This is a genomic window from Enterobacter cloacae complex sp. IR5384 (assembly GCF_049237265.1).
In the GTDB taxonomy this organism is placed as follows: domain Bacteria; phylum Pseudomonadota; class Gammaproteobacteria; order Enterobacterales; family Enterobacteriaceae; genus Enterobacter; species Enterobacter cloacae.
The window spans coordinates 1-229,932 of the sequence record NZ_JBMKHJ010000005.1 but is presented as its reverse complement, the minus strand read 5'-3'; the positions used below and the strand labels follow the sequence as shown (position 1 = coordinate 229,932).

The 229,932-nt window shown below is 55.4% G+C and carries 207 protein-coding genes, 12 tRNA genes and 5 pseudogenes (1 of these 224 only partly in view); 117 read left to right on the top strand and 107 right to left on the bottom strand.

Annotated features, from left to right (window positions below; all coding sequences use genetic code 11):
* Together ACOTX3_RS07250 and ACOTX3_RS07245 are read left to right on the top strand one after the other, a co-directional pair.
* On the top strand, window positions 1-97 hold the final stretch of the coding sequence (locus tag ACOTX3_RS07250) for a helix-turn-helix transcriptional regulator (RefSeq protein WP_013097685.1). The gene continues 773 nt to the left of window position 1, outside the view; 97 of the gene's 870 nt are visible here — the last part of the coding sequence; its start codon lies beyond the left edge, outside the window; the stop codon is at window positions 95-97.
* On the top strand, window positions 94-1,137 hold the full coding sequence (locus tag ACOTX3_RS07245; protein WP_058678308.1) for a hypothetical protein: 1,044 nt from the start codon (window positions 94-96) through the stop codon (window positions 1,135-1,137). Before ACOTX3_RS07250 ends, ACOTX3_RS07245 begins: the two co-directional genes overlap by 4 nt.
* Here the strand turns inward: ACOTX3_RS07245 and nfsB are convergent.
* The 3 genes from nfsB to ACOTX3_RS07230 form a co-directional block, all read right to left on the bottom strand.
* Entirely contained in the window at window positions 1,134-1,787 is a 654-nt protein-coding gene (gene nfsB / locus ACOTX3_RS07240) for an oxygen-insensitive NAD(P)H nitroreductase (RefSeq protein WP_058678309.1), read from the bottom strand. The two genes, ACOTX3_RS07245 and nfsB, sit on opposite strands and share 4 nt — an antisense overlap.
* 120 nt (window positions 1,788-1,907) lie before the next feature.
* Entirely contained in the window at window positions 1,908-2,276 is a 369-nt protein-coding gene (locus ACOTX3_RS07235) for an MmcQ/YjbR family DNA-binding protein (protein WP_013097681.1), read from the bottom strand.
* The gene (locus ACOTX3_RS07230) at window positions 2,266-2,856 is read right to left on the bottom strand and encodes a TetR/AcrR family transcriptional regulator (protein ID WP_013097680.1); all 591 of its coding nucleotides are present in this window, start codon (window positions 2,854-2,856) and stop codon (window positions 2,266-2,268) included. The genes ACOTX3_RS07235 and ACOTX3_RS07230 overlap by 11 nt, the downstream gene beginning before the upstream one ends.
* 190 nt (window positions 2,857-3,046) lie before the next feature.
* Between ACOTX3_RS07230 and ACOTX3_RS07225 the strand changes: the two genes are divergently transcribed.
* Window positions 3,047-4,150 carry an MBL fold metallo-hydrolase gene (locus tag ACOTX3_RS07225; protein WP_058678311.1) on the top strand — a complete coding sequence of 368 codons (1,104 nt, stop codon included), beginning with the start codon at window positions 3,047-3,049 and terminating at the stop codon, window positions 4,148-4,150.
* Window positions 4,151-4,182: 32 nt separating this feature from the next.
* The gene (locus tag ACOTX3_RS07220) at window positions 4,183-4,524 is read left to right on the top strand and encodes a RamA family antibiotic efflux transcriptional regulator (RefSeq protein ID WP_014830972.1); all 342 of its coding nucleotides are present in this window, start codon (window positions 4,183-4,185) and stop codon (window positions 4,522-4,524) included.
* Between the two features lie 44 nt (window positions 4,525-4,568).
* On the opposite strand, the gene ACOTX3_RS07215 is transcribed toward ACOTX3_RS07220, so the two are convergent.
* A complete protein-coding gene (locus tag ACOTX3_RS07215) occupies window positions 4,569-4,817 on the bottom strand; it encodes a DUF1158 domain-containing protein (protein WP_013097677.1) in 249 nt (82 codons plus the stop codon).
* 489 nt (window positions 4,818-5,306) lie between these two features.
* On the opposite strand from ACOTX3_RS07215, the gene ACOTX3_RS07210 reads away from it, so the two are divergent.
* The 3 genes from ACOTX3_RS07210 (at window position 5,307) to ACOTX3_RS07200 (ending at window position 12,297) form a co-directional block, all read left to right on the top strand.
* Window positions 5,307-8,015 carry a cation-transporting P-type ATPase gene (locus ACOTX3_RS07210; RefSeq protein WP_127869198.1) on the top strand — a complete coding sequence of 903 codons (2,709 nt, stop codon included), beginning with the start codon at window positions 5,307-5,309 and terminating at the stop codon, window positions 8,013-8,015.
* A 73-nt stretch (window positions 8,016-8,088) separates the two neighbouring features.
* On the top strand, window positions 8,089-9,153 hold the full coding sequence (locus ACOTX3_RS07205; RefSeq protein WP_058678313.1) for an efflux RND transporter periplasmic adaptor subunit: 1,065 nt from the start codon (window positions 8,089-8,091) through the stop codon (window positions 9,151-9,153).
* Between the two features lie 9 nt (window positions 9,154-9,162).
* Complete coding sequence (locus tag ACOTX3_RS07200) at window positions 9,163-12,297, top strand: efflux RND transporter permease subunit (RefSeq protein ID WP_058678314.1); 3,135 nt, start codon at window positions 9,163-9,165, stop codon at window positions 12,295-12,297.
* Here the strand turns inward: ACOTX3_RS07200 and ACOTX3_RS07195 are convergent.
* The gene (locus ACOTX3_RS07195) at window positions 12,248-13,369 is read right to left on the bottom strand and encodes a YbdK family carboxylate-amine ligase (protein ID WP_013097673.1); all 1,122 of its coding nucleotides are present in this window, start codon (window positions 13,367-13,369) and stop codon (window positions 12,248-12,250) included. The two genes, ACOTX3_RS07200 and ACOTX3_RS07195, sit on opposite strands and share 50 nt — an antisense overlap.
* 105 nt (window positions 13,370-13,474) lie before the next feature.
* Here ACOTX3_RS07195 and ACOTX3_RS07190 point away from each other — a divergent pair, with 105 nt between their 5' ends.
* Complete coding sequence (locus ACOTX3_RS07190; protein WP_013097672.1) at window positions 13,475-14,365, top strand: oxidoreductase; 891 nt, start codon at window positions 13,475-13,477, stop codon at window positions 14,363-14,365.
* Here ACOTX3_RS07190 and ACOTX3_RS07185 read toward each other — a convergent pair.
* From ACOTX3_RS07185 to ACOTX3_RS07170, 4 genes and pseudogenes are all read right to left on the bottom strand, one after another.
* Window positions 14,362-14,583, bottom strand: a pseudogene (locus ACOTX3_RS07185) (helix-turn-helix domain-containing protein); the annotation flags it as partial. The gene ACOTX3_RS07190 and the pseudogene ACOTX3_RS07185 overlap by 4 nt on opposite strands.
* Window positions 14,584-14,642: 59 nt before the next feature.
* Window positions 14,643-15,035, bottom strand: a complete 393-nt coding sequence (locus ACOTX3_RS07180) for a hypothetical protein (RefSeq protein ID WP_013097670.1) — start codon at window positions 15,033-15,035, stop codon at window positions 14,643-14,645.
* The gene (locus ACOTX3_RS07175) at window positions 15,036-16,427 is read right to left on the bottom strand and encodes a PAAR domain-containing protein (protein WP_013097669.1); all 1,392 of its coding nucleotides are present in this window, start codon (window positions 16,425-16,427) and stop codon (window positions 15,036-15,038) included. It abuts the gene before it with no gap.
* Window positions 16,427-16,897, bottom strand: a complete 471-nt coding sequence (locus ACOTX3_RS07170; RefSeq protein WP_013097668.1) for a PAAR domain-containing protein — start codon at window positions 16,895-16,897, stop codon at window positions 16,427-16,429. Before ACOTX3_RS07170 ends, ACOTX3_RS07175 begins: the two co-directional genes overlap by 1 nt.
* A 189-nt stretch (window positions 16,898-17,086) precedes the next feature.
* Between ACOTX3_RS07170 and ACOTX3_RS07165 the strand changes: the two are divergent.
* The 15 genes and pseudogenes from ACOTX3_RS07165 to ACOTX3_RS07095 all read left to right on the top strand — a co-directional run.
* Window positions 17,087-17,323 (top strand): annotated as a pseudogene (locus ACOTX3_RS07165) (efflux transporter periplasmic adaptor subunit); the annotation flags it as partial.
* Between the two features lie 72 nt (window positions 17,324-17,395).
* On the top strand, window positions 17,396-17,833 hold the full coding sequence (locus tag ACOTX3_RS07160; protein ID WP_038981063.1) for a DcrB-related protein: 438 nt from the start codon (window positions 17,396-17,398) through the stop codon (window positions 17,831-17,833).
* A 17-nt stretch (window positions 17,834-17,850) separates the two neighbouring features.
* Window positions 17,851-21,978: an RHS repeat-associated core domain-containing protein gene (locus ACOTX3_RS07155; protein WP_127869197.1), complete on the top strand. Its 4,128-nt coding sequence runs from the start codon at window positions 17,851-17,853 to the stop codon at window positions 21,976-21,978.
* Window positions 21,979-21,982: 4 nt separating this feature from the next.
* On the top strand, window positions 21,983-22,303 hold the full coding sequence (locus ACOTX3_RS07150; protein ID WP_047024286.1) for a hypothetical protein: 321 nt from the start codon (window positions 21,983-21,985) through the stop codon (window positions 22,301-22,303).
* 175 nt (window positions 22,304-22,478) lie between these two features.
* A pseudogene (locus ACOTX3_RS07145) lies at window positions 22,479-22,754 on the top strand (hypothetical protein); the annotation flags it as partial.
* 187 nt (window positions 22,755-22,941) lie between these two features.
* Window positions 22,942-23,244, top strand: a complete 303-nt coding sequence (locus ACOTX3_RS07140; RefSeq protein ID WP_048972613.1) for a hypothetical protein — start codon at window positions 22,942-22,944, stop codon at window positions 23,242-23,244.
* Window positions 23,245-23,759: 515 nt separating this feature from the next.
* On the top strand, window positions 23,760-24,320 hold the full coding sequence (locus ACOTX3_RS07135; RefSeq protein ID WP_255321504.1) for an SMI1/KNR4 family protein: 561 nt from the start codon (window positions 23,760-23,762) through the stop codon (window positions 24,318-24,320).
* A 139-nt stretch (window positions 24,321-24,459) separates the two neighbouring features.
* Window positions 24,460-25,017, top strand: coding sequence for an imm11 family protein (locus tag ACOTX3_RS07130; protein ID WP_127869196.1), 558 nt, complete (start codon window positions 24,460-24,462; stop codon window positions 25,015-25,017).
* 239 nt (window positions 25,018-25,256) lie between these two features.
* A complete protein-coding gene (locus ACOTX3_RS07125) occupies window positions 25,257-25,514 on the top strand; it encodes a DUF7716 domain-containing protein (RefSeq protein WP_227440326.1) in 258 nt (85 codons plus the stop codon).
* Between the two features lie 130 nt (window positions 25,515-25,644).
* Window positions 25,645-26,208 (top strand): hypothetical protein, encoded by a 564-nt coding sequence (locus tag ACOTX3_RS07120; protein ID WP_065187053.1) that lies wholly within the window; start codon window positions 25,645-25,647, stop codon window positions 26,206-26,208.
* A gap of 159 nt (window positions 26,209-26,367) precedes the next feature.
* On the top strand, window positions 26,368-26,754 hold the full coding sequence (locus ACOTX3_RS07115) for a hypothetical protein (protein WP_058678316.1): 387 nt from the start codon (window positions 26,368-26,370) through the stop codon (window positions 26,752-26,754).
* Window positions 26,755-26,885: 131 nt separating this feature from the next.
* A pseudogene (locus ACOTX3_RS07110) lies at window positions 26,886-27,152 on the top strand (RHS repeat-associated core domain-containing protein); the annotation flags it as partial.
* 340 nt (window positions 27,153-27,492) lie between these two features.
* Window positions 27,493-27,870, top strand: coding sequence for a hypothetical protein (locus ACOTX3_RS07105; protein WP_072205066.1), 378 nt, complete (start codon window positions 27,493-27,495; stop codon window positions 27,868-27,870).
* Between the two features lie 187 nt (window positions 27,871-28,057).
* Entirely contained in the window at window positions 28,058-28,462 is a 405-nt protein-coding gene (locus ACOTX3_RS07100) for an SMI1/KNR4 family protein (protein ID WP_040023931.1), read from the top strand.
* Window positions 28,463-28,640: 178 nt separating this feature from the next.
* Window positions 28,641-28,862 (top strand): hypothetical protein, encoded by a 222-nt coding sequence (locus ACOTX3_RS07095; protein ID WP_072039881.1) that lies wholly within the window; start codon window positions 28,641-28,643, stop codon window positions 28,860-28,862.
* Window positions 28,863-29,216: 354 nt separating this feature from the next.
* Here the strand turns inward: ACOTX3_RS07095 and ACOTX3_RS07090 are convergent, their stop codons facing one another.
* A complete protein-coding gene (locus tag ACOTX3_RS07090; protein WP_058678318.1) occupies window positions 29,217-30,116 on the bottom strand; it encodes a LysR family transcriptional regulator in 900 nt (299 codons plus the stop codon).
* Window positions 30,117-30,214: 98 nt separating this feature from the next.
* Between ACOTX3_RS07090 and ACOTX3_RS07085 the strand changes: the two genes are divergently transcribed.
* Window positions 30,215-30,937, top strand: coding sequence for an SDR family oxidoreductase (locus ACOTX3_RS07085; protein WP_058678319.1), 723 nt, complete (start codon window positions 30,215-30,217; stop codon window positions 30,935-30,937).
* Between the two features lie 92 nt (window positions 30,938-31,029).
* On the opposite strand, the gene ACOTX3_RS07080 is transcribed toward ACOTX3_RS07085, so the two are convergent.
* From ACOTX3_RS07080 to ACOTX3_RS07070, 3 genes are all read right to left on the bottom strand, one after another.
* A complete protein-coding gene (locus tag ACOTX3_RS07080) occupies window positions 31,030-31,503 on the bottom strand; it encodes a GNAT family N-acetyltransferase (RefSeq protein WP_029883730.1) in 474 nt (157 codons plus the stop codon).
* Window positions 31,504-31,600: 97 nt separating this feature from the next.
* The gene (locus ACOTX3_RS07075) at window positions 31,601-32,056 is read right to left on the bottom strand and encodes a hypothetical protein (RefSeq protein ID WP_058678323.1); all 456 of its coding nucleotides are present in this window, start codon (window positions 32,054-32,056) and stop codon (window positions 31,601-31,603) included.
* A gap of 228 nt (window positions 32,057-32,284) precedes the next feature.
* Window positions 32,285-33,166, bottom strand: coding sequence for a LysR family transcriptional regulator (locus tag ACOTX3_RS07070; RefSeq protein ID WP_020684590.1), 882 nt, complete (start codon window positions 33,164-33,166; stop codon window positions 32,285-32,287).
* A gap of 105 nt (window positions 33,167-33,271) precedes the next feature.
* Here ACOTX3_RS07070 and budA point away from each other — a divergent pair, with 105 nt between their 5' ends.
* The 4 genes from budA to ACOTX3_RS07050 all read left to right on the top strand — a co-directional run bounded on the left by budA (window position 33,272) and on the right by ACOTX3_RS07050 (window position 37,147).
* Window positions 33,272-34,051: an acetolactate decarboxylase gene (gene budA / locus ACOTX3_RS07065; RefSeq protein ID WP_014831009.1), complete on the top strand. Its 780-nt coding sequence runs from the start codon at window positions 33,272-33,274 to the stop codon at window positions 34,049-34,051.
* A 13-nt stretch (window positions 34,052-34,064) separates the two neighbouring features.
* The gene (gene alsS / locus ACOTX3_RS07060) at window positions 34,065-35,744 is read left to right on the top strand and encodes an acetolactate synthase AlsS (RefSeq protein ID WP_013097652.1); all 1,680 of its coding nucleotides are present in this window, start codon (window positions 34,065-34,067) and stop codon (window positions 35,742-35,744) included.
* Window positions 35,745-35,764: 20 nt separating this feature from the next.
* Window positions 35,765-36,535, top strand: coding sequence for a (S)-acetoin forming diacetyl reductase (locus ACOTX3_RS07055; protein ID WP_058678325.1), 771 nt, complete (start codon window positions 35,765-35,767; stop codon window positions 36,533-36,535).
* Window positions 36,536-36,673: 138 nt separating this feature from the next.
* A complete protein-coding gene (locus tag ACOTX3_RS07050) occupies window positions 36,674-37,147 on the top strand; it encodes a cold-shock protein (RefSeq protein WP_013097650.1) in 474 nt (157 codons plus the stop codon).
* 44 nt (window positions 37,148-37,191) lie between these two features.
* Here ACOTX3_RS07050 and betA read toward each other — a convergent pair whose 3' ends face one another.
* From betA to betI, 3 genes are read right to left on the bottom strand one after another with little or no spacing between them, the layout of a single operon-like run.
* The gene (gene betA / locus ACOTX3_RS07045) at window positions 37,192-38,856 is read right to left on the bottom strand and encodes a choline dehydrogenase (RefSeq protein ID WP_038418873.1); all 1,665 of its coding nucleotides are present in this window, start codon (window positions 38,854-38,856) and stop codon (window positions 37,192-37,194) included.
* 13 nt (window positions 38,857-38,869) lie between these two features.
* Window positions 38,870-40,342 carry a betaine-aldehyde dehydrogenase gene (betB, locus tag ACOTX3_RS07040; protein ID WP_058678329.1) on the bottom strand — a complete coding sequence of 491 codons (1,473 nt, stop codon included), beginning with the start codon at window positions 40,340-40,342 and terminating at the stop codon, window positions 38,870-38,872.
* Between the two features lie 13 nt (window positions 40,343-40,355).
* Window positions 40,356-40,943 carry a transcriptional regulator BetI gene (betI, locus tag ACOTX3_RS07035; RefSeq protein WP_058651704.1) on the bottom strand — a complete coding sequence of 196 codons (588 nt, stop codon included), beginning with the start codon at window positions 40,941-40,943 and terminating at the stop codon, window positions 40,356-40,358.
* A 128-nt stretch (window positions 40,944-41,071) separates the two neighbouring features.
* Between betI and betT the strand changes: the two genes are divergently transcribed.
* From betT to nadS, 3 genes are all read left to right on the top strand, one after another.
* The gene (betT, locus tag ACOTX3_RS07030; protein ID WP_013097646.1) at window positions 41,072-43,105 is read left to right on the top strand and encodes a choline BCCT transporter BetT; all 2,034 of its coding nucleotides are present in this window, start codon (window positions 41,072-41,074) and stop codon (window positions 43,103-43,105) included.
* Between the two features lie 137 nt (window positions 43,106-43,242).
* On the top strand, window positions 43,243-43,629 hold the full coding sequence (locus ACOTX3_RS07025) for a type II toxin-antitoxin system RelE/ParE family toxin (protein WP_058651249.1): 387 nt from the start codon (window positions 43,243-43,245) through the stop codon (window positions 43,627-43,629).
* 1 nt (window position 43,630) lies between these two features.
* The gene (gene nadS / locus ACOTX3_RS07020) at window positions 43,631-43,915 is read left to right on the top strand and encodes a NadS family protein (protein ID WP_058678333.1); all 285 of its coding nucleotides are present in this window, start codon (window positions 43,631-43,633) and stop codon (window positions 43,913-43,915) included.
* Between the two features lie 80 nt (window positions 43,916-43,995).
* Here the strand turns inward: nadS and entD are convergent, their stop codons facing one another.
* Both entD and ACOTX3_RS07010 read right to left on the bottom strand, forming a co-directional pair.
* Window positions 43,996-44,643: an enterobactin synthase subunit EntD gene (entD, locus tag ACOTX3_RS07015; RefSeq protein ID WP_058678335.1), complete on the bottom strand. Its 648-nt coding sequence runs from the start codon at window positions 44,641-44,643 to the stop codon at window positions 43,996-43,998.
* A gap of 162 nt (window positions 44,644-44,805) precedes the next feature.
* A complete protein-coding gene (locus ACOTX3_RS07010; RefSeq protein WP_127869195.1) occupies window positions 44,806-47,046 on the bottom strand; it encodes a TonB-dependent siderophore receptor in 2,241 nt (746 codons plus the stop codon).
* 16 nt (window positions 47,047-47,062) lie between these two features.
* Here ACOTX3_RS07010 and fes point away from each other — a divergent pair, with 16 nt between their 5' ends.
* The 3 genes from fes to entF are packed head-to-tail and all read left to right on the top strand — an operon-like array spanning window position 47,063 to window position 52,468.
* Entirely contained in the window at window positions 47,063-48,391 is a 1,329-nt protein-coding gene (gene fes / locus ACOTX3_RS07005; protein ID WP_308937181.1) for an enterochelin esterase, read from the top strand.
* Between the two features lie 10 nt (window positions 48,392-48,401).
* Window positions 48,402-48,614: an MbtH family protein gene (locus ACOTX3_RS07000; protein WP_058678342.1), complete on the top strand. Its 213-nt coding sequence runs from the start codon at window positions 48,402-48,404 to the stop codon at window positions 48,612-48,614.
* On the top strand, window positions 48,611-52,468 hold the full coding sequence (entF, locus tag ACOTX3_RS06995; RefSeq protein ID WP_058678345.1) for an enterobactin non-ribosomal peptide synthetase EntF: 3,858 nt from the start codon (window positions 48,611-48,613) through the stop codon (window positions 52,466-52,468). Before ACOTX3_RS07000 ends, entF begins: the two co-directional genes overlap by 4 nt.
* A gap of 74 nt (window positions 52,469-52,542) precedes the next feature.
* Here the strand turns inward: entF and fepC are convergent, their stop codons facing one another.
* The 3 genes from fepC to fepD are packed head-to-tail and all read right to left on the bottom strand — an operon-like array spanning window position 52,543 to window position 55,336.
* Window positions 52,543-53,343 (bottom strand): iron-enterobactin ABC transporter ATP-binding protein, encoded by an 801-nt coding sequence (gene fepC, locus ACOTX3_RS06990; protein WP_020684607.1) that lies wholly within the window; start codon window positions 53,341-53,343, stop codon window positions 52,543-52,545.
* Window positions 53,340-54,332, bottom strand: a complete 993-nt coding sequence (gene fepG, locus ACOTX3_RS06985; RefSeq protein ID WP_038418881.1) for an iron-enterobactin ABC transporter permease — start codon at window positions 54,330-54,332, stop codon at window positions 53,340-53,342. The genes fepC and fepG overlap by 4 nt, the downstream gene beginning before the upstream one ends.
* Complete coding sequence (gene fepD, locus ACOTX3_RS06980) at window positions 54,329-55,336, bottom strand: Fe(3+)-siderophore ABC transporter permease (protein ID WP_058678347.1); 1,008 nt, start codon at window positions 55,334-55,336, stop codon at window positions 54,329-54,331. Before fepD ends, fepG begins: the two co-directional genes overlap by 4 nt.
* Before the next feature lie 108 nt (window positions 55,337-55,444).
* Between fepD and entS the strand changes: the two genes are divergently transcribed.
* The gene (entS, locus tag ACOTX3_RS06975; RefSeq protein ID WP_058678349.1) at window positions 55,445-56,692 is read left to right on the top strand and encodes an enterobactin transporter EntS; all 1,248 of its coding nucleotides are present in this window, start codon (window positions 55,445-55,447) and stop codon (window positions 56,690-56,692) included.
* 46 nt (window positions 56,693-56,738) lie between these two features.
* On the opposite strand, the gene fepB is transcribed toward entS, so the two are convergent.
* Window positions 56,739-57,698: a Fe2+-enterobactin ABC transporter substrate-binding protein gene (gene fepB / locus ACOTX3_RS06970; RefSeq protein ID WP_058678351.1), complete on the bottom strand. Its 960-nt coding sequence runs from the start codon at window positions 57,696-57,698 to the stop codon at window positions 56,739-56,741.
* Window positions 57,699-57,886: 188 nt separating this feature from the next.
* Between fepB and entC the strand changes: the two genes are divergently transcribed.
* The 5 genes from entC to entH are packed head-to-tail and all read left to right on the top strand — an operon-like array spanning window position 57,887 to window position 62,712.
* Window positions 57,887-59,062, top strand: a complete 1,176-nt coding sequence (entC, locus tag ACOTX3_RS06965) for an isochorismate synthase EntC (protein ID WP_038418883.1) — start codon at window positions 57,887-57,889, stop codon at window positions 59,060-59,062.
* A 9-nt stretch (window positions 59,063-59,071) separates the two neighbouring features.
* On the top strand, window positions 59,072-60,682 hold the full coding sequence (entE, locus tag ACOTX3_RS06960) for a (2,3-dihydroxybenzoyl)adenylate synthase EntE (protein WP_127869194.1): 1,611 nt from the start codon (window positions 59,072-59,074) through the stop codon (window positions 60,680-60,682).
* A 10-nt stretch (window positions 60,683-60,692) separates the two neighbouring features.
* The gene (locus ACOTX3_RS06955) at window positions 60,693-61,547 is read left to right on the top strand and encodes an isochorismatase (RefSeq protein WP_020684613.1); all 855 of its coding nucleotides are present in this window, start codon (window positions 60,693-60,695) and stop codon (window positions 61,545-61,547) included.
* Entirely contained in the window at window positions 61,547-62,299 is a 753-nt protein-coding gene (gene entA, locus ACOTX3_RS06950) for a 2,3-dihydro-2,3-dihydroxybenzoate dehydrogenase EntA (protein ID WP_058678353.1), read from the top strand. Before ACOTX3_RS06955 ends, entA begins: the two co-directional genes overlap by 1 nt.
* Window positions 62,299-62,712, top strand: a complete 414-nt coding sequence (gene entH / locus ACOTX3_RS06945) for a proofreading thioesterase EntH (protein ID WP_020684615.1) — start codon at window positions 62,299-62,301, stop codon at window positions 62,710-62,712. Before entA ends, entH begins: the two co-directional genes overlap by 1 nt.
* 67 nt (window positions 62,713-62,779) lie before the next feature.
* On the opposite strand, the pseudogene ACOTX3_RS06940 reads toward entH, so the two are convergent.
* Window positions 62,780-63,892, bottom strand: a pseudogene (locus ACOTX3_RS06940) (M20 family metallopeptidase).
* A gap of 292 nt (window positions 63,893-64,184) precedes the next feature.
* Between ACOTX3_RS06940 and cstA the strand changes: the two are divergent.
* The gene (gene cstA / locus ACOTX3_RS06935; protein WP_029882113.1) at window positions 64,185-66,290 is read left to right on the top strand and encodes a pyruvate/proton symporter CstA; all 2,106 of its coding nucleotides are present in this window, start codon (window positions 64,185-64,187) and stop codon (window positions 66,288-66,290) included.
* Window positions 66,291-66,393: 103 nt separating this feature from the next.
* Entirely contained in the window at window positions 66,394-66,591 is a 198-nt protein-coding gene (locus tag ACOTX3_RS06930) for a YbdD/YjiX family protein (protein WP_013097627.1), read from the top strand.
* Between the two features lie 44 nt (window positions 66,592-66,635).
* On the opposite strand, the gene ACOTX3_RS06925 is transcribed toward ACOTX3_RS06930, so the two are convergent.
* The 4 genes from ACOTX3_RS06925 to ACOTX3_RS06910 form a co-directional block, all read right to left on the bottom strand.
* Window positions 66,636-66,992 carry a helix-turn-helix domain-containing protein gene (locus ACOTX3_RS06925; RefSeq protein WP_058678355.1) on the bottom strand — a complete coding sequence of 119 codons (357 nt, stop codon included), beginning with the start codon at window positions 66,990-66,992 and terminating at the stop codon, window positions 66,636-66,638.
* Window positions 66,973-67,269, bottom strand: a complete 297-nt coding sequence (locus tag ACOTX3_RS06920; protein WP_029882114.1) for a type II toxin-antitoxin system RelE family toxin — start codon at window positions 67,267-67,269, stop codon at window positions 66,973-66,975. The genes ACOTX3_RS06925 and ACOTX3_RS06920 overlap by 20 nt, the downstream gene beginning before the upstream one ends.
* Before the next feature lie 183 nt (window positions 67,270-67,452).
* Window positions 67,453-68,196, bottom strand: coding sequence for an SDR family NAD(P)-dependent oxidoreductase (locus ACOTX3_RS06915; protein ID WP_029882115.1), 744 nt, complete (start codon window positions 68,194-68,196; stop codon window positions 67,453-67,455).
* A 57-nt stretch (window positions 68,197-68,253) separates the two neighbouring features.
* Complete coding sequence (locus ACOTX3_RS06910) at window positions 68,254-69,342, bottom strand: oxidoreductase (protein WP_058678357.1); 1,089 nt, start codon at window positions 69,340-69,342, stop codon at window positions 68,254-68,256.
* Between the two features lie 159 nt (window positions 69,343-69,501).
* Here ACOTX3_RS06910 and ACOTX3_RS06905 point away from each other — a divergent pair, with 159 nt between their 5' ends.
* From ACOTX3_RS06905 to ACOTX3_RS06885, 5 genes are all read left to right on the top strand, one after another.
* Window positions 69,502-71,004: a sugar ABC transporter ATP-binding protein gene (locus ACOTX3_RS06905; protein WP_058678359.1), complete on the top strand. Its 1,503-nt coding sequence runs from the start codon at window positions 69,502-69,504 to the stop codon at window positions 71,002-71,004.
* On the top strand, window positions 71,001-71,996 hold the full coding sequence (locus tag ACOTX3_RS06900) for an ABC transporter permease (protein WP_013097621.1): 996 nt from the start codon (window positions 71,001-71,003) through the stop codon (window positions 71,994-71,996). The genes ACOTX3_RS06905 and ACOTX3_RS06900 overlap by 4 nt, the downstream gene beginning before the upstream one ends.
* Window positions 71,997-72,015: 19 nt before the next feature.
* Window positions 72,016-73,080 carry a sugar ABC transporter substrate-binding protein gene (locus ACOTX3_RS06895; RefSeq protein ID WP_029882119.1) on the top strand — a complete coding sequence of 355 codons (1,065 nt, stop codon included), beginning with the start codon at window positions 72,016-72,018 and terminating at the stop codon, window positions 73,078-73,080.
* Between the two features lie 43 nt (window positions 73,081-73,123).
* Window positions 73,124-74,365 (top strand): LVIVD repeat-containing protein, encoded by a 1,242-nt coding sequence (locus ACOTX3_RS06890; RefSeq protein ID WP_028028043.1) that lies wholly within the window; start codon window positions 73,124-73,126, stop codon window positions 74,363-74,365.
* 132 nt (window positions 74,366-74,497) lie between these two features.
* A complete protein-coding gene (locus ACOTX3_RS06885) occupies window positions 74,498-78,655 on the top strand; it encodes an Ig-like domain-containing protein (protein WP_058678362.1) in 4,158 nt (1,385 codons plus the stop codon).
* A gap of 30 nt (window positions 78,656-78,685) precedes the next feature.
* Here ACOTX3_RS06885 and mtnK read toward each other — a convergent pair whose 3' ends face one another.
* Window positions 78,686-79,885 carry an S-methyl-5-thioribose kinase gene (gene mtnK, locus ACOTX3_RS06880; protein WP_058678364.1) on the bottom strand — a complete coding sequence of 400 codons (1,200 nt, stop codon included), beginning with the start codon at window positions 79,883-79,885 and terminating at the stop codon, window positions 78,686-78,688.
* A gap of 104 nt (window positions 79,886-79,989) precedes the next feature.
* Here mtnK and mtnA point away from each other — a divergent pair, with 104 nt between their 5' ends.
* Complete coding sequence (gene mtnA / locus ACOTX3_RS06875; protein WP_058678366.1) at window positions 79,990-81,006, top strand: S-methyl-5-thioribose-1-phosphate isomerase; 1,017 nt, start codon at window positions 79,990-79,992, stop codon at window positions 81,004-81,006.
* 43 nt (window positions 81,007-81,049) lie between these two features.
* A complete protein-coding gene (locus ACOTX3_RS06870) occupies window positions 81,050-81,520 on the top strand; it encodes an SRPBCC family protein (protein ID WP_058678368.1) in 471 nt (156 codons plus the stop codon).
* A 65-nt stretch (window positions 81,521-81,585) separates the two neighbouring features.
* Here ACOTX3_RS06870 and ACOTX3_RS06865 read toward each other — a convergent pair whose 3' ends face one another.
* Genes ACOTX3_RS06865 through ACOTX3_RS06855 form a run of 3 tightly spaced genes read right to left on the bottom strand, consistent with a single transcriptional unit; the run spans window position 81,586 to window position 83,425 of the window.
* Entirely contained in the window at window positions 81,586-82,128 is a 543-nt protein-coding gene (locus ACOTX3_RS06865; protein ID WP_058678370.1) for a 1,2-dihydroxy-3-keto-5-methylthiopentene dioxygenase, read from the bottom strand.
* Entirely contained in the window at window positions 82,125-82,814 is a 690-nt protein-coding gene (mtnC, locus tag ACOTX3_RS06860) for an acireductone synthase (protein ID WP_020685649.1), read from the bottom strand. The genes ACOTX3_RS06865 and mtnC overlap by 4 nt, the downstream gene beginning before the upstream one ends.
* Window positions 82,811-83,425 (bottom strand): methylthioribulose 1-phosphate dehydratase, encoded by a 615-nt coding sequence (locus ACOTX3_RS06855; protein ID WP_058678372.1) that lies wholly within the window; start codon window positions 83,423-83,425, stop codon window positions 82,811-82,813. Before ACOTX3_RS06855 ends, mtnC begins: the two co-directional genes overlap by 4 nt.
* Before the next feature lie 122 nt (window positions 83,426-83,547).
* Here ACOTX3_RS06855 and ACOTX3_RS06850 point away from each other — a divergent pair, with 122 nt between their 5' ends.
* Window positions 83,548-84,708, top strand: a complete 1,161-nt coding sequence (locus ACOTX3_RS06850) for a pyridoxal phosphate-dependent aminotransferase (RefSeq protein WP_038418894.1) — start codon at window positions 83,548-83,550, stop codon at window positions 84,706-84,708.
* Here ACOTX3_RS06850 and ACOTX3_RS06845 read toward each other — a convergent pair whose 3' ends face one another.
* The 3 genes from ACOTX3_RS06845 to citR form a co-directional block, all read right to left on the bottom strand.
* Window positions 84,709-85,335 carry an IbrB-like domain-containing protein gene (locus ACOTX3_RS06845; RefSeq protein WP_013097610.1) on the bottom strand — a complete coding sequence of 209 codons (627 nt, stop codon included), beginning with the start codon at window positions 85,333-85,335 and terminating at the stop codon, window positions 84,709-84,711.
* The gene (locus tag ACOTX3_RS06840; protein WP_029882127.1) at window positions 85,320-86,543 is read right to left on the bottom strand and encodes a phosphoadenosine phosphosulfate reductase; all 1,224 of its coding nucleotides are present in this window, start codon (window positions 86,541-86,543) and stop codon (window positions 85,320-85,322) included. Before ACOTX3_RS06840 ends, ACOTX3_RS06845 begins: the two co-directional genes overlap by 16 nt.
* 171 nt (window positions 86,544-86,714) lie before the next feature.
* A complete protein-coding gene (gene citR, locus ACOTX3_RS06835; RefSeq protein ID WP_058678374.1) occupies window positions 86,715-87,614 on the bottom strand; it encodes a DNA-binding transcriptional repressor CitR in 900 nt (299 codons plus the stop codon).
* 638 nt (window positions 87,615-88,252) lie between these two features.
* Here citR and ahpC point away from each other — a divergent pair.
* Both ahpC and ahpF read left to right on the top strand, forming a co-directional pair.
* Window positions 88,253-88,816, top strand: a complete 564-nt coding sequence (gene ahpC, locus ACOTX3_RS06830; RefSeq protein ID WP_058679345.1) for an alkyl hydroperoxide reductase subunit C — start codon at window positions 88,253-88,255, stop codon at window positions 88,814-88,816.
* A gap of 188 nt (window positions 88,817-89,004) precedes the next feature.
* The gene (gene ahpF / locus ACOTX3_RS06825) at window positions 89,005-90,570 is read left to right on the top strand and encodes an alkyl hydroperoxide reductase subunit F (protein ID WP_013097607.1); all 1,566 of its coding nucleotides are present in this window, start codon (window positions 89,005-89,007) and stop codon (window positions 90,568-90,570) included.
* 59 nt (window positions 90,571-90,629) lie between these two features.
* Here ahpF and uspG read toward each other — a convergent pair whose 3' ends face one another.
* Window positions 90,630-91,058 (bottom strand): universal stress protein UspG, encoded by a 429-nt coding sequence (gene uspG, locus ACOTX3_RS06820; protein WP_013097606.1) that lies wholly within the window; start codon window positions 91,056-91,058, stop codon window positions 90,630-90,632.
* A gap of 180 nt (window positions 91,059-91,238) precedes the next feature.
* Here uspG and ACOTX3_RS06815 point away from each other — a divergent pair, with 180 nt between their 5' ends.
* On the top strand, window positions 91,239-92,477 hold the full coding sequence (locus tag ACOTX3_RS06815; RefSeq protein ID WP_127869245.1) for a zinc-dependent alcohol dehydrogenase: 1,239 nt from the start codon (window positions 91,239-91,241) through the stop codon (window positions 92,475-92,477).
* Between the two features lie 107 nt (window positions 92,478-92,584).
* Here ACOTX3_RS06815 and rnk read toward each other — a convergent pair whose 3' ends face one another.
* Window positions 92,585-92,995 (bottom strand): nucleoside diphosphate kinase regulator, encoded by a 411-nt coding sequence (rnk, locus tag ACOTX3_RS06810; protein ID WP_013097604.1) that lies wholly within the window; start codon window positions 92,993-92,995, stop codon window positions 92,585-92,587.
* Between the two features lie 266 nt (window positions 92,996-93,261).
* Here rnk and ACOTX3_RS06805 point away from each other — a divergent pair, with 266 nt between their 5' ends.
* The gene (locus ACOTX3_RS06805) at window positions 93,262-93,879 is read left to right on the top strand and encodes a flavin reductase family protein (RefSeq protein ID WP_013097603.1); all 618 of its coding nucleotides are present in this window, start codon (window positions 93,262-93,264) and stop codon (window positions 93,877-93,879) included.
* Here the strand turns inward: ACOTX3_RS06805 and rna are convergent.
* Both rna and dcuC read right to left on the bottom strand, forming a co-directional pair.
* The gene (gene rna / locus ACOTX3_RS06800) at window positions 93,873-94,682 is read right to left on the bottom strand and encodes a ribonuclease I (protein WP_058679343.1); all 810 of its coding nucleotides are present in this window, start codon (window positions 94,680-94,682) and stop codon (window positions 93,873-93,875) included. The genes ACOTX3_RS06805 and rna overlap by 7 nt on opposite strands.
* Window positions 94,683-94,775: 93 nt before the next feature.
* Window positions 94,776-96,143: an anaerobic C4-dicarboxylate transporter DcuC gene (gene dcuC / locus ACOTX3_RS06795; protein WP_020685657.1), complete on the bottom strand. Its 1,368-nt coding sequence runs from the start codon at window positions 96,141-96,143 to the stop codon at window positions 94,776-94,778.
* 581 nt (window positions 96,144-96,724) lie between these two features.
* On the opposite strand from dcuC, the gene pagP reads away from it, so the two are divergent.
* The gene (gene pagP, locus ACOTX3_RS06790) at window positions 96,725-97,342 is read left to right on the top strand and encodes a lipid IV(A) palmitoyltransferase PagP (protein WP_155687007.1); all 618 of its coding nucleotides are present in this window, start codon (window positions 96,725-96,727) and stop codon (window positions 97,340-97,342) included.
* 191 nt (window positions 97,343-97,533) lie between these two features.
* On the top strand, window positions 97,534-97,743 hold the full coding sequence (gene cspE / locus ACOTX3_RS06785; RefSeq protein ID WP_002439184.1) for a transcription antiterminator/RNA stability regulator CspE: 210 nt from the start codon (window positions 97,534-97,536) through the stop codon (window positions 97,741-97,743).
* 219 nt (window positions 97,744-97,962) lie between these two features.
* On the opposite strand, the gene crcB is transcribed toward cspE, so the two are convergent.
* Window positions 97,963-98,346, bottom strand: a complete 384-nt coding sequence (gene crcB / locus ACOTX3_RS06780; protein ID WP_029882131.1) for a fluoride efflux transporter CrcB — start codon at window positions 98,344-98,346, stop codon at window positions 97,963-97,965.
* A 67-nt stretch (window positions 98,347-98,413) separates the two neighbouring features.
* On the opposite strand from crcB, the gene ACOTX3_RS06775 reads away from it, so the two are divergent.
* On the top strand, window positions 98,414-99,202 hold the full coding sequence (locus ACOTX3_RS06775; RefSeq protein ID WP_038980982.1) for a deaminated glutathione amidase: 789 nt from the start codon (window positions 98,414-98,416) through the stop codon (window positions 99,200-99,202).
* Between the two features lie 125 nt (window positions 99,203-99,327).
* Complete coding sequence (tatE, locus tag ACOTX3_RS06770) at window positions 99,328-99,531, top strand: twin-arginine translocase subunit TatE (RefSeq protein WP_013097596.1); 204 nt, start codon at window positions 99,328-99,330, stop codon at window positions 99,529-99,531.
* 81 nt (window positions 99,532-99,612) lie between these two features.
* On the opposite strand, the gene lipA is transcribed toward tatE, so the two are convergent.
* The 14 genes from lipA to leuS all read right to left on the bottom strand — a co-directional run bounded on the left by lipA (window position 99,613) and on the right by leuS (window position 114,574).
* On the bottom strand, window positions 99,613-100,578 hold the full coding sequence (gene lipA, locus ACOTX3_RS06765) for a lipoyl synthase (RefSeq protein WP_013097595.1): 966 nt from the start codon (window positions 100,576-100,578) through the stop codon (window positions 99,613-99,615).
* A gap of 207 nt (window positions 100,579-100,785) precedes the next feature.
* Window positions 100,786-101,739 (bottom strand): YbeF family transcriptional regulator, encoded by a 954-nt coding sequence (locus tag ACOTX3_RS06760; protein ID WP_127869246.1) that lies wholly within the window; start codon window positions 101,737-101,739, stop codon window positions 100,786-100,788.
* 291 nt (window positions 101,740-102,030) lie between these two features.
* On the bottom strand, window positions 102,031-102,672 hold the full coding sequence (lipB, locus tag ACOTX3_RS06755) for a lipoyl(octanoyl) transferase LipB (RefSeq protein WP_058679342.1): 642 nt from the start codon (window positions 102,670-102,672) through the stop codon (window positions 102,031-102,033).
* A 95-nt stretch (window positions 102,673-102,767) separates the two neighbouring features.
* The gene (gene ybeD, locus ACOTX3_RS06750) at window positions 102,768-103,031 is read right to left on the bottom strand and encodes a DUF493 family protein YbeD (RefSeq protein WP_003858718.1); all 264 of its coding nucleotides are present in this window, start codon (window positions 103,029-103,031) and stop codon (window positions 102,768-102,770) included.
* Window positions 103,032-103,136: 105 nt separating this feature from the next.
* Window positions 103,137-104,348 carry a D-alanyl-D-alanine carboxypeptidase DacA gene (gene dacA, locus ACOTX3_RS06745; protein WP_013097592.1) on the bottom strand — a complete coding sequence of 404 codons (1,212 nt, stop codon included), beginning with the start codon at window positions 104,346-104,348 and terminating at the stop codon, window positions 103,137-103,139.
* A 139-nt stretch (window positions 104,349-104,487) separates the two neighbouring features.
* Window positions 104,488-105,600, bottom strand: a complete 1,113-nt coding sequence (gene rlpA / locus ACOTX3_RS06740) for an endolytic peptidoglycan transglycosylase RlpA (RefSeq protein WP_058679341.1) — start codon at window positions 105,598-105,600, stop codon at window positions 104,488-104,490.
* Between the two features lie 16 nt (window positions 105,601-105,616).
* On the bottom strand, window positions 105,617-106,729 hold the full coding sequence (mrdB, locus tag ACOTX3_RS06735) for a peptidoglycan glycosyltransferase MrdB (protein WP_013097590.1): 1,113 nt from the start codon (window positions 106,727-106,729) through the stop codon (window positions 105,617-105,619).
* Window positions 106,730-106,731: 2 nt separating this feature from the next.
* Window positions 106,732-108,633: a peptidoglycan DD-transpeptidase MrdA gene (gene mrdA, locus ACOTX3_RS06730; RefSeq protein WP_013097589.1), complete on the bottom strand. Its 1,902-nt coding sequence runs from the start codon at window positions 108,631-108,633 to the stop codon at window positions 106,732-106,734.
* Window positions 108,634-108,661: 28 nt separating this feature from the next.
* Window positions 108,662-109,129: a 23S rRNA (pseudouridine(1915)-N(3))-methyltransferase RlmH gene (gene rlmH, locus ACOTX3_RS06725; RefSeq protein WP_058679340.1), complete on the bottom strand. Its 468-nt coding sequence runs from the start codon at window positions 109,127-109,129 to the stop codon at window positions 108,662-108,664.
* A 3-nt stretch (window positions 109,130-109,132) separates the two neighbouring features.
* Window positions 109,133-109,450: a ribosome silencing factor gene (rsfS, locus tag ACOTX3_RS06720; RefSeq protein ID WP_003858696.1), complete on the bottom strand. Its 318-nt coding sequence runs from the start codon at window positions 109,448-109,450 to the stop codon at window positions 109,133-109,135.
* Between the two features lie 268 nt (window positions 109,451-109,718).
* The gene (gene nadD, locus ACOTX3_RS06715) at window positions 109,719-110,384 is read right to left on the bottom strand and encodes a nicotinate-nucleotide adenylyltransferase (RefSeq protein WP_020685664.1); all 666 of its coding nucleotides are present in this window, start codon (window positions 110,382-110,384) and stop codon (window positions 109,719-109,721) included.
* Window positions 110,377-111,408: a DNA polymerase III subunit delta gene (holA, locus tag ACOTX3_RS06710; protein ID WP_029882135.1), complete on the bottom strand. Its 1,032-nt coding sequence runs from the start codon at window positions 111,406-111,408 to the stop codon at window positions 110,377-110,379. Before holA ends, nadD begins: the two co-directional genes overlap by 8 nt.
* The gene (lptE, locus tag ACOTX3_RS06705) at window positions 111,408-111,977 is read right to left on the bottom strand and encodes an LPS assembly lipoprotein LptE (RefSeq protein ID WP_028028133.1); all 570 of its coding nucleotides are present in this window, start codon (window positions 111,975-111,977) and stop codon (window positions 111,408-111,410) included. The genes holA and lptE overlap by 1 nt, the downstream gene beginning before the upstream one ends.
* Window positions 111,978-111,991: 14 nt before the next feature.
* Complete coding sequence (gene leuS / locus ACOTX3_RS06700; RefSeq protein ID WP_020685667.1) at window positions 111,992-114,574, bottom strand: leucine--tRNA ligase; 2,583 nt, start codon at window positions 114,572-114,574, stop codon at window positions 111,992-111,994.
* A 214-nt stretch (window positions 114,575-114,788) separates the two neighbouring features.
* Here leuS and ACOTX3_RS06695 point away from each other — a divergent pair, with 214 nt between their 5' ends.
* Window positions 114,789-115,271: a zinc ribbon-containing protein gene (locus ACOTX3_RS06695; RefSeq protein ID WP_014831082.1), complete on the top strand. Its 483-nt coding sequence runs from the start codon at window positions 114,789-114,791 to the stop codon at window positions 115,269-115,271.
* A gap of 149 nt (window positions 115,272-115,420) precedes the next feature.
* On the opposite strand, the gene rihA is transcribed toward ACOTX3_RS06695, so the two are convergent.
* From rihA to miaB, 10 genes are all read right to left on the bottom strand, one after another.
* Window positions 115,421-116,362 (bottom strand): pyrimidine-specific ribonucleoside hydrolase RihA, encoded by a 942-nt coding sequence (rihA, locus tag ACOTX3_RS06690; protein WP_058679339.1) that lies wholly within the window; start codon window positions 116,360-116,362, stop codon window positions 115,421-115,423.
* Between the two features lie 120 nt (window positions 116,363-116,482).
* Window positions 116,483-117,208 (bottom strand): amino acid ABC transporter ATP-binding protein, encoded by a 726-nt coding sequence (locus ACOTX3_RS06685; protein WP_014831084.1) that lies wholly within the window; start codon window positions 117,206-117,208, stop codon window positions 116,483-116,485.
* Window positions 117,208-117,882 (bottom strand): glutamate/aspartate ABC transporter permease GltK, encoded by a 675-nt coding sequence (gltK, locus tag ACOTX3_RS06680; protein WP_013097580.1) that lies wholly within the window; start codon window positions 117,880-117,882, stop codon window positions 117,208-117,210. The genes ACOTX3_RS06685 and gltK overlap by 1 nt, the downstream gene beginning before the upstream one ends.
* On the bottom strand, window positions 117,882-118,622 hold the full coding sequence (locus tag ACOTX3_RS06675; RefSeq protein ID WP_013097579.1) for an amino acid ABC transporter permease: 741 nt from the start codon (window positions 118,620-118,622) through the stop codon (window positions 117,882-117,884). Before ACOTX3_RS06675 ends, gltK begins: the two co-directional genes overlap by 1 nt.
* Before the next feature lie 155 nt (window positions 118,623-118,777).
* Window positions 118,778-119,683: an amino acid ABC transporter substrate-binding protein gene (locus ACOTX3_RS06670; protein WP_014883004.1), complete on the bottom strand. Its 906-nt coding sequence runs from the start codon at window positions 119,681-119,683 to the stop codon at window positions 118,778-118,780.
* A gap of 400 nt (window positions 119,684-120,083) precedes the next feature.
* Window positions 120,084-121,622, bottom strand: coding sequence for an apolipoprotein N-acyltransferase (gene lnt, locus ACOTX3_RS06665; RefSeq protein WP_058679338.1), 1,539 nt, complete (start codon window positions 121,620-121,622; stop codon window positions 120,084-120,086).
* Between the two features lie 5 nt (window positions 121,623-121,627).
* Window positions 121,628-122,506: a CNNM family magnesium/cobalt transport protein CorC gene (corC, locus tag ACOTX3_RS06660; protein ID WP_013097576.1), complete on the bottom strand. Its 879-nt coding sequence runs from the start codon at window positions 122,504-122,506 to the stop codon at window positions 121,628-121,630.
* Between the two features lie 89 nt (window positions 122,507-122,595).
* On the bottom strand, window positions 122,596-123,063 hold the full coding sequence (gene ybeY / locus ACOTX3_RS06655) for an rRNA maturation RNase YbeY (RefSeq protein WP_058679337.1): 468 nt from the start codon (window positions 123,061-123,063) through the stop codon (window positions 122,596-122,598).
* Window positions 123,060-124,106, bottom strand: coding sequence for a PhoH family protein (locus ACOTX3_RS06650; RefSeq protein ID WP_020684942.1), 1,047 nt, complete (start codon window positions 124,104-124,106; stop codon window positions 123,060-123,062). The genes ybeY and ACOTX3_RS06650 overlap by 4 nt, the downstream gene beginning before the upstream one ends.
* Before the next feature lie 163 nt (window positions 124,107-124,269).
* Complete coding sequence (miaB, locus tag ACOTX3_RS06645; protein WP_013097574.1) at window positions 124,270-125,694, bottom strand: tRNA (N6-isopentenyl adenosine(37)-C2)-methylthiotransferase MiaB; 1,425 nt, start codon at window positions 125,692-125,694, stop codon at window positions 124,270-124,272.
* 135 nt (window positions 125,695-125,829) lie between these two features.
* Between miaB and ubiF the strand changes: the two genes are divergently transcribed.
* Entirely contained in the window at window positions 125,830-127,005 is a 1,176-nt protein-coding gene (gene ubiF, locus ACOTX3_RS06640) for a 3-demethoxyubiquinol 3-hydroxylase (protein ID WP_058679336.1), read from the top strand.
* A 105-nt stretch (window positions 127,006-127,110) separates the two neighbouring features.
* Here ubiF and ACOTX3_RS06635 read toward each other — a convergent pair.
* The 12 genes from ACOTX3_RS06635 to nagB all read right to left on the bottom strand — a co-directional run bounded on the left by ACOTX3_RS06635 (window position 127,111) and on the right by nagB (window position 133,976).
* Window positions 127,111-127,185, bottom strand: a tRNA-Gln gene (locus ACOTX3_RS06635).
* Between the two features lie 35 nt (window positions 127,186-127,220).
* Window positions 127,221-127,295: transfer RNA gene (locus tag ACOTX3_RS06630), tRNA-Gln, on the bottom strand.
* A 39-nt stretch (window positions 127,296-127,334) separates the two neighbouring features.
* Window positions 127,335-127,411, bottom strand: a tRNA-Met gene (locus tag ACOTX3_RS06625).
* A 17-nt stretch (window positions 127,412-127,428) separates the two neighbouring features.
* Window positions 127,429-127,503 (bottom strand) — tRNA-Gln (locus tag ACOTX3_RS06620).
* A gap of 32 nt (window positions 127,504-127,535) precedes the next feature.
* A tRNA-Gln gene (locus ACOTX3_RS06615) sits at window positions 127,536-127,610 on the bottom strand.
* 23 nt (window positions 127,611-127,633) lie between these two features.
* Window positions 127,634-127,718 (bottom strand) — tRNA-Leu (locus tag ACOTX3_RS06610).
* 8 nt (window positions 127,719-127,726) lie between these two features.
* Window positions 127,727-127,803: transfer RNA gene (locus tag ACOTX3_RS06605), tRNA-Met, on the bottom strand.
* Between the two features lie 227 nt (window positions 127,804-128,030).
* Entirely contained in the window at window positions 128,031-129,695 is a 1,665-nt protein-coding gene (asnB, locus tag ACOTX3_RS06600; RefSeq protein ID WP_013097572.1) for an asparagine synthase B, read from the bottom strand.
* Between the two features lie 249 nt (window positions 129,696-129,944).
* The gene (gene nagD, locus ACOTX3_RS06595; protein ID WP_013097571.1) at window positions 129,945-130,697 is read right to left on the bottom strand and encodes a ribonucleotide monophosphatase NagD; all 753 of its coding nucleotides are present in this window, start codon (window positions 130,695-130,697) and stop codon (window positions 129,945-129,947) included.
* A gap of 45 nt (window positions 130,698-130,742) precedes the next feature.
* Window positions 130,743-131,963, bottom strand: coding sequence for a DNA-binding transcriptional regulator NagC (nagC, locus tag ACOTX3_RS06590; RefSeq protein ID WP_045902308.1), 1,221 nt, complete (start codon window positions 131,961-131,963; stop codon window positions 130,743-130,745).
* Between the two features lie 8 nt (window positions 131,964-131,971).
* Entirely contained in the window at window positions 131,972-133,120 is a 1,149-nt protein-coding gene (gene nagA / locus ACOTX3_RS06585) for an N-acetylglucosamine-6-phosphate deacetylase (RefSeq protein WP_013097569.1), read from the bottom strand.
* Window positions 133,121-133,175: 55 nt separating this feature from the next.
* Window positions 133,176-133,976 (bottom strand): glucosamine-6-phosphate deaminase, encoded by an 801-nt coding sequence (nagB, locus tag ACOTX3_RS06580; RefSeq protein ID WP_013097568.1) that lies wholly within the window; start codon window positions 133,974-133,976, stop codon window positions 133,176-133,178.
* Between the two features lie 330 nt (window positions 133,977-134,306).
* Between nagB and nagE the strand changes: the two genes are divergently transcribed.
* The 4 genes from nagE (at window position 134,307) to chiQ (ending at window position 140,311) form a co-directional block, all read left to right on the top strand.
* Complete coding sequence (nagE, locus tag ACOTX3_RS06575) at window positions 134,307-136,256, top strand: PTS N-acetyl glucosamine transporter subunit IIABC (RefSeq protein ID WP_020684946.1); 1,950 nt, start codon at window positions 134,307-134,309, stop codon at window positions 136,254-136,256.
* Between the two features lie 169 nt (window positions 136,257-136,425).
* Window positions 136,426-138,093 (top strand): glutamine--tRNA ligase, encoded by a 1,668-nt coding sequence (glnS, locus tag ACOTX3_RS06570; protein ID WP_013097566.1) that lies wholly within the window; start codon window positions 136,426-136,428, stop codon window positions 138,091-138,093.
* 446 nt (window positions 138,094-138,539) lie between these two features.
* A complete protein-coding gene (chiP, locus tag ACOTX3_RS06565; protein WP_038418907.1) occupies window positions 138,540-139,937 on the top strand; it encodes a chitoporin ChiP in 1,398 nt (465 codons plus the stop codon).
* 44 nt (window positions 139,938-139,981) lie between these two features.
* A complete protein-coding gene (gene chiQ, locus ACOTX3_RS06560) occupies window positions 139,982-140,311 on the top strand; it encodes a ChiQ/YbfN family lipoprotein (protein ID WP_013097564.1) in 330 nt (109 codons plus the stop codon).
* A 105-nt stretch (window positions 140,312-140,416) separates the two neighbouring features.
* On the opposite strand, the gene fur is transcribed toward chiQ, so the two are convergent.
* From fur to ybfF, 4 genes are all read right to left on the bottom strand, one after another.
* A complete protein-coding gene (gene fur, locus ACOTX3_RS06555; protein ID WP_010428651.1) occupies window positions 140,417-140,863 on the bottom strand; it encodes a ferric iron uptake transcriptional regulator in 447 nt (148 codons plus the stop codon).
* Between the two features lie 290 nt (window positions 140,864-141,153).
* On the bottom strand, window positions 141,154-141,684 hold the full coding sequence (gene fldA, locus ACOTX3_RS06550) for a flavodoxin FldA (RefSeq protein ID WP_008501067.1): 531 nt from the start codon (window positions 141,682-141,684) through the stop codon (window positions 141,154-141,156).
* A gap of 155 nt (window positions 141,685-141,839) precedes the next feature.
* Complete coding sequence (ybfE, locus tag ACOTX3_RS06545; protein ID WP_013097563.1) at window positions 141,840-142,127, bottom strand: LexA regulated protein; 288 nt, start codon at window positions 142,125-142,127, stop codon at window positions 141,840-141,842.
* Between the two features lie 128 nt (window positions 142,128-142,255).
* Window positions 142,256-143,029: an esterase gene (ybfF, locus tag ACOTX3_RS06540; RefSeq protein WP_013097562.1), complete on the bottom strand. Its 774-nt coding sequence runs from the start codon at window positions 143,027-143,029 to the stop codon at window positions 142,256-142,258.
* 183 nt (window positions 143,030-143,212) lie between these two features.
* Between ybfF and seqA the strand changes: the two genes are divergently transcribed.
* Window positions 143,213-143,761, top strand: a complete 549-nt coding sequence (gene seqA / locus ACOTX3_RS06535) for a replication initiation negative regulator SeqA (RefSeq protein ID WP_020684949.1) — start codon at window positions 143,213-143,215, stop codon at window positions 143,759-143,761.
* Window positions 143,762-143,785: 24 nt separating this feature from the next.
* The gene (gene pgm / locus ACOTX3_RS06530; RefSeq protein WP_013097560.1) at window positions 143,786-145,426 is read left to right on the top strand and encodes a phosphoglucomutase (alpha-D-glucose-1,6-bisphosphate-dependent); all 1,641 of its coding nucleotides are present in this window, start codon (window positions 143,786-143,788) and stop codon (window positions 145,424-145,426) included.
* A 96-nt stretch (window positions 145,427-145,522) separates the two neighbouring features.
* On the opposite strand, the gene potE is transcribed toward pgm, so the two are convergent.
* From potE to kdpF, 9 genes are all read right to left on the bottom strand, one after another.
* The gene (potE, locus tag ACOTX3_RS06525) at window positions 145,523-146,836 is read right to left on the bottom strand and encodes a putrescine-ornithine antiporter (RefSeq protein ID WP_013097559.1); all 1,314 of its coding nucleotides are present in this window, start codon (window positions 146,834-146,836) and stop codon (window positions 145,523-145,525) included.
* A complete protein-coding gene (gene speF, locus ACOTX3_RS06520; RefSeq protein WP_058679334.1) occupies window positions 146,833-149,031 on the bottom strand; it encodes an ornithine decarboxylase SpeF in 2,199 nt (732 codons plus the stop codon). Before speF ends, potE begins: the two co-directional genes overlap by 4 nt.
* A gap of 257 nt (window positions 149,032-149,288) precedes the next feature.
* The gene (gene speFL / locus ACOTX3_RS06515; RefSeq protein WP_003858645.1) at window positions 149,289-149,393 is read right to left on the bottom strand and encodes a leader peptide SpeFL; all 105 of its coding nucleotides are present in this window, start codon (window positions 149,391-149,393) and stop codon (window positions 149,289-149,291) included.
* A gap of 279 nt (window positions 149,394-149,672) precedes the next feature.
* Window positions 149,673-150,350 (bottom strand): two-component system response regulator KdpE, encoded by a 678-nt coding sequence (gene kdpE / locus ACOTX3_RS06510; RefSeq protein ID WP_038986110.1) that lies wholly within the window; start codon window positions 150,348-150,350, stop codon window positions 149,673-149,675.
* Window positions 150,347-153,034, bottom strand: a complete 2,688-nt coding sequence (gene kdpD / locus ACOTX3_RS06505) for a two-component system sensor histidine kinase KdpD (RefSeq protein ID WP_058679333.1) — start codon at window positions 153,032-153,034, stop codon at window positions 150,347-150,349. Before kdpD ends, kdpE begins: the two co-directional genes overlap by 4 nt.
* Entirely contained in the window at window positions 153,035-153,610 is a 576-nt protein-coding gene (gene kdpC, locus ACOTX3_RS06500; protein WP_013097555.1) for a potassium-transporting ATPase subunit KdpC, read from the bottom strand. It lies immediately after the preceding gene.
* Between the two features lie 12 nt (window positions 153,611-153,622).
* On the bottom strand, window positions 153,623-155,671 hold the full coding sequence (gene kdpB / locus ACOTX3_RS06495; protein WP_057071714.1) for a potassium-transporting ATPase subunit KdpB: 2,049 nt from the start codon (window positions 155,669-155,671) through the stop codon (window positions 153,623-153,625).
* Window positions 155,672-155,688: 17 nt separating this feature from the next.
* The gene (gene kdpA, locus ACOTX3_RS06490; protein ID WP_029883016.1) at window positions 155,689-157,368 is read right to left on the bottom strand and encodes a potassium-transporting ATPase subunit KdpA; all 1,680 of its coding nucleotides are present in this window, start codon (window positions 157,366-157,368) and stop codon (window positions 155,689-155,691) included.
* Entirely contained in the window at window positions 157,368-157,457 is a 90-nt protein-coding gene (kdpF, locus tag ACOTX3_RS06485; RefSeq protein WP_014069365.1) for a K(+)-transporting ATPase subunit F, read from the bottom strand. Before kdpF ends, kdpA begins: the two co-directional genes overlap by 1 nt.
* Window positions 157,458-157,765: 308 nt before the next feature.
* Between kdpF and ACOTX3_RS06480 the strand changes: the two genes are divergently transcribed.
* The 7 genes from ACOTX3_RS06480 to nei all read left to right on the top strand — a co-directional run bounded on the left by ACOTX3_RS06480 (window position 157,766) and on the right by nei (window position 163,507).
* Window positions 157,766-157,972, top strand: coding sequence for a YbfA family protein (locus ACOTX3_RS06480; RefSeq protein WP_013097552.1), 207 nt, complete (start codon window positions 157,766-157,768; stop codon window positions 157,970-157,972).
* Window positions 157,973-158,208: 236 nt separating this feature from the next.
* Window positions 158,209-159,621, top strand: a complete 1,413-nt coding sequence (gene phrB, locus ACOTX3_RS06475) for a deoxyribodipyrimidine photo-lyase (RefSeq protein ID WP_058679332.1) — start codon at window positions 158,209-158,211, stop codon at window positions 159,619-159,621.
* Between the two features lie 10 nt (window positions 159,622-159,631).
* Complete coding sequence (locus ACOTX3_RS06470; RefSeq protein ID WP_023621132.1) at window positions 159,632-160,375, top strand: type 2 GTP cyclohydrolase I; 744 nt, start codon at window positions 159,632-159,634, stop codon at window positions 160,373-160,375.
* A 14-nt stretch (window positions 160,376-160,389) separates the two neighbouring features.
* Window positions 160,390-161,046, top strand: a complete 657-nt coding sequence (gene pxpB / locus ACOTX3_RS06465; RefSeq protein ID WP_013097549.1) for a 5-oxoprolinase subunit PxpB — start codon at window positions 160,390-160,392, stop codon at window positions 161,044-161,046.
* Complete coding sequence (gene pxpC / locus ACOTX3_RS06460; protein ID WP_013097548.1) at window positions 161,040-161,972, top strand: 5-oxoprolinase subunit PxpC; 933 nt, start codon at window positions 161,040-161,042, stop codon at window positions 161,970-161,972. The genes pxpB and pxpC overlap by 7 nt, the downstream gene beginning before the upstream one ends.
* Entirely contained in the window at window positions 161,959-162,696 is a 738-nt protein-coding gene (gene pxpA, locus ACOTX3_RS06455) for a 5-oxoprolinase subunit PxpA (RefSeq protein ID WP_058679331.1), read from the top strand. The genes pxpC and pxpA overlap by 14 nt, the downstream gene beginning before the upstream one ends.
* A gap of 19 nt (window positions 162,697-162,715) precedes the next feature.
* Window positions 162,716-163,507, top strand: a complete 792-nt coding sequence (gene nei, locus ACOTX3_RS06450) for an endonuclease VIII (protein WP_058679330.1) — start codon at window positions 162,716-162,718, stop codon at window positions 163,505-163,507.
* 99 nt (window positions 163,508-163,606) lie between these two features.
* On the opposite strand, the gene ACOTX3_RS06445 is transcribed toward nei, so the two are convergent.
* Complete coding sequence (locus ACOTX3_RS06445; RefSeq protein ID WP_013097545.1) at window positions 163,607-164,890, bottom strand: citrate synthase; 1,284 nt, start codon at window positions 164,888-164,890, stop codon at window positions 163,607-163,609.
* Between the two features lie 639 nt (window positions 164,891-165,529).
* Between ACOTX3_RS06445 and sdhC the strand changes: the two genes are divergently transcribed.
* The 8 genes from sdhC to sucD all read left to right on the top strand — a co-directional run bounded on the left by sdhC (window position 165,530) and on the right by sucD (window position 175,174).
* Window positions 165,530-165,934, top strand: a complete 405-nt coding sequence (gene sdhC / locus ACOTX3_RS06440) for a succinate dehydrogenase cytochrome b556 subunit (protein WP_020684965.1) — start codon at window positions 165,530-165,532, stop codon at window positions 165,932-165,934.
* The gene (gene sdhD, locus ACOTX3_RS06435; RefSeq protein WP_008501088.1) at window positions 165,928-166,275 is read left to right on the top strand and encodes a succinate dehydrogenase membrane anchor subunit; all 348 of its coding nucleotides are present in this window, start codon (window positions 165,928-165,930) and stop codon (window positions 166,273-166,275) included. Before sdhC ends, sdhD begins: the two co-directional genes overlap by 7 nt.
* Window positions 166,275-168,041 (top strand): succinate dehydrogenase flavoprotein subunit, encoded by a 1,767-nt coding sequence (sdhA, locus tag ACOTX3_RS06430; protein WP_014831113.1) that lies wholly within the window; start codon window positions 166,275-166,277, stop codon window positions 168,039-168,041. Before sdhD ends, sdhA begins: the two co-directional genes overlap by 1 nt.
* Before the next feature lie 15 nt (window positions 168,042-168,056).
* Window positions 168,057-168,773: a succinate dehydrogenase iron-sulfur subunit SdhB gene (gene sdhB / locus ACOTX3_RS06425; protein ID WP_008501090.1), complete on the top strand. Its 717-nt coding sequence runs from the start codon at window positions 168,057-168,059 to the stop codon at window positions 168,771-168,773.
* Window positions 168,774-169,000: 227 nt separating this feature from the next.
* Window positions 169,001-171,808, top strand: coding sequence for a 2-oxoglutarate dehydrogenase E1 component (gene sucA, locus ACOTX3_RS06420; RefSeq protein ID WP_040020635.1), 2,808 nt, complete (start codon window positions 169,001-169,003; stop codon window positions 171,806-171,808).
* A gap of 14 nt (window positions 171,809-171,822) precedes the next feature.
* A complete protein-coding gene (odhB, locus tag ACOTX3_RS06415; RefSeq protein WP_013097540.1) occupies window positions 171,823-173,043 on the top strand; it encodes a 2-oxoglutarate dehydrogenase complex dihydrolipoyllysine-residue succinyltransferase in 1,221 nt (406 codons plus the stop codon).
* A gap of 95 nt (window positions 173,044-173,138) precedes the next feature.
* Window positions 173,139-174,305 (top strand): ADP-forming succinate--CoA ligase subunit beta, encoded by a 1,167-nt coding sequence (gene sucC / locus ACOTX3_RS06410; RefSeq protein ID WP_421631602.1) that lies wholly within the window; start codon window positions 173,139-173,141, stop codon window positions 174,303-174,305.
* A complete protein-coding gene (gene sucD, locus ACOTX3_RS06405; protein ID WP_008501094.1) occupies window positions 174,305-175,174 on the top strand; it encodes a succinate--CoA ligase subunit alpha in 870 nt (289 codons plus the stop codon). Before sucC ends, sucD begins: the two co-directional genes overlap by 1 nt.
* 82 nt (window positions 175,175-175,256) lie before the next feature.
* Here sucD and ACOTX3_RS06400 read toward each other — a convergent pair whose 3' ends face one another.
* The 4 genes from ACOTX3_RS06400 to ACOTX3_RS06385 all read right to left on the bottom strand — a co-directional run bounded on the left by ACOTX3_RS06400 (window position 175,257) and on the right by ACOTX3_RS06385 (window position 180,031).
* Window positions 175,257-176,030: a hypothetical protein gene (locus tag ACOTX3_RS06400; protein WP_080396564.1), complete on the bottom strand. Its 774-nt coding sequence runs from the start codon at window positions 176,028-176,030 to the stop codon at window positions 175,257-175,259.
* A gap of 10 nt (window positions 176,031-176,040) precedes the next feature.
* Window positions 176,041-176,964, bottom strand: a complete 924-nt coding sequence (locus ACOTX3_RS06395; RefSeq protein WP_127869183.1) for a transporter — start codon at window positions 176,962-176,964, stop codon at window positions 176,041-176,043.
* A gap of 64 nt (window positions 176,965-177,028) precedes the next feature.
* The gene (locus ACOTX3_RS06390) at window positions 177,029-178,984 is read right to left on the bottom strand and encodes an alkyl/aryl-sulfatase (protein ID WP_058679327.1); all 1,956 of its coding nucleotides are present in this window, start codon (window positions 178,982-178,984) and stop codon (window positions 177,029-177,031) included.
* A 330-nt stretch (window positions 178,985-179,314) separates the two neighbouring features.
* Entirely contained in the window at window positions 179,315-180,031 is a 717-nt protein-coding gene (locus ACOTX3_RS06385) for a GntR family transcriptional regulator (RefSeq protein ID WP_058679326.1), read from the bottom strand.
* A gap of 181 nt (window positions 180,032-180,212) precedes the next feature.
* Here ACOTX3_RS06385 and mngA point away from each other — a divergent pair, with 181 nt between their 5' ends.
* The 20 genes from mngA (at window position 180,213) to pnuC (ending at window position 196,964) form a co-directional block, all read left to right on the top strand.
* Window positions 180,213-182,129, top strand: a complete 1,917-nt coding sequence (gene mngA, locus ACOTX3_RS06380) for a PTS 2-O-a-mannosyl-D-glycerate transporter subunit IIABC (protein WP_058679347.1) — start codon at window positions 180,213-180,215, stop codon at window positions 182,127-182,129.
* Between the two features lie 23 nt (window positions 182,130-182,152).
* Window positions 182,153-184,783 (top strand): mannosylglycerate hydrolase, encoded by a 2,631-nt coding sequence (gene mngB, locus ACOTX3_RS06375; RefSeq protein WP_058679325.1) that lies wholly within the window; start codon window positions 182,153-182,155, stop codon window positions 184,781-184,783.
* Window positions 184,784-185,452: 669 nt separating this feature from the next.
* Window positions 185,453-187,021 carry a cytochrome ubiquinol oxidase subunit I gene (gene cydA, locus ACOTX3_RS06370; protein WP_013097536.1) on the top strand — a complete coding sequence of 523 codons (1,569 nt, stop codon included), beginning with the start codon at window positions 185,453-185,455 and terminating at the stop codon, window positions 187,019-187,021.
* 15 nt (window positions 187,022-187,036) lie between these two features.
* Window positions 187,037-188,176: a cytochrome d ubiquinol oxidase subunit II gene (gene cydB, locus ACOTX3_RS06365; protein WP_013097535.1), complete on the top strand. Its 1,140-nt coding sequence runs from the start codon at window positions 187,037-187,039 to the stop codon at window positions 188,174-188,176.
* 14 nt (window positions 188,177-188,190) lie between these two features.
* Window positions 188,191-188,304 (top strand): cytochrome bd-I oxidase subunit CydX, encoded by a 114-nt coding sequence (gene cydX, locus ACOTX3_RS06360; RefSeq protein ID WP_003858598.1) that lies wholly within the window; start codon window positions 188,191-188,193, stop codon window positions 188,302-188,304.
* On the top strand, window positions 188,304-188,594 hold the full coding sequence (ybgE, locus tag ACOTX3_RS06355) for a cyd operon protein YbgE (RefSeq protein ID WP_013097534.1): 291 nt from the start codon (window positions 188,304-188,306) through the stop codon (window positions 188,592-188,594). The genes cydX and ybgE overlap by 1 nt, the downstream gene beginning before the upstream one ends.
* Before the next feature lie 147 nt (window positions 188,595-188,741).
* Window positions 188,742-189,146: a tol-pal system-associated acyl-CoA thioesterase gene (ybgC, locus tag ACOTX3_RS06350; protein ID WP_003858593.1), complete on the top strand. Its 405-nt coding sequence runs from the start codon at window positions 188,742-188,744 to the stop codon at window positions 189,144-189,146.
* The gene (gene tolQ, locus ACOTX3_RS06345) at window positions 189,143-189,835 is read left to right on the top strand and encodes a Tol-Pal system protein TolQ (protein WP_013097532.1); all 693 of its coding nucleotides are present in this window, start codon (window positions 189,143-189,145) and stop codon (window positions 189,833-189,835) included. The genes ybgC and tolQ overlap by 4 nt, the downstream gene beginning before the upstream one ends.
* 3 nt (window positions 189,836-189,838) lie before the next feature.
* Complete coding sequence (gene tolR, locus ACOTX3_RS06340) at window positions 189,839-190,267, top strand: colicin uptake protein TolR (RefSeq protein ID WP_003858589.1); 429 nt, start codon at window positions 189,839-189,841, stop codon at window positions 190,265-190,267.
* Window positions 190,268-190,295: 28 nt separating this feature from the next.
* Entirely contained in the window at window positions 190,296-191,561 is a 1,266-nt protein-coding gene (tolA, locus tag ACOTX3_RS06335; protein WP_095427304.1) for a cell envelope integrity protein TolA, read from the top strand.
* Window positions 191,562-191,694: 133 nt separating this feature from the next.
* A complete protein-coding gene (tolB, locus tag ACOTX3_RS06330) occupies window positions 191,695-192,987 on the top strand; it encodes a Tol-Pal system beta propeller repeat protein TolB (RefSeq protein ID WP_013097529.1) in 1,293 nt (430 codons plus the stop codon).
* A 35-nt stretch (window positions 192,988-193,022) separates the two neighbouring features.
* Window positions 193,023-193,544 (top strand): peptidoglycan-associated lipoprotein Pal, encoded by a 522-nt coding sequence (pal, locus tag ACOTX3_RS06325; RefSeq protein ID WP_006177214.1) that lies wholly within the window; start codon window positions 193,023-193,025, stop codon window positions 193,542-193,544.
* A gap of 9 nt (window positions 193,545-193,553) precedes the next feature.
* Window positions 193,554-194,348, top strand: coding sequence for a cell division protein CpoB (gene cpoB / locus ACOTX3_RS06320; protein ID WP_013097528.1), 795 nt, complete (start codon window positions 193,554-193,556; stop codon window positions 194,346-194,348).
* 161 nt (window positions 194,349-194,509) lie between these two features.
* Window positions 194,510-194,585 (top strand) — tRNA-Lys (locus tag ACOTX3_RS06315).
* Window positions 194,586-194,612: 27 nt separating this feature from the next.
* A tRNA-Val gene (locus ACOTX3_RS06310) sits at window positions 194,613-194,688 on the top strand.
* A gap of 3 nt (window positions 194,689-194,691) precedes the next feature.
* Window positions 194,692-194,767: transfer RNA gene (locus ACOTX3_RS06305), tRNA-Lys, on the top strand.
* 46 nt (window positions 194,768-194,813) lie between these two features.
* Window positions 194,814-194,889, top strand: a tRNA-Lys gene (locus ACOTX3_RS06300).
* Window positions 194,890-194,911: 22 nt separating this feature from the next.
* Window positions 194,912-194,987, top strand: a tRNA-Lys gene (locus ACOTX3_RS06295).
* Between the two features lie 191 nt (window positions 194,988-195,178).
* Window positions 195,179-196,222 carry a quinolinate synthase NadA gene (nadA, locus tag ACOTX3_RS06290; RefSeq protein WP_058679323.1) on the top strand — a complete coding sequence of 348 codons (1,044 nt, stop codon included), beginning with the start codon at window positions 195,179-195,181 and terminating at the stop codon, window positions 196,220-196,222.
* 22 nt (window positions 196,223-196,244) lie between these two features.
* Entirely contained in the window at window positions 196,245-196,964 is a 720-nt protein-coding gene (pnuC, locus tag ACOTX3_RS06285; protein WP_020685075.1) for a nicotinamide riboside transporter PnuC, read from the top strand.
* Here pnuC and zitB read toward each other — a convergent pair.
* On the bottom strand, window positions 196,961-197,893 hold the full coding sequence (zitB, locus tag ACOTX3_RS06280; RefSeq protein WP_058679322.1) for a CDF family zinc transporter ZitB: 933 nt from the start codon (window positions 197,891-197,893) through the stop codon (window positions 196,961-196,963). The genes pnuC and zitB overlap by 4 nt on opposite strands.
* A gap of 106 nt (window positions 197,894-197,999) precedes the next feature.
* Window positions 198,000-198,377 (bottom strand): YbgS-like family protein, encoded by a 378-nt coding sequence (locus tag ACOTX3_RS06275; protein WP_020685076.1) that lies wholly within the window; start codon window positions 198,375-198,377, stop codon window positions 198,000-198,002.
* 304 nt (window positions 198,378-198,681) lie between these two features.
* Here ACOTX3_RS06275 and aroG point away from each other — a divergent pair, with 304 nt between their 5' ends.
* Window positions 198,682-199,734 (top strand): 3-deoxy-7-phosphoheptulonate synthase AroG, encoded by a 1,053-nt coding sequence (gene aroG / locus ACOTX3_RS06270; RefSeq protein ID WP_013097523.1) that lies wholly within the window; start codon window positions 198,682-198,684, stop codon window positions 199,732-199,734.
* Window positions 199,735-199,795: 61 nt separating this feature from the next.
* Here aroG and gpmA read toward each other — a convergent pair whose 3' ends face one another.
* From gpmA to modE, 7 genes are all read right to left on the bottom strand, one after another.
* Window positions 199,796-200,548 (bottom strand): 2,3-diphosphoglycerate-dependent phosphoglycerate mutase, encoded by a 753-nt coding sequence (gene gpmA / locus ACOTX3_RS06265; RefSeq protein ID WP_008501111.1) that lies wholly within the window; start codon window positions 200,546-200,548, stop codon window positions 199,796-199,798.
* A 220-nt stretch (window positions 200,549-200,768) separates the two neighbouring features.
* Window positions 200,769-201,812, bottom strand: a complete 1,044-nt coding sequence (galM, locus tag ACOTX3_RS06260; protein ID WP_058679321.1) for a galactose-1-epimerase — start codon at window positions 201,810-201,812, stop codon at window positions 200,769-200,771.
* Window positions 201,806-202,954 (bottom strand): galactokinase, encoded by a 1,149-nt coding sequence (gene galK / locus ACOTX3_RS06255; protein WP_013097521.1) that lies wholly within the window; start codon window positions 202,952-202,954, stop codon window positions 201,806-201,808. Before galK ends, galM begins: the two co-directional genes overlap by 7 nt.
* A gap of 3 nt (window positions 202,955-202,957) precedes the next feature.
* A complete protein-coding gene (gene galT, locus ACOTX3_RS06250; protein WP_013097520.1) occupies window positions 202,958-204,004 on the bottom strand; it encodes a galactose-1-phosphate uridylyltransferase in 1,047 nt (348 codons plus the stop codon).
* 9 nt (window positions 204,005-204,013) lie between these two features.
* Window positions 204,014-205,030, bottom strand: a complete 1,017-nt coding sequence (gene galE / locus ACOTX3_RS06245; protein WP_023622345.1) for a UDP-glucose 4-epimerase GalE — start codon at window positions 205,028-205,030, stop codon at window positions 204,014-204,016.
* A gap of 201 nt (window positions 205,031-205,231) precedes the next feature.
* The gene (gene modF / locus ACOTX3_RS06240) at window positions 205,232-206,704 is read right to left on the bottom strand and encodes a molybdate ABC transporter ATP-binding protein ModF (protein WP_023622344.1); all 1,473 of its coding nucleotides are present in this window, start codon (window positions 206,702-206,704) and stop codon (window positions 205,232-205,234) included.
* A gap of 67 nt (window positions 206,705-206,771) precedes the next feature.
* The gene (gene modE, locus ACOTX3_RS06235; protein ID WP_127869232.1) at window positions 206,772-207,560 is read right to left on the bottom strand and encodes a molybdenum-dependent transcriptional regulator; all 789 of its coding nucleotides are present in this window, start codon (window positions 207,558-207,560) and stop codon (window positions 206,772-206,774) included.
* A gap of 129 nt (window positions 207,561-207,689) precedes the next feature.
* Here modE and ACOTX3_RS06230 point away from each other — a divergent pair, with 129 nt between their 5' ends.
* From ACOTX3_RS06230 to modC, 4 genes are all read left to right on the top strand, one after another.
* On the top strand, window positions 207,690-207,839 hold the full coding sequence (locus tag ACOTX3_RS06230; RefSeq protein ID WP_013097516.1) for an AcrZ family multidrug efflux pump-associated protein: 150 nt from the start codon (window positions 207,690-207,692) through the stop codon (window positions 207,837-207,839).
* 178 nt (window positions 207,840-208,017) lie between these two features.
* Window positions 208,018-208,794: a molybdate ABC transporter substrate-binding protein gene (gene modA, locus ACOTX3_RS06225; RefSeq protein WP_038418921.1), complete on the top strand. Its 777-nt coding sequence runs from the start codon at window positions 208,018-208,020 to the stop codon at window positions 208,792-208,794.
* Window positions 208,791-209,480 carry a molybdate ABC transporter permease subunit gene (gene modB / locus ACOTX3_RS06220; protein ID WP_013097514.1) on the top strand — a complete coding sequence of 230 codons (690 nt, stop codon included), beginning with the start codon at window positions 208,791-208,793 and terminating at the stop codon, window positions 209,478-209,480. The genes modA and modB overlap by 4 nt, the downstream gene beginning before the upstream one ends.
* A 2-nt stretch (window positions 209,481-209,482) precedes the next feature.
* Complete coding sequence (modC, locus tag ACOTX3_RS06215; RefSeq protein ID WP_058679320.1) at window positions 209,483-210,541, top strand: molybdenum ABC transporter ATP-binding protein ModC; 1,059 nt, start codon at window positions 209,483-209,485, stop codon at window positions 210,539-210,541.
* Here modC and ACOTX3_RS06210 read toward each other — a convergent pair whose 3' ends face one another.
* Window positions 210,542-211,360 carry a pyridoxal phosphatase gene (locus ACOTX3_RS06210; RefSeq protein WP_038986077.1) on the bottom strand — a complete coding sequence of 273 codons (819 nt, stop codon included), beginning with the start codon at window positions 211,358-211,360 and terminating at the stop codon, window positions 210,542-210,544.
* Between the two features lie 140 nt (window positions 211,361-211,500).
* Here ACOTX3_RS06210 and pgl point away from each other — a divergent pair, with 140 nt between their 5' ends.
* Window positions 211,501-212,496 carry a 6-phosphogluconolactonase gene (gene pgl / locus ACOTX3_RS06205; protein WP_127869233.1) on the top strand — a complete coding sequence of 332 codons (996 nt, stop codon included), beginning with the start codon at window positions 211,501-211,503 and terminating at the stop codon, window positions 212,494-212,496.
* 106 nt (window positions 212,497-212,602) lie between these two features.
* Here the strand turns inward: pgl and ACOTX3_RS06200 are convergent, their stop codons facing one another.
* Entirely contained in the window at window positions 212,603-213,886 is a 1,284-nt protein-coding gene (locus ACOTX3_RS06200) for a putative acyl-CoA thioester hydrolase (protein WP_038986074.1), read from the bottom strand.
* 224 nt (window positions 213,887-214,110) lie between these two features.
* Here ACOTX3_RS06200 and hutI point away from each other — a divergent pair, with 224 nt between their 5' ends.
* From hutI to hutH, 5 genes are all read left to right on the top strand, one after another.
* Window positions 214,111-215,331: an imidazolonepropionase gene (hutI, locus tag ACOTX3_RS06195; protein ID WP_127869234.1), complete on the top strand. Its 1,221-nt coding sequence runs from the start codon at window positions 214,111-214,113 to the stop codon at window positions 215,329-215,331.
* Entirely contained in the window at window positions 215,328-216,263 is a 936-nt protein-coding gene (hutG, locus tag ACOTX3_RS06190) for a formimidoylglutamase (RefSeq protein WP_058679317.1), read from the top strand. The genes hutI and hutG overlap by 4 nt, the downstream gene beginning before the upstream one ends.
* Window positions 216,264-216,282: 19 nt before the next feature.
* Window positions 216,283-217,017, top strand: a complete 735-nt coding sequence (locus tag ACOTX3_RS06185; protein WP_013097507.1) for a histidine utilization repressor — start codon at window positions 216,283-216,285, stop codon at window positions 217,015-217,017.
* Window positions 217,018-217,144: 127 nt separating this feature from the next.
* Window positions 217,145-218,833, top strand: a complete 1,689-nt coding sequence (gene hutU / locus ACOTX3_RS06180; RefSeq protein WP_013097506.1) for a urocanate hydratase — start codon at window positions 217,145-217,147, stop codon at window positions 218,831-218,833.
* Window positions 218,830-220,350 carry a histidine ammonia-lyase gene (hutH, locus tag ACOTX3_RS06175; protein ID WP_058679316.1) on the top strand — a complete coding sequence of 507 codons (1,521 nt, stop codon included), beginning with the start codon at window positions 218,830-218,832 and terminating at the stop codon, window positions 220,348-220,350. Before hutU ends, hutH begins: the two co-directional genes overlap by 4 nt.
* A gap of 86 nt (window positions 220,351-220,436) precedes the next feature.
* On the opposite strand, the gene ACOTX3_RS06170 is transcribed toward hutH, so the two are convergent.
* The gene (locus ACOTX3_RS06170; RefSeq protein WP_013097504.1) at window positions 220,437-220,913 is read right to left on the bottom strand and encodes a kinase inhibitor; all 477 of its coding nucleotides are present in this window, start codon (window positions 220,911-220,913) and stop codon (window positions 220,437-220,439) included.
* Between the two features lie 48 nt (window positions 220,914-220,961).
* The gene (bioA, locus tag ACOTX3_RS06165; protein ID WP_047024379.1) at window positions 220,962-222,269 is read right to left on the bottom strand and encodes an adenosylmethionine--8-amino-7-oxononanoate transaminase; all 1,308 of its coding nucleotides are present in this window, start codon (window positions 222,267-222,269) and stop codon (window positions 220,962-220,964) included.
* Between the two features lie 68 nt (window positions 222,270-222,337).
* Here bioA and bioB point away from each other — a divergent pair, with 68 nt between their 5' ends.
* From bioB to bioD, 4 genes are read left to right on the top strand one after another with little or no spacing between them, the layout of a single operon-like run.
* Window positions 222,338-223,378 (top strand): biotin synthase BioB, encoded by a 1,041-nt coding sequence (gene bioB, locus ACOTX3_RS06160; RefSeq protein ID WP_014831141.1) that lies wholly within the window; start codon window positions 222,338-222,340, stop codon window positions 223,376-223,378.
* Window positions 223,375-224,532 carry an 8-amino-7-oxononanoate synthase gene (bioF, locus tag ACOTX3_RS06155; RefSeq protein ID WP_058679315.1) on the top strand — a complete coding sequence of 386 codons (1,158 nt, stop codon included), beginning with the start codon at window positions 223,375-223,377 and terminating at the stop codon, window positions 224,530-224,532. Before bioB ends, bioF begins: the two co-directional genes overlap by 4 nt.
* Window positions 224,516-225,271: a malonyl-ACP O-methyltransferase BioC gene (bioC, locus tag ACOTX3_RS06150; RefSeq protein WP_058681998.1), complete on the top strand. Its 756-nt coding sequence runs from the start codon at window positions 224,516-224,518 to the stop codon at window positions 225,269-225,271. The genes bioF and bioC overlap by 17 nt, the downstream gene beginning before the upstream one ends.
* The gene (gene bioD, locus ACOTX3_RS06145) at window positions 225,264-225,965 is read left to right on the top strand and encodes a dethiobiotin synthase (RefSeq protein ID WP_020685271.1); all 702 of its coding nucleotides are present in this window, start codon (window positions 225,264-225,266) and stop codon (window positions 225,963-225,965) included. Before bioC ends, bioD begins: the two co-directional genes overlap by 8 nt.
* On the opposite strand, the gene ACOTX3_RS06140 is transcribed toward bioD, so the two are convergent.
* Window positions 225,928-226,650 carry an ABC transporter ATP-binding protein gene (locus ACOTX3_RS06140; protein ID WP_013097498.1) on the bottom strand — a complete coding sequence of 241 codons (723 nt, stop codon included), beginning with the start codon at window positions 226,648-226,650 and terminating at the stop codon, window positions 225,928-225,930. The genes bioD and ACOTX3_RS06140 overlap by 38 nt on opposite strands.
* A 751-nt stretch (window positions 226,651-227,401) precedes the next feature.
* Here ACOTX3_RS06140 and uvrB point away from each other — a divergent pair.
* The gene (uvrB, locus tag ACOTX3_RS06135; protein WP_058679313.1) at window positions 227,402-229,417 is read left to right on the top strand and encodes an excinuclease ABC subunit UvrB; all 2,016 of its coding nucleotides are present in this window, start codon (window positions 227,402-227,404) and stop codon (window positions 229,415-229,417) included.
* Window positions 229,418-229,932: the final 515 nt, after the last annotated feature.

Genomic DNA, 229,932 nt, shown 5'->3' with positions numbered 1-229,932 from the left:
CTCTGCACCGCGTAATGGATCGCGGCTACTGGTCTATCTGCCGGTGGATGACGCGGGGGAGCGGGCGATGGAATGGCTGGCGGAGCAGGCAAAATGAAGGTAACCCGAAAACAGGAGCGGCTTTTGCGCCGCGCGCTCAAAGAGTGGCAGCAGGAAGGCACATTAAGCGCTGACGAGCATCAGCGTCTGGCGGGCACCTTGACACGCGTCACCATGGACTGGCAGCGGCTCAGCCGCTATGCCTTCTGGACGGCGCTGGCCTGCGTGATCATCGCTATCGGCAGCCTGTTCTCCGACAGTGAACTGATGGCGCGCATTATTGCATTCTTCTCTTTCTCCTCCATCGCCCGCATCGGGCTGCCTGCGCTGGTTGCCGTGCTGTTTTATCTGTGGGGCTTCAGCCGACAGCGTCGGGAAACCCAGTGGCATTACAGCACTGAAGCCATGCTTTTTCTCGGCGTGCTCTTTACCGCCATCGCGCTCTGGCAACTTGGGGAGCGTCTGGATAACGGCAGCGGCCATATCGCACCGCTGTTCCTGGCGGGATGTGCGGTTTACGGGCTGGTGGGCTTCTTTGGTCGCTCTGGCCTGGTGTGGCTGTTTTTCCTGCTCTCACTCGGTAACTGGTTTGGTGCGGAGACGGGCTATATGTCCGGCTGGGGCGCCTACTGGCTGGGAATGAACTACCCGGTACGCTTTATCTTCTTCGGCGGTGCGCTGCTGGCACTGTGCTGGCTGCTGCGCGGAAGGCTGCAGGCGCGCCATCTATACACGACCAGCAAAGCGATGGGGCTCACGTATCTGTTTGTCGCCCTGTGGATCATGTCGATTTTCGGCAACTACGATATCGACAACTGGTATGGCGTTACGCAGGCTTCGCTGCTGCCGTGGGCGCTGCTGTTCGCCGTGGCGGCGGTGCTCTGCATTTACATCAGCCTTAAAACCGACGACGGCATGCTGCGCGGTTTTGGTCTGACCTTCCTCGGCATTAACCTCTACACCCGCTATTTCGAATACTTCTGGGACGGCATGAACAAAGTGGTGTTCTTCCTGCTCCTCGCGGCGTCGCTGGCGGTGATTGGGCGCTATGCAGAACGAATCTGGCACGCCGGGATCCAGCGTGCCAGTACTGATTAGCACTCAGTCACAATCGTGCTCAGCGGCAGGCGAGATTTTGGCAGCGTGGCGTTGAAATCTTCCACGCTGTGATGCCCAACCGGCACCACCACCAGGCTGGTGAAACCTTTCTCTTTCAGGCCGAACTCTTCGTCGAGGATCGCGGCGTCGAAGCCTTCAATCGGTACCGCATCCAGGCCCAGCGCAGCCACGCCCAGCAGGAAGTTACCCACGTTCAGATAAACCTGTTTCGCCATCCACTGGTCGTCATCTTTCAGATCCACACGGTGCATGTCAGCGAAGTAGGTACGACCTTTATGGTTCGCCGCTTTGGCTTCTGACGTGTTGAAACGGCCATCGGCCTCTTCCTGATCCACCACGCGTTCCAGCCAGGCATCGTCCATCGCGGTTTTTGCGCAGAACACCACCACGTGAGAAGCGTCCAGCATTTTGCGCTCGTTGAAGACGTAAGTGCCTGCGGCAGATTTCGCCACGCGAGCTTTACCTTCCTCGGTGCTGGCGACAATAAAGTGCCACGGCTGAGAGTTGGTGCTGGACGGGCTGTATTGCAGCAGGGTTTTGATCTTTTCCGCTTCGTCTGCGGTCAGTTTTTTAGCGGGGTCGAACGCCTTGGTGGAGTGGCGTTTCAGGGCGACAGAAATAATATCCATAACAACTCCTGGTAATGAAATTCGCCCGCACGCGGGCGCGAAAGGAGAGCAGATTACAGCGAGACGCGGAAAAAGATAAGTGCGATTCGAGCGCTTATACTGTTCGTCTCAGACGAACAATCAAACCGGTCTGATCCACTTCTGGTCTTTTTTCGGCAGCTTATCCACCACCAGATTCCACGAGTCATTGATGAGATCGGTCACCAGTTCTGGCGTGACGTCGTCGGTACCGTAGAGGGAAATCCAGTGTTTTTTATTGAGGTGATAGCCCGGTTCCACCCCGCGATAAATCTGCTGGTTTAACAGCGATTTTTCCGGGTCTGACTTCAGGCTGACGTGGGGCCGTCCATGTACGGTGCCCATCAGCATAAAAATTTTTCCGCCTATCTTAAACACATCGTATTCTGGCCCAAACGGCCAGCAGTGTTCGGTGAAAGGCAGCTCCAGCGCCACGCGTTTGGCGTGCTCCTGCAGGGATTTACTGTCCATCGCTCTCTTCCTGGGCAAGCCCGCGCCACATAACCTCAAACCCGAGCGCTTTAAAATCGACGGCGCGGGAAGGATCTCGGGTGGCAAATTCCATTGTGGATTCGGCAAGCGATAAGAAAAGCGCATCGCCAAAGGTTTTAAACTCATCGGACATAAATACCTGGCGCACCGAGCGGCGGCAGAGTTCATGCAGCTCCGGGAACATCTCTTTCACCGCCAGTTCCGTTTCGGCGCTCAGCTTTTCACTCACGCCTATCTGGCGGATTGCCGCATGCGCCACGGGGTTACGAATCCCCCAGTCCACATAGCTGTTCCAGATGTTTCGCGTATGCTCTTTCGGTGTGGTAAGGCTGCGATCCAGATTAGAGAGCATTGATTGACAGAGGTCCTGCTTGAGGTGCAGGTAGAGGGCATTCAGCAGATCGTCTTTGGTAGCAAAGTAGCGGAACAGGGTACCTTCGGCGACGCCCGCTTTACGGGCAATTAACGCCGTTGAGGCGGCAATACCTGACTGCGCAAATGCCGCGGTTGCGGCGTCCAGTAAGGCCTGTTTTTTATCTTCACTCTTCGGACGTGCCACTAAATTTTTCCTCCTGTCAATTGTAAAAACCCTGATTGAAACACGTGCTTTGACCCGCTGCAACGCGGAATGTCAAAGATCGAAAACGTCTTGACGACTTTATCATCATATCTATAATGAGTGCTTACTCACTCATAATCAAGTTCAGCCCGCGCAAACCATCGGATGGGGCGCGTTTTCGGGTCAGGATATGAAAAAGTCCCTCTTCATCTGCGTGGTGTTCGTCATGATTATTGCTTCAGCCGCGAGTTTACCGTTTGTTCTGAATGCCGGATTTGGCCAGCCACCGCAGGGTGCGCAGCTCACGGAAGTGGAGGCCTCGCCGCAGTATCGCGACGGCAAATTCCACAATTCGTTGCCCACGCCAGGCTATAACGGCGACAAAAATATGCTGGTGGCGATGTGGGAGTTCCTGACCAAAAAGACTGAAAACGCCCGTCCTGCACAGCCGCTGCCGCTGGTAAAAACCGATCTCGCAAGCCTGCCGCGGGAGCAGGAGACGCTGGTGTGGCTCGGTCACTCCTCCTGGTATATGCAGCTGGCGGGGAAACGGATCCTTATCGACCCCGTTCTCGGGAATTACGCCGCGCCGTTTTCATTCCTCAACAAAGCCTTCGCCGGGGAGTATCCCTGGCAGGCGAGCAGCATGCCGGAGATCGACCTGCTGATCATTTCGCACGATCACTACGATCACCTGGATTTCGCCACCATCACGGCGCTGCTGCCGAAGGTGAAACGCGTGGTCACTCCGCTGGGCGTGGGATCGCACCTGCGTTACTGGGGAATGAAGCCGGAGATTATTGAAGAGCGCGACTGGAACCAGTCGGTGCGCATCAGCGAGGCGCTGACGGTGCATGTGCTGCCCGCGCGTCACTTCTCCGGGCGCGGCATCAAGCGCAATCAAACCCTGTGGGGCAGTTTTATGTTCGTTACGCCCGAACAGAAGATTTATTACAGCGGCGATTCGGGTTACGGGCCGCATTTTAAGGCCATCGGCGAGCAGTTTGGCGAGGTGGATTTAGCCATTATGGAAAACGGTCAGTACGACCAGGACTGGAAGTACATCCATATGCTGCCGGAAGAGACGGCGCAGGCCTCGGTGGATCTGAACGCGAAAGCCGTGGTGCCGGGACATAACGGGCGCTTCGTGCTGGCGAAACATACCTGGAACGATCCGCTGATCCAACTGGCAAAAGCCAGCAAGGACAAAAATTATCGGCTGTTGACACCCGCGCTGGGCGAGCCTGTCCGGGTGAGTGATCCCACGCAAACATTTCGTGAGTGGTGGGAATAATGATCAATCAGGAAGCTGAAGGGGAGAGCAGTATGACCATTTCCGCTCAAGTCATCGACACTATCGTCGAGTGGATCGACGATAACCTGCACCAGCCATTACGTATCGAAGAGATTGCCCGCCATGCGGGTTACTCGAAATGGCACCTGCAGCGGCTGTTTATGCAATACAAAGGGGAGAGTCTGGGGCGCTATATCCGTGAACGTAAGCTGCTGCTGGCGGCGCGGGATCTGCGCGAATCAGACGCCCGGGTGTACGACATCTGCCTGCGTTACGGGTTTGACTCGCAGCAGACCTTCACCCGCATCTTCACCCGCACGTTCAACCAGCCGCCTGGGGCGTATCGTAAAGAGAACCACAGCAGGGCACACTGATCTGTTTTGCCCGGTGGCGGTTTCGCCTGACCGGGCCTGCATTCTTACGACGCCAGTGAAAACCAGCGGCGCCAGACGAAACGCAGCACGAAGAATTCGATGGCGCCGAGCAGTAAGAACCACACGCAGAACAGAATGGTGTAGAGCTGGTTAAGGTCGACCATGTGGAAGGTCTGAACCAGCTTCTGCGCCAGCACCAGCCCGAGAGAGGGGGCCGGTAGCAGCAGGCACGAAAGCAGGGCCAGCAATAAAATGCCGCCCGCAGTGAGCAGCGATTCTAACGGGTGTTTCATCGTAATGTTAATCGTCAGTTAAAAATGTCATTGTCCGGCATCCCGGAACGTAAAGCAATATAAACCCACCCACCCGGTTTCACTGAAATAATCACCGCTTATCAGCTTCTTATTCGTAAAATAAAAATAAATCCTCACGCGCGATTAAAAGAATATCGCGTTATGTCAATTAATGTCTGGATTACGAAAATAATTTTACAAAGGAATAGGTGCTATATCCAATTAACGTTGCAATAACAATGGCTGCGATAATGTATAACGCCAGACGGCGTCCGCGATAAATACCAAACATGGTTCCTCCTCGTTTAAAGTTGGTTTAGAAATATTTTGTAAAAATTGGCTCATCGAAATACTTTTATGCAGTTTTGAATAACCGAGAAGTCATTATATTGCGGTAGATCAATTTTACTCGCAAGACTTTAAAATGAATTTATTTTAGCCCGAAAGGAATTCAGGCTTCAGTTCACCGGATATTGAAGGAAAAATACGATGACCGAAAAAAAATTGTCCCCGAACGTGCCGCCTTCCGGCGGGCTGGCATACCAGCAGACCGTAGAGCAGGTGCTTGCGCACACCCAGAGCCAGGCCAGGGGTCTGGAGCGTGCAGAGGCGCAGGCGCGTATGCAAAAACATGGCCCGAATGCGCTGCCGGAGAAAAAAGGTAAACCCGCCTGGCTGCGTTTTTTAGCCCATTTTAATGATGTTCTGATTTATGTCCTGCTGGCAGCAGCCGTATTAACGGCAATAATGGGCCACTGGGTCGATACGCTGGTTATTTTAGGCGTGGCGGTGATCAATGCGTTAATTGGTCATATTCAGGAAAGCAACGCGGAAAAATCGTTGAAGAGTATTCGTAATATGCTCTCCAGCGAGGCGCGTGTTATTCGCGATGGCAACCATGAAACAATACCCACAACTGAAATAGTTCCGGGGGATATTATTGTTTTACGGGCGGGGGATCGTATTCCCGCAGATATGCGCTTAATCGAAGCACATAATTTACGCGTGGAAGAGGCGATTCTCACCGGCGAATCAACGGTGGTAGATAAACACACCAACCCGCTGAACGGTGAACTGCCGCTGGGCGATCGCACTAACCTGGTCTTCTCGGGCACCACCGTGAGCGCGGGTGGGGGGATCGGCGTGGTGATTGCCACCGGGCAGGAGACCGAGCTTGGCCACATCAACCAGATGATGGACGGGATTGAAAAACACCGCACGCCGCTGCTGGTACAGATGGACAAGCTGGGCAAGGCTATCTTCGCCATTATTCTGGCGATGATGGCGGCGCTGTTTATCTTCAGCCTGGTGTTCCGCGAGATCCCAATGGGCGAGCTGCTGCTCTCGCTGTTTAGCCTGGCGGTGGCGTCCGTACCGGAAGGTCTGCCGGCGATTATCTCCATTATCCTCTCTCTGGGTGTGCAGGCGATGGCGCGCAAGCGGGCGATTATCCGCAAGCTGCCAACGGTTGAAACCCTGGGGGCGATGACCGTGGTCTGCTCAGATAAAACCGGCACCCTGACCATGAACGAAATGACGGTGAAGGCCATCATCACCGCTGACGCCTGCTACCGCGTGGACGGCAACAGCTACGAGCCGGTGGGCAACATTTACCTGGAAGGCAGCGACGAGCCGATGCAGATCCAGCCGGACACCGTGCTGGAGCAGTACCTACGCACCATCGACCTGTGCAACGACAGCCAGCTGATTCAGGACGAGCGTGGCCTGTGGGGCATCACCGGTGGGCCGACCGAAGGCGCGCTGAAGGTGCTGGCGGCGAAAGCCCACCTCGCGCCGGTCATGACCACGCTGATTAACAAAATCCCGTTCGACTCGCAGTACAAGTACATGAGCACCCACTACCAGATTGGCAGTGAGGAGCAAATCCTGATCACCGGCGCGCCGGATGTGATTTTCGCCCTCTGCGCACAGCAGCAGACCCGCAACGGTGCGCAGGCGTTTGACCGCGCGTACTGGGAAAGCGAGATGGAGCGCTATGCGCGCCAGGGGCTGCGTATGGTGGCCGCGGCGTTCAAACCGGCAAACGGCGAGCAGGCGCTGACGCATGACGATCTCAGCCACGGTCTGATCTTCCTCGGTATCGCCGGGATGATGGATCCACCGCGCCCGGAAGCCATTGACGCCATTAACGCCTGCCAGCAGGCGGGGATCCGCGTGAAGATGATCACCGGCGATCACCCGCAGACGGCAATGAGCATTGGCCAGATGCTGGGGATCACCAACAGCGAGCAGGCGGTGACCGGCTACCAGCTGGAGAAGATGGATGACGCCGAGCTGGCGGACGCGGCGGTGAAGTATGACATCTTCGCCCGTACCAGCCCGGAGCATAAGCTGCGCCTGGTGAAAGCGCTGCAGGACAAAGGCGAGATCGTCGGCATGACCGGCGACGGCGTGAACGATGCCCCGGCGCTGCGTCAGGCGGACGTGGGTATTGCGATGGGCATCAAAGGCACGGAAGTGACCAAAGAGGCGGCGGACATGGTCCTGACGGACGATAACTTCGCCACCATTGCCAGCGCGGTAAAAGAGGGGCGTCGTGTTTACGACAACCTGAAGAAAACCATTCTGTTCATCATGCCAACTAACCTGGCGCAGGGGCTGCTGATTGTGATTGCGCTGCTGGCGGGGAACATCATTCCGCTGACGCCGGTACTGATTCTGTGGATGAACATGGCAACCTCCGCCACGCTCTCCTTCGGCCTGGCGTTTGAAGCCGCCGAGCGCAATATCATGCGCCGTCCGCCGCGTCAGACCGGGCAGCACGTGATGGACGCGTACGCCGTGTGGCGCGTGGCCTTTGTGGGCACCATGATTGCCATCGCCGCCTTTGCGCTGGAAGCCCTGCTGGCCCCGCGCGGTCACAGCGCGGAGTTCATCCGCACCGTGCTGCTGCAGATGCTGGTCTGCGCCCAGTGGGTGTACATGATCAACTGCCGCAATACCGAAGGGTTCTCCCTGAACCGCGGCCTGCTGGCAAACAAAGGGATCTGGCTGGTGACCGGCGTGCTGTTCCTGCTCCAGGCGGCCATCATCTACCTGCCGTTTATGCAGATGCTGTTCGGGACGGAAGCGCTGCCGCTGCGCTACTGGTTCGTAACGCTTGCGGTAGCGGGCGTGATGTTCTTCGTCGTCGAAATCGAGAAGCGACTCACCCGCAGGTTCCGTAAGGCTGCATAACCTTTTGCCCTCACCCTAACCCTCTCCCTGTGGGAGAGGGCCGGGGTGAGGGCAACAACCCTGAGGTACTCCCATGAAATTCCCACTCCTGTTCGCACTGCTTACCTTCACCCTGCCACCTGCCTTTGCCGCCGCCATTCCTGTTCGCGTTGCCACCGTGGAACAAACTACCCACGCTGCTGAGCGCCAGATCCCGGGCCGCATCGAGGCGATTCACACCGTTGAGTTGCGCGCACGCACGGAAGGCGTGATAACCAAAATCAACTTCCGCGACGGGCAATATGTGAAAAAAGGCGACGTGCTGTTCGAACTGGATGATGCCGAGCCGCGTGCTGCCGTGCGTCTGGCTCAGGCCGAGGTGACGAGCGCTGAAGCGACGCTGCGGCAGGCGCAGCAGCAGCTCTCCCGTTTTGAAAGCCTGGGCAACAACAACGCCATCAGCCGCCACGATGTGGATAACGCCCGTATGCAGCGCGATGTCGCCCGCGCCGCGCTGGAGCAGGCGAAAGCCCGGCTGGAAACCCGCGACGTGACGCTGGGGTACACGCGCATCACGTCACCGATTGCCGGGCGCGTGGGGCACAGCAACTTCCACGTCGGCAGCCTGGTCAACCCCGCAAGCGGCGTACTGGTGGATGTGGTGCAGCTGGATCCGATCCGCATCGCTTTTGCGCTGGAAGAGGGCGCGTTTGCTGCTAAAGTCGGCAAGCATAACGATCTCCGCGCCATGAAGCAGGCCTGGCAGGCGTTAATTGACAACAACGGTCAGCGTATCGTCGGCGAGCTGACGTCGGTGGACAACCGTATCGACCCGCGCACCGCCAGCGTGATGCTGCGCGCCGAATTCGCCAATCCACGCCATCAGCTGCTGCCTGGCGGCAATGTGAATGTTTTTCTGCGGCCCGCCAGCGCAACGCCGGTTATGACGCTGCCCGCCGCTGCCGTACAGCAGAATGACGACGGTTTCTTCGCCTGGGTGGTAAACGCCGACGGCAAGGCGGAAAAACGTCCGCTGACGGTCGCCGGACAGATCGGGCAGCAGTTCCAGATCGCCTCTGGCGTACAGCCTGGTGAGCGAGCGATCGCTGACGGCGTGCAGCGTGTTCAGCCCGGCGCTGCCGTCCAGATACTGAATTAAGGAGCCATCATGCTGACGTTTTTCATCAAACGCCCGCGCTTTGCGATGGTGATTGCGCTGGTCATTACCCTGTTGGGGGCTATCGCGCTGAAGCTGATCCCGGTGGAGCAGTATCCGCAGATCACGCCGCCGGTCGTGAATGTGTCAGCGTCATGGCCGGGGGCCAGCGCGGCTGACGTGGCCGAGGCCATCGCCACGCCGCTGGAGACCCAGCTTAACGGCGTGGACCACATGCTGTATATGGAGTCCACCAGTTCGGATGAAGGCACTTACAGTCTGAACATCACGTTTGCTGCCGGGACAGACCCGGATCTGGCCGCCATCGACGTGCAAAACCGCGTGTCGCAGGCCACGGCACAGCTACCGGCCGAGGCACAGCAAAACGGCGTGCAGGTGCGCAAGCGCGCCACCAACCTGATGATGGGGGTAAGTCTTTACTCACCGGAAAACACCCACACGCCGCTGTTTGTCAGCAACTACGCCAGCACTCAGGTGCGCGAGGCGCTGTCCCGTTTGCCCGGCGTCGGGCAGGTGCAGATGTTTGGCGCGCGCGACTACAGCATGCGCATCTGGCTGCGGCCCGATCGCATGAACGCGCTCAACGTCACCACCGACGACGTGGCGCAGGCGCTGCGCGAGCAGAACGTGCAGGGCGCGGCAGGCCAGGTCGGTACACCACCGGTCTTTAACGGCCAGCAGCAGACCCTGACCATCAACGGGCTGGGGCGCTTAAACCAGGCAGAAGAGTTTGCCAACATCATCATCCGCGCGGGCGAGATGGGGCAACTGGTACGCCTGCAGGACGTTGCCACCATCGAACTTGGCTCGCGCAGCTACAGCTCCGGCGCGCAGTTGAACGGACATGACTCCGCCTACCTTGGTATTTACCCCACTCCGTCTGCTAACGCCCTGCGCGTCGCCGGGGCGGTGCGTGCAGAGCTGGAGCGTCTCTCGACGCGCTTCCCGGACGACCTGGTTTATGAGGTGAAATTCGACACCACCACCTTCGTGGCTGCCACCATTAAAGAGATTGGCGTCTCCCTGGCGCTGACGATGCTGGCGGTGGTGGTGGTCGTTTCCCTGTTTCTGCAGAGCTGGCGCGCCACGCTGATTGTCGCCCTTGCCATTCCGGTGTCGCTGGTGGGCACCTTTGCGGTGCTTTACACGCTTGGCTATTCCGCCAACACGCTCAGCCTGTTCGCCATTATTCTGGCGCTGACCATGGTGGTGGATGACGCCATCGTGGTGGTCGAGAGCGTCGAAACGCTGATGGCGGAAGGGCAGAGCCGGACGGCGGCGACCGGGCTGGCGCTGCGCCAGATTGCCGGGCCGGTGATCGCGACGACGCTGGTGCTGCTGGCGGTATTCGTGCCGGTGGCGCTGCTGCCGGGGATTGTCGGCGAGCTGTACCGCCAGTTTGCGGTCACGCTCTCCACCGCCGTAACGCTCTCAAGCCTGGTGGCGCTAACGCTGACACCCGCGCTGTGTGCGCTGCTGCTGCGTCCGCGTCCGGCGCAGCCCGCGGCGATTTTCCGCGGCTTCAACCGGGGGCTGGAGGCCACGCGTAGCCTCTACTCCCGCATGGTGAGTATATTCACCCTTCGTCCGTGGCTGGCACTGCTGGCCACCGCAGGCGCGGCGGCTGTGGTGGTGTTCAGCTTTATGTCGATGCCTAAAGGTTTCCTGCCGCAGGAAGATCAGGGCTACTTCTTCGCCAGCGTTCAGTTGCCGGAAGCGGCCTCGCTGGAGCGCACCGAGGCGGTGATGGCTACGGCACGCGAATTAATTGCTAAACATCCGGCGGTGGAAGACGTGATTCAGGTCTCCGGGTTTAACATCCTCAACGGCACCAGCGCCTCCAACGGCGGGTTTATCTCCATCATGCTGAAGGACTGGAGCGAGCGTCCGCCGCTGGATGAAGTGATGGGTACCCTTCAGCGCCAGCTGCTGGCGCTGCCGGAAGCAACCATCATGACCTTTGCCCCGCCGACGCTGCCGGGGCTGGGCAATGCTTCCGGCTTCGACCTGCGTATTCAGGCGCAGGCGGGGCAGAGCCCGGCGGAGCTGGAGCGCATCACCCGCGAGGTGCTGGTGAAAGCCAACCAGCATCCGCAGTTGAGCCGCGTATTCACCACCTGGAGCAGCAACGTGCCGCAGCTGACGCTGATCGTTGATCGCGAGCGTGCGGCGCGTCTCGACGTACCGGTGTCACGCATCTTCAGCAGCCTGCAAACCGCATTTGGCGGCACGCGTGCCGGCGATTTCAGCGTCAACAACCGCGTCTACCATGTGGTGATGCAAAATGAGATGCAGTGGCGCGAGCGCGCCGGGCAAATCAGCGAGCTGTTTGTGCGCAGCAACAACGGTGAGCGGGTGCGCCTGAGTAATCTCGTGACCATCACGCCCACCGTTGGTGCGCCGTTCCTGCAGCAGTACAACCAGTTTCCGTCGGTGTCGGTGAGCGGTTCCGCGGCGGAAGGGGTGAGCAGCAGCACTGCGATGGCGGCGATGGGCGACATTCTGGCGCAGAGCCTGCCCGCCGGGTACGACTACGCCTGGAGCGGCATGTCGTACCAGGAGCAGCAGACCGGCAATCAGGCAATCTGGATCGTGCTGGCGGCGGTGGTGATGGCGTGGCTGTTCCTCGTCGCCCAGTACGAGAGCTGGACGCTTCCGGCGAGCGTAATGCTCTCGGTGCTGTTCGCCATCGGCGGGGCGCTGGTCTGGCTGTGGATAGCCGGCTACGCCAACGACGTGTATGTGCAGATTGGCCTGGTGTTGCTGATAGCCCTTGCTGCCAAGAACGCGATCCTTATCGTCGAGTTTGCCCGCGCGCGGCGCATGGAGGGGATAGCAATTGTCGATGCGGCTCGCGAGGGAGCATCACGCCGCTTCCGTGCGGTAATGATGACGGCGGTATCGTTCATCATTGGCGTCCTGCCAATGATGCTGGCGACCGGGGCGGGTGCCCAAAGCCGTCGCATCATTGGTACTACGGTATTCAGCGGTATGCTGGTGGCGACCGTGGTGGGGATCCTGTTCATCCCCGCACTGTTTGTGCTGTTCCAGCGCCTGCGCGAGTGGGGGCACGGCCTTACGGACTCGTCGCCCACAGCTCGCAGTGCTTCTGAACCAGAGAAATAAGCGAGCCGCCGTCGGCGATAAAGTCCCGCATGCGCTGCGCCTCGCTCTTGCCCTGCTTTAACAGCAGGGCAAGTTCCTTAATCGCGCTCGTCGCGCCGAGTTTCTCGGCCGATGGCGCAACCTGCTCCAGCAGCCAGGCAAGATCTTCCGCCACCGTCTTATGCTCGCCGGTATGCACGTCCGTCAGTATGCCCTCAAGCCCGTAGCGACACGCCTGAAAACGGTTAAAGCGATACAGCAGAAAATCTCTCTCCTGATGCTTATACGGCCGGGTGGTCAGCAGCCAGTGGGATGTCGCCTGGATCAGCCCGGCGATATTGATCGCATGGCCGAGCGTCAGCGGCGTATCCATCACCCGCACCTCAACGGTGCCAAAATGTGGGCTGGGGCGGATGTCCCAGTGCAGATCTTTAATGCTGTCGATCATGCTGGTTGAGCTCAGGCGGCGAAACAGCCCCTCGAACTCCTGCCAGTTGTTGACCCACGGCATCTGCCCGTTATCTGGGAACCCGGAAAAGATATTGAGTCGTGAGGAGGCAAACTTTGTGTCCGTGCCCTGCATGTAGGGTGATGCGGCGGCCAGGGCGATAAAGTGCGGGACAAAGCGTGACAGGCCATGCAGCAGATAAATTGCGTCATCGCCGGTCCGGCACCCGACATGCACGTGCTGGCCAAACACCGTCGCCTGTAAAATCAGATAGCCAAAGCGCTCCAGCGTGATGTTGTAGCGCTCGTCATCGCACACCTCCTGCCGCTGCCACTTCTGGAACGGATGCGTCCCGCCGCCGCAGATCTGAATATGCTGCTCCGCCGCCGCCCGCAAAATGCTCTGCTGCATCATGGAGAACTGTGCCGCCGCCTGATCGATGTTCTGGCACACGCCGGTGGCAATCTCAAGCATGCTTTCGGTGATATCGTGTTTAACTTCACCGCCTTTGATGTCGTCTTTAACGGCGGCGATAAGCGCGGAAGAGTCCTGGCTCAGATCGTATCCCGGTGGGTTAACCACCTGCAGCTCGAGTTCGATGCCAAGGGTATAGGGTTCAGAGGATTTGAAATCGGGTAAAGGCATGGCGCACTCCGTTGTCTGTCGTGTGTTGAGTATAGACAACGACGTGGCGCTCACTTTTTACAGTGGTATAACTGTTAGCAGGCTTAGCGAAAAGGGGAGTTAACCATGTCTGACAATCCAGTGATTGCGCTGATTGGTCCTGGTGCAATTGGTACCACTATCGCCGCGGTGCTACATGACGCTGGCCGCACGCCGCAGTTGTGCGGACGCACCGCACATCCTGAACTGCGTCTGCGCGACGACGAAGGTGAAACGGTCGTGCCGGGTCCGGTATTAACCGACCCGTCCGTCGTCACGCGTCCCGCCGATCTGGTTTTTGTGGCGGTAAAAACGACGCAGAACGCCGACAGCGCCGGGTGGCTGCGCACCCTGTGCGATGAAAACACAGTGGTCTGCGCCCTGCAAAACGGCGTGGAGCAGAAAGCTCAGTTGGAGCCGTGGGTTAATGGCGCAACGGTGCTGCCGTCGGTGGTCTGGTTCCCGGCGCAGCGTGAGCCGGATGCCTCCGTCTGGCTGCGCGCCAAACCGCGCCTGACGCTGCCGGACGTTCCGCAGGCAAAACGGGTGGTAGACGCGTTGCAGGGCACACGCTGTGCGGTTGAGCTGTCGGCTGATTTCGCCACTGTCGCCTGGCGCAAGCTGCTGCAAAACGCGGTGGCCGGGCTGATGGTGCTGGCCAACCGTCGTGCCGGGATGTTTTCGCGCGAGGATATCAGCGCGCTGGGGCTGGCGTATCTGCGCGAAGGCCTTGCTGTCGCCCGTGCCGAGGGGGCAGCGCTCAATGATGACGTTGCGCAGGAGATCCTGGCGAATTTCCAGCGCGCCCCGGCCGATTTAGGCACCTCGATCCTTGCCGACCGTCAGGCCAACCGCCCACTGGAGTGGGATATCCGCAACGGCGTGATCCAGCGCTATGGCCGCGCGCACGGTATTCCGGTGCCCATCAGCGATGTGATAGTGCCGCTGCTGGCGGCGGGGAGCGAGGGGCCGGGCTAACGGCCGCTGTTTTTCCGTTCGGCAAAGTAGTGCGCGGGCGTGGTGCCCATCGCTTTGCGAAACATGGTGATAAACGCATTCACGGATTCATACCCGAGTTTTGTCGCCACATTCTGCACCGGGGCACCGCTCGCCAGCTCCTGCAGGGCGATAATCAGGTGCAGCTGCTGCCGCCATCGCCCAAAGCTCAGCCCGGTCTCGCGCTGCATCAGGCGCGCAAATAAAATAAAAATATATTTAAAATCAATTTTTTCCTGTATTTTTGCTTAAAGGGATGCTATCGAAAATACAACACTGCTCCGGCGATAACGATTGATACCAATCCTAAAGCGGAGAAAGCATACTCGACGATAAACCAGTTTTTGAGGTGAGGTGGCAAGTCTTTGATGAATGCAACATCATCATTTGTACTGTCAACTGAGCTTTTACCAAAGATCAAAGGGTTCACGATAAAGTTGATCTTCGCTGCGTAACCTGAGCTAAACCCTATAGAATCGGCATTATCGAAGATAATCGATCCGGCAGGGAGAGAACCAAACTTTTCTTTATACAGCGTGCAGATCGCGGAGAAGCGCTTTTTGTTGAGAAATGAGAGGAACGCGACCGCGATACCACAGCAGAGGCTTAACCCCGCGAATCCGCAGATAATCAGATCAGATAGAGTGAACATTTATTTAACAACCTCATAAATTTTCTCTCCTGCAAACTCCCCAACGTTGCTGCCAACTTCACCGACACCATACCCAACGGCTCCAGAAACTATTACGCCACATGCTAACGCGCCAACGGCTCCGACTTCTACAGTTAACGCGCCGAGCACTACCGCACATGCCGCAGTGGCTCCACTATACACTGCTGAGGATGTGTAAATACCCGCAGCAGTACCAACACTGAATCCGCCGACCTGAGTAAATGCCGCTTTTTCACAATCGCTCCCAACGGTGCAGGCTTCATAAACTTTGTCCAGCCTGTTAGCGCCATCGAGAGCAATACCGACATAGCCAACTGCTTTCATCATCTTCACGTATTTTGCTGCGTTCTCCATGAAGGTGGCGTAGCCTTCAATGTCAGCAACCCCCGTTTGATTCCAGCGGTGAGTGATAGAACTGGTCGATAGTCCTAATGCTCGCTTGATGTCCGGGTAGTCTTGCAAGGCGAGTTTGTGACGGGTGAAATCAGTGAGAATGCTATCAAGTTCACCGAATAGCTGCCGCCTCTGCACATAGAACTGTTCGCTGATCAGTGATCCACTGGTAATGTACTGATTTTTGTACGCTTGCTGAATCCTGGTCAAAACATTTTCGATCTTCTCAAAGTATTTACCAGCAGCATCTGAAGCAACCCCGGCTGTCGTACTGGCACGTGAAGTAAACAGATCAATGGTGTCTTTGTTCTTATGAAGAAAGTTAGCTTCCTGGATAGTCAGTGGTTCTAACGCTGCATCAACCCTCGCTTTCGCGGCTTTCATGTGGGCAATCTGTTCCTCGTCCTGCTTTTCAGGATCAACCAGAAGCATAATCGAACCAGCTTTGTATTTTTCATCGGGGCCGTTCAGCGTAGCGAATAGTTCCTTTGCTCCCGCTGGCGGGTTTTCGGTGAATAGCAGACGTTGCCAGGCTTCTGTAGTGCCGCCATAGGGGAGAACGGCAAAACCAGCGTCTATGCCTGTTTTCTTCTTCGCTGTCTGGGCGTGTTGTTCCGGTTCTGATTCAATCGGTTCTGGGAGTACAGGAATCCCTAAGGGGTGAGACAGATCAGTGTGTGTTACTGTTTCTTCTCCACCAAGTTCGTAACCATCGTCAAAGTTTGAAGGAACGAATTTCGATTTGCAGGGACAGGAGCTATAGCTGTGCAGCGTTCCGGCGATCCTTTTACCATGTATATAGTCGGTATCAAGCCCGCCACAGATACGGTAACGACCTGGATATTTACCACAGGTCACTTGATGACCTTCACAGGACATGTCTCTACCGAAAAACTGATGATCACTCCATCCTTCAATAATCCTACCGCCGCATACTGTCTTATCGCCCCTGAATAAAAAGTACCCCTTAACGCCCATCAGTGCTTACTCCCTGGCATGGTTAAGAATCCTTTCGGGAATGTGTCACCTTCACGAAATACCAGTCTGCCGCTGGACTGTGGTGTTGAGATTATTTCTTCTCCGTTATCGAGCATACTGCCAACCAGTGCCGCAGATGCGCCTTGCATTAAACGCGCTACACCTGCACCGGAAATAATAGTGGCTTCACTGCCGTCAGCGTAAACAACTCTATCTCCAACCCGCGCCATCTTATACCCACCAGTTGGACTGCCTGCCGAAGCATTGCGGATCACTCCCCCGTTGCGGGTGATGCTTCCCACTACAGCGAATCGGAAAATGGAGGCTAATGGGCGACTAACTTGTTTATTAAAATCCTCAAGCTCTTCACGTGTCTTGCTGTCACAGCTTGCTAAAAAATCTTCGTCGTAGTGTTCCTGTGAGGAGGATTCTCGGATTTCAGGCGTGATCTCGTTGGTGTATTGCTGCATAAATCCCTCTACTTTATATGGAAATAATCCCTGCGGTCATTTTACAAACAATGACCACATGCACAACAAGTATTAAATCTAAGTGAAACTACGTTTCGTAAGAGAAGGTTATAGTCATGAAATCACTGCTCTCTTTACTGGCTCGCTATACGCTGACGTTAAGCGTCGTCGCGGCGGCCAATTATCATGGCGCACTTGCCGCTGATGGGTTATGACCCTGTCCTCACGGGGCACGTGGAGAGCATCGGTCATGGGATTGGCGATAACAATGACGAGACCGGCGGGCTGGGTCTGCCCGACGTGGAGCCCACCTTCAGCTGGGTGCGGCTGGCGCAGCGCGTGCCGGTGCGCATTCATATCGACACCTTACCGAAGGGGGTTGAGCTGGTGGCGGGCCTGTCGGCGAGCGTGGCGGTGGGACAATAATCTGGGGATAGTCAGCCTTAAACACATATGCGAAACTTACCGCTTCTGAAAAAATGTGGTGGGACCCGCTCAATGTCAGAACCATCTTCGCAGTGCCTGTTTAATGAAGGAATGATCGCTTTTCCTGAGGGCTATCAGGATCGTACCGTCAATGTCTTCGCGCCGCCTGCAGCGGATGCGCCAGCATTCAACATCTCCCGCGATACCCTCAACCCCGGCGAAGCGCTTGCCGCGTATATCGATCGCCAGCTCGCCCTGATGGAAAAACATCTCAAGGGCTGGAAGCAGGGTGAACGCAGTGCCGCAACGCTCGGCGACGGCCTTTTGCAGGGTGAAATTGTCCACGCCAGCTATCTGCGCGACGGGAAACGCATCTGGCAGCAGCAGGCCGTGTTTAATGCCGAGGGCGATAACATTCTGGTGTTCACCATGACCTGCACCCGTACGCTGGGCGATACGGACTGCGCGCTGTTCGGCGATCTTCTCAGGAGCTTTCGCTTCCACCATTAACACCAGGGATAGTCGTTATGTTTGAAGCTGCACGCGTTGGTGATGATATCGGCCACTCCGGTGCGCTGGCCGGGATGATTGCCGGAACGATTGTCGGTGGCCTGATTGCCGCCGCCGGGGGCATTCTGGCGGGGGCGATGTTCATTGCCGGTCTCGGCGCATCCTGCCTTGGCGTGGGTGTGCTGCTCGTCGGCGCAAGCCTGGCCGTGGGGTATTACACCGGGGAGCTGGCGACCGCCGCCCGGGACAGTATCGCCGACGCCGGGGCATCCAGTATGACGAAGAAAGGCGTCATCACCTCCGGCTCGCCCAATGTGTTTATCAACAGCAAACCCGCCGCCATCGCGACGGACAGCGCGGTGAAGTGCTCGGACGACGGCTCGCAGCAGATGGCCGAAGGCTCCAAGCGCGTCTCCATTAACAGCCAGCCTGCGTCCCGCATCGGGGATCGCACCACCTGCGACGCGAAGGTGATGACCGGCTCGGACAACGTCTTCATCGGCGGCGATCCGCAGCAAACCCTGCCCATTCAGTCTGAAGTGCCCGAGTGGCTCTATAAAGTCTCCGATCTTACTTTGCTGTTCGCCGGGCTTCTCGGCGGGTGGGGCGGTGCGGCCGGCAAAGTCGGGGCGCTCTCTAAGCTGCTGGGCAAAATCCCTGGGATCAATAAGCTGGCCCGTATCGCCTGCCGCGCCGGCACGCTGATGACCGGCGTAGCGGCCGCGGGGATCATCGCCCGTCCGGTGGATATCGTCAGCGGACAGAAGTTTCTCAGCGGGGATGATGAGCTCGATTTCGTTCTGCCGTCGCGCTTGCCGGTGCGCTGGCAGCGCTACTGGCGCAGCGGCAACCCCGGTGACAGCGTGCTGGGCCGCGGCTGGAGCCTGTTCTGGGAAAGCCGCCTGGAGCCCTATCAGGACGGGCTGGTGTGGCGTGCGCCGTCCGGCGATTACGTTGCCTTCCCGAACGTGCCGAAAGGGATGCGCACCTACTGCGAGAGCGAAAAAAACTGGCTTGAACATCACCATGACGACAGCTGGTCGGTGTATGACGTCAGCGGCGAGCGCTGGCACTATGCGCCGCTGCAGGATGACGCACCGTCACTGCTTCAGCGCATCTCAGAACCCTGCGGCAACGATATCCTCTTCGAGTGGAATGCGGATAATACCCTGCATGCCCTGACCGACAGCGCGGGCCAGCGCGTGGTCTGCCGCTACGACCGTGACAGGCTCGCCAGCGCCTGGCTGGATGACGAGATTTGCCTGGTCAGTTACGCTTATGATGAACAGCGCCAGCTGGTCTGTGTGACCGGCCGGGGCGGTAGCGTGCGCCGACGCTTCCGCTGGCAGGACGGGCTGATGAGCGCCCACGAGGACGCCAATGGCCTGCTGAGCGAATACCGCTGGCGGGAGATTGATGGTCTGCCGCGCGTGGTCGGTTTCCGCCACAGCGGCGGCGAACAGCTGACGTTTGAATACGATTTTGAAAACGGCATCCGTCGCGCCATTCGTGATGATGGTGCGCAGGCGCACTGGCTGATTGACGACGACGACAACGTCGCGCGCTTCACGGATTACGACGGTCGACAGACGACGTTTGTCTACCGCGACGGCGAGCTCAGCGATGTCATTCTGCCCGGCGGTGCGATGCGCTGCAGTACCTGGGATAAGTATGGCCGCATGACCAGTGAGACGGACCCGGCAGGCCGTCGCACAGAATATTACTGGTATCGTCTGACCGATCGCATCACCCGGACGGTCTACCCGGACGGTACTTCATCGCAGGCGATGTACGACCTTCGCGGTCGTCTGCTGTCGGAAACGGATCCGGCCGGTAACGCCACCGCGTATCACTATCCCGATGAGGAAGAGAACCTGCCGGAGAGCATCACTGATGCCCTCGGCGGCGTGGTACGTCTGGTCTGGAACATCCAGGGGCTGCTGACGCAGCGCACCGATTGCTCCGGCAGCGTGACCCGTTTCAGTTACGACCGTTTCGGGCAGCTGATTGCCAGCGAGGATGCGGAAGGGAATATCACGCGTCGGGAGTGGAACAACGCCGGGCTGCTGAGTGCCGTGATCCATCCGGACGGCAGCCGCGAGTCGCTGGTGTGGAACGAACGCGGCCAGCTCACGGGCTGGCGCGACCCGCTGGAAAGCGAGGTGCGCTGGGCCTATAACGCGCTCGGCCTCCCGGTCAGCCTTACCGACCGTATTGGCCGCGTGCGCCAGTGGCGCTACGACCCGCGCGGTAACCTGCTGCGACTCGATAACGGCAACGGGGCGGAATACCGCTTCACCTATGACGCCGTGGGCCGCCCGCTCAGCGAAACGCGCCCGGACGAGACCGTGCGCCATATGGAATGGGATGCGCGAGGGTTCCTCTGCGCGCTCGAAGAAAACGGCCGACCTGCCGCCGACGGCGGCATCGCCCGTCGCGTCCAGCAGTTCAGCTATGACGACAGCGGGCTGCTGATCGGGCGAACTCAGCGCCACGCGGAGTACCGCTACGTCCGCGACCTGAGCGGCCAGATCACCCGCATCCGTCGCACCCCAACAGCCGAAGGCGTTGCCCTGGGTATCGAAAGCGATGAGATTGCATACCGCCATGATGCCGCCGGGCGCGTGCTGAGCGAATCCGGCATTAACGGCGCAGTGGGCTATGAATGGGATGCCCTGAGCAACCTGACCGGCCTGACGCTGCCCGGCGAGCAAAAGCTGGCCTGGCTGCACTATGGCTCCGGCCACGTCAGCGCCATCCGCTTTGGGCAGCAGCTGGTGACCGAGTTCACCCGCGACCGCCTGCACCGCGAGGTGCGCCGCACCCAGGGCGCGCGCGAGCAGTTACGCCAGTATGACAGCCTTGGCAGACGTACCCTGCAGCGCAGTGAGCTGAGTACGGAGGTGACCCTGCCGGAGCAGGCGATACTGGAACGCCTGTATCGCTACACCGCACGCGGTGAGCTTTCTGGTGTCAGCGACACCCTGCGCGGTGAGGTGGATTACGGCTACGACGCCGAAGGGCGTCTGCTGAAGCACTACGAGGCCCGACAGGGGCACAGCCGCGCGCAGTTCAGCTATGACGCCGCGGATAACCTCGCCGCCAATGATGATGCGGTACCGGTCACGGATAACCGCCTGCAGCACTGGCAGGCGCTGTTTATGAAATACGACCACTGGGGCAACCTGGTCAGCCGCCGCAACGGGCTGTATGAACAGCATTATGCGTATGACGCCGAGAACCGGCTGGTATCCGCCCGCGGAACCGGGCCGGAAGGGCGGTTTGAGGCGCGCTATCACTACGACGCGCTGGGCCGCCGTACCCGCAAAATCGTCACTACCGCGCACGGCACCACCGAAACGCGCTTCCTGTGGCAGGGCTACCGCCTGTTGCAGGAGCAGCAGCAAACCGGGCTGTGCAGTACATATATTTATGACCCAAATGAAGCCTGGAGCCCGCTGGCGCGGGTGGATCATCTCCGAGACCAGAGCAGCGGTGAGATTTACTGGTTCAACACCGACCTGAACGGCGCGCCGCTGGAGGTGACCGACGAACGTGGTGCGATACGCTGGAGCGGCCAGTATGGCAGCTTTGGCGAGGTACGCCATCAGAGCGAAGGGTTCTCAAGGGTTGTAAATTGCACAGCGATGGCGCATCAACCGCTTCGCTATGCCGGGCAGTACGCTGACGGTGAGACGGGGCTGCACTATAACCTGTTCCGCTACTACGACCCGCAGGTCGGGCGGTTTATTGTGCAGGATCCGATTGGGTTGAATGGTGGGTGGAACCTTTATCAGTATGCGCCGAATCCTCTCATTTGGATTGACCCATTAGGCCTGGATGTCATTCGATTAAGGCACTATACAAGTAATCAAGGTTTTACTGGTATAAAAAACAGTATGGTAATCAAGGCTGGGGATCAGAATGCTGTTTTTGCCACAAGAGCTAAAGGCAAGCCTTTAAGCATGGCTGATGCAGCAGAAAAATTTAAAATAAAACAAAATCACGCTAGGAATTATATCGACTTCGATATTGATGAAAGTCGTGTGGAATTCAGGAAAAATGATTTAGGTGTCGAGGAATATAAGATTAAAGGTGATGTTGTGTTAGATAAAAAGACCACTAAGTTTAATAAGAGATGCTGATTTTATGAAGAAAAATACACAAAATATAGATGAATTAAAAGAGATCCTGACCTCTATGGAGGAAATTGTTGTCGTAATAGATAAAATCGGATCTGGGTTTATTGAAGAAAATAGAACGGCATCAGCCCTCTTGCTTTTTTTTAATCAATGCAATGTTTTAGAAAAATTATCTAAAACCAGAAAGTATCTTTATCGGGAGTTAGAGTCAAAGATATCTGCTGAGGAATTTGATGAATGGATAGAAAACGATTCGCCTTTATGGAAACCTCCTTACGATAAAAGTGAAGGAGAGATATTAGAAATGTTGAAAAACAATAAAAATTAACCTAATGATGTATGTTTTAATTTTTTTATTGGGTGATTAATATCATTGATTTTGAAATGAATAATGTTTAATTCATTGCTAAATATAAGTCAGGGGGAGATTAAACTCTCCCGGCTTTTCTTATTTAACAAATGTTCTCTCCAATAAGTCAGTATGTCCTTTTTTCCGCAACTACGACCCGCGGATCGGTCGGTTTATTGTGCTGGAACCGATTGGGCTGAACGATAGAGGGGATCTTTATCAGTATGCGCCGAATCCGTTGGGGTGGATTGATCTGCTGGGTCTTACTATCTGTAGTACAAAATTTAAGTCGAGAAATGCAGCCTTTGGGGCAGCGAAAATTGCTCCGTGGGGGGGATGTAATGGTAATACTGTCATAAGAACGGTGACGCCTGAAAATGGGAGAGTATGTGAGCGGATAAAAAACAATAAGAACAACAGGTTAGAATAAAATAACGCCGGCTTAACATATTGCAGGTGCTCCGCATTCGCGTGACACTTGGATTTCCTCCACCAGAAGCCAGGCATCAGCAGAGAATTTATAAGCACCGTTTACTCGAAATGCTGCTGCGGCGCATCAGGAGGTATTGATTTTGGTGATATTCCTCACGAAGCCATCATATTTAAATAGGTGATTTATGTTAAGTGATGTAAAGAAAAAAATAATTGATAATGATTTTGTTAATAATATTAGAATTAATATGGTTTTCAATGATGAACAGTATAATGACTTGGTTTCTAGTTTAGAGGAGCTTGCAAACCTCTTGAAAAATAATGAGTCCATAGATAAAGAATTAGCATTTTATTTATATACAATTCCTCAAATGATAAGAAATGCGTATGCTAGTTTTGATAAAGTGGAAAACAAACCAGATTTGGCTTTTAAATTAGAAGATGCATGGATAGAGTTAGACTCGCTAGTAATAAACTGTTTAAGCTAAAAAAAATAAAGGCCGGGTGAGAAATTCGCCCGGCTTTGATATGATATAATCCTTTCTTGAACCACAAACATATAATTAATAATCCATCCTCTACTACGACCCGCAGATTGTGCGGTTTACTGTACAGGATCCGATTGGGTTATGTAGAGGATATGAAGTCAGAGGTCACAATCCATACCAGACGCGGGTTGATCCTCATTACCCCGGAAGACCTCATCATGCATTCTAAATAGATATCAGAACATTAGTATCAGGAATGCTTATTTCAAACTGCGATATAAGGAAATACCAAGAATTTTGCAGTCAATAATCTGATATGCATCGGGTTCCTTAAGTTAAAGCAAGTTATAAAGAATAAAAGAGGTGGAACAGTTACCGGGAATAGATGAAATCTAGATTAAAGTATTTCCTGAGCAAGTGAATTATAAAGGAGATGCAATAATACATTAACATGTCGATTTTGGAACATATGCTATACCCGCATCTGCACGTACTCATGTTGGCAATGGCGATGTTTGGCATACGAGATGAGAGTAATAATTGTGTTATTAACAATAAATGAAATTGAAGTTAGATTACATGAGAAGTTCTCTTCCTTTAATGGAGGGATGGATGATTTTATTTTGAAAAAAAGAATTTCGCCTGTAAACAATATCAAACTTTCTGAGGAAAAACTTCGTGTAAATTTCCCAAAGGATTTTATTGAGTTTGTCAATAATTATGATATTGATAACTTCTCTTTGGGGAATATATCTTTCGGCCATAGTGGTGATTATTTGGAGAAAATAGTCAGTATTAACAATGATGAGTTTAACCATTGGTGGATTGGCAAGCATAGACCAGATAGTGTGATATGTGTTGCAATATCAGACCCTTATACTATTTTACTTAATACTCATGATGGCAAAGTTTATGCTATCACAAGTGAGCAAACTATGGATGGATGGGAATCGATAGCTGATAGTTTTGAGCTATTTATCAGAGGTGTTGGTTCGCATTTTTTAAAAGCATGCCCGCTAACGGTAATTATAAAGTCAACAGGGGCAAATGATATTTCTTTCTGGAATGGTATATAATGTATTTTTACGGGGGTTATCTCTTGGATATTTCCCGATGTTCATTTATGAACAGCGTGCTAGTAATAAATATTTTTTGGAATGAAGATTGATTTCTAAATTGGTTATTTTACTCGGTTAGAAAAGCGAGGTGCTAAGTATGTATGAGCTACGAATAGCTTCTGATTACCCCAATAGTTATTGGTTTGAATACCAGCACCCTGACATATCTGGAAGTGCTTTTTCTCAATGTAAATCAATTGAAACTTACGAGGGACATTTTTTTACATTAAAATCTAAGGTGAGTGAGAAGGTACTGCTTGCATATGATTTTTATTATAGTGATGGGCCTGTATTCATATCACCCAGACTAACATCACTAATTTCTTGCCACGATGTTTTTCGGACTGATGTTCAACTTATTGACGCAACTGTATCTTTAAATGAAACCCAACTTCAAGGGTATAAAATAATTAATATACTAAGAGAGATTTCATGCATCGATATGGAAGTTTCAGAAAGTCAACCTATATTAAGTTATTTACCTAATGGTTCAAGGAAGTTTAGTAAAATAGTCTACAAAGAAAAGATTATTGAAGATTTTAGTATGGCAAGATGTAGTGAATATAAATCTTGCATAATTATTTCAAATGAATTTAAAGAGTTCCTTTCTAAGAATGATGTGAAAGGAATAGATTTTTCTGACCCTATTTATTAATATGAGTATGATTTAAATTAACCAAAATGGTCCGGGGGATAATTTTCCCGTATTATAAAAGCCATTTAAATTCCAATTGAATGGAATATATGATCTTTTCATTAACTACTTGCTTTGAAAATTATAAAAGATAACCCTCAAGGATTGTGCGTATGAGTTAGTTAGAATACAGAAAAACGTACGGATTAGATGGCTTAATATATAAAATTATGGGTAGGAATACATTAGGTAATTTTTGTGTGTATACAAAAGAATATGAAGCATTTGCTAAAGAAGAGCTTGTTTGTTATTTAGATAACTATCCTGTCATTAGTGATGACGTTGAGGAACTATATACTGATTTGGTTGTCGAAAATTCGCTAGAGCTCTTTTTCTATGGAGAGCAATTTATAGATGTATTACATAACATCTCTATCCAAAGAGAAAAGCCATCTGTAGAGGATTTCATATCAGGTTTGAATTTTTACCTCGAGAACGATAACTTCATAGAGCTTTGATTTAAAGAGCGAGAGAGTAATTGAAAAATGATTTACTTAGCTTGTTTGAAGGTAGTACATACTGAGGATGTTATTTTAAATTAATTGGTTATTGCTGAGTGCTATATTTATGGATGCGTCTGAGACCATTGTGAATGAGATTGAAAAAGCATTAAAACAACTTATTGTTATTTGCAATAAATACTCGCTGTCAGGGAGTTTCAGCACCGTCAATGATCTGGACAATGCCTTCCCGCCCAACTTACCTCGTTCGACAGAGGTGGAATTTTTATATGAAAACTATAATCCTGAAAAGTTAAAGATTGAAACAGGCTTCACGCCAATTAAACTTCACTCAGTAAGTGAGCTCTTGAAGGCTCAAAGCGGTTATGAATACTTACCAGATAATTATTTTGTTATTGGCGATGATTTAGGCGGAGGTAAACCTATAATTGCGGTTATCGATGAAGGGAGTTCCTCTGTTTATGCGGGTTATGATGTAGTTGAACCGTTTCAGATAGCTAGTAGTCTGTCTGGGTTCATATTTTCTCTAGCTGAGCTTATTGATTTGGTATATGGTCAATACAATATCTTTGATATAGCAGATGATAATGACGAAGTAAAAGATAATTTCATTGATGAGTTGCGGGAAAGGCTTGTGCCACTTATCGGCAATGAAAATTTCAATGCGTTTTATAATTATTTTTATGGGTGATTATTTTCCTTTAAAGTAAACCAGCACGTCGAAAATGTTATTTTTAGCGAGGTAATGTTCTCTGTGATTCTTACAGGTATTTTAAGCTAGATTTAAAAGAGTAATGCTGTATATTTATTCAAGTGGAATTAATCTAATGCATGAAAGGAGAGGGATTATATGCAGACTACGCGAGTAATGGGAGAAGAATATGAACCTTACGTTGAGCAATTAGGTGACAAACTGATTTATTCATTACCTGTTGAATCGGGATTTGTCAGCTTTTATTTTGAGTTTGATATTCATCAGACCGATGTTGACGTCCTGCTGTCCGATCATTACCGGCGGGCCGTCCTGGAAGTGACCGCACACACTTTGCTTCAGCGCTCGACGTTGAAGGGACATAAACGATTTACTCAGAACGATTTTGATAACCTTATTGCCACGACCCTTCATGCATCGCAAGAGCATCTTAGCGCATTCATTTCTCAGATTAATCGGGAGCACAATATTTCGATTGAACATTATGTGAATGACATAGTGAATACACGTATAACCAAAGGATGAATATACCGATCCCAGATAAGGTCAACATTCATCTAAAATCACGCTGTATCTACAAATCTATTCAACCTCGTGCTAACCGAAGAGGCCAAATCGGTATCGTGATAACCGACGAATGCGACGAGGTGCGCTGAAGCGGGCAGTTCGACAGCTTTGGCGAGGTACGTCATCAGAGCGAAAGGTTCTCACGGGTTGTGAATCGCATGGCGATGGCGCATCAACCGCTTCGCTATGCAGGGCAGTGTGCTGACGGTGAAACGGGCTGAACTATAACCTGTTCCGCTATTACGACCCGCAGGCCGGGCGGTTTATTGTGCAGGAGCCGATTGGGTTGAATGGTGGGGGGAATCTTTATCAGTATGCGCCGAATCCGTTGGGGGGGGATTGATCCGTTAGGTTTATGCAAGACGGAATCTAATGCTGATGGAAAAATCCGAATCCTCCAGGGCAGGGGTACCACAATGAGACTTATGCTCCTAAGCCAGTTAAACCAGAGGATGGCCTTAATCGTTGGGATGATTTCCTTAGCCCCGGCCCCCATACAAATATCCATCCAAGAACTGGATTACCAGACTCAGACCGAATCGTATCGGCTGACGGTAAGAGAAGTATCCGTTATGGTAACCATGAGATGAATAGTAAACCTACCCAACATCATTACCATGAAGACAAATGGACATTAGACTCTGTAAATAATGTCATGAATTTTGATAATCTTGTTGTGAGAGTACCGATACTAAAATGACAAACATAACAGTAGTGAAATTTGATGGAAATAAAGTAGAGTTCACCTCACCTTTAGGCAATGGAGTGGCTGTATGGTGTGGTGAACCACCGGAAGTAAATAGATGTTATAATGTCGAATTTGATGTGGACGACATGTTTAAATGGGGCTGGAATATTAATGATATTTGTCAGCAGACACCTGAAATTAAGATGGATGGTGATGGGGTGTTATTTGTTTCTCAGGTTATATCTTATGAGAGTGACGGGGTTTTAACTGTCTCATTAGGGGGGCGTATGATATTTTTAAATGTTGAGTCCTACCCTGGTGGTAGTAAATTTGTTTCGTTTTTAACAGCCATAAAAAATATCTCATTGTATCCTTTTGAAGTATAGATGGAAACTGAGAAGAACTTACCTGTTCCGCTACTACGATCTACAAGTTGGGTAGTTAATTGTGCCGGATTGATGTGGTCTGAGATGGGCATTAACTCATTTTTCGAGCTCAGAGCTTATTTATAATTTAATGCGTTCGGAATCTTTGCCAAAACCGCATCTGTAGATTCTTCAAGGTAAACTCATCATGTATCTTACTGATTCAGAATATAAATTGGCTGTTGACGAAATAAACGCGTTCAATGCGTACTTTGATCATCATCTTCCCACGTCATTTCTTGATTTTTATCTAAAAAATAATGGCGGGTATCCTAATGATAATGAAGAAAATAATCCGTTTATGCTTGGCGGTTTTAACCCTATAAAATATGGTGACCTGCCGATAGAGAAACTCTATTGTGACCTTATCGAATCATTTGGCGAGTTGAGGAATATGGTTCCCTTTGCCTATGATGATGGGGGGAACTCTTTTCTACTATCTCTTAAATCTGATGATTCATTAGGTAAGGTATTTATTTTCCTGATGGATGATAAAGAAATTGAATTGGTTTCTGATTCGTTCTCAGAATTTATAAAGGAATTATTTTCTTGACAATGCAAAAGCAGCCTCCTAAATTTTAGGTAGGGAGGTTACTGTTATCAAGGACTCAATATCAGTGTCCGTATAAAATATTTAAGTTGTGTTGTTAAGTTAAGGGGTTATAGATTTATAACCCGGTTTATGCCGAGTTTATTAATGTTTATCTTTAAGAAAGCAGTAGGAAAAACCTATGGATAGAGTAGACTTGCAAAATGAGTTAAATAAATTAAACATACCCAGTGATAGCTACTCTATTGATGGTGTTGAGGGTGAGGCATTATGTTTGATCCTCGATGGAGGGCGATGGTGTGTTTTTTACAGTGAACATGGAAAACGCACAGAGGTTGAATTTTTTGCAACTGAAAACGATGCTTGTCAATCCTTCCTTGCCAGAATCACAAAATGGTACTAGTTTCAAAAAAAGTATCTAAAGGAAATGTTTGATGGCAGTGATATATCTCTGGAATTACCATAACGCTTTATCTGCTATATGACTGGCTTTGTTATCATCCTTTCTGATGATTCCAGGCGAGCCATGCCGAGTAGACAACACATATTATTCATGCGTATAAATCCTTTTTCTTAGCACATTGCATAATGTCCTCCTGATCGAACAGGATACAGCTTTAAGAGCTGCATTGCCGGGTGGCGGCTACGCCTTACCTGCGAAAACCAATCATCAATTGCCATCATCAAACAAACCCGCCTCGACACTCACCGTAGGCCCGTGCAAGCGTAGCGCCGCCGGGCGCAGCCACGCCTCCGATTAAGCAGATTGCTGCCGCCATTCCCTGACATGGTCAATCAGGGCGCGGAGCTTTGGCGCAATATTGCGACGCTGAGGGAAGTACAGATAAAAGCCAGGAAAAGGAGGAAGAAAATCATCAAGCAATGATATAAGTTGACCTCCTTCAATATACGGTCTGAATGTTTCCTGAGTGGCAAGCGTTATGCCGCCACCGGCAAGTGCCAGCCTCAGCATCAGACGCAGATCATTAGTTGTAATCTGCGGTTCAATCGCCAGGTCGAACGCTTTCCCGTTCTCTTCAAATGGCCAGCGATAAGGCGCAACATCCGGGGCTGGTCGCCAGCCAATGCATCGATGATGCATCAGCTCATGCGGATGGACGGGTATGCCGTTGCCTGAGAGGTAGGAGGGAGAGGCAACCACCATTTCACGTTGCTTTCCGGTAAGCGGAATAGCAATCATATCTTTTTCAATGACTTCTCCGAGCCTCACGCCAGCATCGTAGCCTGCTGCCACGATATCAAACTCCTCATCCGTGACAACAATATCAAGCGTCACCGCTGGGTTCGCAGCCGCAAACGAGGCGATTAGCGGACCCGAAAGAAATTCTTCCGCAATCGAGGTCACTGCGATCCTGAGAAGGCCACGTGGCATATCGTCAGAAGCCATATCATCGAATGCGGCTTCAATACCGGCTACCGGTAATGACAGAGATTTATGCAGCCGTTCTCCCGCTTCCGTTAAATTCACTGAGCGTGTCGTGCGCATGACCAGCATTGTCCCAAAGGCATCCTCAAGCCGTCGTATTCCCTGACTGACCGCCGAACGGGTAACGCCCAGCCGTGCCGCGGCCTTACTGAAACTATGCTCTTCTGCCACCGCGATGAAAACGGGTAAAAGGTTAAGATCGATCTTCATTGTTTAACGGTGCTAACCAGTGAGTCCAGTAAAAGCAGGATACTGGAACTAATCATCAAGTTCTATTATCTCTTCGAACTCAACTGAAGGAGAGCATCATGGATAAAGTGATATTAATCACCGGCGCATCAAGTGGTATTGGAGAAAGCATTGCCAGAGAGCTGGGAACGGCAGGCGCGAAGGTTTTACTGGGAGCACGCAGAGTGGAGCGTACCGAGGCGATTGCCGCAGAAATTTGTAGTGCGGGTGGTATCGCGAAAGCCCAGCAGCTGGATGTCACAAACCGACAGTCTATGGCTGGCTTCGTACAGGCCGCGCTGGATAACTGGGGCCGTGTTGATGTTCTTATCAATAATGCCGGCGTTATGCCGCTTTCACCACTTTCGGCTGGCAAACAGGATGAATGGGAACGCATCATTGACGTTAATATCAAGGGCGTGCTGTGGGGTATTGGCGCTGTGCTTCCGCTCATGGAAGCGCAGGGATCAGGTCAGATAATAAACATCGGCTCTATTGGTGCACTTTCCGTTGTGCCAACGGCGGCAGTGTATTGTGCCTCTAAATTCGCGGTACGGGCTATTTCAGATGGTTTACGACAGGAAAGCTCTAAAATTCGCGTTACGTGCGTTAATCCTGGCGTAGTGGAAAGTGAACTGGCATCAACCATTACCCATGCAGAAACCATGGCGGCGATGAATGTTTACCGCGCTGTTGCACTTCAACCTGCTGACATTGCCCGTGCCGTAAGGCATATCATTGAGGCACCGGAAAGCGTTGATACAACAGAAATCACCATCAGACCAACTGCATCTGCAAACTGAAGCACAACGCGGATCATTACATTCATTTTTATCTAAAAATATATTATCCGGTAATTCATGCCTGGCTGATAGCGTTTGCAATTGTTTTAGGTCTATTTATCAGTCAGGCTTTTTCCACCGGTGTAAATATCAGGACGCGTAATAGTCCATGCATAGTTTTCTCTGTTTACCGGCTCGTAGCCAAATTTTTCATAAAGCCAGGGCGCTGTGGTTGTAAATAACATCACCCTGCGGAGCCGATCAAAAATGGGGTGACTATGTATGCATTCCATAACCCACCTTCCGAGCCCTTCACCCTGATATTCTTCAAGTACATAAACATCGCAAAGGTAGGCGAAGGTAGCGTAATCTGTTATCAGGCGAGCAAAACCAATCTGATTTTCTTTATGGTAGACGCCGAAGTTAAGGCTGTTTTCGACTGACGCAGAGACAATATCCAGAGGAATGCCTTTTGCCCAGGTCGATCTCGTTAGATATCGATGGATGGCCTGTACATCCAGTTTTTCTCTGTCTGTACTCACCAGGTAGTTATTCTTACTCCATTCATATTTCTCTGAAATATTCACTTTTGTCCTGCCCGTCAGTGAGTGGGAAAGCTACCTTATCATTCGCTATCGAAATTGTAATGCCTGAATCGCCCGGGATTATCAGCCGCTACCTGGCTCAGTGCGCCGGGATATAAGGCTCTTTCACAAACTCCGCCAGCAGCCAGACCATATCGTGCAGCAGCCCGGTCAGGTCTTTTGCCACGTCCGCAGGCAGCGTACCGCCCCTTACCGCACGCGTAAGTGCCAGCGCATAATCCACCTGCAACGTCGTCTCCTGCCAGCAGTCCGGCACACAGGAAACGATCTTTTCCCCCGCAATCAGTTGCTCAACCAGATGCGAGGGGAGTTCTGCATCGCATCGTTCACGCAGGTGTTTCAGTACCGTCAGCAGACGCTCGCAAAGAGTGGCATGGGTAAAGGCATCGTCGGTTTCAATCAGCACGCTGACACAGGCGGCACAGGTGTCTGCCAGTTCGAACAGATCCGTTGAATCGGGAAGGGGCAGATGAGTAAGGTGATACACCGCGCTTTCTTCAGCGAGCGAGTAAGAAAATCCAGGGAGAGTCGTCATTGGGCATCCTCTTCAGGTAAAAATGTCGCGTCATGCTTGCGGGATCCTGGCCCCGGTTGCGGATGTGCCGCAACGCAGGCACTTTACGACCGCGAAGAAGGGATGAAAAGGGATGCCCCTGAATTACATAAGGTTGCTTGCAGGTTTGCGAGGCGGCTTCCAGAAGGGCATTGCCGGATAGCGGTTACGCCGTATCCGGCCTACAAAAACCACTAACCAAACCGGCCGCTACTCCTCGCTTATCATCGTCAAGAACCGCTTCACCGTTCGCGAGCGTTCAAAGCGCCGCCAGCAGAGCGCGATATCGGTATAAAGCTCGGGTGAACTCAGCGCGTGGTAGGTGACATTCGGCGGAGAGATGGCCGCCATCGATTTCGGCACCAGCGCGAAGCCGCCGCCTGCAGAGACCATGCTCAGGGAGGACGAGAGCTGAGACGACTGCAGCGCGTGCTGTACGTCTATTCCGGCCCGTTCGCAACAGCTGTAAACCCGGTCGAACAGGCCGGGCGCGACCTCCTGCGGGAACAACACCACTGGCGTATCCCGGAGTTGCTCCAGCGCCAGATCGCCGCTTGTTGCGAGCGGATGGTCGCGATGCAGTGCCACCACCATCGGCTCCCGGTCGAGGATTTTTAACTCGAATGCCTTGCTGCTCTCGCACGGCAGCCGCACGAAGGCGATATCCAGTTCCCCCTCCGCCAGCATCGCCGTCAGCGAAGACATATTGGCCTCCACCTGGTGTACCTGCACCGCCATGTTCTGTACCTGAAACTGACGAATGAGCGCGAAAATTTTGGGATGAAAAGCATCTGAACTGGTGATGCCAATCGACAGGTTGCCGTTCAGACCGCGCGCGATGCCGCGGGCTTTCTCCAGCGCGGCGTCGCTCAGCGCCAGGATCTTACAGGCGTCCTCGTAGAAGGCTTCTCCCGCTTCGGTTAGCTCCACACCTCTCGTCAGACGCCTGAACAGCGGCGTGCCCACTTCCTCTTCGAGCCGTTTGATCTGCTGACTCAGAGGAGGCTGTGAAATACCCAGCGCTTTGGCCGCCCTGGTGAAGTGTCGCTCGCGTGCAACCGCGACAAAATACCGCAGATAACGAAGTTCCATATCTAAAACGTCTCAAACCAGCATGGATTCTATATTGGAACTCTCTGCTGAATCGGGTCAACATTTATTTAACCTTTATAAATAAAGTTGAAGAGGACGAGCATGATGATGCACTCATCTGCCTGCGACTGTGAGGCGAGCTTATGCGAGACCCTGCGCGGGTTCTCCGCTAAGCATCCTGACAGCGTGATCTATCAGACATCGCTAATGAGCGCCCTGCTAAGCGGCGTCTACGAGGGGGACACCACCATCGCCGATCTGCTGGCACATGGTGATTTTGGTCTGGGCACCTTCAACGAGCTGGACGGCGAAATGATTGCCTTCAGCAGCCAGGTGTACCAGCTGCGCGCCGACGGCAGTGCACGCGCCGCGAAGCCAGAGCAGAAAACGCCGTTCGCGGTGATGACCTGGTTCCAGCCGCAGTACCGCAAAACCTTTGATGCGCCGGTCAGCCGTCAGCAGATCCACGACGTGATCGACCAGCAAATCCCCTCGGATAACCTGTTCTGCGCGCTGCGCATCGACGGTAACTTCCGCCACGCCCACACCCGTACCGTACCGCGTCAGACGCCGCCATACCGCGCGATGACCGACGTGCTGGACGACCAGCCGGTGTTCCGCTTTAACCAGCGCGAAGGGGTGCTGGTCGGGTTCCGCACGCCGCAGCATATGCAGGGCATCAACGTGGCCGGCTATCACGAACATTTCATTACCGACGACCGTCAGGGCGGGGGACATCTGCTGGATTATCAGCTGGAGAGCGGCGTGCTCACCTTTGGCGAAATACACAAGCTAATGATTGACCTGCCCGCCGACAGCGCGTTTTTACAGGCCAACCTTCACCCCAGCAATCTTGATGCAGCGATCCGTTCCGTCGAAAACTAACAGGAGAACTACCGTGAACAGTGAGAAACAGTCACGTCAGTGGGCGCACGGCGCCGATATGGTTGTCGGCCAGCTGGAAGCGCAGGGCGTGAAGCAGGTGTTCGGGATCCCGGGGGCGAAAATCGACAAAGTCTTTGACTCCCTGCTGGACTCGTCCATCGAAATCATCCCGGTACGCCACGAGGCGAACGCGGCGTTCATGGCGGCGGCGGTAGGGCGTCTGACCGGCAAGGCCGGGGTGGCGCTGGTTACCTCCGGGCCGGGCTGTTCCAACCTGATCACCGGCATTGCCACCGCCAACAGCGAAGGCGACCCGGTGGTGGCGCTGGGCGGAGCGGTGAAGCGGGCGGATAAAGCCAAACTGGTGCACCAGAGCATGGACACGGTTGCCATGTTCAGCCCGGTCACCAAATACGCAGTGGAAGTCAGCTCTCCGGATGCGATTGCTGAAGTGGTATCGAATGCGTTTCGTGCCGCCGAGCACGGCAGGCCGGGGGGCGCGTTCGTCAGCCTGCCGCAGGATATTGTTGACCAGCCCGCCACGGGCGCGATTTTACCGGCCAGCGGCCCGGCGCTGATGGGCCCGGCTCCCGAATCGGCCATTAACGATGTGGCGAAGCTCATCGACAAAGCCAAAAACCCAGTGATCCTGCTGGGGCTGATGGCGAGTCAGCCTGCCAACAGCGCGGCGCTGCGTAAGCTGCTGGAGAAAAGCCGTATTCCGGTCACCAGTACCTATCAGGCCGCCGGGGCGGTGAACCAGGAGCACTTCACCCGCTTTGCCGGCCGCGTCGGTCTGTTCAATAACCAGGCGGGCGACAGGCTGCTGCATCTGGCGGATCTGATTATCTGCATCGGCTACAGCCCGGTGGAGTATGAGCCTTCCATGTGGAACAGCGGCGACGCCACGCTGGTGCACATTGATGTGCTGCCGGCCTATGAAGAACGCAATTATGTACCGGATCTGGAGCTGGTGGGGGATATCGCCGAAACGCTGAACCTGCTCGCTAACCGGATCGATCACAAGCTGGAGCTGAGCCAGCGTGCGTCAGAGATCCTGGTCGATCGCCAGCATCAGCGCGATCTGCTCGATCGCCGCGGTGCCTCGCTTAACCAGTTTGCCCTGCATCCGCTGCGTATCGTGCGGGCCATGCAGGACATCGTGAATAACGACGTGACCCTGACCGTCGACATGGGCAGCTTCCACATCTGGATCGCCCGCTACCTCTACAGCTTCCGGGCGCGTCAGGTGATGATCTCCAACGGTCAGCAGACCATGGGCGTTGCGCTGCCGTGGGCTATTGGCGCGTGGCTGGTCAACCCCGGGCGCAAAGTGGTCTCGGTGTCCGGCGACGGCGGCTTCCTGCAGTCAAGTATGGAGCTGGAAACCGCCGTGCGTCTTAATGCCAACGTGCTGCACATCATCTGGGTGGATAACGGCTACAACATGGTCGCCATTCAGGAAGAGAAAAAATACCAGCGCCTTTCCGGCGTGGAGTTCGGCCCGGTCGATTTCAAAGCCTATGCCGATGCCTTTGGCGCCAGGGGCTTTGCCGTGGAGAGCGCCGATGCCCTTGAACCGACGCTGCGTGCGGCGATGGATGTGAATGGCCCGGCCGTGGTGGCTATTCCCGTCGACTACAGCGATAACCCGCTGCTGATGGGCCAGCTCCATCTCAGCCAGATTTTGTGACTCACTATAAGGACAGAGAAATGCAAAAAGTTGCTCTCGTAACCGGCTCAGGCCAGGGGATTGGTAAAGCGATTGCGCTGCGCCTGGTGAAAGATGGCTTTGCTGTCGCTATCGCCGACTTTAACGATGAGACGGCGCGAGCCGTTGCCGATGAAATCATCCGTAACGGCGGTAATGCCATCGCCGTGAAGGTGGATGTCTCTGACCGCGACCAGGTGTTTGCGGCGGTTGAGAAAGCCCGCACCGCGCTGGGTGGTTTCAACGTGATTGTGAATAATGCCGGGATTGCGCCGTCTACGCCCATCGAATCCATCACGCCGGAGATTGTCGACAAGGTCTACAACATCAACGTCAAAGGGGTGATCTGGGGCATGCAGGCCGCGATTGACGCGTTTCGCAAAGAGGGACACGGCGGCAAGATCATCAATGCCTGCTCCCAGGCGGGCCATACCGGTAACCCCGAACTGGCGGTATACAGCTCCAGTAAATTCGCGGTTCGTGGCTTAACCCAGACCGCTGCACGGGATCTCGCGCCGCTGGGGATCACCGTTAACGCCTACTGCCCGGGCATCGTGAAAACGCCAATGTGGGCGGAGATTGACTGCCAGGTGTCAGAGGCGGCAGGTAAACCGCTTGGCTATGGCACCGAAACCTTTGCCAAACGCATTACGCTTGGCCGTCTGTCCGAACCGGAAGATGTCGCCGCCTGCGTTTCGTATCTCGCCGGGCCAGATTCCGACTACATGACCGGCCAGTCTCTGTTAATCGATGGTGGGATGGTGTTCAACTAAAAACGTAATACTAATAAGCTCTGACATGAGTTTTCCCCTGCCCCCATGCAGGGGCTTTTTTTTGTCTCCTCCGCCATTGTGCATTACACTGCGCGCTGCAAAACTTTAGTCATGACGATTTGACAGGCGGTAACAGCGATGAACGGTACAATCACAACGTGGTTTAAAGATAAAGGCTTTGGATTTATCAAAGATGAAAACGGTGACAACCGCTATTTTCATGTGATTAAGGTCGCCAACCCTGATCTGATCAAGAAAGATGCGGCGGTGACTTTTGAGCCAACCACCAATAACAAAGGCCTTTCCGCCTATGCGGTGAAGGTGATCCCGGAAAGTAAATACCTCTATATTGCAGGCGAGCGCGTGAAGCTCACCTCCATCAAATCCTTCGTGGTGTTTAGCGAAGAAGAGCCTGCGGATACGGGCATCGACAAAGAGAACGCGGTGCTGTCTGTCGGGCTGCTGATGAATAACATCAAACCGAAAACCGACAAAAAGCCGGGCGAAATGCGCACGGTGAAGAAGCTGGCGATCACCACCTTCCAGAACACCACGCTGATCTTTACCGAAGATGAAATCGATATCGACGCTACGGTTAAGCTGCTGAAGTAATTTGTTGCCGGGTGGCGGCTACGCCTTACCCGGCATCAGGCAACTCAGCGTCTTACCGGCGCTCCGTTCGCCACGTAATATGCCGCTGTACTCTTCGCCAGCGGCTCGCGCCCGCGAATGGCATCAGCAATTTTCTCACCGATCATAATGGTGGTGGCGTTCAGGTTGCCGGTGATGATCTGCGGCATGATCGACGCATCCACCACGCGTAACCCTTCCAGCCCGTGAACGCGGCCTTCGCCATCGACTACCGCCATCTCGTCATAGCCCATTTTGCAGCTTCCACACGGGTGGAAGGCGGTTTCGGCGTGGTTGCGCACAAACTCGTCCAGCTGTTCGTCGGTCTGGCACTCAACCCCCGGGCTGATTTCGCGGCCACGGTATTTGTCCAGCGCGGGCTGATGCATGATTTCGCGGGTGATGCGGATCGCATCGCGGAATTCCTGCCAGTCCTGCTCGTGGGACATATAGTTGAACAGGATCGCCGGATGCTGGTGCGGATCGCGTGATTTAATACGCACATGCCCGCGGCTTGGTGAGCGCATCGACCCAACGTGACACTGGAAGCCGTGCTCTTTCACCGCGTTGGAGCCGTTGTAGTTAATCGCCACCGGCAGGAAGTGATACTGAATGTTCGGCCACTCGAACTCCTCGCGGCTGCGGATAAACCCACCCGCCTCGAAGTGGTTGCTCGCCCCCACGCCGGTGCCGCCAAACAGCCACTCGGCGCCAATCTTCGGCTGGTTCCACCACTGCAGGGCAGGGTAGAGGGAGACCGGCTCTTTGCATTCGTACTGGAGATACATCTCCAGGTGATCCTGCAGGTTTTCGCCCACGCCGGGCAGGTCATGCACCAGCGGAATATCAAACTGCTTCAGCAGTTCCGCGTTGCCCACGCCGGAGCGTTGCAGGATCTGCGGAGAGGCAATCGCCCCGGCGCACAGCAGCACCTCTTTGTTTGCCGATGCTTTGGACGGGATGGTGCTTTCGCCTTCCAGCCACTCGACGCCCACGGCGCGCTTGCCGTCAAAGAGAATGCGATCGGTCATGGCATGGGTGCGGATGGTCAGGTTCGGGCGCTGCTTCGCCTGGTCCAGATAGCCGCGCGCGGTGCTGGCGCGTCGGCCCTGTGGCGTAACCGTTCTGTCCATCGGGCCGAAGCCTTCCTGCTGATAGCCGTTGAGATCGTCCGTGCGCGGGTAGCCCGCCTGTACGCCCGCTTCCACCATTGCCTCAAACAGCGGGTTCACGCCCGGTTTGGAGGTGGTGACGCTCACCGGGCCGTCGCCACCGTGGTAGTCGTTCGGACCCACGTCGCGAGTTTCAGCCTTACGGTAGTAGGGCAGGCAGTTGAGGTAGCTCCAGTGCTCCAGACCCGGCTCTTTCGCCCAGTTGTCCAGATCCATCGCGTTGCCGCGCACGTAGCACATGCCGTTGATGAGCGAGGACCCGCCCAGCCCTTTACCGCGTCCGCACTCCATGCGGCGGTTATTCATATAGGGCTCTGGCTCGGTTTCGTACGCCCAGTTGTAGCGCTTGCCCTGCAGCGGGAATGCCAGTGCGGCAGGCATCTGGGTGCGGAAGTCAAAGCGGTAATCCGGGCCGCCCGCTTCAAGCAGCAGAACGGTGGTATCCGGATCTTCAGTCAGTCGTGTTGCCAGAACGTTGCCGGCAGAGCCGGCACCAATAATGATGTAGTCAAATTGCAAAAAAACCTCCCGGTTAAAATATGGACTGGAATTTACCCATCTCAACCTGGATGGACTTCACCTGGGTGTAACTCTGGAGCGTCATCACGCCGTTTTCGCGGCCGATGCCGGAGTGCTTGTAGCCGCCGACCGGCATCTCTGCCGGGGATTCACCCCAGGTGTTGATCCAGCAAATACCCGCCTCGAGCTGATGAATCGCGCGGTGGGCGCGGTTCAGATCCGCCGTCACGATGCCTGCCGCCAGCCCGTAGTCGGTGTCGTTGGCGCGGCGAATGGCTTCTTCATCGGTTTCGTAGGTGAGAATGGACATCACCGGCCCGAAGATCTCTTCGCGCACAATGGTCATCTCGTCGGTGCAGTCGGTGAACACGGTCGGAGCGACCCACGCGCCGTTGTCAAAGCCTTCGCCCTTCAGCACGTCGCCGCCGCACAGCACGCGCGCACCTTCCTCTTTGCCTTTGGCGATATAGCGCAGCACATTGTCGCGGTGCGGGAAGCTGACCAGCGGGCCAAAGTTGGTGCTTTCATCGAACAGATCGCCCGCGCGGATGCGGCCCACGCGCTCAACAATTTTCTGCTCAAACGCGGCCTTGAACTTCGCGGGTACGAACACGCGGGTGCCATTGGTGCAGACCTGGCCGGAGCTGAAGAAGTTGGCCATCATTGCGATGTCGGCAGCGAGATCGAGATCCGCGTCGTCAAACACAATCAGCGGGGATTTGCCGCCCAGCTCCATCGTCACCTCTTTCAGGGACGAGGCCGCCGAGTTCGCCATCACCTTTTTGCCGCTGGCGACGCCGCCGGTGAAGGAGACTTTCGCGATGCCCGGGTGTTCGGTCAGGTACTGGCCGGTCTCCGCGCCTACGCCCGGCAGAACGTTAAACACGCCGTCCGGCAGGCCCGCTTCGGTGTAGATTTCCGCAAGCTTCAGGGCGGTGAGTGGGGTGACCTCGCTCGGCTTGAAGATCATCGCGTTGCCCGCCGCCAGCGCCGGGGCGGATTTCCACAGGGCGATCTGGATCGGGTAGTTCCACGCGCCAATACCCGCCACCACGCCCAGCGGCTCGCGACGGGTGTAGACGAAAGAGGTATCGCGCAGTGGGATCTGGCTGCCTTCCAGCGCCGGGATCAGCCCCGCGTAGTATTCCAGCACGTCCGCACCGGTGACGATATCCACGGTTGAGGTTTCCGAATACGCTTTACCGGTATCGAGGGTTTCCAGCTTCGCCAGTTCGTCGTTCCGCTCGCGCAGGATATCGACGGCGCGACGCAGAATGCGCGAGCGCTCCATGGCGGTCATTGCCGCCCAGATTTTTTGCCCTTGCCGGGCACTCTGGACGGCGCGATCGACATCTTCGCGCCCGGCGGCCTGTACGGTCGCCAGAACGTCGCCGTTAGCCGGGTTAATGGTCTCGAAGGTGCGACCGCTGGTGGCGGATGTATAACCACCATTGATATAAAGCTGCTGTTCTGCCATTCGGGACATAAATTCTCCTCGGTTATTCGGTCGGTAAATGCTGGCTGATAAAGTGGCTGGTGAGCGACTGGGCTACGTTTTTATCCAGCGGTTTGCCGCTTAGCGCGGCGCGCAGCCACAACCCGTCGATCAGCGCTGCAAGCCCGTAACCCGCCTCCTGCGCCTGTTCACGCGGCAGTTCGCGGCGGAATTCGTACACCAGGTTTGAAAGCAAACGGCGGCTGCTTACCTGTTGCAACCGGTAGAGCATCGGCTGATGCATGCTGCTCGCCCAGAAGGCCAGCCAGGCTTTCATTGCTGCGCTGCTGATCTGGGTTTCATCAAAGTTGCCGCCGACAATCGCCTGCAATCGTTGCTCTGCGCTGCCATCCGGCAGGGCATGCAGGCGGCTCAGAACCGCGTCGCGCAGCTGGCCGGTGATGTCGCGCATGGTCGCTTCCAGCAGGCCATTTTTATCTTTGAAGTAGTGACTGATGATCCCGGTTGAGACTCCCGCCCGACGGGCGATCTGCGCGATGGTTGCGTCATGCATTCCCACTTCATTTATTGCTTCCAGCGTGGCGTCGATCAGTTGCCTGCGCCGGATCGGCTGCATCCCCACTTTGGGCATTTTTGCCACTCCATTCATCAGCGTTGGTTAACCATTAAAGCGGTTTTTGATTGGACGTTCAATATAAAATGTGTCTTAATTGTTGCGGATTTGGATTTTAATAGTTACAAAAACAGTGGGGATACTGGATGACAGATCTTTCGCAAGACAGAGAAAAGGACAAAATCAATCCGGTTGTTTTTTATACATCCGCAGGACTGATTTTGTTGTTTTCCCTGATGACGATCTTCTTTAGCGACTTCTCTGCCGAGTGGATTGGGCGCACCCTGAACTGGGTGTCGAAGACCTTCGGCTGGTACTATTTGCTGGCGGCGACGCTCTATATTGTCTTTGTTGTCTGCATTGCCTGTTCGCGCTTTGGCTCGGTGAAGCTCGGGCCCGAGCAGTCAAAACCCGAGTTTAGTCTGTTAAGCTGGGCGGCGATGCTGTTTGCCGCCGGTATCGGCATCGACCTGATGTTCTTCTCCGTGGCCGAACCGGTCACGCAATATATGCAGCCGCCGGAAGGGGCAGGGCAGACGATGGAGGCCGCGCGCCAGGCGATGGTCTGGACGCTGTTCCACTACGGACTGACCGGCTGGTCGATGTACGCGCTGATGGGCATGGCGCTCGGATACTTTAGCTATCGTTATAATTTACCCCTCACCATCCGCTCCGCGCTGTACCCGATTTTCGGTAAAAAGATAAACGGCCCGATAGGGCACAGCGTCGATATTGCGGCGGTGATCGGCACCATCTTCGGTATTGCCACCACGCTTGGCATTGGCGTGGTGCAGCTCAACTACGGGCTGAGCGTGCTGTTTGATATCCCGGATTCGCTGGCGGCGAAAGCCGCGCTGATCGCGCTGTCGGTGATTATCGCCACCATCTCGGTCACTGCCGGCGTGGATAAGGGGATCCGCGTGCTCTCCGAGCTGAACGTCGCGCTGGCGCTGGGGCTGATTTTGTTTGTGCTGTTTGTGGGCGACACTTCGTTCCTGCTCAATGCCTTAGTGCTGAACGTGGGTGACTACGTGAACCGCTTTATGGGCATGACGCTGAACAGCTTCGCCTTTGACCGCCCGGTGGAGTGGATGAACAACTGGACGCTGTTCTTCTGGGCGTGGTGGGTGGCGTGGTCGCCGTTTGTCGGCCTGTTCCTGGCGCGTATTTCACGTGGTCGCACTATCCGCCAGTTTGTGATGGGCACGCTGATCATTCCGTTCACCTTTACCCTGCTGTGGCTGTCGGTCTTTGGCAACAGTGCGCTGCATGAGATCATCCACGGCGACGCGGCGTTTGCGCAGGAGGCGATGGCGCACCCGGAGCGCGGATTCTACAGCCTGCTGGCGCAATATCCGGCGTTCACCTTTAGCGCCTCCGTTGCCACCATTACCGGCCTGCTGTTTTACGTCACCTCGGCGGATTCCGGTGCGCTGGTGCTGGGGAACTTCACCTCGAAGCTGAAGGACATCAACAGCGATGCACCAAACTGGCTGCGTATCTTCTGGTCGGTCGCCATCGGCCTGCTGACGCTCGGCATGCTGATGACCAACGGGATTTCCGCCCTGCAGAACACCACGGTGATCATGGGTCTGCCGTTCAGCTTTGTGATCTTCTTTGTGATGGCCGGGCTGTACAAATCGCTCAAGGTGGAAGACTACCGTCGCGTCAGCGCCAGCCGCGATACCGCGCCGCGCCCGTTGGGCGCCCAGGACAGACTGAGCTGGAAGAAGCGTCTCTCGCGCCTGATGAACTACCCGGGCACGCGTTACACCAGCCAGATGATGGAGACGGTCTGCTTCCCGGCAATGGAAGAGGTGGCGCAGGAGTTGCGATTACGCGGTGCCTACGTGGAGCTGAAAAACCTGCCGCCGGAAGAGGGCGAGACCCTGGGGCATCTGGATCTGCTGGTGCATATGGGCGACGAGCAGAACTTTGTCTATCAGATCTGGCCGCAGCAGTATTCGGTGCCCGGGTTTACCTACCGCGCGCGCAGCGGCAAATCGACCTACTACCGGCTGGAGACCTTCCTGCTGGAAGGCAGCCAGGGGAATGATTTGATGGATTACAGCAAGGAGCAGGTGATTACGGACATTCTGGACCAGTATGAACGGCACCTGAACTTTATCCATCTCCACAGGGAAGCGCCGGGGAATAGCGTGATGTTCCCGGATGTCTAAACGAATTCTTAAAACTCCTTTTGTCTGTATATAAATACAGTTCCCTGGAGCAGTATTACTCAAGGAAGAGTAACAATGCAGCAAGAGCCTGACTTTGATGTCTTAGGTTTTTGCTGCGATTAGGGAAGGAAACATGGATGAATCACGCGATAGAGTTTATCGAAACATCACTCTTTACCCGGCAGATTAAAAGCATTGCTACGGATGATGAATTAAAGGATCTGCAAAAGGAACTCATTGCCTGGCCTGATAAAGGCGACCTGATCCAGCAGACGGGTGGTTTACGTAAAATAAGGATGGCTACAGGCCCAAAAGGAAAGAGAGGCGGTGCAAGAGTGATTTACTTTTTGGCCACGAAGGAGGTGATCTATTTCATTATGGCCTACCCAAAAAACACTAAAGACAGCCTGACTGAGGCAGAGAAAGCAGAACTTAAAAAACTGACTTCTGTGCTGAAAAATACTGCTTCCAATGCCGTAAATGAAAGGTGTACTATGTACTCCGTTCAGGCAGAAGGAGGCTGACATGAGTATCTTTGATGAGTTAAAAACTTCGCTTGAAGAGGCCGTTGAGATCCATAGCGGAAGGAAAGCCGCTTCCAAGGTAACTCGCTATGAAGTCGCGGATGTTCGCGCAATCAGAGAACAGCTAAATGTTACTCAAAGCGAAATGGCGAAGGCACTTGGCACGAGCGTTGATACCATAAAAAGCTGGGAGTCTAAACGTCGTAACCCAACCGGGCTGGCGGCGAAGGTTCTCAATGTGATTCAGAAGGATCCCGCGTTTTATAAAGCGCTTGCAGCTCAGTGAGCCCCCTCATGCCGGGTGGCGGCTTCGCCTTACCCGGCCTACCGCGAGCCAACTTTGTAGGCCTGATAAGCGAAGCGCCATCAGGCTTGTAGCAGCGTCAACACGCTGTCATCCCTTTTGTGCCAGAAGAGGGTGAAACGTGTGCCCTCCGCATATTCTCCAGCCGGGCGCGAAAGCACCAGCACAAGGGTTTTATCATCTAACGCTGCGACTCTCGCACAGTCAAAACCCATGTAAATCTTTACCTGCGGAAACAGCGCTTTAAACAAACTTTCTTTCGCGCTAAACGCGAGCGTCAGCGCCTGTGCAAAAGGGTAGCCTGAACGCGTTAAACACGCCGCTTCCTGCGCATTGATGATACCGTCCTGGATTTCATGGGCTTCACGGTCGGAAAGGATCGCCTCTGTATCGATACCTACAAGGGCATGAGGATGGTGAACCACAACCGCCATCGCCTGCGTGCCGCTGTGAGTGATGCTACCCGAAACTCCCTCCGGCCAGAGCGGTTCGCCGCTGGGGCCGATGCCGGGAACGGCATGGCCAGGTAAGGCATGCGCGGCGGCGATGCGGCCCGCCAGATGCTCGGCTTTGCGTTTGCGTCCGGCGTCAGCCAGCTGTGCGTGATGGGGGAGCCAGAGGAGATCGGCGTCGGTGAAGGTGGTGGGGGCGAAGGTGATGCGGTGAACGGTGAGGCTGGCGAGAACGAACGTGCTGTGGGTTGTGTGCATGGTTTTCCCTTCAGAATTGTGCGGCCTGTTGCCCTCACCCCGGCCCTCTCCCACGGGGAGAGGGAGCAAACACTAAAAACGGCAACGGGGTTGCCGTTTTGCTTTTACCTCGCCCTCACCCCGGCCCTCTCCCACAGGGAGAGGGAGGAGTCACTGCCTGTATCAGAATCGGGTATTCACGCTCATATACCACGTGCGGCCTGGCTCATTATAGGTATAAGCCCCTGCGCCGTACATATAGGCACCCGTCGAGGTATTCCCGGTGGTCTGGGCATTACCCGCACGCCACTGGCGTTTGTCGAAGACGTTATCCACGCCGCCGGTCAGGCTGACGTTTTTGGTCACGTCCCACGTCGCGCTCAGGCCAAGGATGCTATACGGGCTGACCTCGTCTTTCTCTGACCCGGTCACCGGCTGACCTTTGTAATTGTACTTCTTCGGCTGCTGCTTGCCGTACCAGGTGAAGGTCGACTGGAGCGACACATCCTGATGCACCTGCCAGCTCAGGGTAGAGTTCAGCGTGTACTCCGGGATGATCGACAGACGGTCGCCGGTCTCCTTGTTCTTGCTCTGCAACATGTAGGTGATGTTGTTGGTCCAGTTGATGGTGTCGCTGACCGGCACGTTCAGGGAACCTTCCAGGCCTTCAACCACCGCTTTCGGCACGTTCTCCCACTGGTAGATATCGGTGGTGACTTTGCTGGTGGCGGTCTGGCCGATTGGCGCATAGCCCGCTTCAATCTTGTTGCGATAGTCGTTGCGGAACCAGGTCACGCCCGCCAGCCAGCCGTCGCGTTTCCACTCCAGACCAATCTCTTTGTTGATGCTGGTTTCGGCTTTCAAATCGTCGTTACCCATCATGTAGCAGCCCACGCCGTCGGAGCTTGCGTAGCAGCCCTGGCCCTTGCTGTATAACAGGTAGTTCGGGTTGGTCTGGTACAGGCTCGGTGCTTTATAGGCACGCGCGATGCCCATCTTCAGGGTGAAATCATCCCTCAGACCCTGCGACAGGTTCAGGGACGGGCTCCAGTTGTTACCCACGATGGTGTGGTGGTCGAAGCGCAGCGCCGGGGTCAGCATGGTGCTGTCGGTCAGCTCCATATTGTTTTCCGCAAACAGGGAGAAAATCTCTGCGGAGGTATACGGGCTGCGATCGTCGCTCATCCCTGGAATGGTCCCGCCCTGCAGGGTTTGCGAGAAGGAGGTGGAATCCTTCATGCGCTGCTGGTTCCACTCGGTGCCCAGCGTCAGGTTCTGGTTGACGATGAAATCAATCGGCAGGTTGATCTCACTGTGCAGCATGACGTCGGCCAGGTCGGTATCGGTGAATTTATCGCTGTTGAACAGCCCTTCGGTTCCTCCGGCCAGCCCTTCACCCAGACGCGAGTTGCGGGTGTGTTCGTACTGTGCCCAGTTGCTGGTGGTAATGCCGTTATCCCAGCCGCCGTTCCACGTGACGGCGAAGTTCTGACGATAGATACGGTTGGTCTCTTTACCGTAGTTCTTCTTCACCAGCGCATTGTCGTTGTTGGTGTTCTGGGTATCACCGGCGTAGAGGTTGTTCTGGCGGCTGTACCCCGCTTCAAACTCCAGAGACTGCATTGGCGCAAAGTCCCAACGCACCACGCCATTGATGTCTTTGTTTTCTACCCCTTCACGGCCTGCAGGCAGGGTGTTGGCATAGGCCCCGGTACGCTCGGACTGATGGCCCTGGTTGATGTCCCACGCATCGGCCTGGGTTTTGTCAAGGTTACCGTACATGCGGAAGCTGAAGTCGCCGCCCAACGGGCCGCTCAGGCTGAAGTTGGTGCGTTTTGTGGAACCTTCATCCTTGTGTTCAGGCGCGTTCAGATAGGTGTTCCAGGAGCCGTGCCACTGGTCGTCGAATTTTTTGGTGATGATGTTCACCACGCCACCTGCCGCACCGTTGCCGTAACGCGCGGCGGCCGGACCACGGATCACTTCAATACGCTCGATCATCTCTGGCGGCACCCAGCCGGTATCACCGCGGGTGTCGCGCTCGCCGCGCCAGCCCAGACGAATCGAGTTACGGCTGGTCACCGGCTTGCCGTCGATCAGGATCAGGGTGTTTTCCGGGCCCATACCGCGGATATCAATCTGGCGGTTGTTACCGCGCTGGCCGCTGGTGGAGTTACCGGTCAGGTTAACGCCTGGCATGGTGCGGATGATTTCAGACACGTCACGCGCGGGCGGATTTTTACGGATCTCATCGGCGGTAATGGTGGAAACCCCCGGCGCCTGCAAATTCTGCTCGGCGGCGGTGATCACCATGGTGTCTTCATGCTGCGCGGAGGCGGTATTGTCGTCTGCCATGGCAGGCAGCGCGACGCCATAAATCCCTAAATTGACCAGCAAGGCCAGAGAGTGAATCTTCTTATTCATTGGATGTCCCGCTTTTATGGTTTCTTATGAACGCGCTTCCCACAGCGCGGGCATTACGCTATTGCAAATGCAAATAGTTATCAATAATATTATCAATAAAATTTGTCCTGAAACAAAAAAGACTGTTAAACATGAGGTTAGAAGGGTGACGGTGTTAACAACGGGAAGTGAAGCCTGGTGGCAGTCGAAAAACGGCCCGGAATGGGTGCGTGAACAGGGGAAATATCGGGTCACCTTCTGGTGGCGCGATCCGGCGGGAACGCAACACACCTCGGCGGTGAAACGCGTCTGGCTGTATATCACCGGCGTAACCGATCACCATAAAAATGCCCGCCCACAATCCCTCGAACGCATCCCGGATACCGACGTCTGGCAATGGCAGGGCGAGTTCAGCCCCCAGTGGCGCGGCAGCTACTGCTTTATCCCTTCAGAGAATACAGACGATTTTGCGCCCGATGTGTTTCACGGTGAGCAGCCGGATCGCCTGGCGCTGCGCGAAGGCTGGCGCAAGCTGCTGCCGCAGGCAATGTCCGACCCGCTTAATACCCAGAGCTGGCGAGGCGGGCGAGGGCATGATGTCTCTGCGCTGGAGATGCCCGACGCTCCGGTGCAGCCCGGCTGGGATCGCCCCAATACGCCATACCGGCAGCCGGTCTGCATTGACTGGCAGAGCAATCGACTGGGCAACTGTCGTCGCGTCTGGATATTTACCACTGGCGATGACGATCCGGAACGCCCGCTGGCGGTGCTGCTCGACGGCCAGTTCTGGGCCGAGAGCATGCCCGTCTGGCCAGCGCTGACGGCGCTTACCGACGGACGCAAACTGCCGCCTGCCGTCTACGTTTTAATCGATGTGATAGATATGGCGCATCGCAATAACGAATTGCCCTGTAACCCCGATTTCTGGCTGGCGGTGCAGGAAGAACTTCTCCCTCTTGTAAAACAACACACGGCATTCAGCGACCGCGCAGACCGCACGGTGGTCGCAGGCCAGAGCTTCGGTGGACTCTCCTCGCTTTATGCCGCACTAAACTGGCCGCAGCGTTTTGGCTGCGTGCTGAGCCAGTCCGGCTCTTACTGGTGGCCGCATCGCGGCGGACAGCAGGAAGGGCTGCTTATCGCGCAACTGAAAGCGGGTGAAAAAACCGCACGCGGCCTGCGCATCGTCCTTGAGGCCGGGCGCAACGAGCCGCTGATTTACCGCGCGAATCAGGCCATTTACGACGAACTGCACACACAGCAGCAGGTTTACTGGCGTCAGGTTGACGGCGGACACGACGCGCTTTGCTGGCGCGGTGGGCTGACGCAGGGGCTGATGACCCTCTGGCAGCCGCTTATTCACTAACGGAGTCTGTATGGAATTCAGCAATCCTTTCGATAATCCGCAGGGGCAGTTTGCTATTTTGCGTAACGATCAGGGGCAGTACAGCCTGTGGCCGCAGAAGTGCGAATTGCCCGCAGGCTGGCGCGTGGTATGCGAAGCGCAATCGCAGGACGCATGCCAGCAGTGGCTGGCCGAACACTGGCAGACGCTCAGCCCCTCTAATTATGCGGGGGAGCATGCATGAACCGTCTGCCGCTTGTTGCCGCCCAGCCGGGCATCTGGATGGCGGAGCAGCTTTCCAGCCTGCCGAACGCCTGGAGCGTGGCACACTACACCGAACTGAAAGGCGATATTGACGCACCGCTGCTGGCAAAAGCCGTTGCCGAAGGCATGATGCAGGCCGACACTCTGCGCATGCGCTTCACCGAGGATAACGGTGAGGTGTGGCAGTGGGTGGATGCATCAATGACGCTGCCTGAACCGGAAATCGTGAATGCCGGTTCCCATGACGCCGCCGTGGCGCTGATGGACGCCGACCTTAATCAGAACCTTCGTGTCGACAGCGGTCAGCTCCTGGCGTTTCACCTGCTGATTCAGATCGGTCCGCAACACTGGTACTGGTATCAGCGCTATCACCATTTGGTGGTCGATGGCTTCAGCTTCCCGGCGATTACCCGCCAGATCGCCGCGATTTATGCCGCGTGGAAGAGGGGCGAGCCCACGCCTGACTCCCCGTTTACGCCGTTCGCCGGGGTGGTGGAGGAGTATCAGCGCTACCGCGACAGCGAGGCGTATCAGCGCGACGGTGCCTTCTGGGTTGAGCAGCGCAAACAGCTTCCTTCTCCGGTCTCGCTTTCCTCTGCGCCGCTGCCGGGGCGTGCCGCCACCACCGACATCCTGCGCCTGAAAATCGCCGCCGATGGCCGCGCCTTCAGCCAGCTTGCGCAGGCCGCAGGACAGGTACAGCGCACCGATCTGGCGCTTGCGCTGGTGGCGCTGTGGCTGGGCCGTCTCACCGGACGGCTGGACTACGCCGCCGGGTTTATCTTTATGCGCCGCATGGGCTCCGCTGCGCTGACCGCAACCGGCCCGGTGCTCAACGTGCTGCCGCTGGCGGTGAACATTCATCCGCACGAGAGCCTGCCGGAACTGGCGCAGCGCCTGGCAAACCAGCTGAAAAAAATGCGTCGCCACCAGCGCTACGACGCCGAGCAGATCGTGCGCGACAGCGGGCGTGCCGCAGGGGATGAAGCCCTGTTCGGCCCGGTGCTCAACGTCAAGGTATTCGATTACCAGCTGGACATCGACGGCGTGGAGGCCACCACCCACACGCTGGCCACCGGCCCGGTGAACGATCTGGAGCTGGCATTGTTCCCGGACGAGCAGGGGGGGCTGAGCATTGAGATCCTCGCCAATAAACAGCGCTACGATGAAACCACGCTGGCCCGTCACGTGGCGCGCCTGAATGCGATGTTGACGCAATTTGCCGCTAACCCGGACCTGCGCTGCGGCGAGGTTGAAACGGTCTCAGAGCAGGAATACCAGCAGCTTACACGCATCAACGATACCGGGCTGGCGCTACCGTCCACCACGCTTGCGGAACTGGTGGCGGAACAGGCGAGCAAAACGCCGGACGCGCCCGCACTGGCGGATGCGCACATCGAGCTCAGCTATCGCCAGATGCGCGAGCAGGTGGTGGCACTGGCGCATCTGTTGCGTGAGCGCGGCGTGAAACCGGGCGACAGCGTGGCGGTGGCGCTGCCGCGCTCGGTATTCCTGACGTTAGCGCTGCACGGCATTGTGGAGGCGGGGGCCGCGTGGTTGCCGCTGGATACCGGCTACCCGGACGATCGTCTGCGGATGATGCTGGAGGATGCAAAGCCGTCGCTGCTTATCACCACCGACGAACAGCGCCCGCGCTTTAGCGATCTGTCCGTCGGGACGTTTAGTTACAACACACTATTACCGGCTGCGGATGCTGAACCGCTGCGGCTGGCGAAGCCGGAGCAGACGGCGTACATCATCTTTACGTCGGGCTCGACAGGGCGTCCGAAAGGGGTAATGGTCGGGCATACTGCCATCGTTAACCGTCTGAAATGGATGCAAGATCACTACCCGCTGACGGCGTGCGACGTGGTGGCACAGAAAACGCCGTGCAGCTTTGACGTGTCGGTCTGGGAGTTCTGGTGGCCGTTTATCGCCGGGGCGAAGCTGGTGATGGCCGAGCCGGACGCGCACCGTGATCCTCAGGCCATGCAGCAATTCTTTGCGCACTATGGCGTCACCACCACCCACTTTGTGCCGTCGATGCTGGCGGCGTTTGTCGCCTCGCTGACGCTGGAAAACGCCGAATGCTGTAAAAGCCTCAGGCAGGTATTCTGCAGCGGGGAAGCACTGCCGACGGAACTTTGTCGCGAATGGGAGCGGCTCACCCACGTGCCGCTGCATAACCTCTACGGCCCGACGGAAGCGGCGGTGGACGTTAGCTGGTATCCGGCATTTGGACCAGAGCTGGCGGCAGTTGCAGGTAACAGCGTGCCGATCGGTTTTCCGGTATGGAACACCGGGTTGCGGATCCTGGATGCGATGATGCGCCCGGTGCCGTTTGGCGTGGCGGGCGATCTCTATCTCACCGGTATTCAGCTGGCGCAGGGGTATCTGGGGCGTCCGGATCTCACCGCCAGCCGCTTTATTGCCGATCCGTTCGCGCCGGGCGAGCGGATGTACCGTACCGGTGACGTCGCCCGCTGGCTGGACAACGGCGCGGTGGAGTATTTAGGCCGCAGCGACGACCAGCTGAAAATTCGCGGCCAGCGCATCGAGCTTGGCGAAATCGACCGGGCGATGCTGTCGCTGCCCGACGTGGCTCAGGCGGTGGCGCACGCCTGCGTGTTCAACCAGGCGGCGGCCACGGGCGGCGATGCCCGTCAGCTGGTGGGATATGTGGTTTCTGAATCCGGTTTACCGCTGGATCGCGACGCGCTGCTTGCCTCACTCAGATCGCAGCTGCCGCCGCATATGGTGCCGGTGGTGTTACTGCAAATCAGCGCGCTGCCGTTAAGCGCAAACGGCAAACTGGATCGCAAGGCGCTGCCGCTGCCGGAGCTGACCAGCAAAACCAGCGGACGCGCACCGGAAAGTGCAACCGAAATTGCCGTCTCGCAGGCGTTTGCGTCATTGCTGGGCTGCGCGGTGAACGACATCGAAGCCGATTTCTTTGCCCTCGGCGGCCACTCGCTGCTGGCGATGCGCCTGGCTGCACAGCTCAGCCGTACGTTCGCCCGCAAGGTGACGCCGGGGCAGATAATGGTCGCCTCTACGGTCAGCAGGCTGAGTGCTCTGCTGGATTCGCCGATAAGCGACGAGCAGGCGCAGCGTCTGGGTTATGAAACCTTGCTGCCGCTGCGCGAAAGCGACGGCCCGACGCTGTTCTGCTTCCATCCGGCTTCCGGTTTTGCCTGGCAGTTCAGCGTGCTGGCGCGCTACCTTAGCCCGCGCTGGTCCATTACCGGAATTCAGTCGCCGCGCCCGGAGGGGCCGATGCAGCAGTGTGCGGATCTGGATGGGGTGATTGAACATCATCTGACTACGTTACGTGGCCGGCAGCCCCATGGGCCGTATTACCTGTTCGGCTACTCGCTTGGCGGCACGCTGGCGCAGGGGATTGCCGCGCGTCTGCGTCAACAGGGCGAAACCGTCGCCTTCCTGGGTCTGCTGGATACCTGGCCACCGGAAACCCAGAACTGGGCGGAAAAAGAGGCCAACGGACTCGACCCGGCGGTGCTGGCCGAAATTGAGCGCGAGCGACAGGCGTTTATCGCTGCCCAGCAGGGGCAGGGCTCCAGCGCGCTATTCAACGCCATTGAAGGTAACTACGCCGACGCGGTGCGGCTGCTCACCACGGCGCACAGCTCGCGGTTTGACGGGAAAGCAACGCTGTTTGTTGCCGAGCGCACGCGAACGATAGATCCGCAGGTGGCGTGGTCGCCGTGGGTAAATGAACTGGAGGTATACAGCCAGGATTGCGCCCATGTGGACATCATTTCGCCGCAGGCGTTTGAGAAGATTGGGCCGGTGTTGCAGAAGATGTTGGGGTAGTGATTTCCCCTCACCCTAACCCTCTCCCACGGGGAGAGGGGATGGTTTGCTCCCTCTCCCTGTGGGTGAGGGCATCAGCGCGCACGCTTTCCAAGCGGCACCACCAGCGGCGTGCCCGCCACCGGGTCGTCAATAATCATGCAGCGCATGCCGTAGATCCGCTCGATAAGCGCTGGCGTCACAATCTCCTTCGGCGCGCCCTGCGCCACAATTTCGCCGTCGCGCAGTGCAATTAAATGCGTGGCATAGCGGCAGGCCTGATTCAAATCATGCAGCACCGCCGCCAGGGTGTAACCTTGCGTGCGGTTGAGCTCGCTCAGCAACTCGAGCAGATCGATCTGATGGCTGATATCAAGCCAGGTCGTCGGTTCATCCAGCAGCATAATGGAGGTCTCCTGCGCCAGCACCATCGCGATCCACGCCCGTTGACGCTGGCCGCCGGAAAGCGTGTCCACGCTCTGCCGGGCGAGGTCCGTAATGCCCGTTGCCTGCATCGCGCGGTTCACCGCGTCTTCATCTTCCTTGCGCCAGCGGGTAAACAGCGGCTGGTGCGGATAGCGTCCGCGTGAGACCAGCTCCTGCACCGTGATGTCTCCCGGCGTGGTGGCGTTTTGCGCCAGCAGCCCGATGCGCCTGGCCACCTCTTTACTGGCAAAGCGCTGGATCTGCTCGCCGTCGAGGAATACGTGGCCTTCAACCGGTGTCATCAGGCGACTGAGGGTGCGCAACAGGGTCGACTTGCCGCAGCCGTTCGGGCCGATAATCGCCGTGAAATGGCCGTCAGGAATGTTGACGGTTAAGTCATGGGCAACAATTTTTTTGCCGTAACCGAGAGTAAGGCTTTCGCCGCGCAAGCGGGTGGTTGAATCGGTCATTTCTTGCGTGACTCCTGAACGAGCAAGACGATGAGGTAAATCCCGCCAAGGCTGACGGTGACAACGCCCACCGGAAGTTGATAAGGCATAAACAGCCGCTGGGCGCAGAGATCGGCGGCCAACAGTAACATTGAGCCGCACAGCGCCGCCTGGGTTAAGCCCCAGCGGGCCGTACCGCTAAGACGACGCGCAATGTGCGGGGCGACAAGGGCGATAAAGGAGATGGGTCCGGCAATCGCGGTGGAGGCCGCGGTGAGCAACACGGCGACCAGCATCAGCATCAGACGCGAACGCTCAACGCCGACCCCCAGCGCACAGGCGCTGTCGTCACCCATCTCCAGCAGCCGCATGCGCCGCACCAGCAGCAGCGCGGCGATAAACATCAGCAGAATCAATGGCGCGGCAGGCCAGACTTTGCCCCAGGTCAGGCCGTTGAGGGAACCGGCATACCACAGCCCGGCCGACAGCGCCGTTTCCAGCGAAGCCTGCAAGAGCAGCCAGGTATTGAACGCCATCAGCATGGCACGCACGCCGATACCGATAATGATCAGGCGGAAAGTGTCGATACCGTTGCGCCAGGCGAGCAGCCAGATCACCAGCGCGGTCAGTATCCCGCCGGTCATCGCCGTCACGGTGATGGCCGTCAGATGCTGACCAAACAGCACCATCGCGACCAGCACGCCGCTCCAGGCACCGGTGTTGAGACCCATTACATCCGGGCTGCCGAGCGGATTGCGCATCAGCGACTGGAAAATCGCGCCGCTGACGCCAAGCGCGGCACCCACCAGCATCGCCATTGCCACGCGCGGCAGTCGCCACTCCGTCACCACCATCGTGACAGCGCGCGGGGCGCTGCCGGTGAGCGCGTTAAACACCTGGGCGAGATCGAGCGTCACCGCGCCGCTGCACAGGCTTGCGATCGCCAGCATCAGAATGGCGATAACCAACAGCGAAACGCTGACGATCAAACGACGAGAGGGGGCCATCATGCGTCACCTCCGCGTTTACGTCGTACCAGGAAGATCAGGACCGGTGCGCCGATAAAGGCGCTGACCACCGAAACGCGCAGTTCGCCGGGAACCAGAAGACGCCCGACAACATCAGCGAACAAGAGCAGGACCGGGGTGGCCAGCAGCGTCACCGGCAGCGACCAGCGGTGATCGGCCCCCACCAGCCAGCGCGACAGATGCGGCATCATCAGCCCGATAAAGGCAATCGGGCCGACCACTGCCGTCGCACTGCCGCACAGCACGGTGATGACCACTAACCCCGTCAACTGGGTTCGCGCCACGCGGTTGCCGAGCGCGGTGGCGGTGTCGCTGCCAAGGCTCAGGCTGTTCAGCGCCCGGCTTAAACCGAGTGCCACGGCGGCGGCAATCATCACCGGGATGACCACCACCTTAAGCGTCTCCAGCGTGCGGATATCCAGCGAACCGGCCTGCCAGAAGCGGAGCTGGTCGTAAACGTCCGGGTTAAGCAGGGCAATGCCGTTAGATAACCCTTCCAGCACGGCGGCAAGCGCCACGCCCGCCAGCGTCAGACGTACCGGGCTAAGCTGCCCGCCGCCCTGGCTGCCGGTGAAGGCGACAATCAGCGAGGCCGCCAGCGCGCCGCAAAAGGCCATTACCAGTTGTTCTGAGGGAGAGGTAAACCCGAACAGCGCCGCGCCAAGCACAATGGTAAAGCTGGCACCGCTATTCACGCCAAGAATGCCGGGGTCAGCCAGCGGGTTGCGGGTGAGGGTTTGCATAAGTGCCCCCGCAAGCCCCAGTGCGCCACCGGCAAGTAATCCGGCCAGGGTACGGGGCAGGCGGGCATCCAGCACGATGGTGCAGTCGGCGCTCTGACAGGTACCAAAGAGCGCATCAACAATCACGGAGGCGGGCAGCGGTTTCGCACCAACCAGCAGACTGAGCGCCATCGCAAGGATTAACAGCAGCAATAACACGGGCACGGCAACAGCGCGCACCGCAGAAGAAGAGGAAAACGACATAGCAACATCCATGATTTGATAATGATAGTGATTATCGTTATCTATCTTATTTGGCTATGTTAGCATGTGCGCCCATGGAATGGGTAGAAATAGACTCAAGGTCTTGTCATGAATCAAAAATCCTGGCTGATTAACCTCAGCCTGCTGAAGACGCACCCGGCGTATCGTGCCGTGTTTATCGCGCGTTTTATCTCCATTTTGTCCCTTGGCCTGCTCGGCGTTGCCGTCCCGGTACAGATCCAGACGTTGACGCACTCCAGCTGGCTGGTCGGGCTGTCGGTCACCTTAACCGGCGGGGCGATGTTTATCGGTCTGATGATCGGCGGCGTGCTGGCCGACAGGTACGAACGCAAGAAGCTGATCCTGCTGGCACGCGGCACCTGCGGGGTGGGGTTTGTCGGATTGTGCCTGAACGCGATGCTGCCGGAACCCTCCTTACTCGCCATTTACGCCCTCGGGCTGTGGGATGGTTTCTTTGCTTCGTTAGGCGTGACGGCGCTGCTGGCCGCCACGCCCGCGTTGGTAGGGCGCGAGAATCTGATGCAGGCGGGGGCAATTACCATGCTCACCGTCCGTCTTGGCTCGGTGATATCGCCGATGGTGGGCGGCCTGCTGCTGGCCACCGGTAACGTGGCGTGGAACTACGGCCTCGCGGCGGCGGGGACGTTTATCACCACCTTAACCTTGCTGCGTCTGCCGCTTCTGCCACCGCCACCGCAGCCGCGTGAGCATCCGCTGAAATCGCTGATGGCGGCGATCCGGTTTCTGTTCAGCAACCCGCTGATTGGTGGTATTGCGCTGCTCGGTGGTCTGCTGACGATGGCGAGCGCCGTACGCGTGCTGTACCCGGCGCTGGCGGGGGTGTGGCAGATGAGCGCCTCAGAGATTGGCGTGCTGTACGCCGCCATTCCGCTCGGCGCGGCGTGTGGTGCGCTAACCAGCGGCAGGCTGGCGCAGAGCGCGCGTCCAGGGTTGATTATGCTGTTGACGACACTGGCATCGTTTATCGCGATGGGGTTCTTCAGCCTGATGCCGGTCTGGGCGTTGGGTGTGCTGTGTCTGGTACTCTTCGGCTGGCTGAGCGCCATCAGTTCTCTGTTGCAGTACACCCTGATCCAGACCCAGACGCCGGAGGGGATGCTCGGGCGCATCAACGGCCTGTGGACCGCGCAAAACGTGACGGGCGATGCCATTGGCGCGGCGATCCTCGGTGGGCTGGGGGCCGTCATGACGCCGGTGGCTTCGGCGAGCACCAGCGGGTTTGCGTTAGCCGTTGTAGGTGGGATCCTGTTTATGGTATTAGCAGAATTGCGCCGGTTCCGGCAGGAGGTTGTATTGAACGACGGTGCGGCCTGATGCCCTCACCCCGCCCCTCTCCCACGGGGAGAGGGAGGGAAAATGCCTACTTAAACAATGCATTTAATCTCTCTAACACCAGCATCGCGCTGTAATAATCCAGGCGGAACGTCTCCGTTCCCAGTGCCCACACGCGTTTATTCTTCACCGCAGGCAGGTGAGCCAGCAGCGGGTTGGCGTAAATCGCCTCAACGTCTTTTTGATCGCCGGCAAACAGGAACAGGCCTTCACCGTTCAGCCCGGTAGCCAGATTTTCACCGCCTAACTGGATGATGTCGTGACGTTTGCCCTGACTTTTTGAGGTGTGCAGCCCGGCAGGCAGTTCGGCCAGGGTAAAGCCTAACTGGTGCAACAGCTGGCCCTGGGCAGACTCCGCGGTCCACAGGTTAGCGCTGTGCGCGGCGGCGGTGTACACAATGGCGTTCACCGGTTGCGGCGGCAGCGTCATCTGCTGTTTCACCTGCGCGAGTTGTTTATCGAATGCTGCAATGCGTTCGGCGGCCTGTTTTTCCTGTCCGGTTATCGTGCCTAGCTGCTTCAGCAGTTCCTGCCAGCTTTTGTCGTCGTAGTTGATGATGAGCGTCGGCGCGATGGCGGAGAGCTGATCGTACAACGCCAGGGCCGAATCTCCGCCGGTCGCGCTAATCAGAATCAGATCCGGCATCTGCGCCGCCACCGCTTCCGCACTCGGCTCGCCAATGTACAGGCGCGCCACGTTGCGCTGTTTCGCCATATCACCCCACTGACGTAAAAAGCCCTGCGCATCCGCCACGCGGTTATTGGGCGTAGTCGCCCCGCTGGCCACTACCGGAGCGTCAATCGCCAGCAAAGAGCCGGTCAGGGTCACGCTGGTGGAGACAATGCGCGTGGGTTTGCTCTCCAGGGTATGCACGCCGCGGCTGTCGGTTACCTGACGCGGCCAGTCGGCGGCGATGGCTGAGGTTAGTCCTAAAACAAAACATCCCGTTAAAAGAAGGGCATTACGGCAAACGGCGGGGAATTTCACAACGCGGCATCCTGTTCTCTTTGAAGTTAATGCTTCTCATTTTCATGATTGCGGCGAGGGGATGCAAGCGATACTCGCACAAGATGTTCGCTCTGCGGTTGACACCGGCGCGATGTGGGATTAGGTTAGCCAACGAAAATATAAATGATAATCATTATTGCTTCTTTTATCATTTTATGGAGGATGATATGGATACGTCCCTGGCTGAGGAAGTTCAGCACACCGCGACCACGCTGCCATCAGACAGCTTTTTCTTTATGTCGCCTTACCGCAGTTTTACCACGTCAGGCTGTTTTTCCCGTTTCTCTGAACCCGCCGAGGGCGGTGATAACCCGTCGGGGGCCTTCCAGCAGAAACTGGCTCAGGCTTTCCGCAACGCGAAGGCCAGCGGCATTGCCCATCCCGTGATGGTGGGAGCCATCCCGTTCGATACCCGCAAGCCCTCATCCCTGTTTATTCCGCAGCACTGGCAGACCTTTTCACGCCCGGCGCGTCAGCAGTCCGCGCGCTATTTTTCCGCTTCCCAGGCGTTGAGCGTGGAAACCCGCACTGAGATCCCGCCGCAGCCCGTGTTTGAAGAGATGGTTGCCCGTGCGGCAGCGCTCACCGCCACGCCACAGGTGAACAAAGTGGTGCTGTCGCGGCTGATTGATATTGCGACGGATAAAACGATTGATAGCGGCGCGCTGATGGAGCGACTGATCGCCCAGAATCCGGCCAGCTTCAACTTCCATGTGCCGCTGGAAGATGGCGGCGTGCTGCTGGGCGCGAGCCCGGAACTGCTGCTGCGTAAAGAGGGGACACACTTTAGCTCTCTGCCGCTGGCGGGCTCTGCGCGTCGTCAGCCGGATGACGTGCTGGATCGCGAGGCGGGTAATAAGCTGCTGGCCTCCGAGAAGGATCGCCACGAGCACGATCTGGTGACCCAGGCGATGAAAGCCATTCTGGCACCGCGCAGCCATCATCTCAGCATGCCAGCTTCCCCGCAGCTGATCACCACCCCAACGCTCTGGCATCTGGCGACGCCAGTGGAAGGGGAGGCCCGTGAAAATGAGAACGCCCTGACTCTGGCCTGTCTGCTGCACCCGACGCCTGCGCTGAGCGGTTTCCCGCATCAGGCGGCAAAAGAACTGATTGCCGGGCTGGAGCCGTTCGACCGCGAACTGTTTGGCGGCATCGTTGGCTGGTGTGACAGCGAAGGCAACGGCGAGTGGGTGGTGACCATCCGCTGCGCGCGTTTGCTTAAAAATCGCGTTCGCCTGTTTGCCGGTGCGGGCATTGTGCCAGCCTCCTCCCCGGTGGGCGAGTGGCGCGAAACCGGGGTGAAGCTCTCCACCATGCTCAACGTTTTTGGTTTGCACTGAGGAATCATCATGACCATCCCCTTTACCCGTTGGCCTGAGGAGTTTGCCCGGCGCTACCGTGAAAAAGGCTACTGGCAGGATCTGCCGCTGACCCACATTCTGACCGACCACGCGGAGAAAGATACCGTCGCCATTATTGACGGTGAACGTCACCTGACCTGGCGCGCGTTCAACCAGGCGGTGAATAACCTGGCCTCCGCCCTGCAGGGGCAGGGCGTGCGTCGTGGCGAGACCGCGCTGGTTCAGCTCGGCAACGTGGCTGAGTTTTACATCACCTTTTTCGCGCTTCTGCAGGTGGGTGTGGCTCCGGTGAACGCGCTTTTCAGCCACCAACGTAACGAGCTGAACGCCTACGCCGCACAGATCAAACCCGCGCTGCTGATTGCCGACCGCGAGCACGCCCTGTTTGCAGGCGATGATTTCCTGAACCGTTTTGTGGATGAACATCGCTCAGTGCGTGTTGTCCTGCTGCGTGGCGATAACGGCGCACATGCCCTGGAGGCGGCCATCGCCCACCCGGCGGCCCATTTTATCCCCAACCCCACGCCCGCCGACGAAGTGGCGTTCTTTCAGCTTTCAGGCGGCAGTACCGGCACGCCAAAGCTGATCCCGCGTACGCATAACGATTACGACTACAGCATTCGTCGCAGCAACGAAATTTGCGGCATTACCGCGGATACCCGCTATCTGAATGCGCTACCGGCGGCCCATAACTACGCCATGAGTTCCCCGGGTTCGTTAGGGGTATTCATGGCTGGTGGCTGCGTGGTGCTGGCGCACGATCCGAGCGCCACGATCTGCTTCCCGCTGATTGAACGCCATCAGATTAACGTCACCTCGCTGGTACCCCCGGCGGTCAGCCTGTGGTTGCAGGCGATTGCCGACGGCGCGGGCAATGCGCAGCTTAAATCGCTGAAGCTGCTGCAGGTGGGGGGCGCACGCCTCCCCGCCACGCTTGCCGCGCGTATTCCGGCGGAAATTGGCTGCCAGCTACAGCAGGTGTTCGGCATGGCGGAAGGGCTGGTGAATTATACCGCTCTCGACGACACCCCGGATCGCATCATCCACACCCAGGGCCGTCCGATGTGCCCGGATGACGAAGTATGGGTGGCGGACGAGCAAGGCAACCCGCTGCCGCGTGGCGAAACAGGACGTCTGATGACCCGTGGGCCGTACACCTTCCGCGGCTATTTCAACAGCCCGGAACACAACGCCAGCGCCTTTGATGCCAACGGTTTTTATTGCTCCGGCGATCTGATTGCCATCGACGAGCAGGGGTACATCACCGTGCAGGGGCGCGAGAAAGATCAGATCAACCGCGGCGGGGAGAAGATCGCCGCTGAAGAGATCGAAAACCTGCTGCTGCGCCATGAGGCGGTGATCCACGCCGCGCTGGTGAGCATGGAGGACAGCCTGTTGGGCGAGAAAAGCTGCGCGTTTCTGGTGGTGAAACAGCCGCTGCGCGCGGTTGAGGTGCGTCGCTTCCTGCGCGAGCAGGGCGTTGCCGAATTCAAACTGCCGGATCGCGTGGAGAGCGTGGATGCGCTGCCGTTAACGCCGGTCGGCAAAGTCGATAAGAAACAGTTGCGCCTGTGGATCGCTGAACGCGCCCGGGCCTGAGGAACAGAGTATGGCTATTCCAAAATTAACCGCTTACGCGCTGCCAACTGCCGCAGAGTTGCCGACAAGCAAAGTGAACTGGGCGTTTGAGCCTGAACGTGCCGCGCTGCTGATCCACGATATGCAGGAGTATTTCCTGAACTTCTGGGGCGAAAACAGCGCGATGATGCAGCAGGTGGTGGCGAACATCGCCAGACTGCGCGCGTACTGTAAAGCGCACAACATTCCGGTTTACTACACCGCCCAGCCGAAAGAGCAGAGCGACGAAGACCGCGCCCTGCTGAATGACATGTGGGGTCCGGGCCTGACCCGCTCCCCGGAGCAGCAGCGCATCGTCGCTGAACTGACCCCGGACGAAGCGGACACCGTGCTGGTGAAGTGGCGCTACAGCGCGTTTCATCGCTCGCCGCTGGAGCTGATGCTGAAAGAGACAGGCCGCAATCAGCTGCTGATCACCGGCGTGTATGCCCACATCGGCTGCATGACCACCGCCACCGATGCGTTTATGCGCGACATCAAACCCTTCTTTATTGCCGACGCGCTGGCAGATTTCACCCGCGAAGAGCACCTGATGTCGCTCAACTATGTGGCGGGGCGTTCCGGCCGCGTGGTGATGACCGATGATCTGTTGCCGTCGGTTCCGGCCTCAAAAGCGGCGCTGCGTGAGCTCATCCTGCCATTACTCGATGAAACCGACGAACCGATGGATGATGAAAACCTGATCGACTACGGCCTGGATTCGGTGCGCATGATGGCGCTCGCCGCACGCTGGCGTAAAGTCCACGGCGATATCGATTTCGTGATGCTGGCAAAAAATCCGACCCTCGACGCCTGGTGGGCGCTACTCTCCCGCGAGGTGCAGTAATGGTTTTTGATTTCACCGGCAAAACCGTCTGGGTGACAGGGTCGGGTAAGGGGATTGGTTATGCGACGGCGCTGGCCTTTGCCGACGCGGGCGCGAAGGTGACCGGATTCGATCTGGCCTTCCCGCAGGGGAATTATCCATTTGCTACCGAAACGCTGGACGTATCTGACGCGGCGCAGGTGAGCGATGTCTGCGGGCGCTTGCTCGCCGTAGAGGAACGTCTGGACGTACTGGTCAACGCCGCCGGCATTCTGCGCATGGGCGCCACGGACCAGCTTTCGCAGGAGGACTGGCAGCAGACGTTTGCGGTCAACGTTGGCGGGGCGTTTAACCTCTTTCAACAGACGATGGGCCAGTTCCGTCGTCAGCAGAGCGGGGCGATTGTCACCGTGGCGTCCGACGCGGCCCACACGCCGCGCATCGGGATGAGTGCCTATGGCGCCTCGAAAGCGGCGCTGAAAAGCCTGGCCCTCACCGTCGGGCTGGAGCTGGCGGGCAGCGGCGTGCGCTGTAATCTGGTGTCGCCGGGGTCAACGGATACCGATATGCAGCGCACCCTGTGGACCTGCGACGATGCGGAGCAGCAGCGCATTCGCGGTTTTGGCGAGCAGTTTAAGCTGGGGATCCCGCTGGGGAAAATTGCCCGTCCTCAGGAGATTGCCAGCACGATCCTGTTCCTGGCCTCCGATGCTGCCAGCCATATCACCCTGCAGGATATCGTGGTGGACGGCGGCTCCACGCTGGGGGCGTAATGATCTGGAAACGCCATTTATCGTTAGATGCGCTCAATGCCACCAGCCAGAACACGCTGGTGGCGCATCTTGGCATCGTTTATACCCGCCTTGGCGACGATACGCTGGAAGCGGAAATGCCGGTGGATGCGCGCACCCATCAGCCGTTTGGCCTGCTGCACGGTGGCGCGTCGGCGGCGCTGGCGGAAACGCTGGGCTCAATGGCCGGTTTTCTGATGACCCGCGACGGGCAGAACGTGGTGGGAACGGAGCTGAATGCTACCCATCATCGTGCGGTAGCGCAGGGGACCGTGCGCGGCGTGTGTCAGCCGCTGCATCTGGGTCGATCCAGCCAGAGCTGGGAGATTGTGGTGTTCGACGAGCAGGGACGGCGGTGCTGTACCTGCCGGTTGAGTACGATGGTGCTGGGGTAATGTTGTGCGGCCTGTTGCCCTCACCCTAACCCTCTCCCACAGGGAGAGGGGACGGTGTAGTACAAAATTAGAGCATTGAGACGACGCGTTTAAGTAACCGAATTCGCGGCGCAATGGACGCTTTGTCCAGCCACTCCGCCGGGCTGTGGAAGCCCGCGCCAATCGGCCCTAAGCCGTCAAGCGTGGGGATACCCAGCGCAGCGGTGTGGTTGGCATCGCTGCCGCCGCCGACCGCCTACCAGGTAATGGCGATGCCTTCCGCTTTACCTGCCGCTTCAACCTGCTGCATCAGTGCCTGAGTCGCAACGCTTGCTGCCATCGCCGGTTTGTGATTGACCCGCGTCAGCGTCGTCGTCACGCCGTCTAAAAAGCCTTTTTCACATAAGGCTTCCAGCGCCTGATTCACCCGGTCGTACTCGTCGTTTTCCCAGAAGCGAACGTCGAGCTCGGCCACGGCGTGGTCCGCCACCACGTTTGCCGCGCTGCCGCCGCTAATCACCCCTACGTTGAGTGTGGTGCCGCGCGACCCGTCGCTCAGCGCATTCAGGGCAACGATGCTGTTTGCCAGTGCTGTGATTGCCGAACGGCCTTTTTCCGGGTCGTTACCCGCATGTGCCGCCACGCCCTTGAAGGTGAGGTGATAGCCCGCCATACCTTTACGGGCTTTCACCAGAGAGCCATCAGCACGGGCAGCTTCGCACACCAGCACACAGCGGGAGCGTTGTGCCAGCGCACCGATCCATTCGTGGGAGTATACCGAGCCCGTTTCTTCGTCCGGGTTCATCGCGACCGCGATTGCCAGGCGATCTTTATCTGCAGGATCTAGCTCGCGCATTGCCCACAGAATATTGAGCAGTCCGCTTTTCATATCAGACACGCCGGGGCCGTAGAGACGTGTATCGTCCTCGCTCAACGGGCGTTCGGCCACGGTGCCGGGGGCAAAAACGGTATCAAGATGGCCGACCAGCAGCACGTCGAACTGCTCTGCCTGCGGCTTGTTGCTGACGAAGAGGCCCGGGCCAACCTTCTCGCCCAGGTTTACCTGCCCGGTATGCCAGCCTTCGCGTTGCCAGAGTGATTCTAAAATGCCAGCCACGGCGGCAACGCCCGCGATGGTCTGGGTACCGCAGTCCACGTTCACCAGGCTTTTCAGCTCTTCAATGTAGCGATCCAGATTCATTTCCTTTTCCTTGTAAGCGGTAAGCGCGCGATCGCGCAGGGTCATTCTGGCGAGGTTGAGCGTAAAAAAAATGATACAAATCATCCCGTAAGGTTGAGCCAGGACGAAAAACGCAGAAGTGTGACCGATGACAGCGACGGGGTTGTTTCAGCCTGAAAGTGATCGACTTAACACTGTGGTGTAAATCTCTGGTTTGACCACGCATTATTGCGTTTCAAAGTTGTTAAATTTTACGCGTTGTTCTAGAAACAAAATGTAACATCTCACTGTTCCACAACAACGGACAACAACTATGAACAACTCAGGGAAATACCTTACATGGGCACTGCTTTCCGTTGTGGGAGCTTTTGCCCTGGGCTATATCGCCCTCAACCGGGGGGAACAGATCAATGCGCTCTGGATTGTCGTTGCCTCCGTCTGCATTTATCTGATCGCATATCGTTTTTATGGTCGCTATATCGCCAAAACGGTGTTGGCGGTTGACGGCACGCGCATGACGCCCGCCGTTCGTCATAACGACGGGCTGGACTACGTTCCGACCGATAAGAAAGTGCTGTTCGGTCACCACTTTGCGGCGATTGCCGGGGCAGGCCCGCTGGTGGGGCCGGTGCTGGCGGCGCAGATGGGCTATCTGCCGGGGATGATCTGGATCCTTGCCGGCGTGGTGCTGGCGGGGGCCGTACAGGACTTTATGGTGCTGTTCGTCTCCACCCGTCGCGACGGCCGTTCGCTTGGCGAGCTGGTGAAAGAGGAGATGGGCGCGACGGCCGGGGTGATTGCGCTGGTGGCGACCTTTATGATCATGGTGATCATCCTTGCGGTGCTGGCGATGATTGTGGTGAAAGCGCTGACCCACAGTCCGTGGGGGACTTACACCGTCGCGTTCACCATTCCGCTGGCCATTTTTATGGGGATCTACATTCGCTACCTGCGTCCGGGACGCATTGGTGAGGTGTCGGTGATTGGTCTGGTGCTGCTGGTGTTCGCCATTATCTCCGGCGGCTGGGTGGCAGAGAGCCCAACCTGGGCACCGTTCTTCGACTTTACCGGCGTACAGCTAACCTGGATGCTGGTGGGGTACGGGTTTGTGGCGGCAGTGCTGCCGGTATGGCTGCTGCTGGCCCCGCGTGATTACCTTTCCACGTTCCTGAAAATTGGCACCATCGTCGGGCTGGCTATTGGTATTTTGATCATGCGCCCGACGCTGACCATGCCAGCGTTAACCAAATTCGTTGACGGTACGGGCCCGGTCTGGACCGGTAACCTGTTCCCGTTCCTGTTTATCACCATCGCCTGTGGTGCGGTGTCTGGCTTCCACGCGCTGATTGCCTCCGGGACCACGCCGAAGATGCTGGCGAATGAAAATCAGGCCTGCCTGATTGGCTACGGCGGCATGCTGATGGAGTCCTTCGTGGCGATCATGGCGCTGGTCTCTGCCTGCATTATCGACCCGGGCGTCTACTTCGCGATGAACAGCCCGATGGCGGTTCTGGCTCCGGCGGGCACCGCCGACGTGGTGGCGTCCGCAGCACAGGTGGTAAGCGGCTGGGGCTTTGCCATTACCCCGGATACGTTGACGAGTATCGCCAGTGAAGTGGGCGAGCAGTCGATTATCTCCCGCGCGGGTGGCGCACCTACGCTGGCGGTGGGCATGGCCTACATACTTCACGGTGCGCTGGGCGGGCTGATGGATGTCTCGTTCTGGTATCACTTCGCCATTCTCTTTGAAGCGCTGTTTATTCTGACGGCGGTGGATGCGGGGACGCGTGCGGCGCGCTTTATGCTGCAGGATCTGCTGGGTGTGATCTCCCCGAATCTGAAGCGTACCGATTCGCTCCCGGCGAACCTGCTGGCAACGGCCTTGTGCGTGCTGGCGTGGGGGTACTTCCTGCATCAGGGCGTGGTGGATCCGCTTGGCGGTATTAACACGCTGTGGCCGCTGTTCGGTATCGCTAACCAGATGCTGGCAGGGATGGCGCTGATGCTGTGTGCGGTGGTGCTGTTCAAGATGAAGCGCCAGCGTTATGCCTGGGTGGCGCTGCTGCCTACCGCCTGGCTGCTGATTTGTACCCTGACGGCGGGCTGGCAGAAAGCCTTCAGCCCGGACAATAAAGTGGGCTTCCTGGCGATTGCCAATAAGTTCCAGGCGATGATCGACAGCGGTAAAATCCCGGCGCAGTATACGGAATCACAGCTGTCGCAGCTGGTGTTTAACAACCGTCTGGATGCCGGGCTGACCATCTTCTTTATGGTGGTGGTCGTGGTACTGGCGTTGTATTCTCTGAAGACCGCGCTGGCGGCGCTGAAAGAAGACAAGCCGACAGCGAAAGAGACACCGTATGAACCGATGCCTGAGAACCTGGACGAGATTGTGACCCAGGCGAAAGGGGCGCATTAACCTGTGTGCCGGGTGGCGCTAGCGCTTACCCGGCCTACATTTCTTATCCTCCCTCTCCCTTTGGGAGAGGGCCGGGGTGAGGGAAACAAACGAGAAATGACTTATGTTCGACACCCTTTCCAAAGCAGGTAAATACCTGGGCCAGGCCGCCAAAATGATGATTGGCGTGCCGGACTACGACAACTACGTCGAGCATATGCGCGTCAACCATCCGGACCAGACGCCAATGACCTACGACGAATTTTTCCGCGATCGCCAGGACGCCCGTTACGGCGGCAAGGGCGGGGCGAAGTGCTGTTAACCCTCTTTCGGTAAATAGAGGCTGATCTGTTCCTGTTTACAGCCCTAGATCGCCGCCAGCTTTTCACGGGTGCGCTTTTGCGGACGGGAGTCCAGCGCTTCCAGCTGTGATACGGCAGACTGGCTGATGCCGAGTTTCTCTGCCACCTCCTGCTGGGACATGCCGCGCAGGATGCGCCAGGCGGCCTGCAGGCTGACGTTCTGCCAGGTCATGATGCTGCAAACCTCACCTGGAAGTTCAACGTCATCCAGCTCATCGTGTTCGACTTCAATATCCTCCAGATCGTCGTCGGTTTCGTCGTCGATTTCCGCCATCTGCAGGCACATACGAAAATATTCATCATAGGGAATAACCACGTACTGCGTTTTTCCGTTATCGTCCTTAATTAGCTGAACAGCCATAGGTGGCTTTCTCCTCGTGCAGGTAAGTTGTTGATGTTCTGCGCTTAACGGCCAAAACATAACAATGGTTATCGGGTTCGTCCCGAAGCGTATAGACGATGCGGTAATCGCCAACGCGTAGCCGGTAGTGATCTTCTGTCGCCGATATTTTTTTGATATCGGGCCGGGGAGCCGAGCGGTCATCCAGCTCAACAAGCTTCAACTCAATGCGACGCTGATATCGCTCGTCAATCTTTAAAAATGCCTTCTTTGCCCCATTGGACCAGACAATCTTCATCCGTACCTCCACTGTACGCCCACACAAAGTATAAGGAAATAATAAGACTATTAGATAAATTCCGAATTTCTTATGGGCTACTGTAGAGCGGAGAACAAATGCAAGTAAGAGGCAAAACGCAAACCGTCGAGGCGGTGCGAAAACGCCTCTGCCGGGCGACAGAGGCTTGCAGAAAATGTGCGATCAGGCGTTCAAACCGCCGTCCACATCCAGCCCCGTACCGGAGATCTGTCCGGCGGCCGGGCTGGCGAGGAAGGTGACCGCCGCCGCGATATCTTCCGGTTGCCCGTAATGACCGACGGCAATCATCCGACGCTGGGCTTCTGCCTGTTCGCCGTCCTCCGGATTCATATCGCTGTTGGTTGGGCCGGGATGCACCAGGTTCACGGTAATACCGCGGGGCCCCAGATCCCGCGCCAGACCGCGCGTGAAGGAGTTAAGCGCGGATTTGGTCATGGAGTAGACGGAGATACCCGGCATCGCCACGCGGTTTGCCAGACAGCTACCGATATTGATAATGCGTCCGCCGTCAGACATGTGTACCAGCGCTTCCTGAGTGGCGATCACCACGCCGCGAATGTTGACGTTAATCAGGGCATCGATATCCGCCAGCGTCATGGACTCCAGCGGGCCGCCGCGGGCGATACCGGCGTTATTGACCAGAATGTCCAGCCCGCCGAGGGTGCGCGCCGCATGGGTGACCGCGTCCTGAATAGCCTCTGCACTGGCGCTGTCGGCCTGAACCGCCTCACTGTGCCGCCCCAGCGCGCTTATCTCATCGACCACGGCCTGGGCTTTATCGACGGACTTTTCATACGTGATAACCACATCGGCACCGGCGCGTGCCAGCGACAGCGCGATAGCACGGCCCAATCCCCGGCTGGCACCGGTAACCAGCGCTTTCTTACCTGTTAAATCGATCTGCATGATGACCTCGTTGCGAGAGTGGTGAGAATCATCATTAGGTATAGTCGCTCGGCGCGTTTAACGGCTGAAGGATTCCACTTTCTCGAACGCCGCGCGCAGAACGTCAGGTGTGAGCGCCACGGGCAAATAGTGAATCGACTCCACCGGGCGCAGGGTGTGATTGATGACCTTGTCCAGTTCGTCACGGTTGTTGATATCCACCTCCAGCTCGCGAAGCCGGGTCGGCAGGTTAAAGCGCTGATACGCGGTGACAAGCTGCGCCAGCACGTCGTCCTGACCGAGCAGGGCGCTTTGCACCAGAATGCCGTAGGCCACTTTGGTGCCGTGCAGGTATTTTTCCGTCTGCGGCAGGACGGTTAAGCCGTTATGCACCGCATGTGCCGCCGCCACGCGTGTATAACGTTCGCCGAGCCCACCGACCATGCCGCCACCGGCAATAATGGCATCCACCACATCCCTGAATGCCTGCGTTGCTTCGCCGCGCTGCTGGTCAGCCAGCGCGTCCTTGCTGCGTTCCAGCAGCACGTCGCGGATAGCCAGCGCGCCGTTAATCCCCAGACGTACGGTCAGCGGCAGGTGTTCAGGCTGCGGTGCGAGTACAACCGCTTCATACCACTTCGCCAGGGTATCGCCGATACCAGCCAGCAGGTATTCCGCCGGGGCGTTAAGGATGATTTGCGGCTCCACCAGCACCAGGAAGTTGGCATCGTCGAAAATTTCAAACTGCAGCGCCTGCCCGGCATCGTTGTACCAGACGGAGAGCGGCGTCCATGCCGCACAGGTAGCGGCGATGGTCGGGATACCCACGAACGGAACGCCCAAACGACGCGCCACGGCTTTGACCGTATCCATCACCGCTCCGCCGCCAACGCCAATCACCACGGCCGCCTCGCTGCCGGATTCATTCACCAGATGGGTGACGTCACGCTCGCTGCAGTGGCCTTTGAACAACAGGTGTTTTGCGCCGGGGGCCGCAAAGCTCTCCGGCAGGTAGGGACGTGCGCCTTCAAGCGCGCGTTCGCCGTAGATCCACACCGCGCGGGAAAGCTGCTCCGGGGTGAAGAAGTCATGCAGATGCGCAAGGCTTCCGGGGTGAGAAAAGTAGTTCGCCGGGCCGGGAACGACGCGGATATCGGTGTTGCTCATGGTGTTGTCCTTTTTTAGCAAGCGCTAACCCGATGTTATGTCTGGACATCCGGATGGCTAATAATATTTGGCTTTATCTTATGCCTTTTCTGTCGTTGTCAGTCAACCGGAGCTGTGAAAAATTCAATAAATCAAACTATTAATGAGGATCCTACGCGGATGGTTTCCAGTCGCCTTGAGATGCGCGGTATCAGCCTGGCCTTTTCCGGCTTTCAGGCGCTGTCGCGCGTGGACTTTACCCTGAACGGCGGATCGGTGCATGCATTGACCGGGGCTAACGGCGCGGGGAAATCGACGCTGATGGCGGTGCTGTGCGGAACGCACGATCGCTATGAGGGGGAGATCTGCATTAATAACCAGCCGGTGACGATCCGCGAACCGCTCGATGCCAAACGGCTGGGGATCCACCTTGTGCAGCAGGAAGTGGACGTGGCGCTGGTTCCGGGGCTGAGCATCGCTGAAAACATCATGCTCGACCAGCTGGCGCAGCCGGGACATCGCTACCGCTGGCGTGCTATTCGTCAACAGGCGAAGCAGGCGCTGGCGCAGCTCGACGTTACGCTGGACGTTCGCCGTTCCATCGACAGCTGTTCGTTGGCTGAAAAACAGCAGATCCTGCTGGCGCGGGCGCTGTCGCATCACTGCCGTTTTTTGATCCTCGATGAACCTACCGCACCGCTGGATGCCCACGACAGTGAACGCCTGTTCGCGGTGGTGCGGCGTTTAAAGCAGCAGGGCATTGGCGTGGTGTTTATCTCGCACCGCATTCATGAACTGAAAGCCATCTGTGACACCTTAACGGTGCTGCGTGATGGCAAGCTGATTGAGACCGGCCCGATGGCGGATCTCAGCGGCGAAGCGATCGTCGAGAAGATGCTCGGCCACGAACTGAGCGATATCTACCCGCCAGCCCGTCCTGTGCATAGCGACGAGATGCTGCTGCGGGTGGAGGGGCTGCACGACGACGCGTTGCTGAAAGATATCTCCCTGCATCTGCGTAAAGGCGAAATCCTTGGCATTGCCGGTCTGGCGGGCGCAGGTAAAACCGAACTCTGCAAGGCGCTGTTTGGTGCCAGCAAAAGCCGGGTGGAGCGTGGCGAGCTCAATCATCAGCCCTGGAAACCGCGCGATCCGGCCGATTCTGTGCTGCGGGGGCTGGCGCTGGTACCGGAGGAGCGGCGAAAGGAGGGGATTTTCATCGACGAGCCGGTGAGCATGAACCTGGCCGTGACGGCAGATACCAGCTTTTCGCGCTGGAGTCTCTTTGGCCATCGTCAGGCGTGGCGCTGGGCGGAAGAGGTGATTGCCCGCGTTGGCGTGCGAACACGCGGGCCGGGGCAGGTTTTACGTCGGCTTTCTGGCGGTAACCAGCAGAAGGTCGCCATTGGCAAATGGCTGCGCAATGACGCCAGCGTGCTGATATTCGACGAGCCGACCAAGGGCGTTGACGTCAAAGCGAAGACCGATCTGTTTCAACTGATTGACGGCCTGGCGCGCGAGGGCAAAGGGGTGATTTACGCTTCGGGCGAATTCGCCGAACTGGTAGGACTGTGCGACCGCATCTGCGTGCTCTGGGACGGACGCATCGTGGCGGAAATCCCCGGGGCCGAGGCGCGGGAAGAGACACTACTTTATTATTCAACCGGAGGAACGGCGTCGTGAGCAAAGCCCTTTCAGTGACTGCGGCGGCGTCTGGCCGTCAACAGATTTTCGACTTTCTCTACAGGTGGGGCATGTTGCTCACCGTGGTGGCGCTGGTGGTGGTTTTTGGCCTGGCGTCGGACAGCTTCCTCGACCCGAACAACATCATCAACATTCTGCGCTCGATCGCCATCGTGACGGTGATCGCCATCGGCGTATCGATTTCACTCACCGTGGGCGGGTTTGATCTCTCCGTCGGCTCAACGGCGTCGCTGGCGAATGCGCTGGTGATCTCGCTCTTCGTCTGGCACGGCTTCGGCACCACCGAATCGATTGTGATCACCCTTGCGCTCTGTACCCTGGTCGGGCTGTTTAACGCCTTTCTGATCGTCATTCTGCGTATTCCGGACATGCTCGCGACGCTTGCCAGCCTGTTCGTGATACAGGGCGTGGCGATGACCTACAGCTACGGCGGCTCGATTACCGAAAACATGGTGCTGCCGAGCGGTGATATGGCGGAAGGAACCATTCCGGCGGCGTTCAGCCTGCTGGGGCAGGTGCCGACCATCGTCATCATCATGCTGGCGGTGACCCTGCTGGCACAGCTGGGATTGTCACTGACCACCCACGGCCGGCGCATGTACGCCATCGGCGGTAACCCGGAGGCGGCGCGCCTTTCAGGCATTCGCACCACGCGTTACAAGGTCGCGGCCTACGTGCTTGCCTCGCTGCTGGCCGGACTGGGCGGGATTTTGCTGGCCTCGCGCATTGGGTCGTCGCAGGTGAATGCGGGCGGCGGGTATCTGATGGACGCGGTGGCGGCAGCGTGGATCGGCTTTTCGCTGGCCGGTTCCGGCAAGCCGAACGCGCTGGGAACGCTGGTGGGGGCGGTCATTCTGGGCGTGCTGTCGAACGGGCTGGTGATGCTCTCCGTACCGTATTACGCCATGGACATTATAAAAGGGCTGGTGCTTGCCGTGGCGCTGGCGATTACTTACATACAAAAACGCTGACAACACAACGGGATAAAAAATGAAAAAGATTGCACTCTCTTTGGTGGCTCTTGGGTTACTCACCTCTCTGCCGGGCTTTGCGGCCACGCCTGCACCGGTTCCGGCGGCCATTGCCAACCACGACGGCCCCATTCGCATTGCGGTGATCCGCAACCTTGGCTCGGATGACAACACCACGCAGTTTGTCGCCGGGGCGATTCAGGAAGGGAAAAAACTTGGCTTTAAGGTCAGCACCTTTTTAAGCAACGGTGACGACGCAAAATTCCAGGACTTTGTGAATCAGGCGATCAGCCAGAAATATGACGGGATTATTCTCTCTCAGGGGCGTGATCCGTATGCGACCGCGCTGGTGAAGAAGGCGGTGGATGCCGGGATTAAGGTTTCGGTGTTTGATACCGCCGTTAACGGCGAGATCCCAGGTGTGACGGTCACCCAGCAGGACGATGCCTCCCTGACGAATCTCTCCTTCGGCCAGCTGGCGAAAGATTTCAACGGCAAGGCCAATATCGTCAAGCTGTGGGTCGCCGGTTTCCCGCCGATGGAGCGTCGTCAGGCGGCGTATAAGGAACTGCAGAAACAGTACCCGAATATCAAAGAGCTGGAGTCTATTGGCGCGGTGTCGTCGGACGTGCAGGGCGATACCGCCAACAAGGTCGGGGCAATTCTGGCGAAATACCCGAAAGGTAAAATCGACGCTATCTGGGGCACCTGGGACGCCTTCAGCCAGGGGGCGTATAAAGCCCTGAAGGAGAATGGCCGCACTGAAATCAAGCTCTACAGCATCGACATCTCCAACCAGGATTTACAGCTGATGCGCGAGCCGGGAAGCCCGTGGGCAGTGAGCGTGGCGGTGGATCCAAAGCTGATTGGGGCAACTAACGTGCGTCTGATCGCTAACAAGATTGCCGGAGAGCCGACGCCTGCGACCTATGATTTTAAAGCAGCGGCGATCCCGCAGGCGCTGCTGACCGCCCAGCCGGGTGCGGTGAACGTGGCGTCGCTGGGGAAAATCATTCCGGGCTGGGGACAGACCGAAGACTTTATTGCGCCGTGGTTTGCGACGCTGGAAGCTAAGTCAAAATAGTGCCCGATAAGGCGCTGCCGCCACCCGGCGAAAGGAGCTAAAGGTGACAACATTACCCACCCCTGAATACAGCCGCAATATGCGGCTGATTGGCCATAGCGACCAGGGCGGTCGCCCGGACGGCGTGCAGCTGATGGTGCACCGCGGTTATGCGTATATTGGCCATATGGTGTCGCAGGGCTTTTCGATTGTTGACGTGCGCGACCCAAAAAACCCGAAAGCGGCGGGTTATGTACCTGCGCCGCCCGGCACCTGGAATGTGCATTTGCAGGCACACGACGATTTGCTGCTGGTGATTAACGCCCGGGATCTGTTTGCCGATGCCCGCTTCGCCGATGAAAAGGTCTACTACACCCGTCAGGTGGGGGAGACCGTCAGCGACGTGCAGGACAAAGGCTGGAGCGCCGGGCTGCGCGTATTTGATATCTCCACGCCGGACAGGCCGCGTGAAATCGGCTTTCTGTCGTTAAATGGCATTGGCATTCACCGCATCTGGTACGTTGGCGGTCGCTGGGCCTACGTATCGGCGCTGATCGACGGCTTTACCGACTATATCTTCCTGACCATCGACCTGGCCGATCCGCGTAAGCCCGAAGTGGCAGGGCGCTGGTGGCTGCCGGGGATGAACCAGGCCGCAGGTGAACGGCCAGAGTGGCCGGAAGGCAAACGCTACGCGCTGCATCATGCCATTATCGCCGGGGATACGGCATACGGCAGCTGGCGTGACGGTGGTTTAACGCTGCTGGATGTGAAAGATCGCACTCAGCCGAAGCTGATTAGCCACCGCAACTGGAGCCCGCCGTTTGGTGGCGGGACGCATACCGCGCTGCCGCTGCCGGACCGCGATCTGCTGGTGGTGCTCGACGAAGCGGTGCTCGACAACCAGGAGGACGGCGAGAAGTTCATCTGGCTGTTTGATATCCGCGAGCCGTCGAACCCGGTAAGTATCTCCACCTTCCCGCAGCCGGATGAAAGAGACTACGTGGCGAAAGGCGCGCATTTCGGCCCGCATAATCTGCACGAGAACCGGCCGGGAAGCTTTGTCAGCTCCACGCTGATCTTCGCCACCTTTCAGAATGCAGGGGTGCGTGCGTATGACATTTCGAATCCCTACCGCCCGGTGGAAACGGGGGCGCTGGTACCTGCTGCACCTGAAAGGATGATGGATACACGCCCGAATCGCCCGCAGGTGATCCAGTCGTGTGATGTTTTTGTGGATGCGCAGGGAATTATTTACAGCACGGATTATAACGGCGGGTTGTCGGTGATTGAATATTTGGGCTGAAGGGGAAAGGGGGGCTGAAATATATTTATAAGGTGAATGCTTATATTTATAGATTCTTAAAATAAACGCGCCGACTTTATCTTTAAGTCCTGATACGTACTATGGCTCTTTTTTTATTCAAGGATGAATTTAATGAGCCTGAAAAAATGTGCAGCCTGGTTGCAAATAGCACTGCAACTCCTTCCGCCGTCGTTATTTTCGCTGGGCGCGACGCCCGTCGCCGCTCAGGATAAGGTAGCCGAGCCGCAAACCACTGAGCGGGTAGTGGCACAAACCGCCGTGCAGGCGGGGTCACTGCTGGAGAGCGGCAGTGGCCGTTCTGTCGCCAGCGCAATTACGTCCCAGGCAACAAATACCGCCACGCAGGAAATTGAGTCCTGGTTAAATCAATTTGGTACCACGCGTCTGAATATCGGTACTGATGAGCATTTTTCCATTCAGGACGCGGAGTTAGATCTGCTTATCCCTTTATACGAGAAAAAAACGTCGCTGGTGTTCACCCAATTGGGTGGCCGTCGTCACGACGACAGAAATATCGTTAATGTCGGGTTTGGCTACCGTGAATTTAATACCGCATGGATGTGGGGCGTGAATACCTTTTACGATCGCCAGGTTTCGGCGAATCAGCATCAGCGCCTTGGTGTTGGAGCCGAGCTAGGCTGGGACTATCTGCGTCTTTCAGCCAACGGCTACTACCGTTTAAGCGACTGGATGTCTTCGTCCCGCTATCGCGATTATGACGAGCGCGTGGCGAACGGCTTTGACCTGCGTGCAACCGGGTATCTTCCCGCCTATCCGCAGCTTGGGGCGAACCTCGTCTACGAACAATACTATGGTCAGCACGTCGGGCTTTTCGGTGACGATGAGGACGATCGTCAGAAAGATCCTTACGCCGTAACCGTTGGACTGAGCTACACGCCCGTTCCGCTGGTTACCCTGGGTGTAAACCAAAAAATGGGTAAGGGCGAGGCATCGGATACGCAGTTTAACCTTGCGGTCAACTGGGCGCCGGGCGTGCCGCTGCGCACGCAGCTTGATGCGGACCAGGTGGGGGCACGCCGTACGCTGCTGGGGTCACGTCAGGAGCTGGTCGATCGTAATAACAATATTGTCCTGGATTACCGTAAGCAGGAGCTGATTTCGCTCGCACTGCCAGAAAACATTGCCGGGAATGAAAATGCCCGCCAGACCGTAACCGCGAAGGTTAAAACGAAATACGGGCTCGAACGCATCGACTGGCAGGGTGACAATTTGATACGTAACGGCGGCAAAATCACACCGGGTGCCGATCCGGCCCAGGTGGTAATTACGCTTCCAGCCTGGAAAAATGGCGGTTCCAACGCGTATACGTTAACCGCAACGGCCTGGGATAAGCACGGTAACGCTTCTGATACCGCGCGGATGACGGTGAACGTAAACGGCATGGACGTGACCACGCTGCAGCCCAGCCTGACGGCGTCTCCGTCCCGCTTACCGGCGGATGGCACCAGTCAGTCGGTATTAACATTGGCGCTAAAAACCGCATCCGGCGAGGCTGCAACCGGGTTATCGGAGCGTCTTGGCGCATCGATCACCCTGAAAAATGCCGTTACAGGCACCGCGGCGCCTGTCGCACCGCAAATAAGCGCGTTTCGCGAAACGAGCAGCGGCGTATACAGCGCAACGCTTATCAGCGGAACCGCGCCTGCCACCCTCACCATTCAGACGTTCATCGACGGCAATATTAAGCTTGCTACCGCCTCTGTGACTGAAGAGGCGGTGTCCGAGGTTGTGGAACTTGCATCACTCAGTCCGTCGACCGTAAGCGCACCGGCAGACGGCGTAACGCCAATTGTCGTAGTGGCAAGCGTTGTCGATCGGTCCGGCAATCCCGTTTCGGGGCAAGAGGTGAAATGGACAGCGGATAACGCTGCGGTTCAGCTGTCTGCTGAACGCACCCTCACCAATGAACAAGGGCAGGCCAGCATTCAGCTCATTAGCCGTGACGTGGTTTCGACGACAGTGAGTGCGCAACTGGCGGACGGTAACCCGCTCTCTACCCCGACGCTAAAATTTGTTGCGGACAGCGCCAGCGCACAGGTGAGATCGGTCAATGTCGATAAAACCCGCATTGTTGCCAATAACAGCGACAGCGTAACGTATACCGCGCAGGTCGCAGATAACAGCAATCATCCGCTTGAAGGCGTGACGGTTAACTGGACGGTGAAGCGGGAAGATGGCACGACCGCAGGAAGCAAAACCTCGGTTACCGACGCTGCCGGAAACGCCACGTTGTCGCTGTCGTCAGCAAAAACGGGCGTTGCCTGGGTTTATGCTGATGTAAATCAGCAGAATGCGGTGAAAGCGGAAGCCGTAACGTTTGTCGCAGACACCAGCACGCAGCGTATCGCCGCCGTGGTGGCCGATAAGCAACAGGCCGTGGCCAACGGCAGCGACAGTATTACCTGGACGGCGCAGGTGCGCGATCTGCAGGGTAACGCCATTTCGGGCGTAGAGGTTAACTGGTCGGCAGATAACCCAGACGTTAAGCTCGCCGCCAGCAGTACGCGGACGGATGCGCAGGGCAATGCCTCGCTGGTGGTTACCTCGCTGAAATCAGGCAGCGTTGTCATCACGGCTCAGACCGCTGAAAGCGCACCCGTTCGTGCTGACAGCGCAACCTTCACGGCCGATCTCACGACCGCGAAAATGACGGAGATGGCCGCCGACAGCGTGACGGCGGTGGCCAATGGCACCGACGGTATCACCGTGCGCACTACCGTTGTGGATGCCAATGATAACCCGGTTGACGGAGCGAAGGTTGGCTGGGCGGTGAGCCCTTCCGGCGCGACGTTGTCCGATACGAGCAGCGTGACGAATGCATCGGGTGAGGCGAGCGTGACCTTACGTTCTGAAACCGCGGGGGAATATTCTCTTCAGGCCACGTTCGGCAGTAACACGTTACGCGTGACAAAACTGACCTTCACCGGTGACACCACCACGGCAAAGCTGGCTACCCTCACGGCGGATAAAACGACCGGCATTGTGGCTGACAGCGATACCGTACTGTTAACCGCAACCGTGGTGGACAGCCATCAGAACCCTGTACCAGGCGTTGCCGTTAACTGGAGCAGCAGTAATGCGGCTGATGTGACCCTGACGCCCGTTTCAGCAATGACCAATGCGCAAGGGCAGGCTGAAACGCGCTTCTCATCGCGCAAAGCGGGCAACATGACGGTTACCGCGACGGTGAATGGTAGCGGTCAGACGCTTACTCTCTCCGTGACCGGTAATCCGGCGACAGCGCAATTTACGAGCCTGAGTGCGGATAAAAAAGAGGCGGTGGCTGACGGGAACGCGACCATACGCTGGACCGCCACCGTCGAAGACGCCAACCATAACCCGCTTAGCGGTGTGGATGTGGCGTGGCGTGTAGATAACAGCAGCGTGAAGCTTGCCAGCGCCAGCACAAAAACCAACGAAGCGGGTCAGGCGGTTGTAACGGCGTCAACGACAACGGCCGGAACGGCAACGGTTAGCGCAACAGTTGTCGGTTCAACGGCGGCGATAAACGCGGAGCCGGTAACATTTATTGGCGATGCGACCACCGCCAGGGTTGAGAGCCTCAAGGCCAGTTCTGACCACGCGGTAGTCAACACCGACCGCATTACTTACACCGCAGTGGTGAAAGACGTAAACGGTAATGCCGTCAAAAATGCGACGGTCAACTGGAACACCACGCTTAATACCCTTTCAGCGCAAACCAGTGTGACCAATGGCAGCGGCGTGGCGACCGTGAAGCTGAGTGGCCCGGATACCGGTACGGCAAAGGTGAGTGCAGAGAGTAATAACACCACTAAAACCGATCAAACGGTTGTGTTTATTGCCAGCTATTCAGCCATGTGGAGCGTCACCGGTTCGACAAGCGCATTCAGTACGGGCGCAATATTTGGCTTTCCTTCGCTTGGGTTCGTGGCAACGGGAAGTACGCAGGGACCGACGTCCCTGGTATGGACCGCAGAAGGTTACAGCACGCTTGTCGTGCCGATGAAGGACGAACAAGGCAACACCCAGGACGTGAAGATTCGCGCGCAGCGCAGATCGGATTGCTCCACCCGTCCGTTCAATGTGGCGGTTCTGTGTAGCAGTTGGGAAACCACAGGCTATAGCGCCAGCCTTAAGTATGTTGAGGCCGATAACCCGGATCTCCCGAGCGGGGTTTACCGTGGGGATATCAAGTTTGCCGGTAAAGACTGGCATTCGTCGTGGTCTCTCGATTACACCGTGACCACCACGCTCACCAAAAACTGATGCAAAAACCTCCCGAAAGGGAGGTTTTTTTTAACTGTACTGGCGCACTCTTGCCACCAGCTCTTCCACGCTGTCGATGCGATCGGCAATCACAATCAGCGCTTTACCCAGCGTGATGGCGTGGCGCAGACATTCGTGGCGCATCGCGTCGTCCTGAATGGTATCGATGTCCGCGACGTGAGACAGCCCCACACTGCGGCGGATCAGCTCCGTTCCGCAGAAACCAATGGTATCTCTCCAGACCTTTTTCAAAAATTCAGAGGCATAGCCCGGCGCACTCAGCGCGGCATCCCGGGTTTTCTCGTGCGCCAGCGCCTGGAAGCGCTCCGCAAAGGTATTCCATAACGCCTGAATGTCGATCAGACGCTGTTCCCGGGCGGCCGCGGCATCGCGGATGCCTAAATGCCCCGGCAGGCCACAGAAGTTCAGCAGCAGGTTGCCGATGGCGGTACCCACGTCAAACCCAATCGGGCCAAAGTAACCGAATTCGGCGTCGATTGCTTTCAGGCTGCCCTCGGCCACGAAAATCGATCCGCTGTGGATATCCCCGTGCAATAGCGCTTCGGCTTGGGAGAAGAAGCGATGCTTCAGGGAGGCCACGGCAATTTTCAACTGGGCGTCATCGCGCAGGGCGGCGACATCGTTTTCCAGCTCTGCCGGATAGTTGTTGCGCTCGTGGATCTGGTACGGATCGTTAAAGAACAGATCTTCAGTGATCTCGCACATCTCCGGGTTAATGAACTGGGCAACCTGCGCTTTTTTCTGGTGTGGGTGCAGGTAAAAATCGCTGGTGTGGAACAGCGTGTGCGCCAGGTACTCCCCCAGTTGACGCGCAGCCTGCGGGTAGGCGTTATTCTTAATCAGCTCCCCGCGCCAGATGCGATGGTCGGAGAGATCTTCCATCACCATGATCGCCAGTTCCGGGTCAAAATGATGAATTTTCACGGTATGCTGCGGGCTGTGCTTGTAATGCTCCACCAGCGTTTGCGCCTCAAGACGGGCGCGGTCCAGCGTCAGCGGCCAGGACTCACCGACGCAGCGAACGTATGGCAGCGCCTGTTTTACGATGATGCGGCTCACGCCCTGAGCATCGAAAATTTTGAAGACCAGATTGAGGTTGCCGTCGCCCACTTCCTGCGCCTCTACCAGTGATGATGGATTATCAAGGCCGCCAAACTGCCTGGCATACTCCACGGCGTCCTGGGCGGTAAAGGTACGGTATTGCGACATTGCCTGCTCCTCACTGATTTGCGAATAAAGACATTTAGACGTCTATACATCTGGATTTCATCCTGACACAATGTGCTACAACAACGCAACAGGGAATTAACGACATGCAGACATTACAGACGACCAGCCTGCGGGTGGCGGATAATCAGCTCTTTATTCTCGACCAACAGGCCCTTCCGCAGGAGAAACGCTGGCTTGACGCCTCAACGGTTGAGGCGCTGGTGGGGCATATTCACGCCCTTAGGGTGCGCGGTGCGCCGCTGATTGGTCTCTCTGCAAGTCTGCTGTTGGCGCTGCTGGCGGAAAAGGGGAAAAGCCGCGACGAGCTGGCGCTGGCGCTGGAAACGCTGCGCGCTGCACGCCCGACGGCGGTCAACCTGATGAACAATCTCGACCGCATGAAGCAGGCGCTCTGGCAGGAAGATTTCGTTCCGGCGCTGGTGACGGAAGCTCTGCGACTGATTGACGAAGACAGGCAGCTTTGTGACGCCATTGCGACAGCGGGCAGCGCGCTGGTGACGCCCGGTAGCCGCTTGCTGACCCACTGTAACACTGGCGGTCTGGCGACCGCAGGCGTCGGCACTGCGCTGGGTGTTATTGCTCGCGCACATCAGGAGGGCAACGTCAGCAACGTCTGGGTGGATGAAACCCGTCCGCTGCTGCAGGGCGGCAGGCTGACCGCGTGGGAGCTCGGCGAGCTGGGCGTGCCGTATCAGCTGATTACCGACTCCATGGCCGCCAGCCTGATGGCAAAAGGGGAGGTGGATGCCGTGTGGGTGGGGGCAGATCGTATTGCCGCCAACGGCGATGTGGCGAACAAAATCGGCACCTATTCCCTGGCGGTGCTGGCGAAATTTCACGGCATTCCGTTCTATGTCGCCGCCCCGCAAACCACCCTCGACCCGGCGTGCCCGAACGGTGAGGCAATCCCGATTGAGCAGCGCGCGGCCAGTGAAGTAACGGGCGTGGCGGGAAGCTTCGGCGCGGTACAGTGGGCACCGGAAAATGCGCAGGTTTACAACCCTGCGTTTGACGTCACCCCAGCCTCGCTGATTAGCGGCTGGGTACTGGATACGGGCGTGGTCACGCCGGAAGCGGTAGCAAAGGGGAAATTCGCCTGAGTCCGGCTATCCTTGTAAGGGGTTCCCCTGAGAGGACAACATCGTGACGCTCGATCCCGAAACAGACTTAAAACTGGAACGCGTGGTGGATGCACCGCGCGACCTGCTGTGGCTTTGCTGGACGACGCCAGAGCACATCAAAAACTTCTTTATTCCTGCCCCCCATAAAGTGACCGAATGCGACCTCGACCTGCGCGTGGGTGGACGGTTCAATACCGTTTTCGACGTGGACGGGCAAAAAATGGACAATAAAGGTGTTTTCCTGGAAATCGATCCCGGTAAAAAACTGGTCTTTACCGACGGCTATACCGAAGGGTGGAAACCAGCCGAAAAGCCGTTTATGACGGCGATTTTGTTGCTGGAAGATCTTGGGGAGGGCAAAACCCGCTATACGGCGATTGCGCGCCATCCCACGAAAGAAATCCGTGAGCAGCATGAACAGATGGGCTTCCATGAAGGCTGGAGGATCGTGCTGGATCAGCTGGTGGGGTATGTGAAGGGATTGAAGCATTGAAAATAGAGCGGCCTGATGCCCTCACCCCAGCCCTCTCCCACAGGGAGAGGGAGCAATGCTTTCACCTATGCCAGACGCGGATACGCTTCCGCAATCGCATCACCGGTAAACTGCGCCACCCAGCCCTCCGGATTATCGAATATACGGATGGCCGTAAAGTTTGGCTCTGAGCCCATATCAAACCAGTGCGGTGTGCCTGCTGGCACCGAAATCAGGTCGTTTTTCTCGCACAGCACCTGATACACCTCATCGCCAATGTGCAGGCAGAACAATCCCGCGCCTTCCACGAAAAAGCGCACTTCATCTTCGCCGTGGGTGTGCTCGTTGAGGAATTTCGCGCGCAGCGCTTCTTTTTGCGGATTGTCGGCACGCAGGCTGATCACATCCCAGCTCTGATAGCCTTTCTCCGCGACCAGCTTGTCGATGGCATGCTGGTAAGCGTCAATGACCACTTCTGGGGCAGGGTCGCACCCTAAATCACGGTCAGCCGCCCAGCGTTCAAAACGCACGCCTTTGGCGTTGAGCTGTTGGGCGATCTCGGCGGCGTCGGTGCTGTGCCACAGGTGCTTACTCGCGTCTTTATCGGAATAAATGGTTAATGCGCTCATGAAGGGATCTGCTCCGGGTTAATCTCGTCGAACTGGTGAACCTGATGATGGTGGCTTGCACCGTCATCATCACCGCGAATCAGCTGCAGGGTGCGAAAACCGGCCTGTTCAGCAGCGTCCAGCTCCTGATGGATATCCGACAGGAACAGGATCTGCGACGGGGCAATGCCCGTTTGCGCCGCAATATTCTGATAAGACTGCACCTCACGCTTGGCACCAATATGGGTATCAAAGTAGCCGCTGAACAGATGAGTAATATCACCTTCATCGCTGTAGCCAAATAACAGTTTCTGCGCAGCGACGGAACCAGAAGAATAAACATAGAGATCAATGCCTTGCGCTTTCCATTTTTCCAGCGCCGGCAGCACGTCCGGGTAGAGATGGCCGGTAAAGTCGCCGTTGACGTAACCGTCGTGCCAGATAATTCCCTGCAGGGCCTTCAGCGCCGTCGATTTACGGTCTTCATCCATAAAGGTGAAGAGGGTCTCGATAAGATCGCTGACGCTGGCGTGCGGAGTGTCGATTTCATCGCGCAGGTTGTCCAGAATCGATTTGACCGGCTCGGCGTACTGCTGGGCGGTGACGAAGGCCGCCAGACGCTCACGCGCATAAGGGAACAAAACATCATGGACAAAACGGATATCGCTGGTGGTTCCCTCAATATCCGTCACAATCGCGCGAATCATATCTTCTCCAGTTGTCGTAAACGCATTTCGCATTCAAATAAGAATTCCAATCCTTCCAGATGACGGCGGGCTTCGGCCACATCACGTCCCCAGCAGGTTAAGCCATGGCCGCGCAGAAGAAAACCATAATTAAGCGGGCGCTCCTGCGCGTAATGGGCGATTCGCGAAGCGAGGGCGTCTATATCCTGGTCGTTATCGAATACCGGAATGGCAACCGTAGCCAGATGCGTGGTCTGCCCGGTGAGGGATTTTTGCATCTCAAAGCCGCTGATGTGCAACTCCGCCTCTTTCACCAGCCGCGAGAGCACCGTGGCGTTCACCGTGTGGACGTGCAGTACGGCATTGGCCTCCGGGAACAGGCGATAGATGAGCGTGTGTAACCCAGTTTCGGCCGAAGGTTTACGGCCAGAGGGGGCGCGATTGGTGGCGATCTCTACCTGCAGAAAATCATCCTGCGTGAGGCTGCCTTTGTCTTTGCCGGATTCACTGAGCCAGCACAGGTTTTCATCCTGACGTACCGACATGTTGCCGCCGGTGGCGGGGGCCCAGCCTTTGGCACCAATCCAGCGGCAGGCTTCGACCAGTTGCGTGAGTTGCAGGTTGTCTGTCATTTCCTTTTACCCTCTCGGTCAGGAATATTGATATTGTTTAGACGTCTAAGCGTCTTGATTGCCAAAGACTAACATCGTGTTATAGTGGCAGCAACATAAGTATTACAAGCAGGCACCCCACAATGAGCAATAACGCATTGATTCCGCAAAGCAAACTTCCCAACCTGGGCACCACTATCTTTACGCAGATGAGCGCTCTGGCCCAGAAGCACAACGCCATTAACCTCTCGCAGGGGTTCCCGGATTTTGATGGTCCAGGCTATTTGCAGGAGCGTCTGGCCTGGCACGTTGCCCAGGGGGCGAATCAGTATGCGCCGATGACCGGCGTGCAGGCATTGCGTGACGCCATTGCGGATAAAACGGCGGAATGCTATGGCTATCAACCGGATGCCAACAGCGACATTACGGTGACGGCAGGTGCGACCGAAGCACTGTATGCGGCCATCACCGCGCTGGTTCGCACGGGCGATGAGGTTATCTGCTTTGACCCAAGCTACGACAGCTATGCGCCTGCCATCGAACTGTCCGGCGGCGTGGTGAAGCGCGTGGCATTACAGCCGCCGCATTTTCGCCCCGACTGGCAGGCGTTTGCTGCGCTGCTGAGCGACAAAACCCGGCTGGTCATTCTGAATACACCACACAACCCGTCGGCGACGGTGTGGCAGAAGTGCGATTTCGCCGCGCTGTGGCAGGCCATTGCGGAACGTGAAATTTATGTTCTTAGCGACGAAGTGTATGAGCACATCTGCTTTGCCGGGGAAGGGCACGTCAGCGTGCTGGCCCATCCGCAGCTTCGCGAGCGCGCTGTGGCGGTGTCGTCATTTGGTAAAACCTATCATATGACCGGCTGGAAGGTGGGGTACTGCGTGGCACCGGCGGCCATCAGCGCGGAGTTGCGTAAAGTGCACCAGTACCTGACGTTTGCGGTGAACACGCCTGCCCAGCTGGCGCTGGCCGATATGCTGCGCGCTGAGCCTGAGCATTACCGTGAGCTGCCCGAATTTTACCGCGCACGCCGGGATCGGTTTGTGAGTGCCCTGAGTCAGAGCCGTCTGGAGATCCTGCCGTGTGAAGGCACCTATTTCCTGCTGGCCGATTACAGCGCCATTTCCGATCTGGACGACGTCAGTTTTTGCCAGTGGCTGACCAAAGAGGTGGGCGTGGCGGCGATCCCGTTATCCGTCTTTTGCGCCGATCCCTTCCCGCATAAGCTGATTCGTCTCTGCTTTGCGAAACAGGAATCGACGCTGCTGGCGGCGGCAGAGCGTCTTAACGCGCTCTGATTATTTGACCGTCCAGGCTTCTGAGTAACGGCGGTCTGCAAAGAGTTCCAGCAGGCCGTTGATTTGCTTGAGGCGCAATACCTCGTCGCTATCCATTCCCAGTTCCTGACTGATTCTCTCGTCGTCCCAGCCAAGCTGCACCAGCTCGCGGACGATATCGGACATCGCATTGATTTGATGGCGGCCGCGCGCCCGATTGTGACGAATGGTGGCCGCTATCCGGTCGAACTTTTTCTGCCGCTCTTTACGCAGACAGGTGACAGGCAGATAGCCTTTAAGCTGGCGTTTCAATACCGCCCGGTTGGACCCAATTTCATGGCGATGGAAGCCGTCGACAATTTCATAATGCCGGGCCTCACTTTCTGTTACCACAATAGGTTGGGTAAAACCGTCCATCTCCAGCGATTTACAGAGCAGCCGTTTTTCCGGCGGGGCAACGTTGTTGGGGTTGTAATCGTTCGCGGTAATCTCGTCCTGTTTGATCCACAGCACGCAATCGACAGGCTGTTCGCGAAAAGGGCTATTTTCATGGATGGCCTGGCGAAAGGCGTTAATGGCTTCAATGCGTTTATCTTCGGGAAGAGACTGAAGATAATTTTTCATTTCGTTAATTAATTGCTGCTGCATAAGATCCCCCACTCCTTGCGTTTTGATTTCATCCGTTCGCTGTAACGCTGGTAATGCCTGGGTTTGTTCGGACTGAATGACAGCGCCCGGCACCAGTAGTCATTGTTGAGTAATACCTTGCACACGCGTCGCCAGGACGGGATATCTTTGGCGCCGATATCGCCCTCCTGGGTGTCGGGAATATCGGCCATGCCTCTCTTCTGGTACCAGTGCAAATAGATCGCGATTTTATTACGGTAATGTTCCGCGGTGGTGTGCGGCATGCTGTCGAGAAGCAGCATGGCGTATTCCCGCCAGCTGAGCGCGTCGGGTTTCAGAATTTTGCGGTGGCCATAGAAATGATTGTCCTGCCCTGCGTAGACCCCGCCACTGTGCACGCCGTTTACCCGCTCACACATCGCCGCCCAGCGTTCGGGCTCCACAACATGATAGAGCCACAATCCCTGACGCTGCTCCGGGCCAAAGGGTTCACAGATGCGCATATAGCGCGGCGGCACGCCAGCCTGAAACATCAGGTCGTAAAGCGGGTTATAGCACCCGCCCGTTTTCGCAAACCAGGTCCAGATATCGGCGGTTTTCCAGTCATAAAGCGGATAGACATACCAGGCGTGCCCGCCGGGGGCGACGGTGGTCCAGGGTTTGTCATCGGCAAAGCGCTGCTTTCGTGCGTTGGCGATAGTCAAAAAGCGATTGTAGGATTCATCGGCACGAATGCCGATCATCATTGCTGCCGGGCGCCTTTTGGCAAACCAGTCGGAAAATTCGCGAACAAAGGCCTCGAAGGTCATGCCCGGCTGGTAGAACGAGAAGTAATCTGGATCGGTTACCGCCTCTTCCGGGGGCGTGCGTACCCAGTTTTTACCCGGCTCCCAGCACTGCCATTCGGGCTGGAACTGTGAGAGTGAATTTTGCGTGGTCAACGGGAGCGCTACCCACCAGCACTTTTCAATCACATCGGCGTATTGTGCGATCATGTTATTCACATGCTGAATGGTACAGGTGAACTGCGCTTCCCAGTCGATAAATAGCAGACAGATTTTCTTTCCCATTTTTCGGGCTTGTCGGGCCGTTAAATGGAACATAATGGTGGAATCTTTTCCGCCAGAAAATGAAACACAGACCCTTGGCAGATTCTCAAGCGTCCATGTTATGCGCTCTGTGGCAGCGTCAAGGACATTTTGATTGAGCGGATGCTTATAAATTGACAAAGGCAACTCCTCCTGGAAATAAATACCGGACGTTCATGTCAATGCAGGAGAGAGAATAATAGTAGTGAAAATAAAGGCAGGTAAATCAAAAAAGGCAGATTTTTTATTATCTATAAATGAGGGTTATATTTTGAAGAGAGAAATGGCTGTAAATATCACAGCCATTCGGATTTATTTTTGCGTAATCTGCTCAACAAACTTCGAGAAAACCGAGCTGTTAAGCGCTGAGCGGTTATAAACCATGAAGACTTCCATTTGAGGCAGCGTGAAGGGTGCGTCCACTTTTTTCAGTCGCAATACGTCACGGTATTTTTCATACAGGACTTCCGGTATATATCCCACTAAATGCGATGCGCTGATCATGTTTATGATTGAAAAGAGAGAGTCGCAGCGAAAACCGATTGTCCTGTCGGCATGCACTTCCTCAGTCTTTGACTGATAGTGTTTCACACCCGCTTCATCGCTCAGGAAGATCGTAAACTTCTCTTTCTGCAGCTCTTCCAGGGTAGCGGTCTCCTGCAGACGGGGGTGATCCTGGCTGCACACCAGAATCATTCGGTAATTAACATAGGGAACGCACACCATTGAGCGATTGTTGATAGGCGCAATGGAGAAAATTAAGTCTGCTTTGCGGTAGGCAAGCAGGTCTTCTGCGGAATCCGCGGACAGCAGCATGTCATGAAGCTCTATTTCATAATTGTGCTCTCGCATCAATAGCTTCATGGGGCTGAGCAGATTGTCGGTTGTCAGAACCTGCGGGCAGTAGATGACAAAATTCTTTTTGAGCGATGAGCCATGCATGATGTTGATGGTCTGCTCAAGCTGATTGAGGTTTTGCTCAAGATGATGATGCAAATTTGCCCCGACGGTGGTGGGAGTGATCCCTTTTCCCGAACGGATAAACAGCGGATCGTTCAGCTGGTTACGCAGTCGCTGCAGGGATTGACTGACCGCGGAAGGCGTTATGTAGAGCGTTTCTGCTGCCTTGCTGATGCTCAGGTGTTGGTAGATGCATTCGAAAATGACCAGCAGATTGAGATCGAATTTTTTTAAGTCGTAAAGATTTGCCATGTTTCATCCTGAGTGTGCTGCGTTGCGTTATCACATCACTGATAACTATAGAAGGAACGTAACCATTTACCATCCTTGATGGTTAGCTCGCTTAATTATGATTGAAAACCAACTTAATATATCACGAACGTAGATTAATGAAATAGAACTTCAATAGTGGTTAAGATATTTTTACCTTTAAAATAGAAAACAGAACTGAATAAAAATAGTCAGATTTATATATGGACAAGTAATTATCACGCATTTTTATTTTTACTGGCGTGAGCATTAGCGGCGATGGGGAATGCTTAGTTTGGTAAAACCTATCACAGCCATAGATATGATTATCCCTTCAATCCATTGCCCTGTCCCGACACGAGTGCTGTAATCGGGGGGCTGTAACGACCTTGATATAAAGGTATGTAGAGCGCAACGCAACGCCAGTCTCACTGGCACTGAAAGTTCCTGTGGAAAGTTCAGGTATCAGGGCCGCCCACCAGGGCGGCCTTTTTACTTTCGGGCTTTTATTCATTGGGTTCACAACGTTGTCTTGTTCGGGTTGTTAGGTATGGCTGATTGATTTGATAAAGCAAACGCATTAGCCCATGTAGCGAAAGTTCGTTACCTTACATCTCAACGAAAACACGGAGGAAGTACAGATGTCTTTGATTAACACCAAAATTAAACCTTTCAAAAACCAGGCGTTCAAAAACGGCGAATTCATTGAAGTGACTGAGAAAGATACCGAAGGCCGCTGGAGCGTGTTCTTCTTCTATCCGGCTGACTTCACATTCGTTTGCCCGACCGAACTGGGTGACGTGGCCGATCACTACGATGAACTGCAGAAGCTGGGCGTAGACGTGTACTCTGTCTCTACCGACACCCACTTCACCCACAAAGCGTGGAACAGCAGCTCTGAAACCATCGCGAAAATCAAATACGCGATGATCGGTGACCCGACTGGCGCCCTGACCCGTAACTTCGACAACATGCGTGAAGATGAAGGCCTGGCAGACCGTGCGACCTTCGTTGTTGACCCGCAGGGCATTATCCAGGCTATCGAAGTTACCGCTGAAGGTATCGGCCGTGATGCATCTGACCTGCTGCGTAAAGTGAAAGCCGCTCAGTACGTGGCGTCTCACCCAGGTGAAGTGTGCCCGGCGAAATGGAAAGAAGGCGAAGCGACGCTGGCTCCATCTTTAGACCTGGTCGGCAAGATCTAAGTCTGTAAAGTCTGGCGGCGCTGAGCTTGCACAGGCCTACAGTATCGTAGGCCGGGTAAACGACGTGCCACCCGGCAACCCATGGGCGCCCCCCGCGCCCATTTCATTCCAGCACCATGATGCAAGTTGCATTCAGGCCGCCCGTATAAGGCAGCTTGCATGATGACGTTTTTAGAGAGGGAAGAACAATGCTCGACACTACAATGAAAACCCAGCTCAAGGCATACCTTGAGAAACTGACCAAACCTGTTGAGCTGATTGCCACGCTGGACGACAGCGCTAAATCGGCAGAAATCAAGGAACTGCTGGCGGAGATCGCCGAACTGTCACCGAAAGTGACCTTCAAAGAAGCGAACGATCTGGCGGTGCGTAAGCCATCTTTCCTGATCACCAACCCGGGCTCTGATCAGGGGCCGCGTTTTGCCGGCTCACCGCTGGGCCACGAATTTACCTCACTGGTGCTGGCTCTGCTGTGGACCGGTGGGCATCCGTCGAAAGAGGCGCAGGCGCTGCTGGAGCAGATCCGCGATATCGACGGGGATTTCACCTTCGAAACTTACTATTCACTCTCCTGCCACAACTGCCCGGACGTGGTGCAGGCGCTGAACCTGATGTCAGTCCTGAACCCGCGTATTAAACACACCGCAATTGATGGCGGCACTTTCCAGAACGAAATCACCGATCGCAACGTGATGGGGGTTCCGGCAGTGTTCCTGAATGGGCAGGAGTTTGGCCAGGGCCGTATGACCTTGTCCGAAATTGTGGCCAAAGTGGATACCGGCGCCGAAAAACGTGCCGCAGAAGAGCTGAACAAGCGCGATGCGTATGATGTACTGATTGTCGGCTCTGGCCCGGCGGGCGCCGCGGCAGCGGTCTATTCCGCACGTAAAGGTATTCGTACCGGTCTGATGGGCGAACGCTTTGGCGGCCAGGTGCTGGATACCGTGGATATCGAAAACTACATCTCTGTGCCGAAGACCGAAGGCCAGAAACTGGCTGGCGCACTTAAAGCGCACGTCAATGATTACGCAGTGGATGTGATCGACAGCCAGAGCGCCAGCAAGCTGGTTCCTGCCGCAGTCGAAGGTGGCTTACACCAGATTGAAACTGCTTCCGGCGCGGTGCTGAAAGCCCGCAGTGTTATCATTGCCACCGGTGCCAAATGGCGAAACATGAACGTGCCGGGTGAAGATCAGTATCGCACCAAAGGCGTGACCTACTGCCCGCACTGCGATGGTCCGCTGTTTAAAGGCAAACGCGTGGCGGTGATTGGCGGCGGTAACTCCGGTGTTGAAGCGGCTATCGACCTGGCGGGCATTGTTGAACACGTTACCCTGCTGGAATTTGCACCAGAGATGAAGGCAGACCAGGTACTGCAGGATAAAGTACGCAGCCTGAAAAACGTCGACATCGTGCTGAATGCGCAGACCACGGAAGTGAAGGGCGACGGCAGTAAAGTCACCGGTCTGGAGTACCGCGACCGCGTCAGTGGCGATGTGCACAGCGTTCCGCTTTCGGGGATCTTCGTGCAGATTGGTCTGCTGCCAAACACCACCTGGCTGGAAGGCGCCATTGAGCGTAACCGCATGGGCGAGATTATCATCGATGCCAAATGTGAAACCAGCGTGAAGGGCGTATTTGCGGCGGGCGACTGTACTACCGTGCCGTACAAGCAGATCATCATCGCGACCGGTGAAGGGGCGAAAGCGTCTCTGAGCGCGTTCGACTACCTGATTCGCACCAAAACAGCATAATAAAAGTCAGTAAGACTGCACCTGCACCAGGAGAGGCCACCAGAAGGTGGCCTCTTTTTTTATCTCACGACCATCACCGGAATGTGGGTGTGACGGATAACGCTGGAGGCGTTTGAACCCAGCAGATGCGTGGTAATGGACGGATTGCGTGAACCGATAACCACCACGTCGGCGTTCAGCTCGCTCGCCAGCTCGTTAACGGCATCGCGCACGCTGCCAAACCGGACATGCGTTTTAATGCGGGAAGGGTCGATGGTGAAGTGCCCGACCATCGTTTGCAGGCGATTTTCCGCCTCGTGCTGCAGATGCTCTTCAAAGCGGCGTACATCGGCGGCGAAGCGATGCAGACTCAGGCTGGCAGAACCCGGCAGCACGTGTAGAAGATGAATAATCCCGTCCTGCTGCGCCAGAAATTCCGCATGGCGTACGGCCTTGTCGCTCAGCTCCATCTCAAAAACATCAACCGGCATAATAATTCTTTGATACATACCCGTTTCTCCTTGTTTATAAACGCTGGAATCATTCAACCATAAAATGAATATGGTTTTTGTAAGCGCTGCGGCACTTTTCTGTTTTTCCCAGGATAAATCTCAAAAGCCCGCTAATCCCGGGCAGGTCGTCAGGGAACGCTACCCTTAAATACTTACCCGGATCCTTTCGGAGGTCGCATGAAAGCACTCACGTACCACGGTCCACATCATGTTCGTGTCGAGAATGTCCCCGATCCTGTTATTGAACAACCTGACGATATTATCCTGCGCGTAACGGCCACGGCGATCTGCGGATCGGATCTGCATCTCTACCGCGGGAAGATCCCCAAAGTTGAACACGGCGATATTTTTGGCCACGAGTTCATGGGCGAAGTGGTGGAGACGGGCAGGGAAGTGAAGACGCTGCAAAAAGGCGACCGGGTGGTGATCCCGTTTGTCATCGCCTGTGGTGACTGCTTCTTTTGCCGCCTGCAGCAGTACGCGGCCTGCGAGAGCACCAACGCCGGGCAGGGCGCCGCGCTGAATAAAAAGCAAATTCCCGCGCCCGCCGCGCTGTTTGGCTACAGCCATCTTTATGGCGGCGTGCCCGGTGGACAAGCGGAATACGTTCGGGTGCCCAAAGGTAACGTTGGGCCGTTCAAAGTGCCTCAGCTGCTCTCCGATGATAAAGCGCTGTTCCTCTCCGATATCTTGCCTACCGCCTGGCAGGCGGCGAAAAATGCCCAGATTGAAAAAGGCTCCAGCGTCGCCGTTTTTGGTGCAGGACCGGTGGGGTTACTGACCATCGCCTGCGCGCGGCTGTTAGGTGCCGAACAGATCTTTGTGATTGACCATCACCCGTATCGTCTGCGTTTTGCCGCAGAGCGCTACGGCGCTATCCCCATCAACTTTGATGAAGACAACGACGCAGCGGAAAAAATCATTGAGCAAACCGCAGGCCAGCGCGGCGTGGATGCCGTCATTGATGCCGTGGGGTTTGAAGCCAAAGGCAGCACCACGGAAACCATCCTCAGCAACCTTAAAATTGAGGGCAGCAGCGGTAAAGCGCTGCGTCAGTGTATTGCTGCTGTTCGACGGGGTGGGGTGGTGAGCGTGCCCGGCGTGTATGCGGGCTTTATCCATGGCTTCCTGTTTGGTGATGCCTTCGATAAGGGGCTCAGTTTTAAGATGGGCCAGACCCACGTCCACGCCTGGCTTGGCGAGTTGTTACCGCTGATCGAAAAAGGGTTGCTGACGCCGGAGGAGATTGTCACCCACTATCTGCCGCTGGATGATGCCGAACGCGCCTACCGGATCTTTGAAAAACGGGAGGAGGCGTGCCGGAAGGTGATTCTGGTGCCCGGTGCAGAAACGCCGGAAGCGGCGGAACAGCAGGTTAAAGGGCTGGTGAATGCGTTTCCGGGTGGGGTGGTTTAAGACGGTTCCCTTACCTGCGGCACGATATAGGACGTCCAGGTGAATCTGCGGAAAGAGGATGCGCAGGCATCCTCTGTGCAACGCGGGTCGCGCTTGTTCAGATGGGATTAACGCAGGTAATCGCCTGCCGCTTCTGGCTGGTAGAGCAACGCCAGCACTTCCAGATGGGTCGAGGCACCGCCCGGCAATTCCCAGTGAATGGTATCCCCCGTACGCAGGCCCAGCAGGGCCGCGCCGACCGGTGCCAGCACGGAAAGCTGAGCGCTGCTGTCGGTCATTTGCGCCGGGTAGACCAGCGTGCGGGTTAACTCTTCGCCCGTTGTCAGGTTGCGGAATTTGACCTGGCTGTTCATGGTGACCACGTCATGCGGCATGGACTCCGGGGTACACATCTGCGCCCGGTCGAGCTCTTCATTCAGGGCATCGGCTACCGGGAGCGAGGCGAATTCTGGTTTTTCCAGAAGTCGGTCAATACGTTCTGCGTCAAGTTCATTGATAATGATGGTGGGTCTGGACATTTTTTACTCCATGTCGTTAATGCTGCGTGTAACGCAGAAACCAATCCAAAAGAAAACCCTCGCCGTCTGGCAGCGAGGGTTTAACTCTCCCGATGATACTGTCTGCGCACGCAACTTTGAAGTGATAGAGGTCACATTCATGGGCCATATGAATTTTCGCTGAAATTTATTCAGTCTGCATTTCTGGCGGATTGCGTTACGCTGAACGTTCTGAATCAGGATAGTGGGTAAACGCAGTTCGCGTCTGACCCTTATAAGAGAGCGCTATGTACTTTTATCAACCGTCACAGGGGCATGGCCTGCCGCATGACCCGCTGAATGCCATTATTGGTCCGCGTCCGATTGGCTGGATCTCCTCCTGCGACCAGGCAGGACAGATCAACCTGGCACCTTATAGCTTCTTTAACTGCTTTAACTACCGCCCGCCGATTATTGGTTTTTCCAGCAACGGCTGGAAAGACAGCGTGCGTAATATTAACGAAACGGGTGAGTTTGTCTGGAACCTTGCCACGCGCGACCTGGCTGAGGCGATGAATCTCACCTCCGCTACGCTGCCTCACGATCAAGACGAGTTCTCTTTTTCCGGATTGACGCCAGCGGCAAGCCAGCTTGTAAAGGCGCCACGCGTGGCCGAGAGTCCGGTGAACTTTGAGTGCCGCCTGTCGCAGTGTATTCAGCTGACCGGCGCCGACGGCACGCCGGTAGACACCTGGCTGGTGCTGGGCGAAGTGGTGGGGATTCATATTGCAGAATCGCTGCTGGAAGAGGGGATCTACCAGACGGCGAAAGCGCAGCCTATCCTGCGTGCGGGTGGGCCGACGGCCTATTATGGCATCAGTGATGAACACCGCTTCGATATGGTGCGCCCGATTGTGGATCAGTAACCCACTTTATCGATAACAAACTGTTTGCCACAGTTACCCGGATGTGGCTGTGGCGCAAAAGAGCCGGCAGACAGCGGGTTATTAATGGTGCTGGCCTTAAGCGAGATCTGCATTTCGGTCAGATAGGCCGGATTACCATTGCAGGTCAGTTTGAACGCTTTGACGTTGTCTTTGCTCCAGCTTTTCGCCACGGCGTTATCAAAATCTTTACGGCTTACCGTTTTACCGTAGTTATCCGCCAGGAATTTACCCACCGCGCTGTTTTTTATCTCCTGATTCATCCGCACCATGGTGCCGAAATAGGCGTCAGGATCAAAGCCGAAGCAGACGCCGTGTTTGGCGTACTCATAGCGTTCCAGGCAGGAGTTACCGCCAGCACCGGGCATGACGCTGTTCAGCTTTGCGGCACCCGACAGTGATAGCCCGGTTTCGGCGGCTGAGCATTTGCGGCTGGCTTTGGCTTCCGGCATGTTCGGGATTGGGCGGGTCGCGCAGCCAAAACGCATCCAGCGGCGTTCATCCACGCCGCGTGCGGCGATGGATTTTGGCAGGCCAGGCCATAATCCGTGTACGGTTAGATAATCGGTCTTGTTATTGCTCTCTTTTTGCAGACGGCACTCTTCGGGTTCGTTACGGTTACGTTCAGCCATGCTCTGGCAGAACCCGGTTTGCCAGGAAAGCGCCAGAACGTAGCGATCGAAATCGCCATACTGCGTGGCTTTGAGCGGATCCGCCTGCGCGGTGAAGACACAGAGTGCAAGCGCCATGGCGCCAGACGGGATAACGATATCCTTCCTGAACATGTGATTTCCTGATGGGTTAACGCGATAGATTTCTGGAAGTTATTAAAGCACAAAAAGCGCCCGCAGGCGCTTTTTGGATATCGGTCATTTTACTCAGGCTGCGCCAGGAACCAGCACTTCGGTTGCGATAATCACGATGATCAGGCCCACAAGCACCGGGACCGACGTGCGTTTTACCACTTCGAACGGCGAGATTTTTGCCATCCCGGCGACCGCGACTACGACACCTGATACCGGCGAAATGGTACGACCGAGGTTAGACGCCTGCAGCATGGGAATGGAGAGGTAAGCCGGGTTAATACCGGAGGAGTGAGCCAGTTTTGGGATCATCTCAACGAAGGCGTAGAACGGCGCGTTACCTGAACCGGTGGTCATTGCCGCCAGCATGGTCAGCACCACCAGTACCAGCATCAGGATAATGCTGGCAGAGCCGAACGACGTGGCGATGGAGATGAGGCTCTGAATAAAGCCGATAGTGCTCAGACCCTGCGCGAAGACGCCCGCCGCCACCAACAGCATCACGACGCCTGCAAATGCATCAGCCATACCGCGATACGCCACTTCCAGGCCAGAAAATACCTTCTGAGTGTTGAAACCGCGAATAAATTCCAGCATGGCGGCCAGCAGCATACAGATAACCAGAATGGTAATGATGTGCAGCTGTGGTCCCCATTTGCCGTCAAAAATCAGCACGCCGATGATAGGCGTGAACGGCAGAATGGAATAGAACGCCGGGGCGGTGGTGGTGATTTCATTCACGTCCATCATTTCGTGGCTGATGTGCTCTTTTTTATCGAGATAACGCTGCCAGAAGAAATGCGCGATGCCCATGCCCACGATAGCCACAATGGAAATCGGCAGCGTGGTTTTAAAGGCGAAATCGATGAGTGACATTTCCGCGGCTTTCGCCGCCAGTACGACGTCGCCAGAGGTAGGGGAGAGAATAATGGCCGCCGGAGAGGCGCAGATAGCCGCCGCTGCACCACGGCTAATGCCGACGTTAACCATCACCGGGAACAGGGTAGCCATTAGCAACACCCCCAGGCCAGTCGCGGACGACACGGCCAGCGACATCAGACAGGCGAGGAAGTAGGCTGCCACCATCAGCAGATACGGGGAGTTGATGTACTGCAGCGGTCTGGAGGCCAGCTTCACGACCATATCGTTGGCACCAATATGGGTCATGTAGGCGGCAAAACCGCACAGCATCATGATCATCATGCCCAGATCGCCACCGCGGCTCATGAGCAGAATTTTAATGTATTCAACAATGTCTGTGGCGGTATACCCGGTGCTCGCTGCGCTGGCGGGTAAGACCTGGTGACCCATCAGGGCGCTAACGATCAGCAAGGCCAGGCCGCCGACAAATAACACGCCCGTGGCGGAATACCCCTTAATGATGTAGCGTGCTACACCGACAATGACGACGACTCCGATAAGGAGCTCGAAAAACGTAAGCATGATTTCCCCTGTATCCTTGCTGCCCGAGAGCACAAATAATCAATAAAAAAGAAGGATGAGAATGTGCCGAATTAATGGCCAGTCCTTGCTGATTAAAATCAATAAATATACTACTAAAGCAGATGTTAGCGATATTTTTGCCATGGTGATGGCAATAATGACATATGGGTATTGACCGGTGACAACAGTGGAGTATGTCATTTAAATGCTAATGATTTGTTAATTAATTGATTCTATATTAACACGTTCTTGAATAAGTGTGGAAAAGACTTTTCCTGCCGGTGCGCGTTGGTGAGGGGGTCCGTACAGCGTTTCGCGGGAAAGGGGCTGGGCAGCACGAAAACTCTGGCTGTAGTGGCTAATGATAATCTTTATACCTTGAAGACAGGGCGTTATGTTTGCCCTGAAAACCATATTAATAGAGTGGTTATTTTTGCCGGTGGGCATTATTAAAAAAGGTTTAAACGCGCCCGGGAGAAGATTATTCAACACGCCGCCGTGCCGCTCTCAGAATATTCTCGCAAAGTGGCTGATTAATTAGGAGTAATGCCGATGCCGTTAAGGCTCCATTCAACTATTGTATGGTAAACTTTGCCTCGAATACTAAGAATGGTAATTGCATTGTGATCGTACGTAATAAATTTTTCTTCATTTTTCTGTTTATTTTTGCACAGTTAACGCTCTCTTCTGTGGCACAGGCTGAAGAGAACGCGACGGATAAGGGCTGGTTCTCCACCTTTACGGATAATGTTTCGCAGACCTGGAATGCGCCAGAGCACTATGATCTCTACGTGCCGGCCATCACCTGGCATGCACGCTTTGCCTATGACAAAGAAAAGACCGACAAATATAACGAGCGCCCGTGGGGGGCAGGTTTTGGTCAGTCGCGCTGGGACGAAAAGGGCAACTGGCACGGTATTTATCTGATGGCCTTTAAAGACTCCTTTAACAAATGGGAACCGATCGGTGGCTATGGCTGGGAGAAAACCTGGCGTCCCTTAGCTGACGACAACTTCCACGTTGGCCTGGGCTATACCGCCGGGGTGACTGCACGCGACAACTGGAACTATATCCCCATTCCGGTTCTGCTGCCGCTGGCCTCAATTGGTTATGGTCCTGCAACGTTCCAGATGACCTACATTCCCGGTACGTACAACAACGGTAACGTTTACTTCGCCTGGATGCGTTTTCAGTTTTAACTGAAAAAAGCTGACAAAGCGGTGAAAAAAATGCGCAGTCGTTGATTCATATGGGATAAAAATCCGCCAGCGAAAATTAACGCGACTTTAGTCACTTTTTATCAAAGATCCGCTGGACAAAAGGTCCCACAATTGTTGTACTGGTAACCGACACAGCATTTGTGTCGTTTTTTAATGTAAAGGTAATTTTGATGTCTAAGATTAAAGGTAACGTTAAGTGGTTTAATGAGTCCAAAGGATTCGGTTTCATTACTCCTGAAGATGGCAGCAAAGACGTGTTCGTACACTTCTCTGCAATCCAGTCTAATGGTTTCAAAACTCTGGCTGAAGGTCAGCGTGTAGAGTTCGAAATCACTAACGGTGCCAAAGGCCCTTCTGCTGCTAACGTAATCGCTCTGTAATTCAGACGCGTCAGCAAGAATTTCAAAACCCGCTCACTGAGCGGGTTTTTTTCGTTTTGCATCAGCCAAGCAGATACATCTTCAGGAAGCTGGCAACGATCAGCACGCTCAACAACACCACGCCTGCGCTCATTAAACTCTCTTTCATTCTGTCACCCTCGTTCTGTATTGGCACCAGAGTGACAGAGAAAAATTAAGCCAACATTAACGCTTCGGCAGTTAGTGGGGGCTGGCGGAAGAAAATAGCCAGAATGCGATCCCGGTCATCGCAAAAGAGCCGAGCATATTTATCGCAACGTTCAGCAACGCCCAGCCGATACGGCCTTCCTGAAACAAAAACACCGTTTCCGCAGAAAAGGTGGAGAAGGTGGTTAAACCGCCGCAGAACCCGGTGGTAATCAATACTTTCCACATGGGATCGATGTGCGTCATACGGTTAAACCAGGCCAGACCCATGCCTATGATAAACGCACCAATCAGGTTTGCTGCCAGTGTTCCCATTGGAATCGCCTGATGCAGTGGATTAAACCGCATACTCAGGAACCACCGCGCAACGCTCCCCGTCCCCCCACCAATAAAAACAGCTAAAAGGAGTTGTAACACTGTAAATACCTGCTATTTGATGTGTAAGAGTGGCGAGTTTAACGCTGTTTATAATCAGGGGACAAATATGTATGTTGCGGTAGGGCAGTTTGCGGTCACGCCTCGCTGGCATGAGAATGCGGCGCAGTGTGTCTCGCTGATGAAACAGGCACAACAGAAGGGGGCGTCGTTGCTGGTGCTGCCGGAAGCCTTGCTGGCTCGCGATGATAACGACCCGGATTTATCGGTGAAATCCGCGCAGCCGCTTGATGGCGCGTTTTTACAGCAATTACTGGCCGAGAGTGCGGGTAATGACATGACCACAATGTTGACGGTCCATGTGCCGTCAACCCCTGGCCGGGCAGTTAACACACTGGTAGCCATCCGTGGCGGCGTCATCATCGCCAGCTATGCCAAGCTTCATCTCTATGATGCGTTCAGTATCCAGGAGTCGCGCCTGGTTGACCCGGGGGAGTGCGTTCCGCCCCTGATCGCGGTTGATGGTTTAAACATTGGGCTGATGACCTGCTACGATTTGCGTTTTCCTGAGCTGGCGTTGAGCCTGGCATTACAGGGAGCGGATGTGCTTGTTCTGCCTGCCGCGTGGGTTAAAGGGCCGCTGAAAGAGCATCATTGGGCCACGTTGCTTACGGCGCGCGCGCTGGATACCACCTGTTATGTGGTCGCGGCAGGGGAGTGCGGCAATAAAAATATCGGGCAGAGCAGGGTGATTGACCCGCTGGGCGTCACGATTGCCGCTGCAGCGGAAGGTCCGGTTTTACTGATGGCGGAGATAATTTCGGAAAGGATAGCGCTTGCACGGCAGCAATTACCTGTTCTTCGCAACCGACGTTTTGCGCCACCGCAATTATTGTGATGTTTTTTTCAACAATGCTTGATTCACCTTGTTACAGGTTGCTATTGTGTGCACGCGCCAAATGACCGTTAATATGATCCGGTTTTGACGCTGAATGCAGCCTGTTTTAAGTAAAGAAGGTATCTATGGGTGAGATTAGTATTACCAAACTGCTGGTGGTTGCCGCACTGGTCGTCCTGCTGTTTGGTACCAAGAAGTTACGCACGCTGGGTGGTGACCTGGGTGCCGCCATCAAAGGCTTTAAGAAAGCGATGAACGACGATGACGCGGCAGCGAAGAAAAGCGCCGAGGATACCGTTCCGGCTGAAAAGCTCTCTCACAAAGAGTAACGGCAATGCCTTAAGGCTTGCGAAAAAAAACCGGCTCAACAGGCCGGTTTTTTTGTATTCCTGTAAGTGAATATTACAGGGTTATTTAACTTCTTCGCCTTTTGCCTGCATATCGGCATGGTAAGAGGAACGCACAAACGGACCGCAGGCAGCATGGGTGAAGCCCATCGCCATCGCTTCCGCTTTCATCTCATCAAACTCATCCGGGCTAACGTAGCGCTGCACCGGCAGGTGATGACGGCTTGGCTGCAGATACTGGCCCAGCGTCAGCATGGTCACGCCGTGGCGACGCAGATCGCGCATCACTTCGATGATTTCGTCATTGGTCTCACCAAGGCCAACCATCAGACCTGACTTGGTAGGGATATGTGGATGCGCTTCTTTAAAACGCTCCAGCAGCTTCAGGGACCAGTTGTAGTCAGCACCCGGACGCACCTGACGGTAGAGACGCGGTACGTTCTCCAGGTTGTGGTTAAAGACGTCTGGTGGCGTTGCGGTCAGGATATCCAGCGCGCGGTCCATACGACCACGGAAATCCGGCACCAGCGTCTCAATCTTAATGTTCGGGCTTTTCTCGCGAATGGCAGTAATGCAGTCAGCAAAGTGCTGAGCACCCCCATCACGCAGGTCATCACGGTCAACGGAGGTAATGACCACATAACGCAGCGCCATATCAGCAATGGTCTGCGCCAGTTTTTGAGGTTCGTTTGCATCCGGCGCTACCGGGCGGCCATGAGCAACATCGCAGAACGGGCAACGGCGGGTACAGATAGCACCCAGAATCATAAACGTCGCGGTGCCGTGGTTGAAACACTCAGCAAGGTTCGGGCAAGAGGCTTCTTCACATACAGAGTGAAGGCCATTCTTACGCATCGCCGCTTTGATCCCCTGGATACGCGAAGAGTCGGCCGGAAGTTTGATTTTCATCCATTCCGGTTTTCTTAACAGCGCCTCGCGCTCTGTAGCCACGTTTTTAACCGGGATAAGGGCCATTTTATCGGCATCGCGGTATTTAACACCGCGTTCCATCACAATGGGTTTACTCATAGCGTGCGTGTTCCAGTTGCGAATATCGAAGGAAAGCGTTTCAATTCAAGGGAATGTTGTATTTATCAACTATTTTTGAACGAACGACAGGCAGTATATCATTGAAACGGTCGTTAAAGCAGCCTGCCAGGTCGCCAATTTGTAAAATAGTTGTTGTTTTGTGCCTTTTGCCCTGCGTGCGGCAGGGGCTTGTGCTGTGTCAACCTGTCAGAAGGCCTGGCGGATGATGCGGATCACATTTTCAAGTACCGGATCGCGCAGACTGAGCTTATTGTAATGCAGTGAAATCTCAATAGATTCTGCATTCAACTGGCTGAGCGGAATGCTCTCCAGCGGCCAGCATTTCCGCAGCAGATGATACAGGCGCGAAGGCATGATGCAGAGCATGTCACTGCTGCCAATCAGGGACGCGGTAGTGAACATATTGTAACTGCTGAAGCTTATCTGGCGCTCCGGGAAAATGTCATCGATACGCTGGCGCAGCGCATGATGAGACTGTCCTTCCGTCATAAATGACGAGTGATCGTAGTTACGCAGATTTTCTATGGTGAGCGGCTCGCTGAGCACCGGATGCTGCTGGCGACAGACCAGCACCAGGTTGTCGGCATAGAGGACATTTTGCCCCAACGCGCGGGCGCTGAAGCTGCCGCTGTCGATAATTAAATCGGTCTGGAACTGGGCAAGCTGCACGTCAGGTTCGCTGATCGGTACATTACGCAGCAGCAGCTGCGGCGCATGCTCTTTTACGGCCTGGTAAATGGCAGGCATAACCAACACCCCCACAGAGGGAGAGCAGCCGATGGTGATGGTTCGTTGTTTGTCGTAGCTTCCGGTTAAATCCAGCGCGCCCAGAATCGACTCCAGCCCCTGGCTGATGTACTCATGCAGATGCGTGGCGTAAGCCGTGGGGGTGACACCCTGTCCCTTACGAATAAATAACGGGTCCGGAAATATAGCGCGCAGCTTTTGAATAGACTGGCTTATTGCAGAGGGCGTGAGATTAAGAATTTTCGCAGCGTTAACGATACCCTTATGGACATATACCGCCTCAAAAATAGTCAGTAAATTGAGATCAATATTACGTAAAGTCCGAAAAATTTGCGGCTTGTCTTCGCCACCGAGTTCATTCAGGCGTTTGGCTGGTAAATTATTATACTCCACGCTTTTACTCCGTACACATTCACAACATGAATGATAGTTGAATTTATTTATTATGCTTGTAGAGATTCGTAAAGTGTTGGTTTTGTTTCACTTGTTTATCAAAAACAACCAGTTGAGTGATTATCACGCAAGTTACTTAGGTCCTGCACGCAGCGCTGACGGGAGGCTAAATAATATGGAACGGTAATATTCGAGCGCTTCGAAAATATAGAATCTGCGGATTATTGTAAAGTGTAAAAGCGGCAATTAAATCGTGGCCCGTCAAATTATCGAGCCACGATGTATAATATATTAAGCAGTGATATATTTGTGCGGGGGATTGTTAAGTAGTGCTAACATATTAGCTAAGAGCACAGGACGGATATTTTCTGTTGTTGCCGTATCAACCCACTGGCACATTTGCGTCATTTCCATCCCGGCATAGCCGCAGGGATTGATGCGCTGGAAGGGCTTCAAATCCATATTAATGTTCAAAGCCAGCCCGTGAAACGAGCAGCCTTTACGGATACGCAGCCCCAGCGAGCAGATCTTCATCTCGCCCACGTAGACTCCCGGTGCGTCGGCCCGCGGATGCGCATCAATACCGTATTCCGCCAGTGTGTTGACGACCGTTTGCTCAAGCAGAGTGACCAGTTCACGTACGCCCAGCTTTCTGCGTTTGAGGTTCAGGAGAACGTACATCACCTGTTGCCCTGGGCCATGGTACGTAACCTGCCCGCCGCGGTCGCTCTGAATAACCGGGATATCGCCCGTCATCAATAAATGTTCCGCTTTTCCCGCTTGCCCCTGCGTAAACACCGGCAGGTGTTCTACCAGCCAGATTTCATCAGGGGTGGTGTCATCACGTGAGTCGGTGAAGTCATGCATAGCCTGGGAGACAGGCTCATAAGGTTGCAGCCCGAGATGACGGACAAGAATTTTATCCTGATACAAAACGACGTCTCCGAAGACGAGGGACAAAAGATGAGGGGGAGTATATCACAGCGGGGGAGAGGGGTTACCCGGCAAACCGGGTAACCGCAGAGGGACTACAGCACCATACGAACAATTTCGATATTGCCGAGCTCTTCGTACAGCGTCTCAACCTGCTCAATGTGTGTTGCGGTAATGGTAATAGATACCGAGTGGTAGTTGCCCTTGCTGCTTGGTTTTACTGACGGAGAGTAGTCACCCGGCGCATGGCGCTGTACCACTTCAACCACCTGATCAACCAGCTCAGGTTTCGCCAGACCCATTACTTTGTAAGTAAATGGGGTAGGGAATTCAAGCAGTTCGTTAAGTTTGGTTTTCATGTCAGCTCCGGCGTAACGTCAAAAAGAATAACTCCCACGTCAGGTGGGAGTTATCAGGATACTTAGTATATGGGGATCAAAATCACACTTTCAAGTGTTCGATTTTTAGCCAAACCAGTGATGGAACATCAATTTAATGTAATCAATGATTTTGCCGAAGAAATTGCCTTCAGGAATTTCCTGCAGGACAACCAGCGGGCGCTGATCGATAGTTTTGCCATCCAGCTGGAAGTTAATGGTGCCTACAACCTGGTTTTTCTGCAGCGGTGCATGCAACTCGGTGGTGTTCAGCACGTAGCTGGCTTTCAGGTCTTTCATGCGTCCGCGTGGAATGGTCAGGTACAGATCTTTGTCCACGCCCAGGGAGGCGCGATCGTTATCACCAAACCAGACCGGCTCAGAGGCAAACTCTTTACCTGCTTTCAGTGGGTTCACGGTTTCGAAGAAACGGAAGCCCCAGGTCAGCAGTTTTTTGCTTTCTGTCTCACGGCCTTTAAAGGTACGACCGCCCATCACGGCAGAGATCAGGCGCATCTGACCTTCGGTAGCAGAGGCGACCAGGTTGTAACCCGCTTTGTCGGTATGACCGGTTTTGATGCCGTCAACGTTCAGGCTGTTATCCCACAGCAGGCCGTTACGGTTGGTCTGGCGAATACCGTTGAAGGTAAACTCTTTCTCTTTATAGATGGCGTATTCGTTCGGTACATCGCGGATCAGCGCCTGGCCAATCAGCGCCATATCGCGCGCAGAGCTGTACTGACCCTCCGCATCCAGGCCGTGAACGGTCTGGAAGTGGCTGTTTTTCAGGCCCAGCGCAGAAACGTAGCTGTTCATCAGGCCCACAAACGCATCCTGGCTGCCCGCAGCGAAATCGGCCATGGCGACACAGGCGTCGTTACCGGACTGCAGGTTGATACCACGAATCAGCTGAGAGACAGGAACCTGCATACCCGGTTTCAGGAACATTAAAGAGGAGCCTTTAAAGACCGGGTTGCCGGTTGCCCACGCATCGTTACCGATGGTGACCAGGTCTGTTTCTTTAAATTTACCAGCCTTCATCGCCTGGCCGATAACGTAGCTGGTCATCATTTTCGTCAGGCTGGCCGGATCGCGGCGGGCATCGGCATTCTGTTCTGCCAGAACTTTGCCAGAGTTGTAATCGATCAGGATGTAGGATTCCGCATCGATTTGCGGAACGCCAGGGATCATGGTCTTGATGTTCAGGTCATCGGCGTGAGCTGCGGAGAGCGCAGCAGCGCAAAGGGCCGTGGTCAGCGCCATGCGCTGCACAAAACGAGCAGAAAAAGTGGTCTTCATGGTCAGAACTACGACATCCGTGATGGAATTAAAAAAAGTGCCTTACTATAGCAAATGCTATTCAGGCAGGCATCCGACTTTAAGCATGAGTTTGTGAATGACTTTTACACAAACTGACAATTCGGATGCCGCCGATACATTACTTCGCTACAGCGATAAATGACTGGAGTTGCGCTTCATTTTGCAGACGCTGCTGCAGGGTCGCTGCCTGCGATTTGCTGGCAAACGGTCCCATCTGAATACGCCACACCGCCCCGTTTTGTTCAACGCGGCCTGGAACGCCAAACTGCTGGCTCAGGCGCTGTTGATACTGCTGCGCGCGGGCCTGATCGCTGACGGCGCCCACCTGAACGACAAAGCCGCCGCTGGAAGCGGCAGCAGTCGCTGCTACCGCTGCGCTCTGGGTCGTTGCCGGAGCGGTGACGGGGGCAGGCTGCTGCGCAACGGGGGCGGCAACAGGCGCCGGGGTAGGCTCACTGCCTTCCAGCACGCCGGAGGCCAGGGTCGTTGGAGCCCCCAGGAAACCGCTACTCTTTACCGGTGCGCCAGTGCTGTCATCGCTTTGCAACGTGTCGTTGCTGATAGGACGCACTTCGCCTGCTGGCTGAGAAGGCTCGGCTGGCGATGAGACGCTCCCCATGCCACCGTCAAGATTCGGACGGTCGGGAAGGGCGTAGGTCTGTTTCGCCACTGTCGTACACGCGGTACCCGGCCCGGAGAGCGAGCCATCCGGTGCCACGATAATGGGGTCGATACGAACCTTGGTATTGTTCGAGGTGTTCAGGCGGTCGGCGGAGGCGCGCGACAGCGAAATCACACGGTCGTTACCGTACGGACCGCGATCGTTAATGCGGACCACGATCATACGGCCGTTCGCCAGGTTGGTGATACGCGCGTAGCTTGGGATAGGCAGCGTCGGGTGTGCCGCAGTGAGTTGAGTCGGGTCGAACGCTTCTCCTGATGCCGTCAGGTTGCTCCCGGGTTCCGCATCATAAATGGCGGCGAAACCCGCCTGGCTGAAACGGGAAGGGTCCTGAACGATTTTGTAGCTTTTGCCGTCGCGCTCATAATCCTGATTCGCGCTGGCGTTGAGCGGTTCATAAACGGGATCGGCGCCGCTGATTTCAACGATTGGGCCATTACACACCGCAGGCTGCGGCGGCGCGACGGTTGCCTGTTGCTGACCATCATCACTTGTGCACGCCGCAAGTAAACTTGCCGCAATGCAGATCCCCAGCCACTGCTTACGCATTCCGATCCCCTTATTTTTATACGCTTTTTGACAACATTTTTCTGTGGGTATGGATCGACATCACGATACCAAACCCGGCCATCAACACGATCAGTGCCGAGCCTCCGTAACTCACCAGCGGAAGCGGAACGCCTACAACCGGCAGAATACCACTCACCATACCAATATTTACGAAGACATAAACGAATAAAATCAACATTAACCCGCCCGCCATGACGCGGCCAAAGGTGGTTTGCGCGCGCGCGGCAATCCACAACCCGCGCATGATTAACAGTACATACAGCGCGAGTAAGATCAAGATGCCGACCAACCCAAGCTCTTCCGCCAGGACCGCAAAGATAAAGTCGGTATGGCGCTCTGGTAAGAACTCCAGCTGCGACTGGGTGCCGTGCAGCCATCCTTTACCGCGCAGGCCACCGGAGCCAATCGCGATCTTGGACTGAATAATATGATAGCCCGCACCCAGCGGATCGGTTTCCGGATCGAGCAGCATCATCACGCGCTGGCGCTGGTAATCATGCATCAGGAAGAACCAGAGAATAGGGATGAACGCGGCAACCAGCACCACCGCAATACCAATCAGACGCCAGCTCAGGCCCGACAAGAAGAGAACAAACAGGCCGGAGAGGGCGATGAGGATCGAGGTACCAAGGTCAGGCTGCGCCGCCACCAGCAACGTTGGCAGGAAAATCAATACCAGCGCGATGGCCGTGTTTTTCAGTGATGGCGGACAGACGTCGCGGTTGATAAAGCGTGCCACCATCAGTGGAACGGCGATTTTGGCAATTTCCGAGGGCTGGAAGCGAACTACGCCGAGATCCAGCCAGCGCTGTGCGCCTTTGGAGATGGCCCCAAAGGCATCTACCGCAACCAGCAAAATAATACAGAAGATGTAGAGATAGGGGGCCCAGCCTTCGTAGACGCGTGGCGGGATCTGCGCCATGACGACCATAATGACCAGCCCCATCGCGATCTGGCCAATTTTGCGCTCCATCATGCCGATGTCCTGGCCACTGGCGCTCCAGATAACCAGAGCGCTGTAGACCAGCAGAGCCAGCAGGATCAGCAGCATGGCTGGGTCGATGTGGATTTTATCCCACAGCGATTTTTTATTTGGATTATCCGTCATGATTATTGGTCCTCCGCCGCAGCGGCCGCCGGGTTTTCAGCTGGCAGTTCGGTGTTGTTATCACCCAGCATGATGTGGTCGAGGATTTGGCGCATGATGGTGCCCACGGCTGGCCCTGCGCCACCGTTTTCCAGAATCATTGCCACCGCCACCTGCGGGTTATCATAAGGTGCAAATGCCGTCATGAGCTTATGGTCACGCAGTCGTTCGGCAATGCGGTGCGCGTTATAGGTTTCGTTGGCCTTCAGGCCGAAGACCTGCGCCGTACCGGATTTGGCGGCCACTTTATACGGTGCACCGGCGAAATACTTATGCGCGGTACCGTTCGGGCGGTTTGCCACCCCGTACATCCCGTCTTTGGCGATCTCCCAGAAGCCGGAGTGAATATCCCCTACTGGCGGTTCATGCGGCTGGATCCACGGCACTTTTTTGCCCTCTTCAACGGTACTTTGCAGCAGGTGCGGGACTTTCACCACGCCGTCGTTGATAAGGATCATCATCGCTTTGTTCATCTGCAGCGGGGTTGCGGTCCAGTAGCCCTGGCCGATACCCACCGGAATGGTATCACCCTGATACCACGGCTTTTTAAAGCGCTTTAGCTTCCACTCGCGGGTTGGCATGTTGCCGGAGCGTTCTTCGGCGAGATCGACCCCGGTGTAATGGCCGTAGCCAAATTTGCTCATCCATTCTGACAGGCGGTCAATACCCATGTCGTAGGCCACCTGATAGAAGAAGGTATCCGCAGACTCTTCCAGCGATTTCGTCACGTTCAGATGACCGTGGCCCCATTTTTTCCAGTCGCGATAGCGTTTCTCTGAACCCGGTAACTGCCACCAGCCCGGGTCAAACAGGCTGGTGTTGCGGTTGATGACACCCGCGCTCAGCGCCGAGACGGCGACGTAAGGTTTCACCGTGGACGCCGGCGGATAGACCCCCTGCGTGGCGCGGTTGACCAGCGGCGTGTTCGGGTCATTAAGCAGGCCGGAGTAGTCCTTACTGGAAATCCCATCGACAAAGAGGTTAGGGTCGTAGCTTGGCATGGAGACCATCGCCAGAATGCCGCCGGTACGCGGATCGGTCACGACAACTGCCGCACGGCTGCCTGCCAGTAAGGTTTCAATATACTGCTGGAGTTTCAGGTCGAGCGTCAGGTAGACGTCATGTCCTGCCTGCGGCGGCACCTCTTTCAGCTGACGAATAACGCGGCCACGGTTGTTAACTTCCACCTCTTCATAGCCGGTCTGCCCGTGCAGGACATCTTCGTAATAGCGTTCAATTCCCAGCTTACCGATATCGTGCGTCGCGGCGTAGTTTGCCAGCTTGCCGTCTTTATCGAGACGCTCGACGTCTTTGTCGTTGATCTTGGATACGTAGCCGATCACGTGCGTCAGCGCGGAACCGTAAGGGTAGTAGCGACGTTTGTAGCCTTTCACTTCCACACCGGGGAAACGGTACTGGTTGACGGCAAAGCGGGCGACCTGGACTTCCGTCAGGTTGGTTTTAACCGGAATGGAGGTAAAACGGTGAGAACGGGCGCGCTCTTTCTTGAACGCAGCGATATCGTCATCGTTAAGATCGACAACGCTTCGCAATGCTTCCAGCGTATCCTGCACGTTGTCGACTTTTTCCGGCATCATCTCAATCTGGTAGATGGTGCGGTTTAAGGCCAGCGGGGTGCCGTTACGGTCGTAAATAATGCCGCGGCTGGGGGCGATAGGCACCAGCTTGATGCGGTTTTCGTTTGAGCGCGTCTGGTAATCGGTATAGCGGACAATTTGCAGATTATAAAGGTTGGCGATCAGCACGCCGGTAAGCAGCAAAATCCCCGTAAAGGCGACCAGCGCCCGGCGCACAAACAGCGCGGACTCAGCCGTATAGTCGCGAAAAGAATTCTGTAGTTTCATCCGCTGCTTAATCTACCCTGGTCAGTCATTACTCGCGGTGATAGGGGTGGTTGGTAGTAATGCTCCACGCGCGGTACAGGCTTTCTGCCACCAGTACCCGAACGAGCGGGTGGGGAAGCGTCAGCGCGGAGAGAGACCAACTTTGTTCTGCCGCCGCTTTACAGGCAGGGGGCAACCCTTCAGGCCCGCCAATCAACAGACTGACGTCACGACCATCCTGCTTCCAGCGCTCCAGTTCGTGCGCCAGCTGCGGCGTATCCCAGGGCTTGCCTGGAATATCGAGGGTCACGATGCGGTTTTTGCCTGCGGCAGCCAGCATCAGTTCTCCCTCTTTATCAAGAATGCGTTTGATATCCGCGTTCTTGCCGCGCTTTCCGGCGGGGATCTCCACCAGCTCGAACGGCATATCTTTAGGGAAACGACGCAGATATTCAGTAAAACCGGTTTGTACCCAGTCCGGCATTTTGGTGCCGACGGCGACCAGCTGCAACTTCACGCATTAACCCCAGAGTTTTTCCAGCTCATACAGGCGACGGCTCTCTTCCTGCATGACGTGGACAATCACATCGCCAAGATCGACAACCACCCAGTCAGCGGTCGCTTCACCTTCAACACCGAGCGGTAACAGCCCTGCTGCACGTGATTCCTGCACAACATGATCGGCAATTGAAACCACATGGCGAGTAGACGTACCGGTGCAGATGATCATGCAGTCGGTGATGCTGGATTTACCCTTAACGTCGATAGCGATGATGTCCTGACCTTTCAGGTCATCAATTTTGTCGATAACAAAATCCTGGAGTGCTTTACCCTGCAAGTTTTCCCCCTGGGTGAATGAGATTGTGCAACTATGAATTCGTAGCCAGACAGTATACCTGAACTGACGCCCCTGTCGGGACAAATGTCACCGGCCGGGCTTTTGAAGGCGGGTATCATCCCACCCTCCGCCGGAGATTGCATCGCCATTTTTGTAAAACAATTTCTGTAAAGCAATGAGCGGCGGGAAAGTCTGGCAGCGGAGGATAACAGTATGGCTTACTCTGTCAAGGCAGGATAATCAATAAGGCGCTTTTTGTACGCCCGGATTATGCGTCTGCGCTTTTCTGATACAACCCGTGCGCGTGGATATAGTCCAGCACTGACGATGGCAGGAGATCGTCACAGGCTAAACCGTGCTGAAGCCGGTCGCGAATGATTGTCGCAGAAATATCAAACCACGGCGTCTCCGCCAGATAGATCTTCCCGGCAGGTTGATTATGCAGATCTTCCACATTGTCGGTCAGATGAGCTTCCAGCCACTGCTGATACTGTTCTTCACGCATGGTCAGCGGATAGCCCGGACGGCGGCAGACGAGGAGATGGCTGTTCTCCAGAATGGTTTCATACTGGTGCCAGGTGGGGAAGTTGAGCAGAGAATCCTGGCCGATGATAAAGGCCAGCGGTTTGTCCGGCCCCTGTTCGGCCCGCCACTCCTGTAGCGTTTGCGAGGTCCAGGACGGGGTGTCGCGACGGAGTTCACGCTCGTCCAGGCTGAAGAGCGGTTTATCCGCAATGGCCAGGGCGAGCATCTCTTTTCGCTGCTCGCTGGTGGCCTCAGGCTGAGGCCGATGTGGCGGAACGTTATTGGGCATGATAATCACGCGCTGAAGACCAATCAGATTCGCCAGAATTTCAACCGGTTTCAGATGACCGTAATGGACCGGGTCAAAGGTGCCACCGTACAGGGCCTGTAGAGAGTGCATGCTATCCATCGATAAATACATCTGCCAGCGCCTTGTGGCAGAGCAGCAGAGAAAGGCTTTCCAGTTCCGCCCAGACGGACTGGCCGTAATCTTGTTTTAACGTGAGCTCTGCGCGCATCAAAAGCTGTACCGCCTGGCGCAGCTGTTCATGGCTCAGACGATTAATGGCCTCGGTGGTCATCGCCCGACGGTTTTGCCAGACACGGTGTTTGTCGAACAACGAACGCAATGGCGTATGAGCAGACTGGCGCTTGAGCGTGATGAGCATCAGCAGTTCACGCTGCAGCGTACGCAGCAATATAACCGGTTCGCTACCCTCAAGGCGTAGCTGCTGCAAAATATGCAGGGCGCGCTTGCTCTTTGCCATCAGCAGCGCATCAACCCAGTGGAACGGCGTGAAGTGTGCAGCGTCGTTAACCGCCTGCTCCACGCGCGGCAGAGTCAGCTTGCCATCGGGCCAGAGGAGGGCGAGCCGGTCCAGCGCCTGGGCTAACGCCAGCAGGTTGCCTTCATAGCAGTAGCACAGCAGCTGATTCGCTGCGTCGTCCAGTTGCAGGTTATTCTGCTTCGCTCTTGCCGCCACCCATTTCGGCAGATGGGCTTGCTCAGGCGTCTGGCAGGTGACCAGCACGGCATGAGTGGCGAGTTGGGTAAACCACGCGGCGTTTTCCTGCGCTTTGGTGAGCTTGTTGCCACGCACGATTAACAGCAGATCGCTGTGCAACAGGCTGACCAGCGTCGCCAGCTGTTCATTGATGGCCGCGTTCGGACCATTCTCTGGCAGCAGGATCTGGATGGTCTGGCGTGATGCAAAGAGACTCATCGCCTGGCAAAGGGAGAAGAGGGCATTCCAGTCGGTATTGTTATCCAACTGGACGGTGTGGTGTTCATCAAAGCCCTGAGCGGCGGCGGCATGTCGCACGGCATCCAGGCTTTCCTGAAGCAAGAGCGGGTCGTTACCCAGTAGCAGATACGCCGCGCGCAGCCCTTCATTGAGCTGCGCGCGGAGTTGTTCAGGATACAGCCTGATCATCAGTTACCCATGGAGGTAGAAACAGGAGGCGTGTTGGCATCCGGTTTGTCGATGATGTCAGAACCCTGTCTTGTCGTTGCGGCAATGCCTGGCAGCTTACGGATCAGCTGTTCTGCGGCCTTGTCGTACATTTCGTTAATGATAATCTGCTGCTCAGCATCTTTTGCCAGCGCCGTTTGCGGGTTATCAAAGAACGAGCGGTACACTTTGGTATTGATAGGGAAAATGTCTTTACCCGGGATCAATACTGCCGCGTTCACCGTCAGCACCATCTGATATTCCGCAGTACGTCCATCCTGGAAGATCGACGCGGTATCTTTAGCCAGCGATGAGCTTAAGATACGTAATGACGGTACATCCTGGCGCAGGGTGCCTTTTTCGATCAGTTGAACATCGTTCAAACGCAGCTGGTTACGCACTGCCCGGCTGAGTGGACCATTCGGATCCCCTGAGTCGAAAATCATCGTTTTCATCTCAGCGGGCACCGCCGTGGTATTGCGCAGGTGCCAGCCACACCCCGCGGTGACCAGCACCGCCAGAGATAAGAGTATTGTTGCCAGTTGTCGCACGTTTCCTCCCGCGCTTAGCCAACGACCAGATTCAGCAGTTTACCTGGTACGTAGATCACTTTACGTACGGTAACGCCCTCAAGATATTTCGCCACCAGATGTTCCTGGCCAGCACGCTCACGAACCTGTTCTTCGGTTGCATCAACGGCGACGGTAATTTTACCGCGTACTTTACCGTTGACCTGTACTACCACCAGCGTGGTGTTTTCCACCATGGCGGATTCATCAGCAACCGGCCACGGCGCGTTGTCGATATCGCCTTCGCCTTTCAGCTCCTGCCACAGGGTGAAGCTGACATGCGGGGTGAACGGGTTCAACATGCGCACGACGGCCAACAGCGCTTCACGCATTAAGGCACGATCCTGCTCGCCTTCCTGCGGTGCTTTCGCCAGCTTGTTCATCAGTTCCATAATAGCCGCAATTGCGGTATTGAAGGTCTGACGACGACCAATATCATCGGTCACTTTTGCAATCGTTTTATGAACATCACGACGCAGCGCCTGCTGATCTTCAGTCAGGGCAGCAACGTTCAGTGCCGGTGCGTCGCCCTGAGCGGTGTGTTCGTAAACCAGTTTCCAGACGCGTTTCAGGAAGCGATTCGCCCCTTCAACACCGGACTCCTGCCACTCCAGGGTCATGTCTGCCGGTGAGGCAAACATCATGAACAGACGCACGGTATCCGCGCCGTAGCGCTCAACCATCACCTGCGGGTCGATGCCGTTGTTTTTGGACTTGGACATCTTGCTCATGCCGGTATACACCAGTTCATGACCTTCGGCGTCTTTCGCCTTCACGATACGGCCTTTCTCGTCGCGCTCAACAATCGCATCAACCGGAGAGACCCAGTTACGTTCGCCGTTCGCACCCACATAGTAGAACGCATCTGCCAGTACCATGCCCTGACACAGCAGCTGTTTCGCTGGCTCGTCAGAGTTCACCATGCCTGCGTCACGCATCAGCTTGTGGAAGAAGCGGAAGTAGAGCAGGTGCATGATGGCATGTTCAATACCACCGATGTAGATGTCTACCGGCAGCCAGTAGTTTGCCGCGTCGGAATCCAGCATCCCTTCCTGATACTGCGGGCAGGTGTAGCGGGCGTAGTACCAGGAAGACTCCATAAAGGTGTCAAAGGTGTCGGTTTCACGCAGCGCAGGCTGACCGTTAACGGTGGTTTTTGCCCACTCAGGATCGGCTTTGATCGGGCTGGTGATGCCATCCATGACCACATCTTCCGGCAGGATCACCGGGAGTTGATCTTCCGGGGTTGGCATCACGGTGCCGTCTTCCAGCGTGACCATCGGGATTGGCGCACCCCAGTAACGCTGACGGGAAACGCCCCAGTCGCGCAGGCGGTAGTTCACTTTACGCTCGCCCACGCCCAGCGATGCCAGTTTGTCGGCGATGGCGTTGAAACCCTCTTCGAAGCTCAGGCCGCTGAACTCACCAGAGTTAAACAGCGTGCCTTTTTCCGTCAGTGCTTGCTCAGACAGGTCAGGTTCAGAGCCGTCAGCCGCCAGAATAACGGCTTTGATCGGCAGGTTGTATTTGGTGGCAAATTCATAGTCGCGCTGGTCGTGACCCGGAACAGCCATCACGGCACCGGTACCGTATTCCATCAGCACGAAGTTTGCTGCCCAGACCGGAATCGCTTCGCCAGTCAGTGGGTGCTTCGCATAGAAGCCCGTGGCAACGCCTTTCTTCTCCATGGTCGCCATGTCGGCTTCTGCCACTTTCGTGTTGCGGCATTCGTCGATAAAGGTAGCCAGCTCTGGGTTATTTTCGGCAGCTTTCTGCGCCAGCGGGTGACCTGCGGCCACGGCCAGATAGGTCGCGCCCATGAAGGTATCCGGACGGGTGGTGTAGACGGTCAGAGTCTGATCGTAGTTCTCAACGTTGAAGGTGATCTCCACGCCTTCAGAACGGCCGATCCAGTTGCGCTGCATGGTCTTAACGGTATCCGGCCAGTGGTCCAGCGTGTCCAGATCGTTCAGCAGTTCGTCAGCGTAAGCGGTGATTTTGATAAACCACTGTGGGATCTCTTTACGCTCAACTTTTGTGTCGCAGCGCCAGCAGCAGCCGTCGATAACCTGTTCGTTCGCGAGAACGGTCTGGTCGTTCGGGCACCAGTTAACTGCAGACGTCTTCTTATAGACCAGGCCTTTTTTGTACAGCTCGGTGAAGAACTTCTGTTCCCAGCGGTAGTATTCCGGGGTACAGGTCGCCAGCTCGCGGCTCCAGTCATAGCCAAAGCCCAGCATTTTGAGCTGGTTTTTCATGTACGCGATGTTGTCGTACGTCCACGGCGCTGGCGCCGTATTGTTTTTGACCGCCGCGCCTTCAGCTGGCAGACCGAATGCATCCCAGCCGATTGGCTGCAGCACGTTTTTGCCCAGCATACGCTGGTAGCGTGCAATCACATCACCGATGGTGTAGTTACGCACGTGGCCCATGTGTAGTCGACCAGAAGGATAGGGAAGCATCGACAGGCAGTAATACTTCTCTTTGCTCTCGTCTTCGGTTACTTCAAAGGTACGCTTCTCGTCCCAGTGTTGCTGGACTTTTGATTCTATCTCTTCCGGGCGGTATTGCTCTTGCATGGCAGCCAGTGGTCCTGTTTTCAATACAGCTACAAATGTAGCCAATGGATGTGGTATTTCAGATCCGCATAGCATAGCCCAAACGCCCGCGTCAAAACAGCCTTTCGCACAAATGCGCTTTGCAGGAATTTACCGGGTCTGTGGTTCACCTGACAAAGCGGCGATGAAATAAGGTCTATTATTAGAAATAGTTACTTACCCGGGAGGCAAAATGATGAACAAGGTTGCTCAATTTTACCGCGAACTGGTGGCAACACTGACGGAACGGCTGCGTAACGGCGAGCGAGATATCGACGCGCTGGTGGAACAGGCGCGTGCGCGCGTGACGCAAACGGGTGAGTTAACGCGAACCGAAGTGGAAGAGGTGACGCGCGCCGTGCGTCGTGACCTCGAAGAGTTCGCGCGCAGTTACCAGGAGAGCCAGGACGAGGTGACCGACAGCGTATTTATGCGGGTGATCAAGGAGAGCCTCTGGCAGGAGCTGGCGGATATTACCGATAAAACACAGCTGGAGTGGCGTGAAGTCTTTCAGGATCTGAATCATCACGGCGTGTATCACAGCGGCGAAGTGGTGGGGCTGGGAAATCTGGTCTGTGAGAAATGCCATCACCATATTGCCGTTTATACGCCGGAGGTGCTGTCCCTGTGTCCGAAGTGCGGGCACGATCAATTCCAGCGTCGGCCGTTTGAGCCCTAGGTAAAAGCAAAACTGTTTGCGCCCTCTCCCTGTGGGAGAGGGCTGGGGTGAGGGCATCAAGCCGCAAAAGGTAAAAGCAAAACGGCAACCACGTTGCCGTTTTTAGTGTTTGCTCCCTCTCCCCGTGGGAGAGGGTTGGGGTGAGGGCATCAGGCCGCACTATAGTATGCGAGCCTCTCCGCCAGCAAATCCACAAACGCCTGCCGATCGATATCCACCATTAGCGTGGTATTCGGTTTATTGCCCGTCAGCGAATAGTAATCCACCACCGTCATCCCCTGGGTGTATTTCCCCTGGGTCTCCACACCAACCCAGCGCTCTACCGTGGTAAACATCTCAGGCTTCAGCAGCCAGGCAATGGTGCACGGGTCATGCAGCGGCGCGCCATGGAAGCCCCATTTCTCGGCTTTGTGATATTCCATAAAGAAGTCGAGCAGCTCGGCCACGGTCGTGGCAACCGGGTTGCCAATCGCACGAAAACGCTCGATGTCATTCGCCATAATCTGCGCCCGGTGGGTAACATCCAGTCCGGCCATCACAATCGGCAAGCCCGACTGGAAGACGATCTCCGCCGCTTCCGGGTCAACAAAGATGTTGAACTCCGCCGCAGGCGTCCAGTTACCCAGCCCCATGGCTCCGCCCATAATCACGATACGGGCAATTTTACTGTGCAGTTCAGGATGGCTGTTCAGCAGCAGCGCAACGTTGGTTTGCGGGCCCGTTGCTACCAGCGTGACGGGTTCAGCACTCTCGCGTAGTACCTTTGCCATCAGCTCCACGGCGGTACAGGATTGCGGGGCGAAACCCGGTTCCGGCAGTGCCGGGCCGTCCAGGCCGCTTTCTCCGTGTACGTTGTCGGCAATGATCAGTTCACGCATCAGCGGTTTGACCGCGCCACCGGCCACGGGAATATCGGGGCGCTTTAGCAAGGTCAGCATACGCAGGACGTTGCGCAGGGTTTTATCCGGCGTCTGGTTGCCGGCAGATGAGGTAACAGCTTTGACTTCAAGTTCAGGGGAGGCAAGTGCAAGGACGAGGGCAATCGCGTCATCATGACCCGGATCGCAATCGAAAATAATAAGCTGTGCCATAGCGTTCTCCATACGTAGCGTTATTTTGTGACAAGGTTAACGCTGCAATGTGACGCCGACGAGAAGCAGAGATTGAAAGCGTGAGACAGTGCGCAATCCGCAGATTGCGCACTGAGAAGATTAATGCAGGATTTTAGCCAGGAAGTCTTTAGCGCGTTCGGATTTCGGGTTGGCGAAGAACTCTTCTTTCGGCGAGTCTTCAACGATCTTGCCTTCATCCATAAAGATCACGCGGTTTGCCACTTTGCGGGCGAAGCCCATTTCGTGGGTCACCACCATCATGGTCATCCCTTCGTGGGCCAGTTCAACCATGACGTCCAGCACTTCGTTGATCATTTCGGGATCGAGTGCGGAGGTCGGTTCGTCGAACAGCATTGCCACCGGATCCATACACAGTGCGCGAGCAATCGCCACACGCTGCTGTTGGCCCCCGGAAAGCTGTGCCGGGAACTTATCGGCGTGCGCAGAAAGCCCCACGCGATCCAGAAGCTTCAGCCCTTTCTCACGCGCCGCTTTTTTGTCACGCTTAAGCACTTTCACCTGCGCCAGCGTCAGGTTCTCGATGATGGAGAGGTGAGGGAACAGTTCAAAATGCTGGAACACCATCCCCACGTGGGAGCGAAGCTGGGCAAGGTTGGTTTTCTTGTCGTTCACTTTGGTGCCGTTAACAACAATTTCACCCTGCTGCACAGGCTCCAGACCATTAACCGTTTTGATCAGCGTCGATTTACCGGAACCGGACGGCCCGCACACTACCACCACATCACCTTTTTTGACTTCGGTAGAGCAGTCGGTCAGCACCTGAAAGTGCCCATACCATTTAGAAACATTTTTCAGGGAAATCATTATACCGTCCTTTTCTTCAGCCAACTGACCAACAGCGACGCGCTTAAACTAATCACAAAATAGACCGCACCTGCGAAGAGCACCATCTCAACCTGCGTACCATCGCGCTCACCGATGGTGGACGCGGTACGGAAGAAGTCTGCCAGGCTCAGGACATATACCAGAGAGGTATCCTGGAACAGCACGATGCCCTGGGTCAGCAGGAGGGGAACCATGGCGCGAAACGCCTGCGGCAGAATAATGAGTTGCATGGACTGCCAGTGGGTCATCCCCAGCGCCAGCGCCGCGCTGGACTGCCCGCGTGAGATACTCTGTATGCCCGCACGGATGATCTCGGAATAGTAAGCGGCCTCAAACATGGAGAACGCAACCATCGCGGAAATCAGGCGGATATCGGTTTTCGGTGACAGTCCCAGAACGTTTTGCAGGAATCCGGGAACAATCAGGTAAAACCACAGCAGCACCATCACCAGCGGGATAGAGCGGAAAACGTTAACGTAGGCAGTGGCAAACCAGGCGAGCGGTTTAAAGCTCGACAGGCGCATTACCGCCAGCAGGGTGCCCCAGACGATACCGACGATGATGGCGATCGCCGTGATTTTTAAGGTGATCACCAGGCCATCCAGCAGGTACGGCATGGAAGGAACAATGGAACTCCAGTCAAATTCGTACATTATTTGCCCCCCAGATTGCCCGGCAGGCGAATTTTGCGTTCAACCAGGTTCATCACCAGCATGATGAAAGCGTTAATCAGAACATACGCGAGCGTAATTGCCGTGAAGGATTCCCACGCGTGGGCGGAATAATCCAGCAGTTTACCCGCCTGTGCTGCCATATCGACCAGACCGATCGTTGAGGCGATGGCCGAGTTTTTGACCAGGTTCATCATCTCTGAGGTCATCGGTGGAACAATGACGCGGTAGGCGTTAGGCAGCAGGACGTAGCGGTAGGTTTGCGGCAGCGTTAACCCCATCGCCAGACCCGCGTTTTTTTGTCCACGCGGCAGCGACTGAATAGCGGCGCGTACCTGCTCGCACACGCGTGCGGCGGTAAACAGCCCCAGACACATCATCGAGGAGACAAAGAACTGTACGTTAGGATCCAGTTCCGACTTGAACCACATGCCAATATTTTCCGGCAGCAGTTCAGGAACGACCAGATACCAGGTAAAGAACTGCACGATCAGCGGAACGTTACGGAACAGTTCCACATACAGCGTGCCGATAGAAGAGAGAAAACGGTTAGGGACGGTGCGCAGAATACCGAACAGTGAACCGACAAGGAACGCAATAATCCACGCCGTTATCGATAACGCAACGGTAACCTGAAAGCCGCTCCACAGCCAGCCAAGATAGGTTGTGTTGCCGAACGGGGCTTGTTGCAGAAATATGCCCCAGTTCCAGTCTATTGACATAATAAACTCCAGAAAAAAAAGGGTAGCAGCGCTACCCTCGAAGATTGGTGAGAAGCTCATTTTTCGCGCTGAGTGGGGAACGACCACTCAACGTATAGTCTGTCCATGCTTCCCGACAATCGAGAGGGCAGGAGATCCCGCCCCTGTAGTTCTAATTAGTTAAGAGCCTTGTCATTTGGTGATTTGAACAGTGCTTTCATGTCGTCAGACAGTTCAAAGTTCATGTTGAGATTTTTGGGTGGAATTGGGTTTTTGAACCATTTGTCGAACCATTTTTCCGCTTCACCGGAGGTTTGCACCTGGGCGATGGTGTCATCGATCAGCTTCTTAAACTGCGGATCGTCTTTACGCAGCATACAGCCGTAGGCTTCTTTCGACTGGGCGGTACCAACGATATCCCAGTTGTCCGGTTTCTTCGCTTTTGCACGTTCGCCAGCCAGCAGAGCATCATCCATCATAAACGCGACGGCACGGCCACTTTCCAGCGTACGGAAGGAGTCACCATGGTCTTTCGCGCTGATGATGCGCATATCCATTTTCTTCTCGTCGTTCAGCTTGTGCAGCAGCACTTCTGAGGTTGTCCCGGAGGTCACAACAACGGCTTTGCCTTTCAGGTCAGCAAAATCTTTGATGTCGCCGCCTTTTTTGGTCAGCAGACGGGTCCCCACCACAAAGATGGTGTCGGAGAAGGCGGCCTGTTTCTGACGCTCCAGGTTGTTGGTGGTGGAGCCACACTCAAAATCGAAGGTGCCGTTTTGCAGCAGTGGGATACGGTTCTGCGAGGTGATTGGAATCAGTTTTACCTGCAGGTCGGGTTTGTTCAGCTTTTTCTTCACGGCCTCAACGATGGCGTTAGAGTAGTCCTGTGAATAGCCCACGACTTTTTGCGTGTTGTCGTAGTAAGAGAACGGGACAGAAGATTCACGGTGGCCGACCACGATCACGCCGTTTTTGGCAATCTTGTCGAGAGTGCTGCCGGCTGCCGGCGCGTCTTCAGCGTGTACAACGCCTGCGGACATCCCCATTACCAGCATTGCTGTGGCCAGTTTACGTAATTGCATACCCAACTCCTTTCTTATCAGCGTCAGTGACGCATTGATACCCATTGTGATGTTGTTATATCTCGCGCTATGCGAGTGCAGTGTTATGCAAGCTTGTTAACATTTAGTCTGGCTTAATGTAAAGATTTTGCTGCGTTATTGTTTATTTTTGCGAAGCGCGCCGCACCATTCCGAGGCAGAAATCTCTCGTTGCACCGTTTCGGTGCTACCGGCGATCTATGCTGGTGCGACAAGGTTGCACACGAAGCCAAACTGCGTTTACCTGAATAAACAAAGCAATAGGCGTGCCAGAATTGAAATTTGGGAGGGAACTGTCGGGTGGCGGCTACGCCTTACCCGACCGACGAAGCGAAATGTAGGCCGGGGAAGCGTCAGCGCCACCCGGCAACAGAAGGTAAGATTAGCGACGACGCTGACGAAGGCTCATCAGCACAGCCCCAAAGCCAAACAGGGCGGTCAGGATCCACAGCGGCCAGTTGCCGGTGCGGGCATATGGCGTCAGGCCGCTTGTCGGCGTGACTTTAGCCGTCAACACTTCGCGCGTAAACTGCGGGATCATGGCCTGAATTTCTCCCCGCGGTCCAATCACGGCGGTGATGCCATTGTTGGTGCTGCGCAACAGCGGACGCGCCAGCTCCAGTGAACGCATCCGCGCCATCTGGAAGTGCTGCCACGGACCAATCGACTTACCGAACCAGGCATCATTAGAGATGGTCAGCAGGAAGTCCGTATCCGGACGGAAGTTGTCGCGCACCTGTTCACCGAGGATGATCTCGTAGCAAATGGCCGCCGTCAGGGCAAAGCCGTGTGCATGCAGCTGCGGCTGCACATACGGCCCCCGACTGAAGGAGGACATTGGCAGGTCAAAGAACGGTGCCAGCGGACGCAGTATCGATTCCAGCGGAACAAACTCGCCAAACGGAACAAGGTGATTCTTGTTATACCGGTCAGTCGAGGTGTAGCTGTACTCGCTGTCTTTGCCGAGCGTAATGATGGCGTTGTAGGTATCGTAGCGGTTCTGCTGATTCAGACGCGCATCCACAATCCCGGTGATCAGCGTACTGCCGCGCGCGCGCAGCAGATCGTTCATCATGTTGAGAAACGGCTGCTGGTTAATTTCCAGATCCGGAATGGCAGATTCAGGCCAGATGATCAGCTGTGATTTACCCATCACCTCTTCAGTGGCGTTGGCGTAAATTTTTAGCGTGTTCAGCAACTCTTTTTCATCCCACTTCATCGCCTGCGGAATATTTCCCTGCACCATCGATACCTGTGTGGCGCGCTCTGGCATCAGGGTATACCACTGGATATAACGCAGCGGGAAGGGCAGAGCGAAAAGAACCAGCGCCACCACCAGTGGTTTCCAGTTACGCGTGACCAGCGCCAGCACCAGCAGGCCGCTCACCACCATCAGCAGGAAGTTAATGGCTTCAACACCCATTACCGGCGCCAGACCTTTCAGCGGGCCGTCAATCTGGCTGTAGCCAAACTGCAGCCACGGGAAGCCGGTCAGCACCCAGCCGCGCAGAAACTCGGTAATCTGCCAGACCACGGGAGCCGCAATGGCAACGCGCAGCCAGCTGGTTTTAGGCCACAGGCGGGAAAGAATGCCCGCAAACAGACCGGTGTAGAGCGAGAGATAGGCGGCCAGCAGAACCACAAGGAAGACGTTAACCGGCCCCGGCATACCTCCAAACTGGGCGATGCTGACGTAGACCCAGTTGATGCCGGATCCAAACAGCCCCAGCCCCCAGAAGTAGCCAATGGCTGCAGCCTGAACGGGACGACGATTCAGGGTTAACCCCTGTAACCCCATCAGGGAGAGAATGGCTGCAGGCCAGATATCGTAAGGAGAAAAAGCCAGCGTACCGCTGGCTCCGAGTAACAGCGCCAGCAGCAAACGGACGCGCTGGCGTTCAAGCAGTGGGGCAAATGCCATTTACATTAATCTTCCAGTTTTGGCACCGGTGAGTCGTCCGGCGTTCTGACATGAACCTGTATAATACGTCGGCTGTCGGCCATCGCCACTTTGAACTGGTAACCATCGATGTCAACGGTTTCGCCGCGGGCAGGAAGATGACCAAAGGCCTGCATCACCAGCCCACCAATGGTATCCACCTCTTCATCGCTGAAGTGGGTGCCGAAGGCGTCGTTGAAATCCTCAATGGAGGCCAGGGCGCGAACGGTCCACGTGTGGCGGCTAAGCTGACGGAAGTCGATATCTTCTTCTTCGTCATACTCGTCTTCGATCTCGCCCACGATCAGCTCAAGAATATCCTCGATCGTGACAAGGCCTGACACGCCGCCAAATTCATCAATTACAATCGCCATGTGGTAACGCTGGGAGCGAAACTCTTTCAGCATCCGATCCACACGTTTACTTTCCGGCACAACCACGGCCTGGCGTAACACTTTTTCCATGCTGAAGGCTTCGGCATCGCTGCGCATAAACGGCAGCAGATCTTTGGCCATCAAAATCCCTTCGATGTGATCTTTGTCTTCGCTGATGACCGGGAAACGGGAGTGAGCGGATTCGATAATCACATCGAGGCATTCATCGAGGCTCTGGTTACGTTTCAGGGTGATCATCTGCGAGCGGGGGATCATGATATCGCGAACGCGCTGGTCGGCGATGTCCATTACCCCTTCGAGCATTTCGCGCGTATCTTCGTCGATAAGATCGTTTTGCCCGGAATCACGAATCAGCTCCAGCAGTTCATCACGGTTTTTGGGCTCACCATGGAAAAGCTGGCTCAGAATGAGGGAGAAAAATCCCTTTTTACTGTTTGTCGTGTCGCTACTGTGTGAATTGTCGTCGCTCATGGCGTTTGTTAAGGGTTCTCTCGTCAGTTCAATGTTTACCGCCGCGCTATTTCCTTACGCGGCGGCATGTTAGTCAGTCGGTTGTCTGACTATTCTTTCTCGGCAATGTACGGATCCTCATAGCCCAGAGCAAGCATTATCTCTGTCTCAAGGGACTCCATCTCTTCCGCTTCGTCATCTTCAATATGATCGTAGCCCAGCAGGTGCAGGCTTCCATGGACAACCATATGCGCCCAGTGGGCCTCGAGCGGCTTTTGCTGCTCTTTGGCTTCCTGTTCCACCACCTGACGGCAGATGATCAGATCGCCGAGCAGCGGCATTTCAATACCCGGTGGGGCTTCGAACGGGAAAGAGAGCACGTTGGTTGGCTTATCTTTCCCGCGGTAGGTCAGGTTAAGCTCATGGCTTTCTGCTTCATCCACCAGGCGAATCGTGACTTCTGACTCTTCCTGAAACTGGGGGATAACAGCATCCAGCCATTTCTGAAACTGCGCCTTTTCTGGCATGCCGGAATTATCTTCACAGGCCAGCTGTAAATCGAGGATCACCTGACTCATTTCTGTTCTTGCTCCTGCGCTTCGCGCTTACGTTCTGCGGCCAGTTCGGCCTTACGCTTCTGATCGGCCTCTTCCCAGGCTTCATAGGCGTTAACGATACGCGCGACCACCGGGTGGCGTACCACGTCTTCACTGTGGAAGAAGTTAAAGCTGATTTCGTCCACCTCAGCCAGCACTTCGATGGCGTGGCGCAGGCCCGATTTGGTGCTGCGCGGCAGGTCAATCTGGGTGACGTCACCGGTGATAACCGCTTTCGAGTTGAAGCCGATACGCGTCAGGAACATCTTCATCTGTTCGATGGTGGTGTTCTGGCTCTCATCCAGAATAATGAACGCATCGTTAAGGGTACGGCCACGCATGTAGGCCAGCGGGGCGACTTCAATCACGTTACGCTCAATAAGCTTCTCAACTTTCTCAAAGCCCAGCATTTCGAACAGCGCGTCGTACAGTGGGCGCAGATAAGGATCCACCTTCTGACTCAGGTCCCCTGGCAGGAAGCCGAGTTTTTCACCTGCTTCAACCGCCGGGCGGGTCAGCAGAATACGGCGGATCTCCTGGCGCTCCAGCGCATCAACCGCAGCGGCGACGGCCAGATAGGTTTTACCTGTACCCGCCGGACCTACGCCGAAGGTGATGTCATGGTCGAGAATGTTGGCAATGTACTGCGCCTGGTTCGGTGTACGCGGCTTAATGACACCACGTTTGGTCTTGATATTTATGGCTTTGCCATAGTCCGGCACGCTTTCTGCGCTCTGCTCAAGCACGCGCGCCTCTTTAATGGCGAGGTGAATTTGTTCCGGTTCGATATCCTGAATTTCGCCACGCATCGGGGCGGTATCAACATACAGGTTACGCAGGATGTCCGCAGCCGCATTGACGCAGATAGGGCGTCCGGTGAGTTTGAAATGATTATCGCGACGATTGATTTCGATACCCAGACGTCGCTCCAGTTGTTTGATGTTGTCATCAAACGGCCCGCACAGGCTCAGCAGGCGAGCGTTGTCTGCGGGCGTTAGGCTAATTTCAAGCGTGTCTATGTTCAAACTGTTCCTCTTTGATTGGTTAACTGGCCCGGCGCCCTCAGGCGTAATAAAACGGTCATTACCGAAATTATTCACGCCATGGAAAAAAGGCGCAAGCGTTGCGGAAGATATTGGGGACGTTGAGAGGAAATACAAGGCCTGCCGGGAAGGCAGGCCTGAAGGATTATGGCTGGTAAACCCGAACGCCAGAATCGTTTTCTTTACGCGTGCGGGAAATGACGGATTCAGGCGATTGCGCAATGCGCAGCCCCATCTCATCCTCGGTGCGCACCAGTTTTCCGCGCAGCGAGTTGGTCAGTACTTCCACAATCTCGACGTCCACAAATTTACCGATCATGTCCGGGGTGCCTTCGAAATTCACCACGCGGTTGTTTTCGGTACGGCCTGAGAGTTCCATGATGCTCTTACGGGAGGTGCCTTCCACCAGAATACGCTGGACGGTGCCGAGCATACGGCGGCTCCAGGCGTTGGCCTGCTGGTTGATACGCTCTTGCAGAATGTACAGACGCTGTTTTTTCTCTTCTTCCGGGACATCGTCAACCATATCGGCCGCCGGTGTGCCAGGGCGCGCAGAGAAGATGAAGCTGTAGCTGACGTCAAAATTCACTTCGCCGATGAGCTTCATGGTGCGTTCGAAGTCGTCAGCGGTTTCACCTGGGAAGCCAACGATAAAGTCGGAACTTATCTGGATATCCGGACGCGCTTCACGCAGCTTACGAATGGTGGATTTGTACTCCAGCACCGTATGCGGACGCCCCATCAGGTTCAGTACGCGATCAGAGCCGCACTGAATCGGCAAATGCAGGAAGCTCACCAGCTCCGGCGTATCGCGGTAAACGTCGATAATATCGTCGGTGAATTCCATTGGATGGCTGGTGGTAAAGCGAATACGGTCGATACCGTCAATCGCAGCTACCAGGCGCAGCAGTTCAGCAAAGCTGCCGGTGGTTCCGTCGTAGTTCTCACCACGCCAGGCGTTCACGTTCTGACCCAGCAGGTTCACCTCGCGTACGCCCTGTGCGGCAAGCTGTGCGATTTCAAACAGAATATCGTCTGCCGGGCGGCTCACTTCCTCACCACGGGTATAAGGCACCACGCAATAAGTGCAGTATTTGTTGCAGCCTTCCATGATTGAGACGAACGCGGTCGGGCCATCCGCACGCGGCTCGGGCAGACGGTCAAATTTTTCGATCTCCGGGAAGCTGACATCAACGACCGGACTACGATCGCCGCGCACCTTGTTGATCATTTCCGGCAGGCGGTGCAGGGTCTGGGGGCCAAAGACAATATCCACATAGGGGGCTCTCTGACGAATCAGCTTACCTTCCTGCGACGCGACGCAGCCACCCACACCGATGATCAGGTCCGGATTTTTTCGTTTGAGAAGTTTCCAGCGACCTAAAACGTGAAAGACTTTTTCCTGCGCTTTTTCACGAATTGAGCAGGTATTCAGCAGCAGCACATCGGCTTCTTTCGCATTTTCAGTCAACTGGTATCCGTGGGTGGTATCCAGCAGATCGGCCATCTTGGATGAATCGTATTCGTTCATCTGACAGCCCCAGGTTTTTATATGGAGTTTTTTAGTCATCGACTTGCTCAGCTCAGGATTGCAAGCCGTGTATTGTAATGCTTTGGTGGGGTTGTGACCAGTATGAAGGTTATGCGTCTCAGGACTGCAAAAATCCGGTAAACTTAAGGGATTCTCCAATAAGGAAAAGTGACCATGACACTCCAACACACCGAAATTGCCGTTGTCGGCGGCGGTATGGTCGGCGGCGCGCTGGCGCTGGGGCTGGCGCAGCAGGGATTTGAGGTAACGGTTATTGAGCAGGCGGCGCCTGCTGAGTTTGACCCGACGGCAAAGCCGGATGTCCGCATTTCCGCCATCAGCGCGGCCTCTGTCGATCTGCTTCGCGGGCTGGGCGTCTGGGAGGCGGTGCTCGATATGCGGGCTCACCCTTACAGTCGCCTTGAAACCTGGGAATGGGAAAATGCCCACGTCGCGTTTGATGCCGCCGAGCTGAAGCTGCCGCGTCTGGGCTATATGGTGGAAAACAACGTCCTCCAGCGGGCGCTCTGGCAGGCGCTGGAGGCGCATCCGAAGGTGACGCTGTGTGTTCCTGCGTCGCTGAAGACGCTGCATCCTCACAATAGCGGCTACACGCTGACGCTCGACAGCGGCGATGAACTGGCTGTGAAGCTGGTCATTGGGGCTGACGGTGCTCACTCGCAGGTCAGACAGATGGCGGGCATCGGTGTTCATGCCTGGCAGTATGAGCAGTCCTGTATGCTGATCACCGTTCAGTGTGAAAATGCGCCGGGAGAGAGTACCTGGCAGCACTTTACTCCGAATGGTCCGCATGCCTTTTTACCGCTGTTCGATAACTGGGCATCGCTGGTGTGGTACGACAAACCGGCGCGCATTCGCCAGCTACAGGGGCTTTCAATGGAGCAGTTGCAGCGTGAAATTCTGCAACACTTCCCGGCCCGTCTGGGACATATCACGCCGGTTGCCGCAGGGGCGTTTCCTCTTACACGTCGCCATGCGCTGCAGTATGCCCGTGAAGGGCTGGCGCTGGTGGGCGATGCGGCGCACACCATTCATCCTCTGGCGGGGCAGGGCGTGAACCTCGGGTATCGTGACGTTGACGCTTTACTGGATGTGCTGGGCAATGCACGTGCGCATGCGGAGGCCTGGTCAAGCCATCATATACTCAAGCGCTACCAGACGCGACGTATGGCGGATAACTTCATCATGCAGTCGGGGATGGATCTGTTCTATGCCGGTTTCAGCAATGATCTGGCCCCGGTGCGTATTCTGCGAAACATTGGATTGATGGCGGCGGAACGCGCCGGCGGCTTGAAGCGTCAGGCGCTTAAATACGCTCTGGGACTCTAATCTTTATTCCCTCTCCCTGTGGGAGAGGGCCAGGGTGAGGGCATCAGGCCGCACAATTCTGTACAAAAACAAAAAAGCCCGCAGAGCGGGCTTGTTTGTTTTAAGTGGCTGGGGTGCAGGGATTCGAACCCCGGAATGCTGGTATCAGAAACCAGAGCCTTACCGCTTGGCGACACCCCAATTGCGTTAAACGTACTGCTTAACGACTTTTAAATTGGCTGGGGTACGAGGATTCGAACCTCGGAATGCCGGAATCAGAATCCGGTGCCTTACCGCTTGGCGATACCCCAACAATTTTTTATTACCGAAACAGATCGATAATCTTAATATGGTGGCTACGACGGGATTCGAACCTGTGACCCCATCATTATGAGTGATGTGCTCTAACCAACTGAGCTACGTAGCCAGTACTGCGTTCTTCGATGGCTGGGGTACCTGGATTCGAACCAGGGAATGCCGGTATCAAAAACCGGTGCCTTACCGCTTGGCGATACCCCAATACCGCGGAGAACCGCATGATCGAAGAAATATGGCTGGGGTACCTGGATTCGAACCAGGGAATGCCGGTATCAAAAACCGGTGCCTTACCGCTTGGCGATACCCCATCCGTGCAACGCTTACCTGGGAATGGTGCGGGAGGCGAGACTTGAACTCGCACACCTTGCGGCGCCAGAACCTAAATCTGGTGCGTCTACCAATTTCGCCACTCCCGCAAAAAAGATGGTGGCTACGACGGGATTCGAACCTGTGACCCCATCATTATGAGTGATGTGCTCTAACCAACTGAGCTACGTAGCCATCTTTTTTTCGCGTTACCTTATCGGCGTTGCGGGGCGCATTATGCGTATAGACCCTTGCAGCGTCAACACCTTTTTCAACGAAAATGGCCGGAATGTGACTGTTTGGTTAGGTTGCGAACAGCGTGACCGAATATTCGGCAATTATTGGTTATTAATCGATTTTAGACGGTGAAATGTAAGGCAAATAAAAACAGGCCCCGCAGGGCCTGATGTTCAAATACGTGTTTATTTATAGGCAGACTGGTGAACGCCTACCGCACGTCCTGATGGATCGTTCATCGCTTTGAAAGATTCATCCCATTCAATGGCTTTCGCTGAAGAGCAGGCCACTGAAGGACCGCCTGGCACACACTCAGCAGCACTCGGTACCGGGAACAGCTCTTCGAAGATCTCACGGTACAGATACGCTTCTTTAGAGCCTGGCGTGTTGTACGGGAAGCGGAAGCTTGCTGTTTCCAGTTGTTGGTCTGAAACCTGTTTCGCCGCCACCTCTTTCAGGGTGTCGATCCAGCTGTAGCCAACGCCATCCGAGAACTGCTCTTTCTGACGCCATGCCACGCTCGCCGGCAGGTAGGATTCAAAACATTCACGCAGGATATGTTTTTCCATTTTACCGTTGCCGCACATTTTGTCCTGCGGGTTAATGCGCATGGCCACGTCGAGGAATTTTTTATCCAGGAACGGAACGCGCGCTTCAACACCCCATGCGGACATCGCTTTGTTAGCACGTGCGCAGTCAAACATGTGCAGCGCCTGCAGTTTACGTACGGTCTCTTCATGCAGCTCTTTCGCGTTCGGCGCCTTATGGAAGTACAGGTAGCCGCCAAACACTTCATCAGAACCTTCACCTGACAACACCATCTTGATGCCCATTGCTTTAATCTTACGGGACATCAGATACATAGGGGTGGATGCACGAATGGTCGTCACATCATAGGTTTCAATGTGATAGATCACGTCGCGGATCGCATCCAGACCTTCCTGCACGGTGAAATGAATTTCATGGTGCACGGTGCCGAGGTGGTTCGCCACGTCCTGCGCGGCTTTCAGATCCGGTGCACCTTCCAGCCCTACGGCAAAGGAGTGCAGCTGCGGCCACCAGGCTTCTGAACGCTCTTGATCTTCAACACGACGCGCCGCAAATTTCTTGGTGATGGCTGAAATAACGGAGGAGTCCAGCCCGCCGGAGAGCAGCACACCGTAAGGCACGTCTGACATCAGGTGGCTTTTAACGGAATCTTCCAGCGCCTGACGCAGCTCGGCTTTGTCAGTCACGTTGTCTTTTACCGCATCATAGTCAAACCAGTCGCGCTGGTAGTACTGACGGATTTCGCCATCTTTGCTCCACAGGTAACTACCTGCCGGGAACTCTTTAATGGTGCGGCATACCGGCACCAGCGCTTTCATTTCAGACGCAACATAGAAGTTGCCGTGTTCATCATGGCCCATATACAGCGGAATGATACCAATGTGGTCGCGGCCAATCAGATAAGCGTCTTTTTCGCTGTCGTACAGGGCGAATGCAAACATACCCTGCAGGTCGTCCAGGAACTCAGGGCCTTTCTCCTGATACAGCGCCAGAATGACTTCACAGTCAGAGCCGGTCTGGAAGGCGTAACGATCGCCATATTCGGCACGCAGCGCCTGATGGTTATAAATTTCACCGTTTACAGCCAGCGCGTGTGTTTTTTTCTCGTTATACAGCGGCTGTGCACCGGCGTTGACGTCTACAATCGACAGACGTTCGTGAGCCAGAATTGCTTTGTCACTGGCGTAAATACCGGACCAGTCCGGGCCGCGATGGCGCATCAGGCGGGACAGCTCGAGTGCTTTTTTACGCAGTTCGCCCGCGTCAGTTTTAATATCCAGTACGCCAAAAATTGAACACATAACCTTCTCCGTTAACCCTGTTGCTTTGTAATGTTGCTTGCTTATGAAAATGCCGCAAAGGAGAAGAGCGCGCAAGGGTTTTACCGGGTTAAACGAAAATAGTGCAATGGTGATTGCGGAATGTTGAAAAAAGAGTATGCCATGAACAGTTTTATTGATGATTATGCAATGAATTGGCTTTTTTGTTAGATATGATTTTATTGGGCGGGGCTATAAATGAAAAACCACGCCCTGAGGCGTGGTTGGGAATCAGATAATGTCAATTTCGTCGACGGAGGGGTAGATCCAGCTCGGCCGAAACGGCATCGAATCAATGTCATCAAGTTGAGAGACACCGGAGAGCACCAGAATGGTCTCCAGACCCGCCTGGAAACCGGCCAGAATATCGGTGCGCAGGTTATCACCGACAATCACCGTCTCTTCAGAGTGGGCCTGCATCGTGTTCAGCGCGGCACGAATGATCCACGGGCTCGGTTTACCGACCACAAACGGTTTACGACCGGAGATTTTTTCGATACCGGCGCACAGTGCGCCGCAGGCCGGATAGAAACCACGGCCGTGCGTATCGGGGTTGGTGGCGATAAAGCGCGCGCCGCTGGCGACAAAGTAGGCGGCCTTATGCATCATCTCCCAGTTAAACGAGCGCGTTTCGCCGACGATCACAAAGTCCGGGTTCACATCGGTAATGGTAAAGCCTGCTTTATACAGCTCGTGGATCAGCGCACCTTCACCGACCACGTAGGCTTTTTTCCCTTCCTGACGCTTCAAAAAATCTGCCGTCGCCATTGCGGAGGTATAAAACACGCTGTCCGGTACGTTGATGCCCGCAGTGGCAAAACGGTTCGCCAGATCCTGACCGGTTTGGGAAGGGTAGTTCGTGAGAAGAACCAGCGGCATTCCTTTGTCGATGATGCGGTGTAGAAACTCCGCAGCACCTGGCACGGCGACGTTGTCGTGCATCAGCACGCCGTCAATATCACAAATTACATTCTTAATGGTCATGAACAATCCGACATCAAAAAAAGAAGGCGTTACTATAAGTCCCGATTAGCTTTCCAGCAAATGCTGCAACAGGATCCCGTTGAGCATGGCGCGTTTGACCAGTGCAAACGCGCCAATCGCAGAGCGGTGATCCAGCGTCGAACGCACGACCGGTAAATTCTGACGAAACGCTTTCAACGCCTGGGTGTTAATGCAGCCTTCAATCGCGGGCAGTAACACTTTTTCCGCCTCGACGATTTCACCTGCAATCACCACTTTTTGTGGATTAAAAAGGTTGATGGCAATGGCAATGGTTTTGCCGAGGTGGCGCCCGACCTGTTCGATCACTTCGCAGGCCAGCGCATCGCCTTTATTGGCGGCTTTGCAGATGGCGCCGATTTTACAATCATCCAGCGTCACGCGGCTCTGGTAGCCTTGTTCCAGCAGATGACGGACGCGATGCTCAATGGCCGCGTTGGCGGCAACCGTTTCAAGACAGCCAAAATTACCGCAGTGGCAGCGCTCGCCAAGCGGTTCCACCTGGATATGACCAATCTCGCCCACGTTGCCGTTACGGCCAATAAAGATACGTCCGTTGGAGATAATGCCCGCCCCGGTACCGCGGTGAACACGCACCAGAATAGAGTCTTCACAGTCCTGACTCGCACCAAAGTAGTGCTCGGCCAGCGCCAGCGAGCGGATGTCGTGACCCACAAAGCAGGTCACCTTAAAGCGCTTTTCCAGCGCCTCCACCAGTGCCCAGTTCTCGACCGGGATATGTGGCATATAACGAATGACACCGCTTTCCGGATCAACCAGCCCGGGCAGGATCACCGAAATGGCGATGAGCTCGCGGATCTTGCGCTGACAGCTTTCGATAAAGAGCGCGATGGTATTGAGCAGCGCGTGCTCCAGTGTCTCCTGGGTGCGCTCCGGAAGAGGGTAGTGCTCTTCGGCAATGGCTTTACTGCTCAGATCGTAAAGCGTCAGGGTGGTGTCATGGCGACCAAGACGAACGCCAATGGCCTGAAAATTGCGGGTTTCGGTGATGATGGAAATTGCGCGGCGGCCCCCGGTGGAGGCCTGCTGATCGACTTCTTTGATCAGGCCGCGCTCAATAAGCTGACGTGTAATTTTTGTCACGCTGGCGGGAGCAAGCTGGCTTTGTTCGGCTATCTGAATACGTGAGATTGGCCCGTGTTGGTCAATCAGGCGATATACCGCCGCGCTGTTAAGCTGTTTAACGAGATCGACATTACCGATTTGAGCTTGTCCGCCTGGTGTCATACTTTTACTTACTCAGTGACGACCTCGTTACCATTAACGATGGTCTTAATAATTTTATAATCGTGTGTGAATGCCGTCAGGTTTGCAACCATGCCTGGTGCAATTCCGCCGAGCTGTTTATCCACGCCGATGGCACGCGCAGGATAAAGGGTTGCCATGCGCAGCACTTCTTCAAGCGCAATGCCGCAATGCTCGACCAGGTTACGCACGCCTTCAATCATGGTCAGGGAGGAGCCGCTCAACGTACCGTTTTCATCCACACACAGTCCGTTGCGGTAGTATATTGTTTTACCGGCAAAAATGAACTGCTCAATATTTGCACCTGCCGGTGCGGTGGCATCCGTCACCAGGCAAAGCTTGTCACCTTTCAGCCGCTTGGCGTTGCGAATGTTGGTGTAATCGACGTGTAAACCGTCCGCGATGATGCCGCAGTAAACATCTGGCTCATCCAGAATCGCCCCGACCAGCCCCGGTTCACGTCCCGTGATATACGGCATGGCGTTATACAGGTGTGTCGCAAAGGTAATACCCGCACGGAAACCGGCTTTTGCCTCTTTCAGCGTGGCGTTTGAATGGCCCGCTGACACGACAATCCCGGCGGCGGCCAGTTTGCTGATCACGTCAGTACCGGTCATTTCAGGTGCCAGCGTCACTTTGGTGATCACATCCGCATTGGCACACATATAGTCGACCAGTTCGGCATCAGGCTTACGCACGTAATCCGGATTATGCGTCCCTTTCTTCACCATATTCAGCCATGGCCCTTCAAGGTGCAGACCCAGAGCCTGATTTGGGTGTTTCGCCAGGTATTCACGCATAACGCGGATACCCTGTTTCATCAGCTCATCGCTGCTGGTGATGAGGGTTGGCAGATAGCTGGTGCAGCCCGATTTCTCGTTCGCTTTCTGCATGATTTCCAGCGTTTCGACGGTGACGGCGTCTGCGGTGTCGTTAAACTGCACACCGCCGCAGCCGTTCAGCTGTACGTCGATAAAACCGGGGGAGATTACTGCTCCATTGAGTGAGCGCTGTTCAATCTCCGGCGGCAGCTCTGCCAGCGGACAAACACGTTCAATCAGGCCATTAGCGATAACAATCGCATGGTCATCCAGAATTTCATGGCCGGTATAAATCCGACCGTGGGTTAAAGCGTACATAACGACCCCCGGTTAAAAAAAGCGGCCGCCTCTTCATGAAGAGGCGGTTATTCAATTACAGACCTTTGATGTTCTCAGCTTCTAACTCGTTGAAGTATTTCAGCGTCTTCACCTTCAGTTCCATCGTGGACGGTTCGTCACAGACGATGACGGATTTTGGATGTAGCTGCAGGCAACTGATGGTCCACATGTGGTTTACGTTGCCTTCAACGGCAGCCTGGAGCGCCTGCGCTTTCACGCTGCCCAGGACCAGAATCATCACTTCTTCGGCATCCAGCAGCGTGCCGACACCGACGGTCAGGGCATATTTAGGAACCTGGTTCACATCGCCATCAAAGAAACGGGAGTTTGCCACGCGCGTGTCATGGGTCAGCGTTTTAATACGGGTACGGGACGCCAGTGACGACGCGGGTTCGTTAAACGCGATATGACCATCGTTACCCACACCGCCCATAAACAGGTGGATTTTACCGTAAGAACGGATTTTTTCTTCATACTGACGGCATTCTGCGTCAATATCAGGCGCGTTTCCATTCAGCAGGTTAATGTTTTCAGCTGGAATATCAACGTGATCAAAGAAATTACGGTGCATGAAGCTATGGTAGCTTTCCGGGTGATCCTTCGGTAAGCCGACATATTCATCCATGTTGAAGGTGACAACGTGTTTGAAGCTAACCTGGCCTGCTTTGTGCATCTCTACCAGTGCTTTATATGCGGTCAGCGGTGTGCCGCCGGTAGGGAGGCCAAGGACGAAAGGACGATCGGCGGTTGGTTTGAAGGCGTTGATACGGTTAACGATATGGCGAGCGGCCCATTTACCGACTTGTTCAGCAGTTGCCAGGGGAATCAGTCTCATTGTTCACCTCAAGAGTTTAAGTAGAAGAGTGGGCGGATGGGTATCGGGACCTGATACTTAAGCGTAACCTGGAACCTTTCAGGCCGGATCAATCCGTCTTGATTTTTCGAATGATAAAATAAGTTTTCGATGTTAGCCAGTGAAAGGGAGGGTGATAAACGATATTTGGTGACAAAAATCACAAAAAGTACGCTTTTAATTTGCGATACGAATTAATTTTTCACACACTCACAATGCCAGTGAATCATCAACTGTATTTCTAGTTCGTGACACAATAAAAAAACATAGTTAATGCACGAGCCTTAACAAGGGTCTCGTAGGGGGAATAGGATGAATATTTTAGGTTTTTTCCAGCGCCTCGGTAGGGCTTTGCAGCTCCCTATCGCCGTGCTACCGGTTGCAGCACTGCTGTTGCGATTCGGGCAACCCGATCTTCTTAACGTGCCGTTTATCGCGCAAGCGGGTGGTGCGATATTTGACAACCTGGCGCTGATTTTCGCCATCGGCGTGGCGTCCAGCTGGTCTAAAGACAGCGCGGGTGCCGCGGCGCTGGCAGGGGCAGTCGGTTATTTCATCCTGACCAAAGCGATGGTAACCATCAACCCTGAAATCAACATGGGTGTTCTGGCGGGTATTATTACCGGTCTGGTCGGCGGTGCAGTGTACAACCGTTGGGCGGGTATCAAACTGCCAGATTTCCTGAGCTTCTTTGGCGGAAAACGCTTTGTCCCGATTGCGACCGGCTTTTTCTGTCTGATTCTGGCCGCTATCTTTGGTTATGTCTGGCCGCCGGTACAGCATGCCATTCATGCAGGCGGTGAGTGGATCGTGTCTGCGGGCGCAATGGGTGCAGGTATCTTCGGTTTCATCAACCGTCTGCTGATCCCAACCGGCCTGCATCAGGTTCTGAACACCATCGCATGGTTCCAGATTGGTGAGTTCACCAACGCGGCAGGTACCGTATTCCACGGTGATATCAACCGCTTCTACGCGGGTGACGGCACCGCGGGCATGTTCATGTCCGGTTTCTTCCCAATCATGATGTTTGGTCTGCCGGGCGCTGCACTGGCAATGTATCTGGCCGCGCCAAAAGCGCGTCGCCCAATGGTTGGCGGCATGCTGCTCTCCGTTGCGGTAACGGCGTTCCTGACCGGTGTTACTGAGCCACTGGAATTCCTGTTCATGTTCCTGGCCCCGCTGCTGTACCTCATGCACGCGGTGCTTACCGGTATCAGCCTGTTTGTGGCCACTCTGCTGGGCATTCACGCGGGCTTCTCCTTCTCTGCCGGTGCGATCGACTACGTGTTGATGTACAACCTGCCGGCAGCCAGCAAAAACGTCTGGATGCTGGTTGTGATGGGCCTGGTGTTCTTCGTTGTCTACTTTCTCCTGTTCAGCGCGGTTATTCGTATGTTTAACCTTAAAACGCCGGGCCGCGAAGATACAAAAGATGACGTCGTAACCAGTGAAGCAAACAGCAATACCGAAGAAGGGTTGACCCAGCTGGCAACCAGCTATATCGCCGCGGTAGGCGGTACCGACAACCTGAAAGCCATTGATGCCTGTATTACCCGTCTGCGTCTGACCGTTGGCGACTCTGCGCGCGTAAGCGATGCCATGTGCAAACGCCTGGGCGCGTCTGGTGTGGTGAAACTGAACAAACAAACCATCCAGGTTATTGTGGGTGCGAAAGCCGAATCTATCGGCGATGAAATGAAAAAAGTGGTTGCCCGTGGACCGGTTGCTGCTGCCTCAACGGATAGCGCGCCTGTGGCTGATGCTCCGGTTGCTAAACCGCAGGCTGTACCAAACGCCGCTACTATCGCCGCGCTGGTTTCACCGGTTACGGGTGAGGTGGTCGCGCTTGAGCAGGTACCTGACGAAGCGTTTGCCAGCAAAGCGGTCGGTGACGGTGTTGCGGTGAAACCAACGGAGAAAACCGTTGTGTCTCCTGCGGCGGGCACCATCGTGAAAATCTTTAACACCAACCACGCGTTCTGCCTCGAAACCGAAAAAGGCGCGGAGATCGTGGTTCATATGGGTATTGATACCGTTGCGCTGAACGGCCAGGGCTTTACTCGCCTGGTGGAAGAGGGCGCAGAAGTGGTTGCAGGCCAGCCGATTCTGGAAATGGATCTGGACTTCCTGAACGCCAATGCCCGTTCGATGATAAGCCCGGTGGTATGCAGCAACATCGACGACTTCAGCGGCCTGGTGCTTCAGGCGAAAGGTCAGGTGGTTGCGGGGCAAACGCCACTGTATGAGATTAAAGGCAAGTAATCGCTCCTGAGTAGAGTCATGCCTTAAGCGGCGGGGGAGATCCTCCGCCGCTTTTTTTTGCAGCAAATGCCCCCATTATTTTCTTCCGGGACGTTTTAAGGGTTGTCACTACGTCCGGCTTATAAGATCATATGCCGTTATACGTTGTTTACGCTTTGAGGAATCCACGATGAGTGAGGCAGAAGCCCGCCCGAGTAACTTTATTCGTCAGATCATCGATGAAGATCTGGCCAGTGGTAAGCACACCACGGTGCATACGCGTTTCCCGCCGGAGCCAAATGGCTACCTGCACATTGGTCACGCCAAATCGATCTGCCTGAACTTTGGTATCGCACAGGATTACCAGGGGCAGTGCAACCTGCGTTTCGATGACACCAACCCAGTAAAAGAAGACATCGAATACGTTGAGTCCATTAAGAACGACGTGCAATGGCTGGGCTTCAACTGGTCTGGCGATATCTGCTACTCCTCTGACTATTTCGATCAGCTGTATGCCTATGCCGTTGAGCTGATCAATAAAGGTCTGGCCTACGTTGACGAGCTCTCTGCGGATGAAATCCGTGAATACCGCGGCACGCTGACGGCACCGGGTAAAAACAGCCCGTTCCGCGATCGCAGCGTGGAAGAGAACCTGGCGCTGTTTGAAAAAATGCGTGCTGGTGGCTTCGAGGAAGGTAAAGCGTGCCTGCGTGCCAAAATCGATATGGCATCACCGTTTATCGTGATGCGCGACCCGGTGCTGTACCGCATTAAATTCGCTGAACATCACCAGACCGGTAACAAGTGGTGCATCTACCCGATGTACGACTTCACCCACTGCATCAGCGATGCGCTGGAAGGCATCACCCACTCGCTGTGTACGCTGGAATTCCAGGACAACCGTCGTCTGTACGACTGGGTGCTGGATAACATCACAATTCCGGTGCATCCGCGTCAGTACGAGTTCTCTCGTCTGAATCTGGAATACACCGTGATGTCCAAGCGTAAGCTGAACCTGCTGGTGACCGATAAGCACGTTGAAGGCTGGGACGACCCACGTATGCCGACCATCTCTGGTCTGCGCCGTCGTGGCTACACCGCGGCGTCAATCCGTGAGTTCTGCAAACGCATTGGCGTGACCAAGCAGGATAACACCATTGAGATGGCGTCTCTGGAATCCTGCATTCGTGAAGATCTGAACGAAAATGCGCCGCGCGCGATGGCCGTTATCGACCCGGTAAAACTGGTTATCGAAAACTATCCGCAGGGTGCGAGCGAAATGGTCTCGATGCCTAACCATCCGAACAAACCGGAGATGGGCAGCCGTGACGTACCGTTCAGTGGTGAAATCTGGATCGATCGTGCTGACTTCCGCGAAGAAGCGAACAAGCAGTACAAGCGACTGGTGCTCGGTAAAGAGGTGCGTCTGCGTAACGCCTATGTGATCAAGGCTGAGCGCGTAGAGAAAGATGCGGAAGGCAACATCACCACGATCTTCTGCACTTACGATGCCGAGACTCTGAGCAAAGATCCAGCGGACGGCCGTAAGGTGAAAGGCGTGATCCACTGGGTCAGTGCATCACACGCGCTGCCGGTAGAGATTCGTCTGTACGATCGTCTGTTCAGCGTGCCTAACCCAGGCGCAGCAGAAGACTTCCTGGCGACCATCAACCCGGAATCGCTGGTCATCAAACAGGGTTACGCTGAGCCATCCCTGAAAGCGGCTGAGGCGGGTAAAGCGTTCCAGTTTGAACGTGAAGGTTACTTCTGCCTGGACAGCCGTCACAGCACCGCTGAAAAACCGGTATTTAACCGTACGGTTGGTTTGCGTGATACCTGGACGAAGATCGGCGAATAATAACGCCGCGCTGGTCAATGAGAAACAAACGCCGCGTAATGCGGCGTTTTTTTATAGAGTGATCATGCCTTTAAAGCAGTAGCCAAATAGCGTTTATAAAAATAACAGGTCAATGTGGTGCTACTTATTTTTTTAAAAAAAAGTTTATCCCCTTTCAAAATTCTGACGCACCGTAAAAAGAATATCATTTAACGCGTTACTTATTGAAAATCGGTCTTTTCCCCCGCCAGTTCTGGCATCCCGTTAAATGTTACAAAGCACTACCAATTATGTGCTCTTCGTCATAATCCTGAGTTTTAGCCACCGAAAAGCATTGATAATTCGCGTCGCGAAAAATAACCTAAAGACGGTAGTTATTCGAGGGTATTTCCGACTACCCCTGACCATCAGGTCTTTAATATTTTTCGCCGTTTTAGGCGTTTTAATTCGTCAAAGAGGAATAATCTATGCGTACGTTCAGTGGCAAACGTAGTGCGCTGGCGCTGGCTATTGCCGGTGTGACAGCAATGTCAGGCCTGGTGGTGACGCCAGACGCTAAAGCAGCAGGCTTCATCGATGATTCAACCCTCACGGGCGGTATTTATTACTGGCAGCGTGAACGTGACCGTAAAGATGTCACGGAAGATAAATATAAAACGAACCTTTCTCACTCTACCTGGAACGCCAATCTGGATTTCCAGTCTGGTTACGCTGCCGATATGTTCGGTCTGGATATTGCCGCCTTCACGGCAATTGAAATGGCGGAAAATGGTGACAGCGGCCACCCGAACGAAATAGCCTTCTCCTCCAGTAATAAAGCGTATAAAGAAGACTGGTCTGGAGATAAAAGCGGTATCAGCCTGTATAAAGCTGCCGCGAAATTTAAATACGGCCCGGTATGGGCGCGCGGTGGTTATATTCAGCCAACCGGTCAAACCCTGTTAGCACCGCACTGGAGCTTTATGCCAGGTACCTATCAGGGGGCAGAAGCGGGCGCCAATTTTGATTACGGTGACGCAGGTGCGTTGAGCTTCTCGTATATGTGGACCAACGAGTATAAAGCGCCATGGCATATCGAAATGGACAAGTTCTACCAGAACGATAAAAAGACCAAAGTGGATTATCTTCACTCGCTGGGCGCGAAGTACGACTTTAAAAATGATTTAGTGCTTGAAGCGGCATTTGGTCAGGCGGAAGGTTATATCGATCAGTATTTTGCTAAGGCCAGTTATAAATTTGACATCGCGGGTAGCCCACTGAGTACCAGCTACCAGTTCTACGGTACGCGAGATAAAGTCAGTGATGGTGGCGTGAATGATATTTATGACGGCACGGCGTGGTTGCAGGCGCTGACCTTCGGCTACAAAGTCGGTCAGGTAGATTTGCGTCTTGAAGGAACGTGGGTAAAAGCGGAAGGGCAGCAGGGCTACTTCCTGCAGCGTATGACCCCAACCTATGCCTCTTCAAACGGTCGTCTGGATATCTGGTGGGATAACCGTTCCGACTTCAACGCCGATGGCGAAAAAGCAGTCTTCTTCGGCGCAATGTATGATCTGAAAAACTGGAACCTGCCAGGCTGGGCGGTGGGGGCATCTTACGCCTACGCATGGGATGCGAAGCCTGCTGATATGGCAACGCCAGACGCATACTACGATCCAAACTATCGTCTCAAAGAATCCGCTTACAGCCTGGATGCGATCTACACCCTGCAGGATGGTCGCGCCAAAGGTACTATGTTCAAACTGCACTTTACACAATACGACAACCACTCCGATATCCCGAGCTACGCGGGCGGTTACGGCAACATCTTCCAGGATGAACGCGACGTGAAATTCATGGTTATCGCACCGTTCACCATCTTCTGATGACTCGTCCGGCGGGATAATTCCCGCCGGACCGGAGACTACATATGAAAAAGATTGTAATCGTCGCGTTGCTGGCATCGGGACTGGTGGCTTGTGCGCAGAATCAGGCCCCGAAAGAGGACTCCCGTCTGAAAGAAGCCTACAGCGCGTGTATCAATACGGCGGAAGGTTCGCCGGAGAAGATCGAAGCCTGTCAGAGCGTGCTGAATGTGCTGAAAAAAGAGAAAGCGCATGAACAGTTCGCAACCCAGGAGAATATTCGTGTAATGGATTATCAGGCCTGTATCCAGGCGCGTAAAACCGGTAACGATCAGGAAGTCGCGAAGCGTTGCGATCAGATCTGGAAAGAGATTCGCAGCAACAACAGCCATTAACCCGCTGTTATCATGCCCGGTAGCGCTGCGCTGCCGGGCTTTTTTTTGCCAGACAGCAGGCAAAAAAAAGCCAACCTTGCGGCTGGCTCAGAGTATGAAACGTGTTTATTTCGCGTCGTGCGCGTGATCGTCTTCGCGGCAATCGCCTTCAGCGCAATGACCATACAGGTACAGGCTGTGGTTCGTCAGGCGGATACCGTGACGTGCGGCGATTTCACGCTGGCGAGATTCAATGGAATCATCGCTGAATTCAATGACCTTGCCGCAATCCAGGCAGATCAGGTGATCGTGGTGATGCTGTTGAGTCAGTTCGAATACAGATTTACCGCCTTCGAAATTATGACGGGTGACAATGCCCGCGTCATCAAACTGGTTCAGCACACGATAGACGGTTGCCAGCCCAATCTCTTCGCCCATGTCGATAAGACGCTTATAAAGGTCTTCCGCACTGACATGGTGATTGTCTGGACCCTGAAGCACTTCAAGGATTTTTAACCGAGGAAGCGTAACTTTCAGGCCAGCCTTCTTTAATGCGGTATTGTTGTCAGTCATGCGGAATCTGTCCTGTTGCTAAACGATTCACTTCTGTAGGAAGTGACAGAAATTGCACCCGGGATAATGCGTCTCATTATAGAACTGCCATGGCTAAATGAAAACTGCAAGTCTCAGGTAAAGTATGCTTATAAAAACGTGGTATCACCAACAAACTTGCATTGTGAAAGCCACGTTTTATCAGGGGGTCATTGTACAGGTCTGGGCGAAAAAGTTAAAAGATTGTAGCAATTAATTTAATCGGTTTGACCTGGTTTATGGGCGCAACCACCGTTGCGCCGCAAGAATCATCAGGCGTTGAGAATATCGTCCAGGTGCAGCTCTTCACGGATCTGCTTAACCCATTTTTCAACGCGCTCGGCGGTCAGTTCTGGCTGACGGTCTTCGTCAATCGCCAGACCCACGAAGTGATCGTCGTCTGCCAGACCTTTAGACGCTTCGAAGTGGTAACCAGCGGTAGGCCAGTGACCTACAATAACGGCACCGTTTGGCTCAATAATGTCGCGGATGGTGCCCAGCGCATCACAGAAGTACTCTGCATAATCTTCCTGGTCGCCGCAGCCAAACAGGGCAACCAGCTTGCCGTTGAAATCCACCTCTTCCAGCGTTGGGAAGAAATCATCCCAGTCACACTGGGCTTCACCGTAATACCAGGTCGGAATACCCAGCAGCAGGATGTCATAGCCTTCGAGATCTTCTTTGCTGCTCTTGGCGATGTCGTGCACATCGGCAACGTCTTTACCGAGCTGTTTCTGAATGTTTTTTGCGATATTTTCGGTATTGCCGGTATCACTGCCGAAGAAAATGCCGATAATTGCCATGAGTAAAATAACCTCTTGATACTTAATGGTATGGTGGCGCAATTTGTCCACGGATAAAGGCAATAATAGCAGAACAGGCAACCCTGCGGAAACAGCTATCGCGCAGGACTGCACTCTGTGCTACATGAAAAGGGTAATAAAGGGATTTTTCGGACTTATGCCTTACTGCGCATGGTCTCGAGTTGGGTGAGTAACATCTCTTCGATCAGCTCGCTGCGGCTGATATTACGTGCGTCAGCCAGTTCGTTTAGCGCATCGACAGCGTCGGCGTTGAGCTTCAGTTCGACACGCTTAAGCCCACGATTTTTATCGCGTTTAAGCTGGTTGCGTTTATTAATACGCAGCTGTTCGTCGCGCGAAAGCGGATTCGTTTTTGGTCGTCCCGGTCGACGCTCATTCGCGAACAGATCTAGTGTCGTACGGTCCGTTTGTTCTTTGGCCATGATTCTGAGACTTCGGGGGAAACACGCCGCCCTGCTAATGCCTGGGCGATAAGCGCGCCATCATACATCACCAAAAACGGCACGCCAACGACTGGAAGCCCGCAGCCTTCCAGTCGCTCTCTTTTTAATCAATTTGCCGTATCAGTCAGATAGCGGCGAATGGCGCGTAAGACGGCGTCTGGTTTTTCCGCATGAACCCAATGTCCGGCGCCAGCTATGACATGAGCGCGTGCCTGCGGGAATTGCGCCAGCAGGGTATCGCGACAGGCGTCGGTAACGTAGGGCGAATTGCCGCCACGAATGAAGAGGGTAGGGTGCGGCCATGCCGGTACGGTTTCCCAACCAACGATGTTATCGTACTGCTCCCATAGCACCGGCACGTTGAACCGCCACTGGCCGTCAACGAACGATTTCAGCAGAAACTGGATAACCCCTTCTTCATCCAGATGCTCACGCATAACGACAGCTGCCTGTTGGCGCGTCGAGACGCCAGCGTTGGTCACCGCGTTGATGGCGGCGAAAATCTCATCATGGCGACGGACGTTGTAATCCACCGGGGCAACATCTATGACCACCAGGCCACTTATTCTTTCTGGTGCCAGAGCCGTCAGTGCCATGACCGCTTTGCCGCCCATTGAATGCCCGATCAACGTCACTTTCTCGAGATTGTTGGCATCCAGCGTATCCAGCAGATCCTGCGCCATGGCCGCATAGGTCATCTCTTCTGAACGCCCGGAAAGGCCATGATTTCGCATATCCACCTGCAAAATATCGTGATCGGTAACCAGATCGCGTGCCAGCACGCCCAGGTTATCCAGGCTGCCAAACAGCCCGTGAACCAGTACGATGGGAGGATTCGTGTTCGGCGATTGTGCAGATTGCGCTCGGGTATTCAATTTCATGGCAAAGTTCTTTTTTTAGGTGTGACAGGTTAGGGTATTATGTTGACCATTCTGCCGCCCGGCTGCAAGGTTCCAGTTTAATCTGACTTTTGCCGCCAACCTGGTTTGACGCTATCCGCTGTTGGGATTTGACTTTATAATCTCAACGACTTGTATTCAGATAAGATATCGCACTGGATTAAGATGAAAACAATCGAAGTTGATGACGAACTCTATCAGTTTATTGCCAGCCAAACGCGGCATATCGGTGAGAGCGCGTCCGACATTTTACGGCGTATGCTTAAAATTTCCGCCGCCTCACCGTCTGCTACCCCAGCCACTAAAGATGTCGTGTCTCAGCCGAGTGTTGTTGCACAAGCAAAACCTGCCGTCGTGCAGGTGAAAGACAAAGTACGTGCGATGCGCGAGCTGCTGCTGTCTGATGAATATGCAGAGCAGAAAAAAGCGGTCAACCGCTTCATGCTGGTGCTGTCTACACTTTATTCACTGGATAACAAGGCGTTTGCTGAAGCGACTGAGTCGCTGCACGGTCGCACGCGCGTCTATTTCGCGGGCGACGAGCAGACGCTGCTGCAAAATGGCAACCAGACCAAACCTAAACATGTCCCTGGCACACCGTACTGGGTCATCACCAATACCAATACGGGCCGCAAGTGCAGCATGGTTGAACACATCATGCAGTCCATGCAGTTCCCGGCGGAATTGATTGAAAAGGTTTGCGGTACAATTTAACCCTTGCATCAGAAGGACCCGGTAATGGCAAATCACAGCCGTGCAGGCCAACCTGCACAACAAAGCGATTTGATTAACGTCGCTCAGCTGACCGCGCAGTATTATGTGCTGAAACCGGTCGTGGGCAACGCAGAACACGCAGTGAAGTTTGGGACATCAGGCCATCGCGGTAGCGCGGCACGCCATAGCTTTAACGAACCGCACATTCTGGCCATTGCTCAGGCCATCGCGGAAGAGCGCGCCAAAAACGGTGTTACCGGTCCGTGCTACGTGGGGAAAGATACTCACGCCCTGTCTGAACCGGCATTCATTTCCGTGCTGGAAGTTCTGGCGGCGAACGGCGTTGATGTAATTGTGCAGGAAAATAACGGTTTCACCCCAACGCCTGCCGTCTCTAACGCTATCCTTGTGCACAACAAAAAAGGTGGCCCACAGGCTGACGGTATCGTTATCACGCCTTCTCACAACCCGCCGGAAGACGGTGGTATCAAATACAACCCACCTAACGGTGGCCCGGCAGATACCAACGTCACCAAAGTGGTGGAAGACCGCGCCAACGCCTTACTGGCTGATGGCCTGAAAGGCGTTAAGCGTATTTCTCTGGATGCGGCCATGGCGTCCGGCCACGTGAAAGAGCAGGACCTGGTGCAGCCATTCGTGGAAGGGCTGGCGGATATCGTCGATATGGCGGCTATCCAGAAAGCTGGCCTGAAGCTGGGTGTGGATCCGCTGGGCGGCTCCGGTATTGAATACTGGAAACGCATTGCAGAGCACTACAAGTTGGATCTGACCATCGTTAACGATCACGTCGATCAGACCTTCCGCTTTATGCACCTTGATAAAGACGGCGCGATCCGTATGGACTGTTCCTCCGAGTGCGCGATGGCAGGCCTGCTGGCACTGCGTGACAAATTCGATCTGGCCTTCGCCAACGACCCGGATTATGACCGCCACGGTATCGTTACCCCGGCCGGGCTGATGAACCCAAACCACTACCTGGCTGTGGCAATCAACTACCTGTTCCAGCATCGTCCACAGTGGGGCAAAGAGGTGGCTGTAGGTAAAACGCTGGTTTCTTCAGCCATGATCGACCGCGTGGTTGACGCGCTGGGTCGCAAGCTGGTGGAAGTGCCGGTGGGCTTTAAATGGTTTGTTGACGGTCTGCATGACGGCAGCTTCGGCTTTGGTGGTGAAGAGAGCGCGGGGGCATCCTTCCTGCGTTTCGATGGCACACCATGGTCAACCGACAAAGACGGTATCATCATGTGTCTGTTGGCGGCGGAGATCACCGCGGTCACCGGCAAGAACCCGCAGGAACACTACGACGAGCTGGCGGCGCGCTTTGGTGCTCCGAGCTACAACCGTATCCAGGCAAGCGCGACCTCCGCACAGAAAGCTGCCCTGTCTAAACTCTCTCCGGAGATGGTCAGTGCCAGCACGCTGGCCGGTGATCCGATTACGGCACGTCTGACGGCAGCGCCGGGTAACGGTGCCTCTATCGGTGGTCTGAAAGTGATGACCGAAAATGGCTGGTTCGCCGCGCGTCCATCCGGTACGGAAGATGCGTACAAAATCTATTGTGAAAGCTTCCTCGGCGCTGAGCATCGCCAGCAGATTGAGAAAGAAGCGGTAGAGATTGTCAGCGAAGTGCTGAAAAACGCGTAAGTGGTGTTCGGTGAGGGCATCAGCCCGGCCCTCTCCCACAGGGAGAGGGTGAAAACACGAAAAACGGCAACCTCTGGGTTGCCGTTTTGCTTTTACCTAACTATGTTTATTCTTCAATTCAAACCGCGGTGAGACCAGCCCGTACAGCGTCCAGCCCATAAAGGTCACCATCGCACCATAAAGCATCGCCTCCTGGCCGGATGAGTAGAGCGCATAGAAGCTGTAAATCGCCCCAATCAGCGCCACAATATTGGCCGCCCGTGCTTTACGGGGATCGACTTTCGCCACCTTCTGAATGATCACCAGCGCCGCCATCGACAGAATATATGGAATGATATTTGTCACCACCGCCAGGTTGACCAGCACGTTGAACTGGCTGTTCAGCGACGGGCTAATGGTCATCAGCGATAACCCACTCTGGAAGATGACAATCGCCAGCATGCCCTGCACCGGCGCATCGGCTTTGGTCACCCGGGAGAAGATTTTCGGGAAGTAACCTTCGTCAGCCGAAGATTTAAACACCTGCGCGATGGTGAACTGCCAGCCGAGGAGTGAACCGCAACAGGACATGACCATCAGCCCCATGATCACTTTCCCGACTTCCGGGGTGAACATCTGCGCGAAGGCCAGCCCAAACGGCGCCGTGGAGTTAGCCAAATCCATGTTCGGTACGATACCGGCAATAACGTTAGTGGAGACGATATAGATCACCGCCGCGCCCAGCGTTCCGCCAAGAACGGCAATCGGGACGTTCTTTTCCGGGTTCTCTACCACTTCCGCGTTTGCGCAGGCGGATTCCAGACCGAGGAAGGCCCACAGCGTCATGGCGATAGAGGACCCCACAGCGGAAAAGAACGGCACATGGTGCGGGTTCCAGGAGTTCGCGTACAGGGTCGGACTGAACCAGAACCAGCCGATGATGCACAGCCCGACAACCGGGATAATCACGCCCCAGACGGTGATGCTACTTAACTGACCCGTGATGCGCGCGCCGCCAAAGTTGGCCACGGTGCAGATCCACAATACGCCGATGGTGGCCAAACCAATTTGCACCGGGCTGAGCGTGGCACCAAACAGCTCCGTACCGTAACCCACGGCGGAAATGGCAATCGCCACGTTGGCGATCAGCAGCGACACGCCATAGGTGTAGTTAGCCATAAAGTTGCCAGATTTGCCGAAGGCGTATTCGGCGTAGCCGCCCATCCCGCCTGACTTACGGCTGAACATTCCGCATTTGGCAAATGCCCATGCCAGCGCCATGGAGCCGACCGCGGTTACCAGCCAGGAGATAATCGAAATGGTACCCACCTCGGCAAGTTTGGTGGGCAGCATAATAATCCCTGACCCCATCATGTTAACCATGGTGAGGATGGTCAGTTGCACCACGCCCATCTTGTTGGACTTACTCATAATTTTTCTCCTTTCAGCAGCGCGGGCTGAGCGGCGGGTTGTTTGATTACGTTACAGCGAACCTGTTTGCGTCCGTCACACTCCTCGACGTACACACCCTGTAGTTCCGGTGCGAAGCCCGGTAAAAGGTTGATACCCTCTTCCAGCGCGGCAAAGTAGCGCAGGACGGAGCCTCCCCAGACTTCACCCGGAACCACGCACAGCACGCCTGGTGGGTAAGGCAGGGCGCCTTCGGCGGCAATGCGGCCTTCCGCATCACGCAGCGAGACCAGTTCAACCTCACCACGCAGATACGCATAGTTTGCGTCCTGCGGGTTCATCATCACGCGAGGGAAGTGAGACTTGCGGAACATCTCTTTTTGCAGCTGTTTCACGTTATGGCGGGCGTACAGTTCATGCATCTCCTGGCATATCTGGCGCAGGGTATAACCGGCGTAGCGTTCCGGGTATTGCTTACAGATAGACGGAAGCACCTCTTTTAATGGCGCATCGGTCTGAAGCAGTTTTTCGAAACGCACTAACTGTGCCACCAGCTGCTGCAGCTTGCCCATATCTTCCGCAGGGGTCAGCAGGAACAGGATCGAGTTGAGATCGCATTTCTCCGGCACGATGCTGTTTTCACGCAGGAAGTTAGCCAGGATGGTGGCGGGCACGCCGAAACCCTCATACTCGCCGGTACGGGCGTTGATGCCCGGCGTGGTCAACAGCAGTTTGCACGGGTCGATAAAGTATTGATGCTCGGCATACCCTTCAAAAGCGTGCCAGTTTTCACCCGGCACAAAGTGGAAGAAGCGCAGGTCGGTGGCAATTTCAGCCGTGTCCCAGCTTTCCCACGGACGGCCATCTACCAGCTCCGGCACGAACGGGCGAATAAACTGGCAGTTCTCCAGGATCAGCTTGCGTGCTTCAATGCCGGTAACCACGCAGTCCATCCACATATTGCGGCCACTCTGCCCCTCGTGCATGCGGGCGTTGATATCCAGTGCGGCAAACAGGGGGTAGAACGGGCTGGTGGAGGCGTGCATCATAAAGGCGTTATTCAGGCGCTTGTGCGGGACATAGCGCGGTTGGCCTTTAATATGGCGGTCTTTCTTGTGAATTTGCGAGGTCTGCGAAAAACCCGCCTGCTGTTTATGGACTGACTGGGTAACCAGGATCCCCGGATCGTTTTCGTTCAGCTCCAGCAGCAGCGGAGAGCAGTCGGCCATCATCGGAATAAATTGCTCGTAGCCCACCCAGGCAGAATCGAACAGGATGTAGTCGCACAGGTGACCAATTTTATCGACGACCTGGCGGGCGTTATAAATGGTGCCATCGTAGGTGCCCAGCTGGATCACCGCCAGACGGAACGGACGTTCGTCACGCGCACGACCCGGTGCCACTTCCGATACCAGCTCGCGCAGGTAGCTCTCCTCAAAGCAGTGGGCATCAATCCCACCAATAAAGCCGTACGGGTTGCGCGCCGTTTCCAGATAGACCGGCGTGGCACCCGCCTGAAGCAGAGCTCCGTGGTGGTTGGATTTGTGGTTATTACGATCGAACAGCACCAGGTCGCCGGGGGTGAGCAGGGCGTTTAGCACCACTTTGTTGGATGATGAGGTACCGTTCAGCACAAAGTAGGTTTTATCCGCATTAAACACTTTCGCCGCGTGTTGCTGGGCAATGCACGGCGCGCCTTCATGAATCAGCAGATCCCCCATGGCCACGTCGGCGTTGCACAGATCGGAGCGGAAAAGCGTTTCGCCGAAGAAATCGACAAATTGATTACCGGCAGGATGACGACGGAAAAATTGCCCACCCTGATGCCCCGGACAATCGAATGCGCTGTTGCCCTGATTCACGTAGTCGACCAGTGCGCGGAAAAACGGGGGGCGTAGCTGGGTTTCGTACTTCTGCGCAGCCGCTTCCAGTTGACGTCCGTAAAAGTCGTTACTGGTCTCTGAACACTCAAACACACCGTGGATGCGCGATAAATATTCAGCCGGAATGAACTCTTCTTTATGTGTCGCAATAAATACGGGAATACCAAACCCGGTAGCTTCTATTTCTTCCAGAGTGCCACTGGAAATATCGCTCACGGCCAGAACAATGGCGGCGACGTCAATATAATCAGAGGTGCTGACATCTACCAGTTCACGGTGAGTGGTAAAGCAATCAGGGCATGCACGGCTGGCTGCAATTTTTAAACTTTTCATCTTTCTCTCTTTATTTCAGGCAATATTCGTCCCTCGATTTCTCGCAAGAAAGAAATCGATAATGTCCGGAAAAAAAAGCAAAGTGTGGCCGCTGATAAAAAAATCAGTAAGTTGCTTTTTAATGAATGAGATTCAGTCCGCCCGGCTGCGGATAAGTCTGAATTAAATTGAATGAACGCACGCCTTCACAGGCAACGGCCTGTAAAATAGAGTTTTTTCAGGTTAACCTGCAAGCGGGTGCGCCAGAAGTCGAAGGACTACCGGGCATTAAAGAGATGGAAGTCAAAGCAGTTTCGGTGGGCAAACATCATGATATGTGTTGTCCGCCTTATATGGGGCATCAAGCGATTATTGTTTTCCATGTTTCATTTTCCTTTCAGTAATTGAAAGCATGGTCATTTTATCCAGGAAAAAGCGATTAACTGTGAATCAGATCACCCTTAACCGATCAAATCAGAAATAATTATTCGTTTTCGATGAATATCGCAGATCAAAACACTGGTTTGTTGATGATGCGTTAACGGATTGTGTTGTTTCTGTTTTGAATGAGCGAAAATAAACCAAAATTATCGCTTATGGCTTATTTAAACGGAATTATGTGGGTGGGTTTGTTTTTATTGGAAATAAAATTGAATAGTTATTCAAAGCATAAACCGATAACCGATACCGGTTTCAGTTAATAAATGGCGAGGACGTGCGGGGTCGGTTTCAAGTTTCTGGCGCAGGTGGCCCATATATATGCGTAAATAGTGACTATGTTCCACGGCGTTGGGTCCCCACACCTGAGCCAGCAGCTGACGTTGGGTCAGCACCTTACCGTGGTTGTTGAGCAAAACCGCAAGCAGACGGAACTCTATCGGCGTGAGATGGATCTCCTCTTCACCACGCATAATACGTCGCGAAGCGAGATCGACCTGCACATCACCGAAAGTGTACGTCGGGTCGGCAGGCGTGGCGGCACCGTGGCGACGCAGCGCCACACGAAGGCGAGCCTGTAACTCACCAATCCCAAAAGGTTTAATAAGATAGTCGTCCGCCCCGGCATCCAGCGCGGCGATTTTATCCGACTCTTCGGTGCGTGCGGAGAGCACCAGAATGGGCATCTGGCTCCACTGGCGCACCTCGCGAATAAAATCGATACCGTCGCCATCCGGCAAACCAAGATCGAGGATCACCAGGTCCGGCTTGCGGGTAGCGGCTTCAATCAACCCGCGCTGGAGCGTACCGGCATCATGAACGCGCAGACCGTCACCTTCCAGCGCAGCGCGCAGAAACCGGCTAATGGCGAGTTCATCTTCTACAATCAGGACGTTGATCACAAATCCTCTGGTAATTCATCAAGTTCTGGCGGGATGTCCAGAGGAAGTGTAACACAAAAACGTGCACCTCCTTCCGGGCGGTTCTCCGCCGAAATGGTGCCGCCATGGACGTCAATAATGGCCTGGCAGATCGCCAGACCCAGCCCAACCCCCGGAATGGCAGACTCTTTATTGCCCCGTGAGAATTTTTCGAATATCGCTTTTTCCTGCCCGGCAGGAATACCGGGCCCGGTGTCCCAGACGTCGAGCCGCAGGGTGTGATCTTCCACCGAAGCATTCACCCCAATTTGCGCGTGTGCTCCGGCATATTTACCCGCATTTTCCAGCAGATTAATTAACACCCGCTCAAACAGCGGGCCATCAACGTGAATTAATGTCAGGGGATCGGGCATGTTCAGGGCGATATGCCGTCCGCCGAGACCGGGCTCCAGCATTTTCAGCGCGCTTCCTACCACTTCCTCAAGCGTGAGCCACTCTTTTTTGAGGTTGAACCCGCCAGACTGTATCCGCGCCATATCGAGCAGGTTATTCACCAGCCGCGTGGTGTTCAGCACGTGCTGGCGGATCTCGCTGGCCTGCAGGGCGTGTTTTGAACCTTCCGCCGCCAGATCCAGGGTCAGAATTTCCGACTGGCCAAACAGCACGGTGAGAGGCGTGCGAAGATCGTGTGAGAGCGCTGCCAGCAGCGAGTTGCGAATACTTTCGCGCTCGCTTGCCAGCCGGGCCTGTTCTTCGCTGGCCGTCAGCGCCAGCCGCTCCAGGGCGCTGGCAACCAGCAACGTAAAGGTCTCGAGCAGCCTCTGCTGCTCGGGGATCATCAGCTGGCGCAGATTAGAAGGCTCGACGATGACCAGCCCCTGATTTTTATCTGCACTGCGCAGCGGCAGGATCTGATACGGCACGCCGGGGAGGGTGTCTGTCCCTGCGCCTGCCGGTAACCCTTTATCGAAGCTCCAGCGTGCAATGGCCTCATCCCACGGCGTCATGCCCGTGGCCGACGTCAGCGGGCGCAGCTTACCGTGCTCATCCGGGAGTAAAATCAGGTTGCTGGCGTTAAATGTCGAGCGGATGAACTGCTCGCTGGTCTGGACGATATCCAGCGGCGTGCGGCCCACCGCCAGCGATTTAGACATCTCGTATAAATGTCGGGTGCGCTGTTCACGATAGCGGGCGATACGCGCCTGATAGCGAACGCCTGCCGTCAGATTCCCGATCACCAGCCCGACGGTGAGCATGACGGCAAACGTGAGGACGTACTGTACATCCGAGACGGCAAGCGTTCCGCGCGGGTCGATAAAGAAGAGATCGAAGCTGATGACGTTAATCACCGTTGCCAGGACTGACGGCCAGCGCCCGTAAAAGAGCGCCACCACCACCACGCCGAGCAGGTAGATCATCACCAGGTTGGCGGCATCAAACGCAATCAGCCACTGGCTGGCAATAAAGGTAATCAGGGCGCAAAGCACGACGGCGATAAGGCAACCGCGAAGCTGGATGCGCCATTTATCGGTGAACGTGCGGCTGTCTGGCGCGCGGTTGGGTAACGGCGTGGGTTTGTCGTCCAGCGCCACGACCACCAGATCCAGGTCGGGCGCACGCCGGGCCAGCTTGTCGGCAAACGATTCGCGGCTAAACCAGCGCCGGTGCTGGCGACGACCAATGACAATTTTGCCCAGGTTGTGCTCACGTGCGTAGCGCAGAATAGCCTTATCTTCCTGCGGATCGGAGAGGGTCGCGGTTTCCGCCCCCAGCTCCTGGGCCAGGCGCAGCGAACTCAGGATCGCGCGACGCTGGTTTTCTGGCAGGGCGTGAAGCTGCGGCGTTTCGACATACACCGCATGCCAGACGCTGCCAAATTTCGCAGCCAGCCGGGCGGCGGTACGAACAAGCTTCTCATTGCCGCTACCGTGACCAATGCACAGCAGGATGGCATCCCGCGTATGCCAGACGCGTTCCTGTCCTTGCAGATCGCGCCAGGCACGCATCTGGTCATCCACGCGATCGGCGGTGCGGCGCAGGGCCAGTTCGCGCAGGGCAATCAGGTTGCCTTTACGAAAGAAGTGTTCGATGGCGCGTTCGGCCTGGCCTGCAATATAGACTTTCCCTTCATGCAGGCGCTGGCGCAGATCGTCTGGCGGCAGGTCCACCAGCACCACTTCATCAGCGGAGTCAAAGAACGGATCCGGCACCGTTTCGCGCACCTGAATGCCGGTCACGCCGCTGACCACGTCGTTCAGGCTTTCAAGATGCTGAACATTCACCGTGGTGAAGACGTCAATCCCGGCTTCAAGTAACTCTTCTACGTCCTGCCAGCGTTTGGGGTGTCGCGAGCCTGGCGCATTGCTGTGCGCCAGTTCGTCCATCAGAATAAGGGCGGGGCGGCGGGCGAGGGCGGCGTCGAGATCAAACTCCGTCACCAGCCTGCCACGATGGCTGATACGGCGAGGAGGCTGCGTGGCCAGCCCCTTTAACAACGCCGCGGTCTCTTTACGGCCGTGGGTTTCCACCACGCCGATCAGAATATCGAGCCCCTGAGCCCGAAGCCGCTGAGCTTCTGTCAGCATGGCGAAGGTTTTCCCGACGCCCGCGCAGGCGCCGAAGAAAATTTTCAGCTTGCCGCGATGGGCTTCAGCTGTCTGTTCCAGCAGCCTGTCAGGATCCGGGCGCAAGGGCTCGTCGGTCATTTAGTTATTCCTTAGCGCGTCCAGCGCCAGATTCAGCTCAACAATATTTACTACCGGCATGCCAATAAAACTGACCAGCGGCTTTTGCGTGTGCGCTGCCACCAGCTGACTGACCTGCTCGACGCTCAGATGACGGGCCGCGGCGACGCGCGGTATCTGCCAGGCCACCGCTTCAGGCGTCAGGCTGTAGTCCAGCCCACTGGCGGAGGCGGTCACCAGTTCCACTGGAATCTCCCGGCTGGCCTGCGGGTTGGCGCTGCGCAGGGCCGCCACACGCTCAGCGATGGCTTTGTCCAGTTCAGGATTACTGCCCGCCAGGTTGCTCCCGCCGGATGCCATCGGATTATACGGGCTATCGGCGGTAGCGGAAGGGCGTCCCTGAAAGTACCGGGCGTCCGTAAAGTTTTGACCAATCAGGCGGGAGCCGCGGTTTTCACCCTGCTGTATGATCAGCGAGCCATTGGCCTGATCCTTGAACCACCACTGGCCCAACGCGGTGGTCAGCAGCGGGTAAAGCCCACCGGTAATGAGAGACAGCAGAATAAACAGAAGTATAGCGGGACGTAACATCGTCATTTGATTCACCTTTTAAACCAGCCCGAACAGCGTTAACAGCAGGTCGATAGCTTTAATCCCGATAAAGGGCACCAGCAGCCCGCCCAGCCCGTAAATCCACAGGTTACGGCGCAGCATGGCAGCAGCCGTCAGCGGTTTATAGCTCACCCCTTTCAGCGCCAGCGGGATCAGGAAGACAATAATCAGGGCGTTGAAAATCACCGCACTGAGAATGGCCGAAGACGGGGAGTGCAGATGCATCACGTTCAGCGCGTTTAGCTGCGGATAGGTGGCCGCAAACGCTGCGGGAATAATGGCGAAATACTTCGCCACGTCATTGGCGATACTGAACGTGGTTAATGACCCGCGCGTCATCAGCATCTGTTTACCGATATGCACCACTTCAATCAGCTTGGTCGGGTTAGAGTCAAGATCGACCATGTTGCCCGCCTCTTTTGCCGCCTGGGTACCGGAGTTCATCGCCACCGCCACGTCGGCCTGTGCGAGGGCAGGGGCGTCGTTGGTGCCGTCACCGGTCATCGCGACCAGACGACCTTCCGCCTGGTACTGACGGATCAACGCCAGCTTGGCTTCCGGTGTGGCTTCCGAGAGGAAATCATCCACGCCCGCTTCTGCGGCAATCGCGGCGGCAGTCAGCCGGTTATCCCCGGTGATCATCACCGTTTTGATCCCCATTTTACGCAACTGTGCGAAACGCTCTTTAATGCCGCCTTTGACGATGTCCTTCAGCGCAATCACCCCCAGCACATTCGCCCCTTCGGCTACGACCAGCGGTGTGGCCCCCTGGCGGGCAACGCTCTCAACCAGATTGTCCACTTCCGGTGGAAAATGGCCGTTGTTGGCTTCAATGTGGCGACGAATGGCATCAACGGAACCTTTACGGATCATGCGCTCCTGAATGTTGATACCGCTCATTCGGGTTTGTGCCGTGAAGGGGACAAAAGTGGCGTGCAGGCTCTGCACATCACGCTGGCGCAGATTAAAGCGCTGTTTCGCCAGAATGACGATGCTGCGGCCTTCCGGCGTTTCATCGGCAAGAGACGAGAGCTGGGCGGCATCGGCCAGCGTTTTTTCATCCACGCCCGGGGCAGGTAAAAACTCGGAGGCCTGGCGGTTGCCGAGGGTGATGGTCCCGGTTTTATCCAGCAGCAGCACATCCACGTCACCGGCGGCCTCTACGGCGCGTCCGCTGGTGGCGATAACGTTCGCGCCCAGCATGCGGCTCATACCCGCCACACCAATAGCGGAGAGCAGGCCGCCGATGGTGGTTGGGATCAGGCAGACCAGCAGCGCCACCAGCACGGTGATGCTGACCGCGGTGCCCGCATAGCTGGAGAAGGGCCACAGCGTGGCGGTAGCCAACAGGAAGACGATGGTCAGCGCCACCAGCAAAATGGTGAGGGCAATTTCGTTGGGTGTTTTACGACGCTGTGCGCCTTCTACCATGGCGATCATCCGGTCGAGGAAGGTTTCACCCGGGTTGACGCTGCACTGGATCACCAGCCAGTCGGAGAGAATACGCGTCCCGCCCGTGACCGAGGCGAAGTCACCGCCAGATTCACGAATGACCGGCGCGGATTCCCCGGTAATGGCGCTCTCGTCTACCGAGGCGCCCCCTTCAATGACTTCGCCATCACAGGGGATGATGTCACCGGCTTCCACCAGCACCACATCGCCTTTACGCAGCTCATCTGCCGGCACGTGGTCCATCTGCGCGCCGTATTTTGGCTCACGTAATTTACGTGCGAAGGCGGTCTTTTTTACCCCTTTCAGGCTGTTGGCCTGCGCTTTACTGCGGCCTTCCGCCAGCGCCTCGGCAAAGTTGGCAAACAGCACGGTAAACCACAGCCACAGGCTGATGGCTCCGGTGAACATCGCGTTGCCCGGGAGGTGACCTGTTCCCATGGCAAGCGCCAGGACGGTAGTCAGCACGCTGCCTGCCCAGACGATAAACATCACCGGGTTGTGCCACTGTACGCGCGGGCTCAGCTTTTTCACCGCATCCATGAGGGCCTGACGAACTAACGACGGTTCGAACAGGGCCAGTTGTTTACGACTCATGACAATTCTCCGCAAAATCAGCGTAAAGAGAGGGTTTCCGCGACCGGGCCTAACGCGAGGGCGGGGATAAAGGTCAAGGCGCCTACCAGCAACACGGTGCCGGTCAGCAGGCCAATAAACAGCGCACCGTGTGTCGGTAATGTGCCGGTGGTGGTCGGTTGGATTTTTTTATTTACCAGCGATCCGGCGATGGCCATCACCGGCACAATCACGCCGAAGCGGCCGACAAACATGCAGAATGCCAGCAGACAGTTCCAGAAAGGCGAGTTGGCACTTAAGCCTGCAAAGGCGCTGCCGTTGTTGTTCGCCGCAGACGAGACGGCGTAGAGCACTTCACTAAAGCCATGGATACCCGGGTTAAAGATGCCGCTGCGGCCGGCTTCGGTCATCAGTGCCAGCGCGGTGCCGAGCAGCACGAGGGCAGGCGTGACCAGAATGGCCAGCGCGGTTAATTTCATTTCCCGGACGTCGATTTTTTTGCCCAGGTATTCCGGGGTACGGCCAATCATCAGACCGGCGATAAACACCGCCAGCAGCACAAACAGCAGCATGCCGTAAAGACCAGAGCCCACGCCGCCAAACACCACTTCGCCAATCTGCATCAGCCACATTGGGATCATGCCACCCAGTGCCGTAAAGGAGTCATGCATGGCGTTAACCGCCCCGCACGAGGCTGCGGTGGTAACCACGGCAAACAAACTGCTGGACAGGATGCCAAAGCGACTCTCTTTCCCTTCCATGTTGATCGCGCTGTCAGCGCCCAGCGTCAGGAAATGCGGATTACCTTTCCATTCCGCCCACATCACCAGCGCGACGCAGACCACGAAGATCAGAGACATGGTCCACAGAAGGGTGCGTCCCTGACGGCGGTCGTTGACCACATCGCCAAAGGCAAAACAGAGCGCGGCGGGGATCAGGAAGATCGCCAGCATTTCGACAAAGTTGGTCAGCGCTGTTGGGTTTTCAAACGGATGCGACGAGTTGGCGTTGAAGAAGCCACCGCCGTTAGTCCCGAGCATCTTAATGGCTTCCTGCGAGGCCACCGGCCCCATCGGCAAAAGCTGTTTTGCCCCTTCCAGAGAAGTATACGGCGCGTAGGGCAGCAGGTTTTGCAGGGTACCTTGCTGAATAAAGAACAGCGCGATAATGAGGGCAACAGGGAGCAGTATCCACAGCGTGATGCGTGTCAGATCGACCCATGCGTTGCCCAGCGTGCTGATATTTTGACGCGCAAAGGCACGCGTGAGCGCGAAGATCACCGCAATACCGGTGGCAGCAGAGAGGAAGTTTTGCACGGTTAACCCGGCCATCTGGCTAAAGTAGCTCAGCGTGGTTTCCCCGGCATAGGACTGCCAGTTGGTGTTAGTGACAAAGCTGACTGCCGTGTTCAGCGCCAGATGCCAGGACAGACCCGGCAACTGCTGCGGGTTGAGCGGTAAGCTCCCCTGCAGCATCAGCATGCTGAAGAGGACGATGAGGCCGACAATATTCAGCAGCAGGAGCGCCATCAGATACTGGCGCCAGTTCATTTCCCCCTCCCGAATGCCCAGAACGCGCCAGATCCCTTTTTCAACGCGACCTGCCACCGGCAGCGCCACGTTGTTAATCATCCTTGCCAGCACTGTTCCCAGCGGTCTTGCCAGCAGGAACAACACCCCTAAAAAACTGGCAATAAGCAAAAACGCCTGAGCAGCCATCAGAATGCCTCCGCATTAATCAGGGCATAAACCAGATAACCCAATAACAGGAATACCAGCACGATGCCGGCAATAAGGCCTGCACTCACAATCCACCTCCGGGTGACATTTGTATTTGTGCTAACGGTAGGATTTATGGCGCAAAGATTTCGCAAAAATCAGGACGAGGGGTGTAAAAAAAGTATAAAAATGGCAAAGCCCACAATTTAACTATTGATAAGTAAATTGTTAACTTTTTTGTAACTTAATTACGGTGTGAATGTAAATTTTGGCTAAACGGCTAAAATAAGTGGTCGGATGAGTAGTAAAATTACAAACAAAGCGATATTATTTTAGCCAGGTCACAGTTTTTGAATTTTCCGGAGTCAGTTTCCGGCCAACTACAGGGGAGAAAAATATGGATCTTTATAAAGAGTATCCGGCTCATATCGTGTTCATGCGTCGCGCTTTCGCCGTAGTGGCTGGCGTGCTGGCCCTGCCGGTGATGTTGTTCTGGAAAGATCGCGCACGTTTTTACAGCTATCTGCACCGCGTCTGGGCAAAAACCAGCGAGAAACCGGTATGGATGGATCAGGCCGAAAAAGCGACCTGTGATTTCTACTAATAAAAAGACTACACACAGCAATAAACAAACCGCCTACAGCAATGTGGCGGTTTTTTTTGTCCCTCCGGATTCGCGGTTCGTTGGGGGGTTTTCAGGCATATCTTCTTATTCTGAGTCATCAACAGCCACTACCTTATTTCATCCTGTCTACACTTCATGGCAAAGTAGTTCAATGCGTGCCTTTTTCGTTTTACGGCATGCCCTTACGGACATAATGGACAATTGCCTGGAGTTTTATGCCCACCCATCTGGTTTGGTTTCGCGCGGATCTGCGCCTGCATGACAACATCGCCCTGGCGGCGGCCTGTCGCTCTGAACACGCCCGCGTGCTGGCGCTGTTTATCGCTACTCCCGGACAGTGGCAGCAGCATGATATGGCCCCCCGACAAGCCGCTTATCTCTGTTCGCATCTGAATGCCCTGCAACGTTCGCTGGCGGAAAAAGGCATTCCGTTGATTTACAAAGAGGTCAGCGATTTTACCGCTCAGCTCAGCGCGGTACAGGAGGTGTGTCAGCAGAACGACGTTACGCATCTTTTTTACAACTACCAGTACGAATTCAATGAACAGCAGCGCGATCGCGAGCTTGAGCGCATCCTCGGGAATGTAGAGTGTCAGGGATTTGATGACAGCGTCATGCTGGCGCCGGGCAGCGTGATGACCGGCAATCGCGAGATGTATAAGGTCTTTACGCCGTTTAAAAATGCATTTATCAAACGGCTGAAAGAGGCGTTGCCGGAGTGTGTTGCCGCGCCGTCCGCACGAGGGGAGTGTGTAAACGACCTGCCTGAACTAACGTTTGACTATCCGCAACAGGCGTATGACCACTCTTTATTCCCGGCTGATGAAAAAGCGGCAATCGCGCAGCTGCGCCAGTTCTGCAAAACGGGGGCGGCCGCTTACGAGGCACGCCGGGATTTCCCCGCCATTGAAGGTACCAGCCGGTTGTCAGCCTGTTTAGCGCTGGGCGTGCTTTCTCCGCGCCAGTGTTTACACCGTCTTCTGGCAGAGCAGCCCCAGGCGCTGGAGGGGGGCGCTGGCTCGGTATGGCTTAACGAGCTTATCTGGCGCGAATTCTATCGTCATCTGATGACGTATCACCCTGAATTATGTAAACATCGTCCTTTCATTCGCTGGACCGAAAATGTGCAGTGGCAGCAAAACGAGATGCTGCTGCAGGCCTGGCAAAAGGGTGAAACCGGCTACCCGATTGTGGACGCCGCGATGCGCCAGCTGAATGAAACTGGATGGATGCATAACCGCCTGCGGATGATTACCGCCAGCTTCCTGGTGAAAGATCTGCTTATCGACTGGCGTGTCGGGGAGCGGTATTTTATTTCTCAGCTGATCGATGGCGATCTCGCGGCGAATAATGGCGGCTGGCAATGGGCGGCCTCGACCGGAACCGATGCGGCACCTTACTTCCGGATTTTTAATCCCACCACGCAGGGACAAAAATTTGATGCGGACGGGACGTTTATCCGCCACTGGTTGCCTGCGCTGAAAGCGGTTCCCGCTAAGGCGATCCACGACCCGTGGGCATGGGCGGACAAACAGGGCGTAATACTCGATTATCCTCGTCCGATTGTTGAACATAAACAGGCGCGCGTCGCCACGCTGGCGGCGTACGAAGCGGCCCGCAAAGCGTAAGAGAGTCATGATGAAAAATACCGAACTGGAAAGTCTGATCAACGAAAAACTGAACAGCAGTGCCTTCAGCGACTACGGCCCGAACGGGTTACAGGTTGAAGGGCGCGACACGGTGCAAAAAATTATCACCGGTGTGACCGCCAGTCAGGCGTTGCTGGATGAAGCCGTGCGTCAGGAGGCCGATGCGGTCATCGTCCATCACGGCTATTTCTGGAAGAACGAATCACCGATCGTTCGCGGCATGAAGCGCAACCGTCTGAAAACGTTGCTGGCAAATGATATCAACCTCTATGGCTATCACCTGCCGCTGGACGCTCATCCCGAGCTTGGCAACAACGTCCAGCTCGCGCAGCTGTTAGGGATCACCGTGATGGGTGAAATTGAGCCGCTGGTACCGTGGGGCGAGCTGTCGATGCCGGTACCGGGTCTTGAGCTGGCCTCCTGGATTGAAGCACGTCTGGGCCGCCGTCCGCTGTGGAGCGGCGATACCGGCCCGGATACGGTGAAGCGTGTCGCCTGGTGCACCGGTGGCGGTCAGGGCTTTATCGATAGCGCCGCGCGTTTTGGTGTTGATGCCTTTATTACCGGGGAAGTCTCAGAGCAGACCATCCATTCAGCCCGTGAACAGGGGCTGCATTTTTACGCGGCAGGTCACCACGCCACCGAGCGCGGCGGCATTCGCGCCCTGAGCGAATGGCTGACCGAAAATACCGATCTGGATGTCACCTTTATTGATATCCCTAACCCGGCCTGATGAGAGGTACCTGAGTGCAGCGAGCGCGTTGTTATCTTCTGGGGGAAACGGCGGTGGTGCTGGAGCTGGAGCCGCCCGTCACCCTTGCTACCCAAAAGCGTATCTGGCGGTTAACGCAGCGTCTGGTGGATGTGCCGGAGGTGGTTGAAGCGATCCCGGGGATGAATAACATCACCGTGGTGCTGCGTAATCCGCATACGCTGGCACTGGATGCCATTGAACGTTTACAGCGCTGGTGGGAGGAGAGCGAAGCGCTGGAGCCGGAATCCCGCACGATTGAGATCCCGGTGGTGTATGGGGGCACAGGGGGACCCGATCTTGGCGTGGTGGCTGAACACAGTGGGCTAACCGAAAAACAGGTCGTTGAGCTGCACGCCTCCGTTGATTATGTGGTCTGGTTTTTGGGATTCCAGCCGGGCTTCCCGTATCTGGGCGGACTCCCTTCGGCACTGCATACGCCACGTCGCGCTGAGCCGCGTCTGAGCGTGCCGGCGGGTACCGTCGCGATTGGCGGCGAACAGACGGGCATTTATCCGCTGGCGTCGCCGGGGGGCTGGCAGCTTATCGGACACACGTCGATGCCGTTATTTGAACCGGGCCTGGACTCGCCGGTCCTCCTGCGTCCTGGCGACACCCTTCGCTTTATCCCGCAGAAGGAGGGGGTATGTTAACGCTTATTCGCGCCGGGCTTTACACCTCTGTTCAGGATGCGGGTCGCTTTGGCATGCGCCAGTCTGGCGTGAGCTACTGTGGCGCGCTGGACAGGCCAGCACTGGAGATTGCCAACGTGCTGGTGGGCAATCCCGGCAATACGGCTGCGCTCGAAATTACGCTGGGGCAGTGTGTCATTGAATTTAGTCAGGAGACCTGGTTTGCGTTAACCGGCGCCGGGTGCGATGCCACGCTTGATGGCAAAGCGGTCTGGACCGGCTGGCGACTGCGGGCAAAAGCCGGACAACGTTTAACGCTTAAGCGACCTCAGCATGGGGTTCGCAGTTATCTTGCCGTTGCCGGTGGGATTGATGTGCCGGAGGTGCTGGGCTCATCCAGTACCGATCAGAAAGCCGGAATTGGCGGTCACGAAGGACGTTTGTTGCGCGATGGCGATCGTCTGGCGATAAAACCGTCAACGCGGCACTTTTCAACCGCGCAGGGTGTAAAACAGCTCCTGTGGGGAAACCAGATCCGCGCCCTGCCGGGGCCGGAGTATCAGGAATTTGATGAGGTGTCTCAGGAGTCTTTCTGGCGCTCGCCGTGGAAGATTAGCCCGCAGAGTAACCGCATGGGGTATCGTCTTCAGGGGCAGCCGCTGACCCGTACGACGGACCGCGAGCTGCTTTCACACGGTCTGTTGCCCGGCGTCATTCAGGTACCGGGTAACGGTCAACCGATTGTGTTGATGAACGATGCACAGACCACGGGCGGTTACCCGCGTATCGCCTGCATTATTGAGGCCGATCGCTACCATCTGGCGCAAATCCCTCTCGGACAGCCGATTCACTTCGTGCAATGCTCCCTGGAGGAGGCGCTGAAGGCGCGGCAGGACCAGCAGCGTTATCTGGAACAACTGGCGTGGAGGCTTGATGGTAAAGATTGATTTAAACGCCGATCTGGGCGAGGGCGGCAGCGCCGACGCTGAACTGATGACCCTGGTCACCTCGGTGAATATCGCCTGCGGTTTTCACGCGGGTGATGCCCAAACGATGCTGGCGAGCGTGCGCAACGCCATCAAAAATGGTGTTGCGATAGGGGCGCATCCGAGCTTCCCTGACCGGGAGAATTTTGGCCGCACGGCGATGGATCTCCCGCCCGAGACGGTCTACGCCCAGACGCTTTACCAGATTGGCGCGCTCGAGGCGATTGTGCGTTCGCAGCAGGGCGCGCTGCGCCACGTGAAGCCGCACGGCATGCTCTATAATCAGGCGGCGAACGACCCCGCGCTGGCAGAGGCCATCGCCCGGGCGGTGTTCGATTGCAACCCACAACTGATCCTGGTTGGCCTGGCGGGGAGCGAGCTGATTCGCGCCGGTCAGCGTCTGGGGTTAACCACCCGCCAGGAAGTGTTTGCCGACCGAGGCTATCAGCCCGACGGAACCCTGGTTCCCCGTTCCCGGCCCAACGCGCTGATCACCGATGAGTCTCTGGCGCTGGCGCAGACCCTTCAGATGGTGCGCGAGGGAACAGTAACAACGGTCGAGGGTACAATGGCCAGCGTTCAGGCTGACACAGTATGCTTACACGGTGATGGCGAGCACGCGCTGCAGTTTGCCCGCCGCTTACGGGCGGCGTTTGCAGAGCAGGGGATCCTCGTCAGCGCCTGAAAATCATAAGGATAAAGAGATGCCAGAAGGCCCGGAGATCCGCCGCGCTGCGGATAGCCTCGAGGCGGCGATAAAAGGCAAACCCCTGACGGACGTCTGGTTTGCTTTTCCTCAACTGAAGCCGTTTGAAGCACCGCTGGTGGGACAAGCGGTGACCCACATCGAAACACGGGGAAAGGCGTTACTCACGCATTTCTCCCATAACCTGACGTTATACAGCCACAACCAGCTTTATGGCGTCTGGCGGGTGGTTAACGCCAACGAGCAGCCGCAAACCACCCGTGTGCTGCGCGTCAGGCTGCAAACCGCGGATAAAGCGATTTTGCTGTATAGCGCGTCTGATATCGAAATGTTAACGCCGGAGCAACTGCTTACGCACCCGTTCTTACAGCGGGTTGGGCCGGACGTGCTGGATATGCGTCTGACGGCGAACGATGTCAAAGCCCGCCTGTTATCCCCTAAATTCCGCAACCGGCAATTTTCCGGGCTACTGCTCGATCAGGCGTTCCTGGCCGGATTAGGCAATTACCTTCGCGTCGAAATTCTCTGGGAGGTCGGGCTGGCACCACAGCATAAAGCGTCGCAGTTGAGCGATGACCAGCTGGAAATGCTCTCTCACGCGCTGCTGGATATTCCGCGGCTATCGTACAACACCCGCGGCGTGGTAGATGACAACAAGCATCACGGGGCGCTGTTCCGCTTTAAGGTGTTTCATCGGGCGGGGAAGAGGTGCGAGCGGTGCGGTGGGGTGATTGAGAAGACAACGCTCTCTTCACGACCGTTTTACTGGTGTCCCGGGTGCCAGAGGTAAAAAGTAAAACGGTAACCCTCAGGTTACCGTTTTTAATGTTTTCACCCTCTCCCGGTGGGAGAGGGCCGGGGTGAGGACATCAGGCCGCACCCACGTCTTTTAGCGCTTAAGATCAGACTTAAAATCACGCTGCTCGTAGCCGGTATACAGCTGACGAGGACGGGCGATTTTCATGCCTTCGCTGTGCATTTCGTTCCAGTGCGCAATCCAGCCCACGGTACGTGCCATGGCGAAGATCACGGTGAACATGGAAGACGGAATGCCCATCGCTTTCAGAATAATGCCAGAGTAGAAGTCTACGTTCGGGTAGAGTTTCTTCTCGATGAAGTACGGGTCGTTCAGCGCGATGTGTTCCAGCTCCATCGCCACTTCCAGCAGATCGTCTTTGGTGCCCAGCTCTTTCAGCACTTCGTGGCAGGTTTCACGCATCACGGTTGCACGTGGGTCGTAGTTTTTGTACACACGGTGACCGAAGCCCATCAGACGGAAGGAGTCATTCTTGTCTTTCGCGCGGCGCACGAATTCAGGAATGTGCTCAACGGTGCTGATCTCTTCCAGCATCTTCAGTGCAGCTTCGTTCGCGCCGCCGTGCGCCGGTCCCCACAGGGAGGCGATGCCCGCAGCGATACAGGCGAACGGGTTCGCACCTGAAGAGCCTGCGGTACGGACGGTGGAGGTAGAGGCGTTCTGTTCATGGTCAGCGTGCAGGATCAGAATACGGTCCATCGCGCGTTCCAGCACCGGGTTCACTTCGTACTCTTCGCACGGCGTGGAGAACATCATGCGCAGGAAGTTACCGGCATAGGAGAGGTCGTTACGTGGATACACGAACGGCTGACCGATGGAGTATTTGTAACACATCGCTGCCATGGTTGGCATTTTGGACAGCAGGCGGAACGCTGCGATATCGCGGTGGCGTGGGTTATTCACGTCAAGGGAGTCGTGGTAGAACGCCGCCAGCGCACCGGTAATCCCGCACATCACCGCCATCGGGTGAGAGTCACGACGGAACGCATGGAACAGACGGGTAATCTGCTCATGGATCATGGTGTGACGGGTGACGGTGGTTTTGAATTCATCATACTGAGCCTGCGTCGGCTTTTCGCCGTTCAGCAGGATGTAGCACACTTCCAGATAGTTGGATTCGGTGGCTAACTGATCGATGGGGAAGCCGCGATGGAGCAGGATACCTTCGTCACCGTCAATGTAGGTGATTTTGGATTCGCAAGATGCGGTAGAGGTAAATCCAGGGTCAAAGGTGAACACTCCTTTGGAACCCAGCGTACGGATATCAATAACATCCTGACCGAGCGTGCCTTTTAGCACATCCAGTTCAATAGCATCACCACCGTTGAGGGTGAGTTTTGCCTTTGTATCAGCCATTTACGGTCTCCTTAGCGCCTTATGCTTAAGACTGCGCTTTACCGGATTTGCTTTCAGCTGTTAATCACCGTTACCAGATTGTTATTTGGCTTACCGCTCAGCTCACGAGGACAAACCAGGGTACAGAGCTATGGCGCCTTGCAGGTAAACGAATGAAATATCAGTGAAACAACAGCAAATCAGCGTTTTTGCAGTCCGAATTTTTCAAACCTGTATATCACTAATAACTGTCCTGATAACTTCGGTCAATACCATCACACTGTTACATAACTATTTGTCAGGTGAAAGAGAGACCTCATAACTTTTGCGCATTATATGCCTTTTCTGATGACGTTTGTAACAATATTGTTTAACATTTGTCAAATCAGATGATTAAAAATTAAAAAGATGTTGTTATCGTGACCCTGATCACTGTTCCAGAGAAAACCCGACAAACTGTATGTAGGTTAATTGTAATGATTTTGTGAACGGCCTATACTGCCGCCAGGTCTCCGGAACACCCTGCAATCCCGAGCCACCCAGCGTTGTAACGTGTCGTTTTAGCATTTGGAAGCAATGTTTTGCATGACGCGCAGTTATAGAAAAGGAACGCTGTCTGACCCGCATCGCAGTCCGGAGGAAGGAAACAATAAGAACAGCATGTGGGCGTTATTCATGATAAGAAATGTGAAAAAACAAAGACCTGTCAATCTGGATCTCAAAACGATCCGGTTCCCCGTAACAGCAATAGCGTCCATTCTGCACCGTGTATCGGGTGTGATTACGTTTGTGGCGGTAGGCATTCTGCTGTGGTTACTGGGCACCAGCCTCTCTTCTCCTGAAGGATTCCTCCAGGCCTCTGCCATCATGAACAGCTTCTTCGTGAAATTCATCATGTGGGGCATTCTGACCGCACTGGCGTACCACGTTGTGGTGGGTGTTCGCCATATGCTGATGGACTTTGGTTACCTGGAAGAGACTTTCGAAGCCGGGAAACGTTCCGCTAACATTTCATTTGTGATTACAGTCGTGCTTTCACTTCTCGCAGGAGTTCTCGTATGGTAAGCAACGCCTCCGCATTAGGACGCAACGGCGTACATGACTTCATTCTGGTCCGTGCTACCGCCATCGTTCTCACCCTCTACATCATCTATATGATCGGTTTCTTCGCGACCAGCGGCACGCTGACGTGGGAAATCTGGAGTGGGTTCTTCGGATCTGCCTTCACCAAAGTGTTCACCCTGCTGGCGCTGTTCTCCATTCTTATTCATGCCTGGATTGGCATGTGGCAGGTGTTGACCGATTACGTTAAACCGCTGGCGATTCGCCTTCCTCTGCAACTGGCCATTGTCGTTGCACTGGTGGTTTACGTTATTTATGGATTCGTTGTGGTGTGGGGTGTGTAATGAAACTGCCAGTCAGAGAATTTGATGCTGTTGTGATTGGTGCGGGTGGCGCAGGTATGCGCGCCGCGCTGCAAATTTCCCAGAGCGGCCAGACCTGTGCGCTGCTCTCTAAAGTATTCCCGACCCGTTCCCACACGGTATCTGCGCAGGGCGGTATTACCGTTGCGCTGGGTAACTCCCATGAAGATAACTGGGAATGGCACATGTACGACACGGTAAAAGGGTCCGACTACATCGGCGACCAGGATGCCATCGAATATATGTGTAAGACTGGCCCGGAAGCGATTCTGGAGCTGGATCATATGGGTCTGCCGTTCTCCCGTCTGGAAAATGGCACCATCTATCAACGTCCGTTTGGCGGCCAGTCGAAAAACTTCGGCGGCGAGCAGGCTGCACGTACCGCGGCAGCGGCTGACCGTACCGGTCACGCGCTGCTGCATACTCTGTATCAGCAGAACCTGAAAAACCACACTACTATCTTCTCCGAGTGGTATGCGCTGGATCTGGTGAAAAACGCCGATGGCGCGATTGTTGGTTGTACCGCGCTGTGCATTGAAACCGGTGAAGTGGTCTACTTCAAAGCGCGCGCAACCGTGCTGGCGACCGGCGGTGCAGGGCGTATTTACCAGTCCACCACTAACGCCCACATCAATACCGGTGACGGCGTTGGGATGGCTATCCGCGCTGGCGTGCCGGTGCAGGATATGGAGATGTGGCAGTTCCACCCAACCGGTATCGCCGGTGCGGGCGTTCTGGTGACCGAAGGCTGCCGTGGTGAAGGCGGTTACCTGCTGAATAAACACGGCGAACGTTTCATGGAACGTTATGCCCCGAATGCGAAAGACCTGGCGGGTCGTGACGTGGTGGCGCGTTCCATCATGATCGAAATCCGTGAAGGTCGCGGCTGTGATGGCCCATGGGGTCCACACGCCAAGCTGAAACTCGACCACCTGGGTAAAGAGGTACTGGAATCCCGTCTGCCGGGTATTCTGGAACTGTCCCGTACCTTCGCCCACGTCGACCCGGTGAAAGAGCCGATTCCGGTTATCCCTACCTGCCACTACATGATGGGCGGTATTCCGACCAAAGTGACCGGTCAGGCATTGACCGTGAACGAGCAGGGCGAAGATGTGGTCATCCCAGGCCTGTTCGCGGTAGGCGAAATTGCCTGTGTGTCCGTACACGGTGCCAACCGTCTGGGGGGGAACTCCCTGCTGGACCTGGTGGTGTTTGGTCGTGCGGTGGGTCTGCACCTGCAGGAATCCATTGCCGAACAGGGCGCGCTGCGTGACGCCACTGACGACGAAATTGATGCATCGCTTGAGCGTCTGAACCGCTGGAACGGTAACCGTAACGGTGAAGATCCGGTGGAAATCCGCAAAGCGCTGCAGGAATGTATGCAGCACAACTTCTCGGTATTCCGTGAAGGTGACGCGATGGCGAAAGGTCTTGAGCAGCTGAAAGCGATCCGCGAGCGCCTGAAAAACGCCCGTCTGGATGATACTTCCAGCGAGTTCAACACCCAGCGCGTTGAGTGTCTTGAGCTGGATAACCTGATGGAAACCGCGTTCGCAACCGCGATGTCGGCCAACTTCCGTACCGAAAGCCGTGGCGCGCATAGCCGCTTCGACTTCCCGGATCGTGACGATGAAAACTGGCTGTGCCATTCCCTGTATCTGCCAGAGTCGGAAACCATGACGCGCCGTCAGGTGAACATGGAACCGAAACTGCGTCCGGCGTTCCCGCCGAAGATTCGTACTTACTAATGCGGAGACAGGACAATGAAACTCGAATTCTCAGTTTATCGTTATAACCCGGATGTAGATGACGCTCCGCGCATGCAGGATTACACGCTGGAAGCGGAAGAAGGTCGTGACATGATGCTGCTGGATGCGTTAATCCAGCTGAAAGAAAAAGATCCGACACTGTCGTTCCGTCGCTCCTGCCGTGAAGGGGTGTGTGGCTCTGACGGCGTCAACATGAACGGCAAAAATGGTCTGGCCTGCATCACGCCAATTTCCGCGTTGCAGCGCCCGGGCCAGAAAATTGTTATCCGTCCTCTGCCAGGCCTGCCGGTCGTGCGTGATTTGGTGGTAGACATGGGGCAATTCTATGCACAATATGAGAAGATTAAGCCTTACTTATTGAATAATGGGCAAAATCCACCCGCTCGTGAGCATTTACAGTCTCCTGAGCAGCGTGAAAAACTCGACGGCTTGTATGAGTGTATTCTCTGTGCATGTTGTTCAACGTCGTGCCCGTCGTTCTGGTGGAACCCGGACAAGTTCATCGGCCCGGCCGGTCTGCTGGCTGCCTATCGCTTCCTGATCGATAGCCGCGACACCGAAACCGATAGTCGTCTGGAAGGTTTAAGTGACGCTTTCAGCGTATTCCGCTGCCATAGCATCATGAACTGCGTCAGTGTGTGTCCGAAGGGGCTGAACCCGACGCGCGCCATCGGCCATATTAAGTCGATGCTGCTGCAGCGCAGTGCGTAAGTAAGTAGTGAGAGGGGGCGCTGTTCCCCCTCACCCTAACCCTCTCCCAAAGGGAGAGGGGATAGATTGCAGAAACCTTTAAAAACTGCCCTGAAGTCTAGACAGTTTCTAAAGGTTCCTTCGCGGGCCAAATGAAAAGAGCTCGCAGGTGAACCCCGGCACGTACACGCGGTGTGCGTGGTAGTTTCTACGGCGAAAGTAAGCATAAAAATGCTTAAGGGATCACGATGCAGAACGGCGCAATGAAAGCCTGGCTGGACTCTTCTTACCTCTCTGGTGCCAACCAGAGCTGGATAGAACAGCTCTATGAAGACTTCTTAACCGATCCTGACTCAGTGGACGCAAACTGGCGTTCCATGTTCCAGCAGTTGCCTGGCACGGGAGTCAAACCGGATCAATTCCATTCCAAAACACGTGATTATTTCCGTCGTCTGGCGAAGGATGCCTCACGTTACTCTTCTGCGATTTCCGACCCTGACACCAACGCGAAGCAGGTTAAAGTCCTGCAGCTTATTAACGCTTATCGCTTCCGCGGTCACCAGCATGCGAATCTCGATCCGCTGGGACTGTGGAAACAAGACCGTGTGGCGGATCTCGATCCGGCGTATCACGATCTGACCGAGGCCGATTTCCAGGAAAGCTTTAACGTAGGTTCTTTTGCCATCGGTAAAGACACGATGAAGCTGGGCGATCTGATCGACGCCCTCAAGCAAACCTACTGCGGCTCCATCGGCGCGGAATACATGCATATCACTTCTACCGAAGAGAAACGCTGGATCCAGCAGCGCATTGAATCCGTGGCGGGCCACGCGACGTTCTCTTCTGAAGAGAAAAAACGCTTCCTGAACGAACTGACCGCAGCTGAAGGTCTTGAGCGCTATCTGGGCGCGAAGTTCCCGGGCGCAAAACGCTTCTCGCTGGAAGGCGGCGATGCGTTAGTGCCAATGCTGAAAGAGCTGATTCGTCATGCAGGCAAGAGCGGTACCCGTGAAGTGGTACTGGGCATGGCGCACCGTGGTCGTCTGAACGTGCTGGTCAACGTGCTGGGTAAAAAACCGCAGGACCTGTTCGACGAATTCGCGGGCAAACATAAAGAACATCTCGGCACCGGTGACGTGAAGTACCACATGGGCTTCTCGTCTGATATCGAAACCGAAGGCGGTCTGGTTCACCTGGCGCTGGCGTTTAACCCGTCGCACCTGGAGATCGTCAGCCCGGTAGTTATCGGTTCCGTGCGTGCGCGTCTGGATCGTCTGGACGAGCCAAGCAGCAACAAAGTGCTGCCAATTACCATTCACGGTGATGCGGCGGTCACAGGGCAGGGCGTGGTTCAGGAAACCCTGAACATGTCCAAAGCGCGTGGTTATGAAGTGGGCGGTACCGTTCGTATCGTCATCAACAACCAGGTGGGCTTCACAACGTCTAACCCGCTGGATGCGCGTTCAACCCCTTACTGCACCGACATCGGCAAGATGGTACAGGCGCCAATCTTCCACGTGAACGCGGATGACCCGGAAGCGGTCGCCTTCGTGACCCGTCTGGCGCTGGACTTCCGTAACACCTTCAAACGCGATGTGTTCATCGACCTGTTCTGCTACCGCCGTCACGGCCACAACGAAGCCGACGAGCCAAGTGCAACCCAGCCGTTGATGTACCAGAAAATCAAAAAACACCCGACGCCGCGCAAAATCTACGCTGACAAGCTGGAAAGCGAAAAAGTGGCGACGCTGGAAGATGCGACCGAAATGGTCAACCTCTACCGCGACGCGCTGGATGCGGGTGAGTGCGTGGTGAAAGAGCTGCGTCCGATGAACATGCACTCCTTTACCTGGTCGCCGTACCTCAACCACGAGTGGGATGAGAGTTACCCGAACAAGGTCGAGATGAAGCGCCTGCAGGAGCTGGCTAAACGCATCAGCACCGTGCCAGACGCCATCGAGATGCAGTCTCGCGTGGCAAAAATTTATGCTGACCGTCAGTCTATGGCGGCAGGTGAGAAGCTGTTCGACTGGGGCGGTGCAGAAACGCTGGCTTACGCGACGCTGGTTGACGAAGGTATTCCTGTTCGTCTGTCCGGTGAAGATGCGGGCCGTGGCACCTTCTTCCACCGCCACGCGGTAGTTCACAACCAGTCTAACGGTTCAACCTACACCCCGCTGCAGCACGTGCACAACGGTCAGGGCCAGTTCAAGGTCTGGGACTCCGTGCTCTCTGAAGAAGCGGTGCTGGCCTTCGAATACGGTTACGCTACCGCAGAGCCGCGTACGCTGACCATCTGGGAAGCGCAGTTCGGTGACTTCGCCAACGGTGCTCAGGTGGTTATCGACCAGTTCATCTCTTCTGGCGAACAGAAATGGGGCCGTATGTGTGGCCTGGTGATGCTCCTGCCACATGGTTATGAAGGCCAGGGTCCTGAGCACTCCTCCGCGCGCCTGGAACGTTATCTGCAGCTCTGCGCTGAGCAGAACATGCAGGTTTGCGTACCGTCCACCCCGGCTCAGGTTTACCACATGCTGCGTCGTCAGGCGCTGCGCGGTATGCGCCGTCCGCTGGTGGTCATGTCACCAAAATCCCTGCTGCGTCACCCACTGGCGGTGTCCAGCCTGGATGAGCTGGCGAATGGCACCTTCCTGCCTGCCATCGGTGAGATTGATGAACTGGATCCGCAGGCTGTGAAGCGTGTGGTGATGTGTTCTGGTAAGGTTTATTACGACCTGCTGGAACAGCGCCGTAAGAACGATCAGAAAGATGTCGCCATCGTGCGTATCGAACAGCTTTATCCATTCCCGCACCAGGCGGTGCAGGAAGCGCTGAAACCGTACGCTCACGTGCATGATTTTGTCTGGTGCCAGGAAGAGCCGCTCAACCAGGGCGCATGGTACTGCAGTCAGCATCATTTCCGTGAAGTGATTCCATTTGGGTCTGCCCTGCGTTATGCAGGTCGCCCGGCCTCCGCCTCTCCGGCGGTAGGGTATATGTCCGTTCACCAGAAGCAGCAACAAGATCTGGTCAATGACGCGCTGAACGTCGATTAATTAAAGGATACATAATGAGTAGCGTAGATATTCTTGTTCCCGACCTGCCTGAATCTGTAGCAGATGCGACCGTCGCTACCTGGCATAAAAAACCAGGCGATGCCGTTAAGCGCGATGAAGTGCTGGTAGAAATCGAAACTGACAAAGTGGTACTGGAAGTACCGGCTTCGGCGGATGGCGTTCTGGACGCGGTGCTGGAAGACGAAGGCACCACCGTAACCTCTCGCCAGATCCTGGGTCGCCTGCGTGAAGGCAACAGCGCGGGCAAAGAGTCCAGCGCGAAGTCTGAAGAGAAAGCCTCTACGCCGGCTCAGCGCCAGCAGGCTTCTCTGGAAGAACAGACCAACGACGCGCTCAGCCCGGCGATCCGTCGCCTGCTGGCTGAACACAGCCTTGACCCGGCAGCCATCAAAGGTACCGGTGTAGGCGGTCGTCTGACCCGTGAAGACATCGACAAACACCTGGCGAAAGCGCCTGCTCAGGCAGAAGCGAAAGCCCCTGTGGCAGCGCCAGCAGCACAGCCTGCTCTGGGTGCGCGCAGTGAAAAACGCGTGCCAATGACTCGCCTGCGTAAGCGTGTGGCAGAGCGTCTGCTGGAAGCGAAAAACTCCACCGCGATGCTGACCACCTTCAACGAAGTGAACATGAAGCCAATCATGGACCTGCGTAAGCAGTACGGTGACGCGTTTGAAAAACGTCACGGTATCCGTCTGGGCTTTATGTCCTTCTACGTGAAAGCGGTTGTTGAAGCGCTGAAACGCTACCCGGAAGTGAATGCGTCCATTGATGGTGATGACGTGGTTTACCACAACTATTTCGACGTCAGCATGGCGGTGTCTACGCCACGTGGTCTGGTGACTCCGGTTCTGCGTGATGTGGATACCCTGGGTATGGCCGACATCGAGAAAAATATTAAAGAGCTGGCCGTGAAAGGCCGCGACGGCAAGCTGACCGTAGACGACCTGACCGGCGGTAACTTCACCATTACCAACGGCGGCGTATTTGGCTCGCTGATGTCTACCCCGATCATCAACCCGCCGCAGAGCGCGATCCTGGGTATGCACGCCATTAAAGATCGTCCGATGGCGGTAGACGGTAAAGTGGAGATCCTGCCAATGATGTATCTGGCACTCTCTTACGATCACCGTCTGATCGACGGCCGCGAGTCCGTGGGCTTCCTGGTAGCGATTAAAGAGCTGCTGGAAGATCCAACGCGTCTGCTGCTGGACGTCTAGTCCCTTTTAGCATCACCTGCCCTGTAGGCCGGATACGCCTTGCACCGGCCTGCAGGTTTGAAGATAACGATTACCCTGAAGGATGGATAGAACACATGAACTTACATGAATATCAGGCCAAACAGCTGTTTGCCCGGTATGGCTTACCGGCTCCGGTGGGTTATGCCTGTACTACCCCGCGTGAAGCAGAAGAAGCCGCATCTAAAATCGGTTCCGGCCCGTGGGTAGTTAAATGTCAGGTTCACGCTGGTGGCCGTGGTAAAGCGGGCGGTGTGAAGGTTGTTAAGAGCAAAGAAGAAATTCGTGCGTTTGCTGAACATTGGCTCGGCAAGCGTCTGGTCACTTACCAGACAGATGCGAACGGCCAGCCAGTCAACCAGATCCTGGTTGAAGCGGCAACCGACATCGCGAAAGAGCTGTATCTGGGCGCGGTGGTTGACCGTAGCTCACGCCGCGTGGTGTTCATGGCGTCTACCGAAGGCGGCGTGGAAATCGAAAAAGTGGCAGAAGAGACGCCACACCTGATCCATAAAGTGGCTATCGATCCACTGGCAGGTCCAATGCCTTACCAGGGCCGTGAGCTGGCGTTCAAACTGGGTCTGGAAGGCAAGCTGGTTCAGCAGTTCACCAAGATCTTTATGGGTCTGGCGACCATCTTCCTGGAGCGCGATCTGGCGCTGATCGAGATCAACCCGCTGGTGATCACCACTCAGGGCGATCTGATCTGCCTCGATGGCAAACTGGGTGCTGACGGCAATGCCCTGTTCCGCCAGCCGGATCTGCGCGAAATGCGTGACCAGTCTCAGGAAGACCCGCGTGAAGCACAGGCTGCTCAGTGGGAACTGAACTACGTGGCGCTGGATGGCAACATCGGCTGCATGGTTAACGGTGCGGGCCTGGCGATGGGCACCATGGACATCGTTAAGCTGCACGGCGGCGAGCCAGCGAACTTCCTCGACGTAGGCGGTGGCGCAACCAAAGAGCGCGTAACCGAAGCGTTCAAAATCATTCTCTCTTACGACAACGTGAAAGCCGTTCTGGTGAACATCTTCGGCGGTATCGTACGTTGCGACCTGATCGCAGACGGCATCATCGGCGCGGTAGAAGAAGTGGGCGTTAACGTTCCGGTTGTTGTGCGTCTTGAAGGTAACAACGCTGAACTCGGCGCGAAAAAACTGGCTGACAGCGGCCTGAATATTATTGCAGCGAAAAGTCTGACGGATGCAGCTCAGCAGGTTGTTGCCGCAGTGGAGGGGAAATAATGTCAGTTTTAATCAATAAAGATACCAAGGTTATCTGCCAGGGCTTCACCGGTAGCCAGGGGACTTTCCACTCCGAGCAGGCGATTGCCTACGGTACGCAGATGGTTGGCGGCGTAACCCCAGGTAAAGGTGGCACCACGCACCTGGGCCTGCCGGTGTTCAACACCGTGCGTGAAGCCGTAGAAGCGACGGGCGCAACCGCGACCGTTATCTACGTTCCGGCACCGTTCTGCAAAGACTCCATTCTGGAAGCGATCGACGCAGGCATCAAACTGATCATCACCATCACTGAAGGTATCCCGACGCTGGATATGCTCACCGTGAAAGTGAAGCTGGACGAAGCGGGCGTGCGCATGATCGGCCCGAACTGTCCGGGCGTGATCACCCCAGGCGAATGCAAAATCGGCATCATGCCAGGTCACATTCACAAGCCGGGCAAAGTGGGTATCGTTTCCCGTTCCGGTACGCTGACCTATGAAGCGGTTAAGCAGACCACCGACTACGGCTTCGGCCAGTCCACCTGTGTGGGCATCGGCGGTGACCCAATCCCAGGCTCTAACTTCATCGACATCCTGAAGCTGTTCCAGGAAGATCCACAAACCGAGGCGATCGTCATGATCGGTGAGATCGGTGGTAGCGCGGAAGAAGAAGCGGCTGCTTACATCAAAGAACACGTAACCAAGCCAGTAGTCGGTTACATCGCGGGTGTGACCGCGCCGAAAGGTAAGCGTATGGGTCACGCAGGCGCGATTATCGCCGGTGGTAAAGGTACGGCTGATGAGAAATTCGCAGCGCTGGAAGCCGCAGGCGTGAAGACCGTTCGCAGCCTGGCGGATATCGGCGAAGCACTGAAATCCATCATTAAGTAAGTCCTCTCTGCGCCCTGAAAGGGGCGCGTTGAAATAAAAAATGTCCGTTTCGACATGGTTGGCCGCTGTAAAGCGGCCTTTTTTACATTGTGATACTGATACCTGCGAAAAGAGTAAGCTCCGGTAAATAGTCCCCTTTATGTGCCACGGTCCATTGCGGCTCTATAAAAGCGCTCATCACTTTATTTCCCATCGCCCAGGCGCGTCCGCCGCCAAAACCGAGTGGCAAATAATAATCGTCATTTTTCATATTCCAGGTCCAGATGCCGGAGGTGCGTAAATACCAACCTTTTGGCAATTTATAGACCACGATGGGCTGAAGCGTACCCGTTTCTACGTCATCACGTTCGCCATCGCCCGCAAAACTTTTTTGCCATTGCACCAGCGTACCCGCCATCCATCTGGGGCTGGATTTGATGGCAACAGCGGATAACCCCACCTGCCATTTGCCGCTTCCCAGTTCATCTTCCAGGGCTGAAGGAGCCGTTATTAGCGGGCCGACGCCAATTTTAACGCCTTCCTGTTTAAGCAGAAAAATATCGAACAGATTGATATCCCCTAACCCTGTGCTGTAGCCGCTGGCAGGCTGGGGACGGGTGGCCAGCGGGGTGGTTATTCGCAGAATTTGCGGCACAGGTACCCAGTCGTTAGCGGCAACAGGCACGGTTGCGCGTAGCAGGGTGTCGTTGGTGTGCTGCTCGCTACCGTAAAGCTCTGGGGTGTAATAGTCCTGAAGCGCGATGGCAGTGGAAAGATGTAACGGATTGGTCGCTTTTTCTACTGCATCCGTCTCCTCCGCCTGGCTCAGCACTGGCAAGGCGCCGAGTAGCGCGATAATCAATGTCATACAGCGCATTGGCATCTCCTTACCAGAAATACTTAAGCCTGAAGGTCCACGTTGTGATGTCTGGCGAGGCATCGCGGTGTTTGGCTGTATCGGTGTAAGCGACCATTCCGCCGAAATGCGGGCTCAGCATAAAGCCGACGGAACCCCCCAGAAGTATGTTTTCCTGCTCATCGTCCTGTAACTGACCATCGACGCGGGTTTCACCGCCTTTTGCCCAGCTTCCGTCAAATGACAGCCACAACGCGGGAGAAAGGGTATAGCTCCAGTGGCCTTCCAGCGTATAGAGCGGGCGCTGCTCAAGACGGCTGTTTTGCTGATAGTCTTTATTGTCGGTGTAAAAACTTACCCAACTGTTTAGCTCCAGCCAGCTTGAGCCAAGGGGCAAACCAAACGCCAGCTCTGGTTTAAATGACCAACGATTCGCGCCGATATTTATCGTATTGCTGCTATCGTAGTCGCCGGTAGGTAACGTTAACCACATGGCGGCGCTGAGGAACATTTCAGGCTGCCAGCGACGAAACTCCTCTTCGCTCAGCGCGGGGGCACCAAACAGGTTATGGGCAAAAATAACCTGCGTATCGCCGAGATTTTCATGGCTCAACGATCCGGTGAAATAACGGGCGTTATCGAGTGAGGCCGTAACGCTGGCGTAAGGTTGAATGATCTGTATCGCCGATATTCGACCGTCAATGTCAAAAGAGCGGGCATAGCGCAGCAGATAGAGATCGGCATCGACGCTCGCGCCGTCTACGGGCAGGGCGCTGTCAATTGAGGTGTTGGTATGAATATTACTGTAGTAACCGAAAACCAGGTTTTTATCTTTTGGCATGTTTTGCCAGTCGCGGGCATTATCGGCGCGCACATAGACCGGCAATAAAACGAGCAGCATCCCCACTATCAAAACAATAATGGCGACCAAAAGGTTACGCTCAGAGCTTCGCATAAAGCCCTCCTGTTATTTTTATGGCGCACGGCTCCCGCCCGCTAAGGCCGGGAGCCGTCAATGTTTAAGGGGTGACGATATTGAACATCTGCGGGAAGACGTCCAGCAACGCGAGTAATTCGTCCAGTTTCTGCGGGTTACCCTTCAGAGATACCGTGCCATCGCCCAGGATTTTATCCACGGGGGCACTGTGGCTTATTAGCCGCGCCATATCGACGACACTGGCTTTGAGGCTAAATGCCGCATCGGTGAATGGCAGACCTTTGTGATAGATAATCACGCTGTTATTGAGCTCCACGCCATAGGTGTCGCCCGCGGACAGCGTCCAGTTGAAACGAAGGTTTTTGCCGTCCGCTTTCGGACCGTTTAACATCACGCCCATATAATCAAGCAGGGCTTCAGGCTCGATATTGGCGGTTAAATCGCTATCCAGCGTACTGGCGACCGGCAGGACAGGAACGCCATCACGAAGCTCTTTCGCACCGCTGAGATATTCGTTGCGCCAGATGGCGTTTTCGCTTTGATAGCCCAGTTGCGTAAAGATGTCAGCCTGCAGATCTTTCGCCTGCTTGTTATCGGGATTAGCGAAAAGAAGATGATTAAGCAGCTGCGCCGCCCAACGATAATTCCCGCTGTCCGCCGCCTGTTTTGCCTGCTGATAAACCTTCTTCTCGCCACCCATCAGGCGAACATATCTCGGGGCGGCCTCTTTCTCTGGTAGTGGGTTAAGATTAGCGGGGTTGCTGTCATACCAGCCCATGTAAAACATATACATTGCTTTGGCGTTATGGCTGAGCGAGCCATAGTAGCCCCGGTTGAACCAGCGTTTGCCGATGCTGTCTGGCAGGGTGAGTGTTTCAGCCACTTCATCCATGCTGTAGCCTTTGTTGATGAGATTCAGCGACTGATCGTTGATGTATTTGTACATGTCGCGTTGAGAGGCGATGTAGTCTTTGACGCGCGCATTATCCCAGACGGGCCACAAATGCTGGCTGAGTGCGATTTCCACTTGGTCGCCATATTTCACCAGCGCTTTATCCAGCGCCTTCCACCAGTTAACGGCGCTGCGCGCTTTCGCACCGCGCAGGGTATACAGGTTATGCATGGTGGCGTTAAAGAGTTCGGAGCCATCAAACACTTTGAACTGAGGGAACCACATCATCATTTCCGATGGCGCTTCAGTGCCTGGAGCGAGAATAAAATTCACCTCGACCCCATCAATTTTTACGCGCTGCTCTGGCTGGCTAATGATATTGGTGGGGGCGATAAGCGTGTTTTTGCTGGTGGCGATAGTTTTACCGATCCCGTCGTCCACATGGCCAACTGCGCTTGGTTTTACCATCATCGCGTACATATAAAGCGCGCGGCGACTCATCGCGTTACCGGCCAGGAAGTTTTCGCTGGCGGCTTCTTCCATAAACCCTTCTGGCGCATATATTTTGACTTTGCCGCTTTTAACATCCGTTTCGGACACGACGCCTTTGACGCCGCCGAAATGATCGAGATGGCTATGGGAATAAATGACCGCGACAACCGGTTTTTTGGGCCGATGCTGATAATAAAGTTCCAGTCCGGCACGTGCTGACTCGGGAATAACCAGTGGGTCGATGATAATTAATCCGCTATTTCCTTCTATAATGGTCATGTTGGAAATGTCGATGCCGCGAATTTGATATACGCGATCGGTAACTTTAAAGAGACCGTTAATATTATTCAGTTGTGCATGGCGCCAGAGGGAAGGATTAACGGTATCGGGTGCTTCACCTTTTAAAAATGCCCAGTTTTCAAGGTTAACAACGGTTTTGCCATTGTCGTTTTTTATGAGCAAAGGATTTATGGTGGCGATAAATCCACGTTTTGCATCTTCGATATCGCGCTTGTCATTAAAATTGAGCTGCTGATACATCGCCGCGTTATGTTCACGGGTGTAAGCAGAGGCGGAGGGGGCGACGCTGGTTGCGCAGGCTTGCACAGATGCCGCCAGGGTGAGCATGAGGAAAGCAACGTTCTTGAGTTTCATAACCTGAATTCCTGTGTGTGAAAGACCACATCAAGAATGAGGTATAATGAAATCGGGAAAATGAAATTATATCCGCGAGTAGTATGAACTGTTCGCAAAAAAAACGAAAGTGTGGCAATTCATTGTTTTGGTGAATGAATGATGGAGAGTCAGTGTTGATAAGGGGTAAAAGCGTAGGGGTTGTTAAATTAAGAATAATAAGCGTGAGCGCGCTCACTTTATATTATTTATTTCGTAAATAATAAATTTGCCAGGCCTTACAAAAAGGTACAGACGGAAATATTTTATCCCATTAATTAATATACCCTGTTGTAATACAGGGCGTGAAAATCAGTGATGACGACGCGCAATTAACGTGAAGCGGTAATCTTCGCTTTTAAAACTATTGCGGCTGTATTCAAAAACTCTGCCGTCCTTGAGAAAGCCGCGCGAAATTTTTTCGAGGATCGGTTTGGTTGGATCAATACCCAGCGCGGCGATCACTTCCTCGTCAGGCATGACCGGGACGATCTCCTGCTCGCTGCGATCGATGACCATTTTTTTGATCTGCTCAATGTAGTGGTATTTGGAGTTTTCCATCACTTCCCATGTCAGGTCAGGGAAAAGCGCGAGCGGCATCCAGGTCTCTTCCAGCGTCACCGGTTTTTGTTTAATAAAGCGTACGCGTTTGATGTGCCAGACTTTATCGCCCGTTGCCAACAGCAGCGTCTGCGCCAGAGATTCGCCCGCTCTGACAACCTCAAAAATCTGTACGTCACTGTGGGTTTCAACGTTCCGATCCGCGAGTTTTTCGTAAAAACTGGTGAGTTGATAAATATCGTAATTGACCCGCTCCTCTTTCACATACGATCCGCTGCCCTGAATGCTCTCAATGATGTTTTGTTCGGTGAGCAACTTCAGCGCCTGACGTACCGTGACGCGGCTGACTGCATAGGTTTCCTGCAGGGCAGATTCGGTGGGTAACGCATCGCCAGCTTTAAGTTCGCCGCGCTGAATTTGCTGGTGCAACGCATCTGCAATCTGCCGATACTTCGGTTTGCTGGTCATGTTATTCCGTTTTTGTATTGTTTTCTTAATACTATTCTCGCTAATTATGCACCCTCAGAGATTTTTGTAAATAATACAAATTAAATACAAATGATGCGCCATAAGTGAAAATGATCACATAAATGTATTTTTTGTTCTGGCACAATCGGCGCATACATTTTTTCTGATGGTGGGAATGATGATTAACCTGACGGCGTTAACGCATCCTGATGCGCTGTGCCTCAACGCACATTTCAGTAGCCGTGACGAAGCTATTCACGCGCTGGCTGAGCGGCTGGTCTCGCTTGGCAAAATTACCGACTCGCAGGCTTTCATTGAAGAAGTCTTTGCTCGCGAAAGCCTGGGGCCAACAGCGTTGGGCGAAGGGCTGGCCGTGCCTCACGGTAAAAGCTCAGCGGTGAAAGAAGCGGCCTTCGCGGTGGCAACATTGCGTGAGCCGCTATTGTGGCAAGGTATGGATGGCCCGGAACCGGTAGAGCTGATTTTTTTGCTGGCAATCCCTCCTGCAGAAGCAGGCAGTACGCATATGCAACTGTTGACGGCGCTAACCACCCGGCTGGCGGATGATGATTTACGGGCACGCGTGCAGGCGGCGTCCACGCCTCAGGCACTGCTTGCGGCACTGGATACAAAAGAGAATGCGCAGATAAATGCATTTTCGCAGGATGCCCCGACTATCGTCTGCGTTACCGCCTGCCCGGCCGGGATTGCCCACACCTATATGGCGGCGGAATATCTGGAAAAAGCGGGACGCAGGATGGGCATCAACGTGGTGGTGGAAAAGCAGGGGGCGAACGGCATTGAGGGGCGCCTCACGTCGCAACAACTGCAGGAGGCCAGAGCATGTATCTTTGCCGCAGAAGTGGCGATCAAAGAGAGTGAACGCTTTGTGGGGATCCCCACCGTTTCCGTACCCGTTGCGGAGCCACTACGCCATGCTGAAGCGTTAATCGAACGCGCGCTGGCGTTAAAGCCTGCCGAAGCTGCGCGGCATGCGCCCGTCGATACTGAAACAAAAAAGAGTGTCAAAACCGAGCTCAAGCAGGCGCTCCTGAGCGGCATCTCCTTTGCGGTGCCGTTGATTGTTGCTGGCGGTACGGTGCTGGCCGTGTCGGTATTGCTGGCGCAAATCCTGGGGCTGCAGCACTTGTTCGATCAGGAAAATTCGTGGCTGTGGATGTACCGCAAGCTTGGCGGCGGCATGCTTGGCATGCTGATGGTTCCCGTTCTGGCGGCGTATACCGCTTATTCACTGGCGGATAAACCGGCGCTGACGCCGGGTTTCGCTGCCGGTCTGGCTGCCAATATGATTGGTTCCGGTTTTCTGGGGGCCATCGCAGGCGGGCTGATTGCGGGCTACCTGATGCGCTGGGTGAAAAATCACATTCGCCTCAGTAGCCGCTTCAACGGCTTCTTAACCTTTTATCTTTATCCGGTTATTGGCGTACTGGGCGCAGGCAGCCTGATGCTGTTTGTGATCGGCGAACCGGTGGCCTGGATAAACAACGCGCTCACCGCCTGGCTCAATGGTCTTTCTGGCGCGAATGCGCTGCTCCTGGGCGCGATCCTTGGCTTTATGTGTTCGTTCGATTTGGGCGGGCCGGTCAACAAAGCCTCCTACGCGTTCTGCCTCGGGGCGATGGCCAACGGGGTGTATGGCCCCTATGCGATTTTCGCCTCCGTCAAGATGGTCTCGGCCTTTACCGTAACGGCGTCAACGATGCTGGCGCCGAGATTGTTTAAACCGTTTGAAATTGAAACCGGCAAATCAACGTGGCTGCTTGGCCTCGCGGGCATTACCGAAGGGGCGATACCGATGGCGATTGAAGATCCCCTCCGCGTCATTGGCTCATTTGTGCTGGGCTCCATGGTGACAGGGGCGATTGTTGGCGCGATGGGGATCGGCCTGTCCACGCCGGGCGCAGGCATTTTCTCGCTCTTTTTACTTCATGATGCAGGGCTGAGCGGTGTGGTTGCAGCGGCAGGCTGGTTTGGCGCGGCGCTGGTGGGGACCGCTATCTCCACATTTATTCTGCTGCTCTGGCGACGTCAGGCGGTCAAAACGGGCAAATACATCACTGAAGACGCCATACCGTAAAACGCACAACACAGGAAACGAAGATGAAAGCTGTATCTCGCGTTCATATCACGCCGCATATGCACTGGGACCGTGAGTGGTACTTCACCACCGAAGAGTCGCGTATTCTTCTGGTCAATAATATGGAAGAGATCCTGACCCGTCTGGAGCAGGACGAGGCCTATAAATATTACGTTCTCGACGGACAGACGGCAGTGCTGGAGGATTACTTTGCCGTCAAGCCCGAAAACCGCTCGCGGGTGAAGGCACTTGTCGAGCGCGGAAAACTGATTATCGGCCCGTGGTATACCCAGACCGATACCACGATCGTCAGCGGCGAGTCGATTGTCCGCAACCTGATGTACGGTATTCGCGACTGTATGGCGTTCGGCGAGCCGATGATGATCGGTTATCTGCCGGATTCGTTTGGGATGTCAGGCCAGCTTCCGCATATTTATAACGGCTTTGGCATTACCCGCACGATGTTCTGGCGCGGCTGTTCTGAACGACACGGTACCGATAAAACCGAATTTCTCTGGCAGAGCCAGGACGGCAGTGAAGTGACGGCACAGGTGTTGCCGCTGGGCTATGCGATTGGTAAGTACTTACCTGAGGATGAGGCCGGGCTACGAAAACGGCTCGACAGTTATTTCGAGGTCCTGGAAAACGCCTCTGTCACCAAAGAGATTTTGCTGCCCAACGGACACGACCAGATGCCGCTGCAGCAGAACCTTTTTGCGGTGATGGAGAAGCTTCGTGAAATCTATCCGCAACGTCAGTTTGTGATGAGCCGCTTCGAGGAGGTGTTTGACCATATTGAGGCGCGGCGCGATGAACTGGCGACGCTGAAAGGGGAGTTTATCGACGGGAAATACATGCGCGTGCACCGGACAATCGGCTCCACGCGCATGGATATTAAAATCGCCCATGCGCGTATCGAGAATAAAATCGTCAACGTGCTTGAGCCGCTGGCGACGCTTGCCTGGACTCTCGGCTTCGACTATCACCACGGTCTGCTGGAGAAAATGTGGAAAGAGATCCTCAAGAATCACGCCCACGACAGCATCGGCTGCTGCTGCAGCGACAAGGTGCATCGCGAGATTGTCTCCCGCTTTGAGCTGGCGGAGGACATGGCAGACAACCTGGTGCGCTTCTATATGCGCAAGATTGTCGACAACATGCCGCAATCCGACGCCGATAAGCTGGTGATGTTCAACCTGATGCCCTGGCCGCGTGAAGAGGTGATGAACACCACGATTCGGCTGCGCGCCAGCCAGTTTCGTCTGCGTGATGAGAAAGGCAACGAGATCCCGTATTTCATTCGCAGCGCACGCGAGCTCGACCCTGGCCTCATTGACCGGCAGATTGTCCATTACGGTAACTACGAACCGTTTATGGAGTTTGATATCCAGCTCAGCCAGATCCTGCCGTCGATGGGCTACCGTACGCTGTTTATAGAACCGCACGTAGCCGGAAAGGTGCTCTCTCCGGCGCAAAACACCGGTGCCTTACTGGAAAATGCCTTCTGGCAGATTGATATAAACGACGACGGTACGCTGCGTCTGCGCGACAAAGAAACCGGCCTGATTTACGACCGGGTACTGGAGATTGAAGAGAGTTCGGATGATGGCGATGAGTACGACTACTCGCCTTCACGGGAAGAGTGGAGACTCACTTCAGCACAGGGCAAGCATCAGGTTGACGTCATACACGAAGCCTGGCAGAGCAGGGCGGTGATCCGCCACCGTATTGCTGTACCGGCAAACCTCTCTGAACGCGCAGCACGTCAGCGAAAGGGTTCTCTTGAGGTGGCATTTGACATTACGCTCAGCCACAACAGCAGACGTATTGATGTGGCGGTGCGTCTGGATAACCAGGCGGATGACCACCGCGTTCGGGTGCTGATCCCCACACCGTTTACGACTCAGCACGTGCTCGCGGATACGCAGTTTGGCACCATTACTCGCCCCGTGCAGGACGCTGCGATGCAACGCTGGCAGGAAGAGGGCTGGAAAGAAGCGCCCGTTCCTGTCTGGAATTTGCTCAACTATGCCGTGCTGCAGGAAAAGCGAAACGGGCTTGCGCTGTTTACAGAAGGACTACGTGAATTTGAAGTGGTGGGCGATACCAAAAAAGCCTTTGCGCTGACTCTGCTGCGCGGCGTGGGGTTACTCGGAAAAGAAGATTTGCTGTTGCGCCCTGGCAGACCTTCGGGGATTAAGATGCCCGTCCCGGATTCCCAGATGCGTGGTCCGTTAACTTGCCGTTTTAGCCTGTTCAGTTTCAGTGGCACCCCTGAAAGCACGGGCGTCGCGCAGCAGGCTAAGGCGTGGTTAACGCCGGTGCAGTGCTATAACAAGATCCCCTGGGATGCGATGAAATTAAACCGTGCGTCGTTCACCACGCCGGAAAGTTACAGTCTGCTGGCGCTTTCCCCGACGGGATGCGTGCTCAGCGCGCTCAAAAAAGCGGAAGATCGGGATGAACTTATTCTTCGCCTGTTCAACCCTTCGGAGTCCAGCGTCTGCGAGACGACGTTATCCGTTAACCCGGCGTTGAAACGGTGCGGCGAAACGGACCTGAATGAACGGTTACGGGATGATCGTGAAGAGCAGGGGATTACCGGCACGTTCAGACCGGGGCAGTCACGAACCTTTAGCATTCTTCTTGCATGAAAAACGATAAAAGGCTGCCAAGTGCAGCCTTTTTTCATTAAATAGTCACGCTACGGTGTTAACTTATAGAGCGCGAAAAGTAAATTAAATGTAATTTCGAAGGGTTGCAGTCAAACTCTGGAAAAATAACCTGGCCCGACTACGCTTTAAGGATTGCCCCGCGTCGAAAAGGTGTTTTTCTTTTGCGTTAATTAAAATCACTTCTGTTTATATTTTTTCCCTTCTTCGATAACCAACCACAGCTTTGTATACACATATCGTTAACATGGTTTTCACCATTCTTACCGCGTTTAAACATGGTTAACATCGGTCGTTGTTTTTGATTTAAATCAAAGTTTAATCCTTGGAAAAAGGTGCTTAAAAGCGCTAAATTGTCCCCTATCAAAATGGTTGAAAAGTGGTAATTTTGCTATAAATTGATCGCCGTCGAAAAACGTAAATATGATTCAATAAAAACCTGTTTATTGTAAGGGTTTTGCAGCGTATTATATTTGCGGGACCAATTTGAGTTTTTTATTAACGTATTTGTAACCTTTCATCACTGCTTTTTCATTCTGTAGAGAATAGGCAACGAAGAAGGGGAGCAGATAACTTTGTATTGGGGCATGCGTGTGGATCCTTTTCCTGGGTTCACTCTCGGAGTCTTCATGCGATGAGCAAGGAGTCATAATGTTAGACGTAGTCGAACTGTCGCGCTTACAGTTTGCCTTGACCGCGATGTACCACTTCCTGTTTGTGCCGCTGACGCTCGGTATGGCGTTCCTGCTGGCCATCATGGAAACGGTATACGTTCTGTCCGGCAAACAGATTTATAAAGATATGACCAAGTTCTGGGGCAAGTTGTTTGGTATCAACTTCGCACTGGGCGTGGCTACCGGTTTGACCATGGAGTTCCAGTTCGGGACTAACTGGTCATATTATTCCCACTATGTAGGGGATATCTTCGGTGCGCCGCTGGCCATTGAAGGTCTGATGGCCTTCTTCCTCGAATCCACCTTTGTAGGTCTGTTCTTCTTCGGCTGGGACCGTCTGGGCAAAGTCCAGCATATGGCGGTGACATGGCTGGTGGCATTAGGGTCTAACCTGTCCGCGCTGTGGATCCTGGTGGCAAACGGCTGGATGCAGAACCCGATTGCGTCTGATTTCAACTTCGAAACCATGCGTATGGAGATGGTCAGCTTTGCCGAGCTGGTCCTGAACCCGGTTGCTCAGGTTAAATTCGTCCACACCGTGGCCTCTGGCTATGTGTGCGGCGCGATGTTCATTCTGGGCATCAGCTCCTACTATATGCTGCGTGGTCGTGACTTCGCCTTCGCTAAACGTTCCTTTGCTATCGCTGCAAGCTTCGGTATGGCTGCCATCCTCTCCGTTATCGTGCTGGGTGATGAATCCGGTTATGAAATGGGTGACGTACAGAAAACCAAGCTCGCCGCAATCGAAGCTGAATGGGAAACCCAACCGGCCCCGGCTGCCTTTACCCTGTTCGGTATTCCGGACCAGGACGCCCAGGAAAACCGCTTCGCCATTCAAATTCCTTATGCGCTGGGTATCATCGCCACCCGTTCTGTTGACAAACAGGTGACGGGTCTGAAAGAGCTGATGGAGCAGCACGAAGGCCGTATCCGTAACGGTATGAAAGCCTACGCTCTGCTGGAACAGCTGCGTGCCGGTTCTACCGACCAGGCCGTTCGTGACCAGTTCAACGACGTGAAGAAAGATCTGGGCTACGGTCTGCTGCTGAAACGCTATACCCCGAACGTCTCCGACGCGACGGAAGCGCAGATCCAGATGGCAACCAAAGACTCTATTCCACGCGTAGCGCCACTCTACTTTGCATTCCGCATCATGGTAGGCTGCGGCATCATCATGCTGCTGATCATTGCGGCGTCCTTCTGGTCTGTGATTCGTAACCGCATCGGCGAGAAAAAATGGCTGCTGCGTACGGCGCTGTATGCTATCCCGCTGCCGTGGATCGCAATTGAGTCCGGCTGGTTTGTTGCGGAGTATGGACGTCAGCCATGGGCGATTGGTGAGGTGCTGCCAACGGCGGTGGCCAACTCCTCGCTGACAGCAGGCGATCTGATCTTCTCAATGCTGCTGATCTGTGGTCTCTACACCCTGTTCCTGGTGGCTGAACTGTTCCTGATGTTCAAGTTCGCGCGCCTTGGCCCAAGCAGCCTGAAAACCGGTCGCTATCACTACGAGCAGTCCGGTGTGACTACTCAGCCGGCACGCTAAGACAGGAGTCATCAAATGATCGATTATGAAGTATTGCGTTTTATCTGGTGGCTGTTGATCGGTGTTCTGCTGATCGGTTTTGCTGTCACGGATGGTTTCGACATGGGGGTGGGGATGCTCACCCGTTTCCTCGGTCGTAATGACACCGAGCGTCGAATCATGATCAACTCCATCGCCCCGCACTGGGACGGTAACCAGGTGTGGCTGATCACCGCAGGCGGCGCGCTGTTCGCTGCCTGGCCGATGGTTTACGCGGCTGCGTTCTCCGGTTTCTACGTGGCGATGATTCTGGTTCTGGCGTCTTTATTCTTCCGTCCGGTCGGTTTTGACTACCGTTCCAAGATTGAAGACACCCGCTGGCGTAACATGTGGGACTGGGGCATCTTCATTGGTAGCTTCGTTCCACCGCTGGTGATTGGTGTGGCATTCGGTAACCTGCTGCAGGGTGTACCGTTCCACATGGACGAGTACATGCGTCTTTACTACACCGGTAACTTCTTCCAGCTGCTGAATCCGTTTGGTCTGCTGGCAGGCGTAGTCAGTGTGGCGATGATCATCACCCAGGGCGCAACCTATCTGCAGATGCGTACTGTTGGTGAGCTGCATCTGCGTTCTCGTGCAACGGCTCAGGTTGCTGCCCTGATCACACTGGTCTGCTTCGCGCTGGCAGGTGTTTGGGTGGTCTACGGTATTGATGGTTACGTGGTGACGTCTGCGATTAACCACGTCGCGCCGTCTAACCCGCTGACCAAAGAAGTGGCGCGTGAGGCCGGTGCATGGCTGGTGAACTTCAACGCGATGCCTGTGCTGTGGGCTATTCCGGCGTTGGGTGTGTTGCTGCCGCTGCTGACGGTTCTGACGTCTCGTCTGGAAAAAGGCGCTCTGGCGTTCGTGTTCTCATCACTGACGCTGGCGTGCATCATCCTGACTGCAGGTATCGCTATGTTCCCATTCGTGATGCCATCCAGCACCATGCTGAATGCTAGCCTGACCATGTGGGATGCAACCTCCAGTCATATGACGCTGAACTTAATGACTTATGTTGCTTGCGTGTTCGTTCCGATTGTTCTGGCCTACACCATCTGGTGTTACTGGAAAATGTTCGGTCGTATCACTAAAGAACATATCGAAAGCAACACCCACTCTATGTACTAAGTAAGGAGCTGAATATGTGGTATTTCGCATGGATTTTAGGGACGCTTCTTGCCTGTGCTTTTGGTGTCATCACTGCCCTGGCGCTTGAGCACGTTGAAGCGACCAAAGCGGGTGAAGAAAAACACTAATGAAGATTATCGCAACGTTATATGCGGTAATGGATAAGCGCCCGTTACGGGCGCTTTCTTTAGTGATGGCATTACTGCTGGCAGGGTGTATCTTCTGGGACCCTTCGCGTTTTGCAGCGAAGACCAGCGAGCTTGAGATCTGGCACGGCTTTCTCATTATGTGGGCGGTGTGCGCAGGTGTGATCCACGGCGTAGGCTTTCGTCCGAAAGCGATTCACTGGCAGGGCATTTTCTGCCCGCTTATCGCCGATATCGTGCTGCTTGCTGGATTGATTTTCTTCTTCTTCTGAATAAGAAATGTCCGTTAACCATATGGGCTTACCCGAGCCCATAAAAATTTACTCTCCGTTTACTTTCTCCCATTCCAAACCATCATTCCCGCGCGTATAGTAGCGAAGTTTAAAGCATAAACTTTTGTTGCATTACCGGGATGTAAAGTGAATACAACGCTGTTTCGATGGCCGGTTCGTGTCTATTACGAAGATACCGATGCCGGTGGTGTGGTTTACCACGCCAGCTACGTTGCTTTTTATGAACGGGCACGCACAGAGATGCTGCGCCATCATCACTTTAGTCAACAGGTACTGTTGGCTGAGCGAGTTGCCTTTGTGGTACGCAAGATGACGCTTGAGTATTTTGCGCCTGCCAGACTCGACGATATGCTCGAAGTCCAAACTGAAATTACATCAATGCGCGGAACCTCGCTGGTTTTCACGCAGCGGATAGTCAATGCAGAGAACACCGTACTGAACTCAGCTGAAGTACTGATTGTCTGTGTTGATCCAACCATAATGAAGCCTCGTGCGCTTCCTAAGTCTATTGTCGCGGAGTTTAAGCAGTGACTGACATGAATATCCTTGATTTGTTCCTGAAGGCAAGCCTTCTGGTTAAACTTATCATGCTGATTTTGATTGGTTTTTCAATCGCATCCTGGGCCATCATCATCCAGAGAACGCGTATTCTCAATGCGGCTGGCCGTGAAGCGGAAGCGTTTGAAGATAAGTTCTGGTCGGGTATCGAACTGTCCCGTCTGTATCAGGAAAGTCAGGGTCGTCGCGACAGTCTCGCTGGCTCCGAACAAATTTTCTACAGCGGATTCAAAGAGTTTGCCCGTCTGCACCGTGCGAACAGCCACGCGCCTGAAGCGGTGGTGGAAGGAGCCTCGCGTGCGATGCGTATCTCCATGAACCGCGAGCTGGAAAATCTTGAAACGCACATTCCTTTCCTGGGAACGGTGGGTTCCATCAGCCCGTATATCGGCCTGTTTGGTACGGTGTGGGGGATCATGCACGCCTTTATCGCGCTGGGCGCAGTGAAGCAGGCGACGTTGCAGATGGTTGCACCGGGTATTGCAGAAGCACTGATTGCAACCGCTATCGGTCTGTTTGCGGCAATCCCGGCGGTTATGGCTTACAACCGTCTGAACCAGCGCGTGAATAAACTGGAACTGAACTACGACAACTTCATGGAAGAGTTCACCGCGATTCTGCACCGTCAGGCGTTTACCAGCACCGAGAGCAACAAGGGGTAAACCATGGCCAGATCGCGTGGACGAGGTCGTCGCGAGCTCAAGTCCGAAATCAATATCGTTCCGCTGCTGGACGTACTGCTGGTGTTGCTGCTGATCTTTATGGCGACAGCGCCCATCATTACCCAGAGCGTGGAAGTTGATCTGCCGGATGCGACAGAATCACAGGCGGTAAGCACCAATGACGATCCTCCGGTCATCATTGAGGTTTCCGGCGTAGGGCAATACAGCGTCGTGGTAGAGAAAGATCGTATGGATCAGCTACCGCCGGAGCAGGTGATTGCTGAAGCGCAACGACGCCTGGAGTCAAATCCGAAAACGGTCTTCTTAATCGGTGGTGCGAAAGACGTGCCTTACGATGAAATTATTAAAGCGCTGAACTTGCTACATAGTGCGGGTGTTAAGTCTGTCGGCTTAATGACTCAGCCTATTTGATCATCCGCGTAGTTTTTGGGAACCGATAGTGTCAAAGGCAACCGAACAGAACGACAAGCTTAAGCGAGCGATAATCGTCTCCGCAGTGCTGCATGTGATCCTTTTTGCAGGGCTGATCTGGAGTTCGTTCGACGAGCATATTGATGCATCAGCGGGCGGCGGTGGCGGTTCTTCTATCGACGCCGTCATGGTGGATCCCGGTGCGGTCGTGCAGAACTATAACCGTCAGCAACAGCAGCAGGCGAGTGCAAAACGGGCTGAAGAGCAGCGAGAAAAACAGGCGCAACAGCAAGCGGAGGAACTGCGTGAAAAGCAGGCCGCCGAGCAGGAACGTCTGAAGCAGCTTGAGAAAGAACGTTTGCAGGCGCAGGAAGCCGCGAAAGAGCAGGCAGAACAGCAGAAGCAAGCCGAAGAGGCCGCGAAGAAAGCCCAGGAACAGCAAAAGCAGGCGGAAGAGGCGGCAGCTAAAGCCGCAGCGGATGCCAAAGCACAGGCTGATGCCCAGGCGAAATTAGCGGCAGAAGCGGCGAAGAAAGCCGCTGCCGACGCCCAGAAGAAAGCGGAAGCGGAAGCCGCGAAGAAAGCCGCCGCTGATGCTCAGAAGAAAGCGGAAGCAGAAGCCGCGAAAAAAGCCGCTGCTGATGCTCAGAAGAAAGCTGAAGCCGAAGCTGCAAAAAAAGCTGCTCAGGAAGCCGAGAAGAAAGCGGCTGCCGAGGCTGCGAAGAAAGCCGCCGCTGCCGAGAAAGCTGCCGCAGAAAAAGCCGCCGCTGCTGAAAAAGCGGCTGCGGAGAAGAAAGCTGCCGACAAAAAAGCTGCAGCTGAGAAGGCTGCTGCCGATAAAAAAGCGGCTGCTGAAAAAGCTGCAGCGAAAAAGGCTGCTGCAGAAAAAGCCGCTGCCGCTGCGGGCGTTGACGATCTGCTGGGCGATCTCAGTTCCGGTAAGAATGCGCCGAAAACAGGCGGTGGGGCGAAAGGAAACAACGCAGCACCGACAGGAAGTGGTAACACTAAGAGCAACGGTGCGACAGGGGCTGAAATCAATGGCTATGCTGCGCAGATTAAATCCGCTATCGAAAGCCGATTCTATGATGCGTCTTCCTATACCGGTAAAACGTGTACGCTGCGTATAAAACTGGCGCCGGACGGCATGCTTCTTGATATTAAGTCTGAAGGTGGGGATCCCGCTTTGTGTACTGCAGCTCAGGCTGCAGCACGTCAGGCGAAGATGCCTAAACCACCGTCTCAGGCAGTCTACGAAGTCTTTAAAAATGCACCGCTGGACTTCAAACCTTAAGTTACATTTTCCCCGTGCAAACGGGGAAAAATAGACCAGGTTTAGTCACAGGGTTTAGTAGTTTTGTCTATTTGGGTTTGTTAACATTCTGCTAAATTATCGTGGGTAAGGTTACCCAGATAAGGGAGATATGATGAAGCAGGCATTACGTGTAGCATTTAGTTTCTTAATGCTGTGGGCAGCTGTACTGCACGCAGAAGTACGTATCGAGATCACCCAGGGGGTGGACTCGGCACGCCCAATCGGTGTAGTTCCATTCCAGTGGGCTGGCCCTGGTGCGGCGCCTGAAGATGCCGGCGGCATCGTGGCAGCTGACCTGCGTAACAGCGGTAAATTCAACCCGTTAGATCGTTCTCGTCTGCCTCAGCAGCCGGGTAGCGCGCAGGAAGTTCAACCTGCCGCATGGTCTGCACTGGGCATTGATGCCGTGGTTGTGGGTCAGGTTACCCCTAACCCGGACGGCTCTTACAACGTGGCCTGGCAGCTGGTGGATACCGGCGGTGCACCGGGTACCGTTCTGGCTCAGAACTCTTACAAGGTCACTAAACAGTACCTGCGCTATGCGGCTCACGCTGCCAGCGATGCGGTATTCGAAAAACTGACCGGTATTAAAGGTGCGTTCCGTACCCGTATCGCCTATGTGGTACAGACCAACGGCGGCCAGTTCCCGTATGAGCTGCGCGTCTCTGACTACGACGGTTACAACCAGTTCCTGGTGAAACGCTCTTCTCAGCCGCTGATGTCTCCAGCCTGGTCTCCGGACGGGTCTAAACTGGCTTACGTGACCTTCGAAAGCGGTCGTTCTGCGCTGGTTATTCAGACGCTGGCTAACGGTGCTGTTCGTCAGGTGGCGTCGTTCCCACGTCACAACGGTGCGCCTTCGTTCTCGCCGGACGGCTCTAAGCTGGCCTTTGCGCTGTCCAAAACCGGTAGCCTGAACCTGTACGTGATGGACATTGGTTCTGGTCAGATCCGTCAGGTGACGGATGGTCGCAGCAACAACACGGAACCATCATGGTTCCCGGACAGCCAGAACCTGGCGTTTACCTCTGACCAGGCAGGCCGTCCACAAATCTATAAAGTGAACATCAACGGCGGGGCTCCGCAGCGTATCACCTGGGAAGGCTCTCAGAACCAGAACGCAGATGTGAGCAGCGACGGTAAATTTATGGTAATGGTCAGCTCCAACGGTGGGCAGCAGCACATTGCCAAACAAGATCTGGTAGCGGGTGGCGTCCAAGTTCTGTCGTCAACGTTCCTGGATGAAACGCCAAGTCTGGCACCTAACGGCACTATGGTAATCTACAGCTCTTCTCAGGGGATGGGATCTGTGCTGAATCTGGTTTCTACAGATGGGCGTTTCAAAGCGCGTATTCCGGCAACTGATGGACAGGTAAAATCCCCTGCCTGGTCGCCGTATCTGTAAATAATAATTAATTGATTACTAAAGGAATCATAGAAATGCAACTGAACAAAGTGCTGAAGGGGCTGATGATCGCTCTGCCTGTAATGGCAATCGCAGCGTGTTCTTCTAACAAGAACGCCAGCAATGACCAGAGCGGCGAAGGCATGATGGGTGCCGGCACCGGTATGGACGCGAACGGCAATGGCAACATGTCCTCTGAAGAGCAAGCGCGTCTTCAGATGCAGCAGCTGCAGCAGAACAACATCGTTTACTTCGATCTGGATAAATACGACATCCGTTCTGACTTCGCTGCGATGCTGGATGCTCACGCTAACTTCCTGCGTAGCAACCCGTCTTACAAAGTCACCGTAGAAGGTCACGCGGACGAACGTGGTACTCCAGAGTACAACATCTCCCTGGGTGAACGTCGTGCTAACGCTGTTAAAATGTACCTGCAGGGTAAAGGCGTTTCTGCTGACCAGATCTCCATCGTTTCTTACGGTAAAGAAAAACCTGCAGTACTGGGTCATGACGAAGCGGCGTACGCCAAAAACCGTCGTGCCGTACTGGTTTACTAAGAGAATTGCATGAGCAGTAACTTCAGACATCATCTGTTGAGTCTGTCGTTACTGGTTGGAATAGCGGCCCCCTGGGCCGCTTTTGCTCAGGCACCAATCAGTAGTGTCGGCTCAGGCTCGGTGGAAGACCGGGTCACTCAACTCGAGCGTATCTCTAACGCTCACAGTCAGCTTTTAACCCAACTCCAGCAACAACTTTCCGATAACCAAACTGATATCGACTCCCTCCGTGGTCAGATTCAGGAGAGCCAGTATCAGCTTAACCAGGTTGTGGAACGTCAAAAGCAGATCTTGCTGCAGATTGATAGCCTGAGCAGCGGGGGGGCAGCAGCGCAACCAGCAGCGGGCGATCAAAGCGGAGCGGCCACAGACGCGCCAGCGCCTTCAGCCGATGCCTCTGCTGCGACAGGGGCGCCTGTGCAGAGTGGTGACGCGAACACGGATTACAACGCGGCCATTGCACTGGTACAGGATAAATCGCGCCAGGATGATGCTATCGTTGCGTTTCAGAACTTCGTTAAGAAGTACCCGGATTCCACTTACCAGCCAAACGCAAATTACTGGCTGGGTCAGTTGAATTACAACAAGGGTAAAAAAGACGATGCGGCGTTTTATTTCGCTTCTGTGGTGAAAAATTACCCCAAATCGCCAAAAGCGCCTGATGCGATGTTTAAGGTCGGCGTGATCATGCAGGACAAAGGTGACACTGCGAAAGCCAAAGCGGTTTATCAGCAGGTGGTTGCAAAATTCCCGGGCACGGAAGGGGCCAAACAGGCGCAAAAACGTCTGAGTTCGATGGGATGATTATCGCATGACCAGAAATCGCGTTATTTCTGGTCGTGCAGCATGATTACTAAGCAGTTAAGTGATCTTCATCGAAATTTTTGTTGCGCAGAATTCTTAAATCAGTAATATATGCCGCCGTTGCCACGGGATATCAAACAACGTGAAAGCAGCGTAAAAGTGGGTCGTTAGCTCAGTTGGTAGAGCAGTTGACTTTTAATCAATTGGTCGCAGGTTCGAATCCTGCACGACCCACCACTTAAAGCAGTTCCGGCAGTACAGAGTGGGTGATTAGCTCAGTTGGTAGAGCATCTCCTTTACACGGAGGGGGTCGGCGGTTCGAGCCCGTCATCACCCACCACTCGGGTCGTTAGCTCAGTTGGTAGAGCAGTTGACTTTTAATCAATTGGTCGCAGGTTCGAATCCTGCACGACCCACCACTTCAAACGTGGAACCGAGTAAAATCTTCGAAGTCAGCACCCGAATGGGTCGTTAGCTCAGTTGGTAGAGCAGTTGACTTTTAATCAATTGGTCGCAGGTTCGAATCCTGCACGACCCACCACTTCGAAGAAAAATCCCGCAAGGGGTCGTTAGCTCAGTTGGTAGAGCAGTTGACTTTTAATCAATTGGTCGCAGGTTCGAATCCTGCACGACCCACCAATGTTAAAAAGCGCCCTAAAGGCGCTTTTTTGCTATCTGCGATACAACAAATGCTCCGCACATCTATTCCCGGTGACTTTTCACTCCAGATTCGCTATCTTGTTTAGTATACAAAACACAATTGCCCTGCGTTTTGCTATGTCAGGCAAAAGAAAGGCAATATTGTTAAGCCAGTAAAACGAGAAGCCATAATGAGCGTGATGTTTGATCCTGAAGCCGCAATCTATCCCTTCCCGCCGAAGCCTGTTCCGCTGAGCATGGATGAAAAGCAGTTCTACCGTGAGAAAATCAAGCGTCTTCTCAAAGAGCGAGATGCCGTGATGGTGGCACATTACTACACCGACCCGGAAATCCAGCAGTTGGCGGAAGAGACCGGAGGCTGTATTTCTGACTCTCTGGAGATGGCGCGCTTTGGTGCAAAACATCCTGCTTCCACGCTACTGGTTGCGGGGGTGCGTTTTATGGGGGAAACGGCAAAAATCCTTAGCCCTGAAAAAACCATCCTGATGCCAACGCTGAACGCGGAGTGTTCACTGGATCTCGGCTGTCCGATTGACGAATTCTCGGCCTTCTGCGATGCCCATCCTGACCGGACCGTGGTGGTGTACGCCAATACGTCCGCTGCAGTGAAAGCGCGCGCAGACTGGGTTGTTACGTCGAGCATCGCCGTTGAACTGATTGAGCACCTGGACAGCCTGGGTGAGAAGATTATCTGGGCACCCGACCGCCATCTGGGAAGCTACGTCCAGAAGCAGACCGGGGCAGACGTGCTCTGCTGGCAGGGCGCCTGCATCGTTCATGACGAGTTCAAGACGCAGGCACTGTCCCGCATGAAGGCGCTTTACCCTGATGCCGCTATTCTTGTTCATCCTGAATCACCGCAGTCGATTGTCGACATGGCCAATGCCGTGGGTTCAACCAGCCAGCTTATTAATGCTGCCAGAACGTTGCCGCATAAGCAGCTTATCGTGGCGACCGATCGCGGTATCTTCTACAAGATGCAGAAGGCCGTGCCGGAGAAAGAGCTCCTCGAAGCGCCAACCGCAGGCGAGGGGGCCACGTGCCGCAGCTGTGCGCACTGCCCGTGGATGGCGATGAACGGCCTGAAAGCGATTGCCGAAGGGTTAGAAACCGGCGGTGCGTCGCATGAAATCCATGTGGATGCCGCTCTGCGTGAAGGCGCGTTAGTTCCACTTAACCGCATGCTGGATTTTGCGGCTACACTACGTACTTAATTCACTACGTCCCGGGGAAAAGATGGATTTTTTTAGCACACAAAACATTCTGGTTCATATACCGATTGGTGCAGGTGGCTATGACCTGTCATGGATTGAGGCCGTTGGCACGCTGGCGGGATTACTCTGTATCTGGCTCGCAAGCCTGGAGAAGATCAGCAATTACGCGTTCGGGCTCATTAACGTTACGCTGTTTGCGATTATCTTCTTCCAGATCCAGCTCTACGCAAGCTTGCTTTTGCAGCTGTTCTTTTTTGCGGCCAATATCTACGGGTGGTACGCGTGGTCGCGGCAGAACAGCCAGCAGGAGGCCGAGCTGCAGATCCGCTGGTTACCCTTGCCGAAAGCCATCGCCTGGTTTGTCGCGTGTGTGGTCGCCATTGGTTTAATGACGGTCTACATCAACCCGGTATTTGCTTTCCTGACCCGCATTGCTGTGGCGGCCATGTCCGGCATCGGGTTACAGGTGACAATGCCTGTGCTTCAGCCGGATGCTTTCCCGTTCTGGGATTCCTGCATGATGGTGTTGTCCATTGCGGCGATGATCCTGATGACCCGTAAATACGTTGAGAACTGGCTGCTGTGGGTCATCATCAATGTCATCAGCGTGGTGATTTTCGCCCTGCAGGGCGTCTACGCGATGTCTCTGGAATATCTGCTGTTGACCTTCATTGCCCTGAACGGAAGCCGGATGTGGATTAACAGCGCGCGTGAGCGAGGCTCACACGCGCTCTCCAGTTAATGGTGGTGATGATGTGAATGGTCGGACTGCGCCTCATTCAGGTGGCAATCCGGCCCGTTACAGGGCTGGTACTCCATCTGGATGGTCGCGTGACCAATTTCATAGTGATGTTCAAGAAAGTGCTGGATGCGTTCGAGCAGCGCATCGTGGTCGTGCGGCGGGATCACCTGGACGTGCAACGTCATAACCGGTTTCTCGCCCACCAGCCAGACGTGCACGTGGTGGACGTTACGTACTTCAGGAACTGAACGATGCAGATTACGCTTTAACTCGGCGATATCCACAGAGGCGGGCGCCCCCTCCAGCAACTCATTGACGCTCTCCTTCAATAGCCGCCAGGCGCTGCGTAACACCAGACACGAGACCAGTACAGAAAGAATAGGGTCGACAGGCGTCCAGCCAGTGTAGAGGATCACCAGTGCGGCAACAATGGCTCCCACCGAGCCCAGTAAATCTCCCATCACATGCAGAGCGGCGGCGCGTACGTTAAGGTTCTTTTCGCCACTGCCGCTATGCAAAATCCAGAAGGCCAGAAGATTGGCAAGCAGCCCCGCCACGGCGATCGCCATCATTGTCATCCCGGCGACCGGCTGAGGGTGTCTGAAGCGCTGAATGGCCTCCCAGACGATAAGAAGGGTAATGACCACCAGCGCAATCGCATTAACAAACGCGGCAAGCGTCGTCAGCCTCAGCCAGCCGAACGTATGGCGTGCATTAGGAGGACGACGGGCAAACTGTACGGCCAGGAGGGCAAAAAGCAGCGCTGCTGCATCGGTAAGCATATGTCCGGCGTCAGCCAGCAGCGCCAGGGAGCCGGAGATCAAACCGCCGATCACCTCAATAATCATGAAGGTGGCGGTAACGCCGAAGGCCAGCAGCAGGCGTTTAGCGTTGTCGTCGCCGGAGGCGTGGGAATGCGTGTGTGCCATGTTATCTTTCCTGATTCGTTATTGTTATTAGTGTAGCGTTTTTAATAAGTTACTCAAAAAGAAAGGAGAGCCTGAGCTCTCCTTTCGCAGTTAAATCCCTAACCGGTTACTGGGTTGTACCATCCGTTTTGGTATTGGCATCATCGCCCACTTTGTCATTCGCGTCCGGGCAACGGCCGTCTTTACACATTGTGTTTTTGTGAACCTCATCCTTGCTCATATTGTCATGATTCATGGTGCCGGAGTCGGTACCATCAGGGTGCAGCATCGTGCCGCCGGTATTCGTGTTCCCGTTATTAATTTGGCTGTTATCGACATTGTTCGGGGCGACATTCTGTTTGGCATCAGGGGCCACCTGGCCTGCTGACGCAGCCGCGTTAGCATCGCCGTTACCCGATGAGCTCGTTTCAGCCGCAAGAACGCTGCCGCTTGCCAGGGTGAGGGTTGCCGTCAGGAAGAGAGTTGCCAGTTTCGTCATTTTCATCATGGTGCTCCTGTTCTTGTCGTTACGCTGGATAACATTCTCCAACAGTGCATCTTTTTCAGAGGCGAAAGATCCCGCCAGACGGACTTACGTCAGTAGGGAATCGCGTTTAATAAAGCAAAAATGGTTGTTACAGTTAAAAAGCTTAGGTTAGATCTCGTTTTTCGCTATTTTGTGGCGATTTTTAGGCGAATTCCAGGAATTATCTGCGTGAAGTGTAAAACCGTGTTTACACTTCCTGGTCGACAAGATAGATTGAAAGGATTGCTTTCATTACTAAAGATATGGCAGAGCTGGAAAGAAGATGAATTATCAGAACGACGATTTACGCATTAAAGAGATCAATGAGTTATTACCTCCTGTAGCACTCCTTGAGAAATTCCCCGCCACTGAAAATGCCGCAAACACGGTTTCTCATGCTCGTAAAGCGATCCACAAGATCCTGAAAGGTAATGACGATCGTCTTCTGGTGGTGATTGGCCCGTGCTCTATCCACGATCCTGCTGCGGCAAAAGAGTATGCCGCGAGACTGCTTAAGCTGCGCGAAGAGCTTAAAGATGAGCTGGAAATTGTGATGCGCGTGTACTTTGAAAAGCCGCGCACCACCGTTGGCTGGAAAGGGCTGATTAACGATCCGCATATGGACAACAGCTTCCAGATTAACGACGGCCTGCGTATTGCGCGCAAGCTGCTGCTGGAGATTAACGACAGTGGCCTGCCAGCCGCCGGTGAGTTCCTGGATATGATTACGCCACAATATCTGGCAGACCTGATGAGCTGGGGCGCCATTGGCGCGCGTACCACTGAATCTCAGGTTCATCGTGAACTGGCGTCCGGCCTCTCTTGCCCGGTGGGTTTTAAAAACGGTACCGATGGCACCATCAAAGTCGCTATTGATGCCATCAATGCGGCAGGGGCACCACACTGCTTCCTGTCCGTGACCAAATGGGGTCACTCTGCCATTGTTAACACCAGCGGTAACGGTGACTGCCATATCATTCTGCGCGGCGGTAAAGAGCCTAACTACAGCGCAAAACATGTCGCAGAGGTGAAGGTCGGGCTGGAAAAAGCGGGGCTGCCGCCTCAGGTGATGATCGACTTCAGCCACGCCAACTCCAGCAAGCAGTTTAAAAAGCAGATGGAAGTTGGCGCAGATGTTTGTCAGCAGATTGCTGGCGGCGAGAAAGCGGTGATTGGGGTGATGATTGAAAGCCATCTGGTTGAGGGTAACCAGAACCTCGAAGGCAGCGAGCCGCTGGTCTATGGCAAGAGCGTGACGGATGCCTGCATTGGCTGGGAAGATACCGACGCCATCCTGCGTCAGCTGGCGAATGCGGTAAAAGCCCGTCGCGGTTGATTCTTCCGGCTCAAATAAAAAAGCGCGGAAGGCTCCGCGCTTTTTTTATGTCCGGCGAAAATTACTTCGCTTTACCCTGGTTCGCAACAGCCGCGGCTTTCGCTGCGATCTCATCCGCGTTACCCAGATAGTAGTGTTTGATTGGCTTGAAGTTTTCGTCGAACTCATACACCAGCGGTACGCCAGTTGGGATGTTCAGTTCGAGGATCTCGTCTTCACCCATGTTGTCCAGGTATTTCACCAGCGCGCGCAGGGAGTTACCGTGAGCGGCGATGATCACGCGCTCACCGCTTTTCAGGCGTGGCAGAATGGTTTCGTTCCAGTAAGGAACAACGCGGTCAATGGTCAGCGCCAGGCTCTCGGTGGTTGGCAGCTCAGCGTCGGTCAGTTTCGCGTAACGCGGGTCGTGGCCCGGATAGCGCTCGTCATCTTTGGTCAGCTCTGGTGGGGTTACCGCGAAGCCGCGACGCCACTGTTTAACCTGCTCGTCACCGTATTTCTCAGCGGTTTCAGCTTTGTTCAGACCCTGCAGCGCACCGTAGTGACGCTCGTTCAGTTTCCAGGATTTCTCAACCGGCAGCCAGGCCTGATCCAGCTCGTCCAGCACGTTCCACAGGGTGTGGATGGCACGTTTCAGCACAGAGGTGTAAGCAAAATCAAAGCTGAAGCCTTCTTCTTTCAGCAGTTTACCTGCTGCTTTTGCTTCGCTTACGCCTTTCTCAGACAGATCAACGTCGTACCAACCGGTGAAGCGGTTTTCGTTGTTCCACTGGCTTTCGCCGTGGCGCACCAGAACCAGCTTAGTAATAGCCATCTCTTACTCCTCAAGCATTTTTAGAATGATAACAATTCTCATTATATTGCCGTGGCCGTGCCAGCAGCAACGCTTAACCCTAACCATAGCGAAAATAGTCTCTGAGTGTAAGGTGCTTGTGAATCCAGGGTTATGATTTTGTCTGCGATTGGCGCTATTTTCAGCAAGGCGTGCAGAAAAAAGCCCTCCAGGGGAGGGCTGACGATGTTGCGGCCGGAGGTTAAGCGTGCGGAGTAAAATGATACTCGGTGACGCTGACGTACTCTTCACCCGGGCGCAGCACACAGTCCGGCTGTGGCCATTCGGGATGGTTCGGGCTGTCCGGCAGGAACTCGCTTTCCAGCGCCAGACCTTGCCAGTCGCTGTACTCGCCGTGCTCACGTGCGGTTGTCCCGCCAAGATAGTTACCGGAGTAGAATTGCAGGGCAGGGGCGCTGGTGTAGACCGTCATCTGCAGTTTTTCATCCGCAGACCAGACCTGTGCAGCAGGCTGTTTCACATCGCCTTGTGCCTGCAGCAGGAACGCGTGGTCGTAACCTTTCACCTTGCGCTGATCGTCATCGCTCAGGAAATCCTGGGCGATAGATTTTGAGTTGCGGAAGTCAAAGCTGGTACCTTCCACGGGCTTCAGCCCCTGATACGGAATGCCCATCTCGTCCACCGGCAAATAGGCATCCGCAAGGATCTGCAGCTTATGGTTACGCACATCGCACTGATTACCGTCCAGATTGAAGTAGGCGTGGTTGGTCAGGTTGACCGGACACGGCTTATCGGCCGTCGCACGGTATTCAATGGCGATACGGTTGTCGTCGGTCAGCGTAAAGCGTGCAAACGCGGTAAGGTTACCCGGGAATCCCTGGTCGCCATCCAGCGAGTCAAGTGAAAACAGCACTTCCCGGTCGTTTTGCTGGACAATTTTCCAGCGGCGTTTGTCAAATCCTTCCGGTCCACCATGCAGCTGGTTCTCACCCTGGCTTGGCAGCAACGTGTAGCGAACACCGTCGAGCTCAAAACGGCTTTTCGCAATGCGGTTCGCATAGCGCCCGACGGACGCGCCAAGATAGGCGGCCTGGTTGATATACTGCTCAGGCGAGGCGCAGCCGAGAAGGGTTTCGCGCACGCTGCCGTCTGGCATTGGTACGCGGGCGGAAAGTAGGGTGGCACCCCAGTCCATGAGCGTAACAACCATCCCCGCGCTGTTGCGCAGGGTTAACAGGCGATACGGCAGACCATCCGGTGCGAGGGTTGGCGTTTCGTTTAGCACTGTCCGGCTCCTTGTGATGCTTTACAAACATAGAACGTTTCTTTAATGCCCGTTTTGGCTTCGTACTGTTTCTCCACCGCCGACTGGACGGCCGGGACGAGATCTTCCGGCACCAGAGCGACGATGCAGCCACCAAAACCACCGCCCGTCATGCGTACACCGCCTTTATCGCCGATGACCGCTTTGACAATCTCCACCAGGGTGTCGATTTGCGGAACGGTGATTTCGAAGTCATCGCGCATGGAGGCGTGGGACTCTGCCATCAGTTCCCCCATACGTTTCAGGTCTCCTTTTGCCAGCGCGGAAGCGGCTTCAACGGTTCGGGCGTTTTCGGTCAGCACATGACGAACGCGTTTTGCCACTACCGGATCCAGCTCGTGCGCCACTTTGTTGAATTCATCAAGCGTCACGTCGCGCAGGGCCGGCTGCTGGAAGAAGCGTGCGCCGGTTTCGCACTGCTCGCGGCGGGTGTTGTACTCGCTGCCCACCAGCGTACGTTTAAAGTTGCTGTTGATAATCACGACCGCGGCACCCTTTGGCAGGGGAACGGCTTTGGTTCCAAGCGTTCGGCAGTCAATCAGTAACGCATGCTCTTTTTTGCCCAGCGCGGAGATAAGCTGGTCCATGATGCCGCAGTTGCAGCCCACAAACTGATTCTCCGCTTCCTGGCCGTTCAGTGCGATTTGCGCACCGTCCAGCGGCAGATGGTACAGCTGCTGGAAGACGGTTCCCACCGCCACTTCCAGGGATGCCGACGAGCTTAAACCGGCCCCTTGTGGCACGTTGCCGCTGATGACGAGATCCGCACCGCCAAAATTCTTATTACGCTTTTGCAGATGTTTCACCACGCCGCGCACATAGTTGGACCACTGCTGGCTGTCGTGGATAACAATCGGGGCATCGAGGGAAAACTCGTCCATCTCATTACCGTAATCCGCCGCAATCACGCGCACTTTGTGGTCATCGCGCTTTGCGCAGGCGATCACCGTCTGGTAATCAATGGCACAGGGCAGAACAAAACCGTCGTTGTAGTCGGTGTGTTCACCAATCAGGTTTACGCGGCCAGGTGCCTGGATAACGTGGGTGGCAGGGTAGCCAAATTTTTCAGCAAACAGGGATTGTGTTTTATCTTTCAGACTCATTTATTAGACTCCTGATTCGCGATAATGGACATCGCTAACGGCACGCAGGCGTTCTGCGGCCTGTTCTGCCGTCAGGTCACGCTGGGTTTCCGCCAGCATTTCATAGCCCACCATAAATTTACGCACCGTCGCAGAACGCAGCAGCGGCGGATAGAAATGGGCATGCAACTGCCAGTGTTGATTCTCTTCGCCGTTAAACGGTGCGCCGTGCCAGCCCATTGAGTACGGGAAGGAGCACTGGAACAGATTGTCGTAACGGCTGGTCAGCTTTTTCAGCGCCAGCGCAAGATCGTCACGCTGTGCGTCGCTGAGATCCGTAATGCGCTGAACATGTGCTTTAGGCAGCAGCAGCGTTTCAAAGGGCCACGCCGCCCAGTACGGTACAACGGCCAGCCAGTGTTCCGTTTCGACCACAGTACGGCTACCGTCGGCCAGTTCACGCCGGGTGTAGTCCACCAGCATCGGGGAGCCGTTTTCCGCGTAATAGGCTTTTTGCAGGCGATCTTCTCGTTCGGCTTCGTTGGGCAGGAAACTGTTCGCCCAGATCTGCCCGTGTGGATGCGGGTTAGAGCAGCCCATCGCGGCGCCTTTATTTTCGAATACCTGCACCCACGGATAAGTCTGGCCCAGCTCCGCAGTTTGTGCCTGCCAGGTGCTGACCACCTCTTTCAGCGCATCAACGCTAAGCTCCGGTAGCGTTTTGCTGTGATCGGGCGAGAAGCAGATCACGCGGCTGGTTCCCCGGGCGCTTTCACAACGCATCAGCGGATCATCGCTCTGCGGCGCGTCCGGCGTGTCGGTCATGAGCGCGGCAAAATCGTTGGTGAAAACGAAGGTGCCTTTGTAGTCCGGGTTTTTATCTCCCGTTACGCGGGTGTTGCCCGGACACAGGAAGCAGTCCGGGTCGTGCTGTGGCAGCGTCTGTTTTGCAGGCGTCTCTTGCGCCCCCTGCCAGGGGCGCTTGGCGCGATGCGGAGACACCAAAATCCATTGCCCGCTAAGCGGGTTAAAACGACGATGCGGATGATCGACGGGATTGAATGAAGTCATGACGGATCCTTAGTCCGGATAACCTTGTGGGTGGCGAGACTGCCAGTGCCAGGTATCCTGTGCCATTTCATCCAGCGTGCGGGTAACACGCCAGTTAAGCTCTTTATCGGCTTTGGTTGCATCAGCCCAGTATGCCGGGAGGTCTCCTTCGCGGCGGGGGGCGAAGTGATAGTTGACCGGCTTACCGCAGGCTTTGCTGAAAGCGTTAACCACATCCAGCACGCTGCTGCCAATACCGGCGCCGAGGTTGTAAATATGCACGCCCGGTTTGTCGGCCAATTGCTGCATTGCTGCCACGTGGCCGTCGGCCAGATCCATAACGTGGATGTAATCACGCACGCCGGTGCCATCTTCAGTTGGATAGTCATTGCCGAACACCGCCAGCGACTCGCGGCGGCCCACCGCCACCTGTGCGATATACGGCATCAGGTTATTCGGAATGCCCTGCGGATCTTCACCCATATCGCCTGACGGATGGGCGCCGACCGGGTTGAAGTAGCGCAGCAGGGCGATGCTCCACTCCGGCTGTGCTTTTTGCAGGTCGGTCAGGATCTGTTCCACCATCAGTTTGCTTTTGCCATACGGGCTTTGTGGCGTACCGGTGGGGAAGCTTTCAACGTAAGGAATTTTGGGCTGGTCGCCGTAGACGGTGGCGGATGAGCTAAAGATGAAGTTTTTGACGTTCGCCGCGCGCATGGCGGAGATAAGACGCAGGGTACCGTTGACGTTGTTGTCGTAATACTCAAGCGGCTTCGCGACCGACTCACCGACCGCTTTCAGGCCAGCGAAGTGGATCACCGTTTCAATGGCATGGTCGTGGAGGATCTCGGTCATCAACGCTTCATTGCGGATGTCACCTTCGACGAAAGTCGGCTGTTTTCCGCCAAGACGTTCAATCACAGGCAGCACGCTGCGCTTACTATTGCACAGGTTGTCGAGGATGATGACATCATGACCGTTTTGCAGCAGTTGCACACAGGTATGACTTCCTATGTAACCGCTACCACCTGTTACCAGAACTCGCATATTTCGCTCCATTAGGCTTATGGTATGTAATAACCATAGCATAACAGAGACGTGAAAAGTGTGACATGGGATAAATTAGTGGAATCGTTTACACTGTTTTTCAAACCCGCTTTTTTTTGATCCACTCGCATTGTAGATCAAAGAGATAAAGAAGTATCACTGCAGGTTATCTGAAAAGCGGAGGGCGGCGCCCTCCGGAAGTTAATCGATTTTGCTCAGCAGGTAACGATAGTGCTCACCGTCCGGGATAAACTCCAGACGGTGCGTGATGCAGGCCGGTGCGTCTTCAGCATGATGTGAGACAAACAGTAACTGGGTCTCACCTTCGCCAATCAGCACATCCACAAAGCGACGGATCAGCTGGCGGTTCAGCGGATCCAGCCCCTGAAGCGGCTCATCGAGGATCAGCAGGGTCGGGTGTTTCACCAGCGCCCGGACGATCAATGCCAGACGCTGCTGCCCCCAGGACAGACTGTGAAACGGCGCGTCAGCGACCCGGTTGTCCATCCCCAGAATATCCAGCCACTGCTGGGCCAGCTTGTGCTGTTTGTCCGATACCGCCTGATAAATACCGATGGAATCAAAGTACCCGGAGAGGATCACATTGCGTACGGTGGTGCTGACCCGGTAATCCAGATGCAGGCTGCTGCTGACATAGCCGATATGCTTTTTGATATCCCAGATGGTTTCACCGCTTCCGCGACGGCGGCCAAACAGGGTCAGATCGTTGCTGTAGCCCTGCGGGTGATCGCCGGTGATCAGACTCAGCAGCGTCGATTTCCCCGCGCCGTTGGGACCGACAATCTGCCAGTGTTCGCCCGGATTAACCGTCCAGCTGAGATGATTCAGGATCGGACGATCGTCATAAGAGACCACCCCGTCACGCAGCACAATCCGCGGCTGATTAGGATCTAAAGCGAGACGTACCGAAGGGGCGTCGGGTTCGGGCAGGGTAATGCCGTCGAGCTTTTCGCTGTGCGCCAGTTGGGCAATCAACGCCTGTTTCAGCAGTACCGATTTTTCGCCGGTTTCGGTAAGGCTGCAGTCCGCCAGCACCCCGGCGTTCTGCACAAAATCCGGGATTTCATCAAAACGGTTAAGCACCAGCACAAGGGTGTAGCCCTGCTGGTTAAGCGAGGCCAGCAGGTCCGCCAGCTGGGCGCGGGACTGCACGTCCAGACCGTCGAACGGCTCATCCAGGATTAACAGCTCAGGTTCGCTCATCAGCGCCTGGCAGAGCAGCGTTTTACGCGTCTCGCCGGTAGAAAGATATTTGAAGCGGCGGTTGAGAAGGGCGGTGATGCCAAACTGCTCCGCCAGCTGCTGACAACGGGCGGGATTGTTGACTTCGTCCTGAATAATTTCTGCCGTTGTGCGGCCCGTGTCTTCTTCGCCCGGGCTGAGGAGGTCCGTGTTGTTACGCTGCCATTCATCGCTCACCAGCTTCTGCAGCTGTTCAAACGACAGGCGCGTCGTACGCGTAAAATGGCTCTGGCGTTCACCTTTAAGCAGGGTGAGCTCTCCGGCCAGCGCCCGGGCCAGCGCGGACTTGCCGCTTCCGTTGGTGCCCACAAATGCCCAGCTTTCACCCGCATGGAGTGTTAAATCTGGCAGCGTCAGCGTTCGGGTATCGCCAAGACGAAACGTACCTTGCGAAATATGCAATGATGACATGATTTATCCCATTTTTTGCAGCATCAGATGTCAGGGATACTCACTGTCGACACGCTTGTCAATCCGCTCAGCACAATGTGGCGATAATTACCCGGTCTGCGTTGAAATATGCGGTGACTACAGCACCTTCTTCTAATTCGTGCGCCTCGCTCAGGGCAACCGTCGCGCACAGCACCTGGCCGTCCGGCAGGGTAATCAGAACCTCACACTGCGCTTCACCACGTTCTATGTGCTGGATGGTGCCCTGCAGCTGGTTGTCTGCCGCTTTGGCGCGTTCGGCATCGCGCGTCACTGCGACCCACGGCGCTTTCAGCAACACCAGCACCTCCTTGCCTTCATCCAGCCCCAGACGCTCTCCGCTTTGGGCGGTAATCGCGGCTTTCAGGCGGGTGGTACCGTCGGCAAGCAGGATCTCGATATGTTGCTGTACCTGCCCGTTATCGCGTGCGGTGACCGTGCCAAACCACTGGTTGCGGGCGCTGGTCTGGAGTGAGAAGCGAGAAATGGCGGCTAACAGGCTGTCCAGCGGGAGGTTATCATCGTCACTTAGCACATCGAACGCTTTCTGCTGGATCTGGGCCAGCAGGTCATAAAGCTGAATCAGACGCTGGCCGTAGCGGGTCAGCACGGCGCCACCGCCCCCTTTGCCGCCCGTGGCTCGCTCAACCAGCATCTGCTCGCTCAGGGTATTCATGTCGTTGATCGCGTCCCAGGCGCTTTTATAACTAATGCCCGCGTTCTTTGCCCCCTGGCTTATTGAACCCGTTTGTTCTATTTGTTTAAGCAGGGCGATACGTCGCGGATCGGCGAAAAGCTTCTGCTGAAGTCGTAGGGTAAGGAGAATTTCAGCCTGCATAACGGAGTGTCCTGACAAAAGGGCTATTGTGAACCAAATGGCACAGGGCGCAAAGGGGACCGCACAAAAGGGGATGTTTTTCTTACTTTTCAGGGTAGAATAAGCCGTCCACAATATCTGGAGAAAACCATGTTAGAGTTGTTGAAAAGTCTGGTATTCGCCGTGATCATGGTACCAGTAGTGATGGCCATCATCCTCGGTGCCATCTACGGCCTGGGTGAAGTGTTCAACGTCTTTTCGAACATTGGTCACAGAGACCGCGCTAAAAAGCAGCACTGATTCCCCACAAAACGCCCGGCTTGCCCGGGCGTTTTGCTCTCAAGTATTTTTCGTCATCGCCGATATGATTTAAAGCATCCGGTAATTGTACCTCTTGATCGGTACGATTTAACGCTGGGATATCTCCGGCGTTGTCGTTATATTATTGCGTATATAACGAAACTCACAGGAGCTACAGATGGCACGTACAGGGTTACGCTTTTTCGCAGGGGCAACGCTGGCACTTTCGCTGACCGGACACGCGCTGGCCGACGAAGGTAAAATTACGGTTTTTGCGGCGGCGTCGCTGACGAATGCGATGCAGGATATTGCTGCTGCGTATAAAAAAGAGAAGAACGTCGACGTCGTCTCCTCTTTCGCGTCTTCTTCTACACTGGCGCGCCAGATAGAAGCGGGGGCACCGGCCGATCTGTTCATCTCTGCCGATCAGAAATGGATGGATTACGCCGTAGATAAGAAAGCCGTGGATACCACAACCCGCGAAACGCTGCTGGGGAATAGCCTTGTCGTGGTCGCGCCAAAAGCCAGTCCGCAGGGTGACATCACCATCAACAAAGAGACTCACTGGACGCGTCTTCTGAACGGTGGCCGGCTGGCAGTGGGCGATCCGGACCATGTACCGGCTGGGATTTACGCGAAAGAGGCCCTGCAGAAACTGGGCGCGTGGCAGACACTGTCATCAGATCTGGCGCCGGCGGAAGACGTACGCGGTGCGCTGGCGCTGGTGGAGCGCAATGAGGCTCCGCTGGGCATTGTCTACGGCTCGGATGCCGTTGCCAGCAAGGGGGTCAAAGTGGTTGGCACGTTCCCGGAAGACGCCCACAAGAAAGTGGAATATCCTGTTGCGATTGTTGATGGACATAAAAATGCGACCGTGACGGCCTTCCAGGCGTACCTGAAGGGGCCGGAAGCGTCCGCAATCTTTAAACGTTATGGATTTACGACTCACGAATGATATTGACCGATCCTGAATGGCAGGCTGTACTGCTGAGCCTGAAAGTCTCTTCCCTGGCGGTTGCGCTAAGTTTGCCCTTTGGGATCTTCTTTGCCTGGTTGCTGGTGCGCTGTAAGTTTCCCGGCAAAGCGCTGCTTGACAGCGTTCTCCATCTTCCGCTGGTATTGCCGCCCGTCGTGGTGGGATATCTGCTGCTGGTGTCCATGGGCCGACGCGGGTTTATCGGCCAATGGCTGTACGACTGGTTCGGGCTGACCTTTGCCTTTAGCTGGCGCGGTGCGGTGCTGGCCGCGGCGGTGATGTCATTTCCGCTGATGGTGAGGGCTATCCGCCTGGCGCTGGAAGGGGTGGATATCAAACTGGAACAGGCCGCCCGCACGCTGGGTGCCGGGCGCTGGCGCGTCTTTTTCACCATTACGCTACCGCTCACGCTGCCGGGCATTATTGTCGGTACGGTACTGGCCTTTGCCCGTTCGCTGGGTGAATTCGGTGCCACCATTACCTTTGTTTCGAACATCCCCGGTGAAACGCGGACGATCCCTTCGGCCATGTATACGCTGATACAGACGCCGGGTGGCGAAGGTGCTGCGGCGCGTCTGTGTGTTATCTCAATTGTGCTGGCGCTGATATCGCTGCTGGTCTCTGAATGGCTGGCGCGACTCAGCCGCGAGCGGATGGGGAAATAGTTATGTTGGAACTCCATTTCACCCAGACGCTGGGAAACCACACCCTTACACTGGACGAGACGCTGCCTGCCACCGGCATCACCGCCATCTTTGGGGTCTCCGGCGCCGGGAAAACCTCGCTCATTAATGCGATCGGTGGCCTGACACGTCCTCAGGCAGGGCGCATTGTGCTGAATAATCGCGTCCTGAATGACGTTGAAAACAAGATTTACCTGACGCCGGATAAACGGCGTATTGGCTATGTGTTTCAGGATGCGCGGTTATTCCCGCACTACAGCGTGCGCGGGAATCTGCGTTATGGCATGGCCAAAAGCATGGCCGCGCAGTTTGACAAGCTGGTGGCGCTGCTGGGCATTGAGCCACTGCTTGACCGGTTGCCTTCCTCGCTCTCCGGCGGTGAGAAACAGCGGGTGGCGATAGGGCGCGCGTTGCTCACCGCCCCCGAACTCCTGCTGCTTGATGAGCCGCTGGCCTCGCTGGATATTCCGCGCAAACGTGAACTCCTGCCGTATCTCCAGCGCCTGGCGCGTGAAATCAGGATCCCGATGCTGTACGTCAGCCACTCCCTGGATGAAATTCTGCATCTGGCGGATAACGTACTGGTGCTGGAAAACGGCAGCGTAAAGGCGTTTGGCAATCTTGAAGAGGTCTGGGGCAGTAGCGTCATGCACCCGTGGCTGCCCCGGGAGCAGCAGAGCAGTATCCTGAAGGTGAGCGTGCTGGAGCACCACCCGCATTACGCGATGACCGCCCTGGCGTTGGGCGACCAGCACCTGTGGGTGAATAAAATCGACAAGCCCCTGCAGTCGGCGCTGCGTATTCGTATTCAGGCGTCGGATGTCTCTCTGGTTTTACAGCCTCCGCTGCAGACCAGTATCCGTAATATCCTGCGCGCGAAGGTCGCCGAGTGTTTTGATGATAACGGTCAGGTAGAGGTGCAGCTTGAGGTGGGGAGCAGGGCGCTCTGGGCACGGATCAGTCCGTGGGCCAGGGATGAGTTAGGGATCAAACCTGGCCTGTGGCTTTACGCGCAAATCAAGAGCGTCTCCATTACCACCTGATTACAGCAGGTGGGTATAAATGTACTGCGCGATGCTGTCGGTGGTGTTATCGCCAATCACCACGTTAGCGCGCGCTTTCACCGCGTCATCGGCATTGCCCATTGCCACGCCCGTTCCGGCGGCTTCCAGCATGCTGATGTCGTTGTAGTTATCGCCAAAGGCGATCACATCCTGCATTGACCACCCCTGAGACTCCACGAACTGCGTCAGGCGTTTACCTTTGCTGTTGCCTTTACGGGCAATATCCACCTGGTCATGCCAGGACCATTCACATTCCAGACCCAGCGCCTGTTCAACGTGTTTCGCGAAGGTATTCAGTTTGGTGGTATCTTCATCGGTCAACGCGAATTTCCAGATAGCCTCAACATCCTGAGCCGCCTGGCGCAGGGAAGAGACCTGGGTAAAGACCGGACGCTGCGCTTCTGGCAGAGACTGAGCCCAGTTGGTGGTGCGGATAACGTGGCCGGTCGGGCGCTCATAGACCATCGCATTATCGACATACATCAGGCCGTGGATCGCATGTTCATCCAGCAGATCAATTAACTGCAATGCCTGGGGAACCGGCAGCGGGTCGGATTCTAAAACCTTTTTTGCTTGATAATCATACAAATAAGTGCCATTACAACAAATTGCAGGTGTATCTAACGCCAGTGCCTGATAAAAAGGGTGAATGGCAACGTGATGTCGACCCGTTACGATAAGGAGTTGATATCCCACTTCCTGCGCGCGTTTAAGCGCTTGAAGGGAGGAGGGGAGAAGGGTTTTTTGCGGCGTCAGTAAGGTACCGTCTAAATCCAGAGCAATCACACGCGAGGTCATTTGTTTTTCCGGGTTAATATTGAATTTACGATCTGATGGGATGGTACACCGAGAGGCGAACGCGTCAAAATTCCCGTCGACAATTCAGCATTCACCGTCAAAAGTTACCTACTTTCATGCGCAGTGAGGAGTGAATATTCATGAAACAAACCGTTTATACCGCCAGTCCTGAAAGCCAGCAGATCCACGTCTGGCGTTTAAATGCCGAGGGGACCCTCACGCTGGTGCAGGTTGTTGATGTGCCTGGTCAGGTACAACCAATGGCGATCAGCCCGGATAAACGTTTCTTGTACGTGGGTGTGCGCCCGGAGTTTCGCGTGCTGGCCTACCGCATCTCTCCGGATGACGGCGCGCTGACTTACACTGCGGAAGCGCCATTGCCGGGTAGCCCAACCCACATCTCAACCGATCGCCAGGGCAACTTTGTTTTCAGCGGCTCCTATAACGCGGGCTGTGTCAGCGTGACGCGTCTTGAAGAGGGCATTCCGGTCGACACCGTGGATGTGGTGGAAGGGCTGGAAGGTTGCCACTCGGCGAATATCTCCCCGGACAACCGCACGCTGTGGGTACCGGCGCTGAAGCAGGATCGAATCTGCCTATTTACCCTGAGCGACGATGGTCACCTGGTGGCGCAGAATCCGGCGGAAGTGACGACCGTTGAAGGTGCGGGTCCACGTCATATGGTCTTCCATCCGAATCAGCAGTACGCCTACGTGGTGAACGAGCTGAACAGCTCGGTGGACGTCTGGGAACTGAAAGATCCTAACGGGCAGATTGAGTGCGTGCAGACGCTGGATATGATGCCGGCTGATTTCTCCGACACCCGCTGGGCGGCGGATATTCACATTACGCCGGATGGTCGCCATCTCTACGCCTGTGACCGTACTTCCAGCCTGATCACCATCTTTAGCGTCTCGGAAGACGGCAGCGTGCTGGCAGTAGAAGGCTTCCAGCCGACGGAAACGCAGCCGCGTGGCTTTAATATCGATCACAGCGGTAAATACCTGATTGCAGCGGGGCAGAAGTCTCACCACATCGCGCTGTACGAAATCAAAGGCGAGCAGGGCCTGTTGGAAGAGAAAGGGCGCTATGCGGTAGGCCAGGGGCCAATGTGGGTAGTGGTAAACGCTCACTAAGCGGCTTAAAACAAAAAACCTCGCGAACGCGAGGTTTTTTTATGCCCGGTGGTACTGCAGTAACGGACAGGCCGGGTAAGGCGAAGCCGCCACCCGGCAAAACAGATTACTGCTTCGGCTCAGCAACCACTTTGCTACCCAGACCGCGGTTGTTGTATTCCCACATGCGGTTGAAGTTAGCGTCGTTCAGGTTGCGCTGCACGTTTCCTTTATCGTCCACGGAACCGGTATTGCCGGAGAATGGACGTTTGGAGATGGCGGCGTCAGCCCATGGTTTTGCCACGTTGAAACCTTCATTGATAACGCTGTCGCGGATCACAACCTGACCGTTGGTTGCAGAGTCCACGTCCAGGGAGCGACCCAGCTGCGCCACGCCGTCACCGGAGGCGTTGAAGCGGCTGTTGACGGCGAGGAAGCCGTAGAACAGGTTTGACTGTGTCGCTGGCGCAAAGACATAACCTTCCTGCTGGGTACGTGAGTTCACGACGCGGAAATCGGTGTTATCAAATACCACCGCGCCACGACCGGAGACCATATCCACATCACCTTCGATGTAGCTGTTGGTCACCAGCGTACGGGTCAGACGGTTATTCTGCAGGGTGTTCTGTACGCCGCTGTTGGTCACGAAGAAGGTGTTCTGACGACCCAGAATGTTCACGTTGTTGATCTGCACTTTGTCGCCATCGCTACGCAGCGCCACGGCCTGGTGGTTACCCGCATCAACGCTGTCGCCCAGGGTGTTCTGAATGGTCAGGTTCTGCAGTTGCAGACCGTTGTTCTGAGACCAGACGACCGCAGAACACATCACGCCAATGGTAGCGGCACGCTTGCTCTGGCAGTTATCAAACATATACCAGGCCGGTTTGCCCGGCATGTATTTACCCGCCGGGTTGACCAGGTGACGCCAGGTGGTGCTGTCAATTTCGGAATCAATCGCCAGACCAATTTTAACGTCGATGGCTTTTTCGCCCAGACCGTAAAGGGTGATGCTGCCCGGTGCTGCCGGAATGTAAACGGTACCTTCATATTCACCTGGCATGATCGCGATGTACTGGCGAGATGCGCTGTGTTTGGTGATGGCAGCGTCAACCGCAGCCTGAATAGAGGTATGCGTCACGCCCTGCGCCCCTGCCGGACCCACAACAAAGTTTGGCTGCTTCGGCAGGTTAATAGAAGACGGCGTCCACGGCGCAGCGTTTGGATCCATCGCGGAGAAGTAGTGCGCGCGATCGAAGTTTTTCGCTTCATCAGCGGACAAAATCGGACGGGACGCGGTGCCTGGCGCGACCTGCTCAGAAGGTCGCTGATCCGGTGGCGTTGAACTGCATGCGGATAATGTCACGCCAAAGGCGAGTGCCAACGCCAGACGGGAAATCCTGGAAATGTTCAAGGTGAAGCTCCTGGGTATGCAAGTCTTAAACGAGATAGACGAAATAGCCTGCTTTTTTATACTAAGTTGAGCGAAACGGGAAGATAAAAAGGGGAAAAGTTGCATTTTTCGCCCGCAGGGGGCGGGAAAGTCGTCACAAATAAATAACATTTTCATAAAGGCGGTTGACAGCAGCCAGCAGATGAAAATAAATGTCTATACAACCCATGACAAGTGAAAGGCTTATGCTGCAACTTCATCCCGACGATGTGATATGGCGAAATGCGCGACTGGCGGCAATGGTTCCTGATGAAGAATCGTATGGCCTGCAAGCGCATCATGCCCTTGTGGTGCGCGGTCAAACCCTTCTGGCCGTTATTCCTGAAGCAGACCTCCCTTCCGGGCATGATAAATGCGTCGATCTCGGTGGACGCCTGGTCACGCCGGGTCTTATCGACTGCCATACCCACCTGGTGTTTGGCGGCAATCGCGCGGCGGAGTGGGAGCAGCGTCTCAACGGTGTCTCCTATCAGACCATCAGCGCACAGGGGGGCGGAATTAACGCCACCGTCTCGGCAACCCGCGACAGTTCGCCGGAAAATTTGCTTACACTGGCGCAGCAGCGGCTGGAGCGGTTAATGAATGAAGGGGTGACCACCCTGGAAATCAAATCCGGCTACGGTCTTAACGCCGCGGCTGAAGAAAAAATGCTGCAGGTCGCACGCCAGCTCAGCCTGAGTAATCCGGTTGAGATCAGCCCAACCCTGCTGGCGGCACATGCGGTTCCGGCGGAATACCGCCACGATCCAGACGCATACCTCACACTGGTGTGCGAGCAGATCATGCCCGAACTGTGGCAAAAAGGGCTGTTCGAAGCGGTGGATGTTTTTTGTGAAAACGTCGGCTTCACGCCAGCACAAACCGAGCGGCTTTTCCTGGCCGCCCGCGCATGGGGTATTCCGGTGAAAGGGCACGTGGAGCAACTTTCTAACCTGGGCGGTGCGGCGCTGGTCAGCCGATTTAAAGGGTTATCTGCCGATCATATCGAATACCTGGATGAGAAGGGTGTTCAGGCCATGGCGCAAAGCGGCACGGTTGCGGTACTGCTGCCCGGCGCGTTCTATTTTCTTCAGGAGCGTCAGCGTCCACCGGTTGAACAGCTCCGGGCGCAGGGCGTACCGATGGCGGTCGCCACGGATTACAACCCCGGCACCAGCCCGTTCGCGAGCATTCATCTGGCCATGAACATGGCCTGCGTACAGTTTGGCCTGACGCCTGAAGAGGCCTGGGCTGGCGTCACGCGGCACGCCGCGCAGGCGCTGGGGCGTGGAACAACGCACGGGCAGTTAAAGGCCGGTTTTATGGCTGATTTTATCGTCTGGGATGCAGACCATCCGGTAGAAATGGTTTACGAGCCGGGACGCAATCCGCTGTATCAACGCATTTTCCGGGGGGAGGCAGTATGAGTTGGCAGCCCGTTGCAGAGACCGTCTGGCAGGGGCGCGACGACAGCGCCGAGGCCAGCAACGCAAAACGTATTTTTCAGACCATACGCCAGCCGTCGCAATTTACCCCGGTTTCATCCGCGATTGCGCTGATAGGCTTTGCCTGTGATGAAGGAGTAAGGCGTAATCAGGGCAGGCAAGGTGCGGCGCAGGCTCCCGACGTGCTGCGTAAGGCGCTGGCGAACATGGCAACGCATTCCGGCCACGAACGGCTGGTGGACATGGGGTCGGTTTACGTTGAGGATGACCAACTGGAAGAGGGCCAACAGGCACTGAGCGATGCCGTGGTCACCTGTCAGCAGGCTGGCATGCGTACGCTGGTGTTGGGCGGCGGACACGAGACCGCCTGGGCCCACGGCCGTGGTATTCTTGAGGCGTTCCCGAATGAGCGCGTGGCGGTCATCAACCTGGATGCGCATCTTGATTTGCGCAAGGCCGAACGGGCTACCTCCGGCACCCCGTTTCGTCAGCTGGCGAACTACTGTACTGACCACGCGCGGGAATTTCAGTACGCCTGTTTTGGCGTCAGCCGCGCGGCGAACACCCAGGCGCTGTTTGACGAGGCTGAACGGCTTAACGCCACGCTGGTGGACGATCTGCATTTCCACCGGGATGCGCTACCAGCGCTGGAACAGGTGCTGGCGCAGGCCGATCGTGTTTACCTCACCATTGATCTGGACGTTCTGCCCGCAGCCGAGATGCCCGCCGTGTCAGCCCCCGCGGCGTTAGGCGTGCCTGCGCGGGATCTCCTGCCCGCGATCGAACGCATTTGCCGTAGCGGAAAACTGCAGGCCGCCGATCTGGTAGAATTTAACCCTCACTACGATCGGGACGGACAGGGGGCGAAGCTTGCCGCCCGTCTGGCCTGGCAAATTGCTCACTGGTGGGCATAACAATATTTAAGGAGTCACGATGTTCTCACGCTCACCTCAGCCGCCGTCCGGCTCTCCCGCGCCTTTCTACGAAAAGGTGAAGCAGACGATCAGCGAAAAAATCGCCACCGGCGTCTGGCGGCCGCATGACCGCATTCCCTCTGAAGCCGATCTGGTGGCGCAGTTTGGTTTTAGCCGGATGACCATCAACCGGGCGTTACGCGAGCTAACCGACGAAGGCCTGCTGGTGCGCCTGCAGGGGGTCGGGACGTTTGTGGCGGAGCCAAAAGGACAATCGGCGCTGTTTGAAATCCGCAGCATTGCGGACGAGATAGCGTCGCGAAACCATCAGCACCACTGCGAAGTGCTGGTGCTTGAAGAGACGCAGGCCAGCGCCGAGCAGGCTGCGGTACTGAACGTCAAGGAGGGAACCCGGATCTTCCATTCCGTAATGGTGCATTTCGAAAATGACGTGCCGGTGCAGATTGAGGATCGCTGCGTAAACGCCGAACGGATACCGGACTATCTGGACCAGGATTACACTCAAACCACGCCGCATGCCTTTCTCTCGCTTGTCGCACCGCTGACGGAAGGGGAGCACATTGTGGAAGCGGTGCGCGCGACGCCGCAGGAGTGCGAGCTGCTGCGTATCAAAGAGCACGATCCCTGCCTGCTGATCCGCCGCCGCACCTGGTCATCCGCGCAGATTGTGTCGCATGCAAGACTGCTGTTCCCCGGTAGCCGCTATCGGTTGCAGGGCCACTTTATGTCATAAGTTTTAAAAGCGTGATAGCTAACGCAATATAACAAAATTGTATCTTTTTTGTTAAATCTGACCTTGTGTGTGCTTGTCTATACAAGTATATCTAAATGCATCATCTGTCCCGTATGAGGAGCACACAATGTCGTCAGGTAAATACCGTCAGCAGGATGTCCGCGCCGCGCGCGGCACCACCCTTACCGCCAAAAGCTGGCTCACCGAAGCACCACTGCGCATGTTGATGAACAACCTTGATCCTGAAGTTGCGGAAAACCCCCACGAGCTGGTGGTGTACGGCGGCATTGGCCGCGCCGCGCGCAACTGGGAATGCTATGACGCCATTGTTAAGGCCCTGACCGAACTGGAACACGACGAAACCCTGCTGGTGCAATCCGGCAAGCCGGTCGGCGTGTTTAAAACCCACAAAAACGCGCCGCGCGTTTTGATTGCCAACTCCAACCTGGTCCCACACTGGGCGACCTGGGAACACTTTAACGAACTGGATGCCAAAGGGCTGGCGATGTATGGCCAGATGACCGCGGGTAGCTGGATCTACATTGGCAGCCAGGGGATTGTGCAGGGCACCTATGAAACCTTCGTCGAAGCCGGTCGTCAGCACTACAACGGCTCGCTGAAAGGCCGCTGGGTACTGACCGCGGGTCTGGGTGGCATGGGCGGTGCACAGCCGCTGGCCGCGACGCTGGCTGGCGCCTGCTCGCTGAACATTGAGTGCCAGCAGAGCCGCATCGATTTCCGTCTGCGTACCCGCTATGTTGACGAACAGGCCGACAGCCTCGATGACGCGCTGGCGCGTATCAAAAAATACACTGCGGAAGGTAAAGCGGTATCGATAGCGTTGTGCGGCAACGCGGCAGAGATCCTGCCGGAACTCGTGGCCCGTGGTGTTCGCCCTGACCTCGTTACCGACCAGACCAGCGCCCACGATCCGCTGCACGGCTATCTGCCAAAAGGCTGGACGTGGGAAGCCTACCAGCAAAAAGCCGAAACCGATCCTGAAGGCACGGTACTGGCCGCTAAGCGTTCGATGGCAGAACACGTCTCCGCCATGCTGGCGTTCAGCGAGATGGGCATTCCGACCTTCGATTACGGCAACAACATCCGCCAGATGGCAAAAGAGATGGGCGTCAGCAACGCCTTTGATTTCCCGGGATTTGTCCCTGCCTATATTCGTCCGCTGTTCTGCCGCGGTATCGGTCCGTTCCGCTGGGTGGCCCTGTCCGGCGACCCGGAAGATATCTACAAAACCGATGCCAAAGTGAAGGAAATTGTCGCGGACGATGAACACCTGCACCACTGGCTGGATATGGCCCGCGAGCGCATTAACTTCCAGGGCTTGCCGGCGCGTATCTGCTGGGTCGGGCTGGCGTGGCGGCAAAAGCTGGGTCTGGCTTTTAACGAAATGGTGCGCAGCGGCGAAGTGTCAGCCCCGATTGTGATTGGTCGCGACCATCTGGATTCTGGCTCCGTCGCCAGCCCGAACCGCGAAACCGAAGCCATGCGCGACGGCTCAGACGCGGTCTCCGACTGGCCGCTGCTGAATGCCTTACTCAACACCGCCAGCGGCGCGACCTGGGTATCGCTGCACCACGGTGGCGGCGTGGGGATGGGCTTCTCCCAGCATTCCGGGATGGTTATCGTCTGTGACGGAACGGATGAAGCCGCCGCGCGTATCGCACGCGTGCTGCACAACGACCCGGCAACCGGCGTGATGCGTCACGCAGATGCGGGTTACGAGATTGCCATTGAATGTGCCACAGAGCAGGGACTTAACCTGCCGATGATCCCTGCCACACAAGGAAAGCATGAATGAACGCGTTAACACTCACTCCCGGCTCGCTCACGCTCAAACAGCTGCGTCACGTCTGGCGTCAGCCGGTCACGCTCTCGCTGGATGAAAGCGCCCATGCCGCCATTAACGACAGCGTGGCCTGCGTTGAAGCCATTATTGCCGAAGGGCGTACCGCCTACGGTATCAACACCGGTTTTGGTCTGCTGGCGCAGACGCGCATTGCCACGCACGATCTGGAAAATCTCCAGCGTTCGCTGGTGCTTTCCCATGCCGCAGGCGTTGGCCAGCCGCTGGACGACGAGATTGTCCGTCTGATGATGGTGCTCAAAATTAACAGTCTGGCGCGCGGCTTTTCCGGCATTCGTCTGAGCGTGATCCAGGCCCTGATAGCGCTGGTGAACGCGGAAGTCTATCCGTGGATCCCCGCCAAAGGCTCCGTTGGCGCCTCCGGCGATCTCGCCCCGCTGGCGCATATGTCGCTGCTGTTGTTGGGGGAAGGTCAGGCGCGCTGGCAGGGAGAGTGGCTCCCGGCAAAAGAGGCGCTGAAAAAGGCCGGATTAGCGCCAATCACCCTTGCGGCAAAAGAGGGGCTGGCGCTGCTTAACGGCACGCAGGCCTCCACGGCCTTTGCGCTGCGCGGTCTGTTTGAAGCTGAAGATCTGTTCGCCTCGGCCGTGGTGTGCGGTGCGCTGACCACGGAGGCGGTGCTGGGCTCGCGTCGTCCGTTTGACGCGCGTATTCATGACGTACGTGGCCAGCGCGGGCAAATTGACGCTGCCGCGATGTATCGCCATCTGCTGACGGAGACCAGTGAGATTGCTAATTCGCACCATAACTGTGACAAGGTACAGGATCCGTACTCGCTGCGCTGTCAGCCGCAGGTGATGGGCGCGTGTCTGACGCAGCTGCGCCAGGCCGCAGAAGTGCTGCTGGTGGAAGCCAACGCGGTGTCCGATAACCCGCTGGTGTTCGCCCAGGAAAACGAGGTGGTCTCCGGTGGTAACTTCCACGCCGAGCCCGTGGCGATGGCGGCGGATAACATCGCGCTGGCGATTGCCGAAGTGGGCGCCTTGTCCGAGCGGCGCATTGCGCTGATGATGGATAAGCATATGTCCCAGCTGCCACCGTTCCTGGTGCGCAACGGCGGGGTGAATTCAGGCTTTATGATTGCCCAGGTGACGGCCGCAGCGCTGGCGAGCGAAAACAAAGCGCTGTCGCATCCGCACAGCGTGGACAGCCTGCCAACCTCTGCCAACCAGGAAGACCACGTCTCAATGGCTCCGGCAGCCGGACGTCGTCTGTGGGAGATGGCCGCCAATACCCGTGGCGTGCTGGCAGTGGAATGGCTGGCGGCGTGTCAGGGGATCGATCTGCGTGAAGGGCTGAAGTCCAGCCCGCTGCTGGAGCAGGCACGTCATGCGCTGCGTGAGCACGTATCGCATTACGATGATGACCGCTTCTTTGCGCCGGATATTGATAAGGCGATGCAGCTTCTGGAAGAGGGGCGTCTGGTGGGGTTGTTGCCGCCGGTGCTGTGATTTTTTTGCCCGGTGGCGCTGCGCTTACCGGGCCTACGAATCCGAAATGTAGGCCGGGTAAGGCGTAGCCGCCACCCGGCTTTTTTTTACGAATACATCGCCGTAATCGACGCGCTCTCCAGCGAATGGAAATGCACATTAAACCCTACCATCGCGCCGCTCGCCCCTTCGTCGACCTCAATCTTCTCTACATCCAGCGCGTGAACCGTGAAGATATAGCGGTGCGTTTCCCCTTTTGGCGGCGCCGCGCCACCGTAACCGGCTTTCCCAAAATCGGTGCGCGTCTGAATGGCGCCTTCCGGCAGGGCGACCAGGTCGGAGCCGGAACCCTGCGGCAGAACGCGCGTATCGGCGGGCAGGTTGGCCACAACCCAGTGCCACCAGCCGGAGCCGGTTGGCGCATCCGGGTCGTAGCAGGTGACCACAAAGCTTTTGGTGCCCGCCGGCACATCGTCCCATGCCAGGTGCGGAGAGATATTATCTCCCTGATACCCCATCCCGTTGAAGACGTGGCGTTCAGGCAGTTTTTCGCCGTCGCGCAGATCTTTACTGATGATTTTCATACGGTTTGCCCTCGTTATTCACTCGTTCAGGAAGTGTAACGCATAGGGTCAAATCGTGAAATGCGCCGGAATGTTAACGGCTTCAACCACCGCGGCGGTTAACGTGCGTAGCTGTTCAGCCGTGATGATATACGGTGGCATCAGGTAGATAAGTTTGCCGAAAGGCCGCACCCAGACCCCCCGCTCTACAAAGAAGCGCTGCAATGCCGCCATATTCACCGGATGGGTGGTCTCAATCACGCCGATGGCACCCAGCACGCGCACGTCCGCCACGAAATTCGCCCCCGAGGCGGCACTGAGCTCTTCTTTCAGTTGCGCCTCAATCGCCGCAACCTGCGTTTGCCACTCGCCGTTTTGCAGGATCGCGAGACTTTCGTTTGCCACCGCGCAGGCCAGCGGATTGCCCATAAAGGTCGGGCCATGCATAAAGCAGCCCGCTTCGCCGTCGCTGATGGTGTCGGCCACCTGGCGGGTAGTGAGGGTGGCTGAGAGTGTCATGGTGCCGCCGGTCAGCGCTTTCCCCAGACACAGGATATCCGGTGTGATATCCGCATGTTCGCAGGCAAACAGCTTACCCGTGCGGCCAAATCCGGTGGCGATCTCATCGGCAATCAGCAGGATGCCCTCGCGGTCACACATTTTACGAATGCGTTTTAACCACTCGGGATGGTACATGCGCATCCCACCAGCACCCTGAACAATCGGTTCAAGGATCACGGCGGCAATCTCATGGCGGTGGGCAGCCATCAGCCGCGCAAAGCCGACCATGTCCATTTCATTCCACTCGCCGTCGAAACGGCTCTGCGGGGCCGGGGCAAACAGGTTTTCCGGCAGGTACCCCTTCCACAGGCTGTGCATGGAGTTATCCGGATCGCACACCGACATCGCGCCAAAGGTATCGCCGTGGTAGCCGTTGCGGAAGGTCAGGAATCGCTGACGGGATTCCCCCCTGGCATGCCAGTACTGCAGCGCCATTTTCATCGCCACTTCCACCGCTACCGAGCCGGAGTCGGCAAGGAACACGCACTCCAGCGCATCGGGCGTCATCGCCACCAGACGACGGCAGAGATCAACCGCCGGTTGATGGGTAATGCCGCCAAACATCACGTGCGACATCTGCTCAATCTGCGCTTTCATCGCGGCATTCAGACGCGGGTGGTTGTACCCGTGAATGGCCGCCCACCAGGATGACATACCGTCAACAAGCGGCTCGCCGCTGGCAAGGTGCAGTTCGCAGCCGTGGGCCGAGGCCACCGGGTAGACCGGAAGCGGGCGGGTCATGGAGGTGTAAGGGTGCCAGATATGCTGCTGGTCGAAGGCGAGATCGTCCTGGGTCATAATCGACTTGTAAACCATTTTGAAAAGTTTTAGGTTTACGAGTATAAACCGAACCGAAAATTAACAAAACCCTTTGGAGAAGCCCCATGGCTCACCACGCACGCTGGACGATGTCGCAAGTCACTGAATTATTCAATAAACCTTTCCTGGAGCTGATGTTCGAAGCCCAACAGGTGCATCGTCAGCACTTCGATCCGCGCCATGTTCAGGTCAGTACGCTGCTGTCGATCAAGACCGGTGCCTGCCCGGAAGATTGCAAATATTGCCCGCAGAGCGCGCGCTATAAAACCGGGCTGGAATCTGAACGTCTGATGGAAGTGGAGCAGGTGCTCGACTCCGCGCGTAAGGCGAAAAACGCGGGCTCTACCCGTTTCTGCATGGGGGCGGCATGGAAAAACCCACACGATCGCGACATGCCGTACCTGGAGCAGATGGTAAAAGGGGTCAAAGAGATGGGGCTGGAAGCCTGTATGACCCTCGGCACGCTGAACGAAGAGCAGGCGCAGCGCCTGTCTGCTGCAGGGCTGGATTATTACAACCACAACCTCGACACCTCGCCAGAGTTTTACGGCAACATCATTACCACCCGTACCTATCAGGAGCGTCTGGATACGCTGGACAAAGTGCGCGAAGCGGGCATCAAAGTGTGCTCGGGCGGGATTGTGGGGCTGGGCGAAACGGTGAAAGATCGCGCCGGTCTGCTGCTGCAACTGGCGAACCTGCCGACCCCGCCGGAAAGCGTGCCAATCAACATGCTGGTGAAGGTCAAAGGCACGCCACTGGCGGATAACGAGGATGTCGATGCGTTTGATTTTATCCGCACCATCGCGGTCGCGCGCATCATGATGCCAACCTCATACGTCCGCCTTTCTGCCGGTCGCGAACAGATGAACGAGCAGACGCAGGCGATGTGCTTTATGGCTGGCGCTAACTCCATCTTCTACGGCTGCAAGCTGCTGACCACGCCGAACCCGGAAGAGGACAAAGACGTCCAGCTGTTCCGCAAGCTGGGGCTGAACCCGCATCAGACCGAGGTGCTGGCGGGAGATAACGAGCAACAGCAGCAGCTGGAGCAGCAGATTTTCAACGCCGATACCGAACAGTTCTACAACGCGGCATCCGTATGACCTGGCAGGCTCGTATTCAATCCGCGCTGGAAGAGCGCCGGGCGCGGGATGCTTTTCGCGTTCGCAGGGTAGTGGAAAACGGTGCAGGCCGTTTTCTGACCCACGCCCGGCGGCAGTACTGTAATTTTTCCAGCAATGATTATCTCGGCCTGAGCCAGCATCCGGCGATTGTCCGCGCCTGGCAGCAGGGGGCGGAACACTACGGCGTGGGCAGCGGGGGGTCGGGGCACGTCAGCGGCTATTCGACAGCGCATCAGGCGCTGGAAGAGACGCTTGCCGACTGGCTGGGCTATCCGCGCGCGCTGCTGTTCATCTCCGGCTTTGCCGCCAATCAGGCGGTGATTGCCGCGCTGATGGGCAAGGACGATCGTATCGCCGCGGACCGCTTAAGCCACGCCTCTTTGCTGGAGGCGGCGAGTCTCAGCCCGGCACAGCTGCGGCGCTTTGCCCACAACGATGCGCTTTCGCTCGCCACGCTGCTGGATAAACCCTGTGCCGGACAACAGCTGGTGGTGACGGAAGGGGTGTTTAGCATGGATGGCGACAGCGCGCCGCTTCTTGCGCTGTCTGACGTTGCGAAACAGCAAAACGCCTGGCTGCTGGTGGATGATGCCCACGGTATTGGCGTGATGGGTGAGGACGGTCGCGGTAGCGCCAGTCAGCAGGGCGTGAAGCCGGAACTGCTGATCGTCACCTTTGGCAAAGGCGTTGGCGTGAGCGGGGCCGCCGTGCTGTGCAGCGAGTCCGTCGCCGATTATCTGCTGCAGTTCGCCCGACATCTGATTTACAGCACCAGTATGCCGCCTGCGCAGGCGGTGGCGCTCTCTGCCTCGCTGGAGGTGATCCGCGGTGAAGAGGGGGCTGAACGGCGCGCGCGTCTGGCAGAACATATTCAGCGTTTCCGTCAGGGTCTGGATCGGCTTCCTTTCCAAAGCACCGATTCGCAGAGCGCCATCCAGCCCGTTATCGTGGGGGAAAACAACCGTGCGCTCGCGCTGGCACAGACGCTGCGCGAACGGGGAATGTGGGTCACGGCCATCCGTCCGCCCACCGTGCCGCCGGGTACGGCGCGTCTGCGTTTGACGCTGACGGCGGCACACAAAGCGGAAGATATCGATGCGCTGCTGGAGGCTCTCCATGTCGCCAGTCAATAAACAGGCCATTGCGGCGGCGTTTGGCCGGGCTGCACGCAGTTATTCGCAGCATGATGAGCTTCAGCGTCAGAGCGCTCAGGGGCTGCTTGAGCTACTCGGTGCGCGTCGTTTCCGGTACGTACTGGATGCCGGATGCGGCCCCGGCGGTAACAGCCGCTACTGGCGCGACGCCGGAAGCCACGTCACCGCACTCGATCTCTCTGAGCAGATGCTGGACGAGGCGCGACAGCAACAGGCGGCTGACCGCTATCTGACTGGCGATATTGAGTCGCTTCCGCTGCCGGATGCGCAGTTCGATCTGGTGTGGAGTCACCTGGCGGTACAGTGGTGCAGTAGCCTTTCGCAGGCGTTAAACGAGCTGTATCGCGTGGCGCGTCCGGGCGGAAAGGTGGCCTTTACCACCCTGCTGGAAAGCTCGCTGCCCGAGCTGAATCAGGCATGGAAAGCGGTAGACGAACAGCCGCACGCCAACCGCTTTTTAGCGTATGACCAGGTGACGGACGCGCTGACGGGCTGGCGCTATCAAAGCCAGGTGCAGACCATCACGCTGAACTTTAGCGATGCGTTCAGCGCCATGCGCTCGCTGAAGGGCATTGGCGCTACGCATCTGCATGCCGGGCGCGAGAGAAAACCGCTCACGCGCGGGCAATTGCAGCGCCTGGAGCTGGCCTGGCCGCAGCGGCGGGGCACTTTCCCGCTCTCTTATCAACTCTTTCATGGGATTATCGAACGTGACTGAACGTTATTTTGTCACCGGAACGGATACCGAAGTGGGTAAAACGGTGGCCAGTTCCGCGCTGTTGCAGGCGGCTCGTCTGCAGGGCAAAACCACCGCCGGGTACAAGCCCGTCGCCTCCGGAAGTGAGATGACGGCACAGGGGTTACGCAACACCGACGCGCTGGCGCTGCAGCGTAACAGCACGCTGCCGCTGGACTATGCGGCGGTGAATCCTTATACCTTTGCCGAGCCGACGTCGCCGCACATTATCAGCGCCGACGAAGGTCGCCCCATCGCGTTTTCCGTGCTCTCGGACGGCCTGCGCGCACTGGAACGCCAGGCTGACTGGGTGCTGGTGGAAGGCGCAGGGGGGTGGTTTACGCCGCTGTCGGACGAACTGACGTTTGCGGACTGGGTCCAGCGTGAGCAGCTTCCGGTGATCCTCGTGGTCGGGGTGAAGCTCGGCTGTATCAACCACGCCATGTTAACGGCACAGGCCGTTCAGCAGGCCGGGCTGCGTCTGGCGGGCTGGATAGCCAACGACGTGGTCGCACCCGGTAAGCGTCACCAGGAGTATCTGGCCACGCTCAGGCGAGTGCTTCCCGCGCCGTTCCTTGGGGAGATCCCATGGCTTGCGGACGGTGCTGAGCACGCCGACACCGGACATTACCTCGACCTCAGTGCCTTGCTTCCCGCGACATCCAGTGGGCAATAAGCTCGTCATCCAGCTCGGTAACGTGGCCCTGGGCCACGTTACGCCCGCGATACAGCATACAGAAGCGATCCACTACCCGGCGGATAAACGACAGTTGCTGCTCGGCTAATAACACCGTCATCCCCAGCTCACGATTAAGCCTCGCCAGCAGATGGCCCAGCTTCTGAGCAAAGCTGTACCCTGCGCCCTGCAGCGGCTCATCCAGAATCAATACCCGCGGTCGGTTGACCAGCGCGTTAGCCAGCGCCAGCTGATACTGATCGTCCGGGGAGAGCCCGTTCGCCCGAATTTGTCGCAGCGCCCACAGCTGCGGGAACAGGTCATAGACATCGCTTTTTGCACGCGTGTCCGTTGCCCCTGTCGCCCGCATGGCGATGTGCAAGTTTTCCTCAATAGTCAGTTGCGAAAAAATCCGTCGGTCCTGTGGCACGTAGCCAATCCCCGGCAGCGCGCGTTGATCCGGTGCCTGACGCAGTAAATCACAGGGCGGGGCACCGGCTTCGTGCCAGACGATGGTTCCGCTCTGCACCGGTAACGCGCCGGTGATGCAGTTGATGAGGGTGGTTTTTCCCATGCCGGGCAGGCCAATCACCCCTGTGCATAAGCCCTGCGGTAAATCCAAATCGACATTCCATAGCGTATGTTGGTTTCCGTAAAACTGATTGACTGCACGCAGACTCAACATCTTTCTCTCCTTAAAAATGTATGTGGGTGAGGCTCGTTAATGAATCTGCAAATCTCCTGCCAGAACCGTTGAACTGATTAAAAAAGAGGCTTTTTTAGGATAATGCCGTCGCAAAACGACCGATCGATAAGCGGATTGCACTGTCTCAGTGCCAGAACTGTTAGCGGTGGTGCAGGGACTGAAATGGCTGAATTGTGAGCAAGATCTCATTGATTGGTTATGAATAACGCAACGGTTGATTGGCAAAAATTAGCGATAAAAATTTTTTGTCACCGCCTCGTGGGAAAAACCGGGAATTTGCTGAGCGGCAGTCTGTATGGGCTGGACGCAGTTATCCACTATTCCTGTGGATAACCATGTGCATTAGAGTTAGAAAACACGCGATAAGCGAGAGAAGACGCGGGTTACGCCCAAATTGACGCGAAACGCGGCTCTGGAAAATATCCTTTAAGATTTAACTGGTTAGATAAAATCAATTGCCGTCATAAAAGTGTCACCGGTTACCATAAAACTACCATTACCTGGCTTGACAAATGTTAAAAATGAAAATGTTCTGGGGATAACCGGGTAGGGCTGGTGTTTTATGTCGTCTCAGTCGAAATTTTGACCGGGAATACGCTAATCCTTCGGGTGCTATGCTAAATATCGTGACACGCTACTGGTTTTACATCCAGTGTTTTTTACTGGCATTCCTGGCCACAACGAGTAAAATTACTCACCTGCCGCTTTTTACATCACCAGGTTGTCGCCCATGAGTAAACCGTTCAAACTGAATTCTGCTTTCCGTCCTTCTGGCGACCAGCCTGAGGCGATCCGTCGTCTTGAAGAGGGGCTGGAAGATGGGCTGGCACACCAAACGCTGCTGGGGGTGACCGGTTCGGGTAAAACCTTCACCATCGCCAACGTCATTGCGGATCTGCAACGCCCCACCATGGTGCTGGCGCCCAACAAAACGCTGGCGGCGCAGCTGTATGGCGAGATGAAAGAGTTCTTCCCGGAGAATGCCGTGGAGTATTTCGTCTCGTATTACGATTACTACCAGCCAGAAGCCTATGTGCCGAGCTCTGACACTTTCATCGAGAAAGATGCCTCGGTGAACGAACACATTGAGCAGATGCGTCTCTCGGCGACGAAGGCGCTGCTGGAGCGTCGTGATGTGGTGGTGGTCGCATCGGTGTCTGCCATCTACGGTCTGGGCGACCCGGATCTCTACCTCAAGATGATGCTGCACCTGACGCAGGGGATGATCATCGATCAGCGCGCGATTTTGCGCCGACTGGCGGAGCTGCAGTACACCCGTAACGACCAGGCGTTCCAGCGCGGTACGTTCCGCGTGCGCGGCGAGGTTATCGACATCTTCCCGGCGGAATCGGACGACATTGCCCTGCGCGTTGAGCTGTTTGACGAAGAGGTGGAACGCCTGTCGCTGTTCGACCCGCTCACCGGCCACGTCGAGTCCGTTATTCAGCGTTACACCATCTACCCGAAAACGCACTACGTAACGCCACGCGAGCGTATTGTGCAGGCGATGGAAGAGATCAAAGAGGAGCTGGCGGAACGCCGTAAGGTGCTGCTGGCGAACAATAAACTGCTGGAAGAGCAACGCCTGAGCCAGCGTACCCAGTTCGATCTGGAGATGATGAACGAGCTGGGCTACTGCTCCGGCATCGAAAACTACTCCCGTTTCCTCTCCGGTCGTGGGCCGGGCGAGCCGCCGCCGACGTTGTTTGACTACCTTCCGGCGGACGGGTTACTGGTGATCGACGAATCCCACGTCACGATCCCGCAGATCGGCGGGATGTATCGCGGTGACCGCGCGCGTAAAGAGACGCTGGTTGAGTACGGCTTCCGTCTGCCGTCGGCGCTGGACAACCGTCCGATGAAGTTTGAAGAGTTTGAAGCGCTGGCACCGCAAACCATTTACGTTTCGGCGACGCCGGGCAACTACGAGCTGGAGAAATCGGGCGATGAGGTGGTTGACCAGGTGGTTCGTCCGACAGGGCTGCTGGATCCGGTGATCGAAGTCCGTCCGGTTGCGACGCAGGTGGACGATCTGCTCTCCGAGATCCGCGCCCGTTCGGCAATCAACGAGCGCGTGCTGGTCACCACGTTGACCAAACGTATGGCAGAAGACCTGACCGAATATCTGGAAGAACACGGCGAGAAGGTGCGTTATCTGCACTCGGATATCGATACCGTGGAGCGTATGGAAATTATCCGCGACCTGCGTCTGGGCGAGTTTGACGTGCTGGTGGGGATCAACCTGTTGCGAGAGGGTCTGGATATGCCGGAAGTCTCGCTGGTGGCAATCCTCGATGCTGACAAAGAGGGCTTCCTGCGTTCTGAGCGCTCGCTGATCCAGACCATTGGCCGCGCCGCGCGTAACGTCAACGGTAAAGCGATTCTCTACGGCGATAAAATCACCCCGTCGATGGCGAAAGCGATTGGCGAAACGGAACGCCGTCGCGAGAAACAGCAGCGCTACAACGAAGAGCATGGCATTACGCCGCAGGGTCTGAACAAGAAGGTGGTGGATATTCTGGCCCTGGGTCAGAACATTGCGAAGACCAAAGCGAAAGGACGCGGCAAGGCGCGTTCCTTGGTGGAGGAAGATACCGTCGCGCTGACGCCGAAAGCGCTGCAGCAGAAAATCCACGAGCTGGAAGCGCAGATGATGCAGCATGCCCAGAACCTGGAGTTCGAAGAGGCAGCGCAAATTCGCGACCAGCTGCATCAGCTGCGGGATCTTTTCATCGCTGCATCTTAGGTAAAGCAGCGTGTTTTCGCCCTCTCCCTGTGGGCTGAGGGATCCCCAGTAATTTTTTTACCGAAAGCGATGAATGTTGCTTCAGGAAAATGAATGACTTATAGCGACGCCCTGGTCCGGCTGTAAATCGCTGAGGCGTTTCCTGCAGGCCGGGGCGAGGCGCATGGATGCGCCGAGAGGGCGGCTTTACAGGGACGTTACATCCGCCCGTCCCCGATAAGCCGGAAGGAATAAGCCGAAGGCACCGCGGAGCGGCGATTTTCCGCCGGGAGCCCGGGTCGCCAGGGTGGTGGCGACTGAGCCGCCCTGGCACGTTCACAAGTCATGCCGTTACAGAGTAGCAAGGAACATAAAGTGAACGGAATGACCTCTACAGCCATATGTTCCCCCTCACCCCAACCCTCTCCCTTGTACGGTCCGGGGACATAGTGAACACTTGTTCGGGGACATGGTAGACACTTACAACTAAGGCATAAGAACCCGTTTATGGAGTCGCTTATGCCCTGGGATGCGAG

What these genes read in the sequence shown, in the direction of transcription:
- ACOTX3_RS07245 (WP_058678308.1), top strand. Translation starts at nt 94, where the DNA reads ATGAAGGTAACCCGAAAACAGGAGCGGCTTTTGCGCCGCGCGCTCAAA.
- nfsB (WP_058678309.1), bottom strand. Translation starts at nt 1,787, where the DNA reads ATGGATATTATTTCTGTCGCCCTGAAACGCCACTCCACCAAGGCGTTC.
- ACOTX3_RS07235 (WP_013097681.1), bottom strand. Translation starts at nt 2,276, where the DNA reads ATGGACAGTAAATCCCTGCAGGAGCACGCCAAACGCGTGGCGCTGGAG.
- ACOTX3_RS07225 (WP_058678311.1), top strand. Translation starts at nt 3,047, where the DNA reads ATGAAAAAGTCCCTCTTCATCTGCGTGGTGTTCGTCATGATTATTGCT.
- ACOTX3_RS07220 (WP_014830972.1), top strand. Translation starts at nt 4,183, where the DNA reads ATGACCATTTCCGCTCAAGTCATCGACACTATCGTCGAGTGGATCGAC.
- ACOTX3_RS07215 (WP_013097677.1), bottom strand. Translation starts at nt 4,817, where the DNA reads ATGAAACACCCGTTAGAATCGCTGCTCACTGCGGGCGGCATTTTATTG.
- ACOTX3_RS07210 (WP_127869198.1), top strand. Translation starts at nt 5,307, where the DNA reads ATGACCGAAAAAAAATTGTCCCCGAACGTGCCGCCTTCCGGCGGGCTG.
- ACOTX3_RS07205 (WP_058678313.1), top strand. Translation starts at nt 8,089, where the DNA reads ATGAAATTCCCACTCCTGTTCGCACTGCTTACCTTCACCCTGCCACCT.
- ACOTX3_RS07200 (WP_058678314.1), top strand. Translation starts at nt 9,163, where the DNA reads ATGCTGACGTTTTTCATCAAACGCCCGCGCTTTGCGATGGTGATTGCG.
- ACOTX3_RS07195 (WP_013097673.1), bottom strand. Translation starts at nt 13,369, where the DNA reads ATGCCTTTACCCGATTTCAAATCCTCTGAACCCTATACCCTTGGCATC.
- ACOTX3_RS07190 (WP_013097672.1), top strand. Translation starts at nt 13,475, where the DNA reads ATGTCTGACAATCCAGTGATTGCGCTGATTGGTCCTGGTGCAATTGGT.
- ACOTX3_RS07180 (WP_013097670.1), bottom strand. Translation starts at nt 15,035, where the DNA reads ATGTTCACTCTATCTGATCTGATTATCTGCGGATTCGCGGGGTTAAGC.
- ACOTX3_RS07175 (WP_013097669.1), bottom strand. Translation starts at nt 16,427, where the DNA reads ATGGGCGTTAAGGGGTACTTTTTATTCAGGGGCGATAAGACAGTATGC.
- ACOTX3_RS07170 (WP_013097668.1), bottom strand. Translation starts at nt 16,897, where the DNA reads ATGCAGCAATACACCAACGAGATCACGCCTGAAATCCGAGAATCCTCC.
- ACOTX3_RS07160 (WP_038981063.1), top strand. Translation starts at nt 17,396, where the DNA reads ATGTCAGAACCATCTTCGCAGTGCCTGTTTAATGAAGGAATGATCGCT.
- ACOTX3_RS07155 (WP_127869197.1), top strand. Translation starts at nt 17,851, where the DNA reads ATGTTTGAAGCTGCACGCGTTGGTGATGATATCGGCCACTCCGGTGCG.
- ACOTX3_RS07150 (WP_047024286.1), top strand. Translation starts at nt 21,983, where the DNA reads ATGAAGAAAAATACACAAAATATAGATGAATTAAAAGAGATCCTGACC.
- ACOTX3_RS07140 (WP_048972613.1), top strand. Translation starts at nt 22,942, where the DNA reads ATGTTAAGTGATGTAAAGAAAAAAATAATTGATAATGATTTTGTTAAT.
- ACOTX3_RS07130 (WP_127869196.1), top strand. Translation starts at nt 24,460, where the DNA reads ATGTATGAGCTACGAATAGCTTCTGATTACCCCAATAGTTATTGGTTT.
- ACOTX3_RS07115 (WP_058678316.1), top strand. Translation starts at nt 26,368, where the DNA reads ATGCAGACTACGCGAGTAATGGGAGAAGAATATGAACCTTACGTTGAG.
- ACOTX3_RS07105 (WP_072205066.1), top strand. Translation starts at nt 27,493, where the DNA reads ATGACAAACATAACAGTAGTGAAATTTGATGGAAATAAAGTAGAGTTC.
- ACOTX3_RS07100 (WP_040023931.1), top strand. Translation starts at nt 28,058, where the DNA reads ATGTATCTTACTGATTCAGAATATAAATTGGCTGTTGACGAAATAAAC.
- ACOTX3_RS07095 (WP_072039881.1), top strand. Translation starts at nt 28,641, where the DNA reads ATGGATAGAGTAGACTTGCAAAATGAGTTAAATAAATTAAACATACCC.
- ACOTX3_RS07090 (WP_058678318.1), bottom strand. Translation starts at nt 30,116, where the DNA reads ATGAAGATCGATCTTAACCTTTTACCCGTTTTCATCGCGGTGGCAGAA.
- ACOTX3_RS07085 (WP_058678319.1), top strand. Translation starts at nt 30,215, where the DNA reads ATGGATAAAGTGATATTAATCACCGGCGCATCAAGTGGTATTGGAGAA.
- ACOTX3_RS07075 (WP_058678323.1), bottom strand. Translation starts at nt 32,056, where the DNA reads ATGACGACTCTCCCTGGATTTTCTTACTCGCTCGCTGAAGAAAGCGCG.
- ACOTX3_RS07070 (WP_020684590.1), bottom strand. Translation starts at nt 33,166, where the DNA reads ATGGAACTTCGTTATCTGCGGTATTTTGTCGCGGTTGCACGCGAGCGA.
- budA (WP_014831009.1), top strand. Translation starts at nt 33,272, where the DNA reads ATGATGCACTCATCTGCCTGCGACTGTGAGGCGAGCTTATGCGAGACC.
- ACOTX3_RS07055 (WP_058678325.1), top strand. Translation starts at nt 35,765, where the DNA reads ATGCAAAAAGTTGCTCTCGTAACCGGCTCAGGCCAGGGGATTGGTAAA.
- ACOTX3_RS07050 (WP_013097650.1), top strand. Translation starts at nt 36,674, where the DNA reads ATGAACGGTACAATCACAACGTGGTTTAAAGATAAAGGCTTTGGATTT.
- betB (WP_058678329.1), bottom strand. Translation starts at nt 40,342, where the DNA reads ATGTCCCGAATGGCAGAACAGCAGCTTTATATCAATGGTGGTTATACA.
- betI (WP_058651704.1), bottom strand. Translation starts at nt 40,943, where the DNA reads ATGCCCAAAGTGGGGATGCAGCCGATCCGGCGCAGGCAACTGATCGAC.
- betT (WP_013097646.1), top strand. Translation starts at nt 41,072, where the DNA reads ATGACAGATCTTTCGCAAGACAGAGAAAAGGACAAAATCAATCCGGTT.
- ACOTX3_RS07025 (WP_058651249.1), top strand. Translation starts at nt 43,243, where the DNA reads ATGAATCACGCGATAGAGTTTATCGAAACATCACTCTTTACCCGGCAG.
- nadS (WP_058678333.1), top strand. Translation starts at nt 43,631, where the DNA reads ATGAGTATCTTTGATGAGTTAAAAACTTCGCTTGAAGAGGCCGTTGAG.
- entD (WP_058678335.1), bottom strand. Translation starts at nt 44,643, where the DNA reads ATGCACACAACCCACAGCACGTTCGTTCTCGCCAGCCTCACCGTTCAC.
- ACOTX3_RS07010 (WP_127869195.1), bottom strand. Translation starts at nt 47,046, where the DNA reads ATGAATAAGAAGATTCACTCTCTGGCCTTGCTGGTCAATTTAGGGATT.
- fes (WP_308937181.1), top strand. Translation starts at nt 47,063, where the DNA reads ATGGTTTCTTATGAACGCGCTTCCCACAGCGCGGGCATTACGCTATTG.
- ACOTX3_RS07000 (WP_058678342.1), top strand. Translation starts at nt 48,402, where the DNA reads ATGGAATTCAGCAATCCTTTCGATAATCCGCAGGGGCAGTTTGCTATT.
- entF (WP_058678345.1), top strand. Translation starts at nt 48,611, where the DNA reads ATGAACCGTCTGCCGCTTGTTGCCGCCCAGCCGGGCATCTGGATGGCG.
- fepC (WP_020684607.1), bottom strand. Translation starts at nt 53,343, where the DNA reads ATGACCGATTCAACCACCCGCTTGCGCGGCGAAAGCCTTACTCTCGGT.
- fepG (WP_038418881.1), bottom strand. Translation starts at nt 54,332, where the DNA reads ATGATGGCCCCCTCTCGTCGTTTGATCGTCAGCGTTTCGCTGTTGGTT.
- fepD (WP_058678347.1), bottom strand. Translation starts at nt 55,336, where the DNA reads ATGTCGTTTTCCTCTTCTTCTGCGGTGCGCGCTGTTGCCGTGCCCGTG.
- entS (WP_058678349.1), top strand. Translation starts at nt 55,445, where the DNA reads ATGAATCAAAAATCCTGGCTGATTAACCTCAGCCTGCTGAAGACGCAC.
- entC (WP_038418883.1), top strand. Translation starts at nt 57,887, where the DNA reads ATGGATACGTCCCTGGCTGAGGAAGTTCAGCACACCGCGACCACGCTG.
- entE (WP_127869194.1), top strand. Translation starts at nt 59,072, where the DNA reads ATGACCATCCCCTTTACCCGTTGGCCTGAGGAGTTTGCCCGGCGCTAC.
- ACOTX3_RS06955 (WP_020684613.1), top strand. Translation starts at nt 60,693, where the DNA reads ATGGCTATTCCAAAATTAACCGCTTACGCGCTGCCAACTGCCGCAGAG.
- entA (WP_058678353.1), top strand. Translation starts at nt 61,547, where the DNA reads ATGGTTTTTGATTTCACCGGCAAAACCGTCTGGGTGACAGGGTCGGGT.
- entH (WP_020684615.1), top strand. Translation starts at nt 62,299, where the DNA reads ATGATCTGGAAACGCCATTTATCGTTAGATGCGCTCAATGCCACCAGC.
- cstA (WP_029882113.1), top strand. Translation starts at nt 64,185, where the DNA reads ATGAACAACTCAGGGAAATACCTTACATGGGCACTGCTTTCCGTTGTG.
- ACOTX3_RS06930 (WP_013097627.1), top strand. Translation starts at nt 66,394, where the DNA reads ATGTTCGACACCCTTTCCAAAGCAGGTAAATACCTGGGCCAGGCCGCC.
- ACOTX3_RS06925 (WP_058678355.1), bottom strand. Translation starts at nt 66,992, where the DNA reads ATGGCTGTTCAGCTAATTAAGGACGATAACGGAAAAACGCAGTACGTG.
- ACOTX3_RS06920 (WP_029882114.1), bottom strand. Translation starts at nt 67,269, where the DNA reads ATGAAGATTGTCTGGTCCAATGGGGCAAAGAAGGCATTTTTAAAGATT.
- ACOTX3_RS06915 (WP_029882115.1), bottom strand. Translation starts at nt 68,196, where the DNA reads ATGCAGATCGATTTAACAGGTAAGAAAGCGCTGGTTACCGGTGCCAGC.
- ACOTX3_RS06910 (WP_058678357.1), bottom strand. Translation starts at nt 69,342, where the DNA reads ATGAGCAACACCGATATCCGCGTCGTTCCCGGCCCGGCGAACTACTTT.
- ACOTX3_RS06905 (WP_058678359.1), top strand. Translation starts at nt 69,502, where the DNA reads ATGGTTTCCAGTCGCCTTGAGATGCGCGGTATCAGCCTGGCCTTTTCC.
- ACOTX3_RS06895 (WP_029882119.1), top strand. Translation starts at nt 72,016, where the DNA reads ATGAAAAAGATTGCACTCTCTTTGGTGGCTCTTGGGTTACTCACCTCT.
- ACOTX3_RS06885 (WP_058678362.1), top strand. Translation starts at nt 74,498, where the DNA reads ATGAGCCTGAAAAAATGTGCAGCCTGGTTGCAAATAGCACTGCAACTC.
- mtnK (WP_058678364.1), bottom strand. Translation starts at nt 79,885, where the DNA reads ATGTCGCAATACCGTACCTTTACCGCCCAGGACGCCGTGGAGTATGCC.
- mtnA (WP_058678366.1), top strand. Translation starts at nt 79,990, where the DNA reads ATGCAGACATTACAGACGACCAGCCTGCGGGTGGCGGATAATCAGCTC.
- ACOTX3_RS06865 (WP_058678370.1), bottom strand. Translation starts at nt 82,128, where the DNA reads ATGAGCGCATTAACCATTTATTCCGATAAAGACGCGAGTAAGCACCTG.
- mtnC (WP_020685649.1), bottom strand. Translation starts at nt 82,814, where the DNA reads ATGATTCGCGCGATTGTGACGGATATTGAGGGAACCACCAGCGATATC.
- ACOTX3_RS06855 (WP_058678372.1), bottom strand. Translation starts at nt 83,425, where the DNA reads ATGACAGACAACCTGCAACTCACGCAACTGGTCGAAGCCTGCCGCTGG.
- ACOTX3_RS06850 (WP_038418894.1), top strand. Translation starts at nt 83,548, where the DNA reads ATGAGCAATAACGCATTGATTCCGCAAAGCAAACTTCCCAACCTGGGC.
- ACOTX3_RS06845 (WP_013097610.1), bottom strand. Translation starts at nt 85,335, where the DNA reads ATGCAGCAGCAATTAATTAACGAAATGAAAAATTATCTTCAGTCTCTT.
- citR (WP_058678374.1), bottom strand. Translation starts at nt 87,614, where the DNA reads ATGGCAAATCTTTACGACTTAAAAAAATTCGATCTCAATCTGCTGGTC.
- ahpC (WP_058679345.1), top strand. Translation starts at nt 88,253, where the DNA reads ATGTCTTTGATTAACACCAAAATTAAACCTTTCAAAAACCAGGCGTTC.
- ahpF (WP_013097607.1), top strand. Translation starts at nt 89,005, where the DNA reads ATGCTCGACACTACAATGAAAACCCAGCTCAAGGCATACCTTGAGAAA.
- uspG (WP_013097606.1), bottom strand. Translation starts at nt 91,058, where the DNA reads ATGTATCAAAGAATTATTATGCCGGTTGATGTTTTTGAGATGGAGCTG.
- ACOTX3_RS06815 (WP_127869245.1), top strand. Translation starts at nt 91,239, where the DNA reads ATGAAAGCACTCACGTACCACGGTCCACATCATGTTCGTGTCGAGAAT.
- rnk (WP_013097604.1), bottom strand. Translation starts at nt 92,995, where the DNA reads ATGTCCAGACCCACCATCATTATCAATGAACTTGACGCAGAACGTATT.
- ACOTX3_RS06805 (WP_013097603.1), top strand. Translation starts at nt 93,262, where the DNA reads ATGTACTTTTATCAACCGTCACAGGGGCATGGCCTGCCGCATGACCCG.
- rna (WP_058679343.1), bottom strand. Translation starts at nt 94,682, where the DNA reads ATGTTCAGGAAGGATATCGTTATCCCGTCTGGCGCCATGGCGCTTGCA.
- dcuC (WP_020685657.1), bottom strand. Translation starts at nt 96,143, where the DNA reads ATGCTTACGTTTTTCGAGCTCCTTATCGGAGTCGTCGTCATTGTCGGT.
- pagP (WP_155687007.1), top strand. Translation starts at nt 96,725, where the DNA reads ATGGTAAACTTTGCCTCGAATACTAAGAATGGTAATTGCATTGTGATC.
- cspE (WP_002439184.1), top strand. Translation starts at nt 97,534, where the DNA reads ATGTCTAAGATTAAAGGTAACGTTAAGTGGTTTAATGAGTCCAAAGGA.
- ACOTX3_RS06775 (WP_038980982.1), top strand. Translation starts at nt 98,414, where the DNA reads ATGTATGTTGCGGTAGGGCAGTTTGCGGTCACGCCTCGCTGGCATGAG.
- tatE (WP_013097596.1), top strand. Translation starts at nt 99,328, where the DNA reads ATGGGTGAGATTAGTATTACCAAACTGCTGGTGGTTGCCGCACTGGTC.
- lipA (WP_013097595.1), bottom strand. Translation starts at nt 100,578, where the DNA reads ATGAGTAAACCCATTGTGATGGAACGCGGTGTTAAATACCGCGATGCC.
- ybeD (WP_003858718.1), bottom strand. Translation starts at nt 103,031, where the DNA reads ATGAAAACCAAACTTAACGAACTGCTTGAATTCCCTACCCCATTTACT.
- dacA (WP_013097592.1), bottom strand. Translation starts at nt 104,348, where the DNA reads ATGAAGACCACTTTTTCTGCTCGTTTTGTGCAGCGCATGGCGCTGACC.
- rlpA (WP_058679341.1), bottom strand. Translation starts at nt 105,600, where the DNA reads ATGCGTAAGCAGTGGCTGGGGATCTGCATTGCGGCAAGTTTACTTGCG.
- mrdB (WP_013097590.1), bottom strand. Translation starts at nt 106,729, where the DNA reads ATGACGGATAATCCAAATAAAAAATCGCTGTGGGATAAAATCCACATC.
- mrdA (WP_013097589.1), bottom strand. Translation starts at nt 108,633, where the DNA reads ATGAAACTACAGAATTCTTTTCGCGACTATACGGCTGAGTCCGCGCTG.
- nadD (WP_020685664.1), bottom strand. Translation starts at nt 110,384, where the DNA reads ATGGATAGCATGCACTCTCTACAGGCCCTGTACGGTGGCACCTTTGAC.
- holA (WP_029882135.1), bottom strand. Translation starts at nt 111,408, where the DNA reads ATGATCAGGCTGTATCCTGAACAACTCCGCGCGCAGCTCAATGAAGGG.
- leuS (WP_020685667.1), bottom strand. Translation starts at nt 114,574, where the DNA reads ATGCAAGAGCAATACCGCCCGGAAGAGATAGAATCAAAAGTCCAGCAA.
- ACOTX3_RS06695 (WP_014831082.1), top strand. Translation starts at nt 114,789, where the DNA reads ATGAACAAGGTTGCTCAATTTTACCGCGAACTGGTGGCAACACTGACG.
- rihA (WP_058679339.1), bottom strand. Translation starts at nt 116,362, where the DNA reads ATGGCACAGCTTATTATTTTCGATTGCGATCCGGGTCATGATGACGCG.
- ACOTX3_RS06685 (WP_014831084.1), bottom strand. Translation starts at nt 117,208, where the DNA reads ATGATTTCCCTGAAAAATGTTTCTAAATGGTATGGGCACTTTCAGGTG.
- gltK (WP_013097580.1), bottom strand. Translation starts at nt 117,882, where the DNA reads ATGTACGAATTTGACTGGAGTTCCATTGTTCCTTCCATGCCGTACCTG.
- ACOTX3_RS06675 (WP_013097579.1), bottom strand. Translation starts at nt 118,622, where the DNA reads ATGTCAATAGACTGGAACTGGGGCATATTTCTGCAACAAGCCCCGTTC.
- ACOTX3_RS06670 (WP_014883004.1), bottom strand. Translation starts at nt 119,683, where the DNA reads ATGCAATTACGTAAACTGGCCACAGCAATGCTGGTAATGGGGATGTCC.
- lnt (WP_058679338.1), bottom strand. Translation starts at nt 121,622, where the DNA reads ATGGCATTTGCCCCACTGCTTGAACGCCAGCGCGTCCGTTTGCTGCTG.
- corC (WP_013097576.1), bottom strand. Translation starts at nt 122,506, where the DNA reads ATGAGCGACGACAATTCACACAGTAGCGACACGACAAACAGTAAAAAG.
- ybeY (WP_058679337.1), bottom strand. Translation starts at nt 123,063, where the DNA reads ATGAGTCAGGTGATCCTCGATTTACAGCTGGCCTGTGAAGATAATTCC.
- miaB (WP_013097574.1), bottom strand. Translation starts at nt 125,694, where the DNA reads ATGACTAAAAAACTCCATATAAAAACCTGGGGCTGTCAGATGAACGAA.
- ubiF (WP_058679336.1), top strand. Translation starts at nt 125,830, where the DNA reads ATGACACTCCAACACACCGAAATTGCCGTTGTCGGCGGCGGTATGGTC.
- asnB (WP_013097572.1), bottom strand. Translation starts at nt 129,695, where the DNA reads ATGTGTTCAATTTTTGGCGTACTGGATATTAAAACTGACGCGGGCGAA.
- nagD (WP_013097571.1), bottom strand. Translation starts at nt 130,697, where the DNA reads ATGACCATTAAGAATGTAATTTGTGATATTGACGGCGTGCTGATGCAC.
- nagC (WP_045902308.1), bottom strand. Translation starts at nt 131,963, where the DNA reads ATGACACCAGGCGGACAAGCTCAAATCGGTAATGTCGATCTCGTTAAA.
- nagA (WP_013097569.1), bottom strand. Translation starts at nt 133,120, where the DNA reads ATGTACGCTTTAACCCACGGTCGGATTTATACCGGCCATGAAATTCTG.
- nagB (WP_013097568.1), bottom strand. Translation starts at nt 133,976, where the DNA reads ATGAGACTGATTCCCCTGGCAACTGCTGAACAAGTCGGTAAATGGGCC.
- nagE (WP_020684946.1), top strand. Translation starts at nt 134,307, where the DNA reads ATGAATATTTTAGGTTTTTTCCAGCGCCTCGGTAGGGCTTTGCAGCTC.
- glnS (WP_013097566.1), top strand. Translation starts at nt 136,426, where the DNA reads ATGAGTGAGGCAGAAGCCCGCCCGAGTAACTTTATTCGTCAGATCATC.
- chiP (WP_038418907.1), top strand. Translation starts at nt 138,540, where the DNA reads ATGCGTACGTTCAGTGGCAAACGTAGTGCGCTGGCGCTGGCTATTGCC.
- chiQ (WP_013097564.1), top strand. Translation starts at nt 139,982, where the DNA reads ATGAAAAAGATTGTAATCGTCGCGTTGCTGGCATCGGGACTGGTGGCT.
- fur (WP_010428651.1), bottom strand. Translation starts at nt 140,863, where the DNA reads ATGACTGACAACAATACCGCATTAAAGAAGGCTGGCCTGAAAGTTACG.
- fldA (WP_008501067.1), bottom strand. Translation starts at nt 141,684, where the DNA reads ATGGCAATTATCGGCATTTTCTTCGGCAGTGATACCGGCAATACCGAA.
- ybfE (WP_013097563.1), bottom strand. Translation starts at nt 142,127, where the DNA reads ATGGCCAAAGAACAAACGGACCGTACGACACTAGATCTGTTCGCGAAT.
- ybfF (WP_013097562.1), bottom strand. Translation starts at nt 143,029, where the DNA reads ATGAAATTGAATACCCGAGCGCAATCTGCACAATCGCCGAACACGAAT.
- seqA (WP_020684949.1), top strand. Translation starts at nt 143,213, where the DNA reads ATGAAAACAATCGAAGTTGATGACGAACTCTATCAGTTTATTGCCAGC.
- pgm (WP_013097560.1), top strand. Translation starts at nt 143,786, where the DNA reads ATGGCAAATCACAGCCGTGCAGGCCAACCTGCACAACAAAGCGATTTG.
- potE (WP_013097559.1), bottom strand. Translation starts at nt 146,836, where the DNA reads ATGAGTAAGTCCAACAAGATGGGCGTGGTGCAACTGACCATCCTCACC.
- speF (WP_058679334.1), bottom strand. Translation starts at nt 149,031, where the DNA reads ATGAAAAGTTTAAAAATTGCAGCCAGCCGTGCATGCCCTGATTGCTTT.
- speFL (WP_003858645.1), bottom strand. Translation starts at nt 149,393, where the DNA reads ATGGAAAACAATAATCGCTTGATGCCCCATATAAGGCGGACAACACAT.
- kdpD (WP_058679333.1), bottom strand. Translation starts at nt 153,034, where the DNA reads ATGACCGACGAGCCCTTGCGCCCGGATCCTGACAGGCTGCTGGAACAG.
- kdpC (WP_013097555.1), bottom strand. Translation starts at nt 153,610, where the DNA reads ATGACGATGTTACGTCCCGCTATACTTCTGTTTATTCTGCTGTCTCTC.
- kdpB (WP_057071714.1), bottom strand. Translation starts at nt 155,671, where the DNA reads ATGAGTCGTAAACAACTGGCCCTGTTCGAACCGTCGTTAGTTCGTCAG.
- kdpA (WP_029883016.1), bottom strand. Translation starts at nt 157,368, where the DNA reads ATGGCTGCTCAGGCGTTTTTGCTTATTGCCAGTTTTTTAGGGGTGTTG.
- ACOTX3_RS06480 (WP_013097552.1), top strand. Translation starts at nt 157,766, where the DNA reads ATGGATCTTTATAAAGAGTATCCGGCTCATATCGTGTTCATGCGTCGC.
- phrB (WP_058679332.1), top strand. Translation starts at nt 158,209, where the DNA reads ATGCCCACCCATCTGGTTTGGTTTCGCGCGGATCTGCGCCTGCATGAC.
- ACOTX3_RS06470 (WP_023621132.1), top strand. Translation starts at nt 159,632, where the DNA reads ATGAAAAATACCGAACTGGAAAGTCTGATCAACGAAAAACTGAACAGC.
- pxpC (WP_013097548.1), top strand. Translation starts at nt 161,040, where the DNA reads ATGTTAACGCTTATTCGCGCCGGGCTTTACACCTCTGTTCAGGATGCG.
- pxpA (WP_058679331.1), top strand. Translation starts at nt 161,959, where the DNA reads ATGGTAAAGATTGATTTAAACGCCGATCTGGGCGAGGGCGGCAGCGCC.
- nei (WP_058679330.1), top strand. Translation starts at nt 162,716, where the DNA reads ATGCCAGAAGGCCCGGAGATCCGCCGCGCTGCGGATAGCCTCGAGGCG.
- ACOTX3_RS06445 (WP_013097545.1), bottom strand. Translation starts at nt 164,890, where the DNA reads ATGGCTGATACAAAGGCAAAACTCACCCTCAACGGTGGTGATGCTATT.
- sdhC (WP_020684965.1), top strand. Translation starts at nt 165,530, where the DNA reads ATGTGGGCGTTATTCATGATAAGAAATGTGAAAAAACAAAGACCTGTC.
- sdhD (WP_008501088.1), top strand. Translation starts at nt 165,928, where the DNA reads ATGGTAAGCAACGCCTCCGCATTAGGACGCAACGGCGTACATGACTTC.
- sdhA (WP_014831113.1), top strand. Translation starts at nt 166,275, where the DNA reads ATGAAACTGCCAGTCAGAGAATTTGATGCTGTTGTGATTGGTGCGGGT.
- sdhB (WP_008501090.1), top strand. Translation starts at nt 168,057, where the DNA reads ATGAAACTCGAATTCTCAGTTTATCGTTATAACCCGGATGTAGATGAC.
- sucA (WP_040020635.1), top strand. Translation starts at nt 169,001, where the DNA reads ATGCAGAACGGCGCAATGAAAGCCTGGCTGGACTCTTCTTACCTCTCT.
- odhB (WP_013097540.1), top strand. Translation starts at nt 171,823, where the DNA reads ATGAGTAGCGTAGATATTCTTGTTCCCGACCTGCCTGAATCTGTAGCA.
- sucC (WP_421631602.1), top strand. Translation starts at nt 173,139, where the DNA reads ATGAACTTACATGAATATCAGGCCAAACAGCTGTTTGCCCGGTATGGC.
- sucD (WP_008501094.1), top strand. Translation starts at nt 174,305, where the DNA reads ATGTCAGTTTTAATCAATAAAGATACCAAGGTTATCTGCCAGGGCTTC.
- ACOTX3_RS06400 (WP_080396564.1), bottom strand. Translation starts at nt 176,030, where the DNA reads ATGCGCTGTATGACATTGATTATCGCGCTACTCGGCGCCTTGCCAGTG.
- ACOTX3_RS06395 (WP_127869183.1), bottom strand. Translation starts at nt 176,964, where the DNA reads ATGCGAAGCTCTGAGCGTAACCTTTTGGTCGCCATTATTGTTTTGATA.
- ACOTX3_RS06390 (WP_058679327.1), bottom strand. Translation starts at nt 178,984, where the DNA reads ATGAAACTCAAGAACGTTGCTTTCCTCATGCTCACCCTGGCGGCATCT.
- ACOTX3_RS06385 (WP_058679326.1), bottom strand. Translation starts at nt 180,031, where the DNA reads ATGACCAGCAAACCGAAGTATCGGCAGATTGCAGATGCGTTGCACCAG.
- mngB (WP_058679325.1), top strand. Translation starts at nt 182,153, where the DNA reads ATGAAAGCTGTATCTCGCGTTCATATCACGCCGCATATGCACTGGGAC.
- cydA (WP_013097536.1), top strand. Translation starts at nt 185,453, where the DNA reads ATGTTAGACGTAGTCGAACTGTCGCGCTTACAGTTTGCCTTGACCGCG.
- cydB (WP_013097535.1), top strand. Translation starts at nt 187,037, where the DNA reads ATGATCGATTATGAAGTATTGCGTTTTATCTGGTGGCTGTTGATCGGT.
- cydX (WP_003858598.1), top strand. Translation starts at nt 188,191, where the DNA reads ATGTGGTATTTCGCATGGATTTTAGGGACGCTTCTTGCCTGTGCTTTT.
- ybgE (WP_013097534.1), top strand. Translation starts at nt 188,304, where the DNA reads ATGAAGATTATCGCAACGTTATATGCGGTAATGGATAAGCGCCCGTTA.
- tolR (WP_003858589.1), top strand. Translation starts at nt 189,839, where the DNA reads ATGGCCAGATCGCGTGGACGAGGTCGTCGCGAGCTCAAGTCCGAAATC.
- tolB (WP_013097529.1), top strand. Translation starts at nt 191,695, where the DNA reads ATGAAGCAGGCATTACGTGTAGCATTTAGTTTCTTAATGCTGTGGGCA.
- pal (WP_006177214.1), top strand. Translation starts at nt 193,023, where the DNA reads ATGCAACTGAACAAAGTGCTGAAGGGGCTGATGATCGCTCTGCCTGTA.
- cpoB (WP_013097528.1), top strand. Translation starts at nt 193,554, where the DNA reads ATGAGCAGTAACTTCAGACATCATCTGTTGAGTCTGTCGTTACTGGTT.
- nadA (WP_058679323.1), top strand. Translation starts at nt 195,179, where the DNA reads ATGAGCGTGATGTTTGATCCTGAAGCCGCAATCTATCCCTTCCCGCCG.
- pnuC (WP_020685075.1), top strand. Translation starts at nt 196,245, where the DNA reads ATGGATTTTTTTAGCACACAAAACATTCTGGTTCATATACCGATTGGT.
- zitB (WP_058679322.1), bottom strand. Translation starts at nt 197,893, where the DNA reads ATGGCACACACGCATTCCCACGCCTCCGGCGACGACAACGCTAAACGC.
- ACOTX3_RS06275 (WP_020685076.1), bottom strand. Translation starts at nt 198,377, where the DNA reads ATGAAAATGACGAAACTGGCAACTCTCTTCCTGACGGCAACCCTCACC.
- aroG (WP_013097523.1), top strand. Translation starts at nt 198,682, where the DNA reads ATGAATTATCAGAACGACGATTTACGCATTAAAGAGATCAATGAGTTA.
- gpmA (WP_008501111.1), bottom strand. Translation starts at nt 200,548, where the DNA reads ATGGCTATTACTAAGCTGGTTCTGGTGCGCCACGGCGAAAGCCAGTGG.
- galK (WP_013097521.1), bottom strand. Translation starts at nt 202,954, where the DNA reads ATGAGTCTGAAAGATAAAACACAATCCCTGTTTGCTGAAAAATTTGGC.
- galT (WP_013097520.1), bottom strand. Translation starts at nt 204,004, where the DNA reads ATGACTTCATTCAATCCCGTCGATCATCCGCATCGTCGTTTTAACCCG.
- galE (WP_023622345.1), bottom strand. Translation starts at nt 205,030, where the DNA reads ATGCGAGTTCTGGTAACAGGTGGTAGCGGTTACATAGGAAGTCATACC.
- modF (WP_023622344.1), bottom strand. Translation starts at nt 206,704, where the DNA reads ATGTCATCATTGCATATTTCGCAAGGTACGTTTCGTCTTGGCGATACC.
- modE (WP_127869232.1), bottom strand. Translation starts at nt 207,560, where the DNA reads ATGCAGGCTGAAATTCTCCTTACCCTACGACTTCAGCAGAAGCTTTTC.
- ACOTX3_RS06230 (WP_013097516.1), top strand. Translation starts at nt 207,690, where the DNA reads ATGTTAGAGTTGTTGAAAAGTCTGGTATTCGCCGTGATCATGGTACCA.
- modA (WP_038418921.1), top strand. Translation starts at nt 208,018, where the DNA reads ATGGCACGTACAGGGTTACGCTTTTTCGCAGGGGCAACGCTGGCACTT.
- modB (WP_013097514.1), top strand. Translation starts at nt 208,791, where the DNA reads ATGATATTGACCGATCCTGAATGGCAGGCTGTACTGCTGAGCCTGAAA.
- modC (WP_058679320.1), top strand. Translation starts at nt 209,483, where the DNA reads ATGTTGGAACTCCATTTCACCCAGACGCTGGGAAACCACACCCTTACA.
- ACOTX3_RS06210 (WP_038986077.1), bottom strand. Translation starts at nt 211,360, where the DNA reads ATGACCTCGCGTGTGATTGCTCTGGATTTAGACGGTACCTTACTGACG.
- pgl (WP_127869233.1), top strand. Translation starts at nt 211,501, where the DNA reads ATGAAACAAACCGTTTATACCGCCAGTCCTGAAAGCCAGCAGATCCAC.
- hutI (WP_127869234.1), top strand. Translation starts at nt 214,111, where the DNA reads ATGCTGCAACTTCATCCCGACGATGTGATATGGCGAAATGCGCGACTG.
- hutG (WP_058679317.1), top strand. Translation starts at nt 215,328, where the DNA reads ATGAGTTGGCAGCCCGTTGCAGAGACCGTCTGGCAGGGGCGCGACGAC.
- ACOTX3_RS06185 (WP_013097507.1), top strand. Translation starts at nt 216,283, where the DNA reads ATGTTCTCACGCTCACCTCAGCCGCCGTCCGGCTCTCCCGCGCCTTTC.
- hutU (WP_013097506.1), top strand. Translation starts at nt 217,145, where the DNA reads ATGTCGTCAGGTAAATACCGTCAGCAGGATGTCCGCGCCGCGCGCGGC.
- hutH (WP_058679316.1), top strand. Translation starts at nt 218,830, where the DNA reads ATGAACGCGTTAACACTCACTCCCGGCTCGCTCACGCTCAAACAGCTG.
- ACOTX3_RS06170 (WP_013097504.1), bottom strand. Translation starts at nt 220,913, where the DNA reads ATGAAAATCATCAGTAAAGATCTGCGCGACGGCGAAAAACTGCCTGAA.
- bioA (WP_047024379.1), bottom strand. Translation starts at nt 222,269, where the DNA reads ATGGTTTACAAGTCGATTATGACCCAGGACGATCTCGCCTTCGACCAG.
- bioB (WP_014831141.1), top strand. Translation starts at nt 222,338, where the DNA reads ATGGCTCACCACGCACGCTGGACGATGTCGCAAGTCACTGAATTATTC.
- bioF (WP_058679315.1), top strand. Translation starts at nt 223,375, where the DNA reads ATGACCTGGCAGGCTCGTATTCAATCCGCGCTGGAAGAGCGCCGGGCG.
- bioC (WP_058681998.1), top strand. Translation starts at nt 224,516, where the DNA reads ATGTCGCCAGTCAATAAACAGGCCATTGCGGCGGCGTTTGGCCGGGCT.
- ACOTX3_RS06140 (WP_013097498.1), bottom strand. Translation starts at nt 226,650, where the DNA reads ATGTTGAGTCTGCGTGCAGTCAATCAGTTTTACGGAAACCAACATACG.
- uvrB (WP_058679313.1), top strand. Translation starts at nt 227,402, where the DNA reads ATGAGTAAACCGTTCAAACTGAATTCTGCTTTCCGTCCTTCTGGCGAC.